General features: G+C 68.8%; 196 protein-coding genes (2 of these 196 only partly in view). 87 read left to right on the forward strand and 109 right to left on the reverse strand.

The features are described 5' to 3' along the window. Positions 1-1,219, reverse strand: partial view of a phosphogluconate dehydratase gene (edd, locus tag ACCD06_RS04000; protein ID WP_413339414.1) — the 5' portion only. The gene continues 602 nt to the left of window position 1, outside the view; 1,219 of the gene's 1,821 nt are visible here — the first part of the coding sequence; its start codon is at positions 1,217-1,219; its stop codon lies beyond the left edge, outside the window. 239 nt (positions 1,220-1,458) lie between these two features. Here edd and ACCD06_RS04005 point away from each other — a divergent pair, with 239 nt between their 5' ends. From ACCD06_RS04005 to pqqE, 9 genes are all read left to right on the forward strand, one after another. Further along, a complete protein-coding gene (locus ACCD06_RS04005) occupies positions 1,459-2,376 on the forward strand; it encodes an SIS domain-containing protein (RefSeq protein WP_413338964.1) in 918 nt (305 codons plus the stop codon). A gap of 267 nt (positions 2,377-2,643) precedes the next feature. Then, positions 2,644-3,096: a cytochrome c-550 PedF gene (gene pedF / locus ACCD06_RS04010; protein ID WP_413338966.1), complete on the forward strand. Its 453-nt coding sequence runs from the start codon at positions 2,644-2,646 to the stop codon at positions 3,094-3,096. 171 nt (positions 3,097-3,267) lie between these two features. After that, the gene (locus ACCD06_RS04015) at positions 3,268-3,918 is read left to right on the forward strand and encodes a response regulator (protein ID WP_109153670.1); all 651 of its coding nucleotides are present in this window, start codon (positions 3,268-3,270) and stop codon (positions 3,916-3,918) included. Between the two features lie 209 nt (positions 3,919-4,127). Next, positions 4,128-4,616, forward strand: a complete 489-nt coding sequence (locus tag ACCD06_RS04020) for a rhodanese-like domain-containing protein (RefSeq protein WP_109074821.1) — start codon at positions 4,128-4,130, stop codon at positions 4,614-4,616. Between the two features lie 28 nt (positions 4,617-4,644). Continuing rightward, positions 4,645-4,833, forward strand: coding sequence for a pyrroloquinoline quinone precursor peptide PqqA (gene pqqA / locus ACCD06_RS04025; protein ID WP_247874459.1), 189 nt, complete (start codon positions 4,645-4,647; stop codon positions 4,831-4,833). A gap of 84 nt (positions 4,834-4,917) precedes the next feature. Further along, a complete protein-coding gene (pqqB, locus tag ACCD06_RS04030; protein ID WP_109074820.1) occupies positions 4,918-5,850 on the forward strand; it encodes a pyrroloquinoline quinone biosynthesis protein PqqB in 933 nt (310 codons plus the stop codon). After that, on the forward strand, positions 5,847-6,623 hold the full coding sequence (pqqC, locus tag ACCD06_RS04035; protein ID WP_199232126.1) for a pyrroloquinoline-quinone synthase PqqC: 777 nt from the start codon (positions 5,847-5,849) through the stop codon (positions 6,621-6,623). The genes pqqB and pqqC overlap by 4 nt, the downstream gene beginning before the upstream one ends. Further along, positions 6,620-6,916, forward strand: coding sequence for a pyrroloquinoline quinone biosynthesis peptide chaperone PqqD (pqqD, locus tag ACCD06_RS04040; RefSeq protein ID WP_109074819.1), 297 nt, complete (start codon positions 6,620-6,622; stop codon positions 6,914-6,916). Before pqqC ends, pqqD begins: the two co-directional genes overlap by 4 nt. Before the next feature lie 25 nt (positions 6,917-6,941). After that, the gene (gene pqqE, locus ACCD06_RS04045; protein ID WP_109074818.1) at positions 6,942-8,060 is read left to right on the forward strand and encodes a pyrroloquinoline quinone biosynthesis protein PqqE; all 1,119 of its coding nucleotides are present in this window, start codon (positions 6,942-6,944) and stop codon (positions 8,058-8,060) included. A gap of 10 nt (positions 8,061-8,070) precedes the next feature. On the opposite strand, the gene ACCD06_RS04050 is transcribed toward pqqE, so the two are convergent. Next, positions 8,071-8,490, reverse strand: coding sequence for an Lrp/AsnC family transcriptional regulator (locus ACCD06_RS04050; RefSeq protein WP_109074817.1), 420 nt, complete (start codon positions 8,488-8,490; stop codon positions 8,071-8,073). A gap of 142 nt (positions 8,491-8,632) precedes the next feature. Between ACCD06_RS04050 and ACCD06_RS04055 the strand changes: the two genes are divergently transcribed. Further along, a complete protein-coding gene (locus tag ACCD06_RS04055; RefSeq protein ID WP_413338971.1) occupies positions 8,633-9,193 on the forward strand; it encodes a cysteine hydrolase family protein in 561 nt (186 codons plus the stop codon). Between the two features lie 29 nt (positions 9,194-9,222). Here ACCD06_RS04055 and ACCD06_RS04060 read toward each other — a convergent pair whose 3' ends face one another. Then, positions 9,223-9,399, reverse strand: coding sequence for a hypothetical protein (locus ACCD06_RS04060; RefSeq protein WP_169054941.1), 177 nt, complete (start codon positions 9,397-9,399; stop codon positions 9,223-9,225). Positions 9,400-9,567: 168 nt separating this feature from the next. On the opposite strand from ACCD06_RS04060, the gene ACCD06_RS04065 reads away from it, so the two are divergent. The 6 genes from ACCD06_RS04065 to ACCD06_RS04090 all read left to right on the forward strand — a co-directional run bounded on the left by ACCD06_RS04065 (position 9,568) and on the right by ACCD06_RS04090 (position 15,591). Next, entirely contained in the window at positions 9,568-10,500 is a 933-nt protein-coding gene (locus ACCD06_RS04065) for an ABC transporter substrate-binding protein (protein ID WP_136703491.1), read from the forward strand. A 9-nt stretch (positions 10,501-10,509) separates the two neighbouring features. Further along, entirely contained in the window at positions 10,510-11,694 is a 1,185-nt protein-coding gene (locus ACCD06_RS04070) for an ABC transporter permease (RefSeq protein WP_413338973.1), read from the forward strand. Further along, on the forward strand, positions 11,691-12,635 hold the full coding sequence (locus tag ACCD06_RS04075) for an ABC transporter ATP-binding protein (protein ID WP_413338976.1): 945 nt from the start codon (positions 11,691-11,693) through the stop codon (positions 12,633-12,635). Before ACCD06_RS04070 ends, ACCD06_RS04075 begins: the two co-directional genes overlap by 4 nt. Further along, on the forward strand, positions 12,632-13,390 hold the full coding sequence (locus ACCD06_RS04080; protein WP_413338978.1) for an ABC transporter permease: 759 nt from the start codon (positions 12,632-12,634) through the stop codon (positions 13,388-13,390). The genes ACCD06_RS04075 and ACCD06_RS04080 overlap by 4 nt, the downstream gene beginning before the upstream one ends. Positions 13,391-13,631: 241 nt before the next feature. After that, complete coding sequence (locus ACCD06_RS04085; RefSeq protein WP_413338980.1) at positions 13,632-14,603, forward strand: thiamine pyrophosphate-dependent dehydrogenase E1 component subunit alpha; 972 nt, start codon at positions 13,632-13,634, stop codon at positions 14,601-14,603. Positions 14,604-14,619: 16 nt separating this feature from the next. Further along, complete coding sequence (locus ACCD06_RS04090) at positions 14,620-15,591, forward strand: alpha-ketoacid dehydrogenase subunit beta (protein ID WP_413338982.1); 972 nt, start codon at positions 14,620-14,622, stop codon at positions 15,589-15,591. Positions 15,592-15,631: 40 nt separating this feature from the next. On the opposite strand, the gene ACCD06_RS04095 is transcribed toward ACCD06_RS04090, so the two are convergent. The 3 genes from ACCD06_RS04095 to ACCD06_RS04105 are packed head-to-tail and all read right to left on the reverse strand — an operon-like array spanning position 15,632 to position 19,226. Then, positions 15,632-16,225: a membrane integrity-associated transporter subunit PqiC gene (locus tag ACCD06_RS04095; RefSeq protein WP_413338984.1), complete on the reverse strand. Its 594-nt coding sequence runs from the start codon at positions 16,223-16,225 to the stop codon at positions 15,632-15,634. Between the two features lie 21 nt (positions 16,226-16,246). Next, positions 16,247-17,908 (reverse strand): intermembrane transport protein PqiB, encoded by a 1,662-nt coding sequence (locus ACCD06_RS04100; RefSeq protein ID WP_413338986.1) that lies wholly within the window; start codon positions 17,906-17,908, stop codon positions 16,247-16,249. Then, complete coding sequence (locus tag ACCD06_RS04105) at positions 17,901-19,226, reverse strand: paraquat-inducible protein A (protein WP_136703497.1); 1,326 nt, start codon at positions 19,224-19,226, stop codon at positions 17,901-17,903. The genes ACCD06_RS04100 and ACCD06_RS04105 overlap by 8 nt, the downstream gene beginning before the upstream one ends. A gap of 218 nt (positions 19,227-19,444) precedes the next feature. On the opposite strand from ACCD06_RS04105, the gene ACCD06_RS04110 reads away from it, so the two are divergent. The 5 genes from ACCD06_RS04110 to ACCD06_RS04130 all read left to right on the forward strand — a co-directional run bounded on the left by ACCD06_RS04110 (position 19,445) and on the right by ACCD06_RS04130 (position 23,582). Continuing rightward, complete coding sequence (locus ACCD06_RS04110) at positions 19,445-20,302, forward strand: GntR family transcriptional regulator (protein WP_413338988.1); 858 nt, start codon at positions 19,445-19,447, stop codon at positions 20,300-20,302. Positions 20,303-20,350: 48 nt separating this feature from the next. Beyond that, positions 20,351-21,199 (forward strand): transporter substrate-binding domain-containing protein, encoded by an 849-nt coding sequence (locus ACCD06_RS04115; RefSeq protein ID WP_413338990.1) that lies wholly within the window; start codon positions 20,351-20,353, stop codon positions 21,197-21,199. Positions 21,200-21,398: 199 nt separating this feature from the next. Beyond that, positions 21,399-22,046, forward strand: a complete 648-nt coding sequence (locus ACCD06_RS04120; protein WP_109156661.1) for an amino acid ABC transporter permease — start codon at positions 21,399-21,401, stop codon at positions 22,044-22,046. Between the two features lie 4 nt (positions 22,047-22,050). Further along, complete coding sequence (locus ACCD06_RS04125) at positions 22,051-22,755, forward strand: amino acid ABC transporter permease (protein WP_109156662.1); 705 nt, start codon at positions 22,051-22,053, stop codon at positions 22,753-22,755. Next, positions 22,755-23,582, forward strand: a complete 828-nt coding sequence (locus tag ACCD06_RS04130; RefSeq protein ID WP_109156663.1) for an amino acid ABC transporter ATP-binding protein — start codon at positions 22,755-22,757, stop codon at positions 23,580-23,582. The genes ACCD06_RS04125 and ACCD06_RS04130 overlap by 1 nt, the downstream gene beginning before the upstream one ends. A gap of 56 nt (positions 23,583-23,638) precedes the next feature. On the opposite strand, the gene ACCD06_RS04135 is transcribed toward ACCD06_RS04130, so the two are convergent. Both ACCD06_RS04135 and ACCD06_RS04140 read right to left on the reverse strand, forming a co-directional pair. Next, the gene (locus tag ACCD06_RS04135; protein ID WP_109156664.1) at positions 23,639-23,905 is read right to left on the reverse strand and encodes a Txe/YoeB family addiction module toxin; all 267 of its coding nucleotides are present in this window, start codon (positions 23,903-23,905) and stop codon (positions 23,639-23,641) included. Further along, positions 23,886-24,245, reverse strand: coding sequence for a type II toxin-antitoxin system Phd/YefM family antitoxin (locus ACCD06_RS04140; protein ID WP_247871425.1), 360 nt, complete (start codon positions 24,243-24,245; stop codon positions 23,886-23,888). Before ACCD06_RS04140 ends, ACCD06_RS04135 begins: the two co-directional genes overlap by 20 nt. A 114-nt stretch (positions 24,246-24,359) precedes the next feature. Here ACCD06_RS04140 and ACCD06_RS04145 point away from each other — a divergent pair, with 114 nt between their 5' ends. The 7 genes from ACCD06_RS04145 to ACCD06_RS04175 all read left to right on the forward strand — a co-directional run bounded on the left by ACCD06_RS04145 (position 24,360) and on the right by ACCD06_RS04175 (position 31,554). Continuing rightward, positions 24,360-25,034: an energy-coupling factor ABC transporter ATP-binding protein gene (locus ACCD06_RS04145; protein ID WP_109156665.1), complete on the forward strand. Its 675-nt coding sequence runs from the start codon at positions 24,360-24,362 to the stop codon at positions 25,032-25,034. Then, positions 25,034-25,672 (forward strand): energy-coupling factor transporter transmembrane component T family protein, encoded by a 639-nt coding sequence (locus ACCD06_RS04150; protein ID WP_109156666.1) that lies wholly within the window; start codon positions 25,034-25,036, stop codon positions 25,670-25,672. The genes ACCD06_RS04145 and ACCD06_RS04150 overlap by 1 nt, the downstream gene beginning before the upstream one ends. Before the next feature lie 27 nt (positions 25,673-25,699). After that, positions 25,700-26,248 (forward strand): biotin transporter BioY, encoded by a 549-nt coding sequence (locus ACCD06_RS04155; RefSeq protein WP_109156667.1) that lies wholly within the window; start codon positions 25,700-25,702, stop codon positions 26,246-26,248. Between the two features lie 4 nt (positions 26,249-26,252). Then, a complete protein-coding gene (locus ACCD06_RS04160; RefSeq protein ID WP_413338995.1) occupies positions 26,253-27,740 on the forward strand; it encodes a class I adenylate-forming enzyme family protein in 1,488 nt (495 codons plus the stop codon). Further along, on the forward strand, positions 27,737-28,906 hold the full coding sequence (locus ACCD06_RS04165; protein ID WP_413338997.1) for a thiolase family protein: 1,170 nt from the start codon (positions 27,737-27,739) through the stop codon (positions 28,904-28,906). Before ACCD06_RS04160 ends, ACCD06_RS04165 begins: the two co-directional genes overlap by 4 nt. Next, a complete protein-coding gene (locus ACCD06_RS04170; protein WP_413338999.1) occupies positions 28,907-30,142 on the forward strand; it encodes an MFS transporter in 1,236 nt (411 codons plus the stop codon). Positions 30,143-30,375: 233 nt separating this feature from the next. Next, positions 30,376-31,554, forward strand: a complete 1,179-nt coding sequence (locus tag ACCD06_RS04175; RefSeq protein WP_413339001.1) for a hypothetical protein — start codon at positions 30,376-30,378, stop codon at positions 31,552-31,554. Positions 31,555-31,609: 55 nt separating this feature from the next. Here ACCD06_RS04175 and purT read toward each other — a convergent pair whose 3' ends face one another. Then, the gene (gene purT, locus ACCD06_RS04180) at positions 31,610-32,779 is read right to left on the reverse strand and encodes a formate-dependent phosphoribosylglycinamide formyltransferase (protein ID WP_413339003.1); all 1,170 of its coding nucleotides are present in this window, start codon (positions 32,777-32,779) and stop codon (positions 31,610-31,612) included. 251 nt (positions 32,780-33,030) lie between these two features. On the opposite strand from purT, the gene ACCD06_RS04185 reads away from it, so the two are divergent. Continuing rightward, the gene (locus tag ACCD06_RS04185) at positions 33,031-33,405 is read left to right on the forward strand and encodes a hypothetical protein (RefSeq protein ID WP_247871427.1); all 375 of its coding nucleotides are present in this window, start codon (positions 33,031-33,033) and stop codon (positions 33,403-33,405) included. Positions 33,406-33,409: 4 nt separating this feature from the next. Here the strand turns inward: ACCD06_RS04185 and ACCD06_RS04190 are convergent, their stop codons facing one another. From ACCD06_RS04190 to ACCD06_RS04210, 5 genes are all read right to left on the reverse strand, one after another. Next, positions 33,410-33,685, reverse strand: coding sequence for a DUF5985 family protein (locus tag ACCD06_RS04190; RefSeq protein ID WP_109153614.1), 276 nt, complete (start codon positions 33,683-33,685; stop codon positions 33,410-33,412). Further along, on the reverse strand, positions 33,685-33,954 hold the full coding sequence (locus ACCD06_RS04195) for a DUF5985 family protein (RefSeq protein ID WP_199232030.1): 270 nt from the start codon (positions 33,952-33,954) through the stop codon (positions 33,685-33,687). The genes ACCD06_RS04190 and ACCD06_RS04195 overlap by 1 nt, the downstream gene beginning before the upstream one ends. 113 nt (positions 33,955-34,067) lie before the next feature. Further along, complete coding sequence (locus tag ACCD06_RS04200) at positions 34,068-34,442, reverse strand: hypothetical protein (RefSeq protein ID WP_109153612.1); 375 nt, start codon at positions 34,440-34,442, stop codon at positions 34,068-34,070. A 66-nt stretch (positions 34,443-34,508) separates the two neighbouring features. Then, on the reverse strand, positions 34,509-36,887 hold the full coding sequence (locus tag ACCD06_RS04205) for a response regulator (RefSeq protein WP_413339006.1): 2,379 nt from the start codon (positions 36,885-36,887) through the stop codon (positions 34,509-34,511). After that, positions 36,884-42,799 (reverse strand): HAMP domain-containing protein, encoded by a 5,916-nt coding sequence (locus ACCD06_RS04210; RefSeq protein WP_413339008.1) that lies wholly within the window; start codon positions 42,797-42,799, stop codon positions 36,884-36,886. The genes ACCD06_RS04205 and ACCD06_RS04210 overlap by 4 nt, the downstream gene beginning before the upstream one ends. Positions 42,800-43,355: 556 nt before the next feature. Between ACCD06_RS04210 and ACCD06_RS04215 the strand changes: the two genes are divergently transcribed. The 3 genes from ACCD06_RS04215 (at position 43,356) to ACCD06_RS04225 (ending at position 45,311) form a co-directional block, all read left to right on the forward strand. Continuing rightward, a complete protein-coding gene (locus ACCD06_RS04215) occupies positions 43,356-43,496 on the forward strand; it encodes a hypothetical protein (RefSeq protein WP_158282097.1) in 141 nt (46 codons plus the stop codon). A 97-nt stretch (positions 43,497-43,593) separates the two neighbouring features. Continuing rightward, the gene (gene msrP, locus ACCD06_RS04220) at positions 43,594-44,541 is read left to right on the forward strand and encodes a protein-methionine-sulfoxide reductase catalytic subunit MsrP (protein WP_136703506.1); all 948 of its coding nucleotides are present in this window, start codon (positions 43,594-43,596) and stop codon (positions 44,539-44,541) included. A 2-nt stretch (positions 44,542-44,543) separates the two neighbouring features. Beyond that, a complete protein-coding gene (locus ACCD06_RS04225) occupies positions 44,544-45,311 on the forward strand; it encodes a sulfite oxidase heme-binding subunit YedZ (RefSeq protein ID WP_109157754.1) in 768 nt (255 codons plus the stop codon). Here ACCD06_RS04225 and ACCD06_RS04230 read toward each other — a convergent pair. From ACCD06_RS04230 to ACCD06_RS04250, 5 genes are all read right to left on the reverse strand, one after another. Next, positions 45,223-45,900: a dienelactone hydrolase family protein gene (locus tag ACCD06_RS04230; RefSeq protein ID WP_109157755.1), complete on the reverse strand. Its 678-nt coding sequence runs from the start codon at positions 45,898-45,900 to the stop codon at positions 45,223-45,225. The genes ACCD06_RS04225 and ACCD06_RS04230 overlap by 89 nt on opposite strands. A gap of 171 nt (positions 45,901-46,071) precedes the next feature. Further along, entirely contained in the window at positions 46,072-48,111 is a 2,040-nt protein-coding gene (locus ACCD06_RS04235; RefSeq protein WP_413339011.1) for an AsmA family protein, read from the reverse strand. 72 nt (positions 48,112-48,183) lie between these two features. Beyond that, on the reverse strand, positions 48,184-49,950 hold the full coding sequence (locus tag ACCD06_RS04240) for a SulP family inorganic anion transporter (RefSeq protein ID WP_413339013.1): 1,767 nt from the start codon (positions 49,948-49,950) through the stop codon (positions 48,184-48,186). 81 nt (positions 49,951-50,031) lie between these two features. After that, complete coding sequence (locus ACCD06_RS04245) at positions 50,032-50,292, reverse strand: helix-turn-helix domain-containing protein (protein WP_085086208.1); 261 nt, start codon at positions 50,290-50,292, stop codon at positions 50,032-50,034. 126 nt (positions 50,293-50,418) lie between these two features. Then, entirely contained in the window at positions 50,419-51,360 is a 942-nt protein-coding gene (locus ACCD06_RS04250; RefSeq protein WP_413339015.1) for a LysR family transcriptional regulator, read from the reverse strand. A 138-nt stretch (positions 51,361-51,498) separates the two neighbouring features. Between ACCD06_RS04250 and ACCD06_RS04255 the strand changes: the two genes are divergently transcribed. Further along, positions 51,499-52,872 carry an aspartate aminotransferase family protein gene (locus ACCD06_RS04255; RefSeq protein ID WP_413339017.1) on the forward strand — a complete coding sequence of 458 codons (1,374 nt, stop codon included), beginning with the start codon at positions 51,499-51,501 and terminating at the stop codon, positions 52,870-52,872. Positions 52,873-53,051: 179 nt separating this feature from the next. Beyond that, positions 53,052-54,551, forward strand: coding sequence for a CoA-acylating methylmalonate-semialdehyde dehydrogenase (locus tag ACCD06_RS04260; RefSeq protein ID WP_413339019.1), 1,500 nt, complete (start codon positions 53,052-53,054; stop codon positions 54,549-54,551). Between the two features lie 67 nt (positions 54,552-54,618). On the opposite strand, the gene ACCD06_RS04265 is transcribed toward ACCD06_RS04260, so the two are convergent. From ACCD06_RS04265 to ACCD06_RS04305, 9 genes are all read right to left on the reverse strand, one after another. After that, on the reverse strand, positions 54,619-56,760 hold the full coding sequence (locus ACCD06_RS04265; protein WP_413339021.1) for an ATP-binding protein: 2,142 nt from the start codon (positions 56,758-56,760) through the stop codon (positions 54,619-54,621). Continuing rightward, positions 56,757-58,256, reverse strand: coding sequence for an ATPase domain-containing protein (locus tag ACCD06_RS04270; RefSeq protein WP_109157761.1), 1,500 nt, complete (start codon positions 58,254-58,256; stop codon positions 56,757-56,759). Before ACCD06_RS04270 ends, ACCD06_RS04265 begins: the two co-directional genes overlap by 4 nt. Positions 58,257-58,731: 475 nt before the next feature. Next, positions 58,732-59,514 (reverse strand): TlyA family RNA methyltransferase, encoded by a 783-nt coding sequence (locus tag ACCD06_RS04275; protein ID WP_109157762.1) that lies wholly within the window; start codon positions 59,512-59,514, stop codon positions 58,732-58,734. A gap of 92 nt (positions 59,515-59,606) precedes the next feature. Beyond that, positions 59,607-60,644, reverse strand: a complete 1,038-nt coding sequence (locus tag ACCD06_RS04280; RefSeq protein WP_109157763.1) for a sensor histidine kinase — start codon at positions 60,642-60,644, stop codon at positions 59,607-59,609. 186 nt (positions 60,645-60,830) lie between these two features. After that, positions 60,831-62,744 (reverse strand): 1-deoxy-D-xylulose-5-phosphate synthase, encoded by a 1,914-nt coding sequence (gene dxs, locus ACCD06_RS04285; RefSeq protein ID WP_136703518.1) that lies wholly within the window; start codon positions 62,742-62,744, stop codon positions 60,831-60,833. A 24-nt stretch (positions 62,745-62,768) separates the two neighbouring features. Beyond that, positions 62,769-63,671, reverse strand: coding sequence for a polyprenyl synthetase family protein (locus tag ACCD06_RS04290; protein ID WP_199230796.1), 903 nt, complete (start codon positions 63,669-63,671; stop codon positions 62,769-62,771). A gap of 1 nt (position 63,672) precedes the next feature. Next, on the reverse strand, positions 63,673-63,951 hold the full coding sequence (locus ACCD06_RS04295) for an exodeoxyribonuclease VII small subunit (protein WP_247871697.1): 279 nt from the start codon (positions 63,949-63,951) through the stop codon (positions 63,673-63,675). A 175-nt stretch (positions 63,952-64,126) separates the two neighbouring features. Then, positions 64,127-65,056, reverse strand: a complete 930-nt coding sequence (locus ACCD06_RS04300; protein ID WP_109048709.1) for a histone deacetylase family protein — start codon at positions 65,054-65,056, stop codon at positions 64,127-64,129. A gap of 186 nt (positions 65,057-65,242) precedes the next feature. Beyond that, positions 65,243-65,470, reverse strand: coding sequence for a sulfurtransferase TusA family protein (locus ACCD06_RS04305; protein ID WP_413339025.1), 228 nt, complete (start codon positions 65,468-65,470; stop codon positions 65,243-65,245). 336 nt (positions 65,471-65,806) lie between these two features. Here ACCD06_RS04305 and ACCD06_RS04310 point away from each other — a divergent pair, with 336 nt between their 5' ends. After that, the gene (locus ACCD06_RS04310) at positions 65,807-66,184 is read left to right on the forward strand and encodes an ArsR/SmtB family transcription factor (protein ID WP_109157640.1); all 378 of its coding nucleotides are present in this window, start codon (positions 65,807-65,809) and stop codon (positions 66,182-66,184) included. A gap of 55 nt (positions 66,185-66,239) precedes the next feature. Here ACCD06_RS04310 and ACCD06_RS04315 read toward each other — a convergent pair whose 3' ends face one another. Further along, the gene (locus tag ACCD06_RS04315; RefSeq protein WP_413339028.1) at positions 66,240-66,641 is read right to left on the reverse strand and encodes a DUF423 domain-containing protein; all 402 of its coding nucleotides are present in this window, start codon (positions 66,639-66,641) and stop codon (positions 66,240-66,242) included. Between the two features lie 116 nt (positions 66,642-66,757). On the opposite strand from ACCD06_RS04315, the gene ACCD06_RS04320 reads away from it, so the two are divergent. Beyond that, positions 66,758-67,522 (forward strand): glycosyltransferase family 2 protein, encoded by a 765-nt coding sequence (locus tag ACCD06_RS04320; protein ID WP_413339030.1) that lies wholly within the window; start codon positions 66,758-66,760, stop codon positions 67,520-67,522. Here ACCD06_RS04320 and ACCD06_RS04325 read toward each other — a convergent pair. Continuing rightward, entirely contained in the window at positions 67,513-67,740 is a 228-nt protein-coding gene (locus tag ACCD06_RS04325; protein WP_109150303.1) for a hypothetical protein, read from the reverse strand. The genes ACCD06_RS04320 and ACCD06_RS04325 overlap by 10 nt on opposite strands. 277 nt (positions 67,741-68,017) lie before the next feature. Here ACCD06_RS04325 and ACCD06_RS04330 point away from each other — a divergent pair, with 277 nt between their 5' ends. The 8 genes from ACCD06_RS04330 (at position 68,018) to ACCD06_RS04365 (ending at position 77,680) form a co-directional block, all read left to right on the forward strand. Beyond that, positions 68,018-69,640, forward strand: a complete 1,623-nt coding sequence (locus ACCD06_RS04330; protein WP_109157643.1) for an EAL domain-containing protein — start codon at positions 68,018-68,020, stop codon at positions 69,638-69,640. 131 nt (positions 69,641-69,771) lie between these two features. Next, positions 69,772-70,128, forward strand: a complete 357-nt coding sequence (locus ACCD06_RS04335) for a hypothetical protein (protein ID WP_109157644.1) — start codon at positions 69,772-69,774, stop codon at positions 70,126-70,128. Between the two features lie 129 nt (positions 70,129-70,257). Further along, complete coding sequence (locus ACCD06_RS04340; RefSeq protein WP_247871699.1) at positions 70,258-70,737, forward strand: hypothetical protein; 480 nt, start codon at positions 70,258-70,260, stop codon at positions 70,735-70,737. A 130-nt stretch (positions 70,738-70,867) separates the two neighbouring features. Next, positions 70,868-72,055, forward strand: a complete 1,188-nt coding sequence (locus ACCD06_RS04345; protein ID WP_199232152.1) for a phosphoserine transaminase — start codon at positions 70,868-70,870, stop codon at positions 72,053-72,055. Positions 72,056-72,538: 483 nt separating this feature from the next. Continuing rightward, on the forward strand, positions 72,539-73,483 hold the full coding sequence (locus ACCD06_RS04350; RefSeq protein WP_413339034.1) for an SDR family NAD(P)-dependent oxidoreductase: 945 nt from the start codon (positions 72,539-72,541) through the stop codon (positions 73,481-73,483). A gap of 57 nt (positions 73,484-73,540) precedes the next feature. Further along, a complete protein-coding gene (locus ACCD06_RS04355) occupies positions 73,541-74,314 on the forward strand; it encodes an HNH endonuclease (protein WP_413339036.1) in 774 nt (257 codons plus the stop codon). 81 nt (positions 74,315-74,395) lie between these two features. Then, a complete protein-coding gene (locus ACCD06_RS04360; protein WP_413339038.1) occupies positions 74,396-75,784 on the forward strand; it encodes an amidase in 1,389 nt (462 codons plus the stop codon). Positions 75,785-75,901: 117 nt separating this feature from the next. Beyond that, positions 75,902-77,680 (forward strand): ABC transporter ATP-binding protein/permease, encoded by a 1,779-nt coding sequence (locus ACCD06_RS04365; protein WP_413339040.1) that lies wholly within the window; start codon positions 75,902-75,904, stop codon positions 77,678-77,680. Position 77,681: 1 nt separating this feature from the next. Here the strand turns inward: ACCD06_RS04365 and gcvA are convergent, their stop codons facing one another. Continuing rightward, positions 77,682-78,587 (reverse strand): transcriptional regulator GcvA, encoded by a 906-nt coding sequence (gene gcvA, locus ACCD06_RS04370; RefSeq protein WP_413339042.1) that lies wholly within the window; start codon positions 78,585-78,587, stop codon positions 77,682-77,684. A gap of 114 nt (positions 78,588-78,701) precedes the next feature. Between gcvA and ACCD06_RS04375 the strand changes: the two genes are divergently transcribed. The 14 genes from ACCD06_RS04375 (at position 78,702) to ACCD06_RS04440 (ending at position 91,998) form a co-directional block, all read left to right on the forward strand. After that, complete coding sequence (locus ACCD06_RS04375; protein ID WP_413339416.1) at positions 78,702-80,360, forward strand: thiamine pyrophosphate-binding protein; 1,659 nt, start codon at positions 78,702-78,704, stop codon at positions 80,358-80,360. A 169-nt stretch (positions 80,361-80,529) separates the two neighbouring features. Next, positions 80,530-82,026: an aldehyde dehydrogenase family protein gene (locus ACCD06_RS04380; RefSeq protein ID WP_413339044.1), complete on the forward strand. Its 1,497-nt coding sequence runs from the start codon at positions 80,530-80,532 to the stop codon at positions 82,024-82,026. Positions 82,027-82,124: 98 nt separating this feature from the next. Next, positions 82,125-83,372, forward strand: a complete 1,248-nt coding sequence (locus tag ACCD06_RS04385; protein WP_413339046.1) for a hypothetical protein — start codon at positions 82,125-82,127, stop codon at positions 83,370-83,372. A 95-nt stretch (positions 83,373-83,467) separates the two neighbouring features. Continuing rightward, positions 83,468-84,307: a motility protein A gene (locus ACCD06_RS04390; protein ID WP_413339048.1), complete on the forward strand. Its 840-nt coding sequence runs from the start codon at positions 83,468-83,470 to the stop codon at positions 84,305-84,307. Further along, on the forward strand, positions 84,294-85,178 hold the full coding sequence (locus ACCD06_RS04395; RefSeq protein WP_413339050.1) for an OmpA family protein: 885 nt from the start codon (positions 84,294-84,296) through the stop codon (positions 85,176-85,178). Before ACCD06_RS04390 ends, ACCD06_RS04395 begins: the two co-directional genes overlap by 14 nt. A 266-nt stretch (positions 85,179-85,444) precedes the next feature. After that, positions 85,445-86,923: a F0F1 ATP synthase subunit beta gene (gene atpD, locus ACCD06_RS04400; protein ID WP_413339052.1), complete on the forward strand. Its 1,479-nt coding sequence runs from the start codon at positions 85,445-85,447 to the stop codon at positions 86,921-86,923. Next, positions 86,920-87,390 (forward strand): F0F1 ATP synthase subunit epsilon, encoded by a 471-nt coding sequence (locus ACCD06_RS04405; RefSeq protein ID WP_109075489.1) that lies wholly within the window; start codon positions 86,920-86,922, stop codon positions 87,388-87,390. Before atpD ends, ACCD06_RS04405 begins: the two co-directional genes overlap by 4 nt. Further along, the gene (locus ACCD06_RS04410; protein ID WP_109075490.1) at positions 87,387-87,665 is read left to right on the forward strand and encodes an AtpZ/AtpI family protein; all 279 of its coding nucleotides are present in this window, start codon (positions 87,387-87,389) and stop codon (positions 87,663-87,665) included. The genes ACCD06_RS04405 and ACCD06_RS04410 overlap by 4 nt, the downstream gene beginning before the upstream one ends. 1 nt (position 87,666) lies before the next feature. Continuing rightward, a complete protein-coding gene (locus tag ACCD06_RS04415; RefSeq protein ID WP_413339055.1) occupies positions 87,667-87,957 on the forward strand; it encodes an ATP synthase subunit I in 291 nt (96 codons plus the stop codon). Next, positions 87,954-88,628, forward strand: coding sequence for a F0F1 ATP synthase subunit A (locus ACCD06_RS04420; protein WP_413339057.1), 675 nt, complete (start codon positions 87,954-87,956; stop codon positions 88,626-88,628). Before ACCD06_RS04415 ends, ACCD06_RS04420 begins: the two co-directional genes overlap by 4 nt. 5 nt (positions 88,629-88,633) lie before the next feature. Next, on the forward strand, positions 88,634-88,873 hold the full coding sequence (locus ACCD06_RS04425; protein ID WP_012977203.1) for a F0F1 ATP synthase subunit C: 240 nt from the start codon (positions 88,634-88,636) through the stop codon (positions 88,871-88,873). A 23-nt stretch (positions 88,874-88,896) separates the two neighbouring features. Then, positions 88,897-89,670 (forward strand): hypothetical protein, encoded by a 774-nt coding sequence (locus ACCD06_RS04430; protein WP_109075493.1) that lies wholly within the window; start codon positions 88,897-88,899, stop codon positions 89,668-89,670. After that, positions 89,633-91,162, forward strand: coding sequence for a F0F1 ATP synthase subunit alpha (locus ACCD06_RS04435; RefSeq protein WP_413339059.1), 1,530 nt, complete (start codon positions 89,633-89,635; stop codon positions 91,160-91,162). The genes ACCD06_RS04430 and ACCD06_RS04435 overlap by 38 nt, the downstream gene beginning before the upstream one ends. Beyond that, positions 91,159-91,998 (forward strand): FoF1 ATP synthase subunit gamma, encoded by an 840-nt coding sequence (locus tag ACCD06_RS04440; protein ID WP_413339061.1) that lies wholly within the window; start codon positions 91,159-91,161, stop codon positions 91,996-91,998. Before ACCD06_RS04435 ends, ACCD06_RS04440 begins: the two co-directional genes overlap by 4 nt. Here the strand turns inward: ACCD06_RS04440 and xdhC are convergent. From xdhC to ACCD06_RS04510, 14 genes are all read right to left on the reverse strand, one after another. Next, positions 91,949-92,806: a xanthine dehydrogenase accessory protein XdhC gene (xdhC, locus tag ACCD06_RS04445; protein WP_413339063.1), complete on the reverse strand. Its 858-nt coding sequence runs from the start codon at positions 92,804-92,806 to the stop codon at positions 91,949-91,951. The two genes, ACCD06_RS04440 and xdhC, sit on opposite strands and share 50 nt — an antisense overlap. A gap of 13 nt (positions 92,807-92,819) precedes the next feature. Next, entirely contained in the window at positions 92,820-95,300 is a 2,481-nt protein-coding gene (gene xdhB / locus ACCD06_RS04450) for a xanthine dehydrogenase molybdopterin binding subunit (protein ID WP_413339065.1), read from the reverse strand. Then, positions 95,293-96,765: a xanthine dehydrogenase small subunit gene (gene xdhA / locus ACCD06_RS04455; protein ID WP_413339067.1), complete on the reverse strand. Its 1,473-nt coding sequence runs from the start codon at positions 96,763-96,765 to the stop codon at positions 95,293-95,295. The genes xdhB and xdhA overlap by 8 nt, the downstream gene beginning before the upstream one ends. 201 nt (positions 96,766-96,966) lie before the next feature. After that, a complete protein-coding gene (locus ACCD06_RS04460; protein ID WP_413339068.1) occupies positions 96,967-97,749 on the reverse strand; it encodes a hypothetical protein in 783 nt (260 codons plus the stop codon). A 108-nt stretch (positions 97,750-97,857) separates the two neighbouring features. Beyond that, entirely contained in the window at positions 97,858-98,529 is a 672-nt protein-coding gene (locus tag ACCD06_RS04465; RefSeq protein ID WP_413339070.1) for a hypothetical protein, read from the reverse strand. Positions 98,530-98,586: 57 nt separating this feature from the next. Continuing rightward, positions 98,587-99,606 (reverse strand): cytochrome d ubiquinol oxidase subunit II, encoded by a 1,020-nt coding sequence (gene cydB, locus ACCD06_RS04470; RefSeq protein WP_413339072.1) that lies wholly within the window; start codon positions 99,604-99,606, stop codon positions 98,587-98,589. Between the two features lie 5 nt (positions 99,607-99,611). Further along, positions 99,612-101,009, reverse strand: a complete 1,398-nt coding sequence (locus ACCD06_RS04475; RefSeq protein WP_413339074.1) for a cytochrome ubiquinol oxidase subunit I — start codon at positions 101,007-101,009, stop codon at positions 99,612-99,614. Between the two features lie 210 nt (positions 101,010-101,219). Beyond that, on the reverse strand, positions 101,220-101,846 hold the full coding sequence (locus tag ACCD06_RS04480) for a MarC family protein (RefSeq protein ID WP_109151729.1): 627 nt from the start codon (positions 101,844-101,846) through the stop codon (positions 101,220-101,222). Positions 101,847-101,912: 66 nt separating this feature from the next. After that, the gene (locus tag ACCD06_RS04485) at positions 101,913-102,605 is read right to left on the reverse strand and encodes a DUF2161 domain-containing phosphodiesterase (protein ID WP_109075502.1); all 693 of its coding nucleotides are present in this window, start codon (positions 102,603-102,605) and stop codon (positions 101,913-101,915) included. Then, positions 102,602-102,922: a CcdB family protein gene (locus tag ACCD06_RS04490; protein ID WP_109075503.1), complete on the reverse strand. Its 321-nt coding sequence runs from the start codon at positions 102,920-102,922 to the stop codon at positions 102,602-102,604. The genes ACCD06_RS04485 and ACCD06_RS04490 overlap by 4 nt, the downstream gene beginning before the upstream one ends. Further along, positions 102,919-103,110 carry a type II toxin-antitoxin system CcdA family antitoxin gene (locus ACCD06_RS04495; RefSeq protein ID WP_413339077.1) on the reverse strand — a complete coding sequence of 64 codons (192 nt, stop codon included), beginning with the start codon at positions 103,108-103,110 and terminating at the stop codon, positions 102,919-102,921. Before ACCD06_RS04495 ends, ACCD06_RS04490 begins: the two co-directional genes overlap by 4 nt. Before the next feature lie 119 nt (positions 103,111-103,229). Continuing rightward, on the reverse strand, positions 103,230-105,383 hold the full coding sequence (scpA, locus tag ACCD06_RS04500) for a methylmalonyl-CoA mutase (RefSeq protein ID WP_413339079.1): 2,154 nt from the start codon (positions 105,381-105,383) through the stop codon (positions 103,230-103,232). A gap of 169 nt (positions 105,384-105,552) precedes the next feature. After that, complete coding sequence (locus ACCD06_RS04505) at positions 105,553-107,553, reverse strand: acetyl-CoA carboxylase biotin carboxylase subunit (RefSeq protein WP_413339081.1); 2,001 nt, start codon at positions 107,551-107,553, stop codon at positions 105,553-105,555. 11 nt (positions 107,554-107,564) lie between these two features. Next, entirely contained in the window at positions 107,565-109,097 is a 1,533-nt protein-coding gene (locus ACCD06_RS04510) for an acyl-CoA carboxylase subunit beta (protein WP_109075507.1), read from the reverse strand. Positions 109,098-109,328: 231 nt separating this feature from the next. Between ACCD06_RS04510 and ACCD06_RS04515 the strand changes: the two genes are divergently transcribed. Beyond that, entirely contained in the window at positions 109,329-110,777 is a 1,449-nt protein-coding gene (locus ACCD06_RS04515) for a helix-turn-helix domain-containing protein (protein WP_109075508.1), read from the forward strand. On the opposite strand, the gene ACCD06_RS04520 is transcribed toward ACCD06_RS04515, so the two are convergent. After that, on the reverse strand, positions 110,749-112,197 hold the full coding sequence (locus ACCD06_RS04520; RefSeq protein WP_413339084.1) for a diguanylate cyclase: 1,449 nt from the start codon (positions 112,195-112,197) through the stop codon (positions 110,749-110,751). The two genes, ACCD06_RS04515 and ACCD06_RS04520, sit on opposite strands and share 29 nt — an antisense overlap. A gap of 203 nt (positions 112,198-112,400) precedes the next feature. Between ACCD06_RS04520 and ACCD06_RS04525 the strand changes: the two genes are divergently transcribed. Then, positions 112,401-113,279, forward strand: coding sequence for a response regulator (locus ACCD06_RS04525; protein WP_413339086.1), 879 nt, complete (start codon positions 112,401-112,403; stop codon positions 113,277-113,279). 4 nt (positions 113,280-113,283) lie between these two features. Here ACCD06_RS04525 and ACCD06_RS04530 read toward each other — a convergent pair whose 3' ends face one another. From ACCD06_RS04530 to petA, 4 genes are all read right to left on the reverse strand, one after another. After that, complete coding sequence (locus tag ACCD06_RS04530; RefSeq protein ID WP_413339088.1) at positions 113,284-113,835, reverse strand: DUF924 family protein; 552 nt, start codon at positions 113,833-113,835, stop codon at positions 113,284-113,286. A gap of 113 nt (positions 113,836-113,948) precedes the next feature. Beyond that, entirely contained in the window at positions 113,949-114,710 is a 762-nt protein-coding gene (locus tag ACCD06_RS04535; protein WP_109075512.1) for a cytochrome c1, read from the reverse strand. Continuing rightward, complete coding sequence (locus ACCD06_RS04540) at positions 114,710-115,978, reverse strand: cytochrome b (protein WP_136703077.1); 1,269 nt, start codon at positions 115,976-115,978, stop codon at positions 114,710-114,712. The genes ACCD06_RS04535 and ACCD06_RS04540 overlap by 1 nt, the downstream gene beginning before the upstream one ends. Positions 115,979-116,006: 28 nt before the next feature. Beyond that, positions 116,007-116,576 carry a ubiquinol-cytochrome c reductase iron-sulfur subunit gene (petA, locus tag ACCD06_RS04545; RefSeq protein ID WP_109075514.1) on the reverse strand — a complete coding sequence of 190 codons (570 nt, stop codon included), beginning with the start codon at positions 116,574-116,576 and terminating at the stop codon, positions 116,007-116,009. Positions 116,577-116,848: 272 nt separating this feature from the next. Here petA and ACCD06_RS04550 point away from each other — a divergent pair, with 272 nt between their 5' ends. Beyond that, a complete protein-coding gene (locus tag ACCD06_RS04550; RefSeq protein WP_136703532.1) occupies positions 116,849-117,331 on the forward strand; it encodes a tRNA (cytidine(34)-2'-O)-methyltransferase in 483 nt (160 codons plus the stop codon). Further along, the gene (hemF, locus tag ACCD06_RS04555) at positions 117,328-118,215 is read left to right on the forward strand and encodes an oxygen-dependent coproporphyrinogen oxidase (RefSeq protein WP_136703078.1); all 888 of its coding nucleotides are present in this window, start codon (positions 117,328-117,330) and stop codon (positions 118,213-118,215) included. Before ACCD06_RS04550 ends, hemF begins: the two co-directional genes overlap by 4 nt. A gap of 1 nt (position 118,216) precedes the next feature. Here the strand turns inward: hemF and ACCD06_RS04560 are convergent, their stop codons facing one another. Beyond that, the gene (locus ACCD06_RS04560; RefSeq protein WP_413339091.1) at positions 118,217-118,543 is read right to left on the reverse strand and encodes a hypothetical protein; all 327 of its coding nucleotides are present in this window, start codon (positions 118,541-118,543) and stop codon (positions 118,217-118,219) included. 129 nt (positions 118,544-118,672) lie between these two features. Here ACCD06_RS04560 and ACCD06_RS04565 point away from each other — a divergent pair, with 129 nt between their 5' ends. Beyond that, positions 118,673-119,797 (forward strand): DNA topoisomerase IB, encoded by a 1,125-nt coding sequence (locus ACCD06_RS04565; protein ID WP_413339093.1) that lies wholly within the window; start codon positions 118,673-118,675, stop codon positions 119,795-119,797. 142 nt (positions 119,798-119,939) lie between these two features. Here the strand turns inward: ACCD06_RS04565 and ACCD06_RS04570 are convergent, their stop codons facing one another. Beyond that, positions 119,940-121,934 (reverse strand): PP2C family protein-serine/threonine phosphatase, encoded by a 1,995-nt coding sequence (locus ACCD06_RS04570; RefSeq protein ID WP_413339095.1) that lies wholly within the window; start codon positions 121,932-121,934, stop codon positions 119,940-119,942. 225 nt (positions 121,935-122,159) lie between these two features. Between ACCD06_RS04570 and ACCD06_RS04575 the strand changes: the two genes are divergently transcribed. Continuing rightward, positions 122,160-122,534 carry a hypothetical protein gene (locus tag ACCD06_RS04575; RefSeq protein WP_413339096.1) on the forward strand — a complete coding sequence of 125 codons (375 nt, stop codon included), beginning with the start codon at positions 122,160-122,162 and terminating at the stop codon, positions 122,532-122,534. A gap of 22 nt (positions 122,535-122,556) precedes the next feature. Here the strand turns inward: ACCD06_RS04575 and ACCD06_RS04580 are convergent, their stop codons facing one another. The 3 genes from ACCD06_RS04580 to wrbA form a co-directional block, all read right to left on the reverse strand. Continuing rightward, positions 122,557-122,940 (reverse strand): hypothetical protein, encoded by a 384-nt coding sequence (locus tag ACCD06_RS04580; RefSeq protein WP_413339098.1) that lies wholly within the window; start codon positions 122,938-122,940, stop codon positions 122,557-122,559. Positions 122,941-123,002: 62 nt separating this feature from the next. Beyond that, positions 123,003-123,968, reverse strand: coding sequence for a glutathione S-transferase family protein (locus tag ACCD06_RS04585; protein ID WP_413339100.1), 966 nt, complete (start codon positions 123,966-123,968; stop codon positions 123,003-123,005). A 36-nt stretch (positions 123,969-124,004) separates the two neighbouring features. Next, positions 124,005-124,607, reverse strand: coding sequence for an NAD(P)H:quinone oxidoreductase (gene wrbA, locus ACCD06_RS04590; RefSeq protein WP_109075523.1), 603 nt, complete (start codon positions 124,605-124,607; stop codon positions 124,005-124,007). A 142-nt stretch (positions 124,608-124,749) separates the two neighbouring features. Between wrbA and ACCD06_RS04595 the strand changes: the two genes are divergently transcribed. Further along, positions 124,750-125,685 carry a LysR family transcriptional regulator gene (locus ACCD06_RS04595; RefSeq protein ID WP_109075563.1) on the forward strand — a complete coding sequence of 312 codons (936 nt, stop codon included), beginning with the start codon at positions 124,750-124,752 and terminating at the stop codon, positions 125,683-125,685. A 7-nt stretch (positions 125,686-125,692) separates the two neighbouring features. Here the strand turns inward: ACCD06_RS04595 and ACCD06_RS04600 are convergent, their stop codons facing one another. The 11 genes from ACCD06_RS04600 to ACCD06_RS04650 form a co-directional block, all read right to left on the reverse strand. Further along, positions 125,693-126,085: a hypothetical protein gene (locus ACCD06_RS04600; protein ID WP_085086012.1), complete on the reverse strand. Its 393-nt coding sequence runs from the start codon at positions 126,083-126,085 to the stop codon at positions 125,693-125,695. Between the two features lie 161 nt (positions 126,086-126,246). Then, positions 126,247-127,914 carry an alpha/beta fold hydrolase gene (locus ACCD06_RS04605; protein ID WP_413339102.1) on the reverse strand — a complete coding sequence of 556 codons (1,668 nt, stop codon included), beginning with the start codon at positions 127,912-127,914 and terminating at the stop codon, positions 126,247-126,249. Positions 127,915-127,922: 8 nt separating this feature from the next. Then, positions 127,923-130,220 (reverse strand): protein kinase domain-containing protein, encoded by a 2,298-nt coding sequence (locus tag ACCD06_RS04610; RefSeq protein ID WP_413339104.1) that lies wholly within the window; start codon positions 130,218-130,220, stop codon positions 127,923-127,925. Positions 130,221-130,273: 53 nt separating this feature from the next. After that, positions 130,274-131,893, reverse strand: coding sequence for a type VI secretion system-associated FHA domain protein TagH (gene tagH / locus ACCD06_RS04615; RefSeq protein WP_413339106.1), 1,620 nt, complete (start codon positions 131,891-131,893; stop codon positions 130,274-130,276). Between the two features lie 40 nt (positions 131,894-131,933). Beyond that, the gene (locus ACCD06_RS04620; protein ID WP_247871229.1) at positions 131,934-132,557 is read right to left on the reverse strand and encodes a DUF4123 domain-containing protein; all 624 of its coding nucleotides are present in this window, start codon (positions 132,555-132,557) and stop codon (positions 131,934-131,936) included. A 34-nt stretch (positions 132,558-132,591) separates the two neighbouring features. Beyond that, entirely contained in the window at positions 132,592-134,655 is a 2,064-nt protein-coding gene (locus ACCD06_RS04625; RefSeq protein WP_136703089.1) for a type VI secretion system Vgr family protein, read from the reverse strand. Beyond that, positions 134,655-135,242 (reverse strand): type VI secretion system-associated protein TagF, encoded by a 588-nt coding sequence (tagF, locus tag ACCD06_RS04630; RefSeq protein WP_413339108.1) that lies wholly within the window; start codon positions 135,240-135,242, stop codon positions 134,655-134,657. Before tagF ends, ACCD06_RS04625 begins: the two co-directional genes overlap by 1 nt. Then, positions 135,242-138,751 carry a type VI secretion system membrane subunit TssM gene (gene tssM, locus ACCD06_RS04635; RefSeq protein WP_413339110.1) on the reverse strand — a complete coding sequence of 1,170 codons (3,510 nt, stop codon included), beginning with the start codon at positions 138,749-138,751 and terminating at the stop codon, positions 135,242-135,244. Before tssM ends, tagF begins: the two co-directional genes overlap by 1 nt. A 92-nt stretch (positions 138,752-138,843) precedes the next feature. Continuing rightward, positions 138,844-140,235, reverse strand: a complete 1,392-nt coding sequence (tssL, locus tag ACCD06_RS04640; protein WP_413339112.1) for a type VI secretion system protein TssL, long form — start codon at positions 140,233-140,235, stop codon at positions 138,844-138,846. Positions 140,236-140,398: 163 nt separating this feature from the next. Continuing rightward, positions 140,399-143,779, reverse strand: a complete 3,381-nt coding sequence (locus ACCD06_RS04645) for a caspase family protein (protein WP_413339114.1) — start codon at positions 143,777-143,779, stop codon at positions 140,399-140,401. Positions 143,780-143,876: 97 nt separating this feature from the next. Continuing rightward, the gene (locus ACCD06_RS04650) at positions 143,877-144,698 is read right to left on the reverse strand and encodes a YMGG-like glycine zipper-containing protein (RefSeq protein WP_109075532.1); all 822 of its coding nucleotides are present in this window, start codon (positions 144,696-144,698) and stop codon (positions 143,877-143,879) included. Between the two features lie 317 nt (positions 144,699-145,015). Here ACCD06_RS04650 and ACCD06_RS04655 point away from each other — a divergent pair, with 317 nt between their 5' ends. Further along, positions 145,016-146,563 (forward strand): caspase family protein, encoded by a 1,548-nt coding sequence (locus ACCD06_RS04655; protein WP_413339116.1) that lies wholly within the window; start codon positions 145,016-145,018, stop codon positions 146,561-146,563. Positions 146,564-146,581: 18 nt separating this feature from the next. Here the strand turns inward: ACCD06_RS04655 and ACCD06_RS04660 are convergent, their stop codons facing one another. Genes ACCD06_RS04660 through ACCD06_RS04675 form a run of 4 tightly spaced genes read right to left on the reverse strand, consistent with a single transcriptional unit; the run spans position 146,582 to position 150,062 of the window. Continuing rightward, a complete protein-coding gene (locus ACCD06_RS04660; RefSeq protein ID WP_413339118.1) occupies positions 146,582-147,025 on the reverse strand; it encodes a hypothetical protein in 444 nt (147 codons plus the stop codon). A gap of 45 nt (positions 147,026-147,070) precedes the next feature. After that, on the reverse strand, positions 147,071-147,877 hold the full coding sequence (locus tag ACCD06_RS04665; RefSeq protein ID WP_413339120.1) for an aminotransferase class IV: 807 nt from the start codon (positions 147,875-147,877) through the stop codon (positions 147,071-147,073). Continuing rightward, positions 147,874-149,253, reverse strand: coding sequence for an aminodeoxychorismate synthase component I (gene pabB, locus ACCD06_RS04670; RefSeq protein ID WP_413339122.1), 1,380 nt, complete (start codon positions 149,251-149,253; stop codon positions 147,874-147,876). Before pabB ends, ACCD06_RS04665 begins: the two co-directional genes overlap by 4 nt. Before the next feature lie 23 nt (positions 149,254-149,276). Further along, positions 149,277-150,062, reverse strand: coding sequence for an SDR family oxidoreductase (locus ACCD06_RS04675; protein ID WP_109075535.1), 786 nt, complete (start codon positions 150,060-150,062; stop codon positions 149,277-149,279). A gap of 177 nt (positions 150,063-150,239) precedes the next feature. On the opposite strand from ACCD06_RS04675, the gene ACCD06_RS04680 reads away from it, so the two are divergent. Beyond that, entirely contained in the window at positions 150,240-150,929 is a 690-nt protein-coding gene (locus ACCD06_RS04680) for a hypothetical protein (protein ID WP_413339124.1), read from the forward strand. Between the two features lie 92 nt (positions 150,930-151,021). Here the strand turns inward: ACCD06_RS04680 and clpB are convergent, their stop codons facing one another. Then, positions 151,022-153,706, reverse strand: coding sequence for an ATP-dependent chaperone ClpB (clpB, locus tag ACCD06_RS04685; RefSeq protein ID WP_413339126.1), 2,685 nt, complete (start codon positions 153,704-153,706; stop codon positions 151,022-151,024). Between the two features lie 311 nt (positions 153,707-154,017). Here clpB and ACCD06_RS04690 point away from each other — a divergent pair, with 311 nt between their 5' ends. The 3 genes from ACCD06_RS04690 to ACCD06_RS04700 all read left to right on the forward strand — a co-directional run bounded on the left by ACCD06_RS04690 (position 154,018) and on the right by ACCD06_RS04700 (position 155,912). Then, positions 154,018-154,263 (forward strand): hypothetical protein, encoded by a 246-nt coding sequence (locus ACCD06_RS04690; RefSeq protein ID WP_199231923.1) that lies wholly within the window; start codon positions 154,018-154,020, stop codon positions 154,261-154,263. Positions 154,264-154,272: 9 nt separating this feature from the next. Continuing rightward, positions 154,273-154,896 carry a hypothetical protein gene (locus tag ACCD06_RS04695; RefSeq protein ID WP_109075538.1) on the forward strand — a complete coding sequence of 208 codons (624 nt, stop codon included), beginning with the start codon at positions 154,273-154,275 and terminating at the stop codon, positions 154,894-154,896. Positions 154,897-154,997: 101 nt separating this feature from the next. Beyond that, positions 154,998-155,912 (forward strand): LysR substrate-binding domain-containing protein, encoded by a 915-nt coding sequence (locus tag ACCD06_RS04700; RefSeq protein ID WP_109075539.1) that lies wholly within the window; start codon positions 154,998-155,000, stop codon positions 155,910-155,912. Between the two features lie 8 nt (positions 155,913-155,920). On the opposite strand, the gene ACCD06_RS04705 is transcribed toward ACCD06_RS04700, so the two are convergent. After that, entirely contained in the window at positions 155,921-156,550 is a 630-nt protein-coding gene (locus ACCD06_RS04705; RefSeq protein WP_413339129.1) for an OmpA family protein, read from the reverse strand. Between the two features lie 240 nt (positions 156,551-156,790). On the opposite strand from ACCD06_RS04705, the gene ACCD06_RS04710 reads away from it, so the two are divergent. From ACCD06_RS04710 to ACCD06_RS04725, 4 genes are all read left to right on the forward strand, one after another. After that, entirely contained in the window at positions 156,791-159,307 is a 2,517-nt protein-coding gene (locus tag ACCD06_RS04710) for a cation:proton antiporter (protein WP_109075541.1), read from the forward strand. Between the two features lie 24 nt (positions 159,308-159,331). Beyond that, a complete protein-coding gene (locus ACCD06_RS04715) occupies positions 159,332-160,213 on the forward strand; it encodes a DMT family transporter (RefSeq protein WP_413339131.1) in 882 nt (293 codons plus the stop codon). 122 nt (positions 160,214-160,335) lie between these two features. Continuing rightward, positions 160,336-161,973: a GMC family oxidoreductase gene (locus ACCD06_RS04720; protein WP_413339133.1), complete on the forward strand. Its 1,638-nt coding sequence runs from the start codon at positions 160,336-160,338 to the stop codon at positions 161,971-161,973. A gap of 173 nt (positions 161,974-162,146) precedes the next feature. After that, the gene (locus ACCD06_RS04725; protein WP_413339135.1) at positions 162,147-165,635 is read left to right on the forward strand and encodes an indolepyruvate ferredoxin oxidoreductase family protein; all 3,489 of its coding nucleotides are present in this window, start codon (positions 162,147-162,149) and stop codon (positions 165,633-165,635) included. Between the two features lie 7 nt (positions 165,636-165,642). Here ACCD06_RS04725 and ACCD06_RS04730 read toward each other — a convergent pair whose 3' ends face one another. The 6 genes from ACCD06_RS04730 to bcsA are packed head-to-tail and all read right to left on the reverse strand — an operon-like array spanning position 165,643 to position 175,807. Beyond that, the gene (locus tag ACCD06_RS04730; RefSeq protein WP_413339137.1) at positions 165,643-167,313 is read right to left on the reverse strand and encodes a tetratricopeptide repeat protein; all 1,671 of its coding nucleotides are present in this window, start codon (positions 167,311-167,313) and stop codon (positions 165,643-165,645) included. Positions 167,314-167,364: 51 nt separating this feature from the next. Then, positions 167,365-168,075: a cellulose biosynthesis protein BcsN gene (gene bcsN, locus ACCD06_RS04735; RefSeq protein ID WP_413339139.1), complete on the reverse strand. Its 711-nt coding sequence runs from the start codon at positions 168,073-168,075 to the stop codon at positions 167,365-167,367. Positions 168,076-168,100: 25 nt separating this feature from the next. Then, a complete protein-coding gene (locus tag ACCD06_RS04740; protein WP_413339141.1) occupies positions 168,101-169,918 on the reverse strand; it encodes a hypothetical protein in 1,818 nt (605 codons plus the stop codon). Further along, positions 169,915-170,961 (reverse strand): glycosyl hydrolase family 8, encoded by a 1,047-nt coding sequence (locus ACCD06_RS04745; RefSeq protein ID WP_109075548.1) that lies wholly within the window; start codon positions 170,959-170,961, stop codon positions 169,915-169,917. Before ACCD06_RS04745 ends, ACCD06_RS04740 begins: the two co-directional genes overlap by 4 nt. Beyond that, positions 170,958-173,507 (reverse strand): cellulose biosynthesis cyclic di-GMP-binding regulatory protein BcsB, encoded by a 2,550-nt coding sequence (locus ACCD06_RS04750; protein ID WP_413339143.1) that lies wholly within the window; start codon positions 173,505-173,507, stop codon positions 170,958-170,960. The genes ACCD06_RS04745 and ACCD06_RS04750 overlap by 4 nt, the downstream gene beginning before the upstream one ends. Positions 173,508-173,521: 14 nt before the next feature. Continuing rightward, entirely contained in the window at positions 173,522-175,807 is a 2,286-nt protein-coding gene (gene bcsA, locus ACCD06_RS04755; protein ID WP_413339145.1) for a UDP-forming cellulose synthase catalytic subunit, read from the reverse strand. 285 nt (positions 175,808-176,092) lie between these two features. Here bcsA and ACCD06_RS04760 point away from each other — a divergent pair, with 285 nt between their 5' ends. From ACCD06_RS04760 to ACCD06_RS04770, 3 genes are read left to right on the forward strand one after another with little or no spacing between them, the layout of a single operon-like run. After that, on the forward strand, positions 176,093-177,043 hold the full coding sequence (locus ACCD06_RS04760; RefSeq protein WP_413339147.1) for an AEC family transporter: 951 nt from the start codon (positions 176,093-176,095) through the stop codon (positions 177,041-177,043). Between the two features lie 15 nt (positions 177,044-177,058). Continuing rightward, the gene (locus ACCD06_RS04765; protein WP_413339149.1) at positions 177,059-177,535 is read left to right on the forward strand and encodes an OsmC family protein; all 477 of its coding nucleotides are present in this window, start codon (positions 177,059-177,061) and stop codon (positions 177,533-177,535) included. Then, complete coding sequence (locus ACCD06_RS04770; RefSeq protein ID WP_413339151.1) at positions 177,532-178,218, forward strand: nitroreductase; 687 nt, start codon at positions 177,532-177,534, stop codon at positions 178,216-178,218. The genes ACCD06_RS04765 and ACCD06_RS04770 overlap by 4 nt, the downstream gene beginning before the upstream one ends. A 12-nt stretch (positions 178,219-178,230) precedes the next feature. Here the strand turns inward: ACCD06_RS04770 and ACCD06_RS04775 are convergent, their stop codons facing one another. The 4 genes from ACCD06_RS04775 to ACCD06_RS04790 form a co-directional block, all read right to left on the reverse strand. Further along, entirely contained in the window at positions 178,231-178,629 is a 399-nt protein-coding gene (locus ACCD06_RS04775; protein ID WP_413339153.1) for a response regulator, read from the reverse strand. 37 nt (positions 178,630-178,666) lie between these two features. After that, positions 178,667-179,995, reverse strand: coding sequence for a sensor histidine kinase (locus ACCD06_RS04780; protein WP_413339155.1), 1,329 nt, complete (start codon positions 179,993-179,995; stop codon positions 178,667-178,669). A gap of 148 nt (positions 179,996-180,143) precedes the next feature. After that, positions 180,144-182,741 (reverse strand): PAS domain S-box protein, encoded by a 2,598-nt coding sequence (locus ACCD06_RS04785; protein ID WP_413339157.1) that lies wholly within the window; start codon positions 182,739-182,741, stop codon positions 180,144-180,146. Further along, on the reverse strand, positions 182,738-185,752 hold the full coding sequence (locus ACCD06_RS04790; RefSeq protein ID WP_413339159.1) for a chemotaxis protein CheB: 3,015 nt from the start codon (positions 185,750-185,752) through the stop codon (positions 182,738-182,740). The genes ACCD06_RS04785 and ACCD06_RS04790 overlap by 4 nt, the downstream gene beginning before the upstream one ends. Positions 185,753-186,106: 354 nt before the next feature. Here ACCD06_RS04790 and ACCD06_RS04795 point away from each other — a divergent pair, with 354 nt between their 5' ends. Next, a complete protein-coding gene (locus ACCD06_RS04795; protein ID WP_413339161.1) occupies positions 186,107-188,152 on the forward strand; it encodes an NAD(+) synthase in 2,046 nt (681 codons plus the stop codon). Between the two features lie 152 nt (positions 188,153-188,304). On the opposite strand, the gene ACCD06_RS04800 is transcribed toward ACCD06_RS04795, so the two are convergent. The 3 genes from ACCD06_RS04800 to lptF all read right to left on the reverse strand — a co-directional run bounded on the left by ACCD06_RS04800 (position 188,305) and on the right by lptF (position 191,105). Beyond that, on the reverse strand, positions 188,305-188,853 hold the full coding sequence (locus ACCD06_RS04800) for a flagellar biosynthesis regulator FlaF (protein ID WP_109075558.1): 549 nt from the start codon (positions 188,851-188,853) through the stop codon (positions 188,305-188,307). A gap of 87 nt (positions 188,854-188,940) precedes the next feature. Next, positions 188,941-189,951 (reverse strand): glycosyltransferase family 9 protein, encoded by a 1,011-nt coding sequence (locus tag ACCD06_RS04805; protein ID WP_109075559.1) that lies wholly within the window; start codon positions 189,949-189,951, stop codon positions 188,941-188,943. Then, positions 189,948-191,105, reverse strand: a complete 1,158-nt coding sequence (lptF, locus tag ACCD06_RS04810) for an LPS export ABC transporter permease LptF (RefSeq protein WP_413339163.1) — start codon at positions 191,103-191,105, stop codon at positions 189,948-189,950. The genes ACCD06_RS04805 and lptF overlap by 4 nt, the downstream gene beginning before the upstream one ends. Before the next feature lie 185 nt (positions 191,106-191,290). Between lptF and ACCD06_RS04815 the strand changes: the two genes are divergently transcribed. The 4 genes from ACCD06_RS04815 (at position 191,291) to ACCD06_RS04830 (ending at position 196,832) form a co-directional block, all read left to right on the forward strand. After that, complete coding sequence (locus ACCD06_RS04815) at positions 191,291-193,456, forward strand: tetratricopeptide repeat protein (RefSeq protein WP_413339165.1); 2,166 nt, start codon at positions 191,291-191,293, stop codon at positions 193,454-193,456. A 110-nt stretch (positions 193,457-193,566) separates the two neighbouring features. Next, positions 193,567-194,904, forward strand: coding sequence for a PQQ-dependent sugar dehydrogenase (locus ACCD06_RS04820; RefSeq protein WP_413339167.1), 1,338 nt, complete (start codon positions 193,567-193,569; stop codon positions 194,902-194,904). Positions 194,905-194,946: 42 nt separating this feature from the next. Then, positions 194,947-196,074 carry a cysteine desulfurase family protein gene (locus tag ACCD06_RS04825; RefSeq protein WP_413339169.1) on the forward strand — a complete coding sequence of 376 codons (1,128 nt, stop codon included), beginning with the start codon at positions 194,947-194,949 and terminating at the stop codon, positions 196,072-196,074. 86 nt (positions 196,075-196,160) lie between these two features. Next, positions 196,161-196,832, forward strand: coding sequence for a hypothetical protein (locus ACCD06_RS04830; protein WP_109157237.1), 672 nt, complete (start codon positions 196,161-196,163; stop codon positions 196,830-196,832). Between the two features lie 59 nt (positions 196,833-196,891). Here the strand turns inward: ACCD06_RS04830 and ACCD06_RS04835 are convergent, their stop codons facing one another. The 17 genes from ACCD06_RS04835 to ACCD06_RS04915 all read right to left on the reverse strand — a co-directional run bounded on the left by ACCD06_RS04835 (position 196,892) and on the right by ACCD06_RS04915 (position 213,063). After that, on the reverse strand, positions 196,892-197,656 hold the full coding sequence (locus tag ACCD06_RS04835; protein WP_413339171.1) for a porin: 765 nt from the start codon (positions 197,654-197,656) through the stop codon (positions 196,892-196,894). 382 nt (positions 197,657-198,038) lie between these two features. Next, positions 198,039-198,800, reverse strand: coding sequence for a 5-oxoprolinase subunit PxpA (locus ACCD06_RS04840; protein ID WP_413339173.1), 762 nt, complete (start codon positions 198,798-198,800; stop codon positions 198,039-198,041). 42 nt (positions 198,801-198,842) lie between these two features. Then, positions 198,843-200,417, reverse strand: coding sequence for a methyl-accepting chemotaxis protein (locus ACCD06_RS04845; RefSeq protein WP_413339175.1), 1,575 nt, complete (start codon positions 200,415-200,417; stop codon positions 198,843-198,845). Positions 200,418-200,455: 38 nt separating this feature from the next. Further along, positions 200,456-201,478: a biotin-dependent carboxyltransferase family protein gene (locus ACCD06_RS04850; RefSeq protein WP_413339177.1), complete on the reverse strand. Its 1,023-nt coding sequence runs from the start codon at positions 201,476-201,478 to the stop codon at positions 200,456-200,458. Further along, positions 201,475-202,242 carry a 5-oxoprolinase subunit PxpB gene (pxpB, locus tag ACCD06_RS04855; RefSeq protein WP_413339179.1) on the reverse strand — a complete coding sequence of 256 codons (768 nt, stop codon included), beginning with the start codon at positions 202,240-202,242 and terminating at the stop codon, positions 201,475-201,477. The genes ACCD06_RS04850 and pxpB overlap by 4 nt, the downstream gene beginning before the upstream one ends. 45 nt (positions 202,243-202,287) lie before the next feature. Then, positions 202,288-203,055 carry a substrate-binding periplasmic protein gene (locus tag ACCD06_RS04860; RefSeq protein WP_413339181.1) on the reverse strand — a complete coding sequence of 256 codons (768 nt, stop codon included), beginning with the start codon at positions 203,053-203,055 and terminating at the stop codon, positions 202,288-202,290. 85 nt (positions 203,056-203,140) lie between these two features. Next, positions 203,141-203,929: a putative hydro-lyase gene (locus ACCD06_RS04865; RefSeq protein WP_413339183.1), complete on the reverse strand. Its 789-nt coding sequence runs from the start codon at positions 203,927-203,929 to the stop codon at positions 203,141-203,143. Positions 203,930-204,100: 171 nt separating this feature from the next. Beyond that, positions 204,101-204,805 carry an ABC transporter ATP-binding protein gene (locus ACCD06_RS04870; RefSeq protein ID WP_109156779.1) on the reverse strand — a complete coding sequence of 235 codons (705 nt, stop codon included), beginning with the start codon at positions 204,803-204,805 and terminating at the stop codon, positions 204,101-204,103. A 67-nt stretch (positions 204,806-204,872) separates the two neighbouring features. Then, entirely contained in the window at positions 204,873-205,592 is a 720-nt protein-coding gene (locus ACCD06_RS04875) for an ABC transporter ATP-binding protein (protein ID WP_247870719.1), read from the reverse strand. Continuing rightward, the gene (locus ACCD06_RS04880) at positions 205,589-206,635 is read right to left on the reverse strand and encodes a branched-chain amino acid ABC transporter permease (protein ID WP_169054924.1); all 1,047 of its coding nucleotides are present in this window, start codon (positions 206,633-206,635) and stop codon (positions 205,589-205,591) included. The genes ACCD06_RS04875 and ACCD06_RS04880 overlap by 4 nt, the downstream gene beginning before the upstream one ends. Continuing rightward, complete coding sequence (locus tag ACCD06_RS04885; protein ID WP_109151798.1) at positions 206,635-207,501, reverse strand: branched-chain amino acid ABC transporter permease; 867 nt, start codon at positions 207,499-207,501, stop codon at positions 206,635-206,637. The genes ACCD06_RS04880 and ACCD06_RS04885 overlap by 1 nt, the downstream gene beginning before the upstream one ends. A gap of 216 nt (positions 207,502-207,717) precedes the next feature. Next, a complete protein-coding gene (locus tag ACCD06_RS04890) occupies positions 207,718-209,058 on the reverse strand; it encodes an ABC transporter substrate-binding protein (RefSeq protein ID WP_413339185.1) in 1,341 nt (446 codons plus the stop codon). 172 nt (positions 209,059-209,230) lie between these two features. Next, on the reverse strand, positions 209,231-210,151 hold the full coding sequence (locus ACCD06_RS04895; protein ID WP_199232039.1) for a LysR family transcriptional regulator: 921 nt from the start codon (positions 210,149-210,151) through the stop codon (positions 209,231-209,233). Positions 210,152-210,208: 57 nt separating this feature from the next. Continuing rightward, a complete protein-coding gene (locus ACCD06_RS04900) occupies positions 210,209-210,778 on the reverse strand; it encodes a hypothetical protein (RefSeq protein WP_413339188.1) in 570 nt (189 codons plus the stop codon). After that, a complete protein-coding gene (locus ACCD06_RS04905) occupies positions 210,775-211,437 on the reverse strand; it encodes a ParA family protein (RefSeq protein WP_109156767.1) in 663 nt (220 codons plus the stop codon). Before ACCD06_RS04905 ends, ACCD06_RS04900 begins: the two co-directional genes overlap by 4 nt. 148 nt (positions 211,438-211,585) lie before the next feature. Further along, on the reverse strand, positions 211,586-212,239 hold the full coding sequence (locus ACCD06_RS04910; RefSeq protein WP_413339190.1) for a hypothetical protein: 654 nt from the start codon (positions 212,237-212,239) through the stop codon (positions 211,586-211,588). Then, on the reverse strand, positions 212,236-213,063 hold the full coding sequence (locus ACCD06_RS04915; RefSeq protein ID WP_413339192.1) for a helix-turn-helix domain-containing protein: 828 nt from the start codon (positions 213,061-213,063) through the stop codon (positions 212,236-212,238). The genes ACCD06_RS04910 and ACCD06_RS04915 overlap by 4 nt, the downstream gene beginning before the upstream one ends. A 683-nt stretch (positions 213,064-213,746) precedes the next feature. On the opposite strand from ACCD06_RS04915, the gene ACCD06_RS04920 reads away from it, so the two are divergent. Beyond that, on the forward strand, positions 213,747-214,979 hold the full coding sequence (locus ACCD06_RS04920; RefSeq protein WP_413339194.1) for a plasmid replication protein: 1,233 nt from the start codon (positions 213,747-213,749) through the stop codon (positions 214,977-214,979). A 4-nt stretch (positions 214,980-214,983) separates the two neighbouring features. Here the strand turns inward: ACCD06_RS04920 and ACCD06_RS04925 are convergent, their stop codons facing one another. From ACCD06_RS04925 to ACCD06_RS04940, 4 genes are all read right to left on the reverse strand, one after another. Next, a complete protein-coding gene (locus ACCD06_RS04925; RefSeq protein ID WP_413339196.1) occupies positions 214,984-215,619 on the reverse strand; it encodes a phosphatase PAP2 family protein in 636 nt (211 codons plus the stop codon). A 97-nt stretch (positions 215,620-215,716) separates the two neighbouring features. Next, positions 215,717-216,532, reverse strand: a complete 816-nt coding sequence (gene hutG, locus ACCD06_RS04930) for an N-formylglutamate deformylase (protein ID WP_413339418.1) — start codon at positions 216,530-216,532, stop codon at positions 215,717-215,719. Beyond that, a complete protein-coding gene (gene hutH / locus ACCD06_RS04935) occupies positions 216,532-218,067 on the reverse strand; it encodes a histidine ammonia-lyase (RefSeq protein ID WP_413339197.1) in 1,536 nt (511 codons plus the stop codon). The genes hutG and hutH overlap by 1 nt, the downstream gene beginning before the upstream one ends. Beyond that, positions 218,064-219,428, reverse strand: a complete 1,365-nt coding sequence (locus ACCD06_RS04940; protein WP_413339199.1) for a formimidoylglutamate deiminase — start codon at positions 219,426-219,428, stop codon at positions 218,064-218,066. Before ACCD06_RS04940 ends, hutH begins: the two co-directional genes overlap by 4 nt. Positions 219,429-219,524: 96 nt before the next feature. On the opposite strand from ACCD06_RS04940, the gene hutI reads away from it, so the two are divergent. The 3 genes from hutI (at position 219,525) to hutU (ending at position 223,346) form a co-directional block, all read left to right on the forward strand. Continuing rightward, positions 219,525-220,772, forward strand: a complete 1,248-nt coding sequence (gene hutI, locus ACCD06_RS04945; RefSeq protein ID WP_413339201.1) for an imidazolonepropionase — start codon at positions 219,525-219,527, stop codon at positions 220,770-220,772. Beyond that, on the forward strand, positions 220,769-221,497 hold the full coding sequence (gene hutC, locus ACCD06_RS04950; protein WP_413339203.1) for a histidine utilization repressor: 729 nt from the start codon (positions 220,769-220,771) through the stop codon (positions 221,495-221,497). The genes hutI and hutC overlap by 4 nt, the downstream gene beginning before the upstream one ends. Before the next feature lie 166 nt (positions 221,498-221,663). Further along, complete coding sequence (gene hutU, locus ACCD06_RS04955) at positions 221,664-223,346, forward strand: urocanate hydratase (protein ID WP_413339205.1); 1,683 nt, start codon at positions 221,664-221,666, stop codon at positions 223,344-223,346. A 60-nt stretch (positions 223,347-223,406) separates the two neighbouring features. Here hutU and ACCD06_RS04960 read toward each other — a convergent pair whose 3' ends face one another. Continuing rightward, positions 223,407-224,735, reverse strand: coding sequence for a GH1 family beta-glucosidase (locus ACCD06_RS04960; RefSeq protein ID WP_413339207.1), 1,329 nt, complete (start codon positions 224,733-224,735; stop codon positions 223,407-223,409). 202 nt (positions 224,736-224,937) lie between these two features. Between ACCD06_RS04960 and ACCD06_RS04965 the strand changes: the two genes are divergently transcribed. Further along, positions 224,938-225,963 carry a hypothetical protein gene (locus ACCD06_RS04965; RefSeq protein ID WP_413339209.1) on the forward strand — a complete coding sequence of 342 codons (1,026 nt, stop codon included), beginning with the start codon at positions 224,938-224,940 and terminating at the stop codon, positions 225,961-225,963. A gap of 19 nt (positions 225,964-225,982) precedes the next feature. On the opposite strand, the gene ACCD06_RS04970 is transcribed toward ACCD06_RS04965, so the two are convergent. Both ACCD06_RS04970 and ACCD06_RS04975 read right to left on the reverse strand, forming a co-directional pair. Further along, positions 225,983-227,356, reverse strand: a complete 1,374-nt coding sequence (locus ACCD06_RS04970; protein ID WP_413339211.1) for a GAF domain-containing protein — start codon at positions 227,354-227,356, stop codon at positions 225,983-225,985. Further along, on the reverse strand, positions 227,353-227,813 hold the 3' portion of the coding sequence (locus tag ACCD06_RS04975; protein WP_413339213.1) for a hypothetical protein. Its footprint extends 25 nt past the window's final position; only the last 461 of its 486 coding nucleotides appear in the window; its start codon lies off the right edge, out of view; the stop codon is at positions 227,353-227,355. The genes ACCD06_RS04970 and ACCD06_RS04975 overlap by 4 nt, the downstream gene beginning before the upstream one ends.

Consider the following 227,813-nt stretch of genomic DNA (forward strand, 5'->3'; position numbering starts at 1 on the left):
CCGCCGGGTCGCCGCTCTGGTCGGTGGCCGAGCGGGTCCAGGTCAGAGCGCCGCCCTCGTCCAGTTCCGGCATGCTGCGATAGGGCTCCAGTCCGCCCTCGCCATAGATGGTCGAGATGTCGGTGTGGACGAGCCCGGCATCGATCAGCTGGCCGATGATGAAGGGCATGCCGCCGGCCTGATGGAAGCGGTTCACGTCGGCGGTGCCGTTGGGATAGACGCGGGCCAGCAGCGGGACGACCGCCGACAGTTCCGCGAAATCCTCCCAGTTCAGCTCGATGCCGGCGGCGGCAGCGATGGCCGGGATGTGCAGGGTGTGGTTGGTCGAGCCGCCGGTGGCGAGCAGCCCGACGATGCCGTTGACCAGCGCGCGCTCATCGACGATGCGGCCGATGGGGGTGCCGGCGCCGGGCGTGGTCATCTCCACTACCCGGCGGGCCGCCGCATCGGTCAGCAAGTCGCGCAACGGCGTGTTGGGATTGACGAAGCTGGCGCCCGGCAAATGCAGGCCCATGATCTCCATCAGCATCTGGTTGGTGTTGGCGGTTCCGTAGAAGGTGCAGGTGCCGGGCGCGTGGTAGGACTTGGACTCGGCCTCCAGCAGTTCCTCGCGGCCGACCTTGCCCTGGGCGTAGAGCTGGCGCGCCTTGGCCTTGTCGGCATTCGACAGGCCGGACGGCATCGGGCCGGCGGGCACGAAGATCGTCGGCAGATGACCGAAGGCGAGCGAGCCGATCATCAGGCCGGGGACGATCTTGTCGCAGATGCCCAGGCACAGCACACCGTCGAAGGTGGCGTGTGACAGCGCGACGCCGGTCGCCAGCGCGATCACGTCGCGGCTGAACAGCGACAACTCCATCCCCTCATAGCCCTGGGTGACGCCGTCGCACATGGCGGGCACCCCGCCGGCGACCTGCGCCACGCCGCCGGCCGCACGCACCGACTCGCGGATCATGGCGGGATAGCGCTCGTAGGGCTGATGGGCCGAGAGCATGTCGTTGTAGGCGGTGACGATGCCGATCGACGGCTGGGTCTCGCCGCGCAGCGCCGCCTTGTCGTTCGCCCCGCAGGCCGCGAAGGCGTGGGCCAGGTTGGCGCAGCCAAGGCGGTGGCGGTGCGGCTTCCCGCCGGCGCTTTCCAGCCGCGCCAGATAGGCGGCACGCCGGTCGCGGCTGCGCTCGGCGATGCGCTCCGTCACGCGTGCAACGACAGAATTCAGGGGGGCGGGCTTGCTCATGATCGCGTCTCGACCGTTTGTGGGAGGCGATGATTTCCGGAACGGACCATACGCCTGAGGGGACGGGCTGTGAAGAAAATTTTTTTCATATATGGAGTGGCGCAGCTGGATTTCTCGCCATGCACGGCAAAATTCTTCATAGTGGCAGGAGCGCTCCTTGCAGCACCGCGCCTGTCCGGCCAGCAGCAGCTCCGCCCAATCCAGGGAGTTAACTTTACGTCATGGCACCCCCGGTCAACAGCGCAGCCGCCAATCCTGCACCAATGGACATATTGGAAGAGGTTCGCCGGCTGCGGGGCGACCTGAAACGGTCGGAGGGGCAGATCGCCGATCTGGTTCTGAGCGACCCGCGGCGGGTGCTCGACCTCAATGTTACCTCGCTGGCTCTGGCGGCCGAGGTCAGCGAGGCGACGGTCGTCCGCTTCTGCCGCAGCGTCGGTTGCGGCGGCTTCCCGGACTTCAAGCTGCGGCTCGCCGAATCGCAGGCGCGCGATGCATTGCGCGACGAGGTGCGCGGCGGCACCCCCTATGTCAGCCAGCATGTGGCGCCGGACGATGATGTCGGCACTCTGGCGCGAAAAATTTTTTCATCGAGTGCAGCCGCCCTGACCGCCGCGTCCGCCGCGCTCGACGACGGTGCGCTGGAGCGCGCCATCGCCCTGCTGGCCGATGCGCCGCGCGTGCTGTGCGTCGGCACCGGCGGGTCGAGCGCGCTGGCCCAGGACGCGGCGCACAAGCTGCTGCGCTTCGGCGCCGACGCCCAACCCTGTGCCGATCCGGTGCTGGCACGCATGCTGCTGGTCAATATGGCGGCCGGCGGGGTGCTGCTGGCGCTGTCCAACACCGGGCGCAGCGGGACGATCAACGAGTTGGCGGCGGCGGCGCGGGCGCAGGGCACTGCCGTGGTGGCGATCACCGCGCCACGCTCTCCGCTGGCGGCGATGGCGAGCGTGGTCATCGCCAGCGAGCCGGTGGAGGACACCGAGATGTACACGCCGATGGCCTCGCGGCTGGTGCATCTGACGCTGATCGACGTGCTGTCGACCGGCGTGGCTCTGCGGCTGGGCGACCCGGCGGTGCGGCAGTTGGCCAAGGTGAAGGCGGCGATCAATGCCGGACGACTGCCTCCCCTAACCTGACGACCCTGGCTCTGACGACCCCGTCCCTGATGACCGCCGGCCGGCAGCATGCCGCATGCGTCATCCGACCATCGACCAAGACGGACTGGCCTGAGCGTGGCCGCGCGGGTCGCTCTTGTACCATCGTCGAATAATTACGCGAACGAACGATTGCTATCCTCGGCCGCAATCAGAATCGGCAACCGTCCTGCGCACCCGCGAATCTGGGATCGGCGGCAGGACGGCAAGCGGGATCCCGAAAGACGGATGCAGGAAGAGGACGCACAGATGACGCTCAGGTTCGCCACGCCGCCCAAACGCCTCCGCCGTCTGGCGCCTTTCGCTCTTGCCGGGGTGATGGCGGCGGGCCTCGCCGGTCCGGTCTTCGCCCATGGCGATGTCACCCCGCAGCCGGTCGACACCACCGGGCTGGAGAAGCTGGGCGAGACCTGGCGGGACAGCAACCCCTATCGCGGCAATGAGCGCGCCATCGAGATCGGCGCATCGGCCTTCAACCAGAACTGCGCGCGCTGCCATGGGCTGGGCGCCGTGTCCGGCGGCATCGCTCCCGACCTGCGCTATCTGGAAAAGGGCGACGCCGGGGACGAGTGGTTCAAGGAGCGCGTTACCAACGGCTCGATCCGCAACGGCGTGACCTATATGCCGAAGTTCGGCGAGGCGTTGGGCCAGGAGGCTCTGTGGGCAATCCGCTCCTGGCTGGAAACCGTGCACGAGGAATGACGGCCAGGTCCATTTGAAGGAGGTCCATGCGATGGCACTGCGGCATGTTCGCACACAAAACAATTGATGCCATTCGCGGTATTGCACCTCCCCATTTCGGTCTGACACAATGGATGCGGGAAGTTGTCCCGCAGTTCGTTCCATCTTCCGCTGCGCAGGGAACCGCAGGCCATGACCCGGATCCTGATTGCCGACGATCACCCGATGGTGCGCGATGCTTTGCGCAGCGCGGTGCTCTATTCCTGCCAAGCCACCGACGTGATGGAGGCGGACCGCCTCGACAGCGTCATGCAGGCGCTGGAGGAGCGGGGCGACCTCGACCTCGTTCTGCTGGACGTCAACATGCCGGGCATGAACGGGCTGGGCGGGCTGCGCACGTTGCGCCAGCGTTTTCCGGCCACTCCGGTCGTCGTCGTTTCCGCCCATGAGGAGCGCCGGTGGGTACGCGAGGCGATGGAGAGCGGGGCCGCCGGCTTCATTCCCAAATCGACCCCGCGCGACGCCATCGCCGCAGCGCTGCGGCAGGTGCTGAACGGCGAACTCTATGTTCCGCCCTCCGCCACCGACGAGGATGGCGCCGAGGATCCGGAAGATGCGGAGACCGCGGAGATCGCGCGCCGCATCGCCACGCTGACGGCGCAGCAGTTGCGGGTGCTGGAATTGCTGGGCACCGGCAAGCTGAACAAGGAGATCGCCTTCGACCTCAGCATCACCGAGACGACGGTGAAGGCCCATGTCTCTGCGATCCTGCAGAAGCTGAAGGTCTACAGCCGCACCCAGGCGGTGGTGATCGCCAACCGCGTATTGGCCGACCGGCGGTGAGCGAGTATACGCACTTACCCCCACCCCGACCCTCCCCCGCTGGGCGGAGGAGGGGGATAAGCGATTGTTCAGGAGAGTGGCGGAAGTCCCTCCCCCGCCCAGCGGGGGAGGTTAGGTGGGGGTCTAACTTCCCCAGAATCGCCAGTCTCCTCCTCTCCTTCACGCTGCTCGCCGCCCCAGCCCTCACCACCCCAGCCCTCGCCGCCGGCGTGCCGCAGCCGGACGGCTACCGCCTGTCCGAGTACCGCTCCCCGACGCCCGACGGTGTGACCGGTGCAACGACGGTCGACACCCCCGCCGTGCAGTCCCTGCTGTCGCAAGGGCGCGTCGTCCCGATCTTCGTCCAGCGGCTGGAGCGCAGCACGCTGCCCGGCGGTCCCTGGCTGCAATCGAAGCCCTACCGACAGATCCCCGGCAGCGTCTGGCTGCCCAATGTGGGCGTCGGCGCACCGGACGCGGCAACGCTCGGCTGGTTCGAATCCCATCTGGACCGACTGACCGGCGGCGACCGGGCGCGTGATCTATTGTTCTACTGCCTGTCCGATTGCTGGCTGTCGTGGAACGCGGCCAAGCGGGCGGTGTTGCTTGGATATGCCCGGGTCCATTGGTACCCGACGGGCATCGACGGCTGGATGGAAGCCGGTCTGCCGACGGAGGAAGCGCATCCGCTGCCGCCGCCGGCGGCGCCTGCCCCCTGAAGCCGCGTGCGATCCGCCGCCGAAAGAGGTGGCGGATTACACCATGGTAGCATGGCGGTCGGCCGCCTCGGACCGCTACTCTTCATCTTGCCAACCATCATGGTCAGCAACAGTCAGCAAGCAGGAGTATCACGCGATGAAGACCTGGCGCAAACCCAAGACCACCGAGATCGCCGTCGGCACCGAGATCAACGCCTACGCCTGCGCCGGCCTGTAAGCCGGACGATATGGGACCGGGGAAGCACGGCGTGACTTCCCTTCCCCGGCCCTTCCTCTCAGGATCGCGTTCAAGACGGTGGCCATGAAGATTCTCGTACTCGGTTCGGCGGCCGGCGGGGGCTTCCCGCAATGGAACTGCGCCTGCGAGGGATGCCGCCGTGCCCGTTCCGGCGACCCGGCGGCGAAGCCGCGCACCCAATCGTCACTGGCGGTAACCGCCGACGGCGAGCGCTGGCTGCTGTTGAACGCCTCGCCCGACCTCGGCGCGCAGTTGCTCGCTAGCCCGCAGCTTCATCCCCAAGGAGCCTTGCGCGGCAATCCGATCAGCGCGGCCCTGCTGACCAACGCCGACATCGACCATGTCGCCGGGCTGCTGACCCTGCGTGAATCCCACCCCTTCGCCGTCTATGCCACGCCGCGCGTCCATGGCGTGCTGGCCGCCAACAGCGTCTTCAACGTGCTGAACCCGGAACTGGTCGCCCGCCGAGCGATGGCGCTGGGCCAGCCCTTCCAGCCCGCCGGGGCCGATGGCCGCCCGCTGGGGCTGGAGGTGGAAGCCTTCGCGGTGCCCGGCAAGGTGGCGCTCTATCTGGAGGATGCCTCCGCCGGCCCCGGATTCGGTTCCGTCGCCGAGGACACAGTGGCGCTGCGCATCCGCCCGACCGACGGTTCCAGCGACGGCTTCTTCTACATCCCCGGCTGCGCCGGGATGCCGGACTGGCTGGCCGACCGGCTGTTCGGTGCGCCGCTGGTGCTGTTCGACGGCACCACCTGGACCGACGACGAGATGATCCGCAGCGGCACCGGCATCAAGACCGCGGCGCGGATGGGCCATATGCCGATGTCGGGACATGCTGGCAGCATGGCCGCCTTCGCGCCGCTGAACGTCGCCCGCAAGATCTACATCCACATCAACAACACGAACCCCGCCCTGCTGGAGGATTCGCCCGAACGGGCGGAAGCCGAGGCGGCCGGCTGGCGCATCGCCCATGATGGGCTGGAGCTGACCCTATGACCGATTTCATGTCCCGCGAGGAGTTCCGCGCCGCCCTCTATGCCATCGGCGAGCGGCAGTATCACGACCTTCACCCGTTCCATCAGCTGCTCCACGGCGGCAAGCTGCAGAAGGGGCAGATCCAGGCCTGGGCGCTGAACCGCTTCTATTATCAGGTGTCGATCCCGCGCAAGGATCTGACCATCATGTCGCGCATGGACGACCCGGCACTGCGCCGCGCCTGGATGCAGCGCGTGCTGGACCATGACGGGCTGACCCAGACCGGCGAGCTGGACGAGACCAAGGTCGGCGGCATCGAACGCTGGCTGCGGCTGACCGACGGGCTGGGGCTCGATCGCGATTATGTGAAGTCGCTGGAAGGCATCCTGCCCGCCACCCGCTTCGCAGTGGACGCCTATGTCAATTTCGTCCGCGACCATTCCTTGCTGGAGGCGGTGGCCTCCTCGCTGACCGAGCTGTTCGCGCCGTCGATCCACCGCGAGCGCATCGCCGGATTCGAGCAGAACTATGCCTTCGCCAACGACAGCACGCTGTCCTACTTCCGCAAGCGGCTGGACGAGGCGCCGCGCGACGTGGAGTTCGGGCTGGACTATGTGCTGACCAACGCCAAGACAGGCGAACAGCAGCGGCAATGCCTGCGCGCCCTGCGCTTCAAGACGGAGCTGCTGTGGGCGCAGCTGGACGCCCTGCACCATGCCTATGTCACCCCCAACCTGATCCCGCCCGGCGCCTTCGTGCCGGAGGACATGGAACCGACGCGGTACAGCCGGTGAACGCGATCGCCCCCCATCTGGCCGAGACCGACCGGCTGCGGCTGGCTCCCGGCGTCATGCTGCGCAACGACCGCCGCCGCGGCCAGTGGATGCTGATGGGGCCGGAACGGCTTCTGGTGCTGGACGAGATGGCGCTGGCGATTGTCCGCGCCTGCGTCGGGCCGGAGGTCGCCGACGTGGCCGCCGGCATCGACCGGCTGACCGTGGAATATGATGCCCCGCGCACCGAGGTCGCCGCCGACGTGCTGGAGATGCTGACCGACCTGCGCAACAAGGGCTATGTCGTCACATGAGGTGCCTCCCCAGGAGATGCGTCCAATGAGCTGCGCCCTGCCCGCCTTCGCCGCCGCTTCCAATGCCGAACCGGCCCCGCCCTTCGCCGTGCTGATGGAGTTGACGCACCGCTGTCCGCTGCGCTGCCCCTACTGCTCCAACCCGGTGGCGCTCGACCCCGCCAGCGCCGAGTTGGACACCGCCACCTGGAAGCGCGTGCTGGACGAAGCGGCCGACGTCGGCGCCCTGCAGGTCCATTTCTCCGGCGGCGAGCCCTGCGTCCGCAAGGATCTGGAGGAGCTGGTCGCCCACGCGACGGAAATCGGGCTCTACAGCAATCTCATCACCTCGGCCGTGCTGCTCGACCAGCCGCGGCTGGAGCGGTTGCAGCAGGCCGGGCTGCAGCATGTGCAGATCAGCCTGCAGGACTCCGAAGCCATCGGGGCCGACCGCGTCGGCGGCTTCAAGGGCGGCCATGCGAAGAAGCTGGAGGTCGCACGGGCGGTGGTCAGGCAGGGTCTGGCGCTGACCATCAACGCCGTGCTGCATCGCCACAACATCGACCGGGTGAACGATGTCATCGATCTGGCGATGGACCTCGGCGCCGGGCGGATCGAGATCGCCAACGTGCAGTATTACGGCTGGGCGCTCGCCAACCGCGCGGCGCTGATGCCGTCGCGCGACCAACTGCTGGCAATGGACGCCGCGGTGCGTGCCCGGCTGCCTGAACTGGCCGGCCGGATCGTGGTCGATTACGTCGTGCCCGATTATTACGCCCGCCGGCCGAAGAGCTGCATGGGCGGCTGGGCGCGCCGCTTCATGAACGTCAACCCGCGCGGCCGGGTCCTGCCCTGCCATGCGGCGGAGACGATTCCGGGGATGGAGTTCGAGACGGTGCACGACCGCAGCCTGTCCGACATCTGGCGCGACGGCCCGGCCTTCACCCGCTACCGCGGCACCGACTGGATGCCGGAGCCCTGCCAATCCTGCGACCATAAGGAAGAGGATTGGGGCGGCTGCCGCTGTCAGGCGCTGGCGCTCGCCGGCAGCGCCGATGCCACCGACCCGGTTTGCGAACTGTCACCGGCCCATGCCGACGTGGCGGTGCTGCGCGACCGCGACGCTGCGGCTCTGGGGACGGAGTGGACCTATCGCGGCGCCTGACCTCCCATCTCTATAGGAAACGTTCGAGCACCATCTGCGTCGTCACGTCGGCCACGCCGGGCAGTCCGGCAATGGCGGCGCGGATCGCTTCGATGCCGCGGATGTCGGGCGCCTCCGCCCGGATGACCAGATCGATGGCCCCGGCCACCGCGTCCATCGCGACGATGCCGGGTATCCGCCGCAGTTTGGGAACCAGCTGGGCACAGGTCCGCCCGGCCTCGTGGCGCAGCAGGAAATAGGCGGCGACACCGTCGGCGGCCGGGCCTTCCTCGACCGTCGTGAAGCCCCGGATGACCCCCGACTTCAGCAGCCGGTCCAGCCGTTCCTGGGTGGCGCTGCGCGACAGCCCGATGTCGCGGGCCAGCGCCACCAGCGTGCGGCGGGCGTCCTTGCGCAAGGCCGTCAGCAGAAGCCTGTCCTTCTCGTCCATCCCCGTCCCCACGACCCTTATTTTCCGAGCTGGCGCCCGGCGGCGAAATGCCGGTCGGCCGGCATCTTGCCGGGCTGCAACCGGCAGCCTTTCGGCGGACCTTAGCGGACAGGGACCATGGACGATTTGAACGGAGTATCCAATGACCTTGCTTCCGGACGCCTCGCTTCTGCTGCTGGTGGATATGCAGCGCGCCTTCGACGGGCCGTCCTGGCCGCGGCGCTGGAACCGCGCGGCCGACGACAACGGCCTGCGCCTTCTTCAAGCCTGGCGGCGTAGCGGCCGGCCGGTGATCCATGTGCGTCACGATTCGGTGGGGCCGGCCTCCACCCTTCGCGTTGGGCAGCCCGGCAACCGCTTCCGCGAAGGATTCGAGCCGGTGGACGGTGAAGCGGTGGTCAGCAAGAGCGTCAATTCGGCCTTTATCGGCACCGACCTGGATTTGCGGCTGCGCCGGCTCGGCATCGAACGGCTGGTGGTGTTCGGCATCTCGACCGACATGTGCGTTTCGACCACGATCCGCACCGGCGCGAACATGGGATGGCCGATTACGCTGGTCAGCGATGCCTGCGATTGCTTCGAACTGCCGGACGGTCAGGGCGGGACGATCCCGGCGGAACAGGTCCACGCCGTCCATGTCGCCACGCTGCGCTATGAATTCTGCGAGGTGACCACCACCGCCGGGATCATCGAGAGCCTGTAGCCCACCCAGACCAGTCGGGCGACGACCGTTCAGGCCTTGTCGCCCGATCCCCCCTTCTTGCCGCCGCCGTCCTGCTTGTTGACGGTCGCCCAGGCGCGCCGCTCGGCCTCGTCGTGGGAGACGCCACGCTTTTCGTAGCCTTCCTCGATATGCTCGGCCTTGCGCTTCTGCTTGTCGGTGTATTTGTCCTTGTCGCCTTGGGACATCGGGTCCTCCTATTGCGGTTGCCCGCACAACAGCCCCCGGCAATGGGAAGTTCCTCCGCGGAATAGGCTGAAACGCATATCCGGGACCGGACAGACGAAAAGCGCGGCTTGCCGTAAGCGGCGCCGTCACCCATCCTTTCCCCAATACTTTCAGGGGGAGGTTCAGGGGTGTTCACGATCTTCAACAAGGGTCGCGCCATCATGGGGGCGGCGGTGCTGGCATTCGGGCTGGTCGCCGGTACGGCGCAGGCGGCGGACGCGGTCCGCGTCGGGTCGAAGCTGGACGCGGAAAGCGGGCTGCTCGGCACCATGATCCTCCAGGTTCTGCAGGCCAACGGCATCCCGACGGAGAACAAGATCCAGTTGGGCCCGACCAAGATCGTGCGCGGCGCGCTGCTGTCCGGTGAGATCGACATCTATCCCGAATACACCGGCAACGGCGCCTTCTTCTTCAACATCGACAGCGATCCGGTCTGGAAGAAGGCCGGCGCCGGCTATGACAAGGTCCGCCAGCTCGACAAGGAGAAGAACGACATCGTCTGGCTGAAGCCGGCCCCCGCCAACAACACCTGGGCGCTGGCCGTCCGCCATGACGTGGCCGACGCCAACAAGCTGAAGACGATGGAGGATTTCGCAAAATGGGTCGGCGGCGGCGGCAAGGCGAAGGTCGCCGCCTCCGCCGAGTTCGTGGAAAGCCCGGCGGCCCTGCCCTCCTTCCAGCAGACCTACGGCTTCACGCTGAAACCCGATCAGATGCTCGTGTTGGCCGGCGGCGACACCGCCGCGACCATCCGTGCGGCGGCGGAACAGACCTCCGGCGTCAACACCGCCATGGTCTACGGCACCGACGGCGCCATCGCGGCCCTCGACCTCGTCGTGCTGGCCGACACCAAGGGCGCGCAGATGGTGTATGAGCCGGCGCCGACCGTCCGTGCCTCGGTCCTGGCGGCCAACCCGAAGATCGCCGACCTGCTGAACCCGGTCTTCGCCAGCCTGGACGCCGAGACGCTGCGCGGTCTGAACGCCAAGATTTCGGTGGATGGACAGGACCAGAAGCAGGTCGCCACCGAATACCTGAAGTCCAAGGGCTTCCTGAAGTAAGCCGGCGACGTGACCAGCCGCCTGCGCCTGCACAACCGCGTCGCCCTGCTGATGGCTCTGGCCGCTCTGGCCGCCGCCGTCACCTTGCCGTTCCTCGGCTTCGCGCCCAACCGGCTGTTGTCCGGACGGCCGGTTGGGCTGTGGAATGCGGTGCTGGGGCTCGGCGGAACGGCGGCCCTGCTGCCGGGGCTGGTCCTGCTGGCGACGCCCTTCCTGCGGCCCACCCGCTTCGGACTTAGCCTGACCGTCGCGGCCGGCGGGCTGTTCACGGCCGGACTGGTTTGGCTGGCGGGCGCCGAGGCGGCGGCACTGGCGCAGGGGGCGTCCGCGGCGGCACGGACCTCCTTCGCCTCCGGCTTCTGGGTGATGGCGGCGGCGGGTCTGCTGGCGGCGGTCGATGCTGCGCGCCGGCTGGGGCTGGGTGCCGTCGGCCGGCTGGCGGTGGGCGGAGCGGTGGCCGCGCTGGTGGCGCTTCAGCTGGCGTCCGGCCATCTCGACGCGCTGTCGATCCTCAAGGAATACGCCAACCGGCGTGAGGTGTTCGCCGACGCCGTGCTGCGCCATGCCATGCTGGTGGTGGCGGCGCTGGTCCCGACGCTTCTGATCGGCATACCGCTGGGCGTCGCCGCGCACCGGGTGCAGGCGGTCGGGCGCGCGGTGTTCCCGATCCTGAACGTCGTGCAGACGGTGCCGTCCATCGCCCTGTTCGGACTGCTGATGGCGCCGCTGGCCGCACTCGGCGCCATGCTGCCGGGATCGGGGATCAGCGGGGTCGGGCCGCTGCCGGCGGTGATCGCGCTGACGCTCTATTCGCTGCTGCCGATCGTGCGCAACACCGCGGTCGGGCTGGACGGCGTGCCCGCCCCGGTGCGGGAGGCCGCGAGGGGCATGGGGCTGACGCCGCGCCAGATCTTCCTGCGCGTCGACCTGCCGCTGGCGCTGCCGGTCTTCCTGTCGGGGTTGCGCATCACCGTGGTCCAGGCGGTCGGGCTGGCGGCGGTCGCCGCGCTGATCGGGGCCGGCGGCCTGGGCGCCATCATGTTCCAGGGGCTTTTCGCCAACGCGCTGGACCTCGTGCTGCTGGGGGCCGTTCCCGTCATTCTGCTGGCGGTGGCGGCCGACGCCCTGTTGTCCATCGGCATCGCCGCCGCCACCCACCGCATCGGCGCTCTGCCGGGAAGGAGTGCGCCATGATCGAATTCGAGCGCGTGACCAAGCGCTTCGGCTCCTGGACGGCGGTCGATGCCGTGTCCTTCACCGTGGCGGAGGGGGAGTTCCGCGTACTGATCGGACCGTCCGGCTCCGGCAAATCGACGGTGCTGCGGATGATCAACCGGCTGATCCCCGCCGACGAGGGCGCCATCCGCATCGACGGGGAGGACATCGCCTCGCTGAAGCCCGAGGAGCTTCGCCGGCGCATGGGCTACGTCATCCAGTCGGTCGGGCTGTTCCCGCACTGGACGGTGGAGCGCAACATCGCCACCGTCCCCGGCCTGCTCGGCTGGCCCAAGGCGCGCATCCGCGACCGGGTGACCGAGTTGCTGGAACTGCTGAACCTCGACCCCCGCCGCTACCGCGGCGCCTATCCGCACCAGCTGTCCGGCGGGCAGCAGCAGCGCGTCGGCGTCGCCCGCGCGCTGGCGGCGGAACCGCGCATCCTGCTGATGGACGAGCCGTTCAGCGCGCTCGACCCCATCACCCGCGCCAGCCTGCAGACGGAGCTTTCGGCCATCCATCGCCGCACCGGCACCACCGTGGTCTTCGTCACCCACGACATGGACGAGGCCTTGCTGCTGGGCGACAGCATCGCGGTGATGGACCATGGCCGGCTGATCCAATGCGCCTCCCCCCTCGACATCCTGACCCGCCCGGCCAGCCCGCTGGTCCGCGACCTCGTCGGGCGCGAGGAATGGGGGTTGAAGCGGCTGGCGGTGGAGACGGTCGGCGACCGCGCCCGCCGGCAGGAAAGCGCGGCCGGCGAACCGCTGGCTGCCGAGACCCCGCTGCACCGCGCCCTGTCGGAGATGGTCGCCCGCGGCACCGAACGGCTGCCGGTGGTGGACGGCGACGGCCGGCCGGCCGGCGTGCTGCACCTGTCCGACCTCGTACGTTCCAACACGGGTGGGACGGCATGACCGTCGCCGGCATGGCCCCGCGCGCGTTTCTGACCGACCGGCTGATGCTGGGACTGGTGGCGCTGGTGGCGCTGGTGCTGGGTATGCCCTCGCTGAAGCCGCTGTTCGCCACGCTGTTTCCCCGCCTGGACCGCCCGCTCTACGAGGCGGAAAGCTTCGTCCGACTGACCCTCGACCATATGGCGCTGGTCGGCATCTCCAGCCTTGCCGCGATCCTGCTCGGCGGCGGGGCGGGCATCGCCGTCACGCGCCCCTGGGGGCGGGAGTTCCGCGGCCTGCTGGAAACCGTCGCCACCATGGGCCAAACCTTCCCGCCGGTGGCGGTGCTGGCGCTGGCGGTGCCGGTGATGGGCTTCGGATCGGAGCCGGCGCTGATCGCGCTGACGCTCTACGCGCTGCTGCCGGTGGTGGAGAACACGGTGGCCGGGCTGGACGGTGTTCCGGCCGCGGTGCTGGATTCCGCCCGCGGCCTTGGCATGGGACCGGCGGAGGTGCTGTTCCGGGTGGAGCTGCCGCTGGCCGCCCCGGTGATCCTGGCCGGCGTACGCACCGCCGTCATCATCAATGTCGGCACCGCCGCCATCGCGTCGACCGTCGGCGCCAAGACCCTCGGCCTGCCCATCATCGTCGGGCTGAACGGATCCAATCAGGCCTACGTCATCCAGGGCGCCCTGATCGTTGCCGCGCTTGCCGTGGTGATCGATGCCGGATTCGACCGCTTGGCCGGATGGCTGGCACGCTGGTCGCAACGCTGAAAAAGCCGCGATATTTCAGATAGTTATCTTGCGTGAGACACTTAATATTCTTTTAGCATTCCGGTAAGAAACAGTTAGTACCCGAAAGCCGATTAGCGCGCTTATGGTCGCTTCCGAACACAGATCGTTCGGAATGCAACATCGCCGCATGCTCCGCCGCTTCGATGAAGAGCGGGCATGAGGGCGCCGCGAAAAAGAATCCCCGCATCCGAACGGTCCCAAATTCAGGGAGACCGCCACCATGACCATCCGTCCAATGGACCCTGTCCGGGCCCTGGAACGCATGATGCTGATCCGGGCCTATGAAGAAACGCTGATCGACCTGCACGGACGCGGGCGCGCCGCCGGCACCTGCACCTCGGTCGGGCAGGAGGCGCCGGCCGTCGGCGTCGTCTCGGCCCTGACCGCCGACGACCTGATCCTGACCAACCACCGCAGCGCCGGCCATCTGCTGGCCCGCGGTGCCGATCCCGGCCGCATGCTGGCCGAGGTGATGGGCAAGCAGGACGGCTATTGCGGCGGCAAGAGCGGGTCTCTGCACATCTCCGCCAAGGAACTGGGCGTCGTACTGACCTCCACCATCGTCGGCGGCGAACTGGCGCTGGCGACCGGCGTCGGGCTGTCGCGGACGATGTTGAGCAAGCCGGGGCTGAACAAGCCGGGCATCGTCGCCTGCTTCTTCGGCGACGGGGCCGCCACTGAAGGGCGGTTCCAGGAATCGCTGAACCTCGCGGCGGTGTGGAAGCTGCCGATCCTCTATGTCTGCGAGAATAACCAGTGGCAGGCCTTCGTCCACCGCAAGGAGACGATGCTGGCCGACGGCATCGCCGGTCAGGCGGCGGCGCTGGGGGTGGAGAGCGCGGTGGTCGACGGCAACGATCCGCTGGCGATGTTCGATGCCGCCAGCGCCGCCATCGACACCATCCGCCGCACCGGCAAGCCCTTCCTGCTGGAGGCGATGACCTACCGCCTGCGCGGCCATTTCGAACCGGACGACCAGGGCTATGTCGACAAGGCCGAGCTGGCCCACTGGCGCGACCGCGACCCGATCCTGTGCCTGCGCGCCCGGCTGGAGCGCGAAGGCCGCCTGACCGCCGACGGTGTCGCCGCCATCGAGGCACGCGTCCGCGCGACGATGGAGGCCGCAACGGCCTTCGCCGACGCCAGCCCCTATCCGGGCCTCGATGCCCTGACCACCGACGTCTACGCCTGAGCGGAGGCCCACCATCATGACCACCATGACCGTCAACGACGCGATCTCCGCCGCCCTGGCCGAAGAGATGCGGCTCGATCCCACCGTGATGATCTTCGGCGAAGGCGTCGCCACCAAGCGCCACGACCTGCTGGCGGAGTTCGGCGCCGCCCGCGTCCGCAACACCCCGCTGGCGGAGGGCATCATCGCCGGCACCGCCGCCGGGGCCGCCGCCACCGGCCTGCGCCCGGTGGTTGACCTGCTGTTCGCCCCCTTCCTCTGCTATGCGATGGACGAGATCGTCAACAGCGCCGGCAAGCTGCGCTACATCTCCGGCGGGCAGTTCAAGTTTCCGATGGTGGTGCTGGCGATGACCGGCGCCGGATGGGGCGTCGGCGCCCAGCACAACCACAATGTGGAAAGCTGGTTCGTCCACAGCCCCGGCCTGAAGATCGTCATGCCCTCGACCCCCGCCGACTTCAAGGGGCTGATGAAATCGGCGATCCGCGACGACAACCCGGTTCTCGTCTTCGCCGACATCGCGCTCGGCTACAGCGCCGGCGAGGTGCCGGAGGACGCCGCCGCCATCCCGCTGGGCAAGGCGGCGGTGCGGCGCGAGGGCCGCGACGTGACGCTGGTCTCCTATGCCAAGACGGTCGGCACCTGCATGGCCGCCGCCGACACGCTGGCCGCCACCGGCATCGACGCCGAGGTCATCGACCTGCGCAGCCTGAAGCCGCTGGACGAGGACGCCATCCTGCGCTCCGTCGCCAAGACCGGCCGGCTGGTGGTGGTGCATGAGGCGAGCCGGCTGTGTGGCGTCGGTGCGGAAATCGCTGCCCTGGTGGCGGAAAAGGCCTTCACCAGCCTGCGGGCACCGGTCCTGCGCCTGACCGGCCCCGACGCCCCGGCTCCGGCCAGCTTCCCGCTGGAGCAGGCCTTCGTGCCGCAGGCCGATGCGGTGGTCGCCGCGGTCCGCTCGCTGGTGGCCGAACCGGCGACCGTCTGATCGCATAGACCGGGTGCGGGATGCGGCGCCGGCCGTAAGGTCAGCGCCGCACGCCGGCGGCGATGCGGTCGGCCAGCGTTCCGACCGCCTGGCTCATCGCCCGGACCTGGGCATCGGGTCCGGTACCGGCGGACGGCACCTCCACGGTCTCGCGCGTCGGGCCACTCTTGCGCCCACCGGTGCCGGGCGACAGGCTCCATTGCGCATCCAGAACCACGCGGCCGGTGGCGTCGGCGTCGAAGCGCAGCACGGTGACGGCCACCACCGCCGTTCCATCCGCCACGCTGCTTCCGGCCGTAGGCAGCACCGTCGTGCCCGGCAGACGCGCCGACAGGTCGCCGGCCAGCGTGGAGCGCAGCCCGTCGGCCAGCGGTTCGGCCCAACGGTCGAACTCCAGCGTCTCCACCCGGTTGCCGTCGATCCGGCGGACGATCTGCGGCCGGTCGATCAGCATCGGCAGGTCCAGCGACCCCAGCGCCAGCATTTGCGGCGCGGACCGGGCGGGCTGCGCCGTGCCGGCGGGCGGCACCACCGCCAGCGTGTAGAGCCGGCTCTCCGGCGTCGACTGGCAGGCCGCCAGCACGAGAAGCGGCGCCGCCAGCGCGGCGTTCCGCAATCCGCGCACCCAATCCATCACCCTTTTCTCCCCATTCCGTTACCTCTTGCCCCGAATCAGAGCCTCCGGGTGGCGTTCCAGATAGTCGGCCAGCACGCGGAAGGACCGCGCGGCGTCGTTCAACTGCCGCATCACGCCGGCCAGATCGGCCTGTCCGCCTCCGCCGCCCAGCAGCCCGTTGGCGCTGTTCAGCGTGCCCTGGGCCGCGGTCGCCACGCCGCGCAGGCTCTTCACCAACTGCGGCAGTTGCCGGTCGGCGTCGCGCATCAACGCATCGGCGCTGCCCAGCGCCTTGGCGAGCGCCGCCAGCGAGCGCGCGAGGTCCGGAGAGCCGGCGACACCGCTGATCGACTGCAAGGTGCCGCGCAGATCGGCCAGCAGCGCGTCGAGCGGCAGCGCCGCCACCTTGTCCATCACCTGCCCGGCCGACCGGGTCAGGGAGTCGAGGTCGCTGGAGGCGACGGTGGGCAGGTCCGACCGCTCGGTCCCCGGCGCCGTCGGCGGGTTGCCGGGCTCGTAGTCGAAGGACACCAGCTTCTGCCCGGTCAGCAGATTGCCGGATGCCAGCCGGCCACGCAGCCCCTTGGTGACCTGCGTGGCGACCAGCTCGCGCACCGCAGCCTCGTCCATTGGCTTGCCGTCGATCACGGCATAGGTCCGGGCGACCAGATCGGGTTCGATGTCGATGTCGACGGGGATGTGCAGTTCCTGCTTTTTCTCGTCATACTCCAGCCGCACGGCGGCGACGTGGCCGACCGTCAGGCCGCGCATAAGCACCGGCGCGCCGGCCTGCAACCCCTGCACCGAGCCCGCGAATTCCAGCCGGTAGCGCACGCGCAGCCGGTCGCGCGCCGCCGCGGCGGAGGCCTGATCCTCGTAGAGGGTGAAGGTGGCCCAATCCTTGGCCTGCGCCCCGGCCTCCGGATCGGGCGGGGTTTCCAGAACGACGCCGCCCAGCGCCAGCGATTTCAACGATTCGGTCTGGAACTTGATGCCGTCGGCTCCGGCGGAGAACTGGATGCCCGACGACCGCCAGAAGCGGCTTCCCTCATGCACCAGTTCCTCGTAGGGCGCGCGGACGAAGACCGACACCGACACCGTGCGGTCCTGCGGCGACAGGTTGTAGCCCATCACCTCGCCGATCTGGACGCCGCGGAAATAGACGGGGGAGCCCTGGGCCAGCGACCCCAGCTGTTCCGTTTTCAGGTTGAAGCTGCGCCCCGGCACGTCGGCGCGGATGACGGGAGGCTCGTCCAGCGCGTCGAACTCCCGCCGATCGTCGCCGCCGCCCGGCTCCATCTCCACATAGGTGCCGGACACCACGGTGCTGAGCCCCGACACCCCGCCCAGGCTGAGGCGCGGCGCCACCACCCAGAATCGGGTGCCCTCCTTGAGGTGACGGGTGGCGGTGCGGTCCATGCGGGCGGTGGCGATGACCTGCGACAGGTCGTCGGACAGCCGCACCGATTCGATCACGCCCAGATCGACGTTCTTGTGCTTGATCCGGGTGCGTCCGGCCTCCAGCCCGTCGCCGGACTGGAAGGTGATGACGATCTGTGGCCCGCGCTCCTCGTACCAGCGCCAGCCGAGCCAGCCGGCGATCAGCACCGCCACCAGCGGCAGGATCCATAAGGGCGACAGCCGCCGGCGCGTCGGCGTCGCGACCTCTGGCGGATGGCCGCCCGGAGTCTCGTCAGCCATGCCGCGCCACCCCCGCCTGTTCGTCTGGAACCGGATCGGGTGGCTCCTCTTCCGCCCGGTCCCACATCACGCGCGGGTCGAAGACATGGCTCGCCAGCATGGTCAGCACGACCACGGAGGCGAAGGCGACAGCGCCGGGATCGGCGCGGACGGAGGCGACGGCGCCGAACTGCACCAGGGCCGTGAGGATGGCGATCATGAACACGTCGATGTTGGACCAGCGCCCGATGGCGTCGATGATACGGTACAGCCGCGTCCGGGCATGCAGCCTCGCGGCCGAACGCCGCCACGCGGCCAGCAGGAACCAGCCGAGCCCCGCCAGCTTCAACACCGGCACGGCGACGCTGGCGACGAAGACCAGAATGGCCAGCGGCCACAACCCGGCTTCCGCCAGTTCGTGCACGCCGCTGAGGATGGTGCTGGGGGCGCCCTGGCCGAAATTGATGACGGTCATCACCGGCAGCAGGTTGGCCGGGATGTAGAGGACCGCGCCGGCCGTCACCAGGGCGGCGGTGCGCTCCAGGCTGTTCGGCTCGCGCGGATGCAGGCGGCTGTGGCATCGGGTGCAGCGCTCCGGCGCCGGACCATGGTCGCAGCCATGGATGCGTTGGCAGACGGTGCAGGCGACCCAGCGCGCCGGTGCCGGCGCGCCGGACGGCGGCACATGGTCGATGGCCTGCCAGATCCGGCGGCTGTCGAGCGACAGATCCATCAGCGTGCGGACCAGCACGAAGCCGCCCAGCGCCAGCCCGCCGGACAGGATTTCGGCATTGGCGAAGCCCTTCAGCCGCGAATAGCCGACCAGGAGCCCCAGCAGGAAGACGTCCAGCATCGCCCACGGGCGCAACCGCTCGGCCCAGGCGAACAGACGCGCCGTCTCCCGCACATGGGTGGGCGGCCGCCCCTCGTGCAGGCGCTGCAGAACGGCGATCACCGCCATGTTGCGGGCAAAGGGGGCGGCCAGCACCAGCGCGCCGACCAGCAGCGCCAGCGGCCACATGCCCTGGTCCGCCAGCGTTTCGACCCCGGTGACGACCAGGCTGGTGCGGTCGTTGCCCTGGATGTTCACGCCCATCAGCGGGTTGGCGACGATCAGCAGCAGCAGCAGGGCGCCGGCGACCGCCACCGGCAGCGCATGGTGCAGCCCGCCCCGGCTGTGCCGGAACAGCACCGCCCCGCAGCGGGTGCATTCGGCCCGGCGGCCCGGCGCCGGCAGGCGGATGCGGTGCAGGCGTCCGCAGTCGTGGCAGGCGACGAGATCGTCACGCACCTCCGCCACCGGCCCCCTCAACCCTTCCTTGCCCAATCCGACCGACATGCACGCACTCGAACCTTCAGAACTGCGAAACCCGCTCTCCAATTGGCTTTTTTGCGCGGCTGCGCAAGCCCTTGCGAAGCGGATAGGCGAAAATCTGCCGCACCGCAGCATGGTGGACAACGGGCCAGGACCAAGTCCGGGAATTCGCGATTGACCGAAAGATTATGTACATACATTATCGCCGAAACGTCACATCGCAACGCGGCGCGGAGAGCGGGGTGCAGGGGTTGGTACGGCAAGGCCTGACCGGACAGGAGCGCGGTGACGGACCGGCTTCCCAGCCGGGCGATCCGGTGCAGGGTCGCCTTTCTCCGGCCGGCGCTCCGGATACCGTCGCCGACGGCAACCTCGATGGCCGCGGCCCCCTGTTCGACCAGATCAAGCGCGCGGTCGCCGGCCAGATCCTGCGCGGACGCTGGCAGGCCGGCCAGCGGCTTCCCAACGAGGCGGAACTGTCGAGCCTCTACGGCGTCTCCCGCCAGACCGTGCACAAGGCCATCGCCCTGCTGGCGCGGGAAGGGTTCCTGGTCCGCCGCCGCCGCGCCGGCACCTTCGTCGCCACCAGTCGCCGCGACCGCTTCGCCCTGCCCATCGAGGACATCGGCGACGTGGTTGCGCGGGAGGGGCGTGTCTACGAATTCCGTATCCGCGACCGCAGGAGCCTCCGCAACGGCGAGGGCATCCGCTGGCCGGACCTGCCCGACGGAACGCCGATCCTGACTCTGGAATGCCTGCATTTCAGCGACGGGACGCCGATCCAGCACGAACGCCGCCTCGTCAACCTCGACGTCGTGCCGGAGGTGATTGACGAACCGTTCGACGTCGTGGCACCCAGCCGTTGGCTGGTCGACCGGGTTCCCTGGTCGTCGGCCGACCACACCGTGCGGGCGGTCAACGCCACGGCGGAGATGGCGGCACTGCTGGGGGTGGAAGCCGGCACGGCCTGCCTGTCGATCAGGCGGCAGACCATGCATCTCAGCCGGCCGGTGACACTGGTGCATTTCCTGTCGGTGGGCGACCGCTTCAGCCTCAGCGGGTCGTCGATCACCGACAGCGCGACAGAGTTGAATTTGTAAACACAAATGGACCGGCGACAGCCGCCGGCCGCAACAGGGGGTCCTTTCATGATGGAGAGCAAGGTTATGGTTCGGACGATGGTCAAGGCGGCGCTGCTGGGCGCCACGATGTTGGCCGCCGGTGCCGCCGCCGGCACGGCGATGGCCGACACGCTGGCCGACGTGAAGAAGGCGGGCGTCCTGACCGTCGCCACCGAGATGCAGTTCCCGCCCTTCGATTTCCTTGAGAACAACGAATACAAGGGCGTCGACCGCGACCTGATCGACGAAGTGGCGAAGGAGCTGGGCGTCAAGGCCAAGTATATGGATCTGCCCTGGACCAGCGTGCTGCCCGGCCTGGAAGCCAAGAAGTTCGATCTGGTCATTGCCCCGGTGACGATCACGAAGGAGCGCATGAAGCGCTACGCCTTCACCGTTCCGATTTCGGAGGCGACCGCCGCCCTGATGAAGCGCGCCGACGACAAGGCCATCAACAAGCCGGAGGACATCGCCGGCAAGAAGGTCGGCGGCGGCAAGGGCACCTCGCAGCTGGCCCAGGTGAAGGAATTCGGCCAGACCCTGCCGACTCCGCCGGACGTGCGTGAGTATGTCGACAGCAACCAGTCCTACGCCGATCTGGCCGCCGGCCGCGTCGACGCCTCGGTCAACTCGCTGCCGAACCTGAACTTCGCCGCTGCCCAGCGCAAGGACACCTTCGCCGTCGTCCTGCCCCCCTTCGGCAAGCCCTCCTACTTCTCCTGGGTCGGCCGCCTGGACGAGAACGACAAGAGCCTGATCGAGGCGGTCAATGCCGCCCTGGTGAAGATCCAGAAGGACGGCCGCATGGCGACCATCCAGAAGAAGTGGTTCAATATCTCGCAGGAACTGCCGACCACCGTTCCGGAACCGCAGCTGTAAGGCGGAACGGACCCGGATATCTCCCTCTCCCCCCCGGGGAGAGGGTCGGGGTGAGGGGGAAGCGCGGTGTGGCTTTGCTAAGGAATGCAACGCGCCATGCCTCCCCCGTACCCACGTCATGCATCCCCCTCACCCTAACCCTCTCCCCGGGGGGGAGAGGGGACAGGTCGCGGCTCCGCCGTAATCAAAGGCCCACTCGATGAAGTTCAGCGTCATCATCGACGCCCTTCCCTATCTGCTGGGGGCGGCCGTCACGACCATCTGGGTCTCGCTGCTCGGCGTGCTGCTGGGGCAGGTGATCGGCGTTGTCGTCTGCGTGGCTCGTCAGTCCGGTGGCCGGGCGGCCGACATGGCCGGCGGCGTCTATGTCAGCTTCTTCCGCGGCGTGCCGCTGCTGATCCAGCTTCTGCTGATCTACTATATGCTGCCGCTGATCGGCATCGACGTGCCGCCGCTGGTCGCCTCCGTCGCCGCGCTCGGCCTCGCGTCCGGCGCCTATGTGTCGGAGATCTATCGCGGCGCGCTGAACGCCGTCCCGCACGGACAATCGGAAGCGGCGCTGGCGTTGGGCTTCCCTGGCCGGTCGATCTGGACACGCATCCTGCTGCCGCAGGCCTTCCGCATCTCGGTTCCCGCGCTGGTCAACGAGCTGATCCTGCTGCTGAAGGCGTCCTCGCTGATCTCCGTCGTCGGGGTGGCGGAGTTGACGCGGACCAGCCAGACCATCTCGGCCAGCAACTACCGTCCGCTGGAGATCTATCTGGCGGCCGGCCTCATCTATCTGGCGATCAACGGCGCGCTGGCCCTGTTCGGCACGCTGGTCGAACGCCGCCTGCAACAGGCCTGATCCGATGTTGGACCTTTCCCTTCTCGTCCAGTACGGCCCGGCGCTGCTGCGCGGCTTCGGCGTCACCATCCTGTGCTGGGCAGCCGGCTGCCTTATCGGCATGGTCCTGGGCTTCGTGCTGATGCTGCTGCGGCAGCTGCCGGTGAAGCCGCTGCGCTGGGTCATCCGCGCCTATATCGAGGTGATCCGCGGCACGCCCTTCCTGATCCAGCTGTTCCTGCTCTACAGCGGCGGCCCGTCCATCGGCCTGCGGCTCGAGGCGACCACCGCCGGCATCCTCGGCCTCGGCATCTACGGCAGCGCGTACTTCGCCGAGATCTTCCGCGCCGGCTATCAGGCGGTGCCGAAGGGGCAGGTCGAGGCGGCGCTCAGCCTCGGCATGTCCTATGGCTCCATCCTGCGCCGGGTGATCGTGCCGGCGATGCTGGTGTCGACCATCCCGGCCATCGTCAACATGATGGCGATCCTGACCAAGGAGACGGTGGTGCTGTCGATCATCACCGTGCCGGAACTGATGTATGAGATGCAGACGATGGCGGCGGAGACCTTCGCCACCTTCGAGACCATCGTTGGGATGGCGCTGTTCTACTGGCTGCTGGTGGAGGTGGTGTCGCGCCTGGGCCGCCGGCTGGAGGCGCGCGTCACCCGTTTCCTGACCCATGCCTCGCCGCAGGGGTCGCCGACCGAGACCGCAACCGCGAGGGCGTGATGACCGCCGTTTCCCAAACCGCCACCCCGTCGCGCTCCACGACCGCCGCCGATGCCGTGCCGATGGTCTCGATCCGCGGTGTCGGCAAGAGCTTCGGCACCAACGAGGTGCTGCGCGACATCGACCTGACGGTCAACAAGTCGGAGGTCGTCTGCCTGATCGGCCCCAGTGGATCGGGCAAGAGCACGCTTCTGCGCTGCATCAACTTCCTGGAGGTCTACGACCGCGGCGAGATCCGCATCGAAGGCACGCTGGTCGGCTACACCGAGGACACGCCGCGCCGCCGCCTGTCCAACCGCGACCTGCGCGATCTGCGCCGCAACGTCGGCATGGTGTTCCAGCAGTTCAACCTGTGGCCCCACATGACGGCCCTGGAGAACGTGGCAGAGGCGCTGGTGCAGGTCCGCGGCATGGACAAGGCGTCGGCTGCAGCGCACGCCGGCCGGATGCTGGACCGGGTCGGACTGGCCGCCAAGGCCGACAGCTATCCCGCCCGCCTGTCGGGTGGCCAGCAGCAGCGCGTCGCCATCGCGCGCGTCATCGCAATGGAACCCCACCTGATGCTGTTCGACGAGCCGACCTCGGCACTCGACCCCGAACTGGTGGGCGAGGTGCTGCAGGTGATGCGCGATCTGGCGGCCGACGGCATGACCATGGTGGTGGTGACCCACGAGATGGGCTTCGCCGCCAACGTCGCCGACAAGGTGGCCTTCCTCGACCGTGGCCGCATCGCCGCCTTCGGCACCCCGCGCGAGGTCTTTCACGAATCCACCGAACCGCGGGTGCAGCAGTTCCTGCAGACTTACCATGAGCGGAACAGTTTCTGATCGGCGTTCACAATTGAGGAAAGGCCGCCCACAAGGGGGGCGGCCTTCATGGCGGCTCAGTAATGATACCGGCAGGCCAGGATTTCGAGTGCCTGGGCGTCGCCGCTTCCGGTCAACCGGTAGACCAACCGGTGCTCGCCCGTGATCCGGCGCGACCACCAGCCTGCAAGCCCTTCCTTCAACGGTTCAGGTTTGCCCAGCCCTGAAAACGGGTTCCGTTCCGTATCGCGAATGAGGTCGTTGACCTTCTTCAACACGGCCCTGTCGTTCTTCTGCCAGTATAAGTAATCCTCCCAAGCGCCGTCAGTCCAAACCTTCTTCATTCAGAATGTCCCGCTCGATGCCTTTGCCAGCATCAAGTTGGGCAATGCCCTTGAGCAGCCGCTCCGCGTTCCTGGGGCTTTTCAGGAGATGAAGCGTCTCCATCAGCCCTTCGAACTCTTCCTCGGAAATCATCACCACCGACCGCCCCTTCTGACGGGTAACGGTTAACGGCGCGCGGCTGTCACAGACCTCGTCCATCACGCTGGCAAGATTGTTTCTGAGATCTGTGTAGTTGATGTGACCCATTTCAGGTGCCTGTCTGACATGATGGGTGATGCGGGTTTCCTCTTGATGGGGGTTGATCCCGTCGACTTCTTTTATGTACAGAAAAATGGACATAAATCAAGTCCGAGCCGCCGCACCCAACCTGCCCCCTGGCACCCCGCCCGCAAACCGGCTAAGAACCTTTCGCACGCGCAACAGAACTGCAACGCGAAAGCCCCGCGCCCGTCGATGATCGAACTCCGGTCCGTCACCCACGCCTATGGCGACCGCCCCGTCCTGCACGACCTGTCGCTGCGGCTGGCGGAACGGCGCATCGCCATTCTCGGCGGCAACGGCTCGGGGAAAAGCACGCTGGCCCGCCTGCTGAACGGGTTGATCGTCCCTGCCAGCGGCACCGTCGCTGTCGACGGCCTGGACACCCGCAGCGACGGGCGCGCCGTGCGCCAGCGGGTCGGCTTCGTCTTCCAGAATCCCGACACCCAGATTGTCTATCCGACGGTCGAAGAGGACATCGCCTTCGGGTTGAAGGCGCGCAAGCTGCCGAAGGACGAGATCGCCCGCCGCGTTGCCGGGGCGCTGGAGCGCTACGGCCTCGACCGCTACCGCCACCAGCCGGCCCACCAGATGAGTGGTGGCGAGAAGCAACTGCTCGCCATCGCCGGGGTGCTGGTGCTGGAACCGGCCTATGTGATCTTCGACGAGCCGACCACCCTGCTCGACCTGCGCAACCGCCGCAAGGTGATCGAGTTGCTGCGCGGGCTGCCGCAGACAGTGATCGTCGTCACCCACGACCTGGACATGGTCAGGGACTTCGACCGGGCGCTGGTGCTTGAGGATGGCCGCGTCGTCGCCGACGGTCCTCCGGCGGAGACCGTGCCGGCCTACATCGAGCGGCTCGGCTGATGCTGGGACTCTACCTGCATCGGGAGTCGGTCATCCACCGCCTGCCGGCGGGGGTGAAGCTGGGCGGGCTGCTGCTGGTGACGGTGGCGGTGCTGGCTCTGCCCGGTGCCTGGGGAGCGCTCGCCGCCGGACTGATCGGTACCGCCGTGCTTGTCGCGGCAAAGCTGCCCACCGGACGGGTGCTTGCGGAGTTGCGGGCGCCGGTCATCATGCTGACCCTGCTGTTCGGCTTCCAGGCCCTGCTGGCCGGCGGCGGCTGGGAGGAAACGGCCGTCGCCCTCGCCCGCTTCGCCGCTCTGATCCTGCTGGCGACGCTGGTCACGCTGACCACCCGCGTCATGGATATGGTCGATTTGTTCGAGCGGCTGTTCGGCCTGCTGCGCCCGGTCGGGGTCAATCCGGCGAAGATGGCGCTGATGCTGGCCTTGACCATCCGCTTCATCCCGCTGCTTGGCGAGCAGGTGCGCGAGGTGCGGATGGCCCAGCGCGCCCGCGGCGTGGAACGCAACATAGCCGCCTTGTTCGTTCCGCTGCTGGTCAAGATCCTCACCATGGCCGATGATCTGACCGCCGCACTGGAAGCGCGCGGCTACGACCCGGCCGATACCGGGACCAAAAAAAGCAGCACTCAACGATAAAGACACCAGCCGAAGGAAGCGTCCGCCATGTTGTCCACCCGCGACCTCGTCCTCTGCGCCCTGTTCGCCGCCCTGCTGGGCGGGCTTGGCATGGCGCCGCCGATTCCGCTCGGCTTCCTGCCGGTTCCGATCACCGCGCAGACGCTGGGTATCATGCTGGCCGGCACCATCCTGGGCGCCAAGCGCGGCGGCATCGCCGCCCTGCTGTTCGTGCTGCTGGTCGCCGCCGGACTGCCCCTGCTGGCCGGCGGGCGCGGCGGTATCGGCGTGCTGATGGGGCCGACCGGCGGCTTCGTGCTGTCCTTTCCGGTGGCCGCCTTCGTCACCGGCTGGCTGGCCGAGCGTTTCGCCACCAACGCGAACCCGATCCGCCTGTTCGCGGTCAGTGTCCTCGGCGGCATCCTGGTCGTCTATGCCGGCGGCATTCCCTGGCTGTGGCTGGTTGCCGGCCTGCCGATCGAGAAGGCGGTCTTCGGATCGCTGGCCTTCGTACCGGGTGACCTGATCAAGGCCGGCGTCGCCGCCGTCGCCGCCTCGGGCGTCCGCCGCGCCGGCATCCTGCCGATCCATGCCTGATCGAATGGCGACTGACCGACTGTCTTTGGCCGGCGGCTATACCGGGGCAGACAACCTCGCCCGCCCCTTCGCAACGGCCAGCGGGCGGGCGCCCGCCCATCCGGCGCTGGTCTTCGGTGACGAGGTGGTGTCCTACGGCACCCTGCTCGACCAAGTGCGGCGGGTGGGGGCCGGAGTATCAGCCCTGCGCCGGGACGGTGCGCCGCCGCGTGTGGCGCTCAGCCTCGCCAACCGGGCGGAGTTGCCGGCGCTGTTCTTCGGCATCGTTGCGGCCGGCGGGATCGTCGGACTGCTCGACCCGAAATGGAGCGCCACGCAGACCGCCGCAGCCCTCGACACCTTTCGCCCCGACCTGCACCTGAGGACGGACACCGTTTCCGACTGGATCGCCAAACAAGCGGCGGGCTGGAGCATCCCCGCGATCGATCCGAAAACGCCCTTCCTGGTCGGCTTCACCTCCGGCACCACCGGGCGGCCGAAGGCCTTCATCCGCAACCAGGGCTCCTGGCTGGCGACGCTGGAGGCGAGCCGGGTGGAGTTCGGCATCGGACCCGATGATGTCGTCCTGGTGCCGGGACCGCTGGTCCATGGCCTCGGCCTCTATGGCGCGGTGGAGGGGCTGTCGGCCGGCGCCATGGTGCGGGTGCAGCCGAAGTTCGATGCCAGCGATGCGGCGATGCAGTTGGCGACCTGCGGCATCACCACGCTGGTGCTGGTGCCGACGATGCTGGTCGGCATCCTCGACGCCGCGGAACGCGACGGCCGGCATTTTCCCGCCCTGCGCCGGGTGGTCTGTTCCGGCGCCAAGCTCGCCCCCGCGGTGCATGACCGGCTGTCCGCGCTCTGCCCGGATGCCGCTGTGCTGGAATATTACGGCGCGTCGGAGTTGAGCTTCGTCAGCCTGCGCTCGTCGCGCGAAGGCGCCCCCGCCGACAGCGTCGGCCGCCCCTTCCATGGGGTGGAGCTGAGCCTGCGCGACGATGACGGCCATCCGGTGGAGCGCGGCCTACCCGGCACCGTCTGGGTGCGCAGCGGCATGCTGAGCGACGGCTATCTCGGCACCACCGACGGCGCCGGCTATCGCGAGCACGAAGGCTGGGGCACGGTCGGCGACTATGGCTGGATCGACGGCGAGGGCTGGCTCCGGCTGGTCGGCCGGGCCGGCGACATGATCATCACCGGCGGCCTGAACGTCTACCCGGCTGAGGTCGAAGCGGCCCTGCGCGCCCATCCCGCGGTGGCGGAGGCGGTGGTGTTCGGCCTGCCGGATCCCTATTGGGGCGACGCCCTGTCCGCCGTCGTCTGGTGGCGCGGCGCGGCCCGCGCCTCGCTGACCGAGTTGCGCGGCTGGTGTCAGGAGCGGCTTGAAGCCTACAAGGCGCCACGGCGGGTCTTCGCGGCGGCCGACATGCCCCTGACCGGCAGCGGCAAGATCGCCCGCGCCGATGTTCGTGAGCGGGCAAGAGCCGGCGGGCTGGAGGTGGTGGAATGAGCAACCGCCCGATCATCGTCGCCGCACGCCGTACGCCCGTCGGCCGCATCGGCGGCAGCTTGCGCGAGCTTCCCGTCGAGGACCTCGCCGCCCCGGTCATTCGTGCCGTGCTGGCCGACGCCGCCATCGACCCGGCGGAGGTGGACGAGGTGCTGCTGGGCAACGCGGTCGGTCCCGGCGGCAATGTCGCGCGGCTGTCGGCGTTGGCCGCCGGCCTGCCGGTTTCGGTGCCCGGCGTCACGGTGGACCGGCAGTGCGGATCGGGGCTGGAGGCGGTCAACCTCGCCGCCCGGCTGGTGCAGTCCGGCGCCTGCGACGTCGTACTCGCCGGCGGGGTGGAGAGCACCAGCACCGCCCCCTGGCGCGTCGCCAAGCCGTCCAGCCTCTACCGCAGCCCGACCTTCTACGACCGCGCCCGCTTCGCCCCCGACGAGATCGGCGACCCGTCGATGATCGAAGCGGCGGAGAATGTCGCCGCCGTCCACGGCATCGACCGCGCCCGCCAGGACCGCTACGCGCTGGACAGCCACCGCAAGGCCGTCGCCGCACAAGCCGCCGGTCGGTTCGACCGCGAGATCGTGCCGCTCACCCTGCGTGATGGCCGCGTCATCGACCGCGACGAGTGCCCGCGCGCCGACACCAGCCTTGAGAAATTGACGGCCCTGCGCCCCATTCTGCGGCCCGACGGCACCGTGACCGCCGGCAACGCCTGCCCGGTCAATGACGGCGCCGCCGTGGTCGCCGTGGTGTCGGAGCGCAAGTTCCGCGAACTCGGCCTGACCCGCGGACTGGCTGTGGTCGACAGCACGGCGGCCGGCGTCGATCCCAAGCTGCTGGGCACCGGCCCGATCCCGGCGGTGACGAAACTGCTTGCCCGCAATCCCGGCCTGTCCGTCGCCGACATCGACCTCGTCGAGTTCAACGAGGCCTTCGCCGCCCAGGTGCTGGCCAGCCTTGACGCCCTCGGCATCGACCCGGCGCGCGTGTCGGTCGGCGGCGGCGCGCTGGCGCTCGGCCATCCCTATGGCGCGTCGGGGGCCATCCTGGTGACGCGCCTGTTCACCGAGCTGCTGTTCCCGGCAGCGGGCACCACGCCCCGCCGGGGGCTCGCGACGCTCGGCATCGGCGGCGGGCTGGGGCTCGCCACACTTCTGGAGCCCGTTTGAATGACCAGCGCCGCCACGGCCGGGGATAGTTTCCGGTCGGCCTTCCGTCACCGCGCCTTCGCCCTGTTCTGGAGCGCGCGGGTCTGTTCGATGCTGGCGATCCAGATGCAGGTGGTGGCGGTTGGCTGGCAGGTCTATGCCATGACCGGCGACCCGCTCGACCTCGGTCTGGTCGGGCTGTTCCAGTTCCTGCCCACGCTGGCGCTGGTTTTGGTGGCCGGCCATGTGGTCGACAACAATGACCGCAAGACGGTGCTGTTCGGCGCCCTGTCGATCGAGATGATCGCCGTGGCCGCCCTGTTCCTGCTGACCATGGCCGGCGGCCTGTCGCCCCACGCGATTTTCGCCGTGGTGGCGCTGATCGGCCTCGCTAAATCCTTCGAGGGGCCGGCCAACCAGGCGATCCTGTCGGCGACCGTTCCCGTGGAGGATTTGCCCAATGCCGTCGCCTGGCAGTCGTCGGGGGTGCAGGTGGCGCAGATCTCCGGTCCGGCGCTGGGCGGGCTGCTCTACATCGCCGGCCCGGCGGCGGTCTATGGCGTCAGCACGGCGATGCTGGTGCTGTCGGTCCTGCTGATCGCCGCCTGCCGGCCGCGCCCCGTCACCATGACCAAGCGCGCCATGAGCCTGACCAGCATGCTGGCCGGCGCCGCCTTCATCCGCAGCCGGCCGGAGATCCTGGGCGCCATCTCGCTCGACCTGTTCGCGGTTCTGCTCGGCGGGGCGACGGCGCTGCTGCCGATCTATGCGCGCGATGTGCTGCATGTCGGGCCGTGGGGGCTCGGCCTGCTGCGCTCGGCCCCGGCGCTGGGGGCGCTCGCAATGGCGATGGTCATCACCCGCTGGGGCGTGAAGCGCCATGCCGGGCGCTGGATGCTGGTGGCGGTGGCCGGGTTCGGTGTCGCCACCATCGCCTTCGGCCTGTCGGCCGATCCGGTATTGTCCTTCATCGCCCTGTTGGCCGTCGGCGCCACCGATCAGGTCAGCATGTTCGTCCGCCAGACGCTGATCCAGCTCTCCACCCCCGACGACATGCGCGGCCGGGTCGGCGCCGTCACCTCGCTGTTCATCGGCGCCTCCAACCAGTTGGGCGAGTTCGAATCCGGCAGCGTGGCGGCTCTTGTCGGCGCGGTTCCGGCGGTGGTGCTGGGCGGCGTCGGCGCAGTGGGCCTCGCCGGCCTGTGGGCGGTGATGTTCCCGGCCCTGCGGCGGGTGGACCGGCTTCTGGGACGTTAGACGCATCCACACGCCGGAAGCGAAATCCACTCATACATTCTCGACATTCTAAGATTGCGCATTTACCCTTTTGAGCATGCTTTAACGGTCACCGCTTCCAACCGGTGGCATGAAGGCGACCGTAGAATGGGATACGCGATGGTGACGCAGGGCACGGCGATGCCGCCCCTGAAATCAGCTGCTACAGAGTATCCCATCAGCCATACTTCCATCGGATTTCTCGAGGCCCCGGAATGACCACTGTCGTTGCGAATGTTTCAATCAATTTATCGGGCTCCGGAGATACCGCCGGTATCGTTTACGACAATTACTCCCTTCTTACGCAAAATTCTTCGCAGATTGCGTTCCGTTATACGCTGAACGGGGCGCCGGTGATGGACATTACCGTCAACGGGTCATTCAACATTACCGATTACAATGCGTCCGGAAGGATAACTTCCGTGTCGGCAACCCTGCCCGGCGGAAGCCCGCTGCTGTCGTTCAGCAATGCCAACATCAGCTTTTCCAGCGTCTACAGCTTGTCCTATGCGCTGACCACCCAGAACATCCTGTCCGGCGGCGACCAGATCTTTGGATCGTCCTATGCCGACACGCTCCATGGATATAACGGAAACGACTATATCAGCGGCGGCGGCGGCGATGATCTGATCAGCGGCGGATATGGAGTCGATACGATCGACGGAGGTGACGGCGTCGATACGGTCATTTCCAGCCAGAGCTATGCGCCCAATAAACTGATGAGCTACGGCGGCCAGTCCGCGGTCATCGACCGGCTCAATGGATCCGATCTGATTCGGAATGTCGAATATATCCGGTTTTCCGACCGTACGGTCTCATCCTCCAGCGCGACCGCCTTCGACGCGATGAGCTATCTCGCAGCCAACCGCGACTTGGCCGCCGCGTTCGGGACCAACGGTACGGCTGCCTTTCTCCATTACGCACAGACGGGGCACCTCGAAAACCGGTCGACGACATTTGATGCCGCCGGCTATCTGGCTGCAAACCGCGATCTTGCTGCTGCCTTCGGCACGAACACTGCGGCCGCGACGGAGCATTACATCACTTTCGGCCGGTCGGAAGGGCGCAGCACGACGTTCAACGCCATGAGCTATATCGCGGCGAACCCGGATCTGATCCGGGCGTTCGGCCCCGACACGACTGCCGCGGCGTTGCACTACGCCAGCACCGGGCGGCTGGAAGGGCGAACGATCACCTTCAACGCGGCGGCCTATCTGGCGCGCAATCCCGATGTGCAGCGTGCCTTGGGCAGCACCGAGGCGGCTGCGGCCACCCACTACGTCACGTTTGGCTATCGCGAAGGGCGTTCCACTCTCCCGCTGACCACCACGGGACGGGCGGCCCCGATGCTTGAGCCGGACGCTATGTCCGGGACGCTGGCAGCAATCTCGTAAGCGGACGCGCGGCGGGCGGCGGGCACCCACCTTGCCCGCCGCATCGCCTGACAATTCACAGATACCGGATCGTCACCTTGTCGGCCGCCAGCTTGGCCCGCGCCCGTGCATCGTCGGTGTCGCTGCCGGTGGCGAGCGCCACGCCCATGCGGCGGTTCTTGCGGGTGGTCGGCTTGCCGAACAGGCGGACGTCAACTTCCTGTTCCGCAGACCCGAGGCGCAGCGCCTCGGCCAGCCCCTCGATGCGGAAATTCTCCGCCTCGCGGTCGGCCAGGATGACGGCCGACGCCGACGGGGCGCGGCAGACGATGTTCGGGATCGGCAGGCCCAGGATGGCGCGGGCGTGCAGTTCGAACTCCGACAAATTCTGCGACAGCAGCGTGACCATGCCGGTGTCGTGCGGGCGCGGCGACAGTTCGGAGAAGATGACCTCGTCGGCCGTCACGAAGAACTCGACGCCGAAGATCCCATAGCCGCCGAGATTGTCGACGACCCGCGCCGCCATCGCCTTGGCGTCGTCCAGCATCGCCTGCGGCATGGCCACCGGCTGCCAGGATTCCTGGTAGTCGCCGCGCTCCTGCCGATGGCCGATCGGCTCGCAATAGAGGATGCCGTCGCGGGTGCGGACGGTCAGCAGCGTGATCTCGTATTCGAAGGGGACGAACTCCTCGACGATCACCTTGCGGCGGTCGCCGCGCATGTTCGCCACCGCGTAGTTCCAGGCGGCCTCCAGCCCGGCGGCGTCCTGCACCGTGCTCTGCCCCTTGCCGGACGACGACATCACCGGCTTGACGACGCAGGGGAAACCGGTGTGCTCGGCTCCGGCGCGCACCTCCTCCAGGCTCTCGGCATAGCGGTAGCGCGAGGTGCGCAGGCCGAGTTCGGTCGCGGCGACCTCGCGGATGCGGTCGCGGTTCATCGTCATGGTGGCGGCGCGGGCCGAGGGCACGACGGTGGTGCCGGTATCCTCGAACTCGTGCAGCACCTCGGTGCGGATCGCCTCCACCTCCGGCACGATATAGTCTGGGCGGTGCTTGGCAATGGCGGCGCGCAGGGCGTCGGCGTCCAGCATGGAGAACACCTCAGCCGCGTCGGCGACCTGCATCGCCGGGGCGTTGGCATAGCTGTCGCAGGCGATGACCTCGCAGCCCAGCCGCTTGGCCGCGATGACGAATTCCTTGCCCAACTCTCCGGAGCCGAGCAGAAGGATCCTGGCGGTGAACATCCACGCACTCCCCTTATTGGCGACAGCAGCCCGACCATAGGGCTTCCCGCCGGCCGGGCCAAGCCCCGCCGCGATCCTTCCGTATGCATCGGTCGAGCGAGAGAGGCGCAGAACAAATATTTCGAAAATGAAATTATAATGGCATCGGATGAAAAACGCCGATCATGTGTTCATGCGTAAATGAAGCCCTATTCCGGGAGGCGGCGATGGAAACGGTGGCACGGCGCGGAGTTTTCGGTGGCAGGACCGTGATGGCCGCTTGCTTGGCGGCATCGCTGGCCTTGCCCGGCTGTGCCGGCAACGGCAACGACGACATGGCGGGCGCCCTGCTGATCGGCGCCGCTGTGGTCGGGCTGGGCGTGCTGGCCGCCACCGCCGGTGATGACGACGACGATGGCGATTACAACCGCGGCCGGCACCATCACCGTCGCGGCGGCTACGACAATGGCGGCTATTACGGCAACGGCTACGACAACGGGTACCGAAGCCGGGGCCACGGCGGCTACAGCCGCTATGCCGGCAATGGCCGGTGCGACGATGCGCGCTACCGCACCTCCAACGGCGGGCGGGCGGAGGCGGGCAGCGACGAATGGGACTGCCGCCGTTTCGGCGACGGCCGCAAATGACCGGTCAGCGCCGCCGTCCCTCCAGATTCTTGCGAGCGATGCCTGCGATGATCAGCAGGAAGGCCAGCAGGCGCAACACATAGACCCAGCTCTGCTCCTCCCGCTCCAGCCCGCCCAGCGCCAGCACCACCTGATTGATCGCCAGCAGCGCAAAAGCCAATGCGAAGCTGGCGAACAGCGCATCGCGCGTCCGTCTCCAGAAGCTGAGGAAGAACATCCCCGCGACCGCATACAGCGCCGCCAGCGCCCCGGTGAAAAAACTGTAAGTCGTGGGCAACATCACTCGGCATCCCAGATGAAGCCGTACAGCAGGATCCCGACCCCGGCCAGCGCGGAGAGATGGCGGAACGGCAGCAGGTCGACCTCCGTCGGCAGAATGACCACGTCGATGAACAGCAGCAGGTTGTTGATCGCCAACCCGACGAAGCACAGCGTGCTCCACAGTAGCAGACGGCTGTGCGACCGCAGGTAACTGCGCAGCAGCAGCACCATGCACAGCAGGCTGGCGGCGAAACACAGCAGATAGACCGCAGACTTCAGGACATCCATGTCAGCGCCCTTCTTTCCCTCTCCCCGGCGGGGAGGGGAGCCGATGCGGGCCGGGTTTATTCATAACGAGTACAGCCATTGTCGAAACAGCCATCGTCTCTGTCCAATAAATCTCAGTCATTGAGGCGGAACCTGAAGGAGTCGGCGAATACCTGCACCTTGTTGCCGGGTGCCGCGAAGATCTCGCGGATGATGGCGGACGGACGGGTGGCATAGGCCTGCGCGATCTCCTCCACCCATTTGTCGAGGATCGGGGCGGCGGGCTGGTAGCGGTGACTGCCGTCCGCCAACGCCACCAGTAGCCCGGCACCGAGAAAGCCGCCCAGCGCCTCCTGAACCACGACGTCGCTGCCGCGCAACTCCCTCACGAGGTCGCCATTCGACCAGTCCCGATCGGGATGTCGGCGCAACAGCAAAAGCAGTTCCAACGCCCAGACGGATCGAATGGAGCTTCTGAGCAGGGTAAGCGCGTCGTCGGACAAAACCATGAACCGGAACCTGACCTGATATGCACAACCGGCGGCGTTGGGCGGCGCCGCCCTCGATCCCCCTCATCATCCCCGGACGGCCTCCGCCGGGGCGAGAGGGGCCTGCAAATCCAGCGCGCGCCGCAGGGCACGGGCCAGAACGCCGTCGCGGTAAGGCTTCGGCAGCGTTTCCGCCCGGCTCAGCACGGCCCCCAGCACGGCGCCGGGATCGGCGGCGCTGCCGGTGTCGGCGGACGCGCCGGCCTCCGGCTCCGGCGCACTGGTTCCGTTGGCATAGCCCGACGCGAACAGCACCCGCAGCGAGGGATGGCGGCGCAACCCCTCCAGCGCCAGTTCGCGCCCGTTCAGCCCGCCGGGCATCACGATGTCGGTGAACAGAAGGTCGACCGGCTGCCGGTCCAGCAGGGTCAGCGCCGCTTCCGCCCCGTCGGCTTCCAGCACGCGGTATCCGAGCGCCGTCACCGCCTGGACGGCGACCGCCCGCACGTCGGCGTCGTCATCCACCACCAGCACCGTCTCGCCGCGGCCGGCGAAGGCCTCGTCGGCGCCGTCCTCGTCCGGAGTGGGGGTTTGCAGGGCGTCCATCGTCGCCCGCGGCAGATAGAGTCGGAAGGTGGTGCCGGCGCCGGGAGTGCTGTCGATGCCGATCAGCCCGCCCGACTGCTTGACGAAGCCATGGATCATGGCAAGACCGAGCCCTGTGCCCTTCCCCGTTTCCTTGGTGGTGAAGAAGGGTTCGAAGGCGCGTTCCAGCACGTCCGGCGGCATGCCGCATCCGCTGTCCGACACCGACAGGAGGATATAGTCGCCGGCCGGAACCGACATGCCGTGCGCCGTCTGCGGCTCCTCGAATCGGGTATTCGCGGTGCGGATCCGAAGGGCGCCGCCACCGGGCATGGCGTCGCGGGCGTTGATGACGAGGTTGAGCAGAGCAGATTCCGCCTGCGAGCGATCGACCGAGGCGATCCACAGCGGTTCGGCATCGGCCGGCGGCGCCTCGATGGCGATGGCGACGGCCCCGCCCAGCGTGCGCTCCATCAGCTCGCCCATGCCGGCGACCAGTGCGCCGAGATCCACCGGCTCCGGGTGAAGCTGCTGGCGCCGGGCGAAGGTCAGCAGCCGCCGCGTCATGTCGGAACAGCGCAGCGCCGCCTGCAGCGCCATCTCCGCCCGCCGCGCCGCCTTGGGGTCGTCGGCGAGGCCGGGGACCAGACGCTCCAGGCTGCCGATCACCACCATCAACATGTTGTTGAAGTCATGGGCGATGCCGCCGGTCAGCCGGCCGACCATCTCCATCTTCTGCGCGTGGGCGAGCTGCTGCTGGGCCTGGCGGGTCTCGGTCACGTCCATGATGGTGCCGAACAGCTCGGTCGGCACGCCCTCCTCGTCACGCACGACGACGGCCTGGTCCAGCAGATGGCGTTCACCGCCGTCCGGGCCGCGCCAGCGGTATTCCACCATGGTCAGCCCGGTTTCGTGGACCGCCTCCAGCTGGCGCAGCACGCGGCTGCGGTCGTCCGGATGCAGCCCGCTTTCCCAGAATTGCGGATCCTCAATGAAGCGGGACGCGGGGCAGCCCAGCACCGTTTCCGTGGTGTCCGACAGGTAGCGGAACGGAATGCCCGGCGTCAGGTCGGCGGTGTAGAGCACGATGGGAAGCTGGCCCAGGATCAGCGCCTGCCGCTCCTCCGACCGGCGCAACGCCTGTTCGGCCTGCCGCATCTCGCGCCGCACCCGCTCATTCTCGTCCAGCAGGCGCTGCTTGGCCTCGACCTCGCGCTTCACCTCCTCGGTCTTGCGGTAGAGATCGACGAAGACCGCCACCTTGCATTTCAGGATCAACGGGTCGACGGGCTTGAACATGTAGTCCACGGCGCCGGTGGTATAGCCGCGGAAGATGTGCGTCTCGTCCTTGTTGATGGCGGTTAGGAAGATGATCGGGATGTGGCGGGACTTCTCGCGCAGGCGGATCAGTTCCGCCGTCTCGTAGCCGTCCATGCTCGGCATGTGGACGTCCAGCAGGATCAGCGCGAAGTCCTGCCGCAGCAGATGTTTCAGCGCCTCCTCCCCCGATCGGGCGAGCACCAGTTGCGCCCCCAGATCCTCCAGCGTCTCGCGCACGGCGAACAGGTTCCGCGGGTCGTCGTCGACGATCAGGATCGCGACGTCCGCCTTGTCGGGCTGGGGATTCGAATCGCTGGTCATGGTTCCGCTTTCCCATCCCGCGGGGACGGCAGCCTGGCCGGAGGACGGTGGCACCGGCGTCACGTCGGGTGCAGGGGCCGCCGGCAGAAGCGTCTGGCGAACAGCGCCCTCGCCGGGCATCGGGACGCTGGTGGTGCCGAGCAGGGTGGACCGGCGAACCGGAGGCACCGGACTGGCCGGCGGCGGGACGAAGGGCGTGCGCCGCCCCCTCCGCGCCGTCTGGAGCTTGCGCCGGGTCATGGCTGCACTCCGCCGCGCGGCTGCGGCCGGTTGCCCTTGGCGGTCCAGATCCGCAGCAGCGACAGCAGATGGTCGATGTCCACCGGCTTGGCGATGTAATCGGTGGCGCCGGCTTCGATACACTTGTCGCGGTCGCCCTTCATCGCCTTGGCGGTGACGGCGATCATCGGCAGGCCGCGGAACTCCTCGATGCTGCGGATGGTGCGCATGGTCTCATAGCCGTCCATCTCCGGCATCATGATGTCGACCAGCACCACGTCCACGTTGGGATCGGCACGCAGCCGCTCGATGCCCTCGCGCCCGCTTTCGGCATGCAGGACCTCGATCTTGTGGGCCTCCATGACGCTGGCGAGCGAGAAGATGTTCCGGATGTCGTCGTCGATCACCAGCACCCGCTTGCCGGCCAGCGCCGGGTCATGCTGGCGCAAATCCAGGATGCTGCGCCGCTTCTCGTCGGGCAGCCGGTCGACGGCGCGGTGAAGGAACAGCGCGGTCTCGTCAAGCAGCCCGGCCGGCGAGCGCGCGCTCTTCAGCACCACCGTCTCGGCCAGCCGGCGCAGCCGCGCCTCGTCCTCCGGCGCGATGTCGGCGGCGACATAGACCACCACCGGCATCCAAGCGAGCGTGTCGCGGGTGCGCAGCCATTCGATCAGCTCGAAATCCACCGTGACCGGTCCGGGCAGGGTCGGGCTGGACAGGTCCAGCACCATGCAGTCGAAGCGGTCGGCCGTCAGCGCCGCCATCGCCGCCTCGATCGAGGTGACGGTGTGGGTCTCGACGTCGCCGTTGCCGATCAGGGCGGCGACGCCGCCCGGCTGCGGGCTGTCCTTCTCCACCACCAGCAGCTTGCGGTGGTCGCGCTCCTTGAAGCTCTTCACCCGGTTCAGGGCGTCGAAGATCGCCTCGCGCTCCACCGGCTTTTCCGAATAGTCGAAGGCGCCCATCGACAGGCCGCGCCGGCGCTCGTCCTTGGCGGAGATGACGTGGACCGGGATGTGCCGGGTCTGAGGATCGCGCTTCAGCAGGTCGAGCAGCGCCCAGCCGTCCATGTCCGGCAGCCCGATGTCGAGCAGCACGGCGTCCGGCCGGTATTTGCGCGCCAGCGGCAACGCCGCCGACCCGCCGCTGGACAGGATGGTGCGGAAGCCCTTCTCCCGCGCCAGATCGAGCAGGATGGAGGCGAAGGTGCTGTCATCCTCCACGATCAGCACGACAGGTTCGCCGGGGCGCAGCTTTTCACGGTCGTCACCGCCCGGCGGCATGTCGAGCAGAGCCAACCCCTCCTGCGGGCCTGACGCCACCACCGGCCGGGTCGCCGTGTCCGTCCGCTTGGGCAGAAGCCCCGCCGGCGCCGGGGAGGTACCGATCGCGGGGGTACCCAGCGGGGCAGCGGGTTCCGCGATGGTGTCGAAGCTGCGCGGAACGAATAGGGTGAAGGAGCTGCCCTTGCCGGGCGTGCTGGAAACGCGGATTTCGCCGCCCAGCAGCCGGGCGATCTCGCGGCTGATCGACAGCCCCAGGCCGGTGCCGCCGTATTTGCGGCTGGTGGTGCCGTCGGCCTGCTGGAACGCCTCGAAGATGATGCGCTGCTTGTCCTCGGGGATGCCGATGCCGGTGTCGGTGACGGTGAAGGCCAATACTGACGATGCCGCATCCAGCGTCGGGTGCGCCGCGCTCCAGCCCTCGGTCGCCGGGGCGACGCGGAAGGTGATGCCGCCGCTCTCGGTGAACTTGAAGGCATTGGACAGCAGGTTGTTCAGCACCTGGGCCAGCCGCTTCTCGTCGGTCTGGACGCTTGCGGGCAGCGCCTCGTCCATCTCGATGGTGAAGTCCAGCTTCTTCTCCTGCGCCATCTGCGAGAAGGTGCGCTCGACATGGTTGCGCAGGTCGCCCAGCACGACCTCGCCGATTTCCAGCGTGACGGTGCCGGATTCGATCTTCGACAGGTCGAGGATGTCGTTGATGAGCCCCAGCAGGTCGGATCCGGCGGAATGGATGGTGCGGGCGAACTCCACCTGACGGTCGGACAGGTTGGTGTCTGGGTTGTCGGCCAGCAGCTTCGACAGGATCAGCAGGCTGTTCAGCGGCGTGCGCAGCTCGTGGCTCATGTTCGCCAGGAACTGCGACTTGTATTTGGAAGTCAGGGCAAGTTGTTCCGCCTTCTCCTCCAGCGCCGCCTTGGCGAGCACGACCTCGCGGTTCTTGCGCTCGACCTCGATGTTCTGCTTCTCCAGCTGTTCGGCCTTTTCCTCCAGCGCCTCGTTGGTGGTGGTCAGCTTTTCCTGCTGGGCCTTCAGCAGCTCTTCCGACTTGCGCAGCGAGGCGGCCTGCTGTTCCAGCCGCTCGTTGGTGGTCTTCAGCTCTTCCTGCTGGCTCTGCAGTTCGGTGGTCAGCCGCTGCGACTGCTTCAGCAGGCCTTCGGTGCGCATGTTGGCGGCAATGGTGTTCAAAACGATGCCAATGCTCTCGGTCAGCTGCTCCAGGAAGCTCTGGTGCGTCTCGCTGAAGCGGCCGAAGCTGGCCAGCTCGATCACCGCCTTCACGTCGTCCTCGAACAGCACCGGCAGGACAATGATGTTCAGCGGCGGCGCCTCGCCCAGGCCGGAGCTGATCGACACATAGTCGCGCGGCACATTGGTCAGCAGGATGCGCTTCTTCTCGTAGGCGCACTGCCCGACCAGACCTTCCTTCAGGTGGAAGCGGTTGGACAGGTTCTTGCGCTCCTTCAGCGCGTAGGAGGCGACCAGCTCCAGCAGCGGTTCGTCGCGGTCGCGGGTGGCGACGTAGAAGACGCCGTGCTGGGCGTTCACCAGCGGCGCGATCTCCGACAGGATCATGTTGGAGACGGTGACCAGATCGCGTTCGCCCTGCAGCATGCGGGTGAATTTGGCGAGGTTGGTCTTCAGCCAATCCTGCTCCGCATTCTTCAGCGTCGTGTCGCGAAGATTGCGGATCATCTCGTTGATGTTGTCCTTCAGCGCCGCGACCTCGCCCATCGCCTCCACGGTGATGGAGCGGGTCAGGTCGCCCTTGGTCACCGCGGTGGCGACCTCGGCGATGGCGCGCACCTGGGTGGTCAGGTTGGCGGCCAGCTGGTTCACGTTCTCCGTCAGGTCCTTCCACAGCCCGGCGGCGCCCGGCACGCGGGCCTGACCACCCAGCTTGCCTTCGATGCCCACCTCGCGCGCCACGTTGGTGACCTGATCGGCGAAGGTCGCCAGCGTGTCGATCATGCCGTTGATGGTGTTGGCCAGCGCCGCGATCTCGCCCTTGGCGTCCACCGCCAGCTTGCGCTTCAGGTCACCGTCGGCAACCGCGGTGACGACGCTGGCGATGCCGCGCACCTGACCCGTCAGGTTGGCCGCCATCATGTTCACGTTGTCGGTCAGGTCCTTCCAGGTGCCGCCGACGCCCTCAACCTTTGCCTGACCGCCCAGCTTGCCTTCGGAGCCCACTTCGCGCGCCACGCGCGTCACTTCCGAAGCAAAGCTGTTCAGCTGATCCACCATGGTGTTGATGGTGGATTTCAGTTCGAAGATCTCGCCCTTCACGTCGACGGTGATCTTCTTCGACAAATCGCCCTTGGCGACCGCGGTGGTGACTTCGGCGATGTTACGCACCTGACCGGTCAGGTTCGCCGCCATCATGTTCACGTTGTCGGTCAGATCCTTCCAGGTGCCGGCAACCCCCTTCACCTGCGCCTGACCGCCCAGCTTGCCCTCGATGCCCACCTCGCGCGCCACGCGGGCGACTTCGGAGGCGAAGCTGTTCAGCTGGTCCACCATGGTGTTGATGGTGGATTTCAGCTCCAGGATCTCGCCCTTCACATCGACGGTGATCTTCTTCGACAGGTCGCCATTCGCGACGGCGGTCGTCACCTCCGCGATGTTGCGCACCTGACCGGTCAGGTTGGTCGCCATCGCGTTCACATTGTCGGTCAAATCCTTCCAGGTGCCGGCAACGCCCTTCACCTGGGCCTGACCACCCAGTTTTCCTTCCGAACCCACTTCCCTGGCGACGCGCGTCACTTCCGAGGCGAAGCTGTTCAGCTGATCCACCATGGTGTTGATGGTGGATTTCAGCTCCAGAATTTCGCCCTTCACGTCGACGGTGATCTTCTTCGACAAGTCACCGTTGGCGACCGCCGTCGTCACCTCCGCGATGTTGCGGACCTGACCGGTCAGGTTGGTCGCCATCGCGTTCACGCTGTCGGTCAGGTCCTTCCAGGTGCCGCCGACGCCCTTCACCTGCGCCTGACCGCCCAGTTTTCCTTCCGAACCCACTTCCCTGGCGACGCGCGTCACTTCCGAGGCGAAGCTGTTCAGCTGGTCCACCATCGTGTTGATGGTGTTCTTCAACTCCAGGATTTCGCCCTTCACCGGCACGGTGATCTTCTTGGACAGATCGCCGTTGGCGACGGCGGTCGTCACATCGGCGATGTTGCGCACCTGCCCCGTCAGGTTCGCCGCCATCAAGTTCACGCTGTCGGTCAGATCCTTCCAGGTGCCGCCGACGCCTTCCACGCGCGCCTGACCGCCCAGCTTGCCCTCGGAGCCCACCTCTCGCGCCACGCGTGTCACTTCCGAGGCGAAGCTGTTCAACTGGTCCACCATCGTGTTGATGGTCGACTTCAGTTCAAGGATCTCACCCTTCACGTCGACGGTGATCTTCTTCGACAGATCGCCCGTCGCGACAGCGGTGGTCACGTCGGCGATGTTGCGGACCTGACCCGTCAGGTTGGCCGCCATCATGTTCACGCTGTCGGTGAGATCCTTCCAGGTGCCGCCGACACCCTCGACCTTCGCCTGACCGCCCAGCTTACCTTCGGAGCCCACCTCGCGCGCCACGCGCGTCACTTCCGAGGCGAAGCTGTTCAGCTGGTCCACCATGGTGTTGATGGTGGATTTCAGTTCAAGGATCTCGCCCTTCACGTCGACGGTGATCTTCTTCGACAGGTCGCCCTTCGCGACCGCCGTCGTCACTTCGGCGATGTTGCGGACCTGACCCGTCAGGTTCTCCGCCATCATGTTCACATTGTCGGTCAGGTCCTTCCAGGTGCCGCCGACACCCTCGACCTTCGCCTGACCGCCCAGCTTGCCTTCGGAGCCCACTTCGCGCGCCACGCGCGTCACTTCCGAGGCGAAGCTGTTCAGCTGGTCCACCATGGTGTTGATGGTGGATTTCAGCTCAAGGATTTCGCCCTTCACGTCGACAGTGATCTTCTTCGACAGATCGCCCTTGGCGACCGCGGTCGTCACCTCCGCGATGTTGCGGACCTGACCGGTCAGGTTGGCCGCCATCACGTTGACGTTCTCGGTCAGATCCTTCCAGGTGCCGGCAACCCCCTTCACCTGGGCCTGACCGCCCAGCTTGCCCTCGATCCCGACCTCGCGCGCCACGCGCGTCAGTTCGGTGGTGACGGTGACGAGCTGCTCAACCATGGTGTTGACGTTGCGGGCGGTGCGCAGGAACTCGCCCTGCAGCGGGCGGCCTTCGATTTCCAGCGCCATGGTCTTGGACAGGTCGCCCTTGGCGACGGCGCCAATGACGCGGGCGATTTCCGTCGTCGGCTGGATCATGTCGCCGACCAGCGTGTTGATGCTGTCGACGCAGGTTTCCCACCCGCCGGAGGCGTTGTTCAGCTTGGCGCGCTGGCTGATGCGGCCTTCCTTGCCGATGGCGACGCTGAGCCGGCTGGTCTCGGTGGTCAGGTTGTGGTTCAGCTCGACCACGTCGTTGAAGGCGGCGGCGATCTCGCCGTCGATCCCGGTGAGGTCGAGCGGCAACCTCACCGAGAAATCGCCCTTGCGCAGTTGTCGCAGGGCCATCAGCAGAACCTTCGGATCCAACGCGTCCGCCATCTCGACCATCGCCGTCATGCCGTTCCCCAATCCGCGCGCCGAGCCCACCATGGACCGCGCTCCGCCCATCCCCGAAATCGCTCTGTAAAACCGCTCTGCTGCGCGGTGGAAGAAAACGCAAGCCAACACAACCGGAATGCCGAGTGCCCGCAACAAGGCTGTGCGTACATCACCCCAGTCCGAAGATTGACTGCGCAGTCCTACAGCCCCGCACGATGAAGTAAAGGCGATTCCGGTCAATTTAGCCTTTCGTAGGCGGCGCGAATTCGTGCGGAAGGGTTATGCCTATGACTTATGACGGAGAGGGCCGGTTCTTGCGCTTGCCCGGCTTCATCAGCTCGTTCATTCAGCCGAATGACCATTGCGTATCGACGGGGTGCCGGAACGATTCACCCGCCGTCATCGTTAAGGTTCCACCCACGGCGGGTCTTTCCGGCACCGGCCGCCTTCCGCGGGGCAAGACAACCCGACCTTCTTCACAGCCCGGGGCTTGGCCATGACTCTGTGGACATTTACCATGCAGGCTTCGATGTGCTGCATGTTCTCTTGGATGCGCGCCTGTCACCAAGGCGTGGCCTTGGCCCATTCTTTCGCCGGAATGCCCGGATTGACCGGATTGCCGATCCTCAGCCCGCCGCGCCCGCCGGCCGACGTGCTGCCCTTTCCGGCGCGGCGCGTGGCGCGCGGCGGCGGGTTCGGCGGTGCATTGGGCGGACCGGCAGTGGTGATCCCGCTGGACCGGCGCTGACCTCCCGCTCACGCAATCGTGTAGACCCCGTGATTTGCCGTCGGCCGGCTGCGGACCTATGGTTAGTGGCAGGAATGGTCCGTTCGGGAGAGGGTCGATGCTGTTCAATTTCCCCACCGCGTCGCAGGCGCGCGAAGACGAGGTGACGCCGCGGGAGCTTTTCCTGTCGCGCCGCAGCCTGATGGCCGGTGGCGCCGCCGCGATGGCGCTGGGCAGCCTGCCGGTGTGGAGCGGCAACGCGCTGGCGGCAGCCTTCGAGGCGCCGACCACGATCAAGCCGGCAGATCCGAAGTTCGATCCGACGACGCCGATGAAGTCGGCCACCACCTATAACAACTTCTACGAGTTCGGCACCGGCAAGAGCGATCCGGCCGAGAATGCCGGCACGCTGAAGACCCGCCCGTGGGAAATCGCCATCGGCGGCGAGGTCGCTAAGCCGATGACCATCGGCATCGAGGATATGCTGAAATTCCCGATGGAGGAGCGCATCTACCGCCTGCGTTGCGTCGAGGGCTGGTCGATGGTGATCCCCTGGGTCGGCTTCCCGCTGGCCGAGCTGCTGAAGCGGGTGGAGCCGACCGGCAATGCCAAATACGTCGCCTTCCAGACCCTGAACGACCCGAAGCAGATGCCCGGCCTGCGCTCCTGGGTGCTGAATTGGCCCTATACCGAGGGGCTGCGGCTGGACGAGGCGATGCACCCCCTGACCCTGCTGGCCGTCGGCATGTATGGCGAGGTTCTGCCCAACCAGAACGGCGCACCGATCCGGTTGGTGGTGCCGTGGAAGTACGGCTTCAAGTCGATCAAGTCGATCGTCAAGATCACGCTGGTGAAGGACCAGCCGCCGACCGCCTGGAACAAGGCTCAGTCGAGCGAATACGGCTTCTACTCCAACGTCAATCCGGAGGTCGACCACCCGCGCTGGAGCCAGGCGACGGAACGGCGGGTCGGCGAATTCTCCCGCCGCAAGACGCTGCCCTTCAACGGCTACGGCGAAGAGGTCGCGTCGCTCTATGCCGGGATGGACCTGAAGGCGAATTTCTGACCATGCCCGCCCCCATAGCCACCGCAGGCGGCGTCGATTGGCGCACCGCCGCCAACGCCGCCCTTGCGTCCCGCTGGGCCAAGCCGGTCGTCTTCACCGCCGCCCTGGTTCCCCTGGTCTGGACCGTCTGGCTCGCCTACACCGGCGAGCTGGGCGCCGAGCCGGTGCTGGAAAGCGTCAAGGCCAGCGGACTCTGGGCCCTGCGCTTCCTGCTGATCGCGCTGGCGCTGACGCCGCTGCGCATGCTGACGGGGGTGGCCGGACTGGCGCGCTTCCGCCGGATGCTGGGGCTGTTCGCCTTCTTCTACGCCTGCGTCCACCTGTCCACCTATATCGGGCTGGACCAGTTCTTCGACTGGGCGGCGATCTGGAAGGACATCGTCAAGCGGCCCTACATCACGGTCGGCATGGGCGCCTTCCTGATCCTGACGGCACTGGCCGCCACCTCCACCGACGGCATGGTGAAGCGGCTGGGCGGCAAGCGCTGGCGCGCCCTCCACAAGGGTGTGTTCATTGCCGGGCTGGCCGGCTGCCTGCACTTCATCATGTTGGTGAAGGGCTGGCAGACCACGCCGCTGATCTATGCACTGATCTGCATCGGGCTGCTGGCCTTCCGCCGCTGGCCGATCCGGCTGGGATCTCATAAGGACAGACGGCGGAAGGAAGCTCGGCAAGCTCCGGTCAGAACACGGCCCGCAGCAGTCCAACGGTCCGGCGAAGCGCAAGCACCGCACTTTCCGGATGGAAGCTCCCCCGCTCGTCGCAGTTGAAGCCGTGGCCGGCCGGATAGACATGCACCGGCACCCACGGATAGCGCGAGCGTACCCCCTCGGCGACCGACAGCGGGATGGCGTGGTCCTGCTCGCCGAAATGAAGCAGGGTCGGCACGCGCGGGGCGCTGTCCAGCGTCTTGCCGATCTCCCCGCCGTAATAGCCGATGGCCGCACGCACCGGCAGAGACGAGGCCGCCGCCCAGGCGATGCTGCCGCCCCAGCAATAGCCGACGATGGCGGCCGACCCGTCACCGCCCAGATAGGCCAGCGCCGCGGCAACGTCCTGCAGGGCATCGACGGTCGCCACCGCGCCCTTCAGCGCGATGCCCCTCTGAATGCCGGCATCGTCATAGGGCAGTTCGACCCCGCGTTCGGCCCGATCGAACAGGTCCGGCGCCACGGTGGTGAAGCCCTGCTGAGCGAAGCCGTCGCAGACGCTGCGGATGTGGTGGTTGATGCCGAAGATCTCCGGCGCCACGATCAGGCGCCCGATCTCCTCGCCCTTGGCCGGCGCCCGATAGGCGCGCAGCCGGTGGCCGTCCGCCGCCTTCAGTTCGATCCAGCCGGCGGCCGATGCGTCACTCATGTCCCGAACCCTCATCTTGCGAGACCGTCCAGGCGGTCATTGCCCAGGATCATAAGGCGCTGGACCGTCACGGCAACTGGCGACAGGGCAGCAGACCGGCGCGATGGTCATATCCGCCCTTCCGTTCGTATTATTGCCTCGTCAGACTGCAGATTGCGCCCTCCGGGCGCTTCACCGGCCGAACAGGTCCTTGAGGGCCGGCGGCAACTGACCACCCGGAATGGGCAGGGGAAGGTTTCCCGCCGGCTTGTCGGTGGCGCCGGAGTTGCCGGAATCGCCTGAGCCGAGGAAGCCGCCGAGGATGTCGGCCGGAGAGGCGCCTTCCTTCAGGCGCCTCACCGCCTCTGCGGCCTTCGCCGGGTCCTTGATGGCGGACAGGGCGACCCCGCTGAAATCGGGCTGGATCGAAGGTGCGCCGAAGCTCCCCGTCACCAGGACGGGGACCGTCACGCCGGCTTGCTGGAACTGCCCACCCTGCCCCTTCAGGCTTGATGTCACTGTCGGTTCGAGGCGGAGGTCCAGCCGCCGATCCGGCAGCGACACCGTGCCCGCCCCCTCTACGCGGAAGATCGGCGCCAGCATGCGCAGGTCGCCGGTGCGGGCCACCCCGTGATCGAGGCGGAAGTTGCCCCCGAACTCGGCGAAGTCGGTTTCCCGTGCCGTGGCCTGCAGTCGCCCGGTCGCGGCGGCGACCGGATCGCGCAGGATGGCCGCGATGTTGATCCCCCGCAGCGCACCGTCGCGGAACAGGATGTGGGCCGTCCCCATCAGGGCGGACACCAGCGCCTTCTGGCTGCCGCCGGCCGAGGTCACGTCGATGTTCAGCGCGGTCGTCCCGCGGATCACGTTGGTCCCGGCGAAGGTCGCCAACAGCTGTTCGGCCTGAAGGCCGTTGGCGGTCATCGTCAGCGCGTAGCTTGCCGGTTGCTTCGTAGCGTCCACCTTCAGTCCGCTGCTGCTGTGGCCGCCGAAGGCGGGAAGGTCCGGCACATCGACCGCCAGAACGCCGTCCCGAAGGGAGATGCTGGTCCGGGTGGGCCCGATTCCGATGCCCCGGATTCGGGTCCCCTTGCTGTCGACAACCGCGTCCAGGTTCAGGCGCCGCAACGGTGAAACGTCGATCGGCTCGTCGCTCCAGCCGGCGTCCGCGGAAGCGGGCGCGGGTCCCTGGGCCGGCGTACCCTGGGCGGGGGCGGGGGCGGGAAGAAAGCGGTCGAGGTCGATTGGATCGACCGATACCCGCAGCGTCACGGCCGGCACCTTGCCCGACCAATCGGCGCTCACCGCACCGCTGGCCTTGACGTCGTCGAGCGCCAGATTGAAATCGTCCAGCGACGCCTGCGGCCCACCGAGGCCGGCCTTGCCGGTGAGATGGACCGTGCGCACCGGCAGTGTCCCGGCGTTCGGAACCCCGAGCCAAGCCGCCAGTGCGGCAACGTCGGGCACCGACGCCGACAGCGGCCCGCCGGTGCGCCCGTCGGTCTCCGGTTTCGCATCCAGCTTGACCTCGAACAGGTCGGATGCCAGCCGACCGCGCGCCGCCGTCGGCTTGCCTGCGGCCAGCGCGCGCGGGGAGTCGACCTGGGCCATCAGGGTCAGCGCACGGCCATTGACCGCGGCATGGCCTTCGATATGAGCCGGCGTGTCGAGATCGGGCATGGCCACGACCAGCGACCCATCCGACAGGGCGATGGACTGGCCGGACCGCTGGTCGGTGTAGCCGGCCGCCACATTGCCGATGCGGACGTCGCCCAAGCGCAGGTCGGGAAGCTCTTGGGGCTTCCCCCCGTCCGGGCCGACAGGCTGGTTACCCTGGACCGCGCCTGTTTCGCGAAAGTCCCAATTGGCGCGCCCTCCGGCATCCACCACCAGATTGGCCCGCAGGCCGTCGACATGCAGACGCTCCAACTCCACGGTGCCGTGCAGCAGGGGCCACAGCGGCATTTCCAGCTCGGCGCTCCCGACCTCCACCATCGGCGGGCGTCCGCTGCCGGGCACGTCGGACAAGGCCGCCGATGCGACCGCCGCTTTCAGACGCGGGAACAGAGTTATCGAGGCGATCCGGAGATCAAGATCGCGGCCGGTGCGCTCCTTCACCGCCGCGGCGATGCGCTGGGCAATGAAATCCCCGGTCAGGACAAAGGGCAGAGCGGCCACCGCGACGACGACCATACCGACGATGACGGCCAGTGCGATCAGCAGCTTTCTCATGACGCCCCCCTTTGCCGCGAAGAGGGCACCGCTTTCACGGCGCCCGCCTCCCGTGCCGGACAATAGGCGATCCTACCCTTCGTTGCCCCGCCACGTCTCGGCGGATACATCCGCCCCGGCGGTCATACGCCCATCGCTCCGCCGCAGCTTGCGCAGGCTGACCTCGATCGTCCGTTCGTAGGCGACGAGAGGCGGCTTGAGGCCATGGTTGAACAGGTCCTGCCGCAGCGCGTGGCTGGTCCCGGTCAGGATCACTTTCACGCCGCGCCGGGCCGCCTTGTGCGCCAACCCTTCGATGGTGTTGGCGGCGGTGGAATCGAGAAACGGCACGGCGCCGAAATCGACGATCAGCACCCGATGCGTGTCGGCGATGCGGTCGAGCACCGAACCGATGGAGGCCGCCGCGCCGAAGAAGAACACGCCGGAGATGCGGTAGATGACCACATCGGGATCGGCGGCGGCTTCATTGTAGGGCGTGCGGGCGGAGGAGGCACCGTCAGGCCGGTCCTCGGCGACGAACGGGGTCTGGCTCTCGATCGCGGTCACCTTCGACATGCGATGGATGAACAGCACCGAACCGAGCGCGAAGCCGATGACGATGGCTTCCGACAGACCGCGGAAGATGGTGAGCAGGAAGGTCGACAGCAGCACCGCGGCGTCCCCGCGCGAGGAGCGCAACAGCAGCGCGAAGGCCGGCTTCTCGACCATGTTCCAGGACACGACCGCCAGCACGCCGGCAAGACTGGCCAGCGGAATGAAGCTGGCCAGCGGCGCCGCGACCAGCACGAAAACCATCAGGAACGCGGAGTGCATCATGCCGGAAACCGGCCCGTGGGCACCGGCGCGAACATTGGTCGCCGTGCGGGCGATGGTGCCGGTGACGCAGAATCCCCCGAACAGGGCCGAGGCGACGTTGGCGGCGCCCTGCCCGACCAGTTCGCAGTTGGAACGATGGCGGCGCCCGGTCATGCCGTCGGCGACCACCGCCGAGAGCAGCGATTCGATGGAGCCGAGCAGCGCGAACGACACGGCGCTCGGCAGGACCGCCTGGATCTTGTCCAGGGTGATGGCCGGCAGGCTCGGCATCGGCAGGCTCGGCGGAATGCCGCCGAAATCGGTGCCGATCGTCGCGACCTCCAGGCCAAGGCCGGCGGTCACCGCCGCGCTTCCGGCGACTGCGATCAGCATGCCCGGCCAATGGGGCCGCAGAATTTTCAGACCGGTGATGATGCCGATCGACGCCAGCGCCAGCCCGACCGCCGCAGGCTTCGCCGTCGGCAGGCTCGACCACAGCACCGGCAACTTGTCGAGCAGCGGCCCCGGCTCCGGTACGCCCAGGGTCAGCCCGAGCAGATCCTTGATCTGGCTGGCGAAGATGATGACGGCGATGCCGGCGGTGAAGCCAACCGTCACCGGATAGGGCATGAACTTGATGTAGGTGCCCAACTGCAGAAAGCCGATGGCCGCCAGGATCAGGCCGGACAGCATGGTGGCGAGGATCAGCCCGTCCATGCCGTGCGCCTGGACGGTGGCGGCGACCAGCACGATGAAGGCGCCGGCGGGGCCGCCGATCTGGAACCGGCTGCCGCCGAGAGCGGACACCAGAAAACCGCCGAAGATCGCGGTGTAGAGCCCCTGGGCCGGCGACGCGCCGGACGCGATGGCGATCGCCATGGAAAGCGGAAGCGCGACGATGGCCACCGTCAGCCCGGCAATCGCATCGGCGCGGAAATTCGATAATCCGTACCCCTCGCGCAGAATGGTGACGAGCTTCGGGGTGAACAATTCGGCAAAACTGGGCTGACGAGGTTGGGAAATCGGTTCGGTTCGGGCTGTCATCTGTCCGGCGGCCTTCAATAAGGCGGCGGGATCGTCGGCATCAGGTCGGCGGTCGCCGTCGCAGGTTCGATCGGGGTGGAGTCAGGATTTTTCCGTCGGTGTCCTCAACCGGACGCCACGGCCGCCGGCGATGCTCTGCGCATTCTCGCCGATCAGTTCGATCCCGGCCTGGGTGAGGGCATCGACCACCTTGGTCAGGCTGTCGACCACGCCGCGCACATTTCCGTCGCTCGCCTCCATGCGCTGAATGGTCGGGACGGACAGTCCGGCCATTTCGGCGAGTGTCTTCTGGTCGATCCCCAGGAGCGCCCGAGCGGCGCGCATCTGCGAAGCCGTGATCATCCTGCATACCACGCTGATACATCTGTAACTATGTTCAGAATATGCATAATGACGTTTTAAATATCAATAGGGATGTTCAGGAACGCAGCCGCGCAACCCGGTCACGACCATAACGACCCGCGCACCTCAGGGGAGCGGCAATTCGGCATCCAAGCTCTTGCCGTCGCCGCGCAGGACATTCAGGAACCGCTCCAACACCAGATTCGGCTGGGCGCCCTTCTTCGTCACCACCTGGAACTCCAGGGCATGATGGAAGGTGTCGGGCAGCAGCGCCCGCATCATGCCGCGCTCGACCCACTGCCGGGCATAATGGGTCGGCAGGAAGCCGACATAGCAGCCGGTGAGGATCAGGAACGCCACCCCTTCGCGGTCGGTGGCCGTCGCGGTGTTGTTCAGCTCATGGGGAAGCTGCGCCTGGGTCGGCGCCACGGCGTCGGCCGCCTCCACCGCCTCGCGCGTCACCGTTCCCTCGGGACGGTCGAACAGCGGATGGCCGTCGCCGCAATAGAGCAGAGATTCCTCCTGGTAAAGCGGAAGACCGGCCAGCCCGGGTAGACCTCTGCGGACCGGGACGACGCCGACGTGCAACTGCCCGTCCAGCACGCCCCGCTCGATCTCGTTGGGCGGAATCATGCGGATGTTGACGCGGACCTCGGGCGCCAGCCGTTTCAGGCCGCGAAGGGCGTGCGTCACCCGCATCTGCGGCATGGTGACGAGGTTGTCGGTGATCCCGATGTTCAATTCGCCGCGCAGGCGGCCATGCAGGGTATTGATCTCGCTGCGGAAACTCTCGGTGCTGGCCAGCAGGCGCAGCGTCGCCTCATAGGCCAGATGCCCTTCGTCGGTCAGCCGGAAACCCGCCCGCCCGCGTCGGCACAGCGTCAGGCCAAGCCGCCGCTCGAGATCGGCCATGTGCTGGCTGATCGCCGCCCGGCTGATGTTCAGTTCCACCTCGGCGGCGGAAAAGCCGCCGCACTCCACCACCGTCCGGAACACGCGCAGCAGCCGGATGTCGGCATCGCCGATGGGGGCCATGGGCCGGGTGGGAGACCGTGTGGGCTTGCTCATGCTGGAACCGTGGGGGATGTGGGCGTGATAGGTAAGTGAACGGTTATGTGAAGTTCTTATAGTTTGGATTTAATCACAACCAGGAACCGCGCACACTTTCCGGCGACAGCGCCCCCAACGGATGCGGGAGAACAGCGGATGGCACCCCTGGACAACGATCACACCCAGTCCCTCGGCCAGTCTTTCGACAAGGCTGCCGGACTGACGCGCGAGGAACTTGACGCCCATTGGATGCCGTTCAGCGGCAACCGCCAGTTCAAGAACAACCCCCGCATGATCGTGAAGGCGGAGGGGACTTGGTACTGGGACGCCGAAGGCCGCAAGATCTACGACAGCCTGTCCGGCCTGTGGTGCAGCGGCGCCGGCCATTGCCGCCGCGAGATCTCCGAGGCGGTCGCCCGCCAGATCGCGGAACTGGATTACAGCCCGGCCTTCCAGCACGGCCATCCGGCCGCCTTCAAGCTGGCGCACAAGCTGGCGTCGATGACCCCGGCCGGCCTTGACCATGTCTTCTTCGTCGGTTCGGGTTCCGAGGCCGCCGACACCTCGCTGAAGATGGCGCGGGCCTATTGGCGGATGAAGGGCCAGCCGACCAAGACCAAGCTGATCGGCCGGTCCAAGGGCTATCACGGCGTCAATTTCGGCGGCACCAGCCTGGGCGGCATCGGCGGCAACCGCAAGCTGTTCGGCACCGGCGTCGATGCCGACCATCTGCCCCACACCCTGCTGCCGCAGAACCTGTTCGTGAAGGGCATGCCGGAGGAAGGCGCCTTCCTGGCCGACGCGCTGGAGGAACTGGTGGCGCTGCACGACGCCTCCAACATCGCCGCCGTGATCGTCGAGCCGCTGGCCGGCTCTGCCGGCGTGCTGCCGCCGCCGAAGGGCTACCTGCAGCGGCTGCGCGAGATCTGCGACAAGCATTCCATCCTGCTGATCTTCGACGAGGTCATCACCGGCTTCGGCCGCATGGGCGCCCCCTTCGGCGCCGACGCCTTCGGCGTGGTCCCGGACATCATGAACGTCGCCAAGGGCCTGACCAACGGCGCGGTGCCGATGGGCGCCGTGGTGGCAAAGCACGACATCTACCAGGCCTTCATGGACAATGGCGGGCCGGAGTACATGGTGGAGTTCCCGCACGGCTACACCTATTCCGCCCACCCGGTCGCCTGCGCCGCCGGTCTGGCCGCGCTCGACATCTTCGAGCGGGAGAAGCTGTGGGAAAAGGCCTCGGCGCTGGCGCCGCATTTCGAAAACCTGATCCACGGGCTGAAGGGGCTGAAGAACGTCGCCGACATCCGCAACTATGGCCTGACCGGCGCCGTCACCATCGCCCCGCTTCCCGGCGAACCGGCCCGCCGGCCTTACGAGATCGGCGAGAAGTGCTGGAAGGCCGGCTATTACGTGCGTTTCGGCGGCGATACGCTGCAGTTCGGCCCGCATTTCTACAGCGAACCGGCCGACCTCGACCGCCTGTTCGACGTCGTCTCCGACGCCATCCAGGCAACGGCGTAAGCGACGGCCCACCCATTGCCCCCACCCTTCCCGCGGCTGACGCCGCGGGCCCCATCCCACCCCCCCATCGCAAGGGAGGGGGGCTTATACGCGGCAGGCGGACCGTAGGTCCGCTGAGAGCGGGGGAGGATAGGCGGGGGTCTAACTTCGCGAAGATTCACACCCCCAGGAACCGCCCCATGACCATCGTTGCCCACCTGATCGGCGGCAAGACTGACGCGCCCGCCGGCACCCGCACCGCCGACATCGTCAATCCCGCCACCGGTGACGTGGCCGGACAGGTCGCCTTGGCATCCCGTGCCACGGTGGAAGAGGCCATCGCCGCCGCCGAGGCCGCCTTCCCGGCTTGGCGTGCCACGCCGCCGGCCAAGCGCGCCCGCGTCATGTACCGCTTCAAGCAGTTGCTGGAGGAGAATGCCGAGCGCATCTGCGCCCTCATCACGGCGGAGCACGGCAAGGTCCTGGACGACGCCTTCGGCGAGCTGACCCGCGGCATCGAGAATGTCGAATATGCCTGCGGCGTGCCGGAACTGCTGAAGGGCGAGTTCTCCAAGAATGTCGGGCCGGCCATCGACAGCTGGTCGGAATTCCAGCCGCTGGGCGTCGTCGCCGGCATCACGCCCTTCAATTTCCCGGCGATGGTCCCGCTGTGGATGTACCCGATCGCCATCGCCTGCGGGAACACCTTCGTCCTGAAGCCGTCGGAGCGCGATCCCAGCTCTGCCCTGCTGATCGCCCAGCTGGCGCTGGAGGCCGGCCTGCCGCCGGGCGTGCTGAACGTCGTCAATGGCGACAAGGAGGCGGTGGACACGCTGCTGACCGACCCGCGGGTGCAGGGCGTCAGCTTCGTCGGCTCCACCCCGATCGCCGATTATGTCTATTCGACCGCCAGCGCAAAGGGCAAGCGGGTGCAGGCGCTGGGCGGCGCCAAGAACCACGCCATCGTCATGCCCGACGCCGATCTGGACAACGCCGTCAACGCTCTGATGGGCGCGGCCTATGGCTCCTGCGGTGAGCGCTGCATGGCGATCTCGGTGGTGGTCGCGGTGGGCGACGAGGTGGCCGACCGGCTGAAGGAGAAGCTGTCGGTGGCGCTGCGCGACCTGAAGGTCGGCGCCGGCACTTCGGCCGGTTGCGAAATGGGGCCGCTGGTCACCCGCGCGCATTACGAAAAGGTGAAGGCCTATGTCGACCAGGGCGTCGCCGAGGGCGCAGAACTGGTGGTGGACGGCCGCGGGCTGGTGGTGCCGGGGCATGAGAACGGCAACTTCCTGGGCGGCTGCCTGTTCGACCGCGTCACCCCGGAGATGACGATCTACCGGGAGGAGATCTTCGGCCCGGTCCTCTGCCTCGTCCGGGTGAAGTCGATGCAGGAGGGCATGGACCTGATCGACGCCCACGAATACGGCAACGGCACCTGCCTGTTCACCCGCGACGGCGAGGCCGCCCGCTATTTCGGCGACATGATCAAGGTCGGCATGGTCGGCATCAACGTGCCGCTGCCGGTCCCGGTCGCCTACCACAGCTTCGGCGGCTGGAAGCGGTCGCTGTTCGGCGATCTGTCGGCCTATGGTCCGGACGGCGTGCGCTTCTACACCCGCCGCAAGACCATCACCCAGCGCTGGCCGACCGGCGGGATCCGCGAAGGCGCCCAGTTCGCCTTCCCTTCCATGAAGTAAAATCGCTTTCCGTCGTGACGCCGGTGTCGAGGAAGGCACCGGCGTCCGCGTGCTTTTGCGTGTGTCCCTAGCGGTGAATTCCGGTTTGCGGCTCCAGGTGGAGACCGCCACTCGGCTTGGCATGTGCCGAAGTCCTTGACGTCTCGGCCAACAGCTTTGCTGTCGCGACGGCGAGTTGGTGCTGCGTGTATGGCTTGGCAAGCCGCGGCAGGTCGGCGACGACCCCCTCCGGCAGGTCGGCGTATCCCGTCGCCAGCAGCACCGGCAGATCCGGAACCATGGCACGGGCCGCCTGGGCAAGCTCGACGCCGGTCATGCCGGGCATCGCATAGTCCGTCAGCAGCAGGTCGACCGCCTGCCCGCTGCGCAGAAGCTCCAGCGCCTCGACACCCGATCCCGCTTCAAGCACCGTGTGCCCGAGGTCGGCCAACATGTCGACGGTGCTCATGGCGATCAGCGCGTCATCGTCGACCACCAGCACCACGGCGGGAGACACATCGGCCGCCGGGGCCGGCGGCAACTCGGCCGCCTGGGCCGGCGTCGTCGCCTTAGGCAGCCACAGCTCAACCAGCGTCCCCTGACCCGGAACGCTCGACAACCGGAACGCACCGCCGGACTGCACCGCCAAGCCGTGGACCATCGACAACCCCAGCCCGGTGCCTTTGCCGATGCCCTTGGTCGAAAAGAATGGCTCGATCGCCCGCGCAAGCGTTGCCTCATCCATCCCTGTGCCGGTGTCCCGCACGCTCACATACGGGTAGGAACCGGGGGGCAGTCCAGACACGACGGGTACCGGCGCCTCGTCCACCGTCACGGTGAGCGTGCCGCCGTCGGGCATGGAATCGCGGGCATTCACGGCGAGATTCAGGATCGCCAGTTCAAGCTGGTTGGGATCGATCAGCGCCGGCGCCGTCGCAGGACGGGCGTCGATGCGGATGACGACGCGCGGGCCGACCAAACGTTCCAACAGCGTTTTCATACCATCCAGCAGCCCGGCAAGATCCACCGCCTGCGGCTGCAGATCCTGGCGACGGGCGAAAGCCAGAAGCCTTTGGGTCAGTGTCGCTCCGCGTCGGGCTCCCTGCATGGCGCCGTCGAAAAGGCGCTCCGTCGTCGGATCGGCAGGAAGGCGTTTGCGCAGCAGCTCCAGATTGCCGAGAACCGCCATTAGCAGGTTGTTGAAGTCGTGTGCGACGCCGCCGGTAAGCTGGCCGAGGGTCTCCAGCTTCTGCGTCTGGCGCAGTTGCTCCTCGGCGCGTTCGCGGTCGCGGATCTCGTCGCGCAGCTGGTCGAGCGTCGCCGCCAATTCCCGGGTGCGTTCTTCCACCTTGGATTCCAGCGTCGCGGTCAGGCGCTGCAAGGCCTCCTGCGCCGCCTTCTGGTCGCTGATGTCAACGATGACGGAGAGCGCTCCGGCTGGCTGGCCGGTGGAGTCCCGCACGGGCACGCCACTGACACGGGTCCAGACCGGCTCACCGCCGACGGGATGATGAACGAACTCGATACCGCTGACGGTCTCGCCGCGCAGGGCGCACGCGCCGGGAAAGCGATCTCGCGATAGAGGGCGGCCCTGCTCGTCGTACCCGATCCAGCTCTCCTCCCCATCCGGCTGGCGGGACGGGATGACACGGTCCGGAAGAAAGCGCCGGAATGCCGGATTGGACAAAATGGTCCGTCCGTTCCGGTCCATCAGGTTGACCCCCACCGGCAGGTGTTCCACCAGCGTTTCGAAACGCGCCCGTTCATCGGCGAGGTCCGCCAGCAGACGCTCGCGCTCCACCAGCCTCGCCCTCGCCTCATACTGCCTGCGCCGGCCGCGCAGACAGGTCCGCACGACGCTGATCAGGGTGGTCGGGTGAAAGGGCCGCTCCACGAAGGTGACGTTGCCCAGCAGTTCGGTCAGGCGCGCCGCCTCCGGCGTACGTTCGGCACCGTCGCCCCGCAAGGTGAGCAGAATGACGGGAAGGTCCGACCATGGCGGCTGCGCGCCGATCCATGCGGCAAGTCCCTGGAGATCGGCGGTCCGAACCGCCTCCTCCGCGAGGATGAGCAGTCCGGCCCCCTCTTCCAGCGCTGTGCAAAGTGCCGGCAGGTCGGCACAGGCATGCGCGGCGATCCCGACTTCGCCCAGCAAGGCGCAAGCGACTGTGGCATCCCGTCCATGCGGCGCGAGGATCAGCGCGCGTTCCGTGCTGGCGACCTCGTTCAAGCCGGATCATCCTTCAGCAACGGTCCGCCCTGGCCGATATAGACTGGCACGCCGCGCAGCACCCCCTGGAACGCGTCCAGCGGCGGTCCCATGCTGATGCCGCTGTCGTTGATCCGGTATTCGCGGATCGTGTCCTCGTGCGGACCGGCGCGCTTCTTGATCACCGAGATCGCCCGGCGGACGCGGCCCAGCGCCTCGAAATAGCGCAGAAGAACGACGGTATCGGCGAGATAGGTGACATCGACCGGCGCCTGCATGTCACCGATCAGGCCGTGCTGCGCGATGGTGAGGAAGGTCGTCACACCCTGGCGGTTGAGGTACAGGAGCAGTTCGTGAAGATGCAGCACCAGAAGCTGCTCTTCCGGCATCGCCGCCTGATAGCCGTTGAGGCTGTCGATCACCACCGTGCGGATCTGCTGGTCATCGACGCAGGCGCGGACCCGGTGGGTGAACTCGCCGGGCGCGAGTTCCGCCGCATCCACCTGCTCGACGAGCAGGCTGCCGCGATTCCGCATGGCTTCAAGATCGAAGCCCATCGCCCTGGTCCGGGCGAACAGCAGGCCAAGCTCCTCGTCGAAGACGAAAAGAGCAGCCCGCTCTCCCCGTGCGATGGCGGCCATCGTGAACTGAACCGCCAGCAGCGATTTTCCGGTCCCAGCGGGGCCGATGATCAGGGTGCTCGATCCGCGCTCCATGCCGCCGCCCAGCAGCGTGTCGAGTTCGGCGATGCCACTGGCCAGACGCTCTCCGGCGAAGCCGGTCCGATGTTCCGCAGCGACCAGCCGAGGGAACACCTGGAAACCGCCGGTGGTGATCGTACAGTCATGGAAGCCGCCGCGGTATGCCTGCCCACGGTACTTGAGCACCCGCAGGCGCCGCCGCTCCGCGCCGTAGGCCGGCGTCAGCATCTCCAGGCGGATCACGCCGTGCGCGATGCTGTGGACCGTCTTGTCCATGGTGTCGGTGGTCAAGTCGTCGAGCAGCAGCACGGTGGCGCCGTGCCGGGCGAAATAATGCTTGAGGGCGAGGATCTGGCGCCGGTATCGCAACGAACTCTGGGCCAGCAGCCGGATCTCCGACAGGCTGTCGAGGACGATCCGCATCGGCTTGCTCCGCCCGATCGCGTCGAACATCAACTTGGTCGTTTCTCCGAGTTCGAGGTCGGACGAATAGAGCAGACTCTGCTGGTGTGCCTCGTCGAGCAGGCTCTCCGGCGGAACCAGCTCGAACACCGTGATTTCCTCGCCGAGCGTCCAGCCATGCACGGATGCGGCGCTGCGCAGTTCGCCCTCGGTTTCCGACAGGGTGATGTAGAGTCCGGTTTCACCGGCCGCCGCGCCCTCCAGCAGGAACTGCAGGGCAATCGTGGTCTTGCCGGTGCCGGGGCTACCCTCGAGCAGGAAGACACGGTCGCGGGCGAGGCCGCCGACGAGGATGTCGTCAAGGCCGGCAACGCCGGTTCGCGCCTTGTGCGGCTGTTCAGAGGATGCGGACATGGCGGGCTGGGATATCCGTCAATAGGGTGTCGGGCAACGCATGCGCCGGAGCGCAGTCCGGAATGTCTGAAACAACACGCCGCGCATGCGGAAAGTCATGCACTGTCTGAAAAGCGGGCCGGAGGTGGGCGGGTATGCCGCTGAGGCGGGGTAGCGCCGTCTCCGACGTAATGGCGGCGGTGCCTGCAAGCACGCGGCGGGGAGTCCGGCGCGCAATCGCCAAATCCTGAACCGCCAAGTCCTGGCCAGCCCCGGCCACCATCAGCCACAACTCGGGCAACACGCGGTTGCGACGCACGGCACCGGGGTGAGGTGGAGGATCAATGGACGAAGATAATTCTGCACGCAGCGATCCTGACCGTTAAACGCGGTCGTCCAAATCTAATGCGTTGCTCTACTGGGCGCAGCCTGGGCTATCCTCATCGACCCTTCGGCATAGAACAATGGAACGGGTACAGCCATAGCCTGGCGCCGGTCAGCCCGGAAGGTCGGGGCTGCCGTCGGCCACAGAATCCGAAGATAGGTCCTTTACCGCGCCGATCAGGAACTCCTTGTTCCCTTCCGGTCCGGTGATCGGGCTTTCGGTGATGTCCAGCACACGCCAGCCCGGAAGAGCATCCAGCCACGCGCGGATGCGGTCGCAGACTTCCCTATGCAGTTCCGGCTCGCGCACCACGCCGCCCTTGCCGACGCGGCCCTTGCCGACCTCGAACTGCGGCTTGATGAGTGCGACCAGCCGCCCGCCCGGCACCACAAGGGCCAGCGCCGCCGGCAGCACGATCTCCAGGCCGATGAAGCTGGCGTCGCACACCACCAGATCGATGGGATCCGGGATCTCAGCACTGGTCAGGTGGCGGGCGTTGGTCTTCTCCAGAACCACCACGCGCGGATCGGTTCGCAGCTTCCACGCCAGCTGGCCATGGCCGACATCGACGGCATAGACCTTGGCGGCACCGCGGGTCAGCAGCACGTCGGTGAAGCCGCCGGTGGAGGCGCCGACATCGACCGCGGTCAGGCCGGTCGGGTCGATGGCGAAGACGTCCAGCCCCTTCACCAGCTTCAGCCCGCCGCGCGATACCCAGGGATGGTCCTGCCCCTTGACCGCCAGCGGGGCCTCCGCCGCGATCAGGTCGCCGGCCTTGTCGATGCGCTTCGTTTCGGAATAGACCAGCCCGGCCAGGATCAGCGCCTGCGCCTTGGCCCGGCTTTCCGCCAGCCCGCGCTCCACCAGCGCCACGTCAACCCTCACCCGTGCCATGCCGTCGCCCTTCGCTCACTCGTGACGGCGCATTCCTGACGCGGAACCGCCACAAGGGCAAGCCCCGGTTCCAGGCGGCGGCCGGCCAGGCGTCAGGCCGGCGGGAAATCCACCGACACGCGGGTGCCATAAGGGCTGCTGTCCGCCGTCAGCCGGCCGCGCAGCTGACCGACGAAGGCGCGCACCACCTTCAGCCCCAACGTCGACGCACGGGCGACGTCCAGGCCCTGCGGCAGGCCGATGCCGCGGTCGACGACCTCCAGATGGATGCGGCCGCCTTCGCCATGGCCGAGCCGCACGTCGATATCGCCGGGCACTCCGGCGGGAAAGGCGTGGCGTGCTGCGTTGCCGACCAGTTCGCTGACGATCAGGCTGAAGGGAATGACCGACTCCATCGGCATCTCGGTCGTCTCGGCCGTGACCTTGACGCGGTGGGCGCCGGGCAGCGTCGCCTCAAGCTCCTGGCACAGTTCGCGCAGATGGACCGCCATGTCGACGGTGCCGGCCCGCAGGGCGCCGTGGGTGCGCTGGTGGGCCTGGGTGACGATGCCGACCCGTCCGCCGGCGCTCTGCAGGGCGCGGCGGACCTCGGGGTCCTTGCTCGACAGGGTCTGAAGGGTCAGCAGGCTGGAGACCAGTTGCAGCGTGTTCTTTAGCCGGTGGCTGACATCGCGCAGCCGTCGGTCATGCTCGGCTGCCGATTCCGGCGTCTCCTCGGCAGTGACGATCAAGGCACGGATGACGCCGTTGACTCCCAGCAGCGGAGTGACCCGAACATCCCAGAACCGCTCGCCATCGGTGGTGCGGTCACTGGCGGCCCGGTTGCGCTGCGGCTGGCCTGTTCGCCGTGCCTCGATCAGCATGGACAGCGACAGGGCCGGGAAACGCTCCGTCAGGTTGGTTCCCGCGACCGCGCCCAGCGCCCGGAAGGCGGCGTTGGCGAAGGCGCAGCGGTCGCCCTCCCCCTCCACCAGGGCGGTGGGTGTCGGCGTCTGATCCAGCAGGCTGCGCAACAGCGCCGGATCGTCGATGCCGACGCCCGCAATGTCGGTGCCGGCCGCCCGATCCGCCCCCGGATCGGCGCCGAACTCCGCGTTGCGGTATGCCGTGACCGCCATGATGTGCGCCATCGCCCCTGACCTCGTAGCCATCCGCTGCCGCAGGCTCTTCCCCCAAGTCCTGGGAGCTACCATTTCAGCCTGGGAAGTGTAAGGCGTCGCTCGCGCTCCACACCAGTCCAACAACCCGAAAGGCCGCTAGACAAATGGCATTACGCCATTTGGATGCCCCCGGCGAATGGGCGAAGGAAGAAGTGGTCAGGCCCGCGCCGCGGCACTCTCGATCCCCAACGCCTGCAGCGCGGTGCGGACGATTTGCTGGGCGGTCAGGCCGGCGGTCTCATACTGCTTGGCCGGCGAGTCGTGATCGAGATAGAGGTCCGGCAGAACCATCGGCCGGATCTTCAGCCCGCCGTCGAGCAGCCCGGCCGTCGCCAGGAATTGCAGCACGAAGCTGCCGAACCCGCCGACCGATCCCTCCTCGATGGTGATCAGCACCTCGTGCTCCAGCGCGAGCCGGCGGACCAGATCCTCGTCCAGCGGCTTGGCGAAGCGGGCGTCGGCCAGGGTGGTCGACAGGCCGCGCGCCGCCAGCTCCGCCGCGGCACGCCGGGCCTCGCCCAGGCGGGTGCCGTAGCTGAGGATGGCGATCTTGGTGCCTTCCTGCAGGATGCGCCCCTTGCCGATCGGCAGCAGGCTGCCGCGTTCCGGCAGTTCCAGCCCCACGCCTTCGCCGCGCGGGTAGCGCAGGGCCGAGGCACGGTCGTCGATGGCGGCCTGGGTCGCCACCATGTGCATCAGTTCCAGCTCGTCCGCCGCCGCCATCAGGACGATGTCGGGCAGGCAGCCGAGATAGGCGGTGTCGAAGGACCCGGCATGGGTCGCCCCGTCCGCGCCCACCAGCCCGGCGCGGTCCAGCGCGAAGCGCACCGGCAGATGCTGCAGCACCACGTCATGGATGACCTGATCGTAGGCGCGCTGCAGGAAGGTCGAATAGATGGCGCAGAAGGGCTTGAACCCCTCCGTCGCCATGCCGGCGGCGAAGGTCACCGCATGCTGCTCGGCGATGCCGACGTCGAAGCAACGGTCGGGGAAGCGCTCCCCGAACAGGTCCAGCCCGGTGCCCGACGGCATGGCCGCAGTGATGCCGACGATGGTCGGGTCGGCCGCCGCCTCGGCGATCAGGCTCTGGGCGAAGACGCGGGTGTAGGTCGGGGCGTTGGACTTCGGCTTGGACTGGGTGCCGGTCACCACGTCGAACTTGGCGACGGCGTGCAGCTTGTCGGCCGACTCCTCCGCCGGGCCATAGCCCTTGCCCTTCTTGGTGACGACGTGGATCAGCACCGGCTTGTCGTCGTCGGCATCGCGGACGTTCTGCAGCACCGGCAGCAGGTGGTCCAGGTTGTGACCGTCGATCGGGCCGATGTAGTAGAAGCCCAGCTCCTCGAACAGGGTGCCGCCGGTGACCATGCCGCGGGCATATTCCTCGGCCCGGCGGGCGGCGTTGCGCAGCGGACGCGGCAGCTGGTCGGCGATCTCCTTCGCCAGATGGCGCAGCGACAGGTACGGCTTGGACGAGATCAGCCGCGACAGGTACGCGCTCATTGCGCCGACCGGCGGGGCGATGGACATGTCGTTGTCGTTGAGGATGACGATCAGCCGCGACTTGGTGGAGGCGGCGTTGTTCATCGCCTCGTAGGCCATGCCGGCGCTCATGGCGCCGTCGCCGATCACGGCGATGACGTTGCGCCGCTCCCCCTTCATCTTGCTGGCGACCGCCATGCCGAGACCGGCGGAGATGGAGGTGGAGCTGTGGCCGGCGCCGAACGGATCGTATTCGCTCTCCGACCGCTTGGTGAAGCCGCTGAGGCCGCCGCCCATGCGCAGCGTGCGGATGCGGTCGCGCCGCCCGGTCAGGATCTTGTGCGGATAGCACTGGTGCCCGACGTCCCAGATCAGCCGGTCATAGGGCGTGTCGAAGACGTAATGCAGCGCCACCGTCAGCTCGACCACCCCCAGCCCGGCGCCAAGATGGCCGCCGGTCACCGAGACGGCGTCCACCGTCTCGGTGCGCAACTCGTCTGCGAACTGGCGGAGCTGTTCGGGCTTGAGGGCCCGCAGCTTGGCTGGCGTCGGACAATGGTCGAGCAGCGGGGTCTTGGTGGCGGTCACGTCGTGATGGTCCTCAAGCTCTGGTCAGGCGCGGCGCGCGACGACGAAGTCGGCGACGGCCTTCAACATATCGGCACGCCCATCGAAAATGTCCAAGTGCTGCGATGCCTGATGGGACAGCATTTCCGCCTGGGCGCGGGCACGGTCGCGGCCGAGGATCGACACGAAGGTCGCCTTCCCGGCCTGGGCGTCGCGGCCGACGGTCTTTCCGGTTTCTTCCGCCGTGCCTTCCACGTCCAGCAGGTCGTCGACGATCTGGAAGGCCAGCCCGAGGTCGTGGGCATAGGCGCGCAGCGCCGTGCGCTGCGGCGGGTTGGCCTTGCCCAGAATGCCGCCGGCCTCGCAGGAGAAGGCGATCATCTCGCCGGTCTTCATGCGCTGCAGCCGGGTGGTGGTGCCGAGATCGAAGCTCTCATGCTCCGCGATCAGGTCCAGCATCTGGCCGCCGACCATGCCGTGGCCGCCGGCCGCCTTGGCCAGCGCCGACACCAGCTGGCAGCGGATGTTGGGGTCCTCATGAGTCGCCGGGTCCGCCAGCACCTCGAACGCCAGCGTCAGCAGACCGTCGCCGGCCAGGATGGCGGTCGCCTCGTCGAACTGGCGGTGGCAGGTCGGCCGGCCGCGGCGCAGCTCGCCGTCGTCCATCGCCGGCAGGTCGTCATGGACCAGCGAATAGCTGTGGACCATCTCCACCGCGGCGGCGGCGCGGATCGCGCAGTCCGGATTGACGCCGAACAGCGCCGCCGACTGCATCACCAGGAATGGGCGCAGCCGCTTGCCGCCGTTCAGGCAGCCATAGCGCATGGCGTCGAACACCCGCGCTTCCGCCAGATCGGTGGTCGGCAGCAGGGCGCCGATCTTCATCTCGACGGCCTGCGCGATCTCCGCCATGGCGGACTTCAATTCGGTCTGGGAAATGGTCTGCACGTCAGTCGATCCGGGCGGGTTCGGTGCCGAGGGAGCCGTCGGCGCTCACGGTGATGCGGTCGATCTTGGCCTGCGCCTCGCGCAGCTTCATCTCGCAATGGCGCTTCAGCGCCGTGCCGCGTTCGTAGGAGGAGATGGCGTCGTCGAGCTTGCCGCGGCCTTCCTCAAGCTGGCGGACGATCCGCTCCAGTTCGGCGAGCGCATCCTCGAAGCTGAGGGCGGCGATGTCGGGCGGAATGGGTACAGCAGAGGCGGAAGGGGGCATGTCGGACTGAACCATCGATGGAACCTCAAGCCCGCGAAGGTATGCCCCGCCCTCGTCCTGCGCAAGGCCCGAGGCACTCCCGTACCCCGCCCCTTGCGGACTATGTGCCGCCACTGTGCGGCCTATGCGTTCGGGCAGCCCCTCCCCCGTTCGGGAGAAGGGGACCGCCGTCGCGCGGGAAAAGTCCCGGTCAGCAGTACATCAGTTCGCGCACATGGGCCGCGCTTGCCGACGCCAATGCTCGAAGGTTGTAGCCGCCTTCCAGCACCGAGACGATCCTTGCGCCGCAATGGGTGCGGGCCAGTTCGCCCAGCTTGCGGGTGGCCCAGACGAAGTCATCGTCGATCAGGTGCAGGCCGGCCAGCGGATCGCGCGAATGGGCGTCGAACCCGGCGGAGATGATCAGCAGGTCCGGCTTGAAATGGTCGATGGCCGGCAGGATCACGTGCGTCATCGCGTGCCGGAACTCCGGCGACCCGGCCATGGCCGGCAGCGGCGCGTTGACGCAGTTGCCGTACTCCCCCTTTTCCCCCGCATCGCCGGTACCGGGATAGAGCGGCGACTGGTGGGTGGAGCAATAGAGCATGTCGGGATCGAACTGCAGGATGTCCTGTGTCCCGTTGCCGTGATGGACGTCGAAATCCATCACCGCCACCCGCTGCAGCCCATGGGCGGCACGGGCGTGGAAGGCGCCGACGGCGGCGTTGTTGAACAGGCAGAAGCCCATAGCCTTCTCCCGCTCCGCATGGTGGCCGGGCGGGCGGACGGCGCAGAAGGCGTTGCGCGACTGGCCGGTCGCCACCGCGTCGACCGCGGCGCAGACCGCGCCGGCCGCACGCAGCGCCGCCTCCCCCGATCCGGGCGAGACGACCGTGTCGGCATCGACGCCCGCATGCTCCACGTCGGGGATCAGCGACAGCACGCGGTCGATGTGCGACTGCGGATGCGCCCGCAGAAGCTGTTCAACCGTGGCGCGCGGCGCCTCCTGCCGTTCCAGCATGTGGAACTCCTCCGTCTCCAGCGCGGCGAGCACGGCGCGCAGGCGGTCGGAGCATTCGGGATGACCGAGACCCGTGTCGTGCTCCAGGCACGCCGGGTGGGTGAACAGGGTGGTGAACATCGATTTTTCGGTCGTTATCGTTGGTTTTCGGGCGGCGATTGCAGCGTTTCCGAAAACCATTCTTCCCGGATCGCTAATGAAAGTACAGGCTGAATCCAGGACGATTCGTCACAGCCCACTTTCGGGAACCGGGGCAATCCGTGCCCCCCTGCGATCGGGGTATAACCGGTGCGGAGGATCGCTGGTTCAGGCCACCCGTTCGATGACGAAGCGCAGGACGCCGTCCTCTTCGGTGACGGACAGCAGGCGGTTGCCGGTCGCTTCGCAGAACGCCGGAAAGTCCTTGCGGGCGCCGGGGTCGGTCGCCTCCACCGTCAAAGTGTCGCCGACGGCGATGGTCTTGATCGCCTTGCGCGCGCGCAGAACGGGCAGCGGGCACTGCAAGCCCTTGGTATTCAAAGGATGGTCGGTCATGGCGGAATGCTACCCGACCGGTCGGCCGCTGTCACGACGGATGCTGTGGCGCGGCCGGGCCTGCCATTACAAATGATTATCGTTAACAACCGAAGGCTGATATATCTGTAGCGGCTCTGTTTCGCGGTGCGAGAAAAACGGCGCTCCGCCGATGATGGCGACGCTCAAGCCGCCGCATGCGCCAAGCAGCGGCGCGGTCGCTATGCCGGATTCCCACAGGTGGACAATAGCCGCAAGATACGAATATACTAGGATACGAACATTTTTCTTTGCCGGGCCGCGCAACGACGGCTCAGGCATAAAACGAATCGGAACGGACAGGGCGACGGTAGAGCGATGAAGATCGAGGATTTGCAGGCCAACGCCCGCCGGGCAAGTGCGCTGTTGAAGGCGATGTGCAACGAGCGGCGCCTGCTCATCCTGTGCCATTTGAGCCAGGGCGAGCGGTCGGTGGGCGAGTTGGAGGATCTGGTCGGGCTCAGCCAGTCGGCGCTGTCCCAGCATCTGGCCCGGCTGCGCAACGACAATCTGGTCCGCACGCGGCGCAGCGCCCAGAACATCTACTATTCGCTGAATGGGCACGAGGCGCAGACGATCATGACGACGCTGCACGGCCTCTACTGCACGCCTGCGGCGGAGGACGCCGACAGCGACGGCCGCAGCGGCGACTCGGCCGCCGACCAGTCCGACCTGCGCACCGCCGCGGCCGGCTGATCGCCGGACGCCGACTTCTCCGCCGCCGACCGCCTCGTCTTCACGAGCGCAAGCCTCAGCCGCGCGCCCGCAGTGCCGCGACCGCCAGCGCCAGCCAGCCCAGCATGAAGCTCCATCCGCCGGCCGGCGCCGTCATCGGCACCGGCAGCGGTCCGACGGTCCCCAGCGCGTAGAGCGTGCCGCAGAACAGCAGAATCCCGGCGACGAACAGCCATCCCGCGATCCGCAGGGCCAGCCCGCCCATCGCGCCATTCCCGATCCGGCTCCCCCCAACCCGGCTCCCGAGCGCCACCAGCAGCACCAGCGCCAGCGCATGCGCCATCTGATACTGCCCTGCGATGCGGAACCATTCCTGCGCCTGTGGCTGGGCGGCCAGCGCGTGACTGGCATAGGCGCCGGTGCCGACCGCCATGGCGCCGTTCAGCGCGGCGAAGACGATCCAGATCCGATCGATCACTCCCACGGGCGTCCTTCCCTTCCTTCGCGCCACCGCCGGCCCGTGTTTAGAGCCCGGGGCAGTGTTATGCTGACGCCTGTCTACACGCAGCCCGCCCGTGCGAGCAAGAAACGACCATGACGCCCACGCCCCCCACTCCCGCCCCGACACCACTGGTCAGCATCGTCACCCCCACCTGGCAGCGCGAGGAGTTCCTGCCGCGCCTGCATGCCTGCATCCGGGCACAAACCCATGGCGAGATCGAGTGGCTGGTGTTCGACGACAGCCCGCGCTCATCGGCCTACCTGAAGGCGCTGGCCAATCCGCGGCTGAAATATTTCTATTCGCCCCGCCGCTACGCCATCGGCGAGAAGCGCAACATCCTGGCCGAGCATGCCAAAGGATCGGTGATCGTCCACATGGACGACGACGACTTCTATGCGCCGACTTATGTGGAGCGAATGCTGGACTGGCTCGACCGGGGATATGATCTGGTGAAGCTGTCCGGCTGGTTCCTCTACAGCGTGCCGCACCGGCGCTTCGGCTATTGGGACACGGCCCGCGGCGGCTCGCACCACCGCTGGGGCCGGCAGGCCTGCAGCTATGTCGAGGCGCCGGACGCCCCGCCCTCTCCCGACAATCTCGACGGTTACGGCTTTTCCTACGCCTACCGGCGTGCGGTGTGGGAGGCGGCGCGCTTCCCGGCGGTGAACGCCTGCGAGGACGCGCCCTTCGTCAAAGCCGCGCGCGAACGTTTCCGCGTCGGCGCCTTCCCGGACATGGAGGGGCTGTGCCTGCACACGCTGCACGCCCGCAGCACCAGCCTGTGCCTGCCGCAGTACGAGTTGCCGCCGCTGCTGATGGATCGGCTGTTCGGCCCGGAAGCGGCCGCCTACACCTGAACGTCGAGGAACATGCCGCGGCGATAGTTGCGCGGCAGCGTCAGCACGCCGTTGACCACCAGGGCGGCCAACTCACGCAGGCTCGGAACCCGTTGCCGTCCCTGCTGGACGACGCCTTCGGCACGTGCCCGTGCGCCGCTCGCGGCAACACGGCCGCCACCGGAGTCGGGGCGGATCAGCTCGTTCGAACGGTCGCCGGTGCGTCTGGTCTCTACCATGGAGGTTATTTACCATGAATGCCGCGCAGGGGGAATAGGCGCCGGCTGTGACAATAACCGTTTGAACCCAAGCGGATAGCGCCCGCAGCCACCGGCCGGCTGCGGCAAGCCGTCCGGGCCGCGGATATTTGGCCTAACGCAATTTCGATAGTGGTAGGATTTCCTTTACGTTTAGAATGCGAACCTTCGGTAGACATATTATTTCGCCGGGTGCGCAGCGTCACGCCGTTCCACCCCACCGAGATTTCCGCCCCACCGCGAGCCTTGCCGAGGCATCATGACATCGGACGTCGCACGCTTCCTTGGCTTCGCATTTGCCAATGCGGATGTGCTGATCGAGGTGGACGCCCGCGGAATCATCGGCTTCGCCGCCGGCGCCCTGCAGCATGTCCTGGGCATCACCGATGCCGACCTGATCGGCCAGCCGGTCGACCGGATGCTGGCGGCCGGCGACCGCGGACTGGTGCGGCGCCTGCTTCGCACCGCCGGGTCCAATCGGCGGCTGGAGCCGCGGACGGTCGCCCTGGCCGGCGGGGCGCAGGCCACCCTGTCGGGCTATCGGCTCGGCCGCTCGCCCAACGTGCAGCTGACGCTCACCCGGTCGGAAAGCAAAGGAGCCGACGCGCCGGCCCGCGACGCGGAGACCGGGTTGCTCGACCCCGAGGCCTTCCAGGCGCAGCTGGGCGAGCGCTTCGGCGTCGATGTCGGCCAGTCGCCGCCGAAGCTGACCCTCATCAAGATCGCCGACTTCGGCGAGGTCAAATCGCGGCTGGGCCCGGAACTGACGCTGCGCCTGCTGGGAGAGGTCGGGGCGCTGCTGCGCGTCCACGCCGCCGACGACACGCTGGCGACCCGGCTGGGGGAGGACCGTTTCGGCCTCGTCCACGGCAGCGACCTGTCGGCCGGCGCACTCGCCGACGAAATCGCCGTGACCGGCGCCGGCCTGTCGCCGGACGGCCAGCCTCTGGCATCGGAAAATCTGACGCTCGACATGTCCGCCCCCGGCCTCAGCCGCGAGGATGCCGGGCGCGTGCTGATGTTCACGGTGAAGAGCTTCGCCGAGGAAACGGCCAAATTCGACATCTCCACCATGCACGACGCGGTGAAGCTGCTGGTCGACCAGACGGTGACGCGGGTGACCAGCCTGCGCACCACCCTGACCGACGACCGGCTGAAGCTGCAGTTCCAGCCCATCGTCTCGCTCGCCACCCGCGGCCTGCACCATTACGAGGCGCTGGCCCGCTTCCCCAACGGCGCCCCCGGCCCGACCATCGCCTTCGCCGAGCAGATCGGCATGGTCCATGACGTCGATTTGCTGGTCTGCGAAAAGGCGCTGGAGACGCTGAGCGCCGATCCCTCGCTGCAAATCGCCGTGAACATGTCGGCGGCCTCGCTTGGCAGCGATATCTTCGTGGTCGCCTTCCAGCGGCTGGTCGCCCGCGACCCGGCGCTGCGCTCCCGCCTGCTGGTGGAGGTGACCGAATCGACGGGCCTGACCGACCTGCCGCGCGCCGCCCGCGTGCTGGAGGAGTTGCGCCGCGCCGGCCACCGCATCTGCCTGGACGATTTCGGCGCCGGAGCGGCGTCCTTCCCCTACATCCAGGCCCTGCCGGTCGATTTCGTGAAGATCGACGGCAGCTATGTCCGCCGGCTGGGCGGCAGCCCGCGCGACGACGCCATCCTGCGCGCCATGGTCGGGCTGTGCCGGGAGATCCGCGTGCAGGTGATCGCCGAGATGGTGGAGACGCCGGACCAGGCGGCGCAGCTCAACGCCTGGGGATTCGAGCTGGCCCAGGGCTATCATTTCGGCAGACCGGCCGACCGCCCGGCCTACAAGCCGGCCAGCCTGTTCACCTCGCCGGGGGCCGCCCGTCCCGGCCTGTCGGACGGCTGGGCCTGAGGTCCGCCCCAAATCTATGACCGACGCCATACGACCAAATCTTTTCCTTCCGAGTGGAATGAAAGCCGGAGCGGCGACGTTCATCGGCTCATGAGGGGACAAGATACCCCCGACACCAGGAGGACGCCGGAATGACTGGCCGCTTTGGTTTTGGATTGAAAGCCGTGGTTCTGGGCGCTCTGGTCGCCGGATCGATGCTGGGCGCCACCGTCAGCCCGGCCGCCGCCGATGGCGGCTGGCGCGGCGACCATGGCCGCGAATGGTATGGCCCCGGCCGTGGCGGCCATGAGTGGCGCGGGTGGGACCGCCCCCATCACCGTCACCATTGGCGCGAGCGCGGCGCCTACTACGCCCCGCCGCCCGTCATCTACGCACCGCCCCCGGTGGTCTACGCGCCGCCGCCGCGGGTGATCTATGCCCCGCCGCCCGTCGTCTACGCACCGCAGCCGGTGGTCCCCGGCTTCGGCCTCAGCGTCAACATCCGCTGACGCAACGGCGCTGACGCAACGGCCCACCCGGCGAAAAGGACGGCTTCCGGCAGAGCGCTCCCCGCATTATGGTGCGCCCCGTTCAGTAAAGCCGCCCCCGCCGGGGCGCAGCAGCCAGGGAGACGGGCTTTGCGGGTTCTTAGTGTGTGCGCCGCGGTGGTGGGCAGCCTTTCCATCGCCTTCGGGATCGCCGGCACGGTTGCCGGTTCCGCCGATGCGGCCGAGCCCCGCCTGATGGCGGCGCTGGGCAACACCGTGCTGACGATGACCGACATCGGGCCGAATCACACCCAGGTGTCTGTGAACGACAAGCCCGTGTTCGAGGACAAGGAGAGCGACATGCTGTCCTTCGTCGGCGCCTATTCCCTGAAGGACCGTTGGATCGCGCTGTTCCAGGCCGACACCGGCGCCAAGGACTGCCCCACCCGCTTCCGCATCCTGGAGGTCGGCGGTCCGCAGCCGCTGGTCTCCTATCCCTTCGGGTCGTGCAGCGATGCCGCCCAGGTCACCATCGACAACGATGTCCTGACCATCTCGATGCCGCAGCCCGCTGGCGGGGGCGAGGCCGCCTGGACCTACCGCAACGGCAAGATCGGCCGCAGCAAGTGAGCAATCGGCACGGCAGGGTTCCGCGTCCCGCGCCGTGTCCCTTGCCATGTCCTTCGATTGACGGCGGCAGGCGCAGCTTTTAAGGTCCGGACCTCCGCACATTCCCGTTCCGGGACAGGAAGTTCGCCCCATGATTGCCAGCAGCGCCAGCCGGCCGAGCCGCCGGCCCAACACTCCGCTCTTCTCCTCGGGTCCCTGCGCGAAGCGTCCGGGCTGGTCGCTCGACGCGCTGGACGGCGCGCTGCTCGGCCGCTCCCACCGCTCCAAGCCGGGCAAGGCCAAGCTGAAGGAGGTCATCGACCTCACCCGCGCGGTGCTGGGCATCCCCGGCGACTATCGCATCGGCATCGTCCCCGCCTCCGACACCGGCGCGGTGGAGATGGCGCTGTGGTCGATGCTGGGTGCCCGCGGCGTCGACATGCTGGCCTGGGAAAGCTTCGGCAAGGAATGGGTGACCGATGTCGCCAAGCAGCTGAAGCTGCCGGACGTCCGCAACCTGATCGCCCCCTATGGCGAGTTGCCGGACCTGTCGGCGGTCGATTTCAGCCGCGACGTCGTCTTCACCTGGAACGGCACCACCGCCGGCGTGCGGGTGGCCGACGGCGACTGGATCGCCGACGACCGCGAAGGGCTGACCATCTGCGACGCCACCTCCGCCGCTTTCGCCATGGCGCTGCCCTGGCACAAGATCGACGTCGCCACCTGGTCCTGGCAGAAGGTGCTGGGCGGCGAGGCGGCGCACGGCATGCTGGTGCTGAGCCCGCGCGCCGTCGAACGGCTGGAGAGCTTCCAGCCCGACCGGCCGCTGCCGAAGATCTTCCGCCTGACCAAGAACGGCAAGCTGATCGAAGGCATCTTCGAAGGCGACACCATCAACACGCCGTCGATGCTCTGCGTCGAGGACGCCATCGACGGCCTGCGCTGGGCCCTGTCGCTGGGCGGCTTGACCCAGCTGATCCGCCGGTCGGAGCAGAACCTGCGCATCGTCGCCGAATGGGAGGAGACCAGCCCGTGGGCCGGCTTCCTGGCCAAGGATCCGGCGAACCGCTCCTGCACCTCGATCTGCCTGCGCTTCACCGACCCCGACGTGACCGCTTTGACCGAGGAGGCGCAGGCCGCCTTCGCCAAGAAGCTGTCCGCCCTGCTGGAGAAGGAGGAAGCCGCCTTCGACGCCGGGTCCTACCGCGACGCGCCTCCCGGCCTGCGCCTGTGGGGCGGGGCCACGGTGGAGAACGAAGATATGGAGGCGGTGCTGCCCTGGCTCGACTGGGCCTTCGCAACCGTCAAGGCGGAGGTTCTCGGCCCCAAGCAGGGCTGAGGTCGATCAAGCGCGAGCCGGGCCGTAATCCACAGCCCTGCTCCACCCCCTCAAAAAGCCCCACCGTGGCACGACCGCCACGGTGGGGCTTTTTGCATGGGCGGCTCTTGTGCTTTGCAGCAAAGGTTCGGGCCGGAAAACCGTTCGTATACCGCAGCATTTCTGCACCAGTGTGACCAGCCCGACGCGCGTTCCGACCTCGCGAGCTTGACCATGGTTATCCACAGAACCGTGGACAAGGTGGTGGATAAGCCTGTTGAACCATCGGTGCCGCCTGTCCCGAAACCGTCATGGAGGAAACGGGACCGATTCGCCCCTGCGGTCGCCGGACGGGCGGGGGCGGTTCCCCGGTTGAGGCACCGCCCTATCCCGAAGATGGTCTGGCAGCCTGTCGGTTGTGTCCCGACTCTTGGAAGGGATTTCCGGCGGTCCCGCTGCGGTGCGGCAACGCCGGTGCAACGACGGAAGGGCTCGGGAACGACCATGGCGCACTACCTCATCACCGGCGGCTGCGGTTTCATCGGCTCGCATCTGGCCGACCGGTTGCTCGCCGACGGGCACCGGGTGACGATCCTCGACAACATGTCGAGCGGCCGGCTGGACAACAAGCCGGCTGCGGCGAAGCTGGTGGTGGGCGACGTCGCCGATCCCGATGCGGTGCGCGAGGCGATGGCCGGCGATGCCGGGGAAGGCATAGACGGCGTTTTCCACCTCGCCGCCGTCGCGTCGGTGCAGAAATCGCGGGAGCTATGGGCGGAGACCCACCGCACCAACCTGCTGGGCACCGTCACCGTGTTCGAGGCGGCGCGCGATGCCAAGCGCGGCAGCCCGGTCCCGGTGGTCTACGCCTCCTCCGCCGCCGTCTATGGCGACAATACCAACACGCCGCTGAAGGAGGACGAGCTGCCGCGCCCGCTGTCGGCCTATGGCGTCGACAAGCTGGGCTGCGAGATGCACGCCCGCGTCGCCTGGGCGATCCAGGGGGTGCCGACGGTCGGCTTCCGCTTCTTCAACGTCTATGGCCCGCGCCAGGACCCGATGTCGCCCTATTCCGGCGTGATCTCCATCTTCGCCCGCCGGGTCGCCCGCGGCGAGGACGTGGAGATCCACGGCGACGGGCAGCAGGTCCGCGACTTCGTCTTCGTCGGCGACGTGGTGCGCATCCTGGCGCTGACGATGGAGCGGCGCTTCGCCGGCTCGCAGGTCTACAACCTCTGCACCGGCCGCGCGACTTCGCTGGTGATGCTGCTGGAGGTGCTGCAGGAACTGTGCAACAGCAAGGTCCGCCGCCGCCACACCGAACCGCGGGCCGGCGACATCCGTGTGTCGATCGGTGACCCGTCGCTGATGCGCTCCACCTTCGACACCATGTGTCAGGTCGGCCTGCTCCAGGGCCTGAGCGCCACCCTGACCGGCCGTATGCCTTGAGGGCGGTGCCATGGGCGGGTATGAGGGGAAGGGCTCAGTCATCAAGGTGAATAAAACATGGCCCGCCGCCGTTCCCTGCCCCTGCGGGCACTGTTCGTCATCCTCGCGGTCCTCGCCGTCGTCGCGGTGGCGGAGCGGGTCCACATCATCCCGCCCGGCACACTTGACCGCCTGCTGGGGCAGGAGCCCCACCGCCCGCGCCAGCCGCGCAAGCAGGAGCAGGCCGAACCACCGCCGCCGGTCGTCGCCCAACCCACCGACAAGATCGACTATGCCGACGTGGCCCGACAACTCGACGGCATCCGGGTGGAGCCGGAGAAGCGCCGAGGATACGACCGCGATGCGTGGCCGCACTGGCTGGCGCTGGAGGGCGGCTGCCTGAATTCGCGGGAGAAGGTGCTGATCCGCGATTCCCGCCGTCCGGCGACGCTTGATGCCAAGGGTTGTGGCGTGAAGTCCGGCGACTGGATCGATCCCTACACCGGCGAGCGCTACACCGATCCGCAGATGGTCGATATCGACCACCGGGTGCCGCTGGAGGAGGCCTATGCCAGCGGCGGCTACGACTGGAGCCGGGAGAAGCGCGCCGCCTACGCCAACGACACCAGCGACCCGCTGACCCTGCTGGTCTCCAGCCGCGAGGCCAACCGCGCCAAGGGCTCCAAGGGGCCGGAGGACTGGCTGCCTCCCAAGCGCGACGGCATCTGCCTCTATGTCGCCGACTGGATCCTGGTGAAGGCGCGCTGGAGCCTCAGCATGGACGAGCGGGAGCGGGTGACCGTCGGCAACATCCTGAACGACTGCCGCGCCTCGGCCGGGCAGCAGCGCTGACGCAGCCCTGCCCTGTCCGCTGCTTTGTTGGGCGTACCACCGGTTTCGCGCTACCGTCCGCCCAAGAAATGGGAGGGATGCATGAACCAGGACCCCAACGCCCTGTGGCGGGAAAGCGCCGCCACCCTGGCCGAACGGCTGGCGAAGCGGGAGCTGTCGGCGCGCGAGGCGGTCGAGGCGCATCTGGCGCGGATCGCCGCGGCCGAACCGGCGCTGTCCGCCTTCATCACCGTCGCCGCCGACACGGCGCTGGCCCGCGCCGACGCGCTGGACGCCCAGCCGGCGCCCGTCGGACCGCTTCATGGCCTGCCTGTGGCGGTGAAGGACCTGACCGACACCGCCAGCATCCGCACCACCTACGGCTCGGCGCTCTATGCCGATCATGTGCCGGCCAGCAGCGACATCGCGGTGGAGCGGATCGAGGCAGCGGGCGGCATCGTCATCGGCAAGACCAACACGCCGGAATTCGGCTTCGGCGCCATCTGCCGGAACCGCCTGTATGGCCCGACCCGCAACCCGGCCGATCCCGCCCTGACCTCCGGCGGGTCGAGCGGCGGGTCGGCGGCGGCGGTCGCGGTCGGCATGGCCCCGCTGGCGCACGGCACCGACTATGGCGGGTCGGTGCGCATCCCGGCCAGCTTCTGCGGCGTCGCCTCCATCCGGCCGACGCCGGGCCTGATCCCGGCGTCCGGCCGCGCGCTCGGCTGGGACACGCTGGCGACCCATGGCGTGCTGGCGCGTGACACCGCGGGCTGCGCGCTGCTGCTGTCGGCGATGGCCGGCAGCGACCTGCGCGACCCGACCTCGCTGTTCGGTGACCGCGACGACGGATCGGAGACGCGGCTGGGCGCCACCGCCGATTTCGGCGTCGCCACCGTCTCCCAGGCGGTGCGGGAGCGCTTCGCCGAAGCTGTGGAGCGGCTGGAGCGGGCCGCCGGGCCGGTGGCGCGCCGCCATCCCGACTGCGGCGACGCCATGGCGACCTTCCGCACGCTGCGCGCCGCCCAGACCCGACACGCCTTCGGCCCGATGCTGGCCAAACATGGCAAGGCGCTGACCGACACCATCCGCTGGAACATCGAGGCCGGCGCCGGCATCACCGCCGACGCCTATCTGGAGGCGCAGGCCGCCCGCACCGCGCTCTACCGCCGCTTCGTCGCGCTATTCGAGGAGATCGACGTGCTGGCCGCCCCAGCCTGCGGCGTGCTGCCCTGGCCGAACGAGGACGGCGAGGTGACGGTGATCGACGGCCGGCCGGTGGAGACCATCCTCGACTATATCGGCGTCACCGCCGTCGTGACGCTGATCGGTTTCCCCGTGCTGACCCTGCCGGTCGGCGGAGACGGGCTGCCCTTCGGCATCCAGCTGATCGCCCGGCCGGGCGAGGAACGGCGCCTGATCCGCCTGGGCCAGATGCTGGAGCGGGAGGCGGGGTTCACCCACCGCTGGGCCGCTGCCTGGGCTCCCTGAGCGGGCACCTGCCGCCGGGACATGAACCACGGCAGGTGACAGCGAATTCATGCCTTTGGCGCGGCAAATGGTGGTAATCGGCAGATCATGTGCTGACCGCTTGCGAGTGCCCGACCGATGCCCGCGCGTGCATACACCCCGCCTGCTCCCACCGGACGCCTGTCCGCCGCCCGCCATTTCCTGTCCGACGTCTGGCGCCTGACCAAGCCCTATTGGTCGTCGGAGGAGAAATGGGCGGCGCGCGGCCTGCTGGCGGCGATCGTCGTCCTCAATCTGGCGGCGGTGTTCATGGAGGTCTGGTTCACCCAGATCAACGCAGACATCTTCAACGCGCTGCAGGAGAAGGACCAAAGCGGCTTCATCCAAGCCCTGCTGGTGTTCGGCGGGCTGGCGCTGGTCTTCATCGCGGTGGCCGTCTATCGCCTTTATCTGAACCAGATGCTGCAGATCCGCTGGCGGCGCTGGCTGACCGAACGCTATCTCGGCGATTGGCTGGAGAATCAGACCTATTACCGGCTGCAATTCGCCAACACCGGCACCGACAACCCCGACCAGCGCATCGCCGAGGATCTGCGCAGCTTCGTCCAGTTGACGCTGAGCCTGTCGCTGGGCTTCCTCACCAATCTGGTCTCGCTGGTCTCCTTCCTCGCCATCCTGTGGAGTCTGTCGGGGTCGGTCACCATCCCGTGGCTCGGCATCGATCTTCCCGGCTACATGGTGTGGGTGGCGCTGGTCTATGCCGTCGCCGGCACCTGGATCACCCACCGGATCGGCAAGCCGCTGGCCCGGCTCAGCTTCGACCAGCAGCGTTACGAGGCCGACTTCCGCTTCGCCCTGGTCCGCCTGCGCGAGAATGCCGAGAGCGTCGCCCTGCAACAGGGCGAGGCGCAGGAGGCGCGCGGCTTCGGCGACCGCTTCGCCCGCGTCGTCGCCAACTGGTGGTCGCTGATGCGTACGCAGAAGCGGCTGGTCTGGTTCACCTCCGCCTATGGCCAGATCGCCGTCATCTTCCCGCTGCTGGTCGCCGCCCCTCGCTATTTCAGCGGCGCCCTTCCGTTGGGCTCGCTGATGCAGACCTCGCAGGCCTTCGGGCAGGTGCAAGGCGCGCTGTCCTGGTTCATCGACGCCTATGTGAACCTCGCCGACTGGCACGCCACCACCAGCCGTCTGACCGGCTTCCACCATGCGGTACAGGCGGTGCGCGCCGCCAGCCGCGACCATGCGGGGGTGGAGCGCGCGGCGGCCACGGACGGCGCCCTGACGCTGGACGGGCTGGCCCTGACCCTGCCCACCAGCGGAACGCCGCTGGTCCGCGCCGACCTGACGGTGCAGCCGGGCGACACCCTGCTGATCACCGGCCCTTCCGGGTCGGGCAAGAGCACCATCCTGCGCGCCATCGCCGGCATCTGGCCCTTCGGCCGCGGCCGCATCGCCCTGCCTGCCGGCGGCACGGCCACCGTCAACGGCAGCATGGTCCTGCCGCAGAAGCCCTATCTGCCGATCAGCACCCTGCGCGCCGCCGTCACCTATCCCGCCCCTCCCGACGCCTTCGAGGCGGAGGCGGTGCGCGAGGTGCTGGACGCCGTCGGCATGGCCGGCTTCGCCGACCGGCTGGACGAGGAGGACCACTGGACGCAGCGGCTGTCCGGCGGCGAACAGCAGCGCATCGCCATCGCCCGCGCCCTGCTGCACAAGCCCGACTGGCTCTATCTTGACGAGGCCACCTCCGCCTGCGATCCGGAGACGGAGGAACGGCTTTACGGCCTGCTGCGTGCCCGCCTTCCCGGCACCACCCTGGTCAGCGTCGGCCACCGCCCCAGCCTCGCGGCCTTCCACGAGCGCCGGCTGACGGTGCGGCGCAATGGCGACGGGATCGGGGAGCTGGCGGCGGTGTAAACTACGCGGGCGCCTGCTCCCCCCGCGCCTCCGCCAGTAGCCACTGTCGGAAGGCGGCAAAGGGCGGGTGGTTGGCCTTGCCGCGGGGGTGGACGAGGTAATAGGCCCGCGCGCTGCGGTGCGGCCGGTCGATGGCCGGGACCAGGGTCCCGTCGTCCAACTCGGCGCGGACCAGCAGGGTCGGCAGCAGGGCGACGCCCAGCCCTGCCTCCGCCGCCTGGGCGGTTGTGGCGAATTGCTCGAACACCATGCCGGCACCGGGGCGCGGCGGCAGCCCCTGGGCCGACAGCCACTCGTTCCAGGCGTCGGCGCGCGTGCTGGTGTGCAGCAGCGGCAGGGACAGCAGGTCAGCAGGCTCCGCCACCGGATGGGCGCTGAGGAAGGCCGGCGAGCAGACCGGCAGCACCTCCTCGTCCAGCAGATGGTCGCAGACGGCGTCGGGCCAGTCGCCGAAGCCGTAATGGATGGCGGCATCCAGGTCGTGCAGGCGGAAATCGAAGGGCGCCAGCTTGGTGGTGAAGTGGATCGTCACCTGCGGGTGCGCCGCCTGGAAGGCCGGCAGCCGCGGCACCAGCCAGCGCGTGCCGAAGGTCGGCAGGATGGCGAGGTTCAGCACGCCGCCCTTGGGCGCGGCGATGGTCCGCACGGTGGCCGCCGCGATCTGGCGCAGGGCGTCACGGATCGGGTCGGCATAGAGCGCCCCGGTCGGGGTCAGCGTCACCCGCTGGCCCTTGCGGGTGAACAGCGGGGTGCCGATCTGGTCCTCCAGCGCCTTGATCTGCCGGCTGACCGCGCCTTGCGTCAGCGAAAGCTCGGCCGCCGCGGCGGTGAAGCTGCCGGTGCGGGCCGCCGCCTCGAAGGCGGTCAGCATGCTCATCGAGGGGAGGAGGCGGCGCTGCAGATCCATGACCCCTTCATTACCAAAGCTCATGACCTGTGGAAAGAAAGTCGTTTGCGCCCTGGCGCGCGGCACGGCACGCTCGCTATCCTGGAGATCCTGAACAGGCGGGGCGGCATCGCGATGAAGACCGGTGGTCAGTTGGTCGTCGAAGCGCTGGAGGCGCAAGGCGTGCGGCGGGTGTTCGGCGTGCCGGGCGAGAGCTATCTCGCCGTGCTGGACGCCCTGCACGACAGCCCGATCGAGATGGTCGTCGCCCGCCACGAAGGCGGTGCCGCGATGATGGCGGAGGCGCAGGCCAAGCTGACCGGCCGCCCCGGCGTCTGCCTTGTCACCCGCGGTCCCGGCGCCACCAACGCCGCGTCCGGCATCCATGTCGCGCAGCAGGACGAAACCCCGCTGGTCGTTCTGGTCGGCCAGATCGAGCGCGGCATGCGTGGCCGCGACGCCTTTCAGGAGGTGGATTACGGCAAGCTGTTCGGCGGCATGTGCAAATGGGTCGCCGAGATCGACAGCGCCGACCGCGTGCCGGAGATGATCTCCCGCGCCTTCCACACCGCGATGGCCGGCCGCCCCGGCCCGGTGGTGCTGGCCCTGCCGGAAGACACGCTGACCGAGACCGCCGACGTCGAGATCGCCCCGTTCGCGGAACCGGTGGAGTGCGCCCCCACGCCGGCGCAGCTGGCGTCCTTCGGCGCGCTGCTGGCCAAGGCGGAACGGCCGCTTCTGGTTGTCGGCGGTTCCCGCTGGACGGCGGAGCAGGTGGCGGCGCTGCAGGGCTTTGCCGAAAAGCTGTCGCTGCCGGTGGCGGTGACCTTCCGCCGACAGATGCTGTTCGATCATTGCCACCCGCTCTATGCCGGCGACATCGGGCTGGGTATCAACCCGAAGCTGACGGCGCTGGTCAGGGACAGCGACCTGCTGATCCTGCTGGGCGACCGCTTCTCAGAAGTGCCGTCGCAGAGCTACGACCTCCTGGGCATCCCGGATCCGGGGAAAGCGGTGGTGCATATCCACCCGGGGGCGGAAGAGATCGGCCGCGTCTATCGCCCGACGCTGGGCATGGTCGCCACCCCGGCCGGCTTCCTCGACGCGGTGGCGGAACTGAGCCTGAGCGCGAAGCCGGACTGGAAGGCCCGGGCAGAGGCCGCGCACGCCGCCTATGACGCCTGGAGCACCCCGCCCGACTCCATCCCCGGCGACGTGCAGATGGGCCGCATCATGGCCTGGCTGGACGAGCGGCTGGAGCATGACGCCATCTTCACCAACGGCGCCGGCAACTACGCCACCTGGATTCACCGTTTCCACCGCTTCCGCCGCTTCGGCACCCAGGCGGCGCCGGTGTGCGGGTCCATGGGCTACGGCCTGCCCGCCGCCATCGCCGCCAAGCTGCAGCATCGCACCCGCGACGTGCTGTGCTTCGCCGGCGACGGCTGCTTCCAGATGACGGGGCTGGAGTTCGGCACCGCCGTTCAGGAAGGGGCCGCCGTGATCGTGCTGGTCGTCGACAACGGCATGTACGGCACCATCCGCATGCATCAGGAGCGCGAGTATCCCGGCCGCGTGTCCGGCACCCGGCTGCAGAATCCCGACTTCGCCGCCTTCGCCCGCGCTTATGGCGGCCATGGCGAAACGGTGGAGACCACCGAACAGTTCGCCCCGGCCTTCGAACGCGCCCGCGCGTCCGGCCTGCCGGCGATCATCCACATCAAGCTCGACCCCGAAGCCCTGACCCCGACCCGGACGCTCTCCGAGATCCGCGCGGCGGGCAAGGGGAAGTGATTTAACACTCTCCACCACCTAAGTCCCCTCTCCCCCCCGGGGAGAGGGTTAGGGTGAGGGGGAAGCACCGCAGGATTTTCGCAAAAGTCCCGCCACGCATCCCCCTCACCCCGTCCCTCTCCCCGGGGGGGAGAGGGGGAGTTCTATACAGACCCAAGGAGCCACCCCGGTGCAGCACAGCGACATCCTCTCCCGTTTCGGCCTGACCTCCAGCGAAGCCGGTCTCACCGCCCGGTCGCCGGTGGACGGCGCCACGCTTGCCACGGTGGCGGAGACCGCGCCGTCGCAGGTGTCGGACATCGTCGCCAACGCCGCCCGCGCCTTCGAGGCGTGGCGCTCCGTGCCGGCCCCGCGCCGCGGCGAGCTGGTCCGCCTGCTGGGCGAGGAGCTGCGCGCCGCCAAGGAGGATCTCGGCCGTCTGGTTTCGCTGGAAGCCGGCAAGATCTACCAGGAAGGCCTGGGCGAAGTGCAGGAGATGATCGACATCTGCGACTTCGCCGTCGGCCTGTCGCGCCAGCTCTACGGCCTGACCATCGCGTCGGAGCGTCCGGGCCATTCGATGCGCGAGACCTGGCACCCGGCCGGCCCCTGCCTCGTCATCTCCGCCTTCAACTTCCCGGTGGCGGTGTGGTCGTGGAACGCGGCGCTGGCGCTGGTCTGCGGCGACCCGGTCGTCTGGAAGCCGTCGGAAAAGACCCCGCTGACCGCCGCCGCCTGTCAGGTCATCTTCGACCGCGCCGTCGCCCGCTTCGGCGACGCGCCGGCCAACCTGTCCCAAATCGTCCAGGGCAGCCGTCAGATCGGCGAGGCGCTTGTCGCCCACCCCGGCTTCCCGATCGTCTCGGCCACCGGCTCCACCCGCATGGGCCGCGAGGTTTCCAAGGTGGTGGCGGAACGCTTCGGCCGCTCGATCCTGGAGCTGGGCGGCAACAACGCCATGATCGTGGCGCCGTCTGCCGACCTCGACATGGCGCTGCGCGCCATCCTGTTCTCCGCCGTCGGCACCTGCGGCCAGCGCTGCACCACGCTGCGTCGGCTGATCGTCCACCGCTCGGTCAAGGACCAGCTGCTGCCGCGCCTGAAGGCGGCCTACGCCTCGGTTTCGATCGGCAGCCCGCTGGAGACCGGCGTGCTGATGGGTCCGCTGGTCGACGCCGACGCCTTCAAGGCGATGCAGCGCGCGCTGGACGCCGCAAAGGCCGAGGGCGGCACGGTGACCGGCGGCGAGCGCACGCTGACCGACCGCTTCCCCAACGCCTATTACGTCACCCCGGCCATCGTCGAGATGCCGGCCCAGACCGAGGTGGTGCGGCACGAGACCTTTGCGCCGATCCTCTACGTCATGACCTACGACACGCTGGAAGAGGCCATCGCGCTGCAGAACGCGGTGCCGCAGGGCCTGTCCTCCTGCATCTTCTCCACCGACATCCGTGAGACGGAGCGCTTCCTGTCGGCCGCCGGGTCCGACTGCGGCATCGCCAACGTCAACATCGGCCCCAGCGGTGCGGAGATCGGCGGCGCCTTCGGCGGCGAGAAGGAGACCGGCGGCGGCCGCGAGTCCGGGTCGGATTCGTGGAAGGCGTACATGCGCCGCCAGACCGCGACGGTGAACTACTCCTCCGCGCTGCCGCTGGCCCAGGGCATCAAGTTCGAGATCATGGGCTGATCGACGACTGAGTCCCGACCTCCGCGGCGTCATCGCCCCTTGCGAGCAGCATTTCCCGGCGCGACACTCGGGTAGCGAACGGAAAATCGAGGGGAGCGATGGCGGACGCGGCAGGTCATACGGTTCTGGCACGCCTGCAAGCCCTGCGGGCGGCGCCGGAACCGCTGGCGGCCCTGCTGGCCGACCTGCGCGGAATCGAGCATGGCGGCGATCCCCGCTTCGCCATGACGCTCGACCATTATCTGCAAAGCTGGCTGGGCAGCCAGCCGCGCGAGGTGTTCCGGCTGGCCGGTCCCCGCCTGCTGATCCTGGCGCCGGCCGATGCCGGCCCGCTGCTCGACGCCGGGGCCAAGGCGCTGGGCCACATGCTGCTGTCCCACGGCTTCGGCACGCTCCACGCCACCCGCTACGACATGGCGACGGAGACGGAGCGGCTGTTCGCCGACCTGTTCCCCAACAACACCACCGCCGCCCTGCGCGAGGCGGCGGAACGCGCGCCTACCGCGGCGCTCGCCCATCTGCTGGAGGTGGAGCGGGTGCTGCACGGCGCCGATGTCGACAGCATCGTTCGCGAACAGCCGGTGTGGTCCTTCGCCGGCGACCGTGCCGCAGTGGTCGCCACTGAACTGGCGGTGTCGCTGGAGGAACTGGAATCCCGCCTCTCCCTGTCGCTTCGGCGCGATTCCTGGCTGCGGCACGAGGTGGCGGTGCGGCTCGACCGCGGCCTGTTGCGCCATATCGCCCGCGACCGCGCCCACGACCCCCGCGCCTTCACTGTCGATCTGCACACCGCGACGGTGCTGGACGACAATTTCGAGGAGCTGGCCCGCGCCATCCCGACTGAGATGCGGGGGCGGATCACCGCCGAGCTTCCCTGCTGGGAACTCACCCTCGCTCCGTCCCAGGTGGTCGCGGCGGCTGGGCGTCTTGCCGATGCCGGATTCGCGGTGGCGCTGGACCATATGCCGATGGCGGCCCTCGACAGTCTCGATCTGGCAGGGCTGGAACCCATCTTCATCAAGACGCAATGGTTCCACGGAGCCGCAGGGGCCGCTGACAAACTCTCCGCCGCGGTCGCCCGCTTCGGTGCCGGGCGGCTTGTGTTGTGGCGCTGCGACGAGCCCATGGCCCTCGACACCGGGCGCACCGCCGGGGTCACACTGTTCCAAGGCCGCGCGGCCGATGCCGCCGCCGCCTCTCCCCACGGCCTGCCCGAGATCCAGCCCCGCCCTGTCGCCGAGGAACCGGAAGAACCGGAAGAGGCCGTTCCTGCCATGGCGGAAATGGTGGAGCCGGCACTCCCGTCCCGCCCTGGCCTGCTCGGCCGGCTAATGGGGCGCGGCTGACGGCCGCACAGTGCAGGCATCCGCGCCCCGCGATTGACAGCCGGTCATTACGGGTTCCTAATAGTTAAAATGCTAACGAACAACGAAGGCGTCGGATGTCTGTCCAAGCGCCCAGCCAAACACCCGCGAAGCCCATCCCCGCCGCGGCGACCTCCCGCTCTCCCCGCCTGCTGAACGCCACTGTTTTCGGGCTTGCCGGGGCCTTCGGGCTGCTGTCCTACATCGGCATCGGCCATGGGATGGAGGCGCTGTGGAACCCGACCGGCGCCGTCATCATCGCCGGCGGCATCGCCGTCGCCGCCTTGATGGCCTTCCGGGCCAGCGAGCTGCGCACCGCGCTGGCCTCGTTGCGTGCGATCTTCCGCGACGACGAATCCATCGCCCCCGACATCGCCGAGCTGGTGGCCTTCGCCCGCCTCTATCAGCGCGGCCAAATCCAGCGGGCGGAGGAACAGGGGACGAAGGCCGGCAGCCCCTTCCTGCGGCTGGGGTTGCAGTTGATCGCCGACGGCACGCCGGTCAACGACATCCTCCATGTGATGAACTGGCGCATCCAGAAGCTGATCGAGCGGGAATCGGTGCAATCGCGCCTGTACCGCACTCTGGCCGGGCTGGCGCCCGCCTTCGGGCTGCTGGCGACGCTGGTCGGTCTGATCGGCATGATGGCGCAGCTCGGCACCGCGACGATCTCGCAGGTGGGCGAGCACATGTCGGTGGCGCTGGTGGCGACGCTGTACGGCGTGGTGCTGGCCAACCTCGTATTCAAGCCGATCGCCATCAAGCTGGAACAGCGCACGGCGCGGCGCGTGGCGATGCTGAACGTGCTGTTGGAAGGCATCATCCTGGTGCGTCTCGGCCGCTCGCCGACGGTCATCGCCGAGGCGCTCGCCGAGTTCGTGCGTGAGCGCGGGGACGAACTCCATGGCACCTCCTGACGACGGGGTGCGGGACCGGGATCTGGCGCCGGACGACGCGCAGGACCTCGCCACCCCCACCTGGGCGACCAATTTCGGATCGAACGGCGGCTTGCTGCCCGCAGCGGCGGATGAGGACCAGGAGATCTGGCTGCTCAGCTACTCCGACCTCGTTACGCTCCTGCTGTCGGTGTTCGTCATGCTGCTGGCGATCACCACGCTGAAGGACCAGCTTCCGACCACGCCGCAGCCCGAAACGCCCGCCGTCGCGCTCCACACGACCACGACGAACCCGCCCCTGTTCGACGAGCCGGAACCGGCCATGGTTCCCCGGCCGGTTCCGCCAGAGCCCATCATCCAACCGCCGGACCCGCGCCCGCGCCTGGACGACGACGAGGTGGCGGTGACCGCCCCCGATCTGGTCGCGGCACGGTGGCGCGAAGCCCTGGCGAAGCTGGGCGTGCCGCCCGGCGTGGCGGTCGATGTGCGGCAGAACCGGGTCGGCATCGTCATCGGCGACGGCATCCTCTTCGCCCCCGGACAGGCCGACCTGACACCGGGCGGCGACGGGCTGCTGCGTCGGCTGGCCCCGACGCTGGCGGCGACCCGCGGCGAGGTGGTGGTGGAGGGGCACAGCGACTCCACGCCGATCGCCAACCACCGCTTCCCCTCCAATTGGGAACTGTCGGGCGGCCGGGCTGCCAGCGTGGTCCGCCGGCTGATCGAGCTGGGACTGCCGCCGGACCGGCTGTCGGCGGTGGGATTCGCCGACACCCGGCCGCTGTCCACCGGCAGCGATCCGGCATCGCTGGCACGCAACCGCCGCGTCGCCATCACCATCCAGGCCGACGGCATTCCCGCCGGCCGCGAGCCCGTCAGAGCGATTCAATAGGGGCAGGGTTTGATTTGACGCAATGCAGCGACACGGCGGAGGGGGCTATGCTGAGGTCTGGTGGTCGATCTGGTTGACGTATTGTCCTCCACCCCGATGGCGCCGCCCCCGGCGGTTGTTTCCCCGGCGGAAACACCCAAAGGAGGCATCCTGGCGCCCCTTCCCCCGCCCGCCGGGGGAAGGTCGGGGAGGACTTTTCCCGCGGCACTGCCGTGGCCGCCACCATCACGCACGGTTTCCGTCCCGCCCAACCGGCTGGAGTGACCATGTCCGTTCAGCCTTCCACGCAATCGTCCGCCGACCAACCTGCCGCCTCTGCCACGCCGAATCCGGCCACCGCGAATCCGGCCACCGGGCAGGTGGTCGCCGTCCGCGGCTCGGTCATCGACCTCCGCTTTCCCGAGACGGCGCTGCCGCCGCTGTTCGATGCGGTGGAGATCCTGTGGGACGGCCCGGAACGGCTGGTGGCGGAGGTGCAGAGCCATCTCGACGCCGGAACCGCGCGCGCCATTGCCCTGCAGGGCACGTCCGGCCTGCGCCGCGGCACGCCGGCACGCTCCACCGGCGGCCCGCTGACCGCCCCGGTGGGCGACGCGGTGCTGGGCCGGCTGATCGACGTCATGGGGCTGGCGCGCGACGACGGGCCGGAACTGCCGCCCGATACCCCGCGCGCGCCGATCCACCGCGCCCCGCCGCCGCTCGCCCGCCGCAGTCCACGCCGCGACCTGCTGGAGACCGGCATCAAGGTGATCGACCTGCTGGCCCCGATGGCCCGTGGCGGCAAGGCCGCCATGTTCGGCGGCGCCGGGGTCGGCAAGACCGTGCTGGTGATGGAGCTGATCCGCAAGATGGTGGAGCGCCACACCGGCATCTCCGTCTTCGCCGGCATCGGCGAACGCTCCCGCGAGGGACAGGAGCTTTGGGAGGAGATGCAGCGCTCCGGCGTGCTCGACCGCACCGCGCTGGTCTTCGGCCAGATGAACGAGCCGCCGGGTGCACGCTGGCGCGTCGGCCTGACTGCTCTGACCATCGCCGAGCACTTCCGCGACGAGGAGCGGCGCGACGTCCTGCTGCTGATGGACAATGTCTTCCGCTTCGTCCAGGCCGGTGCCGAGGTGTCGGGCCTGCTCGGCCGCCTGCCGTCGCGCGTCGGCTATCAGCCCACGCTCGCCAGCGAGATCGCGGAGCTTGAGGAGCGGGTGGCCTCCACCCCCGGCGCGGTGGTGACGGCGATCCAGGCGGTCTATGTCCCGGCCGACGATTTCACCGACCCGGCGGTGGCGGAGCTGTTCAGCCACCTCGACAGTTCCATCGTGCTGTCGCGCGCCATGGCGGCGGAGGGGCTGTATCCGGCGGTCGATCCGCTGACCTCCACCTCCAGCCTGCTCGACCCGCTGGTGGTGGGGGAGGCGCATTACCGGCTGGCGGAGGAGGTGCGCAAGACCATCGCCCATTATCGCGAATTGCAGGATGTGATCGCGCTGCTGGGCATGGAGGAGCTGAGCGCCGCCGACCGTCTGGCCGTGCGCCGCGCCCGCCGCCTGCAACGATTCCTGACCCAGCCCTTCATGGTGACGGAGGCCTTCACCGGCCATGCCGGCGTCAGCGTGCCGCTGGAGGAGACGCTGAAGGGCTGCCGCGCCATTCTGGACGGCGACTGCGACGACTGGGCCGAAAGCGCCTTCTTCATGACCGGCACCCTGGTTCAGGTCCGCGAGCGCGACAGCGCCGGGAGGGGGGCATGAGCGACCTCTCCCTCATCATCACCACGCCGACCTCCGTCGCCGCCCAGCTCACCGGCCTCCGCCATCTGCGGGCGGAGGATGCCAGCGGCGCCTTCGGCATCTGGCCCGGCCATGCCGACCTGCTGACCGCCCTGGCGATCTCCGTCATCAGTTGGCGCGGCGCCGATGGGCGGGAGGGCCATTGCGCGGTGCGCGGCGGGGTGCTGACCATCCGCGACGGCGCGAAGATCGCGGTGGCAACGCGCGAGGCGGTGCCGGGCGACGACCTCCGCGCGCTGGAGCGCGACGTGCTGGCCCGCTTCCGCCGCAATGTGGAGGAGGAGGGAGAGGCACGGTCCGGCGCCCGCCGCATGCATCTGGCCGCGATCCGCCACATCCTGGCCTATCTGCGCCCGGACCGCCGCCGTTCGGAGAATCCTGGCGGGCCCTTCGCACCCACCCCCGACGGCGGGGAGGAAGCACCATGACCGACGAGCAGGATCCGCTTCCCGACAGCGTCCGCCGCCAGCGCGAACGGCGGGAGCATTGGCTGCGCGAGGGCGAACGGCCGATGGGCCGCAATCTAGCCCTGATCGGAGCGCTGGGGTGGCTGGTAATCGTGCCGACGCTGGCCGGCCTGTTCGCCGGGCGCTGGCTCGACGAGCGGGCCGGCGGCGGCATTTTCTGGACCGCGGCGCTGCTGTTCGTGGGCGTGGTGCTCGGCGGATGGCTCGCCTGGAACCGCATCGAACAGGAACGCTGACATGACGACCGTCCCCTTCCTTGTCCCCGTCGTTGCCGGGGCGCTGGCCGGTCTGGCGCTCGGCGTCCTGTTCTTCCGCGGGCTGGCCGCGACGGCACGGCTCTATGCGCTGGGCGGGGTCCGCCGGGCGGTGCCGCTCTATCTGCTGCGGCTGGCAGGCGCCACCGCCGGGTTCACCATCGCCGCCGTGTGGGGCGGGGCGGAGGCGCTGCTGGCGATGCTTGCCGGCTTCCAATTGGCCCGCACCATCGTGGTCCGCCGGGAAAGGCGGGCGCAGGAGGGGACGCCATGACCGAATCGCCGCTGACGACGCCGGTGGTCTTCCTGGTGGGTCCGATTCCGGTCACGCTGCCGGTCGTCGCCACCTGGGGGCTGATGGCGGTGATGGCGCTGGGCTCCGCCTTGGCGACCCGGCGGTTACGAGTTGAGCGGCCCGGCCCGGTCCAGACCGTGCTGGAATTGGTGGTGGAGACCCTGCGCCGGCAGATCGCCGAGACGATGCAGACCGACGCCACCCCCTTCCTGCCGCTGCTGGGCACGCTGTTCCTCTATCTGGCGGTCGCCAACCTGTCGGGGCTGGTGCCGGGCATGAAGGCGCCGACCGCCTTCCTGGAGACGGCGGTGGCGCTGGCGCTGGTCGTGCTGCTGGCATCGCAGGCGCTGGGCATCCGCCGCCGCGGCCTGTGGGCCTATCTGAAGGGCTTCGCCCACCCCACCCCGCTGCTGCTGCCGCTGAACATCCTGTCGGAGCTGACGCGCGCCTTCTCGCTGTCGATCCGCCTGTTCGGCAATGTGATGAGCGGGGAGTTCGTCATCGCCATCGTGCTGTCGCTGGCCGGCCTGTTCGTGCCTGTGCCGCTGATGGCGCTGGAACTGCTGCTGGGCCTCGTCCAGGCGTACATCTTCACCATTCTCGCCGCGGTCTTCATCGGCGGCGCCGTCGGAACAATCGAGAAAGGCTAAGAACCATGGACGTCCATGCCATCAGCATCCTCGGCGCCGCACTGGCGGTGTCGGTCGGCGCCATCGGCCCGGCATTGGCGGAGGGCCGCGCCGTCGCCGCCGCGATGGAGGCCATCGCCCGCCAGCCGGAAGCCGCCAACACCCTGTCACGCACCCTGTTCGTCGGTCTGGCGATGATCGAGACCATGGCGATCTACTGCCTCGTCGTGGCGCTGCTTCTGCTGTTCGCCAACCCGTTCGCCTGAGTGCCGCAATCCCGAGGTCCGTCATGCACATCGACGGTTGGACGCTTCTGCTCCAGGCGGTCAATTTCCTGATCCTGGTCTGGCTGCTGCGCCGCTTCCTCTACCGCCCGATCCTGGCGGTGATCGCCGAGCGGCAGGCCGCCACCGAGCGCGTCCGCACCGAGGCCGAGGCCGCGCGGCAGGCCGCCGAGGACGCGCGCCAGACCCTGGAGGCGCAGCGCACCGCCCTGCCCGCCGAACGCGACCGCCTGATCGCCGCCGCCCGCGCCGAAGCGGAGGCCGAACGCGCCGCCCTGCTGGAGAAGGCGCGGACCGAGGCCGACCACGCGCTGGAGGAGGCCCGCAGTCGGTTGGCCGACGAGCGGGCACAGGCTTTGGACGCGCTGCAGCGCCATGCCGCCGATCTCGGCACCCAACTGGCGACCCGGCTGCTGCGCGACGCCCCGGCGCACGTGCTGACCAGCCCGTTGCTGGAAGAGGCCTGCGCCGCGGTGGAGGCTCTAAGCGCCCCCCAACGCCATGCACTGGTTGACGGCATCGATCCGGTGCCGGTGCGCCTTGCCGCCGCGGGACTGCTGCCGACGGAGGACGCCGCCCGGACGCGCGACCGGCTGGCGGCGGCGTTCGGCCGTCCGGTGGCCTTGGAGCAGGTCGAGGACCCGTCGCTGATCGCCGGGGTAGAGCTGCATTTTGCCCACAGCGTCGTCCGCCGCAGTTGGAAACAGACGCTGGCCGAGGCGAAGGAGGAGATGACCCGTCATGACTCCGCAAGAAGCGATGCCGACGCCCTCGCTTGAGGACGCGCTCGACGCCTGGATGCCGGGCGCGCTGCGCCGGCTGGACGGGCTGGATACGGCTGCGCGGCTGGAATCGGTCGGGCGGGTGGAGTCGGTCGGCGACGGCATCGCCCATGTCTCCGGGCTGCCCGATGTCCGGGTGGACGAGCTTCTGCTGTTCCCCGGCGGCGTCGCCGGGCTGGCCATGGATCTGGACGAGCAGATCGGCTGCGTCCTGCTGGGCGACGCCGCAAAGGTGACGGCCGGCGGCACCGTCCACGGCACCGGGACGGTGCTGCGCGTGCCGGTCGGCGATGGGCTGATGGGGCGGGTGGTCGACCCGCTGGGCAATCCGCTGGATGACGGCCCACCGCTGGAGGCCGAAGGGTGGGAGCCGGTGGAGCGTCCCGCCCCGACCATCGCGGACCGCGCAGCGGTGTCCGAACCGCTGCTGACCGGCACCGTGGTCATCGACGCCATGTTTCCGCTCGGCCGCGGCCAGCGCGAGCTGCTGATCGGCGACCGCGCCACCGGCAAGACGGCCATCGCGGTGGACGCCATCCTCAACCAGACCGACGGCGACGTTTTCTGCATCTATGTCGCCGTTGGGCAGAAGGCGTCGGGCGTACGCGCGGCGATCGAGGCGGTGCGCCAGGGCGGTGCGGCGGCGCGCACGCTGTTCGTCATCGCCGCCGCCGATTCGGCCCCCGGCCTGCAATGGCTGGCGCCCTATGCCGGCTTCACCATGGCCGAGTATTTCCGCGACAGCGGCCGTCACGCCCTGGTCATCGTCGACGATCTGTCGAAGCATGCGGCGGTCCACCGCCAGATCTCCCTCCTGCTGCGCCGCCCGCCGGGGCGCGAGGCCTATCCCGGCGATGTCTTCTACCTGCACAGCCGCCTGCTGGAACGCGCGGCCAAGCTGACGGCCGCCAAGGGCGGCGGCTCGCTGACTGCCTTGCCGATCGCCGAAACCCAGAGCGGCAACCTGTCGGCCTACATTCCGACCAACCTGATCTCCATCACCGACGGGCAGGTCTGCCTGGACGCCAAGCTGTTCTACGAGGGGCAGAAGCCGGCGGTGGACATCGGCCGCAGCGTGTCGCGCGTCGGCGGCAAGGCCCAGCCGCCGGTGCTGCGCAACCTCGCCGAACCGCTGCGGCTCGACTACGCCCAGTTCCTGGAGTTGGAGGTGTTCACCCGCTTCGGCGGACTGGTGGACGAGCGGACGCGCAAGGCGGTGGCGCACGGCCAGCGCATGCGGGCCCTGTTGGCCCAGCGCCACCTGTCGCCCCGCCCGCTGGCGGTCCAGGCGGCGCAACTGCTGGCGCTGGCCGACGGCACGCTGGATGGCCTGCCGCTGGAGGCGATCCCCCGCTTCCAGGCGGCACTCGCCACCCTGGCCGCCGCCCGCCCGCCAAAGATCGGCGAGAAGCTGGACGATGCCACCAAGACGGCATTGCGCGACCTGATCGCGCAAGCGGTCGTCGGCCTTGGCGGAGCCACGCCATGACGGAACGGTTGACGGAGGTCGAAGCGCGGCGGGCCAGCGTGCAGGATTTGGGGGCGGTGACCGATGTCATGCGCTCGCTCGCCGCCATGCGGCTGCAGCAGGCGCTCGGCACGCTCGCCGGCACCCGCGCCTATGCCGAGGTGATCGCCGGGGCGCTGGCCCAGGCAGCCACATTGCTGGACGACGCCCCGATGCAGTGGCCGGCGAACGGACGCGGCCACTCCGCGCTCGTGCTGTTCGCGCCGGAACACGGCTTCGTCGGCGCCTTCGCCGAACGGCTGGTCGAAGCGGCGCTCGCCGCTCCGCCCGGCTGTGCGTTGTGGGTGGTGGGCCAGCGCGGCGCCGCCCTGCTGGACGAACGTGGCCGTCCGCCCGCTTGGTGCGCGGCGATGGCGACCAACACCGACGCCGTCACCACCACCGCCCGGCGCATCGCCGACGCGCTCTATCGCGCGGCGGCGGACGGGCGGCTGGGCCGGGTGGAGCTGCTCTATGGCCGCACCAACGCCGGCGCGCCGCCGGAACTGGTGCGCCGGCCGCTGCTGCCGCTCGGCCTGCCGCGGGACGGTGCCCGGCCGGTGCCGCCGCTGATCAACATGCCGCCGCGCGAGCTGATCGCGCGGCTGGTGGACGAGTATGTCTTCGCCCTGCTGGCCGACGCCGCAATGGAGAGCTTCGCCGCGGAGAATGCCGCCCGCCTCACCACCATGATGACCGCCCGCCACAACATCGAAACCACGCTGGACGAACTGACCGCAACGGCACGCCATCTGCGCCAGGAACAGGTCACGAATGAGCTGATCGAGCTGGTGTCGGGGGCCGAGGCGATGGGGTGAGAGGGCGCGCGAACGCCACCAGCAGTTCCGCCGCGACGAGCGCCGCGATCACCTCCGGCCGCTTGTCGCCGGTCAGCGCGGCACCGATGGGACAGGTCAGCCCCTCCAATACATTGACCTCCCGCCCGCGCGCCCGGAACCAGCGCTCGAACTTCGCGCGTTTCGTCGCCGAGCCGATCATGCCGACATAGGCCGCATCGCCCCGGCGCAAGGCCGCCTCGGTGATCTCGAAATCCAGCGCGTGGCTGTGGGTCAGCACCAGATAGCCGGCGCCGGCCGGCGCGCCCGCCAGCGGGTCGAGCGGGCTGTCGGTCAGGATGCGCTCAACCCCGGTAGGGATCGTTTCGGGAAATTCCTGCACCCGGCCATCGATCCACAGCAGGCGCAGCGGCAGCGGGGCGAAGGCCGCCGCCATCGCCCGCCCGACATGGCCGGCACCGAACAGCAGCAGGGTCGGACGCGCCGTCAGTTCCCGGCGCTCCCGCTCCTGCAACGCGGCGAGGGTGGCGGCGTCGGCGCGCTCCAGACGCAGCACGACATGCCCGCCGCAGCACTGGCCGGTCGCCGGCCCCAGTGGCAAGTCGAGCGCTTCGGCCGCACTGCCATCCTCCAGCATCCGCCGCGCGGTGGCGATCGCGGTCCATTCCAGCCGACCGCCGCCGACGGTGCCGGCGCAGGACTCCCGTCCCACCAGCATGCCGGCCCCTTCCTCCCGCGGGGTGGAGCCGCGCGCCTCGGCGACGGTGACGAGGATGGCGGGGGCGCCTTGGGACAGCCAGTCGGAGAGGGTGGTGAAGAGAGGGGTCATTGTTGGGAGGGTTCTACTTGCCCCCACCCTGACCCTCCCCCGCTGGGCGGGGGAGGGAACTCCGCCGCACTCCCGCAAAGCTCTGGTCCCCCTCCCCGCCCAGCGGGGGAGGGTTGGGGTGGGGGCAAGCAGCCATTCGCTCCCGCAACGCCGCAATGCAGCCCAGCACCCGCTCCGGCGTCGCCGGCGCGTCCAGCCTCGGACAGAAGCGATGCCCAGCCACGCTCGCCACCGCGTCCGACAGGGCGTGGAGCACCGACATGCCCAGCATGAAGGGCGGCTCGCCCACCGCCTTGGAGCGGAAGATGGTGTCCTCGCGGTTCGGCGCGTTCTCCAGCAGCGCGACGTTGAAGATGCGCGGACGGTCGGAGCAGGCCGGGATCTTGTAGGTGCTGGGCGCGTGGGTGCGCAGGCGGCCCTGCGCGTCCCACCACAGCTCCTCCATGGTCAGCCAGCCCATGCCCTGGACGAAGCCGCCCTCGATCTGGCCCCGGTCGATGGCCGGGTTCAGCGACCGGCCGCAGTCATGCAGGATGTCCACCCGGTCGACGACATATTCGCCGGTCAGCGTGTCCACCGTCACCTCGGCGCAGGCAGTACCATAGGCGAAGTAATAGAAGGGCGTGCCGCGCCCGGCCGCACGGTCCCAATGAATCTTCGGCGTCTTGTAGAAGCCGGTGGCCGACAGCTGCACCCGCGCCATATAGGCGGCCCGCACCAGATCGGCGAAGCTCATGTCGCGGTCGCCGACCAGCACCCGGTTGCGCTGGAACCGCACCGCCTCGGGCGCCACGCCCCAATTCTCGGCGGCAAACGCCACCAGCCGCTCCCTGATGGTGCGGGCCGCCGCCTGCGCCGCCTTGCCGTTCAGATCGGAGCCCGAGGACGCGGCGGTGGCCGAGGTGTTGGGCACCTTGCCGGTGTTGGTGGCGGTCGGGCGGATGGTGGCGATGTCGACCTGGAACTCCTCCGCCACCACCTGGGCGACCTTGGTGTAGAGCCCCTGCCCCATCTCGATCCCGCCATGGTTCAGCTGGATGCTGCCGTCGGTGTAGACATGGACCAGCGCGCCGGCCTGGTTGTAGTGGCTGGCGGTGAAGGAGATGCCGAACTTCACCGGCGTCAGCGCCAGCCCCTTGCGCAGGATGCGGCTGGTGGCGTTGAAGGCGCGAATCTCCTCCCGCCGCGTCCAGTAACCACAGCTTTCCTCAAGCTGCGCGATCAACTCCGGCAGGATGTTGTCGGTGACGGTCTGGTGATAGGGCGTCAGGTTGCGATCTTCATTGCCATAGAAGTTCCGCTTGCGGATCTCCAGCGGGTCCTTGCCCAGCGCGAAGGCGATCTCGTCGATCACCCGCTCCGCCGCGACCATGCCCTGCGGGCCGCCGAAGCCGCGGAAGGCGGTGTTGGACACCGTGTTGGTCTTCAGCGGCAAGGATTCCAACCTTGCGGCCGGATAGAAATAGCCGTTGTCGGCATGGAACAGCGCGCGGTCGGTCACCGGGCCGGACAGGTCGGCGGCATAGCCGGCCTTGGCCGCGAACAGCATGTCGACGCCCTGGATCAGCCCGCTGTCGTCGAAGCCGACGCGATAGTCGATCTCGAAATCATGGCGCTTGCCGGTGATCTGGAAATCGTCGTCGCGGTCGGGGCGCAGCTTGGCGGCGCGGCCGGTGCGCTTGGCGACCAGCGCGGTGCAGGCGGCGAACAGGTTGGACTGCGTCTCCTTGCCGCCGAAGCCGCCGCCCATCCGCCGCACCTCCACCGTCACCGCGGCGCTGGGCAGGTCCAGAACATGGGCGACGATGTGCTGCACCTCCGTCGGGTGCTGGGTGGAGACGTGGATCAGCACCTCCTGGTCCTCGCCCGGCAGCGCCATGGCGATCTGGCTTTCCAGGTAGAAATGCTCCTGCCCGCCGATGGCGAGCCTGCCCTCCACCCGGTGCGGCGCCTCGGCCAGCGCCGCGTCGGCGTCGCCCACCCGCAGCGTCATCGGCGCGGTGACCAGCGTTCGCTCCCCATCACGGGCGGCGGCGATGGTCAGGACGGCCGGCAGTTCCTCATACTCTATCACCGCCAGCTTCGCGGCGCGGCGGGCCTGATCGCGGGTTTCGGCGGCGACGGCGAAGATCGGCTGGCCGACATGCTCGACCAGGGTCGAGGCGAACAGCGGCTCGTCATGCTTGCCCATGCAGCCGATGTCGTTCACCCCCGGTACATCCTCGGCGGTGAAGACCGCCACCACGCCGGGCGCTTGCCTGACCGGAGACAGGTCGATGGATCGGATGCGCGCATGCGCCCGGCTGCTGAGTCCGAGATAGACATGCAGCAGGCCGGCCGGTTCGGCGATGTCATCGACATAGACCGCCTCGCCGCTGACATGCTTGTGGGCGCTCTCGTGCCGGCGCGGGTCGTGGACGGCGCCCTGGATGCGCTCCGGGGTGCTGACGGGTGCGATGGGGGTCGTGACGTCAGGTGCCATTGCATCAGGCATGGGCAAGCCTCCGGTCGCCGACCAGACGGGTTTCCGCCGCCGGGTCGCTGGTCTCGACATACAGCTTCATCAGCAAATTCGCGGCCACGGCGGAGCGGTAGGCCGCACTGGCCCGCCAGTCCGACAGCGGCGCGTAATCGTCCGCCAGCGCCTCCATCCCCTGGCGAACGCTGTCCTCGGTCCAGTGACGGCCCAGCAGCACAGCCTCCGCGCCGCCGGCGCGTTTCGGGGTGCCGGCCATGCCGCCGAAGGCGATGCGGATGTCGGCGACCCGCCCCTCGCCGTCCAGCGTCAGGCGGAAGGCGCCGCAGACGGCGGAGATGTCCTGGTCGAAGCGCTTGGCGATCTTGTAGGCACGGAAGCGCATCCCCGCCTCCGGCTTGGGCAGGATCACCGCCTCGACGAACTCGCCCTCGCGGCGGTCCTGCTTGCCGTATTCGATGAAGAAATCCTCCAGCGGCAGTTCGCGCGTCTCCTCGCCGCGCCGCAGCCGCAGGGTGGCGCCGCAGGCGATCAGGGCCGGCGGCGTGTCGCCGATGGGGGAGCCGTTGGCGATGTTGCCGCCGATCGTGCCCATGTTGCGCACCTGCTCCGCCCCGATGCGGCGGATCAACTCGCCGAAATCGGGATAGAGCGCGGCGATCCGCTCCGCCGCGTCGCTGTAGGTGACGCCAGCCCCGATCACCAGCGCGTCACCGCGATCCTCGATCCGCCGCAGGGCGCGGACCCGGCCGGTGTAGATCACCGTCGCCAGCACGCGCTGGAACTTGGTCACCCACAGCCCGACATCGGTCGCCCCCGCAACGATGGTGGCGCCGGGGTTGTCGAGCAGGAGCTGGGCCAGTTGTGGCACCGTGGCCGGCGCCAGGAACCGCCGTCCGCCGGCCCCGACGCTGAGGATTTCCTCGTCGCGCAAGGCCTTCAGCTTCTCCGCCATCGCTTCGCGGTCGGCGAAGCGGTCAGCATTCCGGTCGCCGATCCCGTACATGGCATGGGCGGCGCGGACGATGGGCTCGTAACCGGTGCAGCGGCACAAATTCCCCGCCAGCGCGTCGTCGATGCGCTGCCCGTCCGGCCGCTCCTCGTTCAGGTAGAGCGCCAGCAGCGACATGACGAAGCCCGGCGTGCAGAAGCCGCATTGCGAGCCGTGGCAATCGACCATCGCCTGCTGCACCGGGTGCAGCGCGCCGTCCGGTCCCTTCAGATGCTCCACCGTCAGCAGCCGGCAGCCGTCCAGCGTGGCGAGGAAGCGGATGCAGGCGTTCACCGCCTCGTAACGCAGGGTGTCGCCGTCCAGCCGCCCGACAACCACGGTGCAGGCGCCGCAATCGCCCTCCGCACAGCCTTCCTTGGTGCCGACCCGCCGTTCCGACAGCCGCAGCCAGTCGAGCACCGTCAGGGTCGGATCGACCGCGTCGATCTCCCGAAGCTCGTCGCCGAGATAGAAGCGGAGGCGCTGGCGCATGGCTGCTCCCGATGAACTGGTGACGATGTGACGCAGTATTTCACCGACGTCGACTCTGTCACCAGATCGGCAGCGCGGGAAAGAGTTTCAAACGATTTGCAAAAGAGCGGTGGGACAAGGGAGCATCCTCATGCGGGGTGGTGGCATCCGATGGGGGTGGAACAGTGTGGAACGTTTTTCGGCGACTGTTCCATCCTCCGCCTACGGGTGGCGGGACCGAGAAGAAGTCCGGTCAAGGCAACCGCTTATAAGCCCTCTCCCCCCTGGGGAGAGGGGCGGGTGAGGGGGCAGCGCGGACGGAGCGACCGCGCCTGGGGATTGCCAAGGGGCAGCATGCCCGTTGGCGGCGTGCGGATCGCGCGCCGGCCCCCTCACCCTCCCCACGCCTTCGGCGCGGGTCCCCTCCCTCTCCCCGCTATCGGCGGACCAATGGTCCGCCTGCCGCGTCAGCGCAAACTTCGTTTGCGCGAGAGCGGGGGAGAGAGGGCAATCCGCGGTGCGCTCGCGCAGGGCGCCGGGAAGGTCATCGTCGAGTTCGGGGACGAGCTGACGGTCCGGTTGCGTGGTTTGCCGCTTAGAGGTTGGGGCATCGAGACCGGCGAACAGCCCCAGCCGTTCGGCCAGCCAACGCACCGTCGCCGGATCGCCGGAGGAAACCAGCCGCTCGATCTGTTCGGCAACCAGGATGCGCAGCGAAGAGAGCCGCAGCTCGGCCTCGCGGTTCAACGCCTGCCGCTCCCACCACACCCTGTGACGAAAATCCTTGGATCCGTAATAGGCGCGCCAGAGCGTGGTGCGGCTGCAGCCCATGGCGCGGGAGACCTGGAGAAAGCTGCTGCCGCGCGCCAGCATGCCGGCAGCCATGATCCATTGCTCCTCGTGGAACTGCGAACCGGGAACCAGCGAGCCTTCGGACGGGACCGGCGGCTCCTCCGCCCAGCGGGGGAAATGGTCGTGTGCGAGGGTACGGTTGTCGAGGGGCATGGCGTCGCTCCGCAGGATGGTGGGACCATTGCGGAGAGGTTATAAGAATTTATTCCCTATCTGGTGGGTTTTGTGCAAACCCGGGAACGGGCGCCGCCTTCCACTCCGTTATGCATTGCCCTCCGGCGTCATCGTCGCCAGTCCTCTATCCTGGCCACCATCCGCCCGCACCGACGCCAGCGTCAGCGCATGCCAGTAGAGGTCCAGCAGGGCCGCCGGCATGCCGCCTTCCTCATGGCCTTCCATCGGCAGGATAGCGGCGGCATGGGCAAGCGCGGCGGTGGCGGCGTTCGGGCTGCGCGACACCGCATCGCCCAACAGCCCAAGAGTCTGTCCCAGCGCGGCGGCATCGAAACGCAGCAGGGCGGGCGGCACGGTGATCTGCGCCTCGCCCCCGCGCAGGCGGCCGACGGCGATGTAGACATGCAGCAGGTCGGGCCGCTCCTCCGGCCGCAGCAGGGCGGCGACGATACGGTTGCCGGTCAGCGGGCCGGTGCCGTCGAACTCGTACATGGTGGCGCGCTCGCCCTGGCGGGTGGCGGCAAGGCCGGCGAGGCGGGCGGTCAGCGGTTCCGCCGCCCGGCGGTTGGCTTCGTCGAACAAAGCGGGGTGGCTGCCGCCCTCGCTCAGCACCACCAGCGGGGCGTCGGTCGCCGCCGCGGCGGCCAGCAGGCGGGCCAGCACGGCGAAGGGATCGGTGCCCGCCTCGCCCGCTTCCGCTTCCAGCAGGCCGGCACCACGGCGCAGCACGGCCTCCGCAAAGCTGATGTCGATGTCCATGGCCGAGCCCTCCTCCCTGACGACGGAGCCCCTTTTAGGCCGGGGCGCCCCGTCCGCTCAATGGTAACCGAAGGCGCCCGTCACCTTTCCGCGGAAGATCCAGTAGGAATAGGCGGTGTAGCCCAGGATCGCCGGGATCAGGAAGGCCATGCCGACCAGCAGGAACACCTGCGTCTCCGGCGGGGCCGCCGCCTCCCACACGGTGACGCCGGGCGGGATCAGGTGCGGCCACAGGCTGATGGCGAGGCCGAGGTAAGACAGGGCGAACAGCGCCATCGACAGCACGAAGGGCGCCACGTCCCGGCTTTTGTCGATGGCCCGCCACAGGGCGACGGCCAGCACCGCCGTGAGGATGGGCACCGGCGACAGGAGGATCAGGTTGGGCATGGAGAACCAGCGCTGGGCGATCTGCGGCAGCAGGAAGGGCGTCCACAGGCTGACCACCGCCACGCCGACCAGAACCACCAGCATCAGCAGCCGCGCCATGCGGAAGCACCAGTCCTGCAACGGCCCGATGGTCCGCCAGATCAGCCATGTCGCCCCGAGCAGCGCATAGCCCACCACCAGCGCCACCCCGCAGAACAGGCTGAAGGGCGACAGCCAGTGCAGCATGCCGCCGACGAACTGCCGCCCGTAGACCGGAATCCCCTGGATGAAGGATCCCAGAACGACACCCTGCGCGAAGGTCGCCAGCAACGAGCCGAGAAAGAAGGAGCGGTTCCACCAATGCCGCCCCGCCCGCGCCTTGAAACGGAACTCGAAGGCGACGCCACGGAAGATCAGGGCGATCAGCATGACCAGCAGCGGCAGATACATCGCCGGCAGGACCACGGCATAGGCGATGGGAAAGGCCGCGAACAGCCCCGCCCCGCCCAGAACCAGCCAGGTCTCGTTGAAGTCCCAGACCGGCGCCACCGTGTTCATCATGGTGTCGCGGTCCTCCTCCGTCGGGGCGAAGGGATAGAGGATGCCGATGCCGAGGTCGAAGCCGTCCATCAGCACATACATGAACACCGCGAAGCCGACGATCCCGACCCAGATCAGGGTCAGCAGGCTTCCTTCCGCAATTTCCTGCATCGGGCTTACTCCGCCGCTTCGAGGGACTGGTCGGTGGCCGACAGCGGCCGTTTCGGGCTCTGCGCCTCCGGCGGCTGGGGGGCATCGTGGATGTGCGTCGGGCCGGTGCGCAGCAGGCGGATCAGGTAATAGGTGCCGGCGCCGTAGATGAGCGTGTAGGCGACGACGAAGGACAGCAGCGAGATCAGCGCCGCCCCCGTTGTCAGCGACGGCGTGACCGCGTCGGCCGTGCGCAGATGGCCGTAGACGACCCAGGGCTGGCGCCCGATCTCGGTGGTGAACCAGCCGGCCAGGATGGCGACGAAGCCGATGGGCATGCAGCCGACCAGAATGCGGTAGAACCAGTCGCTGTTGTACAGCCGGCCGCGGAAACGCAGCACCAGATGAACCGCTGCCACCGTCAGCATCAACAGGCCGATGCCGACCATCAGGCGGAAGGTCCAGAAGATGATGCGCGGATCGGGTCGCTCGTCGGCCGGGAACTGCTTCAGGCCGGGAACCGTGCCGTTGAAGTCGTGGGTCAGGATCAGGCTGGACAGGGCCGGGATGCCGATCTCCAGATGGTTGGTTTCCTTCTCCACGTCGGGGATGGCGAACAGCACCAGCGGCGCGCGCGGGCCGCCCTCCCAGTTGCCTTCCATCGCGGCGATCTTGGCCGGCTGGTATTCCAGCGTGTTCAGCCCGTGCTCGTCGCCGAGGAAGATCTGCAAGGGCGCCAGAACGGTGATGAGGGCGAGCGCCATGCCGAGCCCCAGCTTCGCGTGGTCGAAATGCCGGCGCTTCAGCAGGTAGAAGGCGCTGATGCCGGCGACGACGAAGCTGGTGGTCAGGAACATCGCCGTCACCATGTGGGCGAGGCGATAGGGGAAGGACGGGTTGAACACCACCTGCCACCAGTCGGTGACGAAGTAGCGGCCGTCCCGGATCTCGAAGCCGGCCGGGGTGTGCATCCAGCTGTTGGCCGACAGGATCCAGAAGGACGACAGCAGCGTGCCCAGCGCCACCAGACAGGCCGCCATCAGGTGGATGCCGCGCGGCACCCGGTCGCGCCCGAACAGCAGGATGCCGAGGAAGGCGGCCTCAAGGAAGAAGGCGGTCACGACCTCGTACTGGATCAGCGGCCCCAGCACGTTGCCCACCGTGTCGGACCAGCGGCTCCAGTTGGTGCCGAACTGATAGGACATGACGATGCCCGACACCACGCCCAGCCCGAAGGACAGCGCGAAGATCCGCGTCCAGAACTCCGACAGGCTGCGGTAGATGCCCTTGCCGGTGCCCACCCACAGCGCCTCCAAGAGCGCGATCCAGCAGGCAAGTCCAACCGTGAAGCTGGGGAACAGGATGTGGAAGGAGATCGTGAACGCGAACTGGATTCGCGACAGGATCAATGGATCGAGGTCCATGGCCGCCGCCTCTTTTGTTTGGGCGCGTGGAATGCCGTTCGCCGGGCGTAACCCGGCGCGGCTGTGGCAAGACCCCATGTAGGGTGAGTGATTGGGCCGGAAAGGGGACTAGTCTTTCGGGCTTGAGCCGGACTACGGGAAGCGGTAGCGAGGATGCGCTTTGCTGCGCGCACTGCCCCTTTGGACGATCTGGTCAGTGGGGCGGCCCGATCAATGCGGTGGATAAACCGCCGTTATGCCGGAAATCACGGTTTGAGCGGCCAGCGCCGCCAGCACGATGCCCAGCACGCGGCTGACCGTGTGGATCACCGTGCGGCCCAGCAGCCGCCCGACCCGGTCGGCGCCCAGCAGGATCAGCGTCACCCCGCCGATCACCGTCGCTGCGGCGCCCAACACGCTGACCTGCCCCGCCACCGTGGTGCCGACACGGTCCATCAGCAGCAGGATGGAGGTGATGGCGCCCGGCCCGGCGATCAGCGGCACCGCCAGCGGGAAGACGGCGATGTCATGGGCATCCTCGTCGGTCATCGCCTCTCCGGTCGCACGCTCCTTGCGTTCGGAGCGCTTGGCGAACAGCATTTCGAAGGCGATCCAGAACAGCAGCGCGCCGCCGGCGATGCGGAAGGCCGGCATTTCGATCGACAGCGTCTGCAGCACGACCTTGCCGAAATAGGCGAAGAAGACCAGCACCACGAATGCGATGGCGTTGCCGCGCAGCGCGATGATCCGCTTGTGCCGGTCATCGAAGCCGCGGGTCAGCGCGATGAAAAGAGGCACCAGCCCCGGCGGATCGACGACGACGAAAAAGACGACGAGATTGCTGATGTAGTCCGACAATGCGGGCTCCAGCCTGATGTGATTATGGAATTGCGGCACCGATCATAGGCTTGGCGGTGCGGGGTGTCACCCCTCGGCCAGCGCGTGGGCGAACGCATCCACTCCCTGCACGCCAGCCGGGGTCAGCGCATAGGTGCCGCGCCCGACCCGCTCGAACCAGCCATAGACATTGCGCTGCAGCATCGGCCCGACATCCTTCGGCGCCCCCGCCTTGCGAAGGGCGGCAACAGTCAACGGCCCGTCGCGCAGCAGGCGGGCGATGCGCAACGCGTCCTGGCGATAGGCGGTGACGATGGCGACGCGGGTGGACCCGCCCCGGTTGGGATCGCCGACCCGGCGGGCATGCTCGCCCAGCAGGCGATGGGTGCGCTTCTTGTCCTTGCGCGGGGTATAGGGAACGGGATCGAGCAGCACGGTGACGCGGCAGTCCTCCGCCAGCCCCGGATCGACCATCAGCAGGCCGAGACCCAGCCGGCGACAGAGCTTCTTCACGTCACCGTCCAGTGGAGACGGTCCGGTGGCCTTGCGCCCCGGCTGAGGCACGGCGAGATAAACGCTGTCGCTGACCGCCAGCCGGTCCACCCCCTGCAGCACGAGGTCGAGCGTGAAGCGCTTCTTCAGTTCGACGATCACCGGCGGCTCGGCCCCGCGCGTGGCGACGAGATCGCAGCCATGGATCTCCGCCTTCACGTCATAGCCCTGGGCTTCGAGGAACGCCTTCACGGGCGCGTAGAGGTCGGTTTCTGCGGTGACGGTCAAAAGTCGCCTGTCAAAACATCAATGGCACGGCGAATGTCGGAATGAGCGTCGGATGCGGATGCGACGACAGTGCCGATTTGCGTAACGGGCAATGCGACGATCTGCGGTGTCGCGACGACGAATGCCTCGTTGCCGACCATGATCGACGGCATGATTTTGGGAATTGGATGTTCAACTTCGGATGACCGGATCAACGGAACGACGACACGGGTTCTGTCGATGCCGACATAATCACCCTGAACGATCAAGAGATAGGGAATGGGGTGAGTCTTCTTTCCCTTCGCCGCCGGGTTGAGACAGACGTCCAGAAATCTCATTCGAAATTCCGGTACTCTTCACCAAAAAGGCCCAGTCGGTCCACCAACGCATCGTAGGCGGCAAACGCCGCCCGATTGTCCTCCATCCATTTCTTCTTTTCGGCTTCGATGGCAGACACACGCGATGCATTGTCCAGCGTATCGGAAACGGGAAGCTCATTCTTCTTGGCTGGATCGATCCTGGACATCGAACGGCTCCCGAACATGCATCACTGAGCTAAGAATAGTGCCGCGGCTCCAGCCTGTCCAGTTCAGGGCCGTCGCAATCAGGAGCGGGAAGGACCTGCGCCCTTCCCGCTTCCGCTCGTCAAGCCGCCGCCTTCTGCTTGCGCAGGATGCCGAGGATGTCGGACGCCGCCTTCGGGATGTTGGTGCCCGGGCCGTAGATCGCCGCGGCGCCGGCCTTGTAGAGGAAGTCGTAGTCCTGCGGCGGGATCACGCCGCCGCACACCACCAGGATGTCGCCGGCACCCTGCTTGCGCAGTTCCTCGATCAGTTGCGGGACCAGCGTCTTGTGGCCGGCGGCCTGGGACGACACGCCGATGACGTGGACGTCGTTCTCCACCGCCTGACGCGCCGCCTCGTCCGGGGTCTGGAACAGCGGGCCGATGTCGACGTCGAAGCCGATGTCGGCGAAGCTGGTGGCGATCACCTTGGCGCCGCGGTCGTGGCCGTCCTGGCCCATCTTCACCACCAGGATGCGCGGCCGGCGGCCTTCCTCGGCGGCGAAGGACGCCACCTCCTCCTGGATGCGCTTGAAGCCCTCGTCGCCCTCATAGGCCGAGCCGTAGACGCCCGACACCGAGCGGATGACGGCGACATGGCGGGTGAAGGCCTTTTCCAGCGCGTCGGAGATCTCGCCGACGGTGGCGCGGGCGCGGGTGGCCTCGACCGACAGGGCCAGCAGGTTGCCGGTCTTCTCTGTGGCGGCCTTGGTCAGGGCAGCCAGAGCCTCCTGGCACTTCGCCTCGTCCCGGGCGGCGCGGATCTGCTTCAGGCGGGCGATCTGCGCCTCGCGGACGGCGGTGTTGTCGATGTCCAGCACGTCCACCCCCTCGGGGTTCTCCGGACGGTACTTGTTGACGCCGACGATCACCTCCTCGCCGCGGTCGATGGCGGCCTGACGGCGGGCCGCGGCCTCCTCGATCAGCAGCTTGGGCATGCCGCTCTCGACCGCCTTGGTCATGCCGCCCATCTCCTCGACGCGGCCGATCAGCTCAAGGGCGGCATTGGCGAGGCTGTGGGTCAGATTCTCGATGTAGTAGGAGCCGCCGAGCGGATCGACCACCTTGGTGACGCCGGCTTCCTCGGCGATGATCAGCTGGGTGTTGCGGGCGATGCGGGCGGAGAATTTGGTCGGCAGGCCCAGCGCCTCGTCGAAGGCGTTGGTGTGCAGCGACTGGGTGCCGCCCAGCACCGCAGCCATCGCCTCGATGGTGGTGCGGATGACGTTGTTGTAGGGGTCCTGCTCGGTCAGCGAGACGCCGGAGGTCTGGCAGTGGGTGCGCAGAGCCAGCGAGCGCGCGTCCTTCGGCTGGAACTTCTCCTGCATCAGGGAGGACCACAGCAGGCGCGCGGCGCGCAGCTTGGCGATCTCCATGAAGAAATTCATGCCGATGGAGAAGAAGAAGGACAGGCGCGGCGCGAACTTGTCGACCGGCAGGCCCTTGGACATCGCCGCGCGGACATACTCAAGGCCGTCGGCGATGGTGAAGGCCAACTCCTGCACCGCCGTCGCCCCGGCCTCCTGCATGTGATAGCCGGAGATCGAGATCGAGTTGAACTTCGGCATGTGCTGGGAGGTGTACTCGATGATGTCGGCGATGATCCGCATCGAGGGTTCGGGCGGGTAGATGTAGGTGTTGCGGACCATGAACTCCTTGAGGATGTCGTTCTGGATGGTCCCGCTCAGCTTGTCCTGGGCAACGCCCTGCTCCTCCGCCGCGACGATGTAGCCGGCCAGGATCGGCAGCACCGCGCCGTTCATGGTCATCGACACCGACATCTTGTCGAGCGGGATGTCGGCGAAGAGAACCTTCATGTCCTCGACGCTGTCGATCGCCACGCCGGCCTTGCCGACGTCGCCGACGACGCGCGGATGGTCGCTGTCATAGCCGCGGTGGGTGGCGAGGTCGAAAGCCACCGACAGGCCCATCTGGCCGGCCTTGAGGTTGGCCTTGTAGAAGGCGTTCGACTCCTCCGCGGTGGAGAAGCCGGCATATTGGCGGATGGTCCAGGGCTTCACCGCGTACATCGTGGCGCGCGGGCCGCGGGTGAAGGGCGGGAAGCCGGGCAGCGTGTCCAGCTCCATCCCTTCCAGGTCGGCGGCGGTGTAGAGCGCCTTGACGTCCAGCCCTTCCGGGGTCTTCCAAACCAGCTTGGAAAGGTCACCGTCGGCGCCGAGATCCTTGGCGGCCAGCTTGTCCCAATCGGCAAGGGTCTTCTTCGGGAACTCGGTCATCGACGCCTCCTGATGGCTTCTTATGGGCGTGGTGGAGCATTGCCCCCACCCTAACCCTCCCCCGCTGTCGCAGGGGAGGGGATCTCCCCTCCCCGCCCAGCGGGGGAGGGTCGGGGTGGGGGCAAGGGGTGGTACGCTTCCTCTCGGTACTGTTCTTCTTATTATACGGTTACGCGAATTCCACGATCTTCTGATCGACCGCCAGGCTGCTGCCCGGGGCTGCGTGGATTTTCGCGACCGTTCCGTCCTGCGCGGCGCGCAGAATGTTTTCCATCTTCATGGCCTCGACCACGGCCAGCACCTCGCCGGCCTTGACCTCCTGCCCTTCCGACACCGCCAGCGACACCAGCAGGCCCGGCATCGGCGACAGCAGGAACTTCGACATGTCCGGCGGTGCCTTGACGGGCATCAGCGCGTCCAGCTTGGCCGCCTTCGGCGTCAGCACCTTGACGATGGCCTGCGAGCCGCTGTGGTGCAGGCGATAGCCGACGCCGACGCGGTCGATCTGGACGCAGACATGCTGGCCGTTGACCGTGCCGCGGAACAGCGGCTCGCCGATCTGCCAGTCGCTCCACACCGTGTGGTGCTTGCCGTCGATGTCGACGGTGTAGCCGATGCGCTGCGGGCTGCCGTCGGCGGGGTGCAGATGCACCGGATGCTGCGTGCCGTCCAGCACCACCACCCAGTCGTCGCGCACCGCCACCTTGCTGCCGGGCATCTTGCCGGAGATCTGGATATCACGGTCGTTCAGGCTGCGATGGATCACCGCCGCCACCGCGATCAGCACGGCCGGATCTTCCGGCGGCAGATCGGAGGCGTGAAAGCCGTTCGGATATTCCTCGGCGATGAAGTTGGTGGTCAGCCGCCCGTCGACGAAGCGCTGGTTCGCCATCAGCGAGGCCAGGAACGGGATGTTGTGGCTGACGCCGCGGATGTAATACTGGTCCAGCGCCTCGCGCATGCCGGCGATCGCCGCGTCGCGCGTCGAGCCCCAGGTGCAGAGCTTGGCGATCATCGGATCGTAATACATCGAGATCTCGCCGCCCTCGAACACGCCGGTGTCGACGCGGACATGCGGATCGGCGGCCGGCGGCTGGTAATGGGTCAGGCGGCCGGTGGATGGCAGGAAGTTGCGGAAAGGATCCTCGGCATAGACGCGCGCCTCGACGGCCCAGCCGGTCAGCTTCACGTCGTCCTGTTTGATGGTCAGCTTCTCGCCGTAGGCGACGCGTATCATCTGCTCGACGAGGTCGAGGCCGGTGATCAGCTCGGTGACCGGATGTTCGACCTGAAGACGGGTGTTCATCTCCAGGAAGTAGAAGTTGCGCTCGGCGTCGACGATGAACTCCACCGTGCCGGCCGACTTGTACTGAACCGCGTTGGCCAGGGCCACCGCCTGCTCGCCCATCGCCTTGCGGGTGGCGGCGTCGAGGAAGGGCGACGGGGCCTCTTCGATGACCTTCTGGTGGCGCCGCTGGATCGAGCATTCACGCTCGCCCAGATACAGGCAGGTGCCCTGCCCGTCGGCCAGAACCTGGATTTCGATGTGGCGCGGCTGCTGGATGTACTTCTCGACGAAGACGCGGTCGTCGGCGAAGCTGGAGCGCGCCTCGTTCTGGGCGGACCGGAAGCCCTCGCGCGCCTCCTCGTCGTTCCAGGCGACGCGCATGCCCTTGCCGCCGCCGCCGGCCGACGCCTTGATCATCACCGGATAGCCGATGTCGCGGGCGATGGTCACCGCCTCGCTGTCGTCGGCGATGACGCCGAGATAGCCGGGGACGGTGGAGACGCCGGCCGCCTTGGCCAGCTTCTTCGACTCGATCTTGTCGCCCATGGCCTGGATGGCGTGGGCGTCGGGACCGATGAAGGCGATCCCGGCGGCGGCCAGAGCCTCCTGGAACTCGCGCTTCTCCGACAGGAAGCCGTAGCCGGGGTGGACGGCCTGGGCGCCGGTCTTCTTGCAGGCATCGACGATGCGGTCGACCAGCAGATAGCTCTGGGCCGACGGGGCGGCGCCGATATGGACGGCCTCGTCGGCCATCTCGACATGCAGGGCGTTCTTGTCGGCGTCGGAATAGACCGCGACGGTCTTGATGCCCATGCGGCGTGCCGTGCGGATGACGCGGCAGGCGATCTCGCCACGATTGGCGATGAGGATCTTCTCGAACATGCTGCCGGCCCTCACAGCGGAATGTTGTCGTGCTTGCGCCAGGGGTTCTGGAGCTGCTTGTTCTTGAGCATGGACAGCGCCTTCGTGATGCGGCGGCGGGTGCCGTGCGGCATGATGACGTCGTCGATGTAACCGCGCGAGGCGGCGACGAAGGGATTGGCGAACTTCTGCTTGTACTCTTCCGTACGCGCCTCGATCTTCTCGGCGTCGCCGATGTCGCTGCGGAAGATGATCTCCACCGCGCCCTTGGCACCCATCACCGCGATTTCAGCCGACGGCCACGCATAGTTCAGGTCGCCGCGCAGATGCTTGGACGACATCACGTCGTACGCGCCGCCGTACGCCTTGCGGGTGATGACGGTCACCTTCGGCACGGTGGCCTCGGCGTACGCGTACAGCAGCTTGGCGCCATGCTTGATGATGCCGCCGTACTCCTGCGACGTGCCGGGCATGAAGCCGGGGACGTCGACCAGGGTCAGGATCGGGATTTCGAAGGCGTCGCAGAAGCGGACGAAGCGCGCCGCCTTCTTGGAGCTGTCGATGTCGAGGCAGCCGGCCAGAACCATCGGCTGGTTGGCGACGATGCCGACCGTGGAGCCGTTCATGCGGGCGAAGCCGATGAGGATGTTCTTGGCGTATTCCGGCTGGAGTTCGAAGAAGTCGCCCTCGTCCACGATCTTGAGGATCAGCTCCTTCATGTCGTAGGGCTTGTTCGGGTTCTCCGGCACCAGCGTGTCGAGCGAGAAGTCCTCACGGTCGAGGGGGTCGCTGCAGGGGCGGACCGGCGCCTTCTCCCGGTTGGAGGACGGCAGGAAATCGACGAAGCGGCGCAGCTGCAGCAGCGCCTCGACGTCGTTCTCGAAGGCCAGATCGGCCACGCCCGACTTGGTGGAGTGGGTGACGGCGCCGCCCAGCTCTTCCGCGGTCACGACCTCGTGGGTGACGGTCTTCACCACGTCCGGGCCGGTGACGAACATGTAGGAGCTGTCCTTCACCATGAAGATGAAGTCGGTCATGGCCGGCGAGTACACCGCACCGCCGGCGCACGGCCCCATGATGAGGGAAATCTGCGGGATGACGCCCGACGCATCGACATTGCGCTGGAACACCTCGGCATAGCCGCCGAGCGAAGCGACACCTTCCTGGATGCGGGCGCCGCCCGAATCGTTCAGGCCGATGACCGGCGCGCCGACCTTCAGTGCCTGGTCCATGATCTTGCAGATCTTCTCGGCATGCGCTTCGGACAGCGCGCCGCCGAAGACCGTGAAGTCCTGGCTGAAGACGAAGACGAGGCGGCCGTTGACGGTGCCGTGGCCGGTCACCACGCCGTCGCCCGGGACCTTCTGGTTTTCCATGCCGAAGTCGATGCAGCGATGTTCGACGAACATGTCGAACTCCTCGAACGATCCTTCGTCGAGGAACAGGTCGATCCGCTCGCGCGCGGTCAGCTTGCCTTTGGCGTGCTGGCCGGCGATGCGCTTCTCACCGCCGCCCAGCCGCGCCGCGGCGCGCTTGGACTCCAACTTGGCCAGAATGTCTTGCATCGGGCGTTTCCAATCCTTGGCGTCGCAGTGACGGTCCCCGCTCCGGCGGCAAGCGACGCAATCATTCACCGGAACGCCGCGGATTATTCACAAACTTCGCAGCGCTTCAAACAGCCTCTTCGCAAAAAGGTGCGAAGTTGCGAAGCCCTTTGCAATTGCGGCTTAGCGCTTGCTAAGATTGCGAAGAACGGCGGATTTCCAAGGCCGTCGCCGGGGCGGGAATTTATACGCATGCAAAAGAAACTATTCCTTGGCTACAAGCTGCGCCGCCTGCGCGAACAGCGCGGCCTGACCCAGGCGTCGCTCGCCAAGACACTGGAGCTTTCTCCCAGCTATCTCAACCAGTTGGAGAACAACCAGCGCCCGCTGACCCTGCCGGTGCTGATGCGGATCGCCGCCATCTTCGAGCTGGAACTGTCCGCCTTCCTGGAGGACGAGGACAGCCGGCTGGTCTCCGACCTGCGCGAGGCGCTGGCCGATCCGCTGTTCGTCGGCGCGCCGCTGACCGCGGGCGAACTGCGCAGCGTGGTGGGCTCCAGCCCGGAACTGGCCCGCCGGGTGCTCAGCCTGCATCAGGCCTATCAGAAGCTGCATGAGCGGGTGCAGTCGCTGGCCGACAGCCTGTCCAACCGCGAACAGGGCGACAGCTTCGCCGGCCCGCAATTTCCGTATGAAGAGGTGCGGGACTATTTCCACTATTGCAACAACTACATCGGCCCGCTGGACGAGGCGGCGGAACGGCTGTGGGACACCGAGAAAATCCATTCCGGATCGCTGCTGAACGAACTGGCCGCCTATCTGAAGCGCCGCCACGACGTGCGGGTGAAGATCGTCGCCGACGAGGCCGGCGAAACCGCCATGCGCAGCTACGACGCCACCACCGGAACGCTGCGGCTGTCGGCCCTGCTGACCAGTTCCAGCCGCGCCTTCCACATGGCGAACCAGATCGCGCTGCTGGAATTCGGCGACCAGATCGACGAACTGGTGGATCAGGCGAAATTCTCCAGCGAGGACGCACGGTCGATCTGCCGAGTCGGGCTTGCGAATTACTTCGCCGGGGCGCTGGTTCTACCCTATCGCGCCTTCGCGGCGCAGGCCCGCGCCTTGCGCCACGATGTGGAGCAACTGCAAAGCCGCTTCTCCGCCAGCTTCGAGCAGGTCTGCCACCGGCTGTCCACCCTGCAGCGGCCGGGGGCGCGCGGCCTGCCCTTCTATTTCGTGCGGGTCGACATGGCCGGCAACATCACCAAGCGCCATTCGGCGACTCGCTTCCACTTCGCCCGCTTCGGCGGCGCCTGCCCGCTGTGGAACGTGCACGAGGCCTTCGCCCAGCCCGGCAAGATCCTGGTGCAGTTCGCCCAGATGCCCGACCGCACCGCCTATATCAGCATCGCCCGCACCGTGACCAAGCGCGGCGGCGCCTATCTGAAGCCGTCACGGCAGTTCGCCGTCGGGCTGGGTTGCGAGGCGAGCCACGCGCCGGAACTGGTCTATGCCGCCGGCATCGACATCACCGACATGAAGGCGGCGGTGCCGATCGGCGTGAACTGCCGCCTGTGCGAGCGCACAGATTGCCAGCAGCGCGCCTTCCCGCCGATCGGCAGCGAATTGCGGGTGAACGAGCATCACCGCAGCTTCGTGCCCTATCTGTTCAACCCGCCGGACACACGGTCCGGCTGACTTTCGCGCCGGTCGGGACCGCCTCGCCCCCGTCGCCATCGTCACCCCCGTCGAGAACGACCCGGTCACGCCCTTCGTCCTTGGCCCGGTACAGCGCATTGTCGGCGCGGATCAGCAGGCGGTCGATGCCGTCGCCGTCCCGGAAGCCGGCGACGCCGAAACTGCCGGTCTGCCGGTGGCCGTTGGGGAAGCCATAGGCGCGCATGGTCCGCCGCAATCGTTCGGCAATCGCAAAGGCGGCTTCCAGGCTGGTCTCCGGACAAAGGATCAGGAATTCCTCGCCACCCCACCGGCCGACCGTATCGGTCGACCGCAGCGCTTCGCGGGCCAGACCGGCGAATTCGACCAGGACCTGATCGCCGAAGACATGGCCGTAGCGGTCGTTGACCTGCTTGAAATGGTCCAGATCGATGAGGATGATCGACATCGGCCTGCCATAGCGGACCGCCCGCTCCATTTCCGAACGGCAGACGTCGTTCAGGTGGCTGCGGTTGGCGAGGCCGGTCAATACGTCGGTGCGCGACTGCACCCGCAGCCGCTCGTTCACCCGCATCAGCTTCAGGATCCAGAACAGGCTGGTCAGAATGACCGCCGCCGGAATGGCCAGCAGCTTCGCCAGCGTCCACGGATCGAGCGGCGACTGGACCTGAATGGCGACATGCCGGTTGGCGATGACGGTACGCTCCGCGGTCGAGATCGTCCGAACCCCGCGGTCGAGGGCGGCCAGCAACTCCGGCTCGTCCCGGCGCACGCCGATCCGCAGCATATTCTCATAACCCGGCAGATGGCCCGCAACCTTCAGGTTGAACCAGCCGGCCGTCTTGATGGTGTAGACGGCGACGGTCAGCGATCTCAGCGTCATGTCGGCCTTGCCGCGGGAAACCATGGCAAATGCCTCGGCCTCGGTGTCGACCAGGACGATGCGCAGGTTGGGGAAATCGCGCCGCACCCTCTCTTCGATCGACGTGCCCTTGGGAAGCACCATCGTCTCGCCGCTGATCCCGGCGAGATCGGCGACATAGTCGTGACCCTCCCGCGTCACCAGCACATTGGGATCGACGAACAGCGGTTCGGTGAAGGCCAGCCACTCCTCGCGCGTCGGCGTCCGGTTCAGAAAGCTGAGGAAGCGGCAACGCCCATCGCGCGCCGCCGCCATGCTGTCCTCCCAATCACGGGTCGGCAGGACACGCAGTTCCACCCCGGAGCGTTGCGAAACCAGGGACAGCAGGTCCGCGGCGATTCCCTGGTGCTTTCCGTCGGCGGTGATCGATTCGTAGGGCGGCCAGTCAGGATCGGTGCAATAGGGAATCGCCTCGCCGCCATGCGCCGCCGCACTGGCCAGCAGCTGTACCGGAACCGCAAGTGCCGCCAGGAGGTGCCGCAGCCGGCCCAACCGTCGCCCGGACATCGATTCTGCCATAGAGCCACTTCTCCGGCGTCGGCCAGCCTACCCAGGTATATCGGCGGCAGGATAACGCGCTTCGTGGATCAGGGCTTGCTAAATGATGCGTCGCTGGCCCGCAACTTGCTGAGAATGTGTCGCAAGATCGGCCGGAGCGCTGACCTCGGTCGTTTTCCGGCCCGATCGCTGCAAGCTGCTTCGCATTTTGCCAATGGCGGGCCATGGACGGTGACAATCTGCATCACGCCCCCAACCGGCGGGGGACGGCCTTCGCTCCCGAAGCGCTGGCCCGCATGCTGTCGGTATCGACCGCGGCCCTGGCCCAGGGACGCGGCATCGCCCTGGACGTGAGCGTGCTGAGCGGCATGCCGCCGCGGCTGGTGGGCGATGCGGAAACCGCAGGCGCGCTGTGCAACGCGCTGGCCGCCAGCGCCATCGCCAATGCCGGCCCCGGCCGGCTGGACGTCCGCCTGTCGGCCCTGCCGGCGGGGGATGAGCGCGTGACCCTGCGGGCCGAGCTGACCGGACGATTCGACAGCCATGGCGAGACCGGCTTCGACCAGGAACTCGCCCGGCGCCTGCTGGCGGCGCTGGGCGCGCAGATGACGGTGGAACACCATGCCGACGGGATGCGGCGGGCGGTGCTGGACATGCCGGTCGCCCTGCCCTCCCGCACCACCGACGCCGAGCGGCTGATGAACTGGGCGCGCGCGCGCGGCGGCCGGCTGCTGGTGGTGGACGACAGCGCCACCAACCGGATGGTGGTCGCCGGGCTGCTCGCCAAAGCCGGATTCTCGGTCGAAACCGCCAATGGCGGAGCGGAAGCGGTGGAGGCCGTCGCCCAGGCGCCGGTTCCGCCCGAAGCGGTGCTGATGGACGTCGCCATGCCCGACATGGACGGGGTGACGGCGACCGCCACCATCCGCCGGCTGGGAGACGGGCGGGGCCGCATCCCGATCATCGCCGTCACCGCCAACGCCCAGCCAGAAGACCGCATCCGCTGCCTGTCCGCCGGAATGAATGACTATCTGACCAAGCCGGTGCGGCGCGCCGACCTGCTGGGCGCTCTGGAACGCTGGCTGGCGCCGCCGCCGGTCTGAGACCTTAAAAGGACGAGTCCGGCTCCGTCAGGAACGCCTCCTCTTCGGGCGTGCTGGCACGGCCGAGGATGGCGTTGCGGTGGGGGAAGCGGCCGAAGCGCTGGATGATCTCGCGGTGCCGCCGGGCATAGCGCACCGTCGTCTCATCGCCCACCCGCTCGGTGAACAGGGCGACGGAGCGGTCCTGGCTCGCCATGTCCTCGTGATGCTCGAAGGGCAGGTAGAGGAAGATCCGCTCGTCTGTCGTGCATTCCAGATCGAAGCCGTTGGCGACGGCATGGTCGCTGATGCCCCAAGCCTTGCCGTCGGTGGCAAAGGCGCGCGGATCGTTGCGGAACATGTTGCGTGGCACCTGATCCAGCAGCACGCACAGCGCGATGCAGCCGTCGACATCCTCCATCCAATGATCGCACGCGCCGCGCGCCGCCGCCTCGTAATGCGGGCCCAACGTATCGGCGACCGCCCGGTCGAAGCTGGCCGATTTGCGGAACCAATAGGGCTTCATCGCCTCGTCGAACCAGAAATCGACGATCTCGTCGATCAGCTTGTCAACCATCGTTTTCTCCACCCCTGCGTCTGACGCCCGATGAGCTATACCCCCAAACAGGAACAGGGCGCCCAACGGGGCGCCCTGTCCAGGTTTCACATCACCTCACCGAACCGTCAGGCTCAGTGCAGCGTGCTCCACAGCTTGCGCTTGGCGGCATACATCAGGCCGGCCAGCACCAGCAGGAACAGGATGACCTTGACGCCCATCTGCTTGCGGGCATCCAGGTGCGGTTCCGCGACGAAGGTCAGGAAGGTCGCCACGTCGTGCGCCTGCTGCTCCACCGTCGCCTTGGTGCCGTCGGCGAAGGCGACGCCGTCGGGCTGCAGGATGTTCGGCATGCCGACCTGATGGCCGGGGAACACCTTGTTGTAGTTCATGCCGTCCATGATGTGGACGTCGGGCGGCGGCTCCTCGAAGCCGGTCAGGAAGGCGTAGATGTAATCCTCGCCACCGACGCGGGCCTTGGCCATCAGCGACAGGTCCGGCGGCAGCGCGCCGTTGTTCGCCACGCGGGCGGCCTGATCGTTGGGGAACGGCGACGGGAAGCGGTCGGCCGGGACGCCCGGACGCATGAACATCTCGCCCGCGTCGTTCGGGCCGGCCTGCACCTCATAGCCGGCGGCGAGCGCCTTCAGCTCGTCTTCCTTGAAGCCGATGCCGGCCAGCGTGCGGATCGGCACCAGATGCATCGAGTGGCAGGCCGAGCAGACTTCCTTGTAGATCTGGAAGCCGCGCTGCGCCGACGCCTTGTCGATGGTGCCGAAGATGCCGGAATGCGGCCAGCTCTGCTTGGGGATGTGCACGCCTTCGGAGGCCTGCGCGGCCCCGGCGATGCCGAGCGCCAGCGCCGCCGAAAGGATTGCAGTCTTCAACGCGCGCATCAGGCCTTCTCCATCGGCTTGGCATGGGCGCCGGCGGCGATGCCACCACCGCCCTTCAGAACGGACTCGGAGATGCTGGTGGGAAGCGGGGGCGTGCGCTCCAGCTTGCCCAGCAACGGCAGCAGGATCAGGAAGTGGAAGAAGTAGTAGGCGGTGCCGATACGCGCGATCAGCAGCCAGGAGCCCTCGGCCGGCTGCGAACCGGCATAGCCCAGGATCAGGGCGTCGATCGCCAGGATCCAGAAGAACTGGCGGTAGACCGGGCGGAACTTGCAGCTGCGGATCTTGGAGCGGTCGAGCCACGGCAGGAAGGCCAGCAGCGCGATCGAGCCGAACATCGCCAGCACGCCGCCCAACTTGTCCGGGATCGCGCGCAGCATGGCGTAGAAGGGCAGGAAGTACCATTCCGGCACGATGTGCGCCGGGGTCACCAGCGGGTTGGCCGGAATGTAGTTGTCCGGATGGCCCATGTAGTTCGGCATGAAGAACACGAACACCGCGTAGATGATCAGGAAGATCACCACGGCGAAGCCGTCCTTGACCGTCACGTACGGGTTGAACGGGACGGTGTCCTGCGGACCCTTGGGTTCGATGCCGAGCGGGTTGTTCGAACCGCAGACATGCAGCGCCGCCGTGTGCAGGATCACAAGACCCAGCAGGACGAAGGGCAGCAGGAAATGCAGCGCGAAGAAGCGGTTCAGCGTCGGGTTGTCGACCGAGAAACCGCCCCACAGCAGCGTGACGATGGGATCGCCGACGATCGGGAAGGCCGAGAACAGGTTCGTGATGACGGTGGCGCCCCAGAAGCTCATCTGGCCCCAGGGCAGCACATAGCCCATGAAGGCGGTGCCCATCATGACGAGGAAGATGATGACGCCCAGGATCCACAGGATCTCGCGCGGCGCCTTGTAGGAGCCGTAATACATGCCGCGGAACATGTGGATGTAGACGGCGATGAAGAACATCGACGCGCCGTTGGCGTGCACATAGCGCAGCAGCCAGCCGTAATTCACGTCGCGCATGATGCGCTCGACCGAATTGAAGGCCAGCGAGGTGTGCGACGAGTACTGCATCGCCAGGAACAGGCCCGTGGCGATCATGATGACCAGCATGATGCCGGCAATGGCACCGAACGCCCACAGATAGTTGACGTTCCGCGGCATCGGGTAGTGGTTGTACTCGTGATCCAGCATCGTGAAGATCGGCAGGCGGCTGTCGATCCAGTTCACGACCGGATTCTTGAACTTGGTGGCTTGAACCTGAGCCATCTCGGGGTCTCCAGAACCGTTGGGCCGCTTAACCGAGCCGGATCTTGGTATCGCCGGTGAAGGCGTACGTCGGAAGGACAAGGTTGGCGGGGGCCGGGCCCTTGCGGATGCGCCCAGCGGTGTCGTAGTGCGAGCCGTGGCAGGGGCAGAACCACCCGCCATAGTCGCCGCGCGGATCGGTGACCTTCTGCCCGAGCGGCACACAGCCCAGATGCGTGCAGATGCCGATGACGATCAGCCATTCCGGCTTCTTCACGCGGGCATCGTCGGCAACCGGATCGCGCAGGTCGCCCAGATTGACCGTCTTGGCGGACTCGATCTCTTCGGCGGTGCGGTGGCGGACAAAGACAGGCTTTCCGCGCCAGGTGACCGTGATCGCCTGGCCGACGGCCACAGGGGCCAGATCGACGTCAATGGAGGCGAGCGCCAGGGTGTCGGCCGCCGGGTTCAGGCTGTCGATGAAGGGCCAAGCCGCCGAGGCCGCCCCGACGACGCCGACCGCACCGGTGGCAAGATACAGAAAATCGCGGCGGGAACCCCCCTCGCCGCCGGAGGCCGCGTGGCCACCCGTCCCGGGCGGATGCGTGGTCTGAGCCATAAGCCTGTTTCTCCTCAAGGCATGCCCGACGCCCTTTGCCCGCGCCGGACGACCGATGGACCGTAATACTGCAAGACGCGGCTTGCCCGCCCGCCGGAAGGAAAACCCTCAGGCATGCCGCGTCCTTCCGGAGTGGGTATCTCCGGATTCAGACCTGCGGTATACCGTCGCGTCGACATCTTGAAAAGTCCTTGGCCGGGGGACAATTTGTCGCGTGTGCGAAGGGCAAGAACATTTGTATGCAAAACAAACACTTCGAAGCAAGGCCCGCGTTGCGCCTTGTGCTGTTCGAACCCGACATTCCGCAGAATGCGGGGACCCTGATGCGACTCGCGGCGGGGCTCGGCGTCGCGCTCGACCTGATCGAACCCTGCGGCTTCGTGCTGGATGACCGCCGGTTGCGGCGCGCCGGGATGGACTATCTGGACCATCTGGACTGGGTACGGCACAGCTCGTGGTCCGCATACCGCGCGGCGCCGCAGGCCGGGCGGCTGGTGCTGCTGACCACGCGGGCGGCGATTCCCTACACCGACTTCCGCTTCGCCCCCGGCGACCGCATCCTGGTCGGCCGTGAGAGCGCCGGGGTGCCCGACGAGGTGCATGACGCCGCCGACGCCCGGCTGGTGATCCCGATGGTGCCGCCCGCCCGCTCCTTGAACGTTGCGGTCAGCGCCGCGATGGTGTTGGGTGAGGCCTTGCGGCAGACTGCCGCCGCAGGTCTCCAGCCCCTCTCTGCACAGCCGGAAACGCCATGACTGCCGCCACGTCAGCCGACCCCAGCACCGTCGAAGACCGCAAGGCCCGCGCCGCCGCCTGGTTCCAGGAGCTGCGCGACCGCATCTGCGCCGCCTTCGAGACGCTGGAGGACGAGCTGACCGGCACCCACGCCGACCTGCCCCCCGGCCGGTTCGAGCGCAAGAGCTGGGCTCGCCCGGATCATGGCGGCGGCGAGGGCGGCGGCGGCACCATGTCGGTGATGAAGGGCCGGGTGTTCGAGAAGGTCGGGGTCAACATCTCGACCGTCCACGGCACCTTCAGCCCGGAATTCCGCGCCAACATCCCCGGTGCGGCCGAGACCGGCGAGTTCTGGGCGTCGGGGATCAGCCTGGTGGCGCACATGCGCTCGCCGCTGGTGCCGGCGACGCACATGAACACGCGCCACATCGTGACGACCAAGGGCTGGTTCGGCGGCGGCGCCGACCTGACACCGATGATCCCGGACGACCGGGATACCGCCGACTTCCACGCCGGCCTGCGCGCCGCCTGCGACCGCCACGACCCGGACTATTATCCGCGCTATAAGGAGTGGTGCGACCGCTATTTCTACCTGCCGCACCGCGACGAGGCGCGCGGCGTCGGCGGCATCTTCTTCGACAATCTCGAGTCGGGCGACTGGGAGGCCGACTTCGCCTTCACCCGCGACGTCGGCACCGCCTTCCTCGACACCTACGTCGCCCTGGTCCGCCGGCACATGAACCGCCCCTGGACCGCCGAGCAGCGCGAGCACCAGTTGGTCCGCCGCGGCCGGTATGTGGAGTTCAACCTGCTCTACGACCGCGGCACCACCTTCGGCCTGAAGACCGGCGGCAACACCGAGGCGATCCTGATGAGCCTGCCACCCGAGGTGAAGTGGCCGTGACTTAACGGCGCTGCCCCATCTGGAGCCAGGGCGCCCAGGCCTGCCGCACCATCTCGCCCCACAGACGCATCGGCGCCATCCACAGCTCGGCCATGCCGGCCGCCGCCATCGGGTTGGCGCCCGGCTTGCCGCCGACAGGGCCGGCCAGCAGCAGCGGGGTCATCAGGCTGGGGGCCAGCAGCTTGGCGACGGCGTCGAAGGACGGGGTGGCGCGGAACTGGATGGCGATCACCTCAGCGCCGTCGTCGCCGGCCTCGCGGTGGCGGATTTGGATTTCCAGGTTCGGCAGATGGGCGGTCAGCGTCGTTTCGTCCGGCTTGCTGTCCATGCTCAAGCGCTCCATTCGGGGTTCTGGACGGGGTTCGGCGGTGCCAGGGTAGAGTTTTTGCAACTGCGAAGAAACCCTCTCCAAAGGGGATGGCGGCAACCAATCCCCTTGCCGGCCGTTGTTGGCCGTATGGACAGCACCCTCCCCCCGCCCGATTTGGCCCCATCCGATGCGGATACCCCCTCGCCCGAGCAGGAAGCCGCCTGCGCCGGGTTGACCTACAGCTCCGACGAGATGCCCGGCATCCGGCGGCGGCGCTACGGCAAGGGCTTCCGCTTCCTGTGGCCCGACGGGGCGCAGGTGACGGAGGAGGACACGCTGGCGCGCATCCGGAAGCTGGCGATCCCGCCAGCCTACCGCGACGTCTGGATCTGCCCCGATCCCGACGGCCATCTGCAGGCGACCGGCCGCGACGCCAAGGGGCGCAAGCAGTACCGCTACCACCGTCGCTGGACCGAACTGCGCGAGGGCACAAAGTTCGGCCGCATGCTGGATTTCTGCCGCGCCCTGCCGCATCTGCGCGAGCGGGTGAACGCCGACCTCGGCCATCGCGGCCTGCCGCGGGAGAAGGTGCTGGCCGCCGTGGTCCGCCTGCTGGAAACCACGCTGATCCGCGTCGGCAACGAGAGCTATGCCCGCGAGAACAAGAGCTATGGCCTGACCACGCTGCGCGACGGCCACACCGAGATCGAGGGGTCGGAGGTCCGCTTCTCCTTCAAGGGCAAGTCGGGCAAGGAATGGAACGTCTCGCTGCGCGACCGCCGGCTGGCCCGCGTCGTCGGTGCCTGCCGCGACGTGCCGGGCGACGAGCTGTTCCAGTATCTCGACCGCAACGGGCAGCGCCACGCCGTGACCTCCGGCGACGTCAACGCCTATCTGCGCGAGGCGACCGGCGCCGATTTCACCGCCAAGGACTTCCGCACCTGGGCCGGCACGGTGCTGGCCGCCATGGCTCTGCGCGAGTTCGAGAGCTTCGACAGCGCCAGCGCCGCCAAGCGCAACGTCACCCGCGCCATCGAGCAGGTCGCCACCCGCCTGGGCAACACCCCCAGCGTCTGCCGCAAGAGCTACGTCCACCCCGAGGTGCTGGACGCCTATCTGGAGGGCGACCTGCTGGAGTCGCTGAAGCGCGAGGTCGAGGCCGAGCTGCGCGACGATCTGGCGGGGCTGAGCGGCGAGGAGGCTGCGGTGCTGGCCTTCCTGCGCGAAAGGCTGGAGCGGGAGACGGCGGCGCGGGCGCGGGAGAAGCGGTAGGGGTGGTGGCAACGAATGCCCCCTCCCTAACCCTCCCCCGCTCTCGCGGGAGAGGGAACTCCGCAGCACTTCCCCAAAGCTCCTGCCCCCTCTCCCGCGCAGCGGGGGAGGGATGGGGAGGGGGCATTCATGGCGTGCACTGTCAAACCGCCTCCGCCGTCTCCGTCACCGGCAGCAGGCGGCGCATGACCAGGCAGACCAGATCGCCGGCGATCAGGCCGTCCGCTCCCACATGGGACTGTACGCTGCGCAGCACCAGTTCGGTGCGGTCGCGGGCGGACATGCCGCGGCTGTGGGCCAGGGCGGCGGCGAGGCGCTCCTCGCCGAAGGGCTCGCGCTGGCCGTCGACGGAGCGCAGCACGCCGTCGGTGCACAGGAACAGCGTCTCGTCCTGGTTCAGCGTCACCACAGCTTCGGCATAGGGCGCGCCACGGCGGACGCCCAGCGCCGGGCCGCCGGTGGCGGTCAGGAACTCCACCCCGCCGTCGGCGGTGATGCGGCAGGCGCCGCGATGACCGGCGGCGGCATGGACCAGCGTGCCGGCGACACGGTCATAGACGGCGACGAAGACGGAGGCGAAGCCGTTGAAGGGGCTTTCGCCGCACAGCCGCTCGTTCGCAAGGGTCAGGATCGCCGCCGGGCCGACGCCGGGACGGGCCGCTTCGCGGATGGCGCCGCGCACCATCAGCATCAGGAAGGCCGCCGGCACGCCGCCGCCGGATACGCCGGCGGTGACCAGCAGGCTGTACCGCTCGTCCAGCTCGATCACGTCATAGAAGTCGCCGCTGACCGTATGGCCGGGCAGCAGCATGCCGTAGAACTGGCTGTCGCGGCCGACCGGCAGCTGGCGGGGCAGCAGGTTGGACTGCACGTCGCGGGCGGCGCGCTGCTCCTCCTCGATCAGCTGTTCGGCGGCGGCCAGCTTCTCCGTCTTGGTCTCCAGCTCCGCCCCGCGCATGACCAGCTGGGCGTCGAGAGTCTCCTCGCGTGCGCTCGCCTCCATTGCCATGCGGCGGAAGACGCGCGACAGGCGGCCGAACTCGTCGTCGCGGTCGGCCGCCTCGTTCAGGGTGAAGGGGTTGAAGCGGCCGGCCTCCACCGCCTTGACCGCCTCGCTCAGCCGCTCCACCGGCGCCATCTGGTCGCGGGCGAAGCGCACGCAGGCATAGACGCCCAGCGCCAGCACGAGGACGCCGACCAGACCGCCGATCTTCAGCTGGCGGCTCAGCATCGCCCCCGGCTCCGTATAGGGAACCCGCACCACGGCGACCGTCGGCACGCCCGCCGCCGAACCCGCGGCGGTGGTGGGGCCGGCGTAACGGATCGGCGCCAGCGCCAGCATGCTGTTGCCCGACACGCGGATCGCCACGTCGCCGCCCGGCACCACCGCCTTCGCCGCCGCGATGTCGGCGTCCGACAGCGGACCGCCGGCCCCGTCGCCCATCACCGCCCCACGGGCCAGCACCCGCCCGTCGCGGTCGAGCAGCCATGCCCCCTCCACCGCGCGGGTGGCGAGCAGCCCGTCGATCAGGCCGTCGGTGCCGGAATTGCGCACGATATCGGCGAGGCGCCGCACGTCGGTGCCGACCTGGACGATGCGCGGCTTGTCGACGCCGGTCACGCCGGCGAACTTCATCAGCCGGCCGTTCTCCATCGCCGGTTCGGAAACCACCGACGCGGGGGAGCGGTTCAGCAGGCCGGTATAAGCGCCATGGCGCGGCCCGCCCTTGGCATCCTGGCCGAAGACCGGGTCGGGACCGGCGAGGTTGTGCAGATAGGCCCGGCCGCGGTTGTCGGTGATCCACATTTCGTCCGGGCCGCCGGCTTCGGCGATCTGCTTCAGCCGGTCGTTGATGGCGCGCGGCGACTGCTTCGCCGCTTCCGCCAGCGCCACCAGATGGGCGGTCAGCGTCGCTTCCGACAGCAGCCGTTCAGACAGCAGGGCGTCGACCTCCTGCGGGATGTCGCGGGCCTGGGCGGCCCCGCGCGCGAGCAGCCCGGCGGTCAGCCGCGCCTCCGCCTCGATCCGCTCGGTCAGGGCGGCGCGCGTCGTCCAGGCCATCGTCGTGGTGACCGCCGCGATCGCCAGCAGCACCAGACCGGTGACCAGCAGGATCAAACGCTGTTGGAACGTCATGGGTTTGCGCCCGCCCCCTGTGGCTGAACAAGCAATTTGCCTTTGCCACCGCTTCTACCGGTCCCGGGCGCGCAAGTCCAGGCGCCGGTCGGCGTGGACTTGCGGCAGAACGCTCCGCCGGAGCATCGTGCGCAAGATTCAACCGCAGGCGCGACATTATCTCTTTCGTAACCAGATGGTCGGTAAGACGGACAGGATCCGCCGCCTTCCCGCTGGTGCACGCCCATGCCGATGAATGTCCTGGAAATCGCCGTCTATGCCATGGTCCTCACCGCCGGCCAGCCGCATCCCTTCGAATGCGTCGCGGTCAAGCCGGAGGGGGTGAACTGCACCAACGGCCTGTCGGCGAAGCCCGACGGACCGAATCTGCTGTTCAACACCGGGATCCAGGTCATCAAGGACCGTCAGGGCCGCGTGCAGCTGAGCAACGGGCTGCAGACCCGCTTCGACAGCTCCGCCTGGGTGGAATTCCAGGATGCGGGCAAGAAGCCGGTGGTCAGCGTCCGCAAGACCGGACCGCTGCGCTTCAAATTCTCCAACGGCTTCCAGTGCGAGGCGATGGGCAGCCCGGAAGACATGGCCCGCTGCTACAAGCCCTGACGGCGTTCTTCCTCGATCGGATCTAGCGATTGATGCCGCGGCGGTCCATCTCATCTTCGATGGCGCGGCGGTTCTGCCGGATCTGGCGCTGCTCCTCGCTCAGCCGCTCATACTGGTTGCGCAGGTCGCGGTCGGAATAGTCGCTGTAGGCATTGCCGCGGCGATTGCCGGAGGAGCCTTCGTAGCGGCGGCCATCTCGATTCACGTCGCGGTTCATGTCGCGCTCGTCGCCCGCGCGGCCGTCGCGGTCCTGCGGGTAGGCGTTGGGGTTGACCGCACGGTTCAGCTGGTCGAGTGCCCCGCCCCATCCATTCTGCGATTGCCCATTCTGGGATTGGCCGCTCTGGGCCAGCGCCGGTGACGAGAGGGCCAGGACGGCCGCGGCCGCCAGGATGACTGTACGCATCGGACGTATCCCCTTCATGCGGTTGTCGTTCTCTTATCGACAACCGCCGGGGAAGCGATCCGTTACGATTCCAGAGGATCCGGCCCAAGGTCACCACGGCCGTGCGGGGCGTCGAGGTCCAGCTCCGGCCCCTTCGGCACGATGCCGGTCGGGTTGATGGTGGCGTGGCTGCCGTAGTAGTGGCGCTTGATGTGGTCGAAATTCACCGTCTCCGCCACGCCCGGCACCTGATAGAGGTCGCGCAGATAGCCCGACAGGTGCGGATAGTCGGCGATCCGCCGCCTGTTGCACTTGAAATGCCCGACATAGACGGCGTCGAAGCGCACCAGCGTGGTGAAAAGCCGCCAATCCGCCTCGGTCAGCCGGTTGCCGGCCAGCCAGCGCCGGGTCGCCAGCTTGGCGTCGATGCCGTCCAGCGCGGCGAACAGCGCGTCGAAGGCGGCCTCGTACTTGTCCTGGGAGGTGGCGAAGCCGGCCTTGTAGACGCCGTTGTTGACGGCGTCATAGACGAAGGCGTTGACGCGGTCGATCTCCTCCACCAGTTCCGGCGGGCAGAAGTCGGTGCGCACGTCGGTGAAGGCGTCGAACTCGCGGTTGAGCATGCGGATGATCTCCGCCGACTCGTTGTTCACGATGCTGCCGGTCTTCTTGTCCCACAGCACCGGAACCGTCACCCGGCCGCTGTAGCCGGCGTTCGCCTTCAGATAGACCTCGTACAGCCGGCGGGCGCCGGTGACGGGTTCCGGTTCGGCGAAGGTCCAGCCGTCCGACAGCATCAGCGGATCGACGACGCTGACGCCGATCACCCCGTCCAGCCGCTTCAGCTTGCGGAAGATCAGCGTGCGGTGCGCCCAGGGGCAAGCCAGCGACACCATCAGGTGATAGCGCCCGGCCTCCGCCGGGTAGGGGGTGGAGCCGTCGGCCGACACCCGGTCGCGGAACTGCGCCTCCGTCCGGACGAACGCGCCGCCGGTCTTCTTGGTGTCGTACCACTGGTCGTGCCACTGTCCGTCGATCAGCAGGCCCACGGCTCCCTCCTCTTCTTCAGCGTTTGCGACGAGTCATCAACCGTGCAGCTTGGTCGCGATCTCGGCGACATGGCGGCCCTGATAGCGGGCGCCGTCCAACTCGACCGCGCTCGGCCGGCGGGAGCCGTCGCCGCCGGCGATGGTGCTGGCGCCATAGGGCGAGTTGCCCATCACTTCCGAAACGCCCATCTGGCCCTGGAAGGAATAAGGCAGACCGACGATCACCAAGCCCAGATGCAGAAGCACGGTGTGGGTGCTGAGGATCGTGCTCTCCTGCCCGCCATGCTGGGTTGCGGTGGAGGTGAAGGCCGCGCCGACCTTGCCAACCAGGGCGCCCTTGGCCCACAGCCCGCCGGTCTGGTCGAGGAAGTTCTTCATCTGCGACGCCATGTTGCCATAGCGGGTCGGCGTACCGATGACGATCGCGTCGTACTGCGCCAGCTCGTCCACCGTGGCGACCGGGATGTTGCTCTCGTCCTTGTAATGGGCGGATTGGCGGACGGCCTCCGGCACGAGTTCCGGCACGCGCTTCACCGTCACCTCGGTCCCGGCGACGGAGCGGGCGCCCTCGGCCACCGCCTGCGCCATCTCCGACACATGACCCCAGCTGCTGTAATAGAGGACCAGAACCTTCGCCATCGCCGTCACTCCCTGTTTCGTTGCGTCATCGGGCCGCCGCAGCCGGTCATGGCCGCGGGGTGACACCAAACATAGGGCGCAACGGCCTTTCCGGTATTGCCGGATCTTGGCACCTCATTGTTTCCGGGTGTACAACAATGCCATGGATCGCCTCGACGACATGCTCGCCTTCATCAAGGTGGTGGACACCAAGAGCTTCACCGCCGCCGCCGACCGGCTCAACCTGTCGAAGTCGGTGGTCTCCCGCCGCATCGGCGAGTTGGAGAACCGGCTCGGCGCGCGGCTGCTGAACCGCACCACCCGCAAGCTCAGCCTGACCGAGGTGGGGCAGGCCTATTACGAGCGCTGCACCCGCATCCTGGCCGATCTGGAGGAGGCGGAGCAGGCGGTCGCCGACCTGCATGCCGCCCCGCGCGGCCGGCTGCGGCTGAACGCGCCGGTCAGCTTCGGCATCCTGCATCTGGCCCCGGCGGTGGCGGAGTTCCTGGAGCGTTATCCGGCCATCGAGATCGACATGGACCTGAACGACCGCACGGTCGATCTGGTCGACGAGGGCTATGATCTGGCGGTTCGCATCGGCAAGCTGCGCGACAGTTCGCTGATCGCCCGGCGGCTGGCCCCGGCGCGGATGGCTCTGTGCGCCAGCCCGGCCTATCTGCAGAAGCATGGCGTGCCGGAAACGCCGGACGATCTGGCCAACCACAACTGCCTGATCTACACCAACGTGCCGACGCCGGACCTCTGGCCCTTCACCGTCGATGGCGAGCCCCGCAACGTCCGGGTCTCTGGGCCGATCCGCAGCAACAACGGCGACCTGCTGCGCGAAGCGGCGGTGGCCGGCGTCGGCTTCATCATGTCGCCGACCTTCCTGTGCGGTCAGGCGCTGGCGCGCGGCGAGCTGGTCAGCGTCCTGTACCGCCACATCCCCTCGGAGCTGGCGGTCAACGCGGTCTATCCGCAGAACCGCCACCTGTCACCGAAGGTGCGGGTTTTCGTGGATTTCCTGGTCCAGCGATTCGGCCCGCGCCCCTATTGGGACTGCGCGCTGCTGGACACGCTGTCGCCAGAGGAAGGCTGAATAAGGTTTAGGACGGCTGGTTGGGCCGGCGGCGGGAGCGCAGGTTCAACGCGGTGATGAAATTCGGCTGCTGGCCGACCACCGGGCCCTGCGGAACCGGCTTCTTCGGGGCGGTGGACAGGAAGCCGCCCACCCGGCCGCGCAGCTCGACCGCATGGTGCGCCGCCTCGTCCGCGGTTTCCGCCACCTGACGGCGGACCGACGGCTCCAGCGTGTTGAAGGCGCGGGAGGCGAATTCGAAGGCCGGCTGCGATTTGGTGGCGATCACCTGACGCAGCGCCTTGGACACCAGCACCGTGTCGAGACCGCCCGGCCCCTCCACCCCGTCCAGCACGTCGGCGAGGATGCCGATGGCCTGGATCGTGCGGTTGTCGTCCAGCGAAAGGTCGTGAGCGTCCATACGGGTCTTCCGATCGTCTCAAGCGGTACGGGTCCCGTCCCTGCGGACACCCGGATTGCAGCAGACGAATCATAGTGTTTGCGCCGGCGTCTGGCAATGGACGCCATATCGGCCGGCGGTGGAATCGTTAAGACGGCGCTTGGATGTTTATGGCCGAGTGGTCAGGGCCGCGTGGCGAAGGTCGGCGGCAGCAGCCGTTCGACGCAGGTGCCGGCCTCGCCCACGGCCAGCGTCTCGATGAAACCGGCGGCGGCGGTGCGGCCGCACAGGCTGGCGCCCAGCACGTCATGACCGAGGCCGCGGAAGGACAGCAGCGCCGCCCGCGGCAGGCTCCGCCCCATCGCCTCGGCCCGCGCCGGCGCGGTGAAGGTGTCGTAGGCGCCGGTCAGGATCAGCGCCGGCACATCGGACGCCACCGGCCGGTAAAAGGACGCATCGACCGGCCGCAGCCCCAGCGCCGGACAGGCGGCGTCGTAATCGGTCTCCACCGCCTCGGCCATCACATATGGGCGCAGGTCGGCGGCGGCACGGCGGGCGGCGGCGGCGTCGATGTGCGGCCGGTTCTCGCGGCAGCCGACGGTCAGGTTCAGGCCATAGGCCAGACTGTCCAGCACGGTCCAGATCGGCGGCGGCATCACCAGGGACAGGATGGCCGGATCGTCCACCCGCCCCGCCGCCGCAGGATCGCCGATAATGCGGTCAAGCCGGTCGAGCAGGGCCGGCACCGCCACCATGCCGTCGCCGCTGCCCAGCCGCAGCGCCAGGACGCCGGCCAGCATCGGCCAGCCCAGGCGCAGGTCGGTCTCCCGTCCGGTGACGGGATGGCGCAGCCGCAGGTCCAGCGGTCGCCGCTCCAGCGCCGCCGCCAGCCGTTCGACCGCCTGTCCCAGCCGGGGAAAGGCGCGGGCGCAGTCGGGCTGGGCGGCGCAATCCTCGACCATTCGGCGGTGAGCCTGCCGGATGGCGGTGAGACGGTCGAGGTCGAGCCACGTCGCGTCAGCCGTGGCCGGGGAATTCAGCACGAGGCTGCGCACCGCCGCCCCGTCGATGCGGAGAAGCGCCTGCGCCAGCACCCCGCCATAGGAGGTCGCGACGACGTTCCAGCGCTCCACCCCCAGGGCACGGCGCAGCGCCGGCAGGTCGGCCGCGCTCTGGCCGCTGTCGAAATCCTCCAGCCGGTAGCCGGCGCGGCGCAGCGGCTCCAGGCAGGCGGTGGCATCCTCCGCCGTCACGCCGCCGAACCAGTAACGCAGCGGGTCGAGCCCCGGACAGCGCAGCGAGGGCTTCGACCGGCCGGCGCCGCGCTGATCGACCAGGATGACGTCGCGGCCGGCCCGCATTGGCGCCAGGATCGCGGCATTGCCGCGCAGATCGTCGCTGCCGCCCTGCCCCGGCCCGCCGCTGAGCAGCACCACCGGATCGGCGGCCGGCGCACCGTTCAGCGCCGGCAGGATCGTCACGAACAGATCGACCGGCAGGCTGTCCTCCTGCTGCCAATCGGACGGCACGCGAAAGGACCGGCAGCGCGGTGCCGGCCCGGCCGGCAACGGACCGTCCGGGCAACGGGCCTCCGACAGCGTCGGAAGGGCCGGCGGGACGGGAGCGGCGGCCGGGACCGGCGCGGGAAGCGGGGCAGGGACGGAAGCCGGGACAGGAGCCGGAATGGCAGGCGGCGGCTCCACCGCCACGATCTGCGGCGGTGCCGGAGCCGGGGAAGAGGTCGGACCGGTCAGCCGGTCGATGCCGAGGCCGAGCAGCCCGCCGGCCAGCGCGCAGAGCGCCAGAAGGCCGGCGATGACGGCAGGACGCCGGCCGCCACGACTTTTCATCGGCGGAGCTATTCGGCGACGGTGGCGAAGAAGGCGGACTGGGCGACCACGCCGCCCTTGGCCTCCGCCTTCGCCAGCGCGCCGCGCAGGCTCGCCAGATAGGGGCCTGCCGGCTCCACTTCCTCCCGGTCGGCGGGGAACAGCGGTTCGCGGGTCACCAGCGCCAGGATCATCGCCGGGCCATAGGGCGGGGCGATGGTATAGACGCGGTCGCTCGCCGATTTCGCGATGCCCAGCGTCACCGGCCGGCCGGCCTCCAGCCGGTCGTCGCGGCGCAGCCGCATCGGCACCATGTGGATCGCGTTGCCTTCCATGTCGATGTAATCGACGGTCAGGTAACCCGAAGTCCCGGCGGTCACGGTGACCTCCAGCTTGTCACCCTTGCGGTAGACCATCGACGGCCGGTTGAAACCCAGCCCCAACACAGCGCTCTCCTGCGCCTCGGCCCGCGCCGGCAGTCCGGCGGCGCCCAGCGCCTCGCACAGCGGCCAGGGCCGCACGGCGACCTGCGCATCGACGTCGATGCCGGGCGGCAGGGCGGTGATCGCCGCCTTCAGCACCCTGGCATCGTCCTCCGTGCCGACATAGCCGCCGATCCGCAGGCCGTTCCCGGCCTCGACCGTGCGGACGCCGGCGCAGGTGAAGGCACCGGCGGCCGTCTCGACGGCCTTGCGCGCCTCGGCCGGCGTCAGGCGCGGGACCGGTGGAGCGACGGGAAGGGCCGCCTGCTGGACCGGCGGAGTCGGCTGCGGCTGAACTTGCGGCTGTGCCGGGGGCGGGTTCGGCGGGGTCACGGTCTGGACCGCCGGCGTGATCGGCAGCGGCGGCGTGACCGGTCCGGCGGGCTGTATGGCGGGCTTGACCGGGCTGGGCGGCTGGGCGTCCAGGTTCGTCGCCTCGACGGGAGGCGGCTTCTGCTGCTGTTCCGAAGTCGAGGCGGCGGTGCCGAGCGGCGCCGTCGTCATGCCCGTCGATGGCGGCGGAGCGGACGCGGTGGAAGCCGGCGGTGCCGTCGTCGTTGCAGTCGGCGTCGGGGTAGCGGCCTGCTTGGCGGGCGCGGGCGGCTGCGATTGCCCGAACAGCAGGAATCCGGCGATGCCGGCCGCCACCAGACCGCCGACCCCGCCGGCGATCAGGCCGACCGGCGCCTTCTTCGTCTCACCGGGGGCATTCGCCGGTTGGGCCTTCGTGACCACCGTCGGCGTCACCACCGTCTTCGTCTCCATTTCCGGCGTGGAGACCGGAAGGGAGGTGTGTTCGAAGGGCGTGATGTCGGCGGCGCGGCGGGTCAGGGCACCGACCAGCTCCGCCATCGTCCTGGCGCGGTTCTGCGGGTCCGGCTCCAGCATCGAACAGAGGACGCCGCGCAACGGCTCCTCCAGCGCCGACAGGTCGGGCACCGACATGCGCCGCTCGATCATCGCCTGCGGCGTGCGGCCCATGTCGAGCGGATGCCCCAGCGCCGCTGCGGCCAGCACCAGACCGGCGCTGTAGATGTCGGACTGCGGCCCGACCTGCCCGCCGAACAGACCGAACTGCTCGGGCGAGGCGAAGCCGTATTTGCCGGCGAAGCCGTCGCCGATGACGGTTCCCGCCCCGGCGGCGGTCTGCTTGGCGATGCCGAAATCGATGATCTTGGCGTTGGCGATGTCGCGGCCGGGCAGGATGACATTGTCGGTCGACATGTCGCGGTGGATGATGCCGCGCTGGTGCGCCGCCGCCAGACCGGAGGCGATGCGGTCGAGCAGGACGGCGACCGACGCCGCGTCCAGCGGGCCGGCCTGCAGCACCTCGTGCAGCGACGGTCCGTCGAGAAACTCCATCGACAGCAGAATCCGGCCGAATTCGTCGCGGAAGACGCCGTCGTAGGACACCACCGCCTCGTGCCGGATCTCCCGCAATGCCGCCGCCTCGCGCCGCAGCAGCTCGACCATCTTGGCGTCCTGCGCCAGCTCCGGGCGGATCACCTTCACCGCATGCCAGGTGTCCATGTCGACATGGCGGGCGCGGTGCACCTCGCCCATGCCGCCGCGGGCGATCAGCCCCTCCACCCGATAGGTGTGGCTCAGCAGCGTGCCCGGCCCGATCGGTTCCGGAACGGACCGGACGCCCGCCCGGTCGCCCGACGCCTCCACACCCGATGCGGTGGAGGTCGGCGCCGGAGTGGACGGCACCGGGGTTGCGGGCGGCGCCGTCAGCCGGGTGGCCTGGGGATCCACCCCTGTTTCCGTGCCCGTATCCGCCCCCGCGCCGGCGGCGGGCAGGATGGCGGTGGGCTCGTGGCTGTCGTCGGGGGGCTGGGCCATGGAAGGGGCGTGGTCCGGTCAGGGGGGTTGATGCGGCGGGGCGTCGGACGGGTTCAGTCGGGCTTTTCGCCGTCGGCACCGCCCGCGCCATCGCGGCGGATGAAGCGGTCGTATTCACGGGCGATGGCATCGCCGACGACGCGGTCGAAATCCTCCTCCAACTCGACCACCAGATCCTTGTAAAGGACCTCGTACTGGTCCCAGTAGCGCGCCTTGCGCGCGGCCGGAACGAGGCTGTCGAGAAGCCGGGTCTCCAGCCGCTGGCTGAGCGCGCCGGGATCGAACTTGGCGACCACCTGCTTCAGCGCGATCTGCAGCGCCGCGGCATAGGCAAGGTGATGAACCTGCACGTCGCTCGCCGCCTCGCGCACCGCGTCGCCCATCGGCAGGAAGCCGCGCAGACGCGGGTTGGCCAGCACCGACACCGCCTCGTCCAGGGTTTCGCAACGCTTCAGCGGGTTCTCGCCCGCGGGGCGGAAGCTGGTCTGCTCCAGATGGAATTCGTCCTTGAAGCGCGCCCGCGCCCGCAGGCTGCCATGCAGCGCCCCCAGGCTGGCGCGCAACGCCTCGCCCAGGCTGCGCATCATCGCGGTGGCATCCGGCAGCCCGTCCGGCGGCAGCGGAGCGCCGAACCCCTCGTAGAAGGCGGCGACCGCCGCACCGGCATCGGCCGCCGAAGGTGGCGCCGGTATCGGCCTTGGCGCCGGAGCCGGCATTGCCGCGACCGGACGGGGAGCGATGTCGGTATCGTCCGGCAGGGGGTCGGGTTCCGGCGGCGCGACCGATTCCGAAGGAAGATCCGGGGCGGCGGAGTTGAGCGGCAGGTCCGGCGCCGCCTGATCGGGCAGCGTCTCGTCGATGTTCCAGTCGTCCGGCAGCGCCTGGGCCGATTTCGGCGGCGGGAAAAACTGTGGGTCCGGGGTGGCCGGGGCTGCCGGCTGCGGCATGCCGAAAAGCTCGTCGTCCCAATCGTCGGGGATGCCGCCACCGGACGACCGCTGCGGCTCGTCCGGGAACGGGGTCGGGAACGGGGCCGGGGCCGGGAAGGAGACGCCGACCGACACTGCCTGGTTCAGCGGATCGGAATGGTCGTCGACGGTGCCGAAATGCCAGTCGTCCGCACGCTCCCGCACCGCCGCCCCACTGCTGGAGGAGGTCCAGGAATCGAACGGCTCAGCCTCCGAACGCAGCGGCTGGTCTTCGAAGGGGCGTGCCGTCGGATCGCCGAACAGCTCATCGAACGGATCCTGCTCGGCAGCATGCCGGGCCGGCGCCGGAGCGAACGGGTCGGCCTCCCCGCCTCTGCCGCCCAGCGCGAAGGCCCCGGTGATTTCGGTAAAGCTGGGGGCGTTCAGCGATTCCACCATCGTCTCGATGATGAAACGGCCGATGCGGATGCGGTCGCCCGACGACAGCGGCGCCGTCGCGTTGCGGCCGATCGGCTGCTCCGATCCGTTGAGGAAGACGCCGTTGGTGCTGGTGTCGGTCACCCGGAAGCCGGATCCGGCCGCTTCGATCACGCAATGCTGGCGCGACAGCAGCAGGTCGGGATCGGGCAGGATCCAGCCGTTCTCCACCCCCCGCCCGACGGTGAGGCTGCCGCCATTCAGCGTCTTCTCGGCATTGCCGCCCAGCGACGCCCGATGGTCCGACACGATCCTCAGCCTCAGCATTCCACCATCTCCACCGCTGGGATCTCCTTTGGCTCGGGCATCAGCGGACAGGGGAGGCGCCGGCCGCACCCGCGGGGGCGCCGAGGGGCACTTCGACGCGGCGCAGGTCGCCGTCCACCAGTTCGAACAGGATGAGCGCCTTGGCGCCCGCGTCCTCCATCATGAACCGGATGCCGGACCCGAACAATGCGCCGCGCTGGGCCGCATCGCTGATCGGCAGGAAGCTGCGCAGCACCGCCGGATCGTAGAAGCGGAACAGGTAGGTCGCCCCCTTCGCGTCGTTGACGATGGTGAGCTTGCGGAAATGCCGGCGCACCATGTCGATGTCGCCGCCGGCCTGCACCAGGATGCCCCAGCCACGTCCCCAGCCCTCCCCGACCAGCCAGTCGGCAACGGCGCCGCCGCGATCCAGCCGAACCAGATAGGGGGCCACCTCGGCCATCTCGCTCGCGGTTTCGCCCTGGTAGAGGGCGCGCATCTCCGCCTCCTCCTCCCGCGCCAACAGGCCGGGATAGAGGCCGGGATCGCGTGCGGCGTCGACGATCATGTAGAGACCGCGCTCCTCCCCATCCGATCCGCTCTCTCTCTCGCCCTGCGGCCACAGATGATGCGCGAGCCGGGCAACCACCTCCTGCGGGGTGCGGCGGGGGGATGGGCCTGTCATCGCCTGGTTCATGTCCGGTGGGTCATTTCTGGCATCATTTCTGACAGATCTCGCACAGCGGCGTGTTGGACGCCGCGGCGTTGCGCATCACCATCGCCTGCGCCGCGGCCTTCGGGCTGTGACTTTGCGCCGCGCGCGGCAGCTTCGCCTTGGGCGGCGCCTTGATCGACCCGCCCTTGTCCTTGTCGGCGGGCGACGGCTTGTCGGGCTTCGCCGGGGCCGCGCTCAGCCCGTTGGCGGCACCGCCGCTGTTGATCAGCACCATGGTGCCGTTCATCGAGATGCCGGCGGCGTTCAGCGTGATGAAGCTGCCGCCGACCTTGAGGGTCAGCGAGGCGCCGGCTTCCAGGCACAGGTTGGTCCCGGCATGGACGGCATAGTTGGTGCCGACCTTGTCGTGCACATCGACGCCGACGCTGCGCGATACGCCGCCGCCGATGGATTCGACATGGTCGCCGTCCACCGTGGCGTGGTGGTTCTTGCCCACCCACTCCCACAGGCCCCCGGCGACGTTCACATGCTGGCCCGACGCCACCGACGTCCGGCTGTCATGGCCGATGCGCAGGTCGTAGTCGCGCTGGGCATGGAGGAAGACCTGCTCCTTCCCCGCCTTGTCCTCGAAGCGGATCTCGTTGAAGCCGCGCCCGCCGGGCGAACTGCGCGTCTTGATGCCTGACCGCGTCTTGTGTTCGGGCAAGGCATAGGTCGGCAGCGCATCGGCGTTGTTGACCACGCCGATCACCATCGGCCGGTCGGGATCGCCATCGACGAAATCGACCAGCACCTCCATGCCGACGCGCGGCACCGTCTGCATGCCCCACTGGTGCCCGGCCCAGCTCTGCGCCACCCGGATCCAACAGGAGCTTTTCTCGTCCGACCGGCCGCGGCGGTCCCAATGGAACTGCACCATGATGCGGCCGAACTTGTCGGTGTAGATTTCCTCCCCCGCCGGCCCGACGACGAAGGCGGTCTGGATGCCGCGCACCGACGGCTTCGGCGTCGACCGCGCCGGCCGCACCACCGATTTCGCCGGCAGGGCATGGAAGCTGTTGCCGTACGAGGCCTTGCGCTTGTCGCCGGGCAGGAACCCTTCGTTGCAGGCGTCGAACTCCAACTCCGCCACCACGACCGGCTGGTTGTTCTCGGCCGCCGTCGGGTGGTCGGTCAGCGCGAAGGTCATGCCGGGATGCAGGGTGCGGCAGGCGCCGACGCCGCGCACCCCCTCCAGCCCGCGCTCCTCCGTCTCCATCCGGCGCCGCGCGAGCGTGGAGCCGGCATCGCGCGTGGCGAAGCGGCCGGGATATTCGAACAGCTCGTATTTGGTGGACACCGGCACCTTGGCGACCGACGCCTCGCCGCTGTCGAGCGGCGTGCGCGGCGCCTGGAAATCATAATCCTTGGTGGCCCAGCGCCCCGACGCGATGGAATAGACCCGCTGCCACCGCTCGATCTGGTCGGCATATTGGCCGCTGGGGTTGAAGCGCAGAGTCGCCGCCGGCAGCTTGGCATAGCCGGCGGCACTGTCCGACAGGATCAGCTTGTGGCGATTGCGCTCATGCACGAAGTAATAATAGATGCCCTCTTCTTCCAGCAGCCGGCTGACGAAGTCGAAATAGCTCTCGTTGTACTGGACGCAATATTCGCGCGGCTGGTAGCTGCCGGTCAGGCTGCGGAATTCGAAGTTGGAAAAGCCGAATTCATGGAAGATCGTCTCGACGATCTTCGGCACCGCCATCGGGCCGCCGTTGCCCAGGCTGTGGAAGATACGGCAATCGCTGGTGTAGGACAGCAGCGACAGCCAGGGCACCACCTCGATCGTGTAATAGCGCTGGTCGCGCCCCACCGGCACGCCGACGCCGAGCGAGCGGGCGATGCCGTTGACGTAATGCCGCTCGCCGTCCAACTGGCGGAAGCCGATGTTGACGCTGTTGCCGACGATGACTTCCGGCGCCAGCGGTTCGATGGGGCCGAGCGCATCGATGCGGTAGAGGAAGGGAGAGGACAGCGCCTCCCGCCCCTGGACCCGCTCCACCAGCAGCACATCGGGGCCGGCCGGGGTTTCCAGCGACAGCAGGCGGTCATCCTGGACGAACTGCATCACGCCCCCTCCCCGGCCCGGCCGGTCAGGAATTCAGCGAAGCGAGCCGCGGGCGGCAGGCCGGCGCCGGTGAACCCTTGCTCCGCCACGCCTTCACCGCCCAGCGTCCACCAGCGGGCGGCGGCGGACGACGGCTGCCCGGAGACCTGCGGCACCGACAGGGCGCCGACGGAGCCGACGAAGGCCTCGACATCCAGCGTGTGGGTCAGGGCGGACAGGGCCAAGTCCTCCGCCGCCTCGAACCATGGGTCGTCGGCCTCCACCCCGTCGGCGGAGTGGCCGGGCGCGAGCAGCGCCACCAGGGTCAGCGGGAAATGCCGGCCGGCCTTGTCGACGCTGGACATCATCACGCCGGCCGCCGCCTGCGGTCCGCACACGCCGGCCTCCAGCACGAAACGCCAGATCGGCGCATTGAGGTAGCGGTCCATCCACCCCTCGCCCAGCGCCGCCCGGCTGGCCTGCAACCCGTCGAGCAGCCACTCGTGCCACGGGTCGGCGAAGGTCCGCGGCAGTCCGCGCAGCAGGAAATCGCCGCGCGCCGGCAGCTTGCCGAAACAGCCGGCATGTCCCGTCACAGGCTGGCCCATCAAAGGCTGTCCGGGCATCGGAAGTCCTTGAGGTCGCGGATCGAGAAGGGGTTGACGGCGCTGGTCATGCGCACGTCGAACCCGGCCGACTTGCCGGCGGCGCCGAAGCTCAGCGGGATGCGGTCGGGCACCGCCCCCTTGCGGCCGCGGTTGGCGTCCAGCGTGCGGAACCACGCCCAGCTTCCGCTGCGCTGGGTCATCTCCGGCGGTTCGGTCGGCTGCCCGGTGAAGGTCACGCGCAGGTCGCCCGCCCCGCCCGGCTTCGGCCATTGCAGCCCCTGCGCCAGCGTGGCGTTGCGGGCGAAGGTCAGGCGCTGGCCGTCGATGTCCAGATCGACCTGCTCCACCCCCGGACCGAGATAGGTCGGGCGCAGTTCGAAGCGCAGCGACGGCGCCCGGCCCCCGTCGGGGAAGAAGGCGTCGCGGATCGCCGCCGCGTGCTGGAAGGCCGGCAGGACGGACGCCGGGATGCCGAGGTCGGCGGCCGACGGCTGCCAGCGCCAGGGCTCCTTGGTCGTGTCGACGAACGGCCGCAGCCGGTTGGTGAAGAAGGCGTCGATCAGCCCGCCGGGCGCGAACATCCGGGCGAAATCATCCATGCCGACATCGGCCGAGGCGCCCTTGACGAAGGGATAGCGGTTGTCGAGCGCGCGCCGGCACCAGGGCACGACCGTGCTCTGCCACTCCGCGTTGATCTGCGCACGGGCGCCGCTCAGCGTCCGCGCCGTGCCCTGCTCCACCAGTTCCTCGGTCCAGCGGCGGACCGGCTGGGGGAAATAGCCGACATCGGTGGCCAGCTTCTGGAACACCTCGCCGCCACCGTTGGCCGCCAGATCGAACAGCTTCTGCCCGCCGCCGGAGCCGAGCGACAGCCGCGCCAGCACGGCATGCACGGCCTCCAGCTGGCGCAGCAACTCCTCCAGCCGGGCGTTGCCGCTGTTGCGGGTGAAGTCGTTCAGCGGGCGGAAGCGGTCGTCCACCATCTGCGTGACCAGCTTCGCCACGCCGCTGTCGGCCGCCGCCGCGGCAACCGCAGCCACCGCGGGCGAGGCGCCGGCCGGCGCCTCCGGCACGCGCTGCAGCGTCGTCTCGTTCGCGACCGCCGTCAGCAGCTTCTGCAGGGGAGAGCTGCGGCCGGACAGGATGTTGACCTCCTCGGCCAGCGCCTGAGGGTTCGCGGCCGGCACCAGGGTGATGTCGTTGAGCAGCGCGTCCCAGCGGCCGGCATAATCGCGCAGGTAAAGCGTCAGTGCCGCCGTCTCAAGTTCCGGACCGGCTTCCTCCCCGCGCGGGGGCCCCAGCAGCCAGCTGAGGTCGCGCACCGAGCGCGCCGCGCCGGGCAGGCCCGGCAGCATGACGGAGGTGAAGCCTTGCAGGGTATAGAAGCCGGGAACGCCGTCGCTGAGGCGCGCACCGGAGGACCGGCGGAACACCCGGTCGCCCTCCGGACCGGCCTGCTCCGACGGGCGCCAGTCCTGCAGCTTGCGCGCCGCCTCGCCGTCACGCACGACGGCATAGGCGCGGGCGGCCAGCGGCGTGCGGGCCAGCACCTCGCGCGCCTGCCGGATCAGTTCGGCATCCAGGTTGGCCTTCGGCAGGCCGGCGGGGGCGGACAGCCCGGCGTCGATGTGACCGAGGATCGCCTTGGTCTCGTCCTCGCCCGGCGGGGGCGAGACGCGGCGCAGCCAGCCGACGGTCCAGCCCTTCACCTCGTCGGCGTTGACCGGACCGGCGCCGCCCAGCGTCAGGTAGAGGCGCAGCAGGGCCTCCACCGCCGGGGCGTCGTCGGCCATCAGCCGGTCGCGCAGGTCGCGCTGCACCCGCACCAACAGGCGCGGCATCAGCAGCCCGTTGACCGCGCGGCGATAGAGCGTGTCGCCGGCCTCCTCCAGCTTGTCGCCCTGGTAGAGACCGAAATCGAGCGCCAGCTTCTGCTTCAGCGCCAGCGTGTCATGGCCGGCCGGCAGGGCACGCAGCTCGTTCAGCACCGGCCACACGCGGCGGATGTCGTCGTCGGCGACGGTGCCGGCGGCCAGCGCCTCCGCCTTGGGCCGATAGGCGTCGACCGCCTGCTGTTCACGGTCGATCAGCCCGGCATTGCCGAGATAGCTGGCGACCCAGGCGGCGGTCGCGGCGGTGGTGACCAGCCCGAACAGGCTGTAGGCGATGCGCGGGATCCAGATGCGCCGCCGTTCCGCCGCCGGGTCGAAGCCGACCATGTTGGCCTCGCGGAACACCAGATCGTTCAGCAGGCCGCCCAGGAAATAGCTGCGCTGCTGTCCCGCGGCGACGGCGCCGCCGCGGAAGGGCGCCGCCGGCAGGCCGAAGCTCTCGGCCAGTCCGCCGATCAGCCGGTCGATCTGCGTGCCTTCCTGGGTGCCGCTGGTGAAATAGATGCCGCGCAGCCGCAGCGCCGGCTCGTACCGGTTTGCCTTGAAGGCGGCGGACACGAAGTCGAGCAGCGGTTCCTTCAAGGAGGCGAGCTGCGACGGGAAGGCGAAGATGGCGCCGCGGCGCTCCTGCGCATGTTCCTGCTGGATGCGGTCGACGGCGCGGGCGGACAGCCGGCCGGCGATGCCGTCCAGCTCGCTGCCCAGCGTCGCCATGCCGGCATCGCCCAGCTCGCTTTCGGCCGCCGGCAGGGTGACGCCGACGATCTGCCGGCGTTCGTCGCGGTTCAGGTCGTGGAAGAACTCGTTGAAGCCGGCGATCAGGTCGGCCTTGGTCAGCAGCAGATAGACCGGCGCCTTGACCTTGAGCGTCTCGTACAGCTCGCGCAGGCGGCGGCGGATGGCGGCGGCATGCTGCGCCCGCTCCTCCGGTCCGGCGGCGGCGAGGTCGGGGACCGCCATCGCCACCAGCACGCCGTTGATCGGCTGGCGCGACCGCGCATCCTTCAGCAGCTTCAGGAAGGCGCCCCAGCCGGTCTGGTCGACCGTCTCGTGGCTGTCCTGGGTGGTGTAGCGCCCGGCGGTGTCGAGGAAGATCGCCTCGTCGGCGAACCACCAGTCGCATTGGCGGGTGCCGCCGATACCCTTCAGCGGCTTGCCCCCGGTCTGGTCGGCCAGCGGAAAGTTCAGGCCGCTCTTCAGCAGCGCCGTGGTCTTGCCGGCGCCCGGCGGGCCGATGATGACGTACCAGGGGGTGCTGTAGAGATAGCCGTCGCCCAGGCCCCGCTGCTTGCGTCCGGCCTTCAGCAGGGCGAGGGATTCGGCGAAGGTCTTGCGCAGGCCGGCGACCTCGTCGGCCTGGTCCACCGCCGCCATACGCGCCGCGTCGGCACCGCCCGTCAGCTCCGCCGTCATCCGCTCCTCGGCCTTGGCGTCGCGGCGTTTCAGCAGGATCAGCACGATGGCGAGGATCGGGAAGGGCACGGCCGCGGCGACCGCTAGCCAGGGCATGTCCAGACCGGCGAGCGGCGCCAGCAGCGCGATCAGCGCCGCGGCGATCACCGCGCCGATGAGGCCCAACACTGCGCGGGAGAGCAAGATGGCGGTCAGCCGACTCATTCCGATACCCCTGTCCCTGATCTTCTTGCGGCGTCATCGCCTTTCGGCGCCTCTGCCGGCCGCTGGCACCGCCCCCGGCGGGGCGGTTCCGCTCATTTCTTGAGGATGATGTCGATCCGGCGGTTCGCCGCCCGGCCCTCGGGCGTGTCGTTGGACGCCACCGGCTCGGTATCGGACTTGCCCTCCGCCTTCAGGCGGGACTTGTCGGCGAACAGCGGATCGAACTCCGCCATCACCGATTCGGCGCGGGCCTTCGACAGGTGCCAGTTCGAGGGGAAGCGCAGACGTCCGCCGCCGGTCATCGGAACATTGTCGGTGTGGCCGGTGATCAGCACCGCGCCCGGCTCCTCCGCGACGGCGCGGCCGACGCGCAGGACCGATCCCCGCACCTTGTCGTTCAAAGTGGCGCTGCCGCTGGCGAACAGGGTGGTGCCGCGCATGCGCACGGTGACCGACAGCGCGTCCTCCGTCACCTCGACCAGTCCCTCGGCGATCTCCGGCTCCAGGAATTTGCGCACACGCTGGACCTGGGTCGTCGGCGGCGGGGGCGGCGGGGCGATCTGCGGCGGGGGCGGCGCCTCTTCCGCCAGCTTGACCGGGGCGGGCGCCTCGATCACCACGCCGCCGTGCGGCGGCAGCCCGGCCAAGCCGGCGAACAGCCGGTCGGACGCGCCGTTCAGCAGGAAGCTCAAGGCCAGGAACAGCAGCAGCAGGAACAGCGCCGTGCCGGCGCCGGTCACCCAGACCGGCAGCGAACTGCGCGGCGGCCGGTATTCCATCGCCATCGCCGCCGCGTTCGGGCAGAGAATGCGGTCGGCGTAGCCGCGTTGCTTGACCAGGATGTTGTAGACGTCTTCGCGGATGCGGGCGTGCTCGGTGTCCTGGCGCCCGCCGACGCGGTAGCGGCCGCGGAAGCCCAGCGACAGGCAGAGATACATCAACTCCAGCAGATCGCCGTACTTGCCCGGATCCTGGCGGGCGGAGGCGAGACGCTCATAGAACTGCTCACCGCCGACGACGTTCTTGTGGAACATGCTGGTGACGTTCTGGCGCGTCCAGGAACTCTGGCTGCCCCAGGGGGAATTCAGCACGATGTCGTCGATCAGCGCGCAGAGCACATAGTGCGCCGTCGCCTGGGTCGCCCCATCCATGCCGGACGCCGTCACCCATTTCTTGAAGTCGCCGAGGGCGCCGATCACGCGCTGGCGCAGCGACTCAAGGTCCGGCACGCCGCCGATGTCGTTCAGCCGCGCCGCCAGAAGCAGCACCGGCGAGGCGGCGGCGGCCAGCGGCGAGCGCGCGGCGAAGATCGCCGCCAGCGCCGGGCCGGAAACCCCGATCGCTGACGCCCGCGACGCGAAAACCCCCTCCCCGCCGGCTGAACCGTCCGACGCGGCCGGCCGCCGGCCGCCCGGCGTCGGCATCAGGACCGTGCGTTCCGATTCCGGTCCGGGCGTGCCGCCAAACTGATCGCCGCCTTGCATGTCCACCCCAATCCCCGCGCCGCTCCCGAAACGGACCGGTCCATCATTTCCAAACACTGTGAACGAACCAATCGACGTTAATCTACCCATTTCTGGCTGGGGATTTTGGGCGGCGTCGCAACGGTCGGCCCCGTGGCGGCGTTCCGCCCCCGCCCCACCCGCCTTATGGCTTTCCAGCCTCCGGCGCGGCCAGCGGGAACGGGTTCAGCTCGTTGCCGCCGGTCTTGAAGATCGCGGACTGGTGCCAACGCTTTTCCCGCGCCAGACGCGGCACAGCACGGTTCACATACTGGCCGAGCGTCAGGTTGTAGACCGCCTCATCCCCCGGCAGCAGCGCCTTGCCCTTCAGCCCTTCCAGCACCGCGTGGGCAAAGATGCCGTTGCGGCCGTCATAGCTGTCCAGCGCCTCCTCCTGCTCCGACGAGGCGGCCAGCAGGTAGCGCTGCCCCATGTCCTGGTACAGCTTGTCGACCGTGCCGGCGGACACCGCGCCGGAATGGCAGGTGTCGAGCATCACCAGCACGTTGCGGGCGGAAATCGCGCTGACCAGCCGGTTCAGCTCCTTCTCCGACAGTCCCTCCCGGCCGATCGCCTCGGCGGTTGCGGCGCTCACGTCCTGGGTGATGAAGTGGTAGAGCTTGACCGACGGGTCCTTCGGCGACGGCACGATCACGCCATGGCCGGCAAGGTAGAGGACGACCGTATCCTCCTCCCGCGCGTTGGCGGCGAGCGCCTCCAGCCCGGCGACGACGGCCTCGCGGCTCGCCTCCTCGTCATAGAGCGTCTTCGACAGCGCCAGCGACTGGTCCCGGTCATAGCCGGCGGGAATCCGGCCGCGCAGCGCGTCGGCGAAGGCGGTGGCGTCGGCGCGGGCGAAGCGCAGCTGCGACCCCTCCGGCCGGTACTTGTCGATGCCGACGACGAAGGTGATCAGCCGCGGCCGGTCCGGCACCGCGCGCTGCCCCTTGCCGTCGTCCGCCACGGCGTCGGCCACCGCGGCAGGCTTCGGCAGCACAAAATCGACCAGGGCCGAGCGTTCGTAGATCGCATCGGAGCCGTTGTAGGCGCGGATCTGCACCCGGTTGCTGCCGGGATCGAGCCGGATGGTGCTGACCCGCTCCTCCGGCGCTGGTGGCTGGTCCTTGGGCGCCGCATCGGCTTGAGCGGCCGGGGGTTGCGCAACAGTTGCGGGTTGGGGCGCCGGCTCCTTGGCGCGGGCGAAAGCGCGGGACTTGGCCTGGCCGCTGACGTTGCGGCCGTTGCGGAACAGGTCGACCGTGCCGATGCCGCCGCCGGTGTCGGCCAGACGATAACGCAGGCGAACGGAACCGATCCCCTCCGGCAAAGCGACGGTCAGGCGCGGTTCCTCCGCCACGGCGTCCAGATCCACCCCCTGCGCCCCGCCCTGAGCCGCAGGCTTCGGCGGTGCCGGCTCCTTGGCGCGGGCGAAGGCGCGGCTGACCGGCGTCATGTCCAGCGGATGGCAGGTTTCGGCATCCGCCGCGGCGGTCGGAGTGGGGGTCGGAGCGGCCGGCAATTGGGCGGGGGTTGGGGCGGGGGCCGGGCTTTCCGTCGGCGCGGGCGCCTCGGCGGCGCCGGTGCCGAGCGCCAGTCCGCGGGCGGCGGCGGGCACGGTGCAATAATCCAGCAGGGTCACCTGCGGACGGCGCTGGGTCAGAAGGCGGATGTCACCGATGGCGGCGAGCCGCGCCGCGATGTCCGCCTGCCCGGTCTGCTGCAGCTTGGCGCGCACCAGTTCGGGCGCATCGAAGACGCGGTAGACCTGCTTGAACTCGATCCACTGGCTGCCCTTCTTCTTCGGGTCGTTCAGGTGGAAGCCGACCAGCGTCTCGCCACCGCTTTCCGAATGGTCGAAGAAGGCCTCCGGCGTCCACAGCACCCAGCGGCGGCCGTCGCGGTGCGGGAACAGCGCCGCCAGTTCCTCCAGCGGGCGGGCGCCGCCGGACAGCGCGTACCAGCGCAGCGTGCCGTCGCCCAGCGCCGCCACGGCGACGCGGCCATCGGCGGAGGCGACGACTCCCCACACGGCGGCCGGCACCTCGGCGCGGGCAAGCTCGGCCCCGGCCGCATCGAGAAGGCGCAGGCTGAATTCGCCGCCCATCAGCACACGGCGCTGCGCCCCCAGCACGGTGACGCTGCGCGCCCACTCGCCGCTGTCCAGCTTTACCGGCTGGCCATTGACCTTCGGCGCGCGGCTGTTGCGCCAGTCCGCCACGCCGATCCCCGGCCCTTCGGCGACCGGACGGTTCAGGCCCGGCAGCGGTTCCGGCGCCGAGGTCAGGCTGCGGGCCAGAACGTCGAAGCGCATCGGCCGTCGGCCGCCCTGCTCCATGCCGAATTCCAGCACCAGACCGTCGTCGGACAGGCCGAAACGGCCGAGATGGATGTCACGGTAATCGGCAACGTCGCCCATGCGGGCGAACTGCAGCCGGCCGGCCGGATCGATCACGCCCCAACCGGGATCGGCGGCGGCGAATGCCACGCCGCCGCCCGGCAGGGCCAAAAGGTGGGTCACGGAATCGCGCGCCGCCGCGACGTCGGTGAAGGCGCCCTTCCCCGCCTCGGCCCAGCGGCGCACCACGTTGCGCGTTCCATCCTGGGTCGCGGTGCCGGCGGCGACCAGGGTGGTGCCGTCCCAGGCGACGGCGGCGAAGCTGCCCCCGGCGATGCCGGTGGTCTTGGGCGAATAGCGCGTCTTCAGGTCGGCGCCGGACAGCACGTCGACCCGCGTCTGATCGGCATAGCCGACCGCCAGCAACGCCCCGTCATGGGAAAAGGCGACCGAGTAGGGCAACCCCTTGCCCGGATTGCGCTTGGCCTTCTGCTTGAAGCCGGCGTCATAGAGCCGGACATTGCCGTCGAAGGAAGCGGTGGCGAGCCGTCCGTCGGGGGAGAAGGCGAGGGCCGAGACCCGCGCCCCGTATCCCGCATCCTCCGCGACCATGCGGAAGCTGGCGCTGTCCCACACGCGGAGCCCCGCGGTGCCGCCGAAAGCCCCGGCGACGAACCGGCCGTCCGGCGAGATGGCCAGATCGTTCAGCACCTGCGGCTGGCCGGGAAGCCGGGCCTTCAGCCGCTGCGCCTTCACGTCGAACAGGTAGAGCGTGACGCCGTCGCCCCAGCTGGTTCCCGTGTTCCCCGCGGCGACGGCCAGCGAGCCGTCGGCGGACAGGGCGACGGCATAGAGCGCCCCCTCGTCCCCCGCCTCCATCGGCACGCGCAGCACGCCCAGCGGCTCGCCGCTGTCGCGGCTCCACAGGCGCAGGGTCTTGTCGTTGGAAACGCTGGCGATCAGCCGGCCCTGCGCATCGCTGGCCAACCGGTTGACCCGCGCGGTGTGGCCGCCGGTCTCGATCCGCAGGAAGGCCCCGGTCGACGCATCGCCCGCCAGCGCCGGCCGGGCCGTCAGCCCGTCTGCCAGGAGCCCGCCCAGCAGGAGGCCGAGGAAAGCCCACAGAAAGGCGCCGGCCCGAAGGCCGCACCGAAGTCGCGCAATCTGGCGAGTGAGACAGCCGGCCATCATCCGTTCCGCTTGCACTGTGTCGCCGGGACCGGCCCGGCCGCGCACCCCATCGGTCTCCGGGGACGCGCGGCCGGACCGCTCCGGTCAGAGTGGGGCCTCAGACCGCGTCGAGGGTGGCTTCCTTCTGGGCGATCTGCTGAATGCTGGTGGTGGTGGCGTTGATGCGCTCCGACGTCTCGAACGCGGTGTTGGTGCGCTGGACCACCTGCGATGCCGGGGTACCGCTGGCGGTGGTCGTGGCGGCCTGCTTCGCCTTCTTCTTCTTGGTCTGCTCCTTGACCGCGGTCTTGGTGCGGATCCTCTCGGCGGCGCCCGGTTCGATGTTGTCGGCGGCGATCAGATACTCGTCGCGGCGCTTGACGATGTTCTGGTTGATGCTGCTGGCGATGGCGTAATCCTTGTCCAGCTGGGCACGGATCAGGGTCATGCGCTGCTCCGCCTCCGGCTTGCCGATGCGCTTGGCCTTGTAGTCGGCCTTGACGCGCGCGATCTCGGCGCGGCGGCAGTTCACCAGCTGGTCGAGAGCGATCTGGGTACGGTTGAGGTTCTGGTTTTCGGTGTCGAGGTCGTTCATGACGCCCAGGATCGCCTGATCGCGGCCCTGCTGCGCCTTGGAATTCCAGTAACCACCGAGCGTGCCCAGCGCGGCCCCGGCCGCAGCGCCGATCAGTGCGCTCTTCAGGTTGCCGCCGGCGAGCGCGCCGGTCAGCGCACCGACACCGGCCCCGATGGCGGCGCCCTTCAACATGTCCTCGGCATAATAGTCGCCGGTCGAATCGAGCGCGACGCGGTACTGGTAGCAGGCGTCGGTGCCGTCATTCGCGCCGATGCGGTCCTGCTGCGTGGTCACGCAGCCGCTGAGCGCCATGGCGACGATGGTGATGGAGACGAGGCTTGCCTTGGCGCGGTTGCTTCGCATGAGCTTATTCCCGTTTGCACTGCCGTTTGCGGCGTCATTCGTTCCGTTCCCGAAGTCCCGGCCGGCCGTTCCACCCCCACAGTGGATGCGGCCCCCCTGCCGATCGGGTCCGGCTGCAACGCTGCCACAGCAACAACCGCAAAGGAAGTGATCTTTACCACCAATTCGTGCGGCCTTTTATGCATCGGCATCCGCGTGTAGCCTGCGCTGCACGGCATCGTTGGGGGACTGCAATGTTTCGAGGAAGGCGACGCCAGGGCACAGCCGCCGGCGCAATTTTGGGAGGCTTCGTCACGGTCGCCGCCGCGGCGGGACTTATGCTCGCGGCCACGCCGGCGCGGGCGGAAATCGCCGCCCTGGTCATCGGAATCGACCGATATACCCAGGTCAACCCGCTGCAGGGCGCGGTGAACGACGCCCGCGACATCGCCGGCGCGTTGAAGGGGCTCGGCGTCCGCAAGCTGCGCCTGTTCATCGACGGGGAGGCGGAGCGCAGCCGGATCATCGCCGCGTGGCGGCAGCTGATCGCCGAGACCGCCCCCGACTCGACGCTGGTGCTGACCTTCGCCGGCCATGGCGCCCAGCAACCGGAGCGTGTGCCCGGCAGCGAGGCCGACGGCATGGACGAGTTCCTGGTGCTGGCCAATTTCGCCCCGCGCGGCCCCGGCACCGCCCAGCGTCTGACCGACGACGAGATCGCCGTTCTGCTGAAGGAGGCCGCTCCGCGCCGGGTGATTTTCATCTCCGATTCGTGCCATTCCGGCACGATGACCCGCGCCTTCGACGACCGCGCCGGCATGCTGGGCACGCGGGCGGCGAAGATCGACGGCGTTCCGGTCGACCATATCGAGGACGACGCCCTTCCCCTGCCCACCCGCGCCGCCCTGCAGGCGGAGGCGGAGGACCAGCCGAACGTCACCTTCTTCGCCGCGGTGGCCGACCACGAGCTGGCGCCGGAGGTGATGATCGACCAAAAGCCGCGCGGCGCGCTCAGCTGGGCGTTCGCCAATGCCTTGCGCGGTCAGGCCGACCGCGACGGCGACGGCATCGTCACCAAGGGGGAACTGGAGGCGCATGTCCGCGGCGCCGTGCGCATGGCGCTGGAGGGGCGGCAGCATCCGCAGGTGCAGCCGCGCGGCCGTGGCGAGATTCCGCTGATCGACCCGGTCGCCACCAAGCCGAAGCCGCCGTCCCTGCTGCCGGACGCCGGGCCGATCCCGCTGCGCATCCTGGGCAAGCCGGCGGCGGTGAAGAAGCTGGCGGCGGGCTTCACCGGGATCGAACTCGCCGGAAAGGACGATCCCGCCCTGGTCTGGGACAGCGCCACCGGCGAGGTGGTCAGCTCGATGGGCGACGTGCTGGCCAGCATCCCCGGCGACCCGGCGGACCCGGAAACCCGGCGGCGGGTGCAGGGGGTGGTCGACAAATGGTCGCTGGTGGTGCGGGTGAAGGCGGCGGCGCAGGACCGCTCGCTGACCCTGGCGGTGGAGCCGGGCGACCGCGATTATCGCAAAGGGGAGACGGTCTCGCTCGCCATCGGCGGCAACAGCGGGACCTATTTCACCCTGATCAACCTCGCCGCCGACGGCACGGTCAACTACCTCTACCCGCTGGCGGAGCGCAACGACCCGGCGCAGATCCCGCGCGGCGGACCCTACCGGCTGGCGCTGACGGTGGAGCCGCCCTTCGGCGCCGACCATTTCCTCGCCATCGCCTCGCCGAAGCCGATGACGGCGCTGCAGCGCGATCTCGCGGCGCTCGACGGCAAGCCGGCCGCCGCGGAGGTCGCCACCCTGCTGACGCGTCACCTGACCGGACAGCCGGTGGAGTTCGGCATCCACGGCGTCTACAGCACCGCACGCTGAGCGGCGCCGGACGCGGGGTCAGGCCAGCGCCGGCAGTTGCGGGGCGAGCGCCAGATGCAGCTCGTGGCGCCCGTCCGGCAGCCCCGGCCGGTAACCGAAATCGAGGGCGATGCCGGACAGCGTCAGCCCGTTCGCCTCGGCATGGGCCTGCAGGCGGGCGAAGCCATCGGCGATCCCCGCCGCCGGGCCGTCCTGAACGGTGCGCAGATAGCGGCCGGCGTCAAGGTCGACGCGGACCATGCCGGCCGGGATCTCGCTCGCCTTCGCCGCCATGAAGCCGACCAGCCGGCGCTGCAGCCCGTTCGCCTCCGGCAGCGACACGGCGGCGAAAGCGGCCGTTCCGGTGTCGGCGGCGAACACGCGCTCCCACGCGGCGGCGACGGCGGCGGGCAGGTCGTCGCGACCGGCCTCGACCATGCAGCCGATGATGGTCAGTTCGGGAAAGGTCACTGTCTCGATCATCAGGATCCCTTGGATGGCCCCTTGGATGGCCACTTGGATGGTGGTTTACAGGTCGGCATCGGCCAGCAGGCGGGCCAGCACCGGGCCTGCGGCACCGGAACCGACCCGCCGGCCGTCGACGGCAACCAGCGGGCGCAAGCCCAGGCTGTTGGTCAGGATGGCCTCGTCGGCGCGGGCGAGGTCGTCGGGGGTGAGCGGCGCCTCCTCCGCGCCAAGGCGCTCCAGGATCAGGGCGCGGCGGATGCCGGGCAGCGCGCCGTCGGCGACGGGCGGGGTCAGCAATCGGCCGCCGATGGACAGGAACAGATTGGCGACGCTCGATTCCGCCAGCCGGCCGGCGCCGTTCAGCAGCAGCGCCTCGTCGGCGCCCCGCTCCGCCGCCTCCTGCCGGGCCAGGATGGAATCCAGGTAGTTCAGCGACTTCAGCCGCGACAGCGGCGAATGCTCGTTGCGGCGGGTGCAGCCGGCGATGATTGCGGCGACCGGCGACGTCATGTGGGCAGCCGGCGCCGCCGTCATCAGCAGGGTCGGCCGGGCGTCGGCCGGCGGCAGCACGCCGCGGGCGCCGGTGCCGCGCGACAGGGTCAGGCGCAGGACGCCGTCGGTCAGGCCCACCGCCTCGATCAGCGCTGTCATGGCACCGGTCAGATCCGCGGAGTCATAGGGCACCGGCAGGCGGAGCAACTCCGCCCCCGCGCCCAGCCGGTCGAGATGGCGCGGCAGGTGGCGCGGAGCGCCGTCCTTGATCCGGATCGTCTCGAACAGCCCGTCGCTGAGGGTGAAGCCGCGGTCGGCCGGGTCGATCCGCGCCTCCGCGGCGGGCACCAACCGTCCGTTCAGCCAGATTGTCATTGCAACCTCTCCCCTGCCCACTCCACCACCGGATATCCTGCGGCGCGCAGTTGGGCGCGTGCCTTGACCAGCATCTCCTCATGCTCGTCCGCCGGATCGGAATCGGCGACGATGCCGCCGCCGGCCTGGGCGATCACATGATCCTGCGTCACCGACAAGGTGCGGATGACGATGTTGCTGTCCATGGCGCCGTCGAAGCCGATCCAGGCCACAGACCCGCAATAGGCGCCGCGCCGCGCCACCTCCAGCTCGTCGATGATCTGCATGGCGCGAATCTTCGGCGCCCCGGTGATCGACCCGCCGGGACAGGCGGCGCGCAGCAAATCGACCGGCCCCAGCCCCGGCAGCAGGCGGGACGTCACCACCGACACCAGATGATGGACGGTGGCGAAGCTCTCCAGCCCGAACAGCACCGGCACCTTGACGCTGCCGACCTCCGACACCCGCGCCAGATCGTTGCGCAGCAGGTCGGTGATCATCAGGTTTTCCGCCCGGTCCTTGATGCTGGCCGACAGCGCCGCCGCCGCCGCCGCGTCGGCGGCCGGGTCGGCGTGACGGGGTCGGGTGCCCTTGATCGGCCGCGTCTCGATCGTCCGGTCGGCGCCCAGCCGGATGAAGCGCTCCGGCGACGCTCCGGCCAGACGCAGCCTGGGGCCGCAGTTCAGGAAAGCGGCGAAGGGCGCAGGGCTGAACCGGCGCAGCCGCTCGTACAGCGCATAGGCGTCGGTGTCCGGCCCGGCATCGGCCAGGAAGCGCTGGGTGAAGTTGGCCTGATAGATGTCGCCGGCGCGGATATACTCCAGAACCCGCCCGACCCGGTCGAGGTAGTCGGGACGCGACAGCTCCGACCGCCAGCGCATCGGCGCAGGCCCGGCCGATTGTTCCGGAGGCGGAACGGACAGCCGCGCCGCCATGCGCCGGGCGCGGTCCTCCGCCTCCGGCCGGGCGGCGATGACCCAGGCGCGCCGTTCCTGCCGATCGAAGGCCGCGACGACGTCGTACAGGCCGAAGGCTAAGTCCGGCTGCCCGCCCGGATTGCCATGGCGGGAGCGCAACCCCTCCAAAGCCGTTCCGGCTTCGTAACCGATGAAACCCACGGCTCCTCCGGTGAAGGGAACCGGGCCGTCGGAGGGACGCGGATGAGTGGAAAGCGCCCGTTCCAGCGCGTCGAAGGGGCTGCCGCCGACCGGGCGGCCATTGATCAGTGTCTGGCCGCCGATGGCTTCGACAGTTTGGAACGGTTCCGCAACGATATAGGAATGCCGTCCGTTCCGCGGATGGGGGGCGGCACTGTCGAGCAGCATCGCCCAGGGCTCGGCACTCCAGGGGCGGAACAGGGCGGCGGGATCGCCGCAGGAAATGGGAATTGTCAGCATGGCGGGGACAGTCGGCCGTCGGCTTACATCAAGATGGTGGCGCCGCCATCGACGACCAAGACGTGACCATTGACATAGGACGCCGCCGCCGAGGCCAGGAACACCGCCGCCCCGGCGATCTCCTCCGGCCGGCCCCAGCGCCGCATCGGCGTGCGGTTGGCGAAATAGGCGGAGCGCTCTGGGTCTCCCGTAATGGCCGCATTCGTTTCGGTTGCGAAAAAGCCGGGAGCGATGGCGTTGCTGGTCAGTCCCATCGGTCCATATTCGGCGGCCAGCGCCCGCACCATGCCGTTCAGCCCCGATTTCGCCGCGGCATAGACGCTGTCGTTGGCCCGCGAAATCTGCCCGGCGACGGAGGTGACGGCGATCAGCCGTCCGCTGCCCCGCGGCAGCATCAGCCGCGCCGCTTCCCGCGCCAGAATGAGGGAGGAAGCCAGATCGACGTCGAGAAGGGTGACGATCTCGTCGTCCGTCAGATCGGCCAGCGGCTTGCGGTTGCGCTGCCCGACATTCTGGACCAGCACATCGAGGCGTCCATGCTCCCCTGCGATCCGTGCGAAGGCATCGCGCACCGCCGCCCGGTCGGAGACGTCGAAGGCCAGCACCGAAGCCGACCCGCCGGCGGCTTCGATTTCGGCGACGCGGGCCTCCAGCGTCGCGGCGTCGCGGCCGTTCAGCAGCACATGCGCGCCCGATCCGGCCAGCGCCCGTGCGATCTCCAACCCCAGTCCACGGCCCGACCCGGTGACGAGCGCCACCTGCCCGGCGAGCGAGAAGGTCGACAGATAGGGTGGGATCGTCGCGGCCATGTCTGTCTCCGGCTGTTGCAGCACCGCCCGCGCCCAATCGGCGCCGCCGAGATGTAGCAGACCGGTCCGCCCATTGGCACCCTCGATGCGGCAGGCGCTTGCCGACCGATTGTTGCCTGGCTACCACTTTCTTGCATATCCGCTTCTGCCCGCCGTCCCACCGCGAGAGTTCCGGCCATGCCGCTTCCTCCTCCCGACAAGCTTCGCGAACTCGCGATGATGTTCGCGACCAACGCGCCGGCCGCCGACAGTTTCGAGCCGTTCAGCGAAACACGGACCAAGCTGGCGAAATACTCCAAGATGGCGCTGATCGGCGCTGCGCAGAGCGGCCTGCAGACCGGCGTCACCGCACTCAGTGGAGTGGCGACCGCGACCGTCAATGTCGGGATCGGCTCGATCGCCCTGTTCCCGCTGGGGGCGGCGCTGGGGCCGTGGCTGGTGGCGCTGGCCATCGGCATCACCGCGAACGGCATCTTCGCCCTGCACGATCTCCGCACCGCCGCCACGCGCAGCAACGGCTATCCGTGCAGTTGCGGCAAGTGCAAGGCCAACCTGACCTACGTGATCGACCGCAAGGAGAACAACACGGCGATCAAGGCGGTCAGCGTCTTCACCGCCGGGCTTCCCTTCATCGCCGACCGCATCTGGTCGATCCGCAAGTCCTTCCGGAAGGACAGCCCGAAGGAGAATGTCTGCATCAGCATGATCGAGGGGGCGCGCGGCGGCTGCCTGTGCGCGATCGCCTCGATCATGATGCTGTGCGGCGAGTGGAAGCAGAACGAAAAGGCGGATGCCGCGCTGGTGGTCGACGCCGTCGCCATCATCTGGTCGAGCGACGGCGCCAAGAAGCTGAAATCGAAATGGTAACGGCGCGCCGGACGGATCGGAGCAGGCCGGCGGCATAGGAAAAAGGCTTCGGATGCCGGAGCATCCGAAGCCTTTCCGTTACCGCATCACCGTCAGTGGACCGACGCCTCCCGCGCCGCGGCGGCGCTCGCCACCGGCGGTAGGGCGAAGCCCAAGGGCGGACGCTCCGGCGCCTTGAAGCCGTGCGCCCGGTCCTCCTCCACCACCACGCCGTCCAGCGCCAGCCGGCCGTCGACCACCGACAGGGTCATGGTGGTCTTGCCCTCCACCTCCTCGTCGAGCAGACGCTCGGCGATCGGGTCCTCGACAAGGCCCTGGATGGCGCGCTTCAACGGACGGGCGCCGAAGGCCGGATCCCAGCCCAGATCGCCCAGCCGCCGCTTGGCCGCCGCATCCGCCGCCAGGGTGACGCCGCGCTCGGCCAGCCGCTCATTGACGCGGGACAGCTGGATATCGACGATCCGCGACATCTGGTCCCGGCCCAGCCGGCGGAAGATCAGGACATCGTCCAGCCGGTTGAGGAACTCCGGCCGGAAGGCCTTGCGGACCGCGTCCATCACCTCCACCGTCACGCCGGCCATATCCTCGTCATCGCCCAACGCGCTCAGCGCCTCGGCCCCCAGGTTGGAGGTCATGATGAGGATAGCGTGGCGGAAATCGGCGGTCCGGCCCTGCCCGTCGGTCAGCCGCCCGTCGTCGAGCGCCTGCAGCAGGACGTTCAGCACGTCGGGATGCGCCTTCTCCACCTCGTCCAGCAGCACGACCTGATAGGGCCGGCGCCGGATGCGTTCCGCCAGCGAACCGCCATCGTCATAGCCGACATAGCCCGGAGGCGAGCCGATCATGCGGCTGACCGCGTGCTTCTCCATGTACTCCGACATGTCGAGCCGGGTGATCGCCGTCTCGTCGTCGAACAGGAAGGCGGCCAAGGCCTTGGCCAGTTCGGTCTTGCCGACGCCGGTCGGACCCAGGAACAGGAAGGAGCCGGTCGGGCGGCTGGGGTCTTTCAGACCGGCACGGGCACGCCGCACCGCCTTGGACACCGCACGCACCGCCTCTTTCTGGCCGACGACGCGCTCCGCCAGCTTGTCCTCCATGCCCTTCAGCCGCTGCCGCTCGCCCTCCAGCATCCGTTCGACCGGAATGCCGGTCCAGCGGGTGACGACGGCGCCGATGTCCTTGGCCGTCACCTCGTCGCGCTCCGTGCTGGCGCGCGATTCGGCCTCGGCCAGACGCTTCTCCAGGTCGGGCACCACGCCATAGGCCAGCTCGCCGGCCTTGGCCCAGTCGCCGTCGCGCTGGGCGCGCTCCAGCTTGGTGCGGGCCTGGTCAAGCTCCTCCTTCAGGCGGCGCCCCTCGGTGCGGCGGGACTGCGAGGCACGCCATTCCTCTTCCATCGAGGACTGGCGGGCTTCCGCTTCGGCCAACTCGCCTTCCAGGGCGTGCAGGCGTTCCTGCGAGGCGGCGTCCGGCTCGGCCTTCAGCGCCTCACGCTCAATCTTCAGTTGGGCGACGCGACGGTCGACGGCGTCGAGCGCCTCCGGCTTGCTGTCGATGGCCATGCGCAGGCGGCTCGCCGCCTCGTCGACCAGATCGATGGCCTTGTCAGGCAGCCGGCGGTCGCCGATGTAGCGCGCCGACAGGCTCACCGCCGCGACCACCGCCGCGTCGGCGATGCGCACGCCGTGATGTACCTCGTACTTGCCCTTGATGCCACGTAGGATCGACACGGCGTCGTCCACCGACGGCTCGTCCACCGTCACCGGCTGGAAGCGGCGGGCCAGCGCCGCGTCCTTTTCGATGTATTTGCGGTATTCGTCCGGCGTGGTGGCGCCGACGCAGCGCAGCTCGCCACGCGCCAGCGCGGGCTTCAGCATGTTGGCGGCGTCCATCGCCCCATCGGTGCGCCCGGCGCCGATCAGGGTGTGCAGCTCGTCGATGAACAGGATGATGCGGCCGTTGGCCTCCTGCACCTCGGCCAGGACCGATTTCAGCCGCTCCTCGAACTCGCCGCGGAACTTGGCACCGGCCAGCAGGGCGGTGAGGTCGAGCGCCAGCACGCGCCGGTCCTTCAGCCCTTCCGGCACATCGCCGGAGGCCAGTCGCTGGGCCAGCCCCTCGACCACGGCGGTCTTGCCGACGCCGGGGTCGCCGATCAGGACGGGGTTGTTCTTGGTCCGGCGCGCCAGCACCTGGATGGTGCGGCGGATTTCGTCGTCGCGGCCGATCACCGGATCGAGCCGGCCCTGCCGCGCCTCGTCCGTCAGGTCGCGGGTGTAGCGGGCCAGCGCCTCGCCGGAGGTCGTTTCGGTCTCGGCGTCGGCGGGATGGTCCTTGCGCTGGGCATCGGCTGCGGCGGCCAGCGCGTCGGCATCGACGCCGGCGCGGCGGAACAGCGCGCGCAGCGGGCCGCTCTGGCGGGCGAGGCTCTCCAGCAGCCGTTCGGCGGTGACGAAGCGGTCGCCGCCGTTGCGCGCCGAGGCGACGGCGCCCTGCAGCACGGCGGCCAGCGCCGGCGACATGTAGAGCGGCTGCGGGCCTTCGTTGGCGCCCGGCTGGACCGGAGCGCGGGACAGTTGTTCCTCGGTCGCGGACTTCAGCAGATCGGGATCGCCGCCGGTGTCGCGCACCAGACGCGCGGCGACGCCGCTGGTGTCGTCGATCAGGGCCTTCAGCAGATGTTCGGGGAGAAGCTGTTGGTGCCGCTCGGCAAGGGCGGCGATCTGCGCGGCCTGAATGACGCCACGCGCACGATCGGTGAATTGACCGAAGTCCATCCGGCACTCCGTTTCCATGGTCTCCCGCCCAGCCATCCGGCGCGGGACGGCGCGTCCACGATCCGCAAAATGCGCGATCGCCCGGCGCCTGATGGGTAAATGGTTAACGGATTTGCGGCGATCAAGAGGGGGGAGTTATGAGGGCGCCGGCTGCACCCGTTGCCCGGAACCGGGCTTGCAACTGAAGCTCAACAGTTCGATCCTTCGGCCGCACCGGTAACTCCGGCCAGCTTGAAGAATACGAGATTCATCGTATATTGTGGGGGTTGCCGGTGGGGTGGTCGACGGTAAAGCCCAAGGTCATTCGGGCCTTGAAGGACGGGACGTTTCAGCACGAAGCCCGAAATGCGATCGATACCAAGAACTTGCTGCAGATGGGAGCCGTTACCGCTGATGACGTCATTCAGCTATTGAAGAACGCCAGAGGCAACGATCACAGCGTCAGCCCTCACCACAGGGATCCAGGCATCGAGGTCAACATCGTAAAGCGTCAGGGCTGGTACATTAAGTTTTACTTCGTAGATCCTGACACGATCTTTATCAGCGTTCATCAATGAGGTGTCGTCGTGAAGATCTACCGTGAAGGCGACAAGAGCAAGGCCGTGTGCGAGACGGACGGACTGACGACGACCACCTTCGCCCTGCGCGACGTCCCGTTCAAAGACGGCAAAGGCGTGGCGCAGAACATCCTGGTCGCCGTATGCGACAAGTGCGGTGCGGTCGTCGCCACTCCGCCGCAATCGACGCCGGCCATCAAGGCCGCCTACGACAGGGCCACGATCTCCATCGAAGCCAACCTGCCGTCGGTCTACACCGACGCTCTCGATCTTGCGGCGTATCGCATCGACCCGGGCCTGACGACCGAATTCCGCAAGCCGCTGCTGATGTACTACATCAACCGGTACGCCGCCGACCGGAGCCTGTCACGGCAGTTGGCCGACAGCCTCATCGAGACCAAGGCCTTTTTCGAAGACGCGCCGAAGGCCGTGAATGGTTCGGCAAGGCGGCGTCTGTCGATGAAGATCACCCCGACCATGTCGCGTGATCTGGAGGCCGTCGTCGAGGTCACGGCGCTCAACAAGACGGATGTCATCAAGTCCGTGATCGGCTGCATCCACAAGGACATCGTTGCCCCGGAGAAGCCAAAGGGGCTGAAGACGCTCAGGATGCTCGCCGCCGTCGCTTCCTGAGCCACAAGGTTAGACGCCAGAGGGCAAGGCGCCATATTGACACGCGATCCCCACCGCCCCTTTCATAACATCACGATATGGACAACAAGGGGTCCGGTGGGATGGACGTTCGGCAGCTTCGCTATTTCCTGGGCATCGTCGAGCATGGCTCGATTTCCCGCGCGGCGGAGACGTTACGGGTGGCGCAGCCGGCGCTCAGCCTGCATTTGAAGCGGATGGAAGAGGATTTCGGCTGCCAGTTGGTCTTGCGCACGGCGCGCGGCGTGGTGCCGACGGAAAGCGGGCGGCGACTGGCTCAGCGGGCGGCGGCGCTTATCGATCAGATGGACGGGCTGCGCGACGAGGTGCGCGCGGTGGAAGCGGTGCCGGCCGGGCCGGCGACCGTCGGCATCCCGACCTCGCTCGGGCCGGTGCTGACGGTGCCGCTGGCGCTGGCGGTGCGCCGCACCCATCCGCAGATCCGGCTGAGGGTGGTGGAGGGGCTGTCCGGCCATATGCTGGAATGGGTGCTGTCGGGGCAGCTCGACCTTGCGCTGGTGTTCGGCACCAAGGAGATGGGCGGGCTGGAAACCGAGCTGGTGGCGCGGGAACGGCTGCATCTGGTCGGGCCGGCCGACGACCCGCTGCTGCGCGGCCGCGGCGCGATTCCCTTCGCCGAGGCGCTGTCCCTGCCGTTGATCCTGCCCGGCCGCCCGCACGGCGTGCGCGAAGAGGTGGAGCACGCCGCCCTGCTGGCGCGGGCCGGCGTCACCGTCGCGCTGGAGATCGACGCCCTGGAGCAGATCAAGGCGCTGGTGGCGGAAGGCTGCGGCTACACCGTGCTGTCCGACCGGGTGGCGCGGCATGGCGCGGCGGCGGAGCGGCTGACCGGCCTGCCCATCGTCGATCCGCAGATCGACCGGACCATCCTGCTGGCCCATGCCGCCGGCCGGCCGATGTCGGCCGCCGCCCGCGCGACGCACGGCATCCTCGGCGGCATCCTGGCTGGCCTGACGCAGGACGGCGGGTGGCGGTGAGCTGCCAGTCAGGAGCCCAGGTTGACGATCTCCACCCGCCGGTTGGCGTCGCTGGCCGGGTTCGCCGGGTCGAGAAGCTGCTGGGAACCGCGGCCGACGGCGACCAGCCGGCCCGCCGACACGCCGAAGGTCCGGGTCAGGTAATCGCGAACCGAGGCGGCGCGCCGCTTCGACAGGGCGAGGTTGTAGTCGGGGTTGCCGACGCCGTCGGTGTGGCCGGTCAGCTGGAAGCGGTAGGCGGCGAGATCCGGCGAGGTCAGGGCGCGGCCCAGCTCGTTCAGGATGCCGGTCGCCTTCGGCGTGAGTTCCGCCGAATTGAAGGCGAACTCCACCTGGAAGCTGATCCGCGGCGCCGCCTTCGGCTGGGGAGCGGGGCTGCCGTAGCTTGGTGCAGTTGCCGGTGCCGGGGCGGGAGCAGGAGCGGTAGTCGGCGCCGCAGTGGTGTCGCCGGTTCCCAGCGCCAGACCGCGGGTCCGCGGCTTCTCGTCGCCCTGCGGCCGGTCCGGCTTCAGCGCGCGGATGAAATCCTCCGACGTGGTCGGTGCGGCAGCCGGATCGGTGGCCAGCGCCGAACCGCTCACCGACAGCAGCAGACCCAGGCCGGCCAGCGCCGGCCGCAACATCCCGACCGCATCCATTCCCGCACCCCCGCTTCCATATCACGACCAAGCTTCGGCCATCCTAGCCAAATGCGTGTCCCGCCGCCAGCGCCGGCCCACGGGGTTGTGACCCGGCGCTCCGATTCAGCCCGGCGGCGGGGTGGAGCCGCGCGCATCGCTGCGGACCATTTTTGCCGCAGGACCGGACGGTTCCCGGTCTTGCCCCGGCAAGAGTGCGGCGATACCGTGCAGCCCACGCCGCAGCCGTTCCGTGGAAACATGCACGATATCGTCATTCAAGTCCTGGGCGTTGCCGGGCTTCTCGCCCTCGTCAGTTTCCTGCCGCCGCTGGCCGCCCGCTTCCAGGTGCCCTACACGGTGCTGCTGGCCGGCGTCGGCGTGGCGCTGGGTGCAGTGATCCAGACCTTCGCCGGCATGCCGGGCAAGGGACCGTTCCACGACTTCCTCGCGTCTCTGGCGGAGCTGGACGTTTCCTCCGACGTGCTGCTGCACATCTTCCTGCCGATCCTGCTGTTCGAAACCGCTCTGGCGGTCGATGTGCGCCGGCTGTTCGACGATCTGGGGCCGATCCTGCTGATGGCGGTGGTGGCGGTGTTCGTCTGCACCTTCGCCGTCGGCTATGCGGTCAATCTGTTCACCCCGATGCCGCTGGTCGCCTGCCTGCTGCTGGGCTCCATCGTCGCCTCCACCGACCCGGCGGCGGTGATCGGCATCTTCCGCGACCTGGGCGCGCCGCGCCGGCTGACCACGCTGGTGGAAGGCGAAAGCCTGCTGAACGACGCCGCGGCCATCGCCCTGTTCACGCTGCTGCTCGACATGCTGACGCGCAAGGCCACCGGCGGGGCCGGGGCGGCGGCGCTGGACTTCCTGCGCGATTTCTCCGGCGGCGTCGTCACCGGCTACATCTGCGGCCGCATCGTCTGCATGCTGGTGGAGCCGGTGCGCAACCAGCCGATGGCGGAGATCACGCTGACGGTGGCGCTGGCCTATCTGTCCTATGTGCTGGCCGAACATTATGTCGGCGCGTCCGGCGTGGTGGCGGTGGTGGCGTCGGCGCTGGTCATCGGATCGGTCGGGCGCACCCGCATCTCCCCCGCCACCTGGGGCGCCATGGAGCATGTCTGGCAGCAGCTGGGCTTCTGGGCCAACTCCCTGATCTTCCTGCTGACCGCCATCCTGGTGCCGCGGCTGATGGCCGACGCCGGCTGGGCGGAGGTCGGGCTGGTGCTGGTCGTCGTGCTGGCCGCCTTCGCCGCGCGCGCGGTGGTGCTGTTCGGGCTGCTGCCGATCCTGTCCTGGGCCGGGCTGGCGCAGAAGGTCAGCAATTCCTACAAGGCGGTGATGCTGTGGGGCGGCATGCGCGGGGCGGTGTCGCTGACGCTGGCCCTGGCGGTGACCGAGAATTTCCGGGTGCCCGACCGGGTGCAGAGCTTCGTTGCGGTGATGGTCACCGGCTTCGTCTTCGTCACCCTGTTCGTCAACGGTACGACGCTGCGCTGGCTGATCCGCCTGCTGAAGCTGGACGAGCTGACGCCGGTCGAGCGCGCCATGCGCAACCGCGCGCTGGCGCTGTCCACCGACAGCATCCGCGACCGCGTCGCCGCGGTGGCCGAGACCTATGAGGTCGACGGCGTCGTCAAGGACGTGATGGTCGCCCGCTATGAGGAGCGGCGGAAGCAGATCGACCAGGACCGCCAGGAGGAGGCTCAGCTGACCGGCGAGGACCGCGTCACCATCGGCCTCGTCATCCTGGTGAACCGCGAGGAGGAACTCTATTACGCCCACTTCTCCGAAGGGGTGGTGTCGCGCGCGGTGATGGAGATGCTGGCCGGCCGCAGCGGCCGGCTGCTCGACGCGGTCAAGAGCCAGGGGCGCAACGGCTACCGCGCCTTCGAGGAGCCCTTCATCGCCTTCTCCCCCTGGATGCGGGCGGCGAGCTGGCTGCAGCGCCGCTTCGGCATCCACCGGCCGCTGGCCCGGCGCCTGTCGATGCGGTTCGAGGTGCTGGTGGCGGTGCGCACGGTGCTGCGCGAGCTGCTGGCCTTCACCCGCGACCGTCTGGCCCGCGTGCTCGGCCAGGAGGTGGCGTTCGAGCTGGAGGGCATGCTGGTCGGCCGGCTCGGCATCGTCGAACAGGCGCTGTCGGCGCTGAAGCTGCAATATCCCGACTATGCGGTGGTGCTGCAGAGCCGCTACGTCGGCCGCGCCGCGCTGCGGCTGGAGCATGCCGAATACCGCGCCATGCACGCCGAATCGATCATCAGCCAGGAGGTTCTGACCGACCTGGAACGCGATCTGGAACAGCGCCGCCGCGTGCTGGAACGCTTGCCGAAGCTGGATGTGCGATTCGACGTGGCCGAGTTGGTGCGCCGGGTGCCGCTGTTCGCCGGCCTGCCGTCGGAGCGGGTGGCGACCATCGCCACCCTGCTGCGCGCCCAGCTGGCGCTGCCGGGCGAGACCATCGTGCGCAAGGGCGAGCGCGGCGACGCCATGTTCTTCATCGCGTCGGGTGCCGTGGAGGTGCTGGTGCCGATGCTGGCGGAGCCGGTGAAGCTGGGCACCGGCGACTTCTTCGGCGAGATGGCCCTCTTGTCCCGCCAGCGGCGCAATGCAGACGTGCGGGCGCTGGGCTATTGCCAATTGCTGGTGTTGGATGAGAAGGATTTCCGCCGGCTGGTGCAGAAGGACGCGGATTTGCAGTCCCACATCCAGGCGGTCGCCGAAGCGCGCCGCCAGCCGACCCAGTCGTCTCCGGCCGTTCCGGCGGTAAGCTGACCGGACGGGGAAGGGATTTCAAGGATGAGCGGAACCGCGACGGGCGGCCAACCCTGGCTGCGCCTGATGCCGGGCCTTTTCGTGCTGCTGTGGAGCACCGGCTTCATCGGCGCGAAATACGGCCTGCCTTACGTGGAGCCGCTGACCTTCCTGCTGATCCGGCTGGGGCTGGTCGCCGTGGTGCTGGCGCTGGTGGCCCTCGTCAGCGGCGCGCCCTGGCCCAGGGACTGGCCGACCGCCGGGCGGATCGCGCTGGCCGGGCTGCTGGTCCACGGCGTCTATCTCAGCGGCATCTTCATCGCCATCTCACAGGGCCTGCCGGCCGGGGTGACCGCGCTGGTCGTCGGCATCCAGCCGCTGCTGACCGCAGCATTGTCCGGCCCGCTGCTGGGAGAACGGGTGACCGGACGGCAATGGGCTGGACTGCTGCTGGGCCTTGCCGGCGTCGGGCTGGTGGTGCGGGAGAAGCTGTCCATCGACGCCGCGCATCTGGTTCCGTTCGGCTATGCGCTGGTGGCGCTGGTCGGCATCACGCTGGGCACGCTGTACCAGAAGCGCCATGGCGGCGGCATGGATCTGCGCAGCGGCACCGCCATCCAATACGGCGCCACCGCGGTCGCCTTGGCGATCGCCGCCCCGCTGACCGAGACGATGCAGGTGCAGTGGACCGGGGAGTTCGTCTTCGCCCTGCTGTGGCTGTGCTTCGTGCTGTCGGTCGGCGCCATCTTCCTGCTGTTCGCCCTGATCCGCCGCGGTGCTGCGGCAAAGGTCGCCAGCCTGTTCTACCTGACCCCGCCGGTCACCGCGCTGATCGCCTGGCTCCTGTTCGGCGAGAAGCTGGGCCTCGTGGCATTGGCCGGCATGGCGGTGGCGGTCTGCGGCGTGGCGCTGGTGAACCGGAAGTAGGCGAAGGGGCCGGGTGAGCCGCCGGGCGAAGGCGCCGGCCGCGGCAAGATTTCGCTGGATCGTCCGCCCGCTCAGCAATCTAATATGTCTGACAAATCAATAATCCCCTGGGGAGGGACGCGATGGCGGACGTGTTGGACTTCGGCAGCTTCGACTACATCATCGCGGGCGGCGGCACGGCCGGCTGCGTGCTGGCCAACCGGCTGTCGGCCGATCCGGACGTCTCGGTCCTGCTGCTGGAGGCGGGCGGCAAGGACAGCTGGGTGTGGCTTCACATCCCCGCCGGCTATCTGTTCTGCATCGGCAATCCGCGCACCGACTGGTGTTTCAAGACGGAGGCCGAGCCGGGGCTGAACGGCCGCAGCATCCATTACGCCCGCGGAAAGGTGCTTGGCGGCTGTTCGTCGATCAACGGCATGATCGCAATGCGCGGGCAGGCGCGCGATTACGACGAATGGGCGGCCATCACCGGTGATTCGCGCTGGAGCTGGAAGGAGGTGCTGCCGGTCTTCAAGGGCAGCGAGGATTATTGGCGCGGCGCCGACGAGATGCACGGTGCCGGCGGCGAATGGCGGGTGGAGCGGCAGCGGTTGCGCTGGGACCTGCTCGACCGCTTCGCCGAGGCGGCGCAGCAGGCAGGCATCCCGCGAAACGACGATTTCAACCGCGGCGACAATTTCGGCGTCGGCAGTTTCGAGGTGAACCAGAAGGGCGGCATCCGCTGGAGCGCGGCCAAGGCCTTCCTGCGCCCCGCTCTCGATCGGCCCAACCTGAAGCTCGCCATTGAGGCGGCCATCGACAAGGTGGAGATCGCCGACGGCCGCGTCACCGGCATCCGCTTCACCGTCAAGGGGGAGCCGGCACGGGCGACATCCAAGATCGAGACGGTGCTGGCGGCAGGCGCCATCGGCAGCCCGGCGATCCTCCAGCGTTCCGGCATCGGCCCGGCGGAGCATCTGAGGAAGCTGGGAATACCCGTGGTGCTGGACGCGCCGGACGTCGGCGCCAACCTGCAGGACCATCTGCAGCTGCGCATGATCTACAAGGTCGACGGCATCGTCACGCTGAACAAGCGGGCCGGCAGCCTGTTCGGCAAGGCGATGATGGGGCTGGAGTACGCGCTGTTTCGCAAGGGACCGCTGACCATGGCGCCCAGCCAGCTCGGCGTCTTCGCCAAATCCTCAGCAGAGGTCGCGACCGCCGATCTGGAATACCATGTGCAGCCGCTGTCGCTGGAGAAGTTCGGCGATCCGCTGCACGGCTTCCCGGCCTTCACCGCCAGCGTCTGCGACCTGCGCCCGGCCTCGCGCGGCTGGACCCGCATCACCACCGCCGACCACCGCGCCAATCCAGCCATCGCCCCCTGCTACCTGTCCGATCCGGCCGACAAGGCGAAGGCGGCCAAGGCGCTGGCGCTGACCCGCCGCATCGTGGCGCAGCCGGCGCTGGCCCCCTACCACCCGCAGGAATACAAGCCCGGCCCCAGCTTCCAGACTGAAGAGGAACTGGCCAAGGCCGCCGGCGACATCGGCACCACCATCTTCCATCCCGTCGGCACCTGCCGGATGGGCGGCAAGGACGACGCCACCGCCGTCACCGATGCGGAGATGCGGGTGCGCGGCGTGCGCGGCTTGCGGGTGATTGACGCCTCGGTGATGCCGACGCTGACCTCCGGCAACACCAACACGCCGACGGTGATGATCGCCGAGCGCGGCGCCGCCCTGATGCGGGCCGACCGCCGCGCCGCTCTGAAAGGGTAATCCGTCCGGAAAGCCCCGCGGCCTGCGCAAAAATTTCGCTGAGCGGCCCAACAATCCGCAACAGGATTTTCCGATCACCCCCGATCCACGGCCAACCCGCAAAATCATTTGCCTGCGAAAGGTGCAGACTTGTCCCCAACGATAGAAATCCGAGGGGACGAGAGATGGACGGCATGCCGAAAGGCTTGCGGGCGGAACGGGCGGAGATCGACCGGAGCTATCGCCTGGACGACCGCTACAGCCGGGCCGAGGGCCAAGTCTATCTGTCCGGCACCCAGGCGCTGGTCAGGCTTCTGCTGCTCCAGGCGGAAAGCGACCGGCGGGCGGGGCTGAACACCGCCGGCTTCGTCAGCGGCTATCGCGGCTCGCCGCTGGGCGGGCTGGATCAGGCGCTGTGGCAGGCCAGCCGGCATCTCGACGCCCATGCCATCAGCTTCGTCCCCGGCGTGAACGAGGATCTGGGCGCCACCGCCGTGATGGGCACCCAGCAGGTCGAATCCTCGGGCGAGGGCACCGTCGATGGCGTGTTCGGCCTGTGGTACGGCAAGGGGCCGGGGGTGGACCGCTCCGGCGACGTGCTGAAGCATGCCAACGCCTATGGCAGTTCGCCGCGCGGTGGCGTTCTGGCGGTGGCCGGCGACGACCATGGCTGCGTGTCCTCCAGCATGCCGCACCAGAGCGACCTTGCGATGATCGCGTGGTCGATGCCGGTGCTGAACCCGTCGGGCGTGCGCGAGTTCCTCGATTTCGGCCTGTACGGCTACGCGCTGTCGCGCTTTTCCGGCGCCTGGGTCGGGTTCAAGGCGATCTCGGAATCGGTGGAAAGCTCCGCCACCGTGCGGCTGCCGTCGCTCGACCGCGGCTTCCTGCCGGTGGAGTTCGATCCGCCGCCGGGGGGCTTGCATTACCGCTGGCCCGACCTGCCCAGCCTCGCCATCGAGGAACGTCTTGCCGCCAAGGTCGCGGCGGTGAAAGCCTTCGCGCGCGTCAACCGCATCGACCGCACCGTTCTTGGCCGGGGCGGCTGGCTGCGCATCGTTACAACCGGCAAGGCGCATCTCGACCTGATGGAGGCTCTGCGCCTGCTGGGCATCGGCCCGGTGGAAGCGGCGGAGATCGGGCTGTCGGTCCACAAGATCGGCCTGTCCTGGCCGCTGGAACCCGACTTCGCCTTGACCGCCGCCCGCGGTGCCGAGGAGATCCTGGTGGTCGAGGAAAAGGCTCCCGTCGTCGAGGGCCAGTTGAAGGACCTGCTGTTCCACCTGCCGGCCGGCGAGCGTCCGCGCGCCGTGGTCGGCAAGACCGACGAGTTCGGCGCCCATCTCCTGCCCGCCACCGGGGAACTGCGCCCCTGGATCGTCGCGAAGGCCCTGGTGGAGCGCATCCGCCACCGCTTCCCGGAGCGTGACTTCGCCAATCGTCTGGCCGACCTGCTGCCGGCCGAAGCCCCCGCCGCCCCCGCCCTGCCCCGCACCCCCTATTTCTGCTCCGGCTGCCCGCACAACAGCTCCACCAAGGTGCCGGAGGGCAGCAAGGCGATGGCCGGCATCGGCTGCCATTTCATGGCGTCGTGGATGGACCGCGACACGGTCGGCCTCAGCCAGATGGGTGGCGAGGGCGTCAGCTGGATCGGGCAGTCGCGCTACAGCAAGCGGTCACACATCTTCCAGAATCTGGGCGAGGGCACTTATTTCCATTCCGGGCTGCTGGCGATCCGACAGGCGGTGGCCGCCAAGGTCAACATCACCTACAAGATCCTGTTCAACGATGCCGTCGCCATGACCGGCGGCCAGCCGGTGGACGGCCCGATCTCCGTCGACGCCATCACCCGCCAGCTGGCGGCGGAGGGCATCACCCGCATCGCCGTGGTCAGCGACGCGCCGGAGAACTACGACAGCCGGTCAGGCTTGGCTCCCTTCACCACCGTGCATCACCGTGAGGATCTCGACGCCGTCCAGCGCGAGATGCGCGAGATCCCCGGCGTCACCGCCATCGTCTATGAGCAGACCTGCGCGGCGGAGAAGCGCCGCCGGCGCAAGCGCGGCACCATGGCCGACCCGGCCCGCCGCATGGTCATCAACGATCTGGTCTGCGAAGGCTGCGGCGATTGCGGGAAGAAGTCGAACTGCCTGTCGGTGCAGCCGAAACAGACCGAATTCGGCGTGAAGCGGCAGATCGACCAGTCCACTTGCAACAAGGATTACTCCTGCGCCGATGGCTTCTGCCCCAGCTTCGTCTCGGTGATGGGCGGAAGCTTGCGCAAGCCGAACCCGGACAAGGTCGCCGCCCGCTTCGCCGACGATCTGGCGGATCTGCCGCTGCCGCATTACAGTGCGGCGGAGGATCCGGCTGAAATCCTGGCCGAGATTTTGATTGTGGGCGTCGGCGGCACCGGCGTCGTCACCGTTGGCGCGGTGCTGGCAATGGCCGCCCATCTGGAGGGCAAGGCGTCCTCCGTGCTCGACTTCATGGGCTTCGCGCAGAAGGGCGGCGCGGTCTACAGCTATCTCCGCGTGGCCGGCGACGCGGCGCAGCTGAACCAGGCGCGGATCGACCCGAAGCAGGCGCAGCTGGTGCTGGCTTGCGACACGGTGGTCGCCGCCTCTCCCGACGCGCTGAAGACGGTTCGCCTGGGCCGGACGCGGGTGGTGGCGAACGCCCATGTCGCCCCTACCGGCGCCTTCACCCGCGACGGAACCAAGCTTCCCGATGCCGGCGGACTGCTGCGGAGCCTGCGCCGCGCCGCCGGACCCGACCGGGTGGAGGTGGTGGACGCCAACCGGGTGGTCACCGCCCTGTTCGGCGACAGCATCCTCGCCAACGTCTTCCTGATGGGCGTCGCCTTCCAGAAGGGGCTGCTGCCGGTCGGGCTGGAGGCGCTGACCCGCGCCATCGAACTGAACGGCACCGGCGTCGCCGCCAACCTGCGCGCCTTCGCCTTCGGCCGCCTCGCCGCGCACCGGCCGGAGTTGCTGGCGACGCTGGGGGCGGAGGAGGAAGCGCCCGCGACAGACCTCGCCACCATCGTCGAGCGCCGCGCCGCCTTCCTCGCCGACTATCAGGACCGCGCCTATGCCGACCGCTACCGCGCGCTGGTGGAGCGGGCGCGGCAGGCGGAGGCGCGCGTCACCCCCGGTTCGACCGCGCTGGCCGAAGCGGTGGCGCGCAGCGCCTTCAAGCTGATGGCCTACAAGGACGAGTATGAGGTCGCCCGCCTGCACAGCGACCCGGCCTTCCACAAAAGCCTGGAGGAGCGCTTCGAAGGCGACTGGAAGCCGGTCTTCCACCTCGCCCCGCCCCTGCTGTCGCGCGACACCAACGGCTATGGCGAGCCGCGCAAGATGGCGCTGGGCGCCTGGATCCTGCCGGTGTTCCGCGGTCTCGCGGCGATGAAGAGGCTGCGCGGCACCGCGCTCGATCCGTTCGGCTATACGGCGGAGCGGAAGATGGAACGCGCGTTGATCGCCCGCTACGAGGCCACGGTGGCGGAGATCGCCGAGCGGCTGTCGGTCGACCGTCTCGCCACCGCGGTGGAACTGGCCGCCTTGCCGCAGGAGATCCGCGGCTTCGGCCCGGTCAAGCACCGCGCGCTGGAGGCGGTCAAGCCGCGCTGGCGGGCGCTGGAACAGCGGCTGCGCGAACGGCCGGCGCAGGCGGCGTAAGGCGGCCTCACTTCGCCAGGAAGTGCAGGAAGGGGAAGGCTTCGAAGTCGAAACGGATCAGGGCCGGTGCCCCGCCGCTGCGGACCAGATGGTCGTATGTGCAGTAGGGCGCCGCCTGATCCAGCCCCCAGAAAGCCCGGCCCTCGTCGAAATGCCGGCCGATATAGGCGACGACGAAGTCGAGATAGCGCTGGGCCGCCGGCGTCCGGTTGAAGGCCAGGAAGCCGGCGAGGAAATCACGGGTCGGGCCGCGCCCCCGCCGGTCCTGCATCACCGCCACGTCCCACGCCTGCCAATCGGCCATCGCAAGCCCCGGATCGGCGAGCAGCAGCGCATCGACATCGACCTGGATCACTGGCCCGGCCCCCTGCCGCAGAAGCTGCTGCGTCACCGCGAAACGGGCGGAGGCGAAATAGGTCAGTCGCACCGGCTCCGGCAATGCTGCGAGGTCGATGGTCTCGAAGGAGACCGACAGCGGGGCGTCGTCTGCCAGCCTCATCAGCTCCGCCTCGGTCTCGTCCGAAGGGTTGACGACATGGGCATGCAGGGCGCAGGACGGCGCCTTCTCCAGCCGGGTGGCGAGGAAGCCGGCGCCGAAGCGGCGCCAATAGGTCTCGTCGCAGCCAACCAGCAGGATCGGCCGGCCATTGGCGTTAGGCGGGACCGGCATGCGGCGGACGGCGCGGCCGAAGCATGCCGGCGGTTCGGCGGCCAGACCGTCGAAGAAGGCCGGCTCGCCGCGCACCATCGACCACAGCAGCATCTCGAAATCGGCGGAGATGTCCTGCGGCGTCCATTGGCGGGCGTGTTTGCGGAAATAGCGGCTGGCGAGGTCGAGCCGACCCCGGCGATACAGGCGATAGCAGACCACCGACAGGGCGACGCTGTCCCGCGGCTCCGCCATCAGCCGCCGACGCGCCGCGGCGGTGATCCGGTCCAGCATCGCGTCGTCCATCACCCCGGTCTGAATCGCCACCACCGCCGTGCCGAACAGGTTCTTCACGGCATCGGCATGGCCGTCCGCCGCGGCATCGGCGAAGGCGGCGACCGCCTCCCCCAGGGCGATCCGGTCGACGGTCTTTCCGGCGGTGGCGAGCACCGCCGCCATCAGCCGGCTCGCCGCCAGCCGGCACAGGCCCCGCCGGTACCGGCAGTCGGCCCGGCCGGGATGGAGCGCGTCCAACCGCCGGTAACACTCCTCCGCCTCGTCCGTCCGCTCCTGGGCATAGAGGCAATCGCCGAGCCGCAGCAGATAGGCGTCGGACCCGGGCGCCAGCCGCAAGGCCCGGCGCAGCGCGACGGCGGCACCGGCGCCGTCGTCCAGATCGGTCAGGGCGCCGGCCAGATTGCCGAAGGGTTTGACCCACCCCGGATCGATGGCGGTCGCCACCCGGTGATGAGCGGCGGCCCGATCCGCCTGACCCGCCGCCCGCAGCGCCGATCCAAGATTGTCGTGATAGGCGGCGCAGAGGGGATCTCGCCGGATCGCCTCGCCGATCAGCCGCACGGCCTCGGCGGACTGGCCGGACTGGTGGTGCAGCACGCCCAGCAGGTGCCACGCATCGGCGACCTCGGGGGCCGCCTGGATGATCTTCCGGTAGATGTCCGCCGCCTCGGCCAGGCGATTGCCCTGGTGCAGCCCGACGGCCATGCGCAGCGCTTCGGATACGGTGGTCATGGCGGGCGGACTTCCGATGTGGGGTCTTTCGTCGGAGAGGGGATCTTTGGGCTACATCGCGCCCAGATCCTGCGCCTCCAGCACCGTTTCCGGCAAGGTCAGCGACAGTCCGTCGAAGGGTGCCAGCAAGGCGCGGACGTTGGAGCCGACGCCGCAGGCCCGGTATTCCAGACGCACCGCCTCGATCCGTTCCGGCAGCATCCGCTTGTGGTCGGTGATCAGCTGCCACGCCAGGACGCAGCTGTTCTCCCCATCCTGGGCGGTGACATAGTCGTAGTCGCCGTAGCGGTTGCGGCGGGCGGCGTCGGCGACCTTGACGGTCATCTCCGGGAACTCGCGCCTGGTCGTCGCCAGCAGCGTTTCCATGGTGTAGAGCGGCACCGGGAAGACGCGCGGCGGCTGGACCAGGGCGCCGAACAGGCTGTCGGGCAGGGTCTGCACGTCGACGGTCAGGCGGTTCTCCCCCGGCAGGACCGTGGGGTTGCCCAGCACGACGATGTAGGATTTGTAGACGGCGCCGGTGTCGCGCATGCGGGCGGCAACGATGGGGAAGTCGCGGCTGTCCGGCATGGTCACCGGCAGCGCAGTCGGCTGCACGCGCCGCCACGGGGTGGGCGCCTGGGTCAGGTTGTCGCGGACCCAGCCGGCGCAGCCGGAGGTCAGCAGCGTCGCCGCCGCCAAAGCAGCCAACAGCGCCGCGCGCTTCCAGCCGGTCCGGGCCATACCGGAAATCGAAGTCTCGGAAATTGGACTCTCGGGCATCGGGGCTCCCTTACCAGTCATGCCCTTACCAGTCATGGTAAATGGTCTTCCAGGTGATGCTCACGCCTTCGCGCGATTCCTCGGTGCTCAGCCGGTCGTCGACGGACTTGAACTGGGCATAGGCCTCGTCGAAGCGCATCAGGTTGTAGAGCGCCCAGCCGCGCAGGATCCCGAGGTTCCGCGGCTCCGGCGTCAGCTCCTTGCGGGCGTCGAGCAGGCGCAGCACGTCGTTGTAGCGCTTGTCCTCCAGCGCCCGGTTCGCCTCCGTCGCCATCAGCGACGCGCGGATTTCCGCCTTCTGCGCCGGGGTCATGTTGGCGCGCGGCAGGTCACGGGTCAGGCCGACCGTGTCGCCGGTGGCCAGCCGCGCCACCGCCTGACCATAGGCGTTCTCCTGCGCCAGCGTCGCCTTCTGCGGCAGGCCGGCTGCTGCCGGCGTGCGCGTCGTCCCGGCGGCGCCGGTTCCGCTGGCGGATTGACCGCCCTTCGCCGGTTCGCGCGCGGCCATCGCCTGCGCCTCGGCGAAGGCGGCCTCAGCCTCCGACGGGCGCTTCATCTCCAGCAGGCACCAGCCGCGCTGCTGCAGAAGGGCGGCGGTCGGACCGCTTTTGGCGATGCTGTTGCGGATGATGCTGAGGCACTCGGCGAAGTCCTGGCGGGCCAGCGCCCGGTCAAGCTCGCTCGGCCCCTGCGGGCCGCTGCGCCCGCCGCCGGCCCCGCGCGGCGGATCCACCGCCTTTAGCGCCTGATCGATCCGGCTCGACTTGCCCTTCCACGGTGCGGCGGCGGCGCGGGCCTGCGCCTTCTCACCCAAGCCGTTGTAGGCCAGCACCAGCCCTTCCGCCGCCTTGTCGGACGGCACCCAGCCGTTGGCCTGCGAGAACCAGCTCTGCGCCTCGGCGAAGTTCTTCTGCTTCTGGAAATACCAGCCGAGCGCGATGGCGCCGTCGGCGTCCTGCTTGTCGCGGACGATGCCCTGGATGCGCGACAGGTCACCCGCCGTCAGCGCGCCGGGCTTGGCATTGCCGAGACGCTCCAGCAGCCGGCCGGTCTCAAGCTCGGCCTCCGCGGTGCGGACGGTGGAGTAATCCTCCCCCTTCGCCGGGTTGGCGGTGGCGCCCAGCGCGGTCAGTTCGCGCAGCTGGTCCGGGCTGAGATAGCGCGACGCCTTGAAGATGGTGTCGCGCCGCTCCTTCGCCTTGGGGCAGGTGCTGACGATGGTCCGGTAGGTGTCGAAGGCGCGGTCGGCCTGCTTCAGCTCGGCATAGGCCTCGGCCAGCCGCCACGCATTGTCCAGCCGGTTGCAGGCCACCGCCTCCGGATGGGCGGCGGCGGCATCGACCACCTCCTGCCAGCGCTTGGTGTCGCTGGCCGAGCGGATGCGGCCGGCGCTTTCGGCGGTGTCGAGTTCCTGCAGAAGCTTGTCCGACGGCTGCCAGGACGGCGACTTGCGCCGCTGCTCGGCGATGGCCGCCCGCGCCTCCGCCACCTTGCCGGCGGACATCAGGTTCCAGAACGGCGTCTCGTCGACGCCCGGGGTGGTCGGCTGCGGCGCGAACAGGTCCTTGGGCGGTTCCCAGCCCGGGTCGAGCGCGCGCAGCCGGGCGATCTCGGCCTCCAGCCGCTCGCCGTCGCCGATGCGGGCGTAATAGCGCAGCGCCGTCTCGTCCACCTTGCCGGCGGCGGGGGCCGAGCCGCTGCCGGGAGCCGGCGCCACCTCCACCTTCACGCCGGGGGCGAGCGCGCGGCCGCCGCCGTTCGACTGCGCCCATGCACCGGTTCCGGCAGCGGCGGTGGCGATGCCGGCGAGAAGAAGGGCCGAAAGAAGGACAGGACGGGTCACGGATCGATCCCCAGGCTTTGCGCCGCCAGCGCGGACAGATGGGCCAAGGTGGTGGAGTAATAGTCTTCGTCAGGCGCCAGCGGCGGCACCGTCACAGGATCACCCGCGCCGGCAAGACGGCAGGCCAAGCGGTAGACCGCCAGCATGCCGACCGATGCCGCCACCTGTGTGGTGGTGCCGCCCGGAAGCGAGACGGTGGCGGGCACCGTCGCGCCGCCGTATTTCGTCGCCAGCGTCGCGAAGGGCCGGAAATAATAGGGATCGCGGTAGCCGTCCCACGCCAGATAGAGCGGCACCCGCACGGCGTCGTAGCCGTACTGTTTCTTGAATCCGTCGGCGATGCCCACCGCCCCGGCGGCATCCAGCGTCATCCAGTCCGGCGGCAGTTGGAACCCGCCGAAGCGCGCCTTCGACAGCAGCACCAGCCCGGCATCCGACAGCTTGCTCCAGCGTTCTCCGCCGGGAAGGGCGGCGAAGGCGCGGATGGCCGGAAAGATCCAGTAGCTGGGGTTGAGGACCAGCGTGTCGCCCTTGCGGAAGCCGTCGCGTCCCGGCAGCAGCACGGTCAGCCCGGCCTGCTCCACCAGCAGGCCGGAGGCCAGCGCCTTGACGATGGCGGCGGCGGCGGTGCGGTAGGCCTCCGCCTGCCAGACCTCGGCGGCGCGCAGCAGCGCCCAGGCGATCAGCATGTCGCCGTCCGACGCGTTGTTGCGATCGGCAACGCCGCCGTCGGGCGTCCAGCGCCAGGCGGCCAGCCCGTCGCCGCGCACCATCAGCACGCGCTGGGTCCAGCCCCACAGCCGGTCGAAGGCGGCGCGGTCACCCGCCGCCACCGCCAGCAGCATGCCGTAGCCCTGCCCTTCGGAATGGCTGATGCCCTTGTTGCCGGTGTCGACGATCCGACCTTCCGGCAGCAGGAAGCGCTCGGCATAGCGGCGCCACGCCGCCGCGTCGAAGGGCGCCGCGCGCAGGTTTCCCGGCAAGGCCGCCGCCAGCCCGAGGGCGGCCGATCCGATCAGCAGGTCGCGCCGCGATGCCGTCATGATCCGCTTCCCTCCCCCACGCTGCTTTCGCCCCCGCTGCGTTCACGATGCCCGCCCTTCAGCAGCAGGCGCATGCTGACCGTCAGCACCACCGCCGTGCCCAGCAGCAGGGCGAACAGGACCTCGATCCGCTGCGACAGGTTGCGGGCCAGAATCAGGATCAGGTTGCCGATGTCAAAGGGATTGAGAATGATCTGGTAGGGGCGCGACGCCTCCAGCGTGGTGACGGCCGGCGCCGCGCTGCTCCACAGCGCCCCGCCGCCGCGCAGCTTGTCCCACTGCTTCTCCCCCTGGCCCGCCTCGCCCAGGCTGCGCATGGCGCGGTCGATGGCGCGCGGGTCCGACGCGGTCAGCAGGGTCCAGGTCAGCGGATCGTTGCCGGGAGCCCGGTATTGCAGCAGGGCCGCCTCCGGCAGCGTCTCGGCGGTCTCGGTCAGCGCCACGACGTCGACCGGCGCATCCTCCACCGTCCAGTGGTTGATGTAGCGCGCGGCGGCCGCCACCACCCGCCGCGCCCAATCGGGCAACCAGCCATGTCCGGCGGCCGGTTCCCTGGCGTCGCCGGCCATCCGCTGCCAGCGGTTCGCCGTTCCGCCGTCGGCCGCCATCGCCGACCCCATCAGGCCGATCTGCCCCGACGTCTGCGCCGTTGCTCCCGGCCGTGCCGCGCCGGTGCGGGCGGCGTTGCCCGACCAGCCCAGCCGCAGCCGGTCGGCCAAGGCACGGCGGTCGGCCGCCGCCATCGGCTCGCCCCGCGCCTTGGCCTGGGCGATCAGCGATCCCGCCTCCAACAGTCCGGCCAGACGGTCGGCGGGAAGCGGCGCGGTGGCGAAGACCGCCTGCGGCAGCGCCGCGACCGGGCCGACGATCAGCGCATTGTCGTTCGGCGCTCCGTCCCAGCCGGTGTAGGGCACCACCGCCATCAGGTCGCCGGCCCGTTGCGCCAGCTTGGCCGTCAGGCTCCAGGCGGCACCGGACCAGGCGGGATCGCGCCCGACGACCACGAGGTCGAAGGGCGGTGCCGGCTCGCCCCCGGCGACTCCGCCATAGGGGTAGGCGGTGCTGGCGAAGCCGCGTAGGTTGGGCAGGGTGACCAGACGGGCGAAGCCGGGGATTTCGATGCTGGAGCTGTCCAGCAGGGTGAAGGTCGGGCGCCGCACCGCGAAGACGCAGTCGGTTCCGCCGGCCGGCGGCAGTTCCGCCTCCACCTCGATCAGGTTGGGGCCGGGGCGGAACAGCGCCATCGCCAGCGGCATCTCGCCATTCTCGATCACGCCGCTGGACCGCTTGTCGACCTCCATGGCGCCGGCCGCCTTGCCGTTCACCCGGACGTTCAGCACCGCGCCGGGGCCGAGATTGCCTTCGAAGGCGCCATTGACGTGGAACAGGATGGAACGGTCGCTGACCGGGGCGAAGCCGGCCGGCAGCGTCAGGCCGAAATGGCCGGTGTAGCGGTAGCCGCTGTGCTGCACCGTCTGGAAGCCCAGCTCCGACAGTCGGTAGCGCCCTTCCGCCTGCACCGGTGGGGGCGGCGGGGCGGCGGGCGCGGGCGCGTCGGCGACGATCATCGCCGTCTGGGTCGGCAGCGGCCGGGTGACGTCGGACAGCCGCATCACCGCCTGATCGACCTCCTGCTGCGTCCGGCCCGACGCGACGGCGACGAAGCCGCCGCCGGTCCCGTCGCCTGCGGCCGGCAGGGGATAGACCGCCAGGAACGGGCCGGTGATGGCGGCGGCGCGCGCCTCCCCCAGGATCGGCGCGATGCGGTCGCGGGTGCCGATCAGGATGTTCTTGCCGCCGGGCAGCGGCAGGCTTTCCAGCGTCGGCGCCGCACCGCCGGCGGGCTTGGCCGGCACCGGCACCGCCACAACGCGCGGGGTCCGGTCGCCCAGCAGCAGGCCATAGGACTGCGCCACCATGGAGCCCCAGCCGAGATGGTCGGCGTCGATCTCGCTGCCGGGATAGAGGATCGCCAGCGGTTCGCGCGCCCGGTCGACGGAGGCCAGCAGCTGGCGCATCATCGCGAGGTCCGGTTCCGGCACGCCGCCGTCCGACAGGAGGGTCAGCGAGGACGCCGCCAGATTGACCCGCGCCCACAGGTCGTAGGTGCCGCGGACCGTGCAGATGGCGCGGTGCTGGGCGCTGGTCTGGAAGACGATCTGGTTCTCGCCGGGACGAATCAGGCTGCCCGGCAGGGTGATGGAGGCGTTGACCGGTCCCCGGAAGGCGGAAAGCGGCAGGTCGGCCACCGGCGAGCCGTTGATGAAGACCGACATCGCCCCCTTCTCGGGCAGGATGTCGATGCCGTTCTCGTAGGTCAGCGCCAGCACGGCGGAGGTCAGCCCGACCACCGGTGGCAGGACGGCGCGCAGGACCACCGTCTCCGTCTCGCCGTTGAGGGTGACGTCCGGCTGGTCGTCGCGCAGGTTCGACAGCGGGATCACCCGCTTGTCAGCCGCCAGCACCGGCGGCGCCCAGCCGATCCACAGGGACAGCAGAGCCAGCAGCATCCAGCCGGCCCGGCGAACGCCGGTATGATTGCGCATGCCCGCCATCGCCGTTACGGAGCCTGGAAGGTCACGATGCGCCGCAGCGCGCCGGGCAGGGCCAGCAGCACATGCCCCAGCCGCGGCACGACCCGCGTGGCGAAGAACAGCAGCCCGCCGAAGAAGGTCGGCGCGGCCACCCGCTTGCGGTCCAGGAAGATGTCCCAGCCGACGCTGTTGCCGAAGACGAAGCGCGCCATCTCCACGATGTCCTGGCGGTCGCGCGGGGCGAATCCGGCGCCGACCGCCAGCTCGCCGCCGCGCATCTCGATGCGGAAAATGCGCACGCCGGTGGTGGTCGCCGCCTCCGTCTCCGTCGCGGCGATGGTCAGGACCGGTGTGCGGTCGGGCAGGGCCAGCAGATCGCGCCATTTCGGATCGACGATCAGCCCGACGCCGCCGGCCGACACGTCGGCGACCGTCAGGTCGATGCTGGTCCCGTCCTCGAATTTCAGCGCCGCCGGGCGGTCGACGGTGAAGCGCTCCTGCCGGCGGACGCGCTTGCGCTCATAGACGACGGCGAGGCCGCCCAGCGCCAGCAGGAAGCTCAGCGAACACCACACCGCCACCGGCACGATGGCGGCGCGGTGTTCCGGGAAGATCGAATAACGCCAGGCGCAGGCGCCCAGACCGGCGGCCAGCAGCAGCGTGGTGACGATGAAGGGCGTGGCGAGCGGCGAGAAGCCGTCCTCGTCCACCGACTGGCCCTTGGCGGTCACCTTGAACACCGGGTCGCGCGGCCGGATCATCGTCGCCAGCGCCGCGCGGGAGACGTGGAAGGATTGCAGGTATTCGTACAGTTCCGAGAACAGCGGCCAGCGCATCCGCCCGTGCAGGAACTGCGACAGGAAGGCGGCGGCGAAGACGTGCGGAATGACGAAGCAGGCGAAGTCCGGCAGGTTGATGCGGTAGATCTCCAGCCCGAACAGCGCGTAGCACAGCGGCGACAGCAGGAAGATCGGCCGCCAGAACCAGAAGAACCAGTAAAGCATGGTGCTGGTGTAGCAGAGCCGCTGCGACATGGTCAGGCCGCGCTTGAACAGCGGGTTCTTCAGCAGGAACAGCTGGATCATGCCCTGGGTCCAGCGCGAGCGCTGGGCGATGAAGCTGTCGAAGGTTTCCGGCTGCAGCCCGGCGATCAGCGGGCGTGGCAGATAGACGCTGCGCCAGCCGCGCGAATGCAGCTCCAGCGCCGTCTCGCAATCCTCCGTCACGGTGTCGCCGCTGAAGCCGCCGACCTCCTCCAGCGCGGCGCGGCGCAGGATGGCGGCCGACCCGCAGAAGAAGGAGCCGTTCCAGCGGTCGAGCCCCGGCTGGATCGAGTAATAGAACATCTCGTTCTCGCTCGGCATCCGTTCGAAGGTGCCGAGGTTGTATTCGACCGGGTCGGGATTGACGAAGAAATGCGGCGTCTGCACCAGGAACAGGCCGGGGTCCTGCTGGAAGAATCCCACCGTCGCCTTCAGGATGCCCACCGTCGGCACATGGTCGGCATCCAGGATCAGCAGCAGGTCGCCCGACGTCTTGTGAAAGGCGTGGTTGATGTTGCCGGCCTTGGCATGCTCGTTGCGCGGCCGGGTCATGTAGGTGACCTGCAGCCGCTCGCACAGCGCTTGCAACGTCTCGCGCCGCGCCTTGGCGGCTGCGGCCTGTTCCGGGTTGGCGTGGGCCAGCTTCTGGTCGGTGCCGCCGTCGTCCAGCAGATAGACGTGCAGCTTGTCGCGCGGGTAGTCGATGCAGACCGCGGCGGCCAGCGTCGTCTCCAGCAGCTCCGGCTCCTCGTTGTAGGAGGGGATGTAGACGTCGACGCTGGGCCAGAGGGCGGGATCGCCCGTCGGCTCCGACGGTTCGCGGGCGACGGGGTCGATGATGACGAACAGCGAGGTCAGGAACAGCACGAAGGACAGCGCCTCGGCTGCGAACAGGGTGACGCCGGGGATGAAGTTCACCAGATCGTCGACCGGCGGCATCGTGCCGGTCAGCCGCCAGAAGAAATAGCGGAAGGTGACGAAGGCCAGCAGCAGCACGGTCAGCGTGCGGGCATGCCAGAAGCGCTGGGCGAAGCGCCCCAGCACGAAGGCCGCCGCAACCACGCCGGCGGAAATGGCGGCACTGGCAAATCTTCCAACGGGCAGGGCCGCCAGCGCAAGGAACAAACCCGCCGACAGCAACAACAGAATCCAGAGCAGAACCGACCGCAGCGAGAACCGGCGACTCTTCAGGCTCGACTGTCGTTTGGCTTGCTGCGCCTTATTGTTCAGAGGGCGAACAACGGTCTTGGCGCCGGACGAAGTTGTCATGCGGATCCGCGGAATGGGGCCATTCCACCTTAGTGGGTGCCCCCTTATGGCTCAAGCTTCGTTACAAATCGTTACTGACTCGTGATAAAGGTTGCTCAAAAGCCATGCATGTCCGGCCGGGGCCTTCCCGACGCCCCTTCCGGCCGTGACGGACGCCGCCATTGCCGGTCCACAGTGTCATGACTCGGGATGAACACCGGCCCCGACGCGCAAACTGATCCTTTGCGCGGCTGCCTTGCGCGGCGGCTTGGGCTTGGGGGGATGACGCGGCGCGGGAATGCCGCCATGGTGACGGACAATTCGTCCACCCACCGGTTGCAGCACGGGATCCCGACCGCCTCCATGCCCGCCTTCGCCCTTCTGTCCGACGCCTTCGCGGTGCTGGCCCCGGTCTTCCTTGTGGCGGCGCTGGGCTATGGCTGGGCCCGTCGAAAGCTTCCCTACGACAGCGCCTTCATCACCACCTTCGCGATCAACGTGTCGTCGCCCTGCCTGGTCTTTTCCGCCCTGACCCGGCTGCACCTGTCGGCCGACGTGATGGGGGAGATGGCGCTGGCGGCGACCGCCTGCATGGCGCTGACCGCACTGGCGTCGATCCCGGTGCTGCTGGCGAGCGGGCTGTCGCTGCGGGTCTATGTGCCGGCGATGGCCTTTCCCAACGCCGGCAACCTTGGTCTGCCGGTCTGCCTGTTCGCCTTCGGCGAGAACGGCCTCAGCCTTGCCGTGCTGTTCTATGCGGTGATGGCGGTCGGCCAGTTCACGCTTGGGCCGGCGCTGGCCGCCGGGCGGTTCGACCTGGGGCAGATGGCGCGCACGCCGACGATCTATGCGGTGGCGCTGGCGGTGGCGATCCAGCTGGCCGGGCTGCCGCTGCCGGTGTGGATCGGCAACACCACCACGCTGCTGGGCAACTGCGCCGTGCCGCTGATGCTGTTCTCGCTGGGGGTGGCGCTGTCGAAGCTGCGGCTGTCGGGGGCGGTGCGGGCGCTGTCGATGTCGGCCTTCCGGCTGGCTGTGGGCTTCGCCATGGGGCTGCTGGTGGCCTGGGCGCTGGGGCTGACCGGGGCGACGCGCGGCGTGGTGCTGGTGCAAAGCTCGATGCCGGTGGCGGTCTTCAACTATCTCTGGGCGCTGCGCTACGGCAATTCGCCGGAGGATGTCGCCGGCATGGTGCTGGGGTCCACCGCCATGGCCTTCGTCGGGCTGCCGGCGCTTCTGATGATCGTGATGCAGTAGGAAGGGAGGAAGTTCATGGCGAACAGGCAACACCGCTATGCCGTCCGGCTGGGCTGGACCGGCAATCTCGGCACCGGCACCTCTGCCTACAAAGCCTACAGCCGCGACCACGAGCTGACCGCCGGGACCAAGCCGGCCATTCCCGCCACCTCCGATCCGGCCTTCCGCGGCGATCCGGCGCGCTGGAACCCGGAGGAAATGCTGGTCGGCGCCCTGTCCTCCTGCCATCAGCTCTGGTACCTGCATCTCTGCTCGGTCGCCGGAATCGTCGTCACCGCCTACAGCGACGATGCCGAGGGGGTGATGGAGGAGGAGGCCGACGGCGCCGGCCAGTTCACCACCGTCGTGCTGCGGCCGCGGGTGACCCTGGCGCCGGGATCGGATGCCGGCAAGGCGCTGGCCCTGCACCATGACGCCGCGCAGAAATGCTTCATCGCCCGCTCCGTCAACTTCCCGGTCCGGCACGAGCCGACGGTGGAGGTCGAGGGATGAGCGACGCCCCTCCCCTCTCCGCACTCGATGCCGTCGCCGGCCGGCGCAGCATCCGCGCCTTCCTGCCAACGCCGGTGGAGCGGGAGACGGTGCTGCGCATCCTCGACCTCGCCGCCCGCGCGCCGAGCGGTTCCAACATCCAGCCCTGGAAGGTCCATGCCATCGCCGGGGAGGCGCGCGCCGCCCTGTCGGCCGACCTGCTGGCCGCCCATGAAGCGGGGGAGCCGGAGGTGCCGGAATATCCCTATTACCCGGAAAACTGGCGGGAACCCTATCTCGGCCGCCGCCGGGCGGTGGGATGGGCGCTTTACGGTTCGATCGGCATCGGCAAGGGCGACCGCGAGCGGATGGCGCGCCAGCACGGCCGCAACTGGCTGTTCTTCGGCGCGCCGGTCGGGCTGTTCTTCTCCATCGACCGCGACATGGGCAAGGGTGCCTGGCTCGATCTCGGCATGTTCATGCAGAATGTCATGATCGTCGCCCGCGGCTTCGGGCTGGAGACCTGCCCGCAGGCGGCCTTCTGCTACCGCCACGCCATCACCGCCCGCCATCTGGGGCTGCCCGACACGGAAATCATCGCCAGCGGCATGGCGCTGGGCTTCGCCGACTGGTCGGCCCCGGAAAACAACTTCCCGACCGAGCGGGAACCGGCCGAGGCGTTCACCCGCTTCACCGGCTTCTGAAAACGTCGCTTCTTAGAGGGTGACGAATCCGCTGGGCGCCGCCGCCGACGGGGCGCAGGGCGACAGCAGCCGGGAGACGAAGGCGGCGGTCTGCACCAGGACGCGCGGCGAGAACGGCTTGGCGATATAGCCCAGCCCGACGCCGCCGGCCTGGGCCTTGCTGGGCGGATTCCCGGTGGCGAAGACGCACGGAATCCCCAGCGCCTTCAATTCGCGGGCGACGTCCAGCCCGTTCGATCCGTTGGCCAGCTTGATGTCGACGAAGGCCATGTCGGGTGTCTCCTTCCCGGCGAGGGCGAGGGCGGAGGGCAGATCCTCCGCGATCCCCGTCACCTCATGGCCGGCGGACTGAAGCGTCAGCGCCACGCCCTCGGCGATCAGAAATTCGTCTTCTATGATCAGTATCTTCATTGTTTTTCTTGTAATTTTTGCACGATGTCCGGAAACGTCACGCCTGGGTTGGCGTTCCCGGCTTCATGGGGAAAGTTAAAAGGAAGCGCGTGCCCGGAGTCAAACGTTCGATCTCCAGCCGCCCCCTTATCTGCCGCGTCAGATTGCGGACCGTGTTGAGCCCGAAGCCACCGCCGCCGCTGCTGGCGACCTCGTCGGGCAGGCCGATGCCGTCGTCGGCGACGTCGATGCGGACCTCGTTCCCCTCCACCTCCATGTCCAGCCTGACGGTGCCGGTCCGCCCATCGGGGAAGGCGTGCTTGTAGCTGTTGGTCAGCAGTTCGTTGACGATCAGCGCCACCGGGACCGCCGTGTCGACCGGCGCCGCCAGCGGCGTGCCCACCGCCACACTCATCGCCGGCTCGCCGCCGCCAGCGCCGCTGGACGGGACCGCGTTCTCGGCGATGCTGCGGATCAGGTCCGACAGTTCGACCGTGTCATACACCGCACCGTCGCCGTAGAGGCGGCGATGGACCTCGGCGATCGCCAGCACGCGGCTGCTGCTGTCCAGCAATTCCTGCCGCACCTCCTGGCTGCGATGACGGAGCGCCTGTGTCCGCAGCAGGTTGGCGACGATCTGCAGCGAGTTCTTCACCCGGTGGTTCACCTCGTCCAGCAGGATGCGGTTCTCCTGCAGCGCCAGGGCCAGCGCCTGCCCCTCCGCCCGTTCCGCCTGATAGTCCAGCTCCAGCCGCCGGACGGTCGTGTAGCCGAGCCAGCCGGTGACCGTCACGAACAGCAGCCCATAGGCAATCATCAGCAGTTCGAGGATGGTGGCGTGGCGGCTGCGGCGGGCGAGCAGCATGTCCTCCTCCGCCCGCATGGTGGCGGTCAGGCGGCGAATCTCGGCCATCGTGCTGGCGCCCTTCCCCTCACGGATGGTCGCCAGTGCCTGCTCCAGCCCGCTTTCGGCGGCCTGCCGCAGCACCTCGCCGATCTGGTCCAGCCTTTGGGCGGTCAGGGCACGCAAGGCCTTCAACGTGTCCTGCTGAACCGGGTTGTCGGCGGTCAGCGACCCGACGCTGTCCAACAATCGACGGCTGTGCTCCCTCGCCTCCTCGTAGGCGGCGAGATGACCAGGGTCCCGCAGCAGCAGGTATCCCCGCTCGCCGGATTCCGTGTCCGAGAGAGCGGATTGCAAAGCCTCGACGGCAGAGATCACCTCGCGGGTGTGGTCGACCCAGTCGATGGCGCGCCGATACTCGATGAACACGGTGACAAGCAGCAGGAAGCCGACGAACAGGCCGCCGAGCAGCAATGCCGATACTCTGGCGGCACGGGCGCGCACCATCCGGCGCGCAATGCTGGCATCCGTGTTGATGGACATGGCCCGTTCCCGCTTCACGCCGACGACTGCCCGATCCGTAGCCCGAGCAGTCTGTATCTTCTCGCAGTGGCGGCATTGACGTGAGTCAAATGAAACGGCGCTGGAAAAAGGCTATGGGCACTACCCCCAATATGACAGGACTCCACCGTCACCGGCCCAGCGCCGACGCCAGCGTGTCCTGCAGGCGGGCGGGCTGGATCGGCTTGTGCAGCAGAGCGCACTGCGCGCCGGCGGCTTCGCGCAGACGGTCGGCCGAGGTGTCGCCGGTCAGCAGAACGCCGGGAACGTCGCGCGACAGGCGGCGGCGGACCATGTCCATCACCATCAGCCCCGTGGTTCCTTCCGGCAGGCGATAGTCGGCGAGGATCAGGTCGGGCGGTTCGCCGGCATCGATCAGGCTGTCCAGAAGCTGTTCCGCCTCCGCCCCGCTGCCCGCCTCCATCACGCGATAGCCCCAATCCTCCAGCATCAGGACCAGCGCCATGCGGATGACAGCGTCGTCCTCCACCAGCATGACCAGACGGTCGGTGCCGTCGCCGGAGAGGCTGTCCGCAGCGCTCCCGTCGGCATCGGCCCACTCCCTGCCTTCCGCCTTGGGTTCCGTCAGCGGCAGGCTGACGGTGAAGCGGCTGCCGCGGCCGAGCGAGGAGGTCACGTCGATGACCCCGCCGAGCATGGTGACCAGCCGCCGGGCGATGCTCAGCCCCAGCCCCAGCCCTTCCCGCCGGTCGCGGGCGGCGTTGCCGACCTGGAAGAAGTCCTGGAAGATTCGGCCGATATGCTGGTCGGCGATGCCGATGCCGTTGTCCCACACCTCGATCTGCAGGCGGTCGCCGCGCCGCCGGGCGCCCAGCAGCACCCGGCCGCCGGGGGCGTAGCGCAGCGCGTTGGTCAGCAGGTTGCGCAGCACCCGCTCCAGCAGTCCCGGATCGGTCCGCGTCGTCAGCGGCGGAGCCACCAGACGCAGCCTCTGCCCACCCTTTTCGGCCGCGTGAGCGAATTCGCCATGCAGCCGGGCCAGCAGGGCGGCGATGTCGACGGGTTCCGGATTGGGGGCCACCAGCCCGGCTTCCAGCTTGGAAATGTCGAGCATCCCGTCCAGCATGCCGCCCAGTCCGCCGAGCGACGACTGGATCTGCTCCGCCATCCGCCGTGCCCCGGTGGGAAGGTTTTCCCTCAGCAGCAGGTCGGACAGCAGCAGCAAGGCCTGCACCGGCTGGCGCAGATCGTGGCTCGCCGCCGCCAGGAAGCGTTCGCGGGCGTCCAGCGCCACGTTCAGGTCGCGCTCCAGCGCCTTCACCGCGGTGATGTCGGCGACGCTGGACACCACGGCCTCCACCCCGCCGGCCTGATCGGCGACGGGATGGCTCGACACCCGCAGCCAACGGGTGGGCGCGGTCGCCTCCTCCCCCTCGACCAGACCGATGATGCGCTCGACCACCGGCTTGCCGTTGCGCGCCGCCTCCGCCGCGGGGGGAAGTCCGTGCAGGCGGTTGCCGTTGGCGTCAATGAAGCGGCGGCCGGCGGTGGTCGGTGCCGGCTGCCCGTCCGCCGCATCATAGGCGGATGCGGTGGGGTCGAGCAGCGCGCGGGCCGGGCCGTCCAGCAGCCGCTCCGCCATGGCATTCGCCAGCAGGTTGTGGCCGTCGGCAGCGGTCATCGCCAGCGCGTCGTGCAGCGACTGCACCAGCACCCGGTGCCGCCGTTCGCTGAGGTTCAGCGCCGCTTCCGCCGTCCGTCGCGCGGTGACGTCGCGGAAGGCTACAACGGCGCCCTGGATGCGCTCCTCCATCGGGGCGAGGCGCTTGCCCGACGCCAGCATCGGCGAGATGGAGATTTCCACCAGCAGCGTGCCGCCATCCTCGCGACGCAGCTTTTCACAGGCGACCCGGCGGGGCCGGCCATCGGTCAGCGACAGAGCCAGCGCGCGGGCCGCCCCGCCGGTCGGAACCGCGTCGCCCTCCCCGACCGGCAACCCTGCCTCGGTCTCCGGCGCCGGGCCGGCCAGCAGGTCCGACGGCGGCCGGCCGATCAGGTCGAGATCGAGATGCCCGGTCATCGCCGTCGCCGCGGCGTTGACGAAACGGATGCGGCCGTCGGCGTCGACCCCCAGGATGCCGTCGCCGACCGATTGCAGGATGTGGTGATAGTCGGCGCGCGCCCGCTCGGCGTCGTCGCGGGCCTGCTGCACCTCGCGCAGCCAGGCGTTGCGCTCGGTCAGGTCGGTGATGGTCAACAGCACGTCGCCGCGGTCGCTGTCGTCCAGCGTCACCCGGCGGGCGTCGGTCAGCCCGTCCATGATCGTGCCCTGCGGCCCGAGGAAGCGGAACTCCTGCCGGATCCACTCGCCGCCGTCGCGCAGCCGGCCGAGGGCGGTGAACAGCCGGCCATGATCGACACTGTCGACCAGCAGCGTCAGCGGCCGACCCTTCAGCCGCAGCATCGGCAGACCGAACTGCCGTTCGGCGGCGCTGTTGGCCTCGCCGACGATGCCGGCGGCGTTGACCGCCAGACAGGCCAGCGGCACCGACTGGAAAAGCTGGAGATATTGCAGGCGCGACGCCTCCAGCGCCTGCTGGGCGCCGCGCAACTCCTCGTTCTGGATCTCCAGTTCGGCCTGATGGACGTACAGCTCGTGCAGCAGTTCCTTCATCGAGGTGGCGGTGACGTCCGCCGCCTCGAAATTTCCGCCGCTGAGGATGGTTTCGGCACGGCGCCGCAGGCGGCCGGAGGAGTCCTCGCTCATTTCTCGCCTCCGCCGGCCTTACCGGCCCCGTCCAGTTGCAACTCCATCAGCCTGCGGTTGGTGATGTTGATGTGGCTGACGACGATGCCGCCGCCATGGTCGTTCAGGCGGGTGGCGTGCATCAGGAACCAGCGTTGCTCGTCGGGCGAATGGCAGGGATATTCGATGGTGAAGTGGTCGGCTTCGCCGTCCAGGATGCGGCGCAGACCGTCATGCACCGCGCGGCCGATGCCGTGCTTTTCCCGCTCCTCCGGAGTGAGGCAGACGTCGAGATAGTTGCTGCCGACGCCGCAACGCTCCATCGCCGGGGCGCCGTTGCGCTGGGCGAAGCTCTGCCACGCGGCGTTCACCATGACGATCCGGCCCTCGCGGTCGGTGACGGCGATATGCTCCGGCAGGCTGTCCAGCACCTTCTGCAGCCGCTCTTCCGCCAGCTTGGTGTCGGTCACGTCGACGAAGGTCACCACCACGCCGCCGACCTGATTCTTGTCGGTCAGGTAGGGCAGGATGCGGGTCAGCACCCAGCGGCCGTCATGGACGCGGACATGGCGCTCCATCGCCTCGTGCCCGTCGAACACCCGGCGGATGTCGCCTAGGAAGTTCGGATAGTCGATGTTGGTCGACAGGTGCGCGATGGAGCGGCCGATGTCGCGCGGGATGATGTTGATGAAGCCGGCCGCCGCCGGGGTGAAGCGGCGGATGACGAAATCGCCGTCCAGGAACACCGTGCCGATCTCGGTCGAGCGCAGCAGATTGTCCAGGTCGTTGGTGATCTCCGTCAGTTCCTCCACCTTCGCCTGATATTCGGCGTTGACGGAATAAAGCTCCTCGTTGACCGACTGCAGTTCCTCGTTGGTGCTCTGCAATTCCTCGTTGGAGGCCAGCAGTTCCTCGTTCGTCGCCTGCAGTTCCTCGTTGGCGGTTTCAAGCTCCTCGATGGTCGCCTGCAGGTTCTCGCCGCGCGACAGCAGCTCCTGCTCCAGCCCGCGGATGCGTTCGGCGGCGTCGGCATTCAGGTCGAAGTCGGAATCCGGCACCGACAGCGGCCGCAGGTTGGCGCGGTCCAGCACCACCAGGGCGAAGCGGCGCCCGGTCTTGCGCGCGACATAGGGCTGGACGCGCAGGCTGATCGCCGCCACGCCTTCGCGGTCCTTCACCGGGATGTTGGACAGCGCGAACTCCTCGCCGGAGCGGAAGGCGCGGTTCAGCGCGGTGCCCGTCACCATGGCGACCGACGACGGCAGCAGCTTCAGCACGTTCAGCGTCGCCTCGCCCGGCGGCACCTTCAGCAGCGAGGACGCGTCGCCGAACACATGCATGATCGTCATCTGTTCGTTGACCAGCAGGCAGGGCGGCACATAGGCCTTCATCAGCGCGGCCATCGCCTCGTCGATGGCGGCCCCCTCCTCCATCGCGTGGGAGCCGCCGTCCTCGCCATGCCGCGCCAGCGGGGCCGAAACGGTGGGCACCAGCAGCCGCGACAGCCGGAACGACCCGGCGCGCAGGCTCTGGAAAACCTTGTTGCGGCTGTCCACCGTGTGGAAATCGCCTTGCAGGTCGCCCAGCGTCTCGCTGGTGCCCAGGAACAGGAAGCCGCCCTGGCGCAGCGCGTACTGGAACAGGCTGAGCACCTTGCGCTGCAGCGGCTGGTCCATATAGATCAGCAGGTTGCGGCAGCTCAGCAGGTCGATCTTGGTGAAGGGCGGGTCGCGCATGATGTTGTGGGCGGCGAACACCACCATGCGGCGGATGTCGCGCGCCACCACATAGCTCTCGCCCTGCGCGGTGAAGAAGCGGGCGAGCCGTTCCTGCGACACGTCTTCGGCGATGGCGCGCGGATACTCGCCCAGGCTCGCCGCCTCGATGCTGTCCTGGTCGATGTCGGTGGCGAAGATCTTGACGTCGAAACTGCGTCCCAGCCGTTCCTGCGCCTCGGCGAACAGGATGGCGAGGGAATAGGCCTCCTCCCCGCTGGCGCAGCCGCAGACCCAGACGCGGACCATGTCGGTCGGGCTGCGGTTGGCGAGCAGGCCGGGGATCACCCGGTCGGCCAGGACGCGGAAGGCCGCGTCGTCGCGGAAGAAGCGGGTGACGCCGATCAGCATCTCCTTGTAGAGATTGACCGCTTCGGCGCTGTTCCGCCGCAGCAGGGCGGCATACTCCTCCATCGAATCGAGCCCGGCGCCCTGCATCCGCCGTTCGATCCGCCGCAACAGCGTCGCCAGCTTGTAATGCGAGAAATCGACCCCGGTGACGGAGCGGATGACCGCGATGATCTGGGCCAGCGGATCGTCGCCATCCTCGCGCCGCTGCCGGGAGGGCATCGGACGGGCACGGGTCAGCGCCTTGCGCGCATGTTCGATCAGCCGGGCCGGCAGGTCTTCCGGCGGCAGGGCGGCGTCGATCTGGCCGGTGGCGAGCGCGCTGCGCGGCATACCGTCGAACTGCGCCGTCTCCGGCTGCTGCACCGCTGTGAATCCGCCGGCCGATTTGATTGCCATCAGGCCGCGCGTGCCGTCCGACCCGGTACCCGACAGAATCAGGCCGATGGCGAGAGCCCCCTGGTCGCGGGCGAGCGCGGTCAGGAAGATGTCGATCGGCAGGCTCATGCCGCTGCCGGCATCCTTGGTGGTCAGCCGCAGGCGGCCGTCCTCGATGGTCAAATGCTTCCCCGGCGGCAACAGATAGACGGTGTTGCGCTGGACCGGCACGCCGTCGGTCGCCTGCACAACCTCCATCTCCGTGTGCTTGGCGAGCAGATCGACCATCAGGCTCTTGTGCACCGGCGACAGGTGCTGGACCACGACATAGGCGAGGTCGCTGTCGCCCGGCACCGCATCGAAGAAACGCTGCAACGCCTCCAGCCCGCCGGCCGAGGCACCGATCCCGACGATGCAGCAAGCCTGCTCCGGCGGCGCGCCATCTTGCGCCGGCATGGTCGCAACCGCGGCATCCCCCTGCAGCGTTGCGTCGTTCTGGTCGGGTTGTGTGCCCGATGTTTCGGTCGACACGGCGATAAACAAGTCCTTCTGGCGTCGTCTGGCGGTTCCCGGTGCAAGCGAGCCCTTCGCTATATCCGCCGCATTTGGTTTGGTCAACTTGGCTGTCGTAGGGATTCGTCCTGCATCGTCGTCATTTTAATTGGAATGCGTCCGATGTCGTATCGATTTGACTTTGGTTTTATAACGAATGTATCGTGTCTGAAGTATTTTGCGCCGAAGTGGCCCGCCGATCCCGTCCGAAAGGCCGGAAAGCCGGGGCTGACCGGGATGGGGGACCTGACGTGCGCGAAATTCCTGCTATGTTTGCTTCCCAGGCGCCACATCCGGGAGCGTCAGGGGCATGCAAGGCAGCAGGAACGAGTCATGAGCTTCACCTCGATCTATCGCCACGGATTCGCGCGGGTGGCCGCCTGCACCACGCGCTGCACCCCGGCCGATCCGGCGGCCAACGCCGCCGCCGTCCTGGAGGCCGCGCGCGCCTGCCACGACAAGTCGGTGGCGGTGGCACTGTTCCCCGAACTGGCGCTGTCCGGCTATGCCATCGACGATCTGCTGATGCAGGACCCGCTGATCGACGCGGTGGAACAGGCGATCCTCGATCTGGTCCAGGCCTCGACCGGGCTGATGCCGCTGTTGCTGGTCGGCGCGCCGCTGCTGTATGACGGGCGGCTCTACAACACGGCGGTGGCGATCCAGCGCGGCGAGCTGCTGGGCGTGGTTCCGAAGCAGCATCTGCCGAACTACCGGGAATTCTACGAGCGTCGCCAGTTCGCCTCCGGCGCCGGCACCGAAGGCGGGACGATCCGCATCGGCGACCTGACCGCCCCCTTCGGCCCAGACCTGCTGTTCTCCGCCGAGGACCAGCCCGGTCTGGTCGTCCATGCCGAGATTTGCGAGGATCTGTGGGTCCCGGCGCCGCCCAGCACCATGGCCGCCCTGGCCGGCGCCACCGTGCTGGCCAATTTGTCGGCCAGCAACATCACCATCGGCAAGTCCGACACCCGCCGCCTGCTGGCCAAGTCGCAATCGGCGCGCTGCCTCGCCGCCTATCTCTATTCGTCGGCCGGGACCGGCGAATCGACCACCGACCTTGCCTGGGACGGCCAGACCTCGATCTTCGAGAATGGCGAGATGCTGGCGGAGACCGACCGCTTCCCCGACGGCGCCCAGATGGCGGTGGCCGATGTCGATCTCAACCTGCTGCGCCAGGAACGGCTGCGCCAGGGCACCTTCGACGACAACCGGCGCCTGTTCTTTGATGCCACCGGCGGGTTCCGCACCGTCGCCTTCCGGCTCGATGCTCCGGAGGCGGATGTCGGGCTGTTGCGCGTGGTGCCGCGCCTGCCCTTCGTTCCGGCCGCCGCCGAACGGCTGGAGCAGGACTGCTACGAGGCCTACAACATCCAGGTCGCCGGGCTGGTACAGCGGCTGCGCGCCACCGGCATCGGCACGGTGGTGATCGGCGTGTCGGGCGGTCTGGACAGCACCCACGCCCTGATCGTCGCCGCCCGCGCCATGGACCGGCTGGGCCTGCCGCGCTCGGGCATCCTCGCCTACACCATGCCCGGCTTCGGCACCAGCGAGGGCACCAAGTCCAACGCCTGGCGGCTGATGACGGCGCTGGGGGTGACGGCCAAGGAACTCGACATCCGGCCGGCCGCCAACCAGATGCTGAAGGACATGGAGCATCCCTTCGCCCGCGGCGAGGCGGTGTATGACGTGACCTTCGAGAATGTCCAGGCCGGCCTGCGCACCGATTACCTGTTCCGCCTCGCCAACCACAACAACGGCCTCGTGCTCGGCACCGGCGACTTGTCGGAACTGGCGCTGGGCTGGTGCACCTATGGCGTCGGCGACCAGATGTCCCACTACAACGTCAATGCCGGCGTACCGAAGACGCTGATCCAGCACCTGATCCGCTGGGTCAGCCGCACCGGCCAGTTCCAGCAGGAGGTGTCGGAGACGCTGGACGCCATCCTGAAGACGGAGATCTCGCCGGAACTGGTGCCGGCCGGGTCGGACAAGGCGCTGCAAAGCTCCGAATCCGTGGTCGGGCCGTATGATCTGCAGGATTTCAACCTGTTCTACGTGCTGCGCTACGGCTTCCGCCCGTCGAAGATCGCCTTCCTGGCCCGCCATGCCTGGGGCGACGTCGCCAAGGGCGACTGGCCGGAGGGTTATCCGCTGGAGAAACGCCGCGCCTACAGCCCGGCCGAGATTCGCGACTGGCTGCGCGTGTTCCTGCGCCGCTTCTTCGGCTTCAGCCAGTTCAAGCGCTCCGCCATGCCGAACGGCCCGAAGGTGTCGGCCGGCGGCTCGCTGTCGCCCCGCGGCGACTGGCGCGCCCCGTCCGACGGCAACGCCCGCATCTGGCTGGAGGAACTGGAACGCGAGGTTCCGGCGGAGTGAGGGCAGTTCCCACCCCTCTCCTCGGCCGTCATCCCCGCCTTCGCGGGGATGACGGCCGAAAAACGCTCTGATGCTTCAGAAGTCTGGAAAGAATCAAAAAGGCCGGCGCCCCATCGGCGCGCCGGCCTTTCTCTTGTCGATCCCGATACCGCTCAGATCGAAATGCGCAGGGACTCGCGGTTGACCGGGGCGGCATCGGGGGCCGTCATCGGGCGCGGCGGCACGGCCGGGCGCATGGCGGCGGGCGGCTGGCCCGGCGCCGGAGCGGCCTGGGCGGCAGGCGCCTGCAGAGCGGCGGTCTGCGGCGTTTCCGGATGCGGCTGGGTCGCCTGCTGGGCGGCGATGAACTGCCCCTGGGCGGTCAGGCCGCTGGCGACGTTGCGGTTGATGTTGACCAACGTGTCGATCTTGGCGAAATCCAGGTCGACCAGACGGTTGGTCGTCTCGCGGTCGACCAGCAGCGACAGGGCCGCGATGTTCGTACGGACCTCCGGCGGATGGCCGCAATCCTCTTCGGTGATCGCGGCCTGGAAGATCGTCCACAGGCGCTGATTCAGCTGAAGAGCCTCGCGAAAGGCCTTTTCGTCCTTGGCATGGCTGGCGGCGATGATACGGCGCGCCGCTTCCGCCAGGGCCCAAGCCTCGACGTCGCGCGGATTGTCCGAGGTCGGCTTGTTGGCGTAGGTGGGAGTCGGCTTCATTCCAAACCCTCGGGGGAAAACCCATCCGGTGGGGCGGACCTGCCCCTTTGCTTCGTCGCGGAAGTGTCGGTTATCCGACGGGCTTTGTCAACGCAACGGGGGTACTTCAGCCGGTCCGCAGGCCCTTGCCGCAAACTGGTCACAAGTCTTATGCGCTTCGGACAGGAGTTCGATTGCGGTTTCCACCACCCGCTCCTCGCCGATGCCGTCCATCAGGCCGCGGTCGTCGGGGTCGGCGGCCACCCGGGCCAGCAAATCCGCCTGCGGCACGCTGCTGGTCACCACCCGGCCGCGCGGGCCCCAAGGACCGTAGATGGCGGGATAGCCGGGGCCGAACAGCCCGACGGTCGGCACGCCCGCCGCCGCCGCGATGTGCATCAGCCCGCTGTCGTTGCCGACATAGAGCGCCGCCCGCTCCAGGCAGGCGGCGGCAGCCATCGGGTCGGTGCGGCCGGTCAGGTCGATGGCCTTCGATCCCAGCGCGTCCAGCACCGGCCGCGCCCGCTCGCGCTCCGGCGGAGCGGCCAGCACCGCCACCCGGGCGCCGGCCAGCGGCCCGCCCTCCCCGGTCAGGCGCAGCGCCAGCCGGGCGAAACGGTCGGCCGGCCATTCCTTGCCCAGCCAGTTGGCCGTCGGCCCGATGGCGAGGAAGGGGCCGGTGCCGGCGGGGATCAGGGCGTCGGCCTGCTCCCTCGCCGCCGCGTCGATCCACAGACGCGGGGCCGGCGGCGGCGACAGGCCCAGCACGGCGGCATTCTCCTCCACCTTGTGCATCGGGCGGGCGGCCTTGGCGTGAAAGGCGCGGCGCCGGGCCGGCACCAGCCGCCCGACCGCCGAGTTGCGCAGATCGACCACCAGATCCCAGCGCGTGCCCACGCACTCCAGCCACAGCCGCAGCCAATGCCGGGCGTAGGAGCGTTTGGCCAGCGGGATCAGCCGCTCCAGCCCCGGCACGGCGCGGAACAGCGGCGCCGGCAGCGGCCCGCAGGCGATGGTCAGCCGGGCCTCCGGATAGGTCCGGGTCAGATGGTCGAGCAGTCCGGTCGACAGCACCGCGTCGCCCAGACGGTTGGAGGTGATGAAGAGGATGCGGCTCATGACGCGGGTCCGGCCGCCGCATCGTTTCCGGAAGTGGTCCCATCCGGTGCGCCGTTCCGCCGACCGGGCCGCAGGCTGAGGCCGCGCGACATCACCCACAGGGCCGGCAGCAGCGCCACCAGCGGCATGGCGTACATCAGCGGCACGAAGACCGTCGCCTTGCCGGCGAGGCTGGTCAGCCCCAGCGCCGCCGCCTGCAACCCCATCACCAGCAGCACGGCGATGGTGACGCGGGACGACTGGCCGCGCCGGTTGAACTCGCCCGACAGCAGCGCCGACAGCGCCACCAGCGCATAGGTCAGGGCCAGCAGCGGCGAGGAGAAGCGATGGTGCAGCTCGGCGATCAGGCCGCGGCGCATGCGGTCGTCCTGGGCCGGGACGTTGCCGTCCATCAGTTCCGCCGTGGTGCGTTCGCGGGCGTCCGGCCAGCGCTCCGCCGCCTGGGGAGCCACCGCCTTCAGGTCGACGGCATAGCGGTCAAAGAACAGCTGGGACAGCCGGTTGGTCTTGCGGTCCAGTTCCTGCCGGTTGCCGTCATAGACGACGAAGCGCGTGCCGTCCGGCCCGGTCTGCATCACCGCGCGGTCGCCCATGATCGTCACCGGCTTGTCCGGCTGGCGGCCGTCATGGATCAGCACCTTGTGCAGGTTGCCGTCGGCGTCGCGGTCGCGCAGGAAGACGCTGAAGCGGTCGCCGACCTCGTTGAACACGCCTTCGCGCAGGAACAGCTGCGAATAGTCGCTGCGCACCGTGTATTCCATCCGAACCAGCTCGCGGTGGGCGGCCGGGGTGATCCAGATGTTCAGCGTGAAGACGACGGCCATCACCCCCACCGCCAGCACCAGCGCCGGCTTCGACAGCGAGAAGGGACCGACGCCGGCCGCGCGCATCACCACCAGCTCGCTGTCCGTCGCCATCTTGTTGTAGGTGAACAGGACGGCCCCGACCAGCGCCAGCGGCAGCACGATGCCGAGGAAGGTCGGCACGGTCAGCAGCAGCAGCCACAGGAACATGCCCATCGGCGCGCCGGCGCTGACCACGATCTCGATCAGGCGCAGCGACTGGCTGAGCCAGATGGTCAGCGTCAGGCCGGCGGTCGAATAGAGCGTGGCGATCAGCAGGTTGCGGAACAGGTACCGTTGCAGTCGGTTCATGGAGATCGGCCGAGATCTGTATAAGGCCGGCAAGCTGACCGCCCCGGCCCGCCGGGTCAAGTGTTGAAAACCGGCGGCGGCGATACGGGTGGTCCATCCGCCGCCATCCCGCCCCCATCACACCTTGGCACACTATACCGGGAAAGGGCTGGCACCGGCCCCCGCCAACCGGTATGACGGTCGTCATGGCGACGATCCAGGAAGCGATGGCTGCCGCGGTGGCGCATCATCAGGCCGGCCGGCTTGCCCAGGCGGCGGCCCTCTACCATGCCGTGCTCGACGCCATGCCCGGCCATGCCGACGCCGCCCACCTGCTGGGGGTCGTCCATCTGCAGTCGGGCCAGCCCGAGCGCGCCGTCTCACTGATCCGCGGCGCCATCCAGCAGAATCACCGGGTCGCCGACTATCACGACAATCTCGGCAGCGCCCTCAAGGCGCTCGGCCGGCTGGAGGAGGCGGTGGCGGCCCACCGGCAGGCGGTGCGCCTGCGGCCGGAATTCGCCCAGGCGCTCTACAATCTGGGGAACGCGCTGGAAGCGCTCGGCCGGCTGGACGAGGCGGCGACCGCCTTCCGGCAGGCGGCGGCGCGCCGTCCCGGCTATGCCCGCGCCCGCTTCAATCTGGGCAACGTGCTGGCCGCCCTCGGCCAGCGGGCCGACGCCGACGACGCCTATCGTGCCGCCCTGGCCGACGATCCGACCTTCGTCGAGGCGCATGCCAACCGCGGCGGCCTGCTGCTGGCGCTGGACCGGCCGCAGGACGCGGCGGCGGCATTGGCCCGCGCGCTGGCGCTGCGCCCCTACCATGCCCCCGCCCTGTCCAATCTCGCCGCCGCCCTTCTGGCGCTGGGCGACCGCGATCGCGCGGAGAGCGCCGCCCGCCATGCCATTGCATCCCGCCCGGATCTGGCCGACTGCCTGCTGCGCCTGGGCGAGGTGCGCCAGCGCGCCGACCGGCTGGGCGCCGCGGCCGATGCCTACCGCGCGGCGCTGGCGCTGAACCCGGCCCTGGCGGAGGCGCATGCCAACCTCGCGCTGGTGCGGCAGGGCCAGGGGCTGCTCGACGCGGCGGAACTGGGCAACCGGCGGGCACTGGCGCTCGATCCGTCGCTGGCCGACGTGCGCTCCAACCAGGCCTATCTCCTGCTGTTCCGGCCAGGGGTGACGGCGGCGGCGGTGCTGGAGGCGCATCGGGACTGGGACCGCGTCCATGGCGCGCCCCATCGCGGGCGCTGGGTCAAGCCCGGCAAGGCGACCTCCGGCAAGGGGCCGCTGACGGTGGCCATCCTGTCCGGCGATTTCCGCCGCCACCCCGCCGGCCTGTTCGCCGTCCGCACGGTGGAGGCGCTGCCCGCCCACGACATCCGCCTGCTGCTCTACGCCAACCAGACCGAGTCCGACGACGTGACCGACCGCTTCCGCAAGGCGGCGGCGCGCTGGGTCCCGGTCGCCGGGCTGCCGGATGCCGAGGTGGCGAGCCGGATCCGCCACGACCGGCCGGACGTGCTGATCGACCTCGCCGGCCACAACGCCCGCGGCCGGCCCGGCGTCTTCGCCCGCAAGCCGGCGCCGGTGCAGGTCGCATGGTCCGGCTATATGGCGACCACCGGGCTCGCCGCCATGGATGCGCTGGTCGCCGACCGCCACCATGTGCCCGACGGGATGGAGGCCTTCTATACGGAGCGGGTGCTGCGCATGCCCGACGCCTTCATCGCCTATGATCCGCCCGGCGACGATACGGAGCTTCCGCTGACGCCGCCGCCCTGCCTGTCGGGCGGGCCGGTCACCTTCGGCAGCTTCAACATCCTGACCAAGCTGAACGACGATGTGCTGGCGGCCTGGGCAGCCATCCTGCGGCGGGTGCCGGACTCCCGCCTGCTGATGAAGACCAAGGCGCTGTCCTGTCCCGCCACCGCCGATCTGTGGCGCGGCCGGCTGGCCGCCGCCGGCATCGATCCCGGCCGGGTGACGATGGTCGGCGCCACCAACAGCCTGGACCACATGCGACGCTGCGCGTCGGTCGATGTGGCGCTCGACCCCTTCCCGTTTTCCGGCAGCACCACGACGCTGGAGACGATGTGGATGGGCGTGCCGGTCGTCACCCTGCCGGGGGAGACCTTCTCCAGCCGCCATTCACTGGCCTTCCTGACCGTGGCGGGGGTGGAGGGCTGCATCGCTTCCGACCCGGCCGACTATGTGGACCGCGCCGTCGCCTGGGCGTCCGACCCGCTGCGGCTGGCGGAACTGCGCCGAACCTTGCGCAGCCGCATGGCAGCCGGCCCGCTGTGCGACGGCAACCGGCTGGCCGCCGCCCTGGCGGCGGAGCTGCGGGCGCTGACCCTGGCGCACTGAACACTGCGGCGGGAACCAACGCGCCGAAACCGCCGTTGACCGTGGGGACTCCCTCCACGCCCACAGACGCGGGATTTCGGCGCATGCACAGCACCATACGGCCAGCCCTCATGCTTTCCGCGACGGTCGCGGTCCTGTCGCTCGCCGGCTGCGGCGATCAGGCGACGCTGCCGGTGTCGGCCGGCACCGGTCCCAACCCGACCCTGCCGGAACCGAAATCCTCGCTGATCCCCACCGTCAACATCGCCGACGCCGTCGGCTGGCCGCAGGGAACGCAGCCGGTCGCGGCCCAGGGGCTGAGCATCACCCCCTTCGCCACCGGGCTGGACCATCCGCGCTGGCTGCTGGCTCTGCCCAACGGCGATGTGTTGGTGGCGGAGACCAACGCCCCGCCGAAGCCGGAGGACGGCAAGGGCATCAAGGGCTGGGTCATGGGGCTGGTGATGGGCAAGGCCGGCGCCAAGACGCCCAGCGCCGACCGCATCACCCTGCTGCGCGACACCGACGGCGACGGCAAGGCCGATGTCCGCGAACCCTTCCTGCAGGGGCTCTATTCGCCATTCGGCATGGCGCTGGTCGGCAACGACCTCTACATCGCCAACACCGACGCGGTGGTGAAGGTCCCCTACAAGGAGGGCGACACGAAGATCACCGCCAAGCCGGTGAAGGTCGTCGACCTGCCGGCCGGGCCGATCAACCACCATTGGACCAAGAACATCATCGCCAGCCGCGACGGCGGCAAGCTCTACGCCACCGTCGGCTCCAACAGCAATGTCGGCGAGAACGGGATGGAGGCGGAGCAGGGCCGCGCCGCCATCTGGGAGATCGACCTGAAGACCGGCGCGCACCGCATCTTCGCGTCCGGCCTGCGCAACCCCAACGGCATGGACTGGAATCCGGTGACCGGCGAGCTGTGGACCGCCGTCAACGAGCGTGACGAGATCGGCAGCGACCTCGTTCCCGACTACATGACCTCGGTGAAGGACGGCGCCTTCTACGGCTGGCCCTACAGCTATTACGGCCAGCATGTCGACCAGCGGGTGGAGCCGCAGCGCCCCGACCTCGTCGCCAAGGCGATCCCGCCGGACTATGCGTTGGGTCCGCACACCGCCTCGCTCGGCTTCACCTTCTCCCGTCAGGGCGAGTTGCCGCCGAACCTGCAGCAGGGCGCCTTCATCGGCCAGCACGGCTCCTGGAACCGCGAGCCGGCCAGCGGCTACAAGGTGATCTTCGTGCCCTTCCAGAACGGCAAGCCGTCGGGCGAACCGGTGGACGTGCTGGCCGGCTTCCTCGACAAGGACGGCAAGGCTCAGGGCCGCCCGGTCGGCGTCACGTTGGACGGCAAGGGCGCGCTGCTGGTCGCCGACGATGTCGGCAATGCCGTCTGGCGCGTCAGCGGCAGCAGTGCCGCGCAGTCTGCGGAGCGGCCGGACCAGCCGGCGCAGTAACGCCCCTCCCCTTCCGCCGCCGATGGCGCGATACTGTGCGCCATGATCTATCTCGACCATCTGGCCTCGACGCCGCTCGACCCGCAGGTGCTGGAGGCGATGCTGCCCTGGATGCGGGCGCAAGCGGCCGGCAACCCGCATGCCGCCCATCCGGCAGGCTGGCGCGCCGGCGACGCCATCGCGCAGGCGCGGGCGGAGGTCGCGGCCCTGGTCGGCGCGCAGCCGGGCGAGGTGGTCTTCACCTCCGGCGCCACCGAAGCCAATACGCTGGCGCTGCTGGGCGGCGTCCCGGCGGGCGGCGGCTGCGTCGTCTCGGCGGTGGAGCATGCCAGCGTGCTTGGCTGCCTGCCGGAGCTGCGGCGGCGCGGCCACGCGGTGGCGATCCTGCCGGTGGACGCCGACGGCCGGGTCGATCCCGCCGCTTTGGACGACGCCCTGGCCGGTTTGCCGACACCGGCGCTGGTGTCGGTGATGGCCGCCAACAACGAGGTCGGGACGGTCCAGCCGCTGGCCGAGTTGGCGGCGGTCGCGGCGCGCCATGGCGCGACGATGCACAGCGACGCGGTGCAGGCCCTGAGCACGCGCGCCCTCGACATGGCGGCGCTCGGGATCCACGGCCTCAGCCTGTCGGGGCACAAGCTTTATGGACCGATGGGAATCGGCGCCCTGATCGTCCGCCGCCCTTTCCGGCCCGTGCCGGCCTCGCCCGGCGGCGGGCAGCAGCGCGGCCTGCGGGGCGGAACCTTGCCGACGCCGCTCTGCGTCGGGCTGGGTGTCGCCTGCCGGCTGGCCCGTGAACGGCGGGAGGAGGATGCCCGGCGCATCGGCGAATTGCGCGACCGGCTGTGGCAACGGCTGCAGAGTCGCCTGCCCGGCATCCGCCGCAATGGCGCGGCGGATGGACTGGCCCGTTGCCTGAACGTCACCATTCCAGGCATCGACGCCGCCGACCGACTGCTGGATCTGCCGGAGCTTGCCGTCGCCACCGGCTCCGCCTGCCACAGCGGGGCGAGCGAGGCGTCGCATGTGCTGCTGGCGCTCGGTCTCTCCGTCATGGATGCCCATGCCAGCCTGCGGTTCGGCCTTGGCCGTGGCACGACGGCGGCGGAGGTGGACGAGGCGGCCGACCGGCTGGCCGCCGCGCTGGGTTCGGCGGAGCCAAGGGAATGAATCACCGGGTCTGAGCGTCTTCATCCAACTGGCTCTGCCAGCGAGGTCCATCCTGGCCACAAAACAAACAGCAACGGAGGAAACCCATGATCAGTGCAAGCGTCCGGATCGCTGCGGCGGCCGCCTTCCTGTTGGCGATCCCGGGGGCTGCGGCGGCGCAGCAGGCCGGCCCGTCCGCCATGACGTTCTTCGTCACCAGCGTCGGCGCCGGCAAGGGAGCCGATCTCGGCGGGCTGAGCGGCGCCGACCGGCATTGCCAGCAGCTGGCCCAGGCCGCGGGCGCCGGCAACCACACATGGCGGGCCTATCTCAGCACCCAGGCCGCCGATGGGCAGCCGGCGGTCAACGCGCGCGACCGCATCGGCAAGGGCCCCTGGCAGAACGCCAAGGGCGACGTGATCGCCCGCTCGGTCGAAGAGCTGCACGGGACCAACGCCCTGACCAAGCAGACGGCGTTGAACGAGAAGGGAGAAACGATCAACGGCCGCGGCGACCAGCCCAACACGCACGACATCCTGACCGGGTCGCAGCCGGACGGCACCGCCTTCCCCGCCGGCCAGGACATGACCTGCGGCAACTGGACCAGGAGCGGCACCGAGGGCGCCGCCATGCTCGGCCACCATGACCGCATGGGCCTGGACGAGCAGCCGCCGGCGAAATCCTGGAACTCGTCGCACGCCTCGCGCGGCGGCTGCAGCCAGGATGCGCTGAAGAGCACCGGCGGCGCCGGACTGCTCTATTGCTTCGCGGCGAACTGAACGGATCATCTCTCGTAATGGCGGGGGGAGGCGCCATCTCCCCGCCGATTCCGGTGCCGCTAGAACACCAGCCGGGTGCCGACCTTGACCACCGTGCCCATGGACCCGGCACCGCTGTCGATGTTGGTGTCGGCCATCACCTGCCAGCGCGGCGTGATGTGGTAGGCCAGATCGGCAAGGTAATGGTCGCTGGCCGCGCCATTCTCCGGCAGCGTCCGCCTCGCCCGCAAGGACAGGGTCATGTCGCCGCGGCCATAGGCCAGCGCCGCGTTCAGGCTGCGGACCAACAGGCCGTCGGCCTCCTGCTGCTGGCGCAGGTCGCCGTCCAGCGTCACGCTTTGCCACGCGAACTGGGTGCCGACGATCCAGGACTGGCGCGGCAGGCGGCGGCTGTCGCCGCGCACCCGCGCCCGGCTTGTCCCGGCGGAAAAGCGGGTGCTGATGCCGCCCATCAGGATGGTCTTGCGCACCGCCGCCTCAACCAGATGCATGGCCTCGCGCGGGTCGGGCATGTCGCCGGCGCCGCGCGGCATCGGGGTATAGCTGGCGCCCAGTTCGAAACCGCGCAGCGGCGGGGTGTAATAGCTCAGCTTCGCCGTCCGGCTGCCGGCCCCGGTGGAAGCCGGCAAGGCCGCCGCCCCCACCAGCCGGTTGCGGGCACTATCGGCCTGCCCGATCTCCAGCTCTCCCCATGAAACATCGACGGCCAAGAAATGCCGCTGATCTGAAAAACTACCCTTTTGGTATAGGATATCCGCAGACGCACCGCTTGCCGATAAAATCGTCATTGCCGCCAGAATAGGCATGGAAATGCTTCGTTTCATTTGGCAAGCCCTGTGCTGTTCGGCCGATGGTCGACTATTCGTTTGGTCGATACGGCCCTGTGTATCCTTTCCGGTTTGAGAGATGTTCGTCTAAAATTCTGACAAAACTGTGACCCAATCTTGGCATGCTGCGATGCAAAGGTGGGTGGTGGTTCGTGTAATGCGGGAGGATGAGGGAGACTGCAGGCTTACGGATACCCCCACCTAGCCTCCCCCGCTGGGCGGGGGAGGGACTGCCGCTGCTCTCCCGTACAAGCGCTTGTTCCCTCCCCCGCCCAACTCTCGCACATAGCTTCGCTTTGTGCTGACGCGGCAGGCGGACCATAGGTCCGCTGAGAGCGGGGGAGGCTAGGTGGGGGGCTAACTCAGCAAGTGGCAGCCCTTACGCCACCGCCCGCACCACAACGCCCGCCGCCTCCAACGCGCGGCGGACGGTTGCCGCCATGGCGACCGCGGTCGGCGTGTCGCCATGGACGCAGATGGTGTCCGCCACGATCGGCAGGCGGGTGCCGTGGCGGCTTTCCACCGCCCCGTCCAGCACCATCCGCACCACCCGTGCCGCCGCCAGATCCGGGTCGTGGATCACCGATCCGGCCACAGTCCGTGGCGTCAGCGTGCCGTCATCCTCATAGGTGCGGTCGGCGAAGGCCTCGCGCGCGACGCGCAGACCCACATCCTGCCCGGCACGCTCCATGGCGCTCAGCGGCGGGACGACGAACAGCAGGGCGGAGTCCACCGCCTTGACCGCGCGGGCGATGGCGCCGGCCAGATCCGGCTCCACCGCCGCCATGTTGTAGAGCGCGCCGTGCGGCTTCACATGGGTCACCCGCTGGCCCGACAGCGCGGCACAGGCCTGGAGCGCGCCGACCTGATAGGCCACCAGCCGTTCGACCTCCGTGGTGGTGATGCCGCGGATCACCCGGCGGCCGAAGCCGGGGCGGTCCTCGAAACCGGGATGGGCGCCGATGCGCACCCCCTTCTCCCCGGCCAGCCGGGCGGTGTCGGCCATGATGGTGGGATCGCCGGCATGAAAGCCGCAGGCGATGTTGGCGGAGGTGACGATGTCCAGCATCGCCCGGTCGTCGCCCATGGTCCAGGCGCCGTACCCTTCCCCCATGTCGCAATTCAGATCGATGCTCGGCATGGCAAGTCTCGCAATTCATTTAGGGAAGACGACAGGGCGTTTTCACGCCGCCTCCGACTGTCGCAGGGAATGGATGAAGCCGGCAACCTCGCTGCGCATCGCCCCCATCTGCTCCGCCAGCATGCCGGCGGCACCGTCCAGCTGGTTGGACGCGGCGCCGGTCTGCCCCGCCACGTCGGAGGTGACGTTGACGTCGCCCAGCAGGGCGCGAACCCCTTGCGCCGCCTCAGCAACGCCACGGCCGATTTCCGCCGTCGCCGCATTCTGCTCCTCCACCGCCGCGGCGATGGAGGCGCTGATCTGGCTGAGGCTCTCCACCACGCGGGCGATCTCGACGATCTCGTCGGCGGCAGAGCCGGTGGAGCCCTGGATGGCGCGGATTTGCGTCTCGATGTCCTCGGTCGCCTTGGCGGTCTGGGTCGCCAGCGCCTTCACCTCGCCGGCGACGACGGCGAAGCCCTTGCCGGCCTCCCCGGCACGGGCGGCCTCAATGGTGGCGTTCAGCGCCAGCAGGTTGGTCTGCTTGGCGATGGCGTGGATCAGCGTCACCACCGCCGACACCCGGTCGGAGGCCTGGACCAGCCCCGCCACCTGCTCCGTCGCCTTTGAGGCCCGGCGCGACGCCTCGTCGGCGATGGACTGCGAATGCTGCGCCTGGACCGAGATCTCGCGGATCGATGCCACCAGTTCGTCCACTGCGGCGGCCATGCCGTCGACCGAGGCGTTCACCGCCGCGGCGTTGCCGGCGGCCTGCCGGCTGACCTGGCCGTTCTGCTCCGCCACATCGGCAAGGCTGCGGGTGGCGGTGCCCATGCCGTCGGTGGTGCGCAGCACCTCGCCCAGCACGCTGCCGACGCGACGTTCGAAATCATCGGCCACCGCAGCGATGGCGGCATGCCGCTCCGCCTCGGCCTGCCGGCGCAGTGCGACCTGTTCGGCCTCCAGCCGCTGCTTGGCGGCGCCCTGCTCCTTGAAGACCTGGACGGCGGCGGCCATGCGGCCGATCTCGTCGCGGCGGTCGAGCGACGGCACGTCGGCCGCCCCATCGCCGTCGGCCAGCCGCGTCATCACCCCGGTCAGGCGGACGATGGGACGGGTGGCGCCGCGCACCATCAGGAACAGCACACCGCACAGCGCCACCAGCGCCGCCAGCCCACCGCCGGCCAGCAGCCATGCCCGCTCCCGCGCCTGGACCTCCGCCCGGCGCGGCGACAGGTGGATTTCCACCGTGCCAAGCGTATCGACGCGGGCGCCGCTCTTGCGCTGGATGTCGGCGCGGCGGACCAGCACCGACGGATCGCCGTCCGACACGTCGCCGCTTTTGGCGAAGAGCTGCCCCTTCGGGTCGAGCACCCGGCTGCCGAGATAATCGGGATCGTTGGCCAGCGCCGCCAGCTGCGCCGCGGCGGAGTCGGCATCGACGTTCCACAGCGGCTCCGCCAGCCCGCCGGCGATGACGCGGACGGTGACGGCGGCCCGGTCCTCCAACGCGGTGCGGGCATCCTCGCTGTTGACGGTGACGACGGCGGCTATGCCGGTCGCGCTGATGACCGTGACCATCAGGGCGATGGGAACGACGACACGCATGGCAAGGGTACGGCCCACACGCTGCAGCATCGGGAGACCTCCATTGTGGGTGACGGAAGGGAAGCGGATCAGTCCCAGCCGGTGACGGCACCGCCGATCAGGTTGAAGCCGAGCAGCCGGCCGCTGTCGTACAGCGCGAAACCGCCGGCCGATTGCAGGAGCGCCGGCAGGCCGTCCACCATCTCGCGATGGCGGGCCTGGATGCGCCCGGCCTCCGCCGCATCGACCGGGGTGAAGCGCAGCCGCTCGCCGGGCCGCATCTGCGCCAGCGCCGCGACATCCGGCCCGACGACGCAGGCGATCTTGGGATAGCCGCCGGTGGTCTGGCGGTCGGCCAGCAGCACGATGGGCCGCCCGGTCCCCGGCACCTGCACGGCGCCCAGCGGGATGCCGTCGGAGGTGATGTTGAAGCCGCGGGCATGCTCGATCACCGGGCCGTCCAGCCGGCAGCCCATGCGGTCGGCCTCGTGGCTGACGGTGTAGTCCTCCTCCAGGAAGGCTTCGATCCCGGCCGGGGTGAAGTAATCCTGCTGCGGCCCCAGCATGACGCGCAGCCGCCCGCCGCGAGCCGGCAGCAGAGAGGGGTCAAAGCAGCGCTCTCCCCTGTCCGCCGCCTGATCCAACGCCAACGGCAGCCGGTCGCCGGCCTTCAGCGCACTGCCGTCCAGCCCGCCCATACGGCTGCGTATGTGAGTGGCGACGCTGCCCAGCACCGGCTGAAGCGCGAAACCGCTCTCCACCGCCCAATAGCCGCGCATGCCGCTGCGCAAGGCGCCGATGCGCAGGGTCTGTCCGTCGGTCAGGCGCAGGCTGGTCCAGGCCGGAACCGGCTCGCCATCGACCGTCAGTTCGGCATCGGCGGCGACGGCGATGCGCACCGGCCCGCCTTCCACCACGATGCTGTCGCCGGCCAGGGTGAACTCCACCGCCCCCTCCCCCGGCCGGTTGCCGACCAGGGCATTGGCGACGGCATGCAGCAGCGGATCGGCCGCGCCGGCGACCGAGACCCCATAGCGCTGATACCCGACCCGCCCGCGGTCCTGCAGGGTGGAGCTGGGACCGGCGGTCAGGACACGAAGATGGCTGGTCATGCGGCGGCTCCCTGCAGCAGGGCGGCGGGAGCGGTCACCGTCTCGCAGTCGGGCAGGTAACCGCTCAGCCCCTCCAGCCGGTCGAACTCGGCGGCGCTGATCGCGGTGAAGCGGATGCGGTCGCCCGGCGCCAGCAGGAAGGGCGGCTCCCGTTTGAGATCGAAGGTCTTTGCCGGGGTGCGGCCCAGCAGATGCCAGCCGCTGGGCATGGCGATGGGGGAGATCGCCGCCTGCGCCCCGCCCTGCATGACGCTGCCCGCCGGGGTGACCATGCGCGGGTTCTCGCGCCGGGGCTGGTGCAGCACCTCCGGCAGCCCGCCGAGATAGGCGAAGCCGGGGGAGAAGCCCAGCATATAGACGCGGTAGTCGGCGCTGCAGTGCAGCCGCACCACCTCCTCCGCGCTCAGCCCCGACCGGCGCGCCACGTCGTCCAGATCCTCACCGTGGGCGCCGCCGAAGCAGACCGGCACGATCCACCGCAGTTGCGGTTCCGCCGCCGCCTGGGTCAGTTCCGCCGCAAGGTCCAGCAGGGCTTGCCCCAAAGGCTCCGCCGCCATGACTGCCGGGTCGAACTGCACCAGGATCGAGCGGTAAGTCGGCACCGTCTCCACGATGCCGGGAAGGCCGGCATCGGCGATGCGGCGGTCCAGACGGTGGACGGCGGCGTTCAGGTCCTGGGCGATGCCGTCGCCCAACTCGACGATCAGGGCGCTGTCCCCGGCCGGCCGCAGAACGGGCGCCGGAAACGAAGTGGTCACGCTCATGGCGGCTTCTCGAAATCTGGTCGAAGGGGGATAAGCGCCCGCCACTCAGCGGGCGTATTTGTCCAGGATCTGCTGATAGGCGCCGCTGGCCCTCATCGCCGCGATGCCCTTGTCGAAGTCATCACGCAGCTTTGTGGTGTCGCGCGCCTTGGTGAAGGCGATGTAGCTGGGGATGTCCTGCACCGCGGGGGTCAGTTCCTTCACCTTGTCCAGCGCGCCGGCCTGCTTCAGGAAATACTGCGCGACATAGCGGTTGCTGGGCATCACGTCGAAGCGGCCGGAGACCAGCTTCTTCACGTTGCTGTCGCTGTCGTTCGACTTCTCCACCGCCGGCAGCACGCCGGTCTTGATCGCGTCGTCGACGATGGAGCCGTAGCTGATCTGGTTGACCACGCCGAACTTGCGGTCGGCCAGCTTGGTCAGGTCGCCGTCGAAGCTGACCGGGCTGTCCTTCGCCACAAACAGCGACACCACCTGCGGCACCAGCACCTGGGTGGAGTAGTTCAGGAACTGCTCGCGCTCCGGCGTCTTATAGGCGGTGAAGATGGCATCCGCCCCGCCCTCGCGCACGGTGTCGAGCGCACGCGCCCACGGCATGATCTCGACCGTCACGCTATGGCCCGAGGATTTCATCGCCTCCGTCACGATGTCAAAGGCGATGCCGGCCGGCATGCCGCCGTCGTCATAGATCAGCGGCGGAAAGCTGAGCGCCACCATGCGCAGCTGGTCGGCCGATGCCGGTGCCGCGACGGCCAGCAGGCCGGCGGCGAGAATGGACGAGGACAGCAGGCGGGCGGAGAACGGACGCGGCATCGGGCAAGCCTCCACTGTTGCCGCCCGAGGCGGAGTGCCCGCGCGGCGGCCGGTGTTGCTGGGATTTGAAAGGGAGACGGAGCGGTCAGAGCACCGACAGGTGCGTGTTCAGCAGGTCGGTGATCAGCATGGCGCCAGGGCTGTGGGTGATGGCGATCGGCGGACGCGCGTTGCGGATCGCGACCTGTGGCGTCACCCCGCAGGCCCAGAAGACCGGAACCTCGCCGGGCTCGATGGGAACCGCCTCGCCATGTTCGGGATCGGCGATGTCGCGGATGCCGATGGCGGCCGGGTCGCCGAAATGCACCGGCGCACCATGCACCGACGGGAAGCGCGAGGTGATCTGGATGGCGCGGATGGCGTCCTTCGGCACCATCGGCCGCATCGACACCACCATGGTGCCGCGGAAACGGCCGGCGGGCGTGCAGGCGATGTTGGTCTCGTACATCGGCACATTGCGGTTCATCGCGATGTGCCGCACCGGCAGCCCGTCGGCCAGCAGTGCTTCCTCGAACGAGAAGGAGCAGCCGATCAGGAAGGCGACGAAATCATCCTGCCACAGGTCGGTGATGTCGGTCGGCCCGTCCATCAGCACGCCGTCGCGATAGACGCGGTAGCGCGGCACGTCGGTGCGGATGTCGATGTCGTGGCCGAGAGACGGGAGGCGCGGGTCGCCGACCTCCGACACCGCCAGCAGCGGGCAGGGACGCGGGTTCGCCTGGCAGAAGCGCAGGAAATCGCCGGCCCAGTCAGCCGGCAGGATGGCGAGGTTGGCCTGGACATGGCCGGGAGCGAGCCCGGCGGTCTGGCCGCTGTTGGCGCCGCTGCGGATGCGCAGGCGCTCGGCGGCAGCGGTGAGGAAGGGTCTGGTCATGGGGATGGTCCGGGGTTGAGTGGAATGGTGCGTGCGGTGGGAGGTGCGGCGCCCCCTCCCTAACCCTCCCCCGCTTTCAGCGGTGGAGGGGACTGCCGCCGCTTTGCAGAAGGCACCCTCTCCCGCGAAGCGGGGGAGGGTTGGGGAGGGGGCAATCGAAGCCGACTCCCCTCACATGCCCAGATACGCCTGCCGCACCTCGTCGTTGCCCAGCAGGTCCTGGCCGCTGCCTTCCATCACGACGCGGCCGGTCTGGATGACGTAGCCGCGGTCGGCGATCTCCAGCGCGCGGTGGACGTTCTGTTCGACCAGAAGCACCGTGATGCCGCGCCGGCGGATCAGTTGGATGGTCTCGAAGATGCGGGTCACCAGCTTGGGCGCGACGCCCCAGGACGGCTCGTCCAGCATCAGCAGATCCGGCTGGCTCATCAGCCCGCGGCACATCGCCAGCATCTGCTGTTCGCCGCCGGACAGGGTGCCGGCCTGCTGCTTCCGCCGCTCGCCCAGCACCGTGAAGGTGTCGTAGGCGAATTGGAGCGTTTGCTCGCGCTTGGCCGCATCGCTGGTGGTGAAGCCGCCCAGCATCAGGTTCTGTTCCACCGTCAGGCGGGGGAACAGCCGGCGGCCTTCCGGCACCAGCACCAGCCCACGCTTCACCCGCTCATGGGCCGGCACGGCGGAGATGTCCTGGCCCTTCAGCAGGACCGACCCGCCATCGAGAGCGTTCAGCCCGGCGACGGCGCGCAGCGTGGTGGACTTGCCGTTGCCGTTGCCGCCGACGAGCGCGACGATCTCGCCCCGGTTCAGGGTCAGGCTGATGTCGCGGATGGCCGGAACCCGGCGGTAGCTGGACTGGATGTTGCGGACCTGCAGCATCGCCTCGCCCACCGGCGCGACGGCAACCGGGCGGACGGGTTCGGACAGCGTCGGTTGGAGCATAGTCTCACTCCCCCAGATAGGCGGCGATCACCGCCGGGTTCTCGGCGATCTCGGCCGGGGTGCCGTCGGCGATCTTGGCACCATAATCCAGCACAAGCATCCGGTGGGCGATGGGCATGATGCCCTCCATCACATGTTCGACGATGATGCTGGCGATGCCGCGCTGGTGGATGCGGTGGACCAGTTGCGACGCCTCGCGCACCTCGGTCGGGTTCAGGCCGGCCATCACCTCGTCCAGCAGGATCAGCTTCGGTTCGGTGGCGAGCGCGCGGGCGACCTCCAACCGCTTCTGTTCCGACACCGTCAGGTCGGACGCCGGGGTGTCAGCCCGGTGCGACAGGCCGACGAAGGCCAGTTCTTCCTCCGCCCGGTCGCGGGCTTCGGCCACCCGCTTGTTGCGCAGCATGGCGCCGACCATGACGTTCTCCAGCGCGGTCATCGACTGGAAGACGCGGACGATCTGGAAGGTGCGGGCGATGCCCAATGCCGCCGCGGCCTCCGGCGTCGAGCCGGTGATGTCGTGCCCTTCGAAGGCGATGCGCCCGGTGGTGGGGGTGTGGAAGCCGGCGAGGCAGTTGAACAGCGTGGTCTTGCCGGCGCCGTTCGGGCCGATCAGCCCGATGATCTCGCCATGATGGACGATGAAGCTGATGTCGCGGTTGGCGATCAGTCCGTCGAAGGCCTTGCCCAGGCCGTCCACGGCAAGCAGGGGAGCGGTGTTCACGGGCGGACCTCCATCTTCTCGGCCTTCACGCCCTCGGACTTGGCAGCGGGCTTGGCGCCCGGCAGGTGGCGACGCAGATCGCCCAGCAGGCCCAGCACGCCGGACGGGCTGAACACGGCGACCAGGATGATCATGGCGGCGTAGATGATCATGTCGGTGCCGGACCCGGTGCTGCCGAACAGGGTGCGGCTGTATTCCTCGATGGTGATGAGGATGACGGCGCCCAGCACCGGACCCATCAGCCGGCCCACCCCGCCCAGGATGGCGATCAGCGCGATCTTGATCGAGATCGTCGTCGCCAGGACCGAGCCCGGATCGATGAACATCTCCTTCTGGGCGTAGAAGCTACCGCCCATCGCGGTCAGGAACGCCGACACCGACAGCGCGATCAGCTTGTAGCGGGTCAGGCTGACGCCCAGCGCACGGGCCGCCTCCGGCTCGTCCTTGATGGCGCGGAAATAATAGCCGATGTGGCTGCGCTCGATCGCCCAGGAGACCAGCACCGTCAGCACCAGCAGGCCGAGGATGACGTAGTAGTAGGGCAGCTTGGACAGGAAGATCAGCCAGGTCCAGCCGCTGCGGTCCATCGGCAGGTAGAGGCCGACGGCACCCTCCAGGAAATCGCTGTTGGTGACCAGGATTTGCATGATCTCCGCCACCGCGATGGTCGCCATGGCGAAATAATGCCCCTTCAGCCGGAAGCAGGGCCAGCCCATGGCGAGCGCGAACAGCGCCGCCACCAGCCCGCCGGCCACCGCTCCGATCCAGGGGCTGATCCCCAGCGTCAGAAGCAGCATGGTCGAGGTGTAGGCACCGATGCCGTAGAACACCGCATGGCCCAGCGAGACCTGACCGGCATAGCCGCCGACGATGTTCCAGGCGACGCCCATCTGGGCACCCATCAGGATCAGGATCAGGAAATTCTGCTGCGACGGTTCGGTGATCGCCAGCGGCAGCACGGCGGCAAGCGCCAGCAGGGCGCCGGTGCCCATTGCTTTGGGCGAGATGGGCGCCTTGCGTGAGAGAGTGGTTCCGGTCGTCATCAGGCTTTCCCCAGCAGGCCGCGCGGACGCACCAGCAGCACGATCAGCAGCAGCGACAGCACGATGGCGGTCTTGTATTCGGGGCCGATCAGGAAGCCGCCCAGCACCTCGATCAGTCCGACGATGATGCCGGCCAGAAAGGCGCCGGTGACGCTGCCGAAGCCGCCCAGCACGACCACCACGAAGGCGATTAGGATGAAGTTCGACCCCACCTCCGGGAAGATCGGGAAGAAGGTGGCGATCAGCCCGCCGGCCAGACCGGCGCAGGCGGCGCCGATGCCCCAGGCGAGGGCGAACATCTTCTGCCCGTCGATGCCCATCAGGGTCGCCGCCTCACGATCGATGGCGGTCGCCTCCAGCGCGGTGCCGAGCCGGGTGCGGTGCAGGAACATCCACAGGGCGCCGGTGACGCCGACCGCTCCCAGCGCCGCGACGAACTGCGGCAGGCCGAACTGGACGGGGCCGAGGGCGATGTTGCCGCTGACCAGGCTGTGCGGGATCAGCCGGTGGTCCGGCTTCCAGAAGAACTGCGCCAGACCGCGCAGCAGGATCATCAGGCCGAAGGTCGCGAAGATCTGCGACAGCATCGGCGCCTTCAGGATGCGGCGGATCACCGTCTGGTAGACGATGACGCCCACCGCGAACAGCAGCAGCGCGGTCAGGGGAAGCGCCACGATGGGGTCGATGGCGAAGAGGGCGAAGGCCCAGAAACTGGCGTACATGCCCAGCATCAGGAATTCGCCATGGGCAAAATTGACGATGTCCATCACGCCGAAAATCAACGTCAGGCCCACCGCAACCAGGGCATAGATCAGCCCGATCAGCAGGCCCGAGACGAGCACTTGGATGAGAATGTCTGCGGTCATTGCCGCGCCCCTTTTGCGGTCAGGGTGGGCCGGAGGAGCGATGACGGGCGGGATACCCCCCTCTCCCCCCCGGGAGAGGGCCGGGGTAAGGGGGACGCACGGCGTGGCTATCCCAGAGGTCCCGCCACGCATCCCCCTCACCCTAACCCTCTCCCCCGGGGAGAGAGGGGATCAGAGGCGTCCCAATCAAAGCTCCCAATGAAGAAAAGGACCGCCTCAGCGGCCGTCCCAGGCCGGCATCGGGTAGACGACCGGCTTGGTCGCCACGTCGAACGGCCACACCGTCACATACTGGCCGCCCTGCACCTGGACGATGATGCCCTGGCCCAGCTCGTTCTGGCCGTTGGCGTCGAACTTGACGCCCTTCCACGGCATGATCAGGCCGCTGGCCGGGATGTCGGTCTTCTGAAGCGCCTCGCGAATCGCGTCGGGCTTGGTCGAGCCGGCCCGGTCGAGCGCATCGGCCAGCACCGCGATGCCGGTGAAGGCGCGCGCCGAGTTGCCGTTGAAATTCACGCCGGAGCGCTGATGCATCAGGTCGTTGACCTGTTTGATCAGCGGGTTGCGTTCGGCCTGATCGAGCGCCCAGACCTCGCGGCTGATGACGAACTCGCCATCCTTGCCCATGGTCTTCAGGAACTCGCTGTCGTTGAAGCCGGCGTCGTTGGCCAGCAGCATCTTCGGCGAGAAGCCCAGCTCCTTGTAGGTCTTCATCGACAGGATGGCATCGCCGAGATAGCTGGACTGCATGATGACCGCCGGGGCGGCGGCCTTGATCCGCTGCACCTCCGACGTCATCTGCGTCGTCTTCGCCGGATAGAGGATCTTCTCGGCGATGGTGAACTTCTGCTCCTCCGCCAGCTTGACCTGCAGCTTGGTCGTCTCGTTGCCCCACAGCGTGTTCTCGTTGAACAGCGCGACGGTGCGCAGCTTGTCACCGGTCTTCTTCTCCATGTCGCCGAGGAAGGTGAAGAAGTTGCCGACGAACAGGTCGTCATGCGGCGTGGTGCGGAAGAACCATTTGAACTTGCGCTGGGTCAGTGAAGCCGACGAGGACTCGCCGTTCAGGAAGGGCACGCCATAGCGCTCGGCGACCTGGCTGGCGGTGGCGGTGACGTTGGAAAAATAGGCGCCGGTCAGCGCCACCACCTTCTCGCTGGTGATCAGCCGCTCGGCCTCGGTGGCGCCGACCTGCGGGTTGCCCTGATGGTCGCCGAAGATCAGCTTGATCTTGGCGCCGTTCAGATGCGGCAGGCCGATGCCGGCGACCAGCCCCGGCGGGGCGGGGATTTCCTTGTTGATGATGGCGGCGGCCAGTTCGGCGGCGGCCTTCAGCTCCACACCGGTGGAGGCGGCGGCACCGGTCAGCGGATAGATCACGCCAATGCGGATCTCGTCCTCCGCCTGGGCCGGAGAGGCGCCGAAGCCGATGCCGGTCAGCGCGGTCGTGGTCAGCAGGGCCGCCGCCGCGAGCATGCGCTTGATCGTCTGTCGGCGGGTGGGGAGCTTGCCCTTGGGCGTGCGGGTAGGGTCGGTGATCGCTGCCGCGAACCGCATCGTGAAATCTCCTCTGTTCAGTGCCTTGGTGGCTTTCGGCGCGTGCCTTTCCGGCTGTTCGGTTGCGCCTCTGACAAGGATGATGACACGAACAGTCTTGGGTCCGTCCAATCGTATGTTTTGATCTGGATTGATAAGCAGCGACGATCAATCGCTTGCTAATGCGCGCCGATCACTCTGCGGCCTGGGGCGCCTCGTTGCCGGTCGTCGCCTCGTAATTGGCGGCCACCTCGGCCGCCAGATCGGCGACGACCGACGCCATATGATTTTCCGCGGTGGCGGAATGGGCGGCGCAGAAGGTCATGCCGGGCAGCGGTGCCTGCGACCGGATCAGCCGCAGCCGGCCTTCCGCCAGTTCGCGCTGGACGATGACGGTGGGAATCACGCTGACGCCGACGGCATCCACCGCCATCCGCACCACGCTGGCGAGCGAGCTGTTGCCGAACATCCGCACCGGCAGGCCGATGGACGAGAACATCTCGCGGATCACGCCATAGGGCTGGGTGGTGCGGGAAAAGGTGATGATCGGCCAAGCCGCCAGATCCGCCAGCGACACCGGCTCCGCCGGCAGCGACAGCGCCGGACTGGCCACCCAGCCCAGCGGGTAATTGCCGACCGGGATCGTCCTGAACCGCACGTCGGTGTAGGAAGCCAGCATCACCGCCACGTCCAGCTCATGACGGGCGAGCGCATCGCGCAGGCTGGGGGAGGTTTCCACCTCGATCTCCAGCGACACGGCGGGGTAGAGGGCGTTCAGACGCTCGATCAACTGGCTGAGCCAGGTGTGGACCACTGTCTCCGCCACGCCCAGCCGGATGACGCCGCGGATGGCGCTGCGGTCCGCGACCGCGGTCAGCAGCTCCGACCTCAGCGCCATCATCTTCTCGGCATAGGTCAGCAGGACCATCGCCTGCGGTGTCGGCGCCACCCGCCGGCCGACACGCTCGAACAGCACCACGCCCAATTCGTCCTGAAGCTGGGCGATGCGGGCGGAGACGGCCGGCTGGGTGGTGTTCAACCGCTCCGCCGCCCGACGGAACCCGCCGAGCCGCATCGTCCAGATGAAGATTTCCAGCGATTTCAAGTCCAGCATGCCTCACCCATCCCCGTCCCGGATCATCGCACGCCGCACCGTCATCGCCGGCCGTCCTCAGTCCTCGTCGGTCAGCGTCGCCAGTTCCGCCTCCAGCACCGCCAGCCGCTCGCGCAGCCGGTCGCGCTCCGCCTCCAGCGCTTCGCGGCGGCTGACATGGTCGATGGCCTTGTTCCGCAGGTCGCGCTTGAAGCGGACGATCTCCGGCCGGGTGACGTCGGGCCGGATCAGGTTGCGCTGGTCGGCCAGCCGCAGCTGCTCGCTGGTCAGGGTGGCGAGCTGGTAGACGGTGGCGTAGCTCGGCGGCAGCTTCGGTCCGGGCAGCCGCCCGCTGTCCACCGCCTCCGCCACCATGCGCAGCTGATAGGCGACCTGATAGCCGAAGGGCAGCTCGTTCTCGACCATCGCCTGGAACTCGCCATGCGGCAGCCGCGCCCGCGCCTGGACCAGATAGCGGCCGATCAGCAGGAACTTCTCCTGCGCGCTCCGCCAGAGGGTGGAGATCTCCTGGACGAACTCCTCGCGCCGGACGAGGTCGACCGTCGCCTCCGACATGCGTTCGATCCGCTCGTCCACCGCGATGTGGCGACGGGCCTGGGCCTTGGAAACCTGCTTGAACCCGCTCATTGCGCCAGCTCCAGTTCGTGGCGGACGAAGGCCCAGACGCCGGCGACATGCTCGGCCCCCTTGCCCCCCTTCAGCTCCAGCAGGCCGAGACCGCGGCCGGCGGTGAACTGGATGTCCTCGTAATCCGGCACCTCGACCGGGCAGATCCGGCCGTCGCCCAACAGCTTGCGCTGCGCCTCGGTGAAGCCGCGGGTGCGCGGCTTGACGCGGTTCATGACGAAGGCGGCATTCTTGCCATAGCGGCGGACGAAGCGCATCCAGGGCCGGACGGAGTCCAGGTCGTCGTCGCTCTGCCCGGTCGGGACCACGATCAGGTCGGACGACAGCGCCAGCAGCTTGAATTCCTCCGGATGGTCCTCGATCGACGGCGGCGTATCTATCACCAGAAGATCGAAGCCCGCGATGCCGTCCAGCGCCGCCCGGATGTCGACCGGCGTCATGCCCGCCTCGAAATGGGTGATGGAGGCCATGCCATCCGGACGCTTGGCGAACCACTTGGTCAGGCTGCGCTGCGGATCGAGGTCCAGCGTCGCCACCGCGCAGCCATCGAGCGCCGCCGCCACCGCGATGTTGCGGCTGAGCGTTGTCTTGCCGATCCCGCCCTTCGGGCCATTGACCAGCAAGCGCTTCACCGGCACGTGTCCCGTGTCGTTGCTCATTCCCATGCCCCTTATCGCCATCGGCTGTCGGCCCCTTTTATCAAAGCCGGGCCGTGGCGCAAATCTAAGACATGTCTTAGCTTCGCTCCGTCCGGACAGGGTGTCGCCCCTGCCACAGAAGCGCGATTTAAGACAGAAACCGCCCTCATCATCGCATACGACGCATCGCCGACGCCAGCACCGGACGCACGGCACCGCCTCCGCCGCCCAACTCCCCGGTCCGCTCGCCGGCCCATTCCCCAGCCAGGGCGATGGCGCGCAACCGTTCGGCCAGAGCCCGTTCGGCGGCACAGGCCTCCTCGCACAGCGCGCGGATCTCGGCGATGCTCGGCCGCCATTTGCGGGTGCGTCGCCAGCGGCGGGCCGCCTGATCGATGGCCCAGGCCGGGAACTCCCCCAGATCGTCCGCCCAATCCATCGCGAGCAATTGCTCCACTTCCGGCGTCGTCGCCTTCGCCGGGAAATGGCTGAGCAGCGCCAGCACGCGGCCCAGCAGGTGATTGGCCGGCGCCGGTGCCAGGATGGTTTCGTCGATCTCGGCAAGCGCCCGGCGGGCGAGCGCGGCATGACGCGGCGTCACCCCGTCGGGAGGCGTCCAGTCCTCCACCACGTCGGCGAAGCCGTCTTCGGTAAAGCGGCTGTGGCGCCCGACCTGCCCGCGGTCGAGCAGCCGTTGCAGCGGCTCCGGCAATGCTTCGCAGAGCATCCGGCTCCGCAGGGCCGGGGGCATCGCCGGATCGAAGGGCAGCGGCAGGCTAGGCGGAGCAGCGGGTGCGGCGGGGAACGGGTGCAGGTTGCTCATGCGATCCCCCAGGGGTTGGCGGGCGTGGCCGATTGTCCGGCGTTCAGGCGCGCTGCAACGCTGGCCCAGGCCGACAGGCGCTGTTCCGCATTGGCGGCAGCGGGTGGTGATGTGCGGGAAGCGGTGCGGGCACCACGGTTGGCCGATCCGCGGACCGTTGCCGCGGGCTGTGGCGCCATACGCCCGGCGTCCTGCAACAGCCAGGACCGCCACGCCGCCGCCGGATCGCGGTAGCGGTAGCCATGGGCCCGGCATTGCTGGACGAACCGCTCGGCATGTCCATCGACGTCGAGGTCGGGAAAGCGACTTGCAGCCCACTCGCGGTCTGCGGTCGGCGGCGTCCAGTCCTGAGGAACCGCCCCGGCCACCGATGCCATCCCCTCGTCCGCACGCCGGTGGAGCGTATCTGGAATCTGTTCTGTTTCAGGCTGTTCATGACTCGCCGCTGAACAGGGGGAGTCCGCCGCTGAGTCAGCGGGGCTGTCCACCCCTGCACCATCAGCGGCCTTCTCTTCCGCCGCGTTCCTGGCGATCAGTGCCAACCGATAGCGGCAGCTCAGCCTGCCGCCATTGGCCGAGCGGCGGTGTTCGATGCCGACCAGCCCGAGCGCCTCCAGCCGGCCCAGGATCCGGTTGACGGTCGGCCGGCTGCGTTTCAGCTTGTCCGCCAGCGTCGCCTGCGACGGCCAGCAGACCCCCGCCTCGTCGGCGTAGGTGCTGAGGGCCGCCAACACGGCGAGGCCGTCGGCGTCGAGGTCGGGGTGGTCGAGCCACCAGGCCGGGATCCGGCCCCAGCGGTTGGGGTTCGTGCTGTTCTCGGTCATCTGTGGCGATACTCCTCCGCGCCATCCGCGCAAGTTTGGACGCATGGACGGCCGCATGTCTGGCTGTCACGATTGGTCCAGAGGATTCGAAGCGGTTGATGGCAGAGTCGAATCGCGGGCAGGCACTCCATGACCACCCCATGGAGCGGCAGCCCGCGCATGGTGAGCGACAGCCCGCGACCGTAAAGCCCCTGCCCGCGACCATGGAGCATCGGCTCGCGGTTCCGCTGCGAATCGGAATCCTAGTGCTTTTGGCCGCGGTCCTAGAGCCTTTGCCCGCGATTCGGCACCCGCCGCCCACCTGCGATTCCCGACATTCTTGGAGCCTTTGCCCGCGATTGACCGCGGATAGCGGCATTCGGGAGCAATCCGGCCCCCTCTCGCTTCCGTTCCCGCCCGCCATGGAGTGGCAGCCCGCGGTTCCGCTCAGCCCGCCTGCCGGTCCACCGGTGCCGGTTCTCCCCGATTCTTCAAGGAGTCGCGGTCACGCACCCTGGCAGGACCGCCCTCGCGGCCCAATCGCGGGCTGTCACTCCATAACCGCGGGCCGTTGCTCCATCATCGCGGGGTGCGGCGCCATATGCGCGGGCTGTCGCTCCATCCCGGATGCGGTAATTTCTCCGCGTTCTGTTGCACCGGCGGGTCCGGCGCGCCATGGTTACTCCCGACCTTCGGAGACGTTCATGACCAAGATGGCCCCGACCAGCGCCGCGCAACTGATCCTGTTCGAGCTGGAAGACCGTTCGCAATCACACCTGATCGCGCTCTACGATCTGGCGCCGCGCTTCGTCTTCGTTTCCCGCGACAACGACAAGGAAAAGGCCGCCAAGGACAAGGGCGAGCTGGTCACCAAGGACAACTTCATCAAGTCGGTGCGGCGCGAGTTCGCCTTCCGCGGTCGCAACTATCGTCTGACCGTCCAGCCCGCCCGTATCGACCGGCTCAGCACCGCGAAGAAGGATGACCGCGCTCCCGGCACCGGCCCGGATCTGGTCGAAGTCGAGATCTTCCCGTCGGAGCGCGAACAGGTGGTGGAGCAGGTCGTCCGCCGCCTCGCCATGGACCGCTCGCGCTTGTCGCTGACCGGCGAGAACCGCGACAAGGTGCAGATGCGCTTCAGCCTCTACGAGATTCAGCGCGAGTTGCGGGCGGTCAACCACACCCTGTCGATCCAGGACATCCGCGAATCCCTGACCATCCTTGCCCGCTCGCGCATCATCATCTCCACCGGCGGCAGCGCCGAGCCGGGGAAGAAGAGCCGCGGACAGAACCTGCTGGAATCGACCGCCTTCCCGGTGCTGGCGATCCGCTCGCGCCCGGATCTGGTCGACGAGGATGGCGGGGTCGAAGAGACCTATCTGGAATTCAACCCGCTGGTCTCCGCCGCGATCCGCGACCTGGAGTTCAAGCCGGTCTCCTACGCCTGGCTGATGAAGCTGAAGTCGCCGGTGTCGCGCTGGCTCTACAACCGACTGTCGATCGAATACGACACCGCCGACGATGAGGCGAAGCCGATCTCGATCAGCGCCGACGAGATCATCAAGAACAGCGGCATGAACGAGTGGTCGCGCCGCCGCGACACGCTGCGGGTGGTGACCTCCGCCGTCGACGCGCTGGTGGAGGAGGGGATCCTCGACGTCGCCGACAAGGAATACACCAAGGTCGGCAAGCGCATCGATGCCATCGACTATGTGCTGACCCCGTCGCAGAAATTCCTCGATCAGGTCCGCCGCGGCCGCCGGGTGCAGACCACCAACATCGACCTGCTCAAGCAGATCGTCGGCAACGCCATGCGTCCCGACGGCTTCGTGCCCTTGAAGGCGGGGGAGGCGGCGGAGGTCCGCAACAAGCGCGCCAAGCGGCTCGCCGATCCGGCCAAACCGCAACAGGCCGCCTTGCCGCTGCCGAAGAAATAGCGGCTCAGCGCGTCAGAAGGCGGCGCGCCAGCAGCGTCACCGCCGTTCCCAGCAGGGCGCCGGCCAGCACGTCGGACGCCCAATGCCGGTGCCGCACCACCCGCCCGCCGGCGAGTGCCGCCGCCGTTCCATAGATCATCAGGCTTTGCGCCGGCGACCGGCTGACGGTGGCGAGTGCCGTCGCCGCGGCAAAGGCGCTCGCCGCATGTCCGGACGGCAGCGACCGCGCGCTGATGCGCCATCCCGGTTTGCGGCGCGGCGCGCATTCATCCGGGCGCCGACGCTTCACATAGCGCTTGATCGAGCGGCTGGCGGTCGCCGTCACCACCAGACCGGCCACGCCGATGCTGCCGGCGCGGCGGAGATCCGGCTGACCGGTCAGCAGCCCGACGATGCCGGCGATGGCGAAGCCGGGGATCAGCACATGCCGCTTTATGGCGTAATGGCCCGCGGTCGCCAGCGCATGGCTGACCGGGCCGGGATCGCAGGTGACGATGTCGTGGACCTGGGCGTCCAGCGCATCGACGGCGGTCAGGGTGGGCTGAAGGATGGCGGGAACCGGGTTTCCGCCGTAACCGATGCCGCCGCCCGGATTCTCGATGCCGCTCTGTTCCCCGCTCTGTTCGATGATGTCGCTCAACGTCGGTCCTCTGCATCCTGCGCCGCAACAAGGGGCGCCGCAGAGGAACGCAGGGCGGGCGGGGGGAGTTCCGCGCCCGCCTTGCTTCCGGTTCGGATCAGCCCCGCGCCGGCCGCCAGCCGGCGAAGGCTTCCAACACCGCCGTCAGCACCCGCTGCAGCTTTTCAGCCCGGTCGGGGCGGTAGGCGAAGGGCGGTGCCTCCTCGTCCATGTAACGGTCCTGCGCCAGTTCCATCTGGATGGCGTGGACGCCGTTGGCCGGCTGACCGTAGGCGCGGGTGATGTGGCCGCCGACGAACCGCCCATTGGTGACGCAGGTCAGCCCCTCCGCCGCCGAAGCACTTTCCATCGCCGCGACGACGCGGGCGGCCAACTGCGGATCGACGCTGGTGCCGCGCGCCGTTCCCAGATTCAGGTCGGGCAGCCGCCCGTCGAACAGGCGCGGCACATGGCTGCGGATGGAGTGGGCGTCATAGAGCAGGGCGAAGCCATGCCGCGCCTTCACCCGCTCCAGTTCCGCCGCCAGCGCATCGTGGTAGGGCCGCCAATAGCCTTCGACCCGCTGCGCCACCTCGGCCTCGTCGGGGGTCTGGCCGTCGCGGTAGAGCGGCGTGCCGTCGAACAGCACATCCGGGCACAGGCCGGTGGTCGCCTGTCCGGGATAGAGGCTCTCGCCGGTCGAGGCCCGGTTGAGATCGACGACATAGCGGGAATAGCGGGCGCTGAGCAGCGTGGCACCCATGCCGCCGGCGAAGCCGTACAGGCGCGGAATGTGCCAGTCGGTGTCGCGCAGGGTCAGCGCCTCCTCCGTCAGCCGCCCGGCCAGACCGGGGGACAGCTCGGTGCCGCAATGGGGCATGCTGATGACCAGCGGCCCGTCGCCTTGCACCAGATCGTAGATCGTATCCGTCATCATGCGGTCTCCAGTTCCACCGGCATCAGATGGTCAAGCGACCCGTCGCGCACCAGGGTACCGATGGCGGCCAGATCCGGGGCGAAGTAGCGGTCGACCTCGTAGCGCGGCACCTCGGCGCGGATGGTGGCGATGGCCTGCTCCAGCCGGTCGGCGGTCTTCAGCGGACGATGGAACTCCAGCCCCTGAATCGCGGCCAATAGCTCTATGCCGACGATGTCGGCCACGTTGCCGGCGATGTCGCCCAGCCGCCGCGCCGCGAAGGTCGCCATGCTGACATGGTCCTCCTGGTTGGCAGAGGTCGGCAGGCTGTCGACGCTGGCGGGGTGGGCGAGCGACTTGTTCTCCGACGCCAGGGCGGCGGCGGTGACATGGGCGATCATGAAGCCGGAATTCAGGCCCGGTTCGGCGACCAGGAAGGGCGGCAGGCCGCTGATGGTGGTGTCGATCAGCATGGCGATGCGGCGTTCGGCGAGCGCGCCGATCTCCGACGCGGCGATGGCGAGCTGGTCGGCGGCCATCGCCACCGGCTCCGCATGGAAGTTACCGCCGGACAGCACCTCGTCGGTGTCGACCAGCACCAGCGGGTTGTCGGTGACGCCGTTCGCCTCGATCACCAGCGTCCGTGCCGCCTGCCGCATCTGGTCCAGCACCGCGCCCATCACCTGCGGCTGGCAGCGCAGGCTGTAGGGATCCTGCACCCGGTGGCAGTCGGGTCCCTGATGGCTGGCGTTCAACTCGCTGCCGGCCAGCACCTCGCGGAAGGCGGCGGCGACGGCGATCTGGCCGGGCTGGCCGCGCAGCGCGCTGATCCGGGCGTCGAACGGACGGTGGCTGCCCTTGACCGCCTCGACCGACAAAGCACCGGCGACCAGCGCCGCCTTGAAGGTGCGCTCGATCTCGAACAGGCCGGCGAGCGCCAGACCGGTCGACACCTGGGTGCCGTTGATCAGCGCCAGCCCTTCCTTGGCCTTCAGGTCGAACACCGGCAGCCCGGCGATGCGCAGACCCTCTTCCGCCGGCAGCGTCTCGCCCTTCACCCGGACATGGCCGATGCCGAGCAGCACGCCGCACAGATGGGCCAGCGGCGCCAGATCGCCCGAGGCGCCGACGGAGCCCTTGCCCGGCACCACCGGCAGCACGTCGGCCTCATACAGCTTCAGCAGCGCATCGACGAGCGCCGGCCGCACGCCCGAGGCGCCGACGGCGAGGCTGACCGCCTTGATGACCAGGATCAGCCGCACCACGCCGTCGGCCAGCGGAGCGCCGACGCCGGTGGCATGCGACAGGATCAGGTTGCGCTGGAGCGTTTCCAGATCCGCCGCGGCGATGTGGGTGTGGGCCAGCTTGCCGAAGCCGGTGTTGACGCCATAGACCGCCTCGTCGCCGCCGGCGATCCTGTCGATCAGCGCGCGTGAGCGCTCCATCCGCGGATAGGCCGCCGGGTCGAGCGTCAGGGGCGGACGGCCGCGGTAGATGCTGCGCAGCGTGTCGAGCGACAGCGCGCCCGGAACCAGGGTGATGGTCTCGCTCATCCCAGAAGTCTCCCAAGTGTCTTTTTGAAGCGGTCGGCGATCTCCTCCTCGCGCGGGTGGCGGCGGTCGCGGACGATTGCGCGTCCGGCGATCACCACGTCCCGCACCAGGGGAGCGTTGCCGGCGAAAATCCAGCCATCCAGCAGCGCGTCGCCCTTACGCGCCGCCAGCAGCGGGTGGTCGGTGTCGAGCACGACGATATCGGCGCGCAGCCCGGCGGCGATGCGCCCGGCCTCGAAGCCGGTGGCCTGCGCGCCGCCGGCCTGGGCGTCCTCCACCAGCCGGCGGGCGGTGGAGCGGCGGGGGCCGCCGGCCAGCACGGTGCGCCGTTCGCTGGTCAGCCGCGCGCCGTATTCCAGCCAGCGCAGCTCTTCCACCGGGCTGACGGAGATATGGCTGTCGGAGCCGATGCCCCAGCGGCCGCCCTGTGCCATGTAGGAGTCGGCGGCGAAGAAGCCGTCGCCGAGATTGGCCTCGGTGGTCAGGCAAAGCCCGGCGACCGCACCGCTGGCGGCGACGCCCGCCACCTCCGCTGCGGTCATGTGGGTGGCGTGGATCAGGCACCAGCGGCCATCGACCGGCTGGGTGTCGAGCAGATGCTCCACCGGGCGGCGGCTGCGGAAGGCGACGCAGTCCTCGACCTCCCGGCGCTGCTCGGCGATGTGGATGTGGATCGGGCCTTGCGGGTTGGCGGCGACGGTCTCGGTCAGCAACCCGTCCGGCACGGCGCGCAGCGAATGCGGGGCGATGCCGAGTTTCACGTCGGAGGATTCGCCATAGGTGCTGCGGAGGGCCGTGGTCAGCCGGTCGAATCCTGCCCCGTCATGGATGAAGCGGCGTTGTCCGGCTGTCGGCGGCGTGCCGCCGAAGCCGGACGCGTTGTAGAGCACCGGCAGCAGCGTAATCGGCAGCCCGGCGGTCCGCGCGGCGGCGATGGCGCGGTGGCTCATTTCCGCCGGGTCAGCGTAGGCGCTGCCGTCGCGGTCGTGGTGCAGATAATGGAACTCGGCGATGGCGGTGAAGCCGGCCTTCAGCGTCTCCACATAGAGCTGGGCGGCGACCGCCTCGAAATCCTCCGGATCCATGCGGTCGAGCGCGCGGTACATCACCTCACGCCAGCTCCAGAAGCTGTCGGAGCCCTCGCCGGAGGATTCGCCCATCCCGGCGATGGCGCGTTGGTGGGCGTGGGAATGCAGGTTGGCGATGCCGGCGACCGCCGCCCCGGCGAAGCGCTCCGCATCGGCCGGGCAGGCGGCGCCAGGCATTGCCGAGACGATCAGGCCATGCTGGTCCGTCGTGACCAGCACATCCTCCGCCCAGCCGTCCGGCAGCAGCGCCGAGGCAAAAAACAGGTTGCTCATGGGGGCGCCCTCGCTATTATAGACAACACTATACAAGTATAGGCAACCTGATGCCAAGAGGGTTGCTGTGCAAACTTGTAGGAAGGAGCCGAACCGATGCCGACCAGCGCGCCGTGGGATTCCCTGTGGATTGATCTGTCCGTTGCCACCATGGACGGCAGTGACGGCTACGGCGCCATCGCCGACGCCGCGGTTGGCATCAAGGATGGCCGTATCGCCTTCGTCGGCCGCCGCACCGATCTCACCGACGCACCGGACGCGCTGGCGACCGAAGTCCATTCGGGCAATGGCGGCTGGATGACCCCCGGCCTGATCGACTGCCACACCCACCTCGTCTATGGCGGCAACCGCGCCCGCGAGTTCGAGATGCGGCTGAACGGCGCCACCTATGAGGAGATCGCGCGGGCGGGCGGCGGCATCCTGTCCACCGTCACCGCCACCCGTGCCGCGACGGAGGACCAGCTTCTGGCCGCCACCCTGCCGCGGCTGGACAGCCTGCTGGCGGAGGGCGTGACGACGGTGGAGGTAAAGTCCGGCTATGGCCTCGACACCGAAACCGAGACGCGGATGCTCTGCGTCGCCCGCCGCCTGGCCCAGGTCCGCCCAGTGGAGGTGCGCACCACCTATCTCGGCGCCCACGCCCTGCCGCCGGAGTTCAAGGGCAACCCGGACGGCTACATCGACCGCATCTGTGCCGAGACGCTGCCGGCCATCGCCGAAGCTGGGCTGGCCGATGCGGTGGACGCCTTCTGCGAGGGCATCGGTTTCTCCGTCGCCCAGACCCGCCGGGTGTTCGAGACGGCGAAGCGGCTCGGCCTGCCGGTGAAGCTGCATGCCGAACAGCTGAGCAATCTCGGCGGCGCCCGGCTGGTGGCGGAGTTCGGCGGGCTGTCCGCCGACCATATCGAGCATCTGGACGAGGACGGAGTCGCCGCCATGGCGCAGGCAGGCACGGTGGCGGTGCTGCTGCCCGGAGCCTTCTATGCCCTGCGCGAGACCAAGCTGCCGCCGATCGAGTTGCTGCGCCGCCATGGCGTGCCGATGGCGCTGTCCACCGACAACAACCCCGGTACCTCTCCGGTCACCTCGCTTCTGCTGATGCTGTCGATGGGCTGCACCTTCTTCCGCCTGACCCCGGCGGAAGCGTTGGCCGGCATCACCCGCCATGCTGCCAAGGCGCTGGGGCTGAGCGACCGCGGCGTGATCGCTCCGGGCAAGCGCGCCGATCTGGCGGTCTGGCGCATCGAGCATCCGGCGGAACTGGCCTACGCCATCGGCCTCAACCCCTGCATTGCGGTGGTGAATGGCGGCGTGGTCCGCAGCCCCCGCATGGAGGCCGCATGAGCGACGTCATCTCCACCGCCCAGCCGCGTTACGCCCAGATCAAGGAGGCAATCCGCCGCCGCATCAGCTCCGGCGATTGGCCGGAAGGCTTCCAGATTCCGTCGGAGCACAAGCTGCTGGAGGAATTCTCGGTCAGTCGCATGACGGTCCACCGCGCGCTGCGCGACCTGACCGACGAAGGTCTGCTGACCCGCGTGCAAGGGCTGGGCACCTTCGTCGCCGAACGGCCGCCCAGTACCGACGTGGTGGAACTGCGCAGCATCGCCGACGAGATCGCCGAGCGGGGCAACGTTCATTCCTGCCGGGTGGAGCAATTGCTCGCGGTTACCGCCGATGCGGGGTTGGCGCGGCGCTTCAATCTGCCGGTGGGCGCGAAGCTGTTCCATTCCGTCGTCGTCCACTGCGAGAGCGACGTGCCGGTGCAACTTGAGGAACGCTGGGTCAATCCGGCGGTGGCGCCCGACTATCTGGACCAGGACTTCACCCGCCAGACGCCGGGCGAATATCTGATCCGGCTGGAAGCCTCGCCGCAGGTCGAGCATGTCATCGAAGCGGTGTCGCCGACGCCGGAGATCGCCCGGCTGCTCGACATTCCCGTCAGCGAACCCTGCCTGCGCGTGACCCGCCGGACGTGGGTCCAGGGACGGGTGGTGACGGTGGCGATGCTCGTCCATCCAGGGAGCCGTTATCGGCTGGGGGCTAGGTTTCAGTTGCCGCCGCCTTGAGGAGTTAGACCCCCACCCTAACCCTCCCCCGCTGGGCGGGGGAGGGGACTGCCGCCCCCCTCCCATAATCAGCACTTGCTCCCTCCCCCGCCCAGCGGGGGAGGGTCGGGGTGGGGGCAAGAGTCAGCACAACACGCATCCCCCTCCCACCAGGAGCCACCCACCCATGTCATCCCGCCTCGACAACCAGCGCGTCATCCGTGCCCCGCACGGCCCCGAACTGAGCTGCAAGAGCTGGCTCGCCGAGGCGCCGATGCGCATGCTGATGAACAACCTCGACCCCGACGTCGCCGAACGGCCGCAGGAGTTGGTCGTCTATGGCGGCATCGGCCGCGCCGCCCGCGATTGGGAAAGCTTCGACCGCATCGTCTCGGCGCTGAAGACGCTGAACGACGACGAGACGCTGCTGGTCCAGTCGGGCAAGCCGGTCGGCGTCTTCCGCACCCATGCCGACGCGCCGCGCGTGCTGATCGCCAACTCCAACCTCGTGCCGCGCTGGGCGACCTGGGAGCATTTCAACGAGCTGGACCGCAAGGGTCTGGCGATGTACGGCCAGATGACCGCCGGCAGCTGGATCTATATCGGCAGCCAGGGAATCGTGCAGGGCACCTACGAGACCTTCGTCGAGGCCGGGCGGCAGCACTACAACGGCGACCTGAAGGGCAAGTGGATCCTGACCGGCGGCCTCGGCGGCATGGGCGGGGCGCAGCCGCTGGCCGCGACCATGGCCGGCGCCTGCATGCTGGCGGTGGAATGCCGTCCCAGCAGCATCGAGATGCGCATCCGCACCGGCTATCTCGACCGCCACACCGCCGACCTCGACGAGGCGCTGGCCTGGATCAACGAGGCCTGTGCCAAGGGCGAGGCGATCTCGGTCGGCCTGCTCGGCAACGCAGCCGACGTCTTCCCCGAACTGGCGCGCCGCGCCGGCACCGACATCAAGGCCCGGCCGCACATCGTCACCGACCAGACCTCCGCCCATGACCCGGTGAACGGCTATCTGCCGCAGGGCTGGACGCTGGAGGAGTGGGAGAGCGCCCGCGAAAGCCAGCCCGCCGCCGTTGCCGCCGCCGCCCGCAAGTCGATGCGGGTGCAGGTGGAGGCGATGCTGGCCTTCCACGCCATGGGCATCCCGACCGTCGATTACGGCAACAACATCCGGCAGATGGCGAAGGAGGAGGGGCTGGAGAACGCTTTCGACTTCCCCGGCTTCGTCCCCGCCTATATCCGCCCGCTGTTCTGCCGCGGCATCGGCCCGTTCCGCTGGGCCGCGCTGTCCGGCGATCCTGAGGACATCCGCAAGACCGACGCCAAGGTGAAGGAGCTGATCCCCGACGATCCGCACCTGCACAACTGGCTCGACATGGCGTCCAAGCGCATCCAGTTCCAGGGCCTGCCGGCCCGCATCTGCTGGGTCGGGCTGGGGCAGCGCCATCGCCTCGGCCTCGCCTTCAACGAGATGGTGAAGTCGGGCGAGTTGAAGGCCCCCATCGTCATCGGCCGCGATCATCTCGACAGCGGCTCGGTCGCCAGCCCGAACCGCGAGACCGAGGCGATGAAGGACGGCACCGACGCCGTGTCGGATTGGCCGCTGCTGAACGCGCTGCTGAACACTGCCAGCGGAGCGACCTGGGTCAGCCTGCACCATGGCGGCGGCGTCGGCATGGGCTTCTCGCAGCATTCGGGCATGGTCATCGTCTGCGACGGCAGCGACGCGGCGGCCAAGCGGATCGAGCGCGTGCTGTGGAACGACCCGGCCACCGGCGTGATGCGCCACGCCGATGCCGGCTATGACATCGCCATCGAGTGCGCCAAGGAGCAGGGGCTGAACCTGCCGTTCCTGAAGTAAAGCGGGTGACGTGACTTCTCCCTCTCCCGGGGGGGAGAGGGGATCCGTCGCTGATTGCCCTCACGCACCCCGGATCAGCTCCGAATACCAGCGCGCGGACTCCTTCGGGATCCGCGCCTGGGTTTCGAAATCGACCCGGACGATGCCGAAGCGGGTGCCGTACCCGCCGCCCCATTCGAAATTGTCCAGCAGCGACCAGACGAAATAGCCGCGCACGTCGGCGCCCAGCCCCTTCGCCTCCGCCATCGCGGCGATGTAGGCCTGGAGGTAGGCCAACCGCTCCGCATCGACCACCTTGCCATCAGCGTCGGGCGTCTCCGCCGCCTTGGTGCCGTAGCCGTTCTCGGTGACGTAGATCGGCAACCGGTAACGCCGGGTCAGGTCGACAAGCGTCTCGCGGAAACAGCCGGGGTCATAGGGCCAGTCGATGGCCGTCCGCTTCATCCCCGGCGGCGGCGAGCCGAAGCCGAAGCCCCAGATCAGGCTGTCGTCCCGGCGCCCGTAGACCGGCGCGTAATGGTTCAGCCCGAACCAGTCCACCGGCCGGGCGATGCGCGCCATGTCGCCGGGCTGCACATACGGTTCGATGGCCTCGGCGATGCGGCGCGGATAGTGAGCCAGCAATTGCGCGTCGGGGAAGGCGCGGTTCCAATGCTCGTCGAACAGGGCCGCCGCCTCGACGTCCTCCGGCTTGTCGGTCTCCGGCCGCATCGGCTGGACGCTGTGCACCGCGCCGATGGAAGCCCCCGGCACCAGCGCCCGCAGCACATCCACCCCGGCGCCATGGGCGAGGTTGACGTGGTGGATCGTCTTCAGGTGGGCGGCGCGGTCGGCGATGCTGGGCGCGCCCCAGCCGAAGGCCCAACCGAACAGGGTGAAGACCGAGAACTCGTTGAAGGTGGCCCAGCGCTTCACCCGGTCGCCATAGCGCCGCGCGCACAGCGCCGCATAGTCCTCGAACCAGCCCACGCCGTCCCGCGTGCCCCAGCCGCCCAGATCCTGCAAGGCCTGCGGCAGGTCCCAGTGATAGAGGCAGAGCCAGGGCTCGATCCCCTTCTCCAGCAGCCGGTCGATCAGCCGGTCGTAGAAATCCAGCCCCTTTTCGTTCGGCGCCCCCCGCCCGCGTGGCAGCACCCGCGGCCAGGAGACGGAGAAGCGGTAGGCCTGCAAGCCCAGATCCGCCATCAGGTCCACATCCTGCGGCATCAGGTGGTAATGGTCGCAGGCGACGTCGCCGCTCTCGCCATTGTCGACCCGGCCCTTCAGCTTGCAGAAGCTGTCCCAGATGCTGGGCGCCCGCCCATCGGCCTCGGCCCCGCCCTCGATCTGATAGGCGGAGGTCGAAGCGCCCCACAGGAAGTCTTTGGGAAAAACCGGACGTTCGGCCATGGCGGATCACCCGAATGGAGAGTGGTTGGATCCTACCCCTTTCCCGTCCGGGTGGAAGGGGCCAATCGTCGCTGCGGCGGGTGGCGCGGGGCACCACCATCCGTCGGGTAAAGCGTCACCATATCGCGGTCGACAGGACGGCGCGGCGCTCCTATGGTCACGCCAACCGGACGAGCGAATTCAAAAAGGGGATGGGCGCATCATGGCGAAGAAGGACGGAGTCAACGGCAAGGGCGGCCAGTTCAGCGGGACGCCGGCCGACCGGCTGGTCCGGCTGTGGCGCAACAACGACGAACGTTTCGGCGCCCTGCTGGACGAGGTGCTGGACGGCAACCGCCAGGGCGTGATCGAAGCCGCCTTGGGCAAGCTGCGCGAGGAGGAAGGCTACGACTTCATGGACGAGGTCGAGGCCTTCTCCGAGACGGCGCAGAGCACCGACGAGCATGGGGACCCGACCCTGTCAACCTTGTTCTGGGTGGCGCTGGAGGTCGAGGGCAGGCTGGACGAGCCGCCGTCGGTCGATGCCATCGAACGCGCGCTCGATTCGGCCGGTCTGCTGGAAAAGGCGACCGACATGCGGCTGCTGCCGCTGTGGCTCGATCCGGAACCGCTGTCCTACCTGGAGGCCGCCGACCGCCGCACCCTGCTGCGCCGCCTGATCGACTCGCCCGAGGCGGCGGAAACCTTCATGCGCGAGCAGGATCTGGTCGCCGCCCCCGACGATATCGGCACCCGCCTCGTCGGCGTCGTCGGTCTGGTGATCGAGGAGGATGAGGAGCGGGAGGGCGAGGCGATGCCCGACCCGCTGAACCTCGGATTCTCCGGCGAGGGCGAGGAGATGGAGATCGACCCCATCGAGCAGGAGCGCATCCGCCAGTCGATGGCCGCCTTCGCCGAGGCGGTCGCCACCGCCGACCCGCGGGTGAAGCGCTGCGAGCCGGTCGGCGGGCTGAACGACCTGCTGGACTTCACCGCCGAGGGCGTCTGGCCGGACGACACCGTGGCCAGCTTCGACGAGATCAACGACTTCCTCGACATCGCCGGCAACGAGACCGGCGACGGCATCCTCGACGTGACGGCGGAGCAGACGCCGGAGGGCCTGCAGGTGCGCGCCTACAACTCCGACGGCGTGCTGCTGGACGAGCGCAGCTTCGACCTGACCGGTGACCGGGCGGAAGAGGCGCTGGCCCTGATGAAGCGCCGCTGCCGCCGCGTCAGCGAGGGGTAATCCGCCTCTCTCCGCCCTCTCAACTCATCTCCTCCAGCCGCAGGGGCTTTTCCACCAGCAGGCGGAAACGGCCCCGGCCGGTCTTCTCGATGCGCAGGGGGCCGCGGCGGTCGGCCAGCCGGCGTTGCAGCAGGATCAGCCGCGCTTCCAGGTTCTCGGCGAGGTCGGGCAGCGGGATGTCGGGCGCCAGCCGCAGTTCGCGGTTGGTGAAGTCGGTGCGGCCCAGCGTGGTGTGGTCGCGCACCAGCTTCCACAGGATGGCGCCGGCCACCCCCTTGATCAGGTAGTCATGGTCGAGGAAGACGCTGTCGTCGCTGGCGTAATGGCGCACGGTGATCGGGGTGCCGATGGCAGGTGGCGCGTCGGCCGGGGCCGGCACCTCTTCGGCCTCCGCGCCATGGGCTGGCGGCAGGCCGCGCATCAGCGTGCCCAGCTGTGCGGCGAGCGTCGCCAGCGCATCCTCGTCGTCATAGGTGAAGCGCATCTCCTGCGCGCTTTCCACGAACAGCACGCCGGCCAAATCTCCGCAGGTCCCCGGATGCGCCAGGATCGGCACCGCCAGCTGGCTGTGCGGCCGGTCCAGACCGGGGAAGGGGATCTCGCGCGCGATGCCCGCTGCCGTCCCCTCCCGCATCGCCATGCTGTAGGTGACGTCGGTGGTCATGTGGGTGATGCGGATCGGCACCCGTTCGCGCGCCGCCATGCCGATCACCCCGTCGCCGGGCGCCACCTCCCACCCGATGCCGCTGCCGCGGCTTGAGGCCTCATAGCCCAGCGCCGCGACGGTGAACAGCCGGCCGCTGGCGGCGTCGGGCAGCAGGATCAGCGCATGCTCCACCCCGAACAGATCGCGCAAGGCGGCGATGGCGCGGTCGAGCAGGTCGGACAGGTCTGCGGCGCCGCGCAACCCCTCGCAGGCGCGCCGGACCGCCGACAGCAGGCTGCGCGGCCGGACCGGGGCGGGCAGGGGACGGCCGCCGGCGACCGCCTCGATCGCTACCACCCGGAACAGGTCGGCGCCGCGCAAGCGGAACACTTCCGCCATCCCGACATGGGAGGCGATGCCCGACAGCTTCGCCTTCATGCTCTCGAACAGCGGCCCGTCCGTCTCGGTGCGCAGATAGGCCAGCCGCAGCCGATACTGCGCCCCGGTGGACGGGTCGATCACCTCCAGTTGGGCGTCCGGATTGGCCAGGATGTTGGCCCGCGTCTTGTTGAAGAACTGATAGGACAGGGCGATGTGGCCTGGATCGACGTAATGGACCTGCGACAGCTGCGACACGTTCGGCGTTCCCTCGGCGTCCGCCGTGGCGATGGTGCCGGGGATCACGCCCTCCAGGCAGGTCCGGATGGCGTCCAGGGTAAGAGCATTCTGGGGCAGGGGGCTGTTCATGCCAGAATCCGCTCGCCGGCCTTTGGTCCCGGCGTCTGGTCGAAGACCGCGGCGGGGGCCAGATGCAGCGCCACCAGATCGCTCGGATCGAACTCCATCACCGCCCGGACGAAGGCTTCCGTGAATCCCATCCCGGCCAGCTCTGCGATGAAACCGTCGATGTAGGGACCGGGCAGCGCCGCCTCTTCCACCGTCGGCGCCGCCATGGTGGCAGCGTCGTCCTTGATCTGAATGGACCGGTGGGTGCTGGGTTCGGTGAAGACCACGGCCAGCCGCCCGGTCTCGGCGACGGCGGCGACCAGCGCGGCGTTGGCGCGCCCGTCGATCAGCACGGTCAACCGTTCGCCGCCCGGCGACACCCGCGCCGCCACGGCTCTGGCCACCAGCGGGCGCCCGTCGCGGTCACTGGTCGCAACATTGACGCTGAGGCTGCGGTCCAGGAAGTGCCGGACCGTCT

The organism is Azospirillum sp. CT11-132 (assembly GCF_047302835.1).
Taxonomy (GTDB): domain Bacteria; phylum Pseudomonadota; class Alphaproteobacteria; order Azospirillales; family Azospirillaceae; genus Azospirillum.

What these genes read in the sequence shown, in the direction of transcription:
- ACCD06_RS04005 (WP_413338964.1), top strand. Translation starts at nt 1,459, where the DNA reads ATGGCACCCCCGGTCAACAGCGCAGCCGCCAATCCTGCACCAATGGAC.
- pedF (WP_413338966.1), top strand. Translation starts at nt 2,644, where the DNA reads ATGACGCTCAGGTTCGCCACGCCGCCCAAACGCCTCCGCCGTCTGGCG.
- ACCD06_RS04015 (WP_109153670.1), top strand. Translation starts at nt 3,268, where the DNA reads ATGACCCGGATCCTGATTGCCGACGATCACCCGATGGTGCGCGATGCT.
- pqqB (WP_109074820.1), top strand. Translation starts at nt 4,918, where the DNA reads ATGAAGATTCTCGTACTCGGTTCGGCGGCCGGCGGGGGCTTCCCGCAA.
- pqqC (WP_199232126.1), top strand. Translation starts at nt 5,847, where the DNA reads ATGACCGATTTCATGTCCCGCGAGGAGTTCCGCGCCGCCCTCTATGCC.
- pqqE (WP_109074818.1), top strand. Translation starts at nt 6,942, where the DNA reads ATGAGCTGCGCCCTGCCCGCCTTCGCCGCCGCTTCCAATGCCGAACCG.
- ACCD06_RS04050 (WP_109074817.1), bottom strand. Translation starts at nt 8,490, where the DNA reads ATGGACGAGAAGGACAGGCTTCTGCTGACGGCCTTGCGCAAGGACGCC.
- ACCD06_RS04055 (WP_413338971.1), top strand. Translation starts at nt 8,633, where the DNA reads ATGACCTTGCTTCCGGACGCCTCGCTTCTGCTGCTGGTGGATATGCAG.
- ACCD06_RS04060 (WP_169054941.1), bottom strand. Translation starts at nt 9,399, where the DNA reads ATGTCCCAAGGCGACAAGGACAAATACACCGACAAGCAGAAGCGCAAG.
- ACCD06_RS04075 (WP_413338976.1), top strand. Translation starts at nt 11,691, where the DNA reads ATGATCGAATTCGAGCGCGTGACCAAGCGCTTCGGCTCCTGGACGGCG.
- ACCD06_RS04080 (WP_413338978.1), top strand. Translation starts at nt 12,632, where the DNA reads ATGACCGTCGCCGGCATGGCCCCGCGCGCGTTTCTGACCGACCGGCTG.
- ACCD06_RS04085 (WP_413338980.1), top strand. Translation starts at nt 13,632, where the DNA reads ATGACCATCCGTCCAATGGACCCTGTCCGGGCCCTGGAACGCATGATG.
- ACCD06_RS04090 (WP_413338982.1), top strand. Translation starts at nt 14,620, where the DNA reads ATGACCACCATGACCGTCAACGACGCGATCTCCGCCGCCCTGGCCGAA.
- ACCD06_RS04095 (WP_413338984.1), bottom strand. Translation starts at nt 16,225, where the DNA reads ATGGATTGGGTGCGCGGATTGCGGAACGCCGCGCTGGCGGCGCCGCTT.
- ACCD06_RS04100 (WP_413338986.1), bottom strand. Translation starts at nt 17,908, where the DNA reads ATGGCTGACGAGACTCCGGGCGGCCATCCGCCAGAGGTCGCGACGCCG.
- ACCD06_RS04105 (WP_136703497.1), bottom strand. Translation starts at nt 19,226, where the DNA reads ATGTCGGTCGGATTGGGCAAGGAAGGGTTGAGGGGGCCGGTGGCGGAG.
- ACCD06_RS04115 (WP_413338990.1), top strand. Translation starts at nt 20,351, where the DNA reads ATGATGGAGAGCAAGGTTATGGTTCGGACGATGGTCAAGGCGGCGCTG.
- ACCD06_RS04120 (WP_109156661.1), top strand. Translation starts at nt 21,399, where the DNA reads ATGAAGTTCAGCGTCATCATCGACGCCCTTCCCTATCTGCTGGGGGCG.
- ACCD06_RS04125 (WP_109156662.1), top strand. Translation starts at nt 22,051, where the DNA reads ATGTTGGACCTTTCCCTTCTCGTCCAGTACGGCCCGGCGCTGCTGCGC.
- ACCD06_RS04130 (WP_109156663.1), top strand. Translation starts at nt 22,755, where the DNA reads ATGACCGCCGTTTCCCAAACCGCCACCCCGTCGCGCTCCACGACCGCC.
- ACCD06_RS04135 (WP_109156664.1), bottom strand. Translation starts at nt 23,905, where the DNA reads ATGAAGAAGGTTTGGACTGACGGCGCTTGGGAGGATTACTTATACTGG.
- ACCD06_RS04140 (WP_247871425.1), bottom strand. Translation starts at nt 24,245, where the DNA reads ATGTCCATTTTTCTGTACATAAAAGAAGTCGACGGGATCAACCCCCAT.
- ACCD06_RS04145 (WP_109156665.1), top strand. Translation starts at nt 24,360, where the DNA reads ATGATCGAACTCCGGTCCGTCACCCACGCCTATGGCGACCGCCCCGTC.
- ACCD06_RS04150 (WP_109156666.1), top strand. Translation starts at nt 25,034, where the DNA reads ATGCTGGGACTCTACCTGCATCGGGAGTCGGTCATCCACCGCCTGCCG.
- ACCD06_RS04155 (WP_109156667.1), top strand. Translation starts at nt 25,700, where the DNA reads ATGTTGTCCACCCGCGACCTCGTCCTCTGCGCCCTGTTCGCCGCCCTG.
- ACCD06_RS04160 (WP_413338995.1), top strand. Translation starts at nt 26,253, where the DNA reads ATGGCGACTGACCGACTGTCTTTGGCCGGCGGCTATACCGGGGCAGAC.
- ACCD06_RS04165 (WP_413338997.1), top strand. Translation starts at nt 27,737, where the DNA reads ATGAGCAACCGCCCGATCATCGTCGCCGCACGCCGTACGCCCGTCGGC.
- ACCD06_RS04170 (WP_413338999.1), top strand. Translation starts at nt 28,907, where the DNA reads ATGACCAGCGCCGCCACGGCCGGGGATAGTTTCCGGTCGGCCTTCCGT.
- ACCD06_RS04175 (WP_413339001.1), top strand. Translation starts at nt 30,376, where the DNA reads ATGACCACTGTCGTTGCGAATGTTTCAATCAATTTATCGGGCTCCGGA.
- purT (WP_413339003.1), bottom strand. Translation starts at nt 32,779, where the DNA reads ATGTTCACCGCCAGGATCCTTCTGCTCGGCTCCGGAGAGTTGGGCAAG.
- ACCD06_RS04185 (WP_247871427.1), top strand. Translation starts at nt 33,031, where the DNA reads ATGGCCGCTTGCTTGGCGGCATCGCTGGCCTTGCCCGGCTGTGCCGGC.
- ACCD06_RS04190 (WP_109153614.1), bottom strand. Translation starts at nt 33,685, where the DNA reads ATGTTGCCCACGACTTACAGTTTTTTCACCGGGGCGCTGGCGGCGCTG.
- ACCD06_RS04195 (WP_199232030.1), bottom strand. Translation starts at nt 33,954, where the DNA reads ATGGATGTCCTGAAGTCTGCGGTCTATCTGCTGTGTTTCGCCGCCAGC.
- ACCD06_RS04200 (WP_109153612.1), bottom strand. Translation starts at nt 34,442, where the DNA reads ATGGTTTTGTCCGACGACGCGCTTACCCTGCTCAGAAGCTCCATTCGA.
- ACCD06_RS04205 (WP_413339006.1), bottom strand. Translation starts at nt 36,887, where the DNA reads ATGACCCGGCGCAAGCTCCAGACGGCGCGGAGGGGGCGGCGCACGCCC.
- ACCD06_RS04210 (WP_413339008.1), bottom strand. Translation starts at nt 42,799, where the DNA reads ATGGTGGGCTCGGCGCGCGGATTGGGGAACGGCATGACGGCGATGGTC.
- msrP (WP_136703506.1), top strand. Translation starts at nt 43,594, where the DNA reads ATGCTGTTCAATTTCCCCACCGCGTCGCAGGCGCGCGAAGACGAGGTG.
- ACCD06_RS04225 (WP_109157754.1), top strand. Translation starts at nt 44,544, where the DNA reads ATGCCCGCCCCCATAGCCACCGCAGGCGGCGTCGATTGGCGCACCGCC.
- ACCD06_RS04230 (WP_109157755.1), bottom strand. Translation starts at nt 45,900, where the DNA reads ATGAGTGACGCATCGGCCGCCGGCTGGATCGAACTGAAGGCGGCGGAC.
- ACCD06_RS04235 (WP_413339011.1), bottom strand. Translation starts at nt 48,111, where the DNA reads ATGAGAAAGCTGCTGATCGCACTGGCCGTCATCGTCGGTATGGTCGTC.
- ACCD06_RS04240 (WP_413339013.1), bottom strand. Translation starts at nt 49,950, where the DNA reads ATGACAGCCCGAACCGAACCGATTTCCCAACCTCGTCAGCCCAGTTTT.
- ACCD06_RS04245 (WP_085086208.1), bottom strand. Translation starts at nt 50,292, where the DNA reads ATGATCACGGCTTCGCAGATGCGCGCCGCTCGGGCGCTCCTGGGGATC.
- ACCD06_RS04250 (WP_413339015.1), bottom strand. Translation starts at nt 51,360, where the DNA reads ATGAGCAAGCCCACACGGTCTCCCACCCGGCCCATGGCCCCCATCGGC.
- ACCD06_RS04255 (WP_413339017.1), top strand. Translation starts at nt 51,499, where the DNA reads ATGGCACCCCTGGACAACGATCACACCCAGTCCCTCGGCCAGTCTTTC.
- ACCD06_RS04260 (WP_413339019.1), top strand. Translation starts at nt 53,052, where the DNA reads ATGACCATCGTTGCCCACCTGATCGGCGGCAAGACTGACGCGCCCGCC.
- ACCD06_RS04270 (WP_109157761.1), bottom strand. Translation starts at nt 58,256, where the DNA reads ATGTCCGCATCCTCTGAACAGCCGCACAAGGCGCGAACCGGCGTTGCC.
- ACCD06_RS04275 (WP_109157762.1), bottom strand. Translation starts at nt 59,514, where the DNA reads ATGGCACGGGTGAGGGTTGACGTGGCGCTGGTGGAGCGCGGGCTGGCG.
- ACCD06_RS04280 (WP_109157763.1), bottom strand. Translation starts at nt 60,644, where the DNA reads ATGGCGCACATCATGGCGGTCACGGCATACCGCAACGCGGAGTTCGGC.
- ACCD06_RS04295 (WP_247871697.1), bottom strand. Translation starts at nt 63,951, where the DNA reads ATGGTTCAGTCCGACATGCCCCCTTCCGCCTCTGCTGTACCCATTCCG.
- ACCD06_RS04300 (WP_109048709.1), bottom strand. Translation starts at nt 65,056, where the DNA reads ATGTTCACCACCCTGTTCACCCACCCGGCGTGCCTGGAGCACGACACG.
- ACCD06_RS04305 (WP_413339025.1), bottom strand. Translation starts at nt 65,470, where the DNA reads ATGACCGACCATCCTTTGAATACCAAGGGCTTGCAGTGCCCGCTGCCC.
- ACCD06_RS04310 (WP_109157640.1), top strand. Translation starts at nt 65,807, where the DNA reads ATGAAGATCGAGGATTTGCAGGCCAACGCCCGCCGGGCAAGTGCGCTG.
- ACCD06_RS04320 (WP_413339030.1), top strand. Translation starts at nt 66,758, where the DNA reads ATGACGCCCACGCCCCCCACTCCCGCCCCGACACCACTGGTCAGCATC.
- ACCD06_RS04325 (WP_109150303.1), bottom strand. Translation starts at nt 67,740, where the DNA reads ATGGTAGAGACCAGACGCACCGGCGACCGTTCGAACGAGCTGATCCGC.
- ACCD06_RS04330 (WP_109157643.1), top strand. Translation starts at nt 68,018, where the DNA reads ATGACATCGGACGTCGCACGCTTCCTTGGCTTCGCATTTGCCAATGCG.
- ACCD06_RS04335 (WP_109157644.1), top strand. Translation starts at nt 69,772, where the DNA reads ATGACTGGCCGCTTTGGTTTTGGATTGAAAGCCGTGGTTCTGGGCGCT.
- ACCD06_RS04345 (WP_199232152.1), top strand. Translation starts at nt 70,868, where the DNA reads ATGATTGCCAGCAGCGCCAGCCGGCCGAGCCGCCGGCCCAACACTCCG.
- ACCD06_RS04350 (WP_413339034.1), top strand. Translation starts at nt 72,539, where the DNA reads ATGGCGCACTACCTCATCACCGGCGGCTGCGGTTTCATCGGCTCGCAT.
- ACCD06_RS04355 (WP_413339036.1), top strand. Translation starts at nt 73,541, where the DNA reads ATGGCCCGCCGCCGTTCCCTGCCCCTGCGGGCACTGTTCGTCATCCTC.
- ACCD06_RS04360 (WP_413339038.1), top strand. Translation starts at nt 74,396, where the DNA reads ATGAACCAGGACCCCAACGCCCTGTGGCGGGAAAGCGCCGCCACCCTG.
- ACCD06_RS04365 (WP_413339040.1), top strand. Translation starts at nt 75,902, where the DNA reads ATGCCCGCGCGTGCATACACCCCGCCTGCTCCCACCGGACGCCTGTCC.
- gcvA (WP_413339042.1), bottom strand. Translation starts at nt 78,587, where the DNA reads ATGGATCTGCAGCGCCGCCTCCTCCCCTCGATGAGCATGCTGACCGCC.
- ACCD06_RS04375 (WP_413339416.1), top strand. Translation starts at nt 78,702, where the DNA reads ATGAAGACCGGTGGTCAGTTGGTCGTCGAAGCGCTGGAGGCGCAAGGC.
- ACCD06_RS04385 (WP_413339046.1), top strand. Translation starts at nt 82,125, where the DNA reads ATGGCGGACGCGGCAGGTCATACGGTTCTGGCACGCCTGCAAGCCCTG.
- ACCD06_RS04390 (WP_413339048.1), top strand. Translation starts at nt 83,468, where the DNA reads ATGTCTGTCCAAGCGCCCAGCCAAACACCCGCGAAGCCCATCCCCGCC.
- ACCD06_RS04395 (WP_413339050.1), top strand. Translation starts at nt 84,294, where the DNA reads ATGGCACCTCCTGACGACGGGGTGCGGGACCGGGATCTGGCGCCGGAC.
- atpD (WP_413339052.1), top strand. Translation starts at nt 85,445, where the DNA reads ATGTCCGTTCAGCCTTCCACGCAATCGTCCGCCGACCAACCTGCCGCC.
- ACCD06_RS04405 (WP_109075489.1), top strand. Translation starts at nt 86,920, where the DNA reads ATGAGCGACCTCTCCCTCATCATCACCACGCCGACCTCCGTCGCCGCC.
- ACCD06_RS04410 (WP_109075490.1), top strand. Translation starts at nt 87,387, where the DNA reads ATGACCGACGAGCAGGATCCGCTTCCCGACAGCGTCCGCCGCCAGCGC.
- ACCD06_RS04415 (WP_413339055.1), top strand. Translation starts at nt 87,667, where the DNA reads ATGACGACCGTCCCCTTCCTTGTCCCCGTCGTTGCCGGGGCGCTGGCC.
- ACCD06_RS04420 (WP_413339057.1), top strand. Translation starts at nt 87,954, where the DNA reads ATGACCGAATCGCCGCTGACGACGCCGGTGGTCTTCCTGGTGGGTCCG.
- ACCD06_RS04425 (WP_012977203.1), top strand. Translation starts at nt 88,634, where the DNA reads ATGGACGTCCATGCCATCAGCATCCTCGGCGCCGCACTGGCGGTGTCG.
- ACCD06_RS04430 (WP_109075493.1), top strand. Translation starts at nt 88,897, where the DNA reads ATGCACATCGACGGTTGGACGCTTCTGCTCCAGGCGGTCAATTTCCTG.
- ACCD06_RS04435 (WP_413339059.1), top strand. Translation starts at nt 89,633, where the DNA reads ATGACTCCGCAAGAAGCGATGCCGACGCCCTCGCTTGAGGACGCGCTC.
- ACCD06_RS04440 (WP_413339061.1), top strand. Translation starts at nt 91,159, where the DNA reads ATGACGGAACGGTTGACGGAGGTCGAAGCGCGGCGGGCCAGCGTGCAG.
- xdhC (WP_413339063.1), bottom strand. Translation starts at nt 92,806, where the DNA reads ATGACCCCTCTCTTCACCACCCTCTCCGACTGGCTGTCCCAAGGCGCC.
- xdhB (WP_413339065.1), bottom strand. Translation starts at nt 95,300, where the DNA reads ATGCCTGATGCAATGGCACCTGACGTCACGACCCCCATCGCACCCGTC.
- xdhA (WP_413339067.1), bottom strand. Translation starts at nt 96,765, where the DNA reads ATGCGCCAGCGCCTCCGCTTCTATCTCGGCGACGAGCTTCGGGAGATC.
- ACCD06_RS04460 (WP_413339068.1), bottom strand. Translation starts at nt 97,749, where the DNA reads ATGCCCCTCGACAACCGTACCCTCGCACACGACCATTTCCCCCGCTGG.
- ACCD06_RS04465 (WP_413339070.1), bottom strand. Translation starts at nt 98,529, where the DNA reads ATGGACATCGACATCAGCTTTGCGGAGGCCGTGCTGCGCCGTGGTGCC.
- cydB (WP_413339072.1), bottom strand. Translation starts at nt 99,606, where the DNA reads ATGCAGGAAATTGCGGAAGGAAGCCTGCTGACCCTGATCTGGGTCGGG.
- ACCD06_RS04475 (WP_413339074.1), bottom strand. Translation starts at nt 101,009, where the DNA reads ATGGACCTCGATCCATTGATCCTGTCGCGAATCCAGTTCGCGTTCACG.
- ACCD06_RS04490 (WP_109075503.1), bottom strand. Translation starts at nt 102,922, where the DNA reads ATGAGATTTCTGGACGTCTGTCTCAACCCGGCGGCGAAGGGAAAGAAG.
- ACCD06_RS04495 (WP_413339077.1), bottom strand. Translation starts at nt 103,110, where the DNA reads ATGTCCAGGATCGATCCAGCCAAGAAGAATGAGCTTCCCGTTTCCGAT.
- scpA (WP_413339079.1), bottom strand. Translation starts at nt 105,383, where the DNA reads ATGACCGAGTTCCCGAAGAAGACCCTTGCCGATTGGGACAAGCTGGCC.
- ACCD06_RS04505 (WP_413339081.1), bottom strand. Translation starts at nt 107,553, where the DNA reads ATGTTCGAGAAGATCCTCATCGCCAATCGTGGCGAGATCGCCTGCCGC.
- ACCD06_RS04510 (WP_109075507.1), bottom strand. Translation starts at nt 109,097, where the DNA reads ATGCAAGACATTCTGGCCAAGTTGGAGTCCAAGCGCGCCGCGGCGCGG.
- ACCD06_RS04515 (WP_109075508.1), top strand. Translation starts at nt 109,329, where the DNA reads ATGCAAAAGAAACTATTCCTTGGCTACAAGCTGCGCCGCCTGCGCGAA.
- ACCD06_RS04520 (WP_413339084.1), bottom strand. Translation starts at nt 112,197, where the DNA reads ATGGCAGAATCGATGTCCGGGCGACGGTTGGGCCGGCTGCGGCACCTC.
- ACCD06_RS04525 (WP_413339086.1), top strand. Translation starts at nt 112,401, where the DNA reads ATGGACGGTGACAATCTGCATCACGCCCCCAACCGGCGGGGGACGGCC.
- ACCD06_RS04530 (WP_413339088.1), bottom strand. Translation starts at nt 113,835, where the DNA reads ATGGTTGACAAGCTGATCGACGAGATCGTCGATTTCTGGTTCGACGAG.
- ACCD06_RS04535 (WP_109075512.1), bottom strand. Translation starts at nt 114,710, where the DNA reads ATGCGCGCGTTGAAGACTGCAATCCTTTCGGCGGCGCTGGCGCTCGGC.
- ACCD06_RS04540 (WP_136703077.1), bottom strand. Translation starts at nt 115,978, where the DNA reads ATGGCTCAGGTTCAAGCCACCAAGTTCAAGAATCCGGTCGTGAACTGG.
- petA (WP_109075514.1), bottom strand. Translation starts at nt 116,576, where the DNA reads ATGGCTCAGACCACGCATCCGCCCGGGACGGGTGGCCACGCGGCCTCC.
- hemF (WP_136703078.1), top strand. Translation starts at nt 117,328, where the DNA reads ATGACTGCCGCCACGTCAGCCGACCCCAGCACCGTCGAAGACCGCAAG.
- ACCD06_RS04560 (WP_413339091.1), bottom strand. Translation starts at nt 118,543, where the DNA reads ATGGACAGCAAGCCGGACGAAACGACGCTGACCGCCCATCTGCCGAAC.
- ACCD06_RS04565 (WP_413339093.1), top strand. Translation starts at nt 118,673, where the DNA reads ATGGACAGCACCCTCCCCCCGCCCGATTTGGCCCCATCCGATGCGGAT.
- ACCD06_RS04570 (WP_413339095.1), bottom strand. Translation starts at nt 121,934, where the DNA reads ATGACGTTCCAACAGCGTTTGATCCTGCTGGTCACCGGTCTGGTGCTG.
- ACCD06_RS04575 (WP_413339096.1), top strand. Translation starts at nt 122,160, where the DNA reads ATGCCGATGAATGTCCTGGAAATCGCCGTCTATGCCATGGTCCTCACC.
- ACCD06_RS04580 (WP_413339098.1), bottom strand. Translation starts at nt 122,940, where the DNA reads ATGCGTACAGTCATCCTGGCGGCCGCGGCCGTCCTGGCCCTCTCGTCA.
- wrbA (WP_109075523.1), bottom strand. Translation starts at nt 124,607, where the DNA reads ATGGCGAAGGTTCTGGTCCTCTATTACAGCAGCTGGGGTCATGTGTCG.
- ACCD06_RS04595 (WP_109075563.1), top strand. Translation starts at nt 124,750, where the DNA reads ATGGATCGCCTCGACGACATGCTCGCCTTCATCAAGGTGGTGGACACC.
- ACCD06_RS04600 (WP_085086012.1), bottom strand. Translation starts at nt 126,085, where the DNA reads ATGGACGCTCACGACCTTTCGCTGGACGACAACCGCACGATCCAGGCC.
- ACCD06_RS04605 (WP_413339102.1), bottom strand. Translation starts at nt 127,914, where the DNA reads ATGAAAAGTCGTGGCGGCCGGCGTCCTGCCGTCATCGCCGGCCTTCTG.
- ACCD06_RS04610 (WP_413339104.1), bottom strand. Translation starts at nt 130,220, where the DNA reads ATGGCCCAGCCCCCCGACGACAGCCACGAGCCCACCGCCATCCTGCCC.
- tagH (WP_413339106.1), bottom strand. Translation starts at nt 131,893, where the DNA reads ATGCTGAGGCTGAGGATCGTGTCGGACCATCGGGCGTCGCTGGGCGGC.
- ACCD06_RS04620 (WP_247871229.1), bottom strand. Translation starts at nt 132,557, where the DNA reads ATGACAGGCCCATCCCCCCGCCGCACCCCGCAGGAGGTGGTTGCCCGG.
- ACCD06_RS04625 (WP_136703089.1), bottom strand. Translation starts at nt 134,655, where the DNA reads ATGCAGTTCGTCCAGGATGACCGCCTGCTGTCGCTGGAAACCCCGGCC.
- tagF (WP_413339108.1), bottom strand. Translation starts at nt 135,242, where the DNA reads ATGGGCCAGCCTGTGACGGGACATGCCGGCTGTTTCGGCAAGCTGCCG.
- tssM (WP_413339110.1), bottom strand. Translation starts at nt 138,751, where the DNA reads ATGAGTCGGCTGACCGCCATCTTGCTCTCCCGCGCAGTGTTGGGCCTC.
- tssL (WP_413339112.1), bottom strand. Translation starts at nt 140,235, where the DNA reads ATGCAAGGCGGCGATCAGTTTGGCGGCACGCCCGGACCGGAATCGGAA.
- ACCD06_RS04645 (WP_413339114.1), bottom strand. Translation starts at nt 143,779, where the DNA reads ATGATGGCCGGCTGTCTCACTCGCCAGATTGCGCGACTTCGGTGCGGC.
- ACCD06_RS04650 (WP_109075532.1), bottom strand. Translation starts at nt 144,698, where the DNA reads ATGCGAAGCAACCGCGCCAAGGCAAGCCTCGTCTCCATCACCATCGTC.
- ACCD06_RS04655 (WP_413339116.1), top strand. Translation starts at nt 145,016, where the DNA reads ATGCTCGCGGCCACGCCGGCGCGGGCGGAAATCGCCGCCCTGGTCATC.
- ACCD06_RS04660 (WP_413339118.1), bottom strand. Translation starts at nt 147,025, where the DNA reads ATGATCGAGACAGTGACCTTTCCCGAACTGACCATCATCGGCTGCATG.
- ACCD06_RS04665 (WP_413339120.1), bottom strand. Translation starts at nt 147,877, where the DNA reads ATGACAATCTGGCTGAACGGACGGTTGGTGCCCGCCGCGGAGGCGCGG.
- pabB (WP_413339122.1), bottom strand. Translation starts at nt 149,253, where the DNA reads ATGCTGACAATTCCCATTTCCTGCGGCGATCCCGCCGCCCTGTTCCGC.
- ACCD06_RS04675 (WP_109075535.1), bottom strand. Translation starts at nt 150,062, where the DNA reads ATGGCCGCGACGATCCCACCCTATCTGTCGACCTTCTCGCTCGCCGGG.
- ACCD06_RS04680 (WP_413339124.1), top strand. Translation starts at nt 150,240, where the DNA reads ATGCCGCTTCCTCCTCCCGACAAGCTTCGCGAACTCGCGATGATGTTC.
- clpB (WP_413339126.1), bottom strand. Translation starts at nt 153,706, where the DNA reads ATGGACTTCGGTCAATTCACCGATCGTGCGCGTGGCGTCATTCAGGCC.
- ACCD06_RS04700 (WP_109075539.1), top strand. Translation starts at nt 154,998, where the DNA reads ATGGACGTTCGGCAGCTTCGCTATTTCCTGGGCATCGTCGAGCATGGC.
- ACCD06_RS04705 (WP_413339129.1), bottom strand. Translation starts at nt 156,550, where the DNA reads ATGGATGCGGTCGGGATGTTGCGGCCGGCGCTGGCCGGCCTGGGTCTG.
- ACCD06_RS04710 (WP_109075541.1), top strand. Translation starts at nt 156,791, where the DNA reads ATGCACGATATCGTCATTCAAGTCCTGGGCGTTGCCGGGCTTCTCGCC.
- ACCD06_RS04715 (WP_413339131.1), top strand. Translation starts at nt 159,332, where the DNA reads ATGAGCGGAACCGCGACGGGCGGCCAACCCTGGCTGCGCCTGATGCCG.
- ACCD06_RS04720 (WP_413339133.1), top strand. Translation starts at nt 160,336, where the DNA reads ATGGCGGACGTGTTGGACTTCGGCAGCTTCGACTACATCATCGCGGGC.
- ACCD06_RS04725 (WP_413339135.1), top strand. Translation starts at nt 162,147, where the DNA reads ATGCCGAAAGGCTTGCGGGCGGAACGGGCGGAGATCGACCGGAGCTAT.
- ACCD06_RS04730 (WP_413339137.1), bottom strand. Translation starts at nt 167,313, where the DNA reads ATGACCACCGTATCCGAAGCGCTGCGCATGGCCGTCGGGCTGCACCAG.
- bcsN (WP_413339139.1), bottom strand. Translation starts at nt 168,075, where the DNA reads ATGCCCGAGAGTCCAATTTCCGAGACTTCGATTTCCGGTATGGCCCGG.
- ACCD06_RS04745 (WP_109075548.1), bottom strand. Translation starts at nt 170,961, where the DNA reads ATGACGGCATCGCGGCGCGACCTGCTGATCGGATCGGCCGCCCTCGGG.
- ACCD06_RS04750 (WP_413339143.1), bottom strand. Translation starts at nt 173,507, where the DNA reads ATGCGCAATCATACCGGCGTTCGCCGGGCCGGCTGGATGCTGCTGGCT.
- bcsA (WP_413339145.1), bottom strand. Translation starts at nt 175,807, where the DNA reads ATGACAACTTCGTCCGGCGCCAAGACCGTTGTTCGCCCTCTGAACAAT.
- ACCD06_RS04760 (WP_413339147.1), top strand. Translation starts at nt 176,093, where the DNA reads ATGGTGACGGACAATTCGTCCACCCACCGGTTGCAGCACGGGATCCCG.
- ACCD06_RS04765 (WP_413339149.1), top strand. Translation starts at nt 177,059, where the DNA reads ATGGCGAACAGGCAACACCGCTATGCCGTCCGGCTGGGCTGGACCGGC.
- ACCD06_RS04770 (WP_413339151.1), top strand. Translation starts at nt 177,532, where the DNA reads ATGAGCGACGCCCCTCCCCTCTCCGCACTCGATGCCGTCGCCGGCCGG.
- ACCD06_RS04775 (WP_413339153.1), bottom strand. Translation starts at nt 178,629, where the DNA reads ATGAAGATACTGATCATAGAAGACGAATTTCTGATCGCCGAGGGCGTG.
- ACCD06_RS04780 (WP_413339155.1), bottom strand. Translation starts at nt 179,995, where the DNA reads ATGTCCATCAACACGGATGCCAGCATTGCGCGCCGGATGGTGCGCGCC.
- ACCD06_RS04785 (WP_413339157.1), bottom strand. Translation starts at nt 182,741, where the DNA reads ATGAGCGAGGACTCCTCCGGCCGCCTGCGGCGCCGTGCCGAAACCATC.
- ACCD06_RS04795 (WP_413339161.1), top strand. Translation starts at nt 186,107, where the DNA reads ATGAGCTTCACCTCGATCTATCGCCACGGATTCGCGCGGGTGGCCGCC.
- ACCD06_RS04800 (WP_109075558.1), bottom strand. Translation starts at nt 188,853, where the DNA reads ATGAAGCCGACTCCCACCTACGCCAACAAGCCGACCTCGGACAATCCG.
- ACCD06_RS04805 (WP_109075559.1), bottom strand. Translation starts at nt 189,951, where the DNA reads ATGAGCCGCATCCTCTTCATCACCTCCAACCGTCTGGGCGACGCGGTG.
- lptF (WP_413339163.1), bottom strand. Translation starts at nt 191,105, where the DNA reads ATGAACCGACTGCAACGGTACCTGTTCCGCAACCTGCTGATCGCCACG.
- ACCD06_RS04815 (WP_413339165.1), top strand. Translation starts at nt 191,291, where the DNA reads ATGGCGACGATCCAGGAAGCGATGGCTGCCGCGGTGGCGCATCATCAG.
- ACCD06_RS04820 (WP_413339167.1), top strand. Translation starts at nt 193,567, where the DNA reads ATGCTTTCCGCGACGGTCGCGGTCCTGTCGCTCGCCGGCTGCGGCGAT.
- ACCD06_RS04825 (WP_413339169.1), top strand. Translation starts at nt 194,947, where the DNA reads ATGATCTATCTCGACCATCTGGCCTCGACGCCGCTCGACCCGCAGGTG.
- ACCD06_RS04830 (WP_109157237.1), top strand. Translation starts at nt 196,161, where the DNA reads ATGATCAGTGCAAGCGTCCGGATCGCTGCGGCGGCCGCCTTCCTGTTG.
- ACCD06_RS04835 (WP_413339171.1), bottom strand. Translation starts at nt 197,656, where the DNA reads ATGAAACGAAGCATTTCCATGCCTATTCTGGCGGCAATGACGATTTTA.
- ACCD06_RS04840 (WP_413339173.1), bottom strand. Translation starts at nt 198,800, where the DNA reads ATGCCGAGCATCGATCTGAATTGCGACATGGGGGAAGGGTACGGCGCC.
- ACCD06_RS04845 (WP_413339175.1), bottom strand. Translation starts at nt 200,417, where the DNA reads ATGCTGCAGCGTGTGGGCCGTACCCTTGCCATGCGTGTCGTCGTTCCC.
- ACCD06_RS04850 (WP_413339177.1), bottom strand. Translation starts at nt 201,478, where the DNA reads ATGACCAGCCATCTTCGTGTCCTGACCGCCGGTCCCAGCTCCACCCTG.
- pxpB (WP_413339179.1), bottom strand. Translation starts at nt 202,242, where the DNA reads ATGAGCGTGACCACTTCGTTTCCGGCGCCCGTTCTGCGGCCGGCCGGG.
- ACCD06_RS04860 (WP_413339181.1), bottom strand. Translation starts at nt 203,055, where the DNA reads ATGCCGCGTCCGTTCTCCGCCCGCCTGCTGTCCTCGTCCATTCTCGCC.
- ACCD06_RS04865 (WP_413339183.1), bottom strand. Translation starts at nt 203,929, where the DNA reads ATGACCAGACCCTTCCTCACCGCTGCCGCCGAGCGCCTGCGCATCCGC.
- ACCD06_RS04870 (WP_109156779.1), bottom strand. Translation starts at nt 204,805, where the DNA reads ATGCTGCAGGTCCGCAACATCCAGTCCAGCTACCGCCGGGTTCCGGCC.
- ACCD06_RS04880 (WP_169054924.1), bottom strand. Translation starts at nt 206,635, where the DNA reads ATGACGACCGGAACCACTCTCTCACGCAAGGCGCCCATCTCGCCCAAA.
- ACCD06_RS04885 (WP_109151798.1), bottom strand. Translation starts at nt 207,501, where the DNA reads ATGACCGCAGACATTCTCATCCAAGTGCTCGTCTCGGGCCTGCTGATC.
- ACCD06_RS04890 (WP_413339185.1), bottom strand. Translation starts at nt 209,058, where the DNA reads ATGCGGTTCGCGGCAGCGATCACCGACCCTACCCGCACGCCCAAGGGC.
- ACCD06_RS04895 (WP_199232039.1), bottom strand. Translation starts at nt 210,151, where the DNA reads ATGCTGGACTTGAAATCGCTGGAAATCTTCATCTGGACGATGCGGCTC.
- ACCD06_RS04900 (WP_413339188.1), bottom strand. Translation starts at nt 210,778, where the DNA reads ATGAGCGGGTTCAAGCAGGTTTCCAAGGCCCAGGCCCGTCGCCACATC.
- ACCD06_RS04905 (WP_109156767.1), bottom strand. Translation starts at nt 211,437, where the DNA reads ATGAGCAACGACACGGGACACGTGCCGGTGAAGCGCTTGCTGGTCAAT.
- ACCD06_RS04910 (WP_413339190.1), bottom strand. Translation starts at nt 212,239, where the DNA reads ATGAGCAACCTGCACCCGTTCCCCGCCGCACCCGCTGCTCCGCCTAGC.
- ACCD06_RS04915 (WP_413339192.1), bottom strand. Translation starts at nt 213,063, where the DNA reads ATGACCGAGAACAGCACGAACCCCAACCGCTGGGGCCGGATCCCGGCC.
- ACCD06_RS04920 (WP_413339194.1), top strand. Translation starts at nt 213,747, where the DNA reads ATGACCAAGATGGCCCCGACCAGCGCCGCGCAACTGATCCTGTTCGAG.
- hutG (WP_413339418.1), bottom strand. Translation starts at nt 216,532, where the DNA reads ATGACGGATACGATCTACGATCTGGTGCAAGGCGACGGGCCGCTGGTC.
- hutH (WP_413339197.1), bottom strand. Translation starts at nt 218,067, where the DNA reads ATGAGCGAGACCATCACCCTGGTTCCGGGCGCGCTGTCGCTCGACACG.
- ACCD06_RS04940 (WP_413339199.1), bottom strand. Translation starts at nt 219,428, where the DNA reads ATGAGCAACCTGTTTTTTGCCTCGGCGCTGCTGCCGGACGGCTGGGCG.
- hutI (WP_413339201.1), top strand. Translation starts at nt 219,525, where the DNA reads ATGCCGACCAGCGCGCCGTGGGATTCCCTGTGGATTGATCTGTCCGTT.
- hutC (WP_413339203.1), top strand. Translation starts at nt 220,769, where the DNA reads ATGAGCGACGTCATCTCCACCGCCCAGCCGCGTTACGCCCAGATCAAG.
- hutU (WP_413339205.1), top strand. Translation starts at nt 221,664, where the DNA reads ATGTCATCCCGCCTCGACAACCAGCGCGTCATCCGTGCCCCGCACGGC.
- ACCD06_RS04960 (WP_413339207.1), bottom strand. Translation starts at nt 224,735, where the DNA reads ATGGCCGAACGTCCGGTTTTTCCCAAAGACTTCCTGTGGGGCGCTTCG.
- ACCD06_RS04965 (WP_413339209.1), top strand. Translation starts at nt 224,938, where the DNA reads ATGGCGAAGAAGGACGGAGTCAACGGCAAGGGCGGCCAGTTCAGCGGG.
- ACCD06_RS04970 (WP_413339211.1), bottom strand. Translation starts at nt 227,356, where the DNA reads ATGAACAGCCCCCTGCCCCAGAATGCTCTTACCCTGGACGCCATCCGG.